Below are 223,695 nucleotides of genomic sequence, written 5' to 3'. Positions count from 1 at the left end.
GGCTTCAGCCTCCAGCAGATGCTCGAGAACCTCTGCGGCGAGCGCGCCGGGCCTGTGTTCCTGGACGACGTCACGGGCCTGTGGATCAGCATGGGCAGCCCCATGACCAAGGTCCTCACCGCCGTGTCCACGCCCTCGGCCAGCCGCAGCCTGGCCAAGGAGGCCGTGGCCGCCGTGGCCGAGCACGTGGCCGACCCCGACACCCTGCACGACCTGGACATCATCCTCACCGAGGCCTGCGCCAACGTCACGCGCCACGCCTACGGCGGCGGCACCGGCCCCATGGAGGTGCGCCTGCGCCTGAACCCGGGCCAGTCCGTGGAACTCGAGGTGGCCGACTGGGGCAAGGGCTTCGGCGACAAGGTCAGCTTCGAGAACGCCGCCCCGGACTCGGAATGCGGGCGGGGCATGTTCATCATCTGCAAGCTCTCCGACTCCTGCGACGTGAGGCGGCGCGGCCGCGAGAACGTGCTGCGGATCGTCAAACAAATAAGGAAAGACCTGTGGAAAACCTGACCTGGCAAGATTTGGGCGGAGCCCTCGTGGCCCGCTACTCCGGCGAGATAACCATGGAGATCACTCAGGACTTCAAGCGCGAGATGGAGAAGGCCCTGGAAAAGGCCCCGGGCAAGGCCCTGGTGCTGGACCTCTCGGGCGTGAGCTTCATGGATTCCTCGGGCATCGGCTTTCTCGTGGCCTGCAACACGCGGCTCCAGGCCTCGGGCAGGCTGCTCGCGCTCTTGAACCCCAGCTCCCAGGTGCGCAAGACCCTGGCGCTGGTGCAGCTGATGGAGTTCTTCAAGGTGGCCGAGACCGAGGAGGAGCTCAAGCGCCTCGTGGCCGGAACGTAAGGCCATGCCCGAAGCGCCCCGGGTGCTCCTGGTCACCAGCAGGTTCTTCCTGCTGGGCGAGGTGATGACCGCCTTCGACCGCATGGGCGTGTCCTACCGCTACCTGGACACCGGCGGCGACGAGATGGACCTGGACACCTACCTCGCGGCCCTGATCCGGGCCGCCAAGGAGTTGCGCCCGCACTTCGCGCTCACCGTGAACCACCTGGGCGTGGACCACGAGGGCCTGCTCACCGCGCTCCTCTCCAAGCTGGACATCCCCCTGGCCTCCTGGTTCGTTGACAACCCGGCCCTGGCCCTGGCCCTCTACCACAAGCCGGCCGCCAGAAAGACGGCCGTCTTCACCTGGGACGCCGACAACCTGGACCCCCTGCGCGCCTACGGCTTCGACAACGTCTTCTACCTGCCCCTGGCCACCGACGAACGCCGCTTCGCGCCGCCTGCGGGCCAGGCCCCTGCGGACCACCCCTGGCGCGCCCGCGTGAGCTTCGTGGGCAACTCCATGGCCGTGAAGACCGCCAAGCGCATCGAATACGCGGACCCCGGCCCGGGGCTCAGGGCCGCGCTGCCGGGCATGGCCCGGGCCTTCGGCGCGCACCCGGAGTGGAGCGTGCGCGCGTTTCTCAAAGGGCACTTCCCCGAACTTTATCCGGATTTCGAGGCCCTGGGCACGCCCGCGCGCCAGCTGGCCTTCGAGACGGCCGTGATCTGGGAGTCCACGCGCCAGTACCGCGCGGACTGCCTTTCGAGGCTCATGGAGTTCTCCCCGCTCATCGCGGGCGACGAGGGCTGGCTCGGGGCCTTCCCCGGCTGCGAGGGGCGCTTCAGGCGCATCCCGGAGCTCTCCTATTACGACGAGCTGCCCGGGTTCTACCCGCTGAGCGAGGTCAACTTCAACTGCACCAGCCTGCAGATGAAGGGCGCGGTGAACCAGCGCGTGTTCGACGTGCCCGCGTGCGGGGCCTTCCTGCTCACCGACCACAGGGCGCAGATGGAGCGGCTCTTCGAGCCCGGGCGGGAGGTGGCCGTGTATTCGGAGCCCGGCGAGATCGCGGACATGGCCCGGCACTACCTCTCGGCCCCGGCCGAGCGCGAGCGCATCGCGCGGGCGGCCAGGAAGCGCGTGCTGGCCGAGCACACCTACGTGATCCGCATGGGCCAGCTGGTGGACGCCATGCGCAGGACCTTCGGCTGACGCGCCGGGCCGGGGCCGGCGGCTTTTGATGTGCGGGTTGTTTCAATGATGTAACTCGAAGCAGGATGCGTGCATGGCGATCATCGAATGGGACGAGAACATGTCCATCGGGTTGTACCTGGTCGACGAGCAGCACAAGGAACTGGTCGTGTTGATCAACAACATCGCGGACGCGCTGGAGCGCAACGCGGACCGCTCCGAGGTGTCGCGCTTCATCAGGCGGTTCTACAACTACACCATCACGCACTTCCAGACGGAAGAGTCGCTCATGGACCACGAGACGTACCCGGACTATTTCGCCCAGGTCCACGAGCACCTGGACTGCTCCATGAAGGCTTTGGAGTTCCACCGCTCCTTCGTGGAGGACCCGGAGTTCGACCTGAGGGGCTTTCTCGACTACATAGTGGAGTGGTTCAAGTCGCACACCACGGGGATCGACCAGAGCCTGGCCGGGCACCTGCTGGAGCGGGGCCTGGGCGGGCGGTGCTGAGGCGGCTCCAGGGGCCTCTTGACAAGAACGCCGACAAGCGACATTTTCCCCATGCAAACCATTGAAAAATACCCACCACGCTTAGGTGTCCCCTCTGGGGGCAGTCGCGAACCACGGTGGGTTTTTTTATTGCCGCCATGACCTACGGCAGGAAGGTGTTCCAAAAGCCCCCCCTCGACCTGGCCGGGCAACTCGCGCTTCTTGAGGAACGCGGCCTGGGCATTCCGGACCGGGAGAGGGCGCAACGGTATCTCAAGTATATCGGTTATTACAGGCTGGCTGTTTATTGCCGCCCGTACCAACGAGCTGAGGACGCAAGTCACGCGTTCAAGCCTGGAGTGTGCTTCGACGACGTCCTCAATCTTTACATTTTCGACCGTCAGTTGCGGCTTTTGGTGATGGACGCGGTGGAGCGAATCGAGGTCGCCTTCCGGACGGTCTTGAGTGACCACATGTCGATAAAATACGGTCACCAATGGTATACTGACTTTCTTCATTTTTCACGGAACTCAAAGAATTTCAATCATCTCCAATTGATCAGGATGATCCAGAAGGAAACGGGATTCCCCGGCTCCGGAGCGCACGGCCCTGCTTTCTGCAGGGCGTACTATGAAAAATACAGCGACCCGGTGCTGCCTCCAAGCTGGATGATTGCGGAAATCCTCCCGATCGGCTCCTGGTCGCGCATCTACTCCGTGCTTACGAGCCCAGAAGACAGGAAGGCCGTTTCAAATTCATTTTCAGTACGCTATGAATTGTTCGGCTCCTGGATTCATGCCGTATCCTACGTCAGGAACATCTGCGCCCATCATTCCCTGCTTTGGAATGCAACCTTCACGGTCAAGCCCAAGTTGAAGGACGAATTTGGAGTCGTTGATCATAACGACAGGTTCTACGCACAAGCGTTGGTCATCCAGCATTTCATACGGAAGATAACGAACAGCTCCACATGGGGCTCCAGACTCAAGCAGCATGTGCTGGCATGCCCATTACCTTACGAGCGCCACATGGGGTTTCCGCAAGATTGCTGGGAGCAGCGATGGTGGGTATCCTGAGCGTCAAACCAACCTTTAGCCGTCATCCGCCCGCAGGTTCAGGCGGACTGTCCAGGAGGCAGGGGCCATGACCTGGCTTCTCGAAACGCTTCCGGAGAACCTGCGCGCGGCCCTGGTCCACGGTTCGTGCGGCGCGGGGCATCTTTCGCGCTGCGCGGGCTTGGCCGCCGGGGCGGGCTTCGAGCGCCTGGGCGTCGAGCTGGCCCTGGCCGCCTGGGCAGAATCGCCCCTGGACGCCGGGCTCGCCCGCGCCGTGGCGTCCTCGCCCATGGCCGCCCCGGCCGCGCGCGAGCTTGCCCGCCACGTGGCCGAGAACACCAGGCCCCCGGCCGACCTCTCCTATTACCTGCGCCTGGCGGAGCGCCGCGACGCCGCCAGGATCGCGAGCTACCTGGACGCCCAGTCCGCCAGGGAGCCCGGCAACCTCTTCTGGGCGCGCCTTGGCCTCGTGCACGCCCTGGACGCGGGCGACCGAGAGCGCGTCACGGCGGCCTCGGCCAGCCTGCCAGAGCCGCTCTCGCGGCTGGTGGAGGGCGACGCGGCCGCCGTGCGGGGAGACTGGGCCGTGGCCGTGGCCAACTACGCGCGTTGCGCCAGGCTCTGGGAGTGCCCGGGCCTGGAGGCCCGCCTGGGCCTGGCCTGCCTCGGGGCCGGAGACGCCGAGGCCGCGCGCGGCTGGCTCTTTGCCGCCGTCCGCCGCGAGCCCTGGCGCGTGCAGGCCCTGCTCGCGCTTCACGACCTGGCCTGGGGCCGCCGGGAGCTTCGGGCCATGCCCGAGGGCCGCGTGGCCGTGCTCCTCTACACCTTCTCCAAGGCCGGGGACATCCACAGGACCCTTGAGAGCCTCTTCGCCTCGCGCCTGGGCCAGGCCCGCGTGACGGTGCTGGACAACGGCAGCCCCGACGAGACGCCCCAAGTGCTCGCGTCCTGGCAAGGGCGCGCCGGGCCGGACAGGCTCGAGGTGGTGCGCCTGCCCGTGAACGTGGGCGCCCCGGCCGCGCGCAACTGGCTTCTGAGCCTGGAATCCTCCAGGTCTTCGGACTGGACGGTGTTTTTGGACGACGACGTGGCCCTGCCGCCGGACTGGCTGGAGCTCCTGGGCGCGGCCGCCGGGCTCTACCCCGGAGCCGGGGCCGTCGGGGCCAGGGTGCGCGATTTCTCGCGGCCCTCGCACATCCAGTCGGCGGACGTGTTCCTGGTGCCGGGCGAGGCAGGGGAGGGCGCGCCCTTCACGCTCACCGCCTGCCACCACGAGACCCTGGACCGGGGCCAGTTCTCCTACGTCAGGCCCTGCGCCACGGTGACGGGCTGCTGCCACATGCTGCGCACGGCCACGCTCCTCGAGTCCGGGGGCTTCGACCTGCGCTACTCGCCCTCGCAGTACGACGACCTGGACCACGACGTCAGGCTCCTCCTGAAGGGCCTGCCCCAGGTCTGCCAGGGGCACCTGGCCGTGGGCCACTTCAAGTCCACGGGCGCTCAGGGCTCCAGGGGCCAGGCCCAGTTCGGCCTGGGCTTCGCAAACCAGCACAAGCTGCACGCGAAGTTCTCCCCGGCCGAGGTCCGCCTCGCAGCGCGGGCGGCCGACGAGGCCGCCTGGCGGGACGCCCTGGCCAAGTGGCGCGCCCTGCCCGGGGCGTGAGCGGCGCGGGCTTGTCTTTCCCGCCCCCCGGGCGCTACAAGCCGTCGGGCTTTGCCTGAAACGCCAAGACAGGCCCGCCGAGGGCGGGGCGAAGAAGCGACCATGGCCAGCGAGCCGGTTCTCGTACTCCAGATGCAGCGCATGGGGGACATCGTCCTGTCCTTCCCGCTTTTCCTGTGGCTGCGCCGCCACGACCCGGACCGCCCGGTCTGGGTGGTGGCCGAGCGGGCGTTCTTCGAACAGCTCGTCCACGTCTCGCCCCAGGTGACCTACCTGCCCTGGACCGCCACGCGGGAGCTCGCCGCGCGCCCTTACTCCCTCATCGTCAACCTGAGCCACCGCCCGGAGGCCGCCGAGCTTGCCGGACAGCTCCAGGCCAAGCTCAAGCTCGGGGCGGTGCGCCGGGGGGACGCGCTGAACATCTTCGGGGACTGGCAACTCTACCGGGCCTCGCTCACGGGCAACAACCGCCACAACCGCTTCCACTGGGCCGAGCTGAACGCCCTGGACTGCGTGGACCCCGGGTGCTTCCCGGCCACGCGCTTCGACCCGCCGCGCGCGCCCACGGGCAAGGGCGGCGAGGCCGTGGGGCTCTTCGTGGGCGCGAGCCAGGAAGAGAAGCGCCCGGACGCGGCCTTCTGGGCGGCCCTGGCCCACGAGCTCGAACGCCGGGGCCTGAAGCCCGTGCTCATGGGCGGCCCGGCCGAGGTTCCCCTGTGCGCGGAGGTCAGGCGGCTGCACGGCGGGCAACTCGTGGACGTGAGCGGCAAGCTGGGCCTGCGGGAGTTCATGGCCGTGGGCCAGACCATGGCCATGCTCGTCACGCCCGACACCGGCCCCATGCACCTGGCCGCGTGGTCCGGGCTCATGACCCTGAACCTCTCCATGGGCCCGGTGAACCCGTGGGAGACCGGTCCCTTCCAGCCCGGGCACTACGTTTTGCGCGCGGACATGTCCTGCCTGGACTGCTGGCAGTGCCGCTTCGCGGAGGCCCGCTGCCGGGACCGCTTCGACCCGGCCCAGGTGGCCTACCTGGCCTGGCGCATCGCCAGGACGCGCGGCGCGGGCCGGTTCAGCCCGCCCCCGGGCACGCGCCTGTTCAAGACCGGCAGGACGCCCGAGGGCTTCTACGACCTCGTTCCCGTTGGGGCCGTGGCCCGGCGCGCCCCGGACATCCTGGGGGAGCTCTGGCGCGGGGCCTTCGGGGCCTTCTTCGGGCTCTGGGACGGCTCCCGGGCGGCTCACGCCTGGCAGCGCCTGAACGAGGACTTCCCGGCCCTGGCCCAGGCGTTCGCGCGGGGGCTTTCGGCCCTGTCCGCGCGCATCCGCGCCTCGGCCGGGACCGCGCCCGGGGACGAGTTCTGGATGGCCAGCCCGCCCATGCTCAGGCCCCTGGCCGGATACGCGCACATGCGCATGCAGAACGCGGACTTCTCGTTGCGCGCCCTGGCCGAGTGCCTGGCCCTGGTGGAGAGGCTGGCGGCAATCCTGTCCCGCCGGGTCCCCGGCGGGGAAGAAGATTCCGGGGTGTGATCCGCTAACTGCTCGGAATCACGGTTGTCGTTTTCCTGGAACGGCTCTTGAAGAACAGGGGCCGTCAGGAGGACGACAATGCAAATCCTTCCCACCCGGAACAAATCACTCGGCCTGTTGCCGTTCGAATTCTATCCCCAGGGATCGTTCTCGGGCACGTCCGCCGACCTCTTCTCCCAGATGCTCAAGGGCCAGGGATCTACCCTCCAGAGCGCCTCCATGCAGGATTTCGTCTCACAGGGCAGGCCCGTGGCCGATCTCCCCGATTCCTCCACGGCGGACATGGCCGAGCACACCGCCAACGTGCTCCTGGCCATCCCGGGCGCGTCCGCGCGCCGCGAGGACCCGGCCCACGACGTGAAGATCACCCGCGAGGAATTCACCTCGGTGCGCTCCAACCTGGAAAAGGCGGGCGTTTCCGAGAAGAAGCTCGAGGAGATCGACCAGAAGCTCCAGAGCCCCGAAGGCATGACCTGGGGCCAGCTGGCCCACGCCGTGAAGCAGGACGTGGTGGAACGCTCCGCCAAGCCCGGCAAGCTCTCCGAAGCGGAAAAGGCCGAGGTCAACTCGTTTCTGACCAAGGCCGGCTTCTCCCCCGAGGAGGCGGCCAAGCTGACCCAGGCCCTCCAGGGCGGCAACGCCGCCAAGGCCCTGGAAGCCATCGCCGCCAAGGTCAAGGGGCTCGACGCTTCATCGCAGATCTCCATCACCCAGGACGAAATGAGCGCCCTGGCCAAGGCCCTGAAGCTCCCCGAATCCGCCGCCCAGCGCCTGCTGGGCGCGTTCGGCGGCAAGCAGTCCATGGAACTCTCCCGCGACGGCCTGTCCCAGGCCGTGGGGGCGCTGCGCGACGAGCACGCCACGGCCATGACCAAGCTCGGCCAGTCGCTCAAGGCCGTGTCCGAGGTGCTGGACCCCTTGAAGGAGAAGGCCCTGGGCCGCCTGGACACGGTGAAGGACTCCATGGACGCCCGCGTGGCCTCCGACAAGGTCAAGACCTCCAGCATGATGGCCGAGCCCAAGGAAGCCCACGGCAAGGAAGACCCCAAGGGTCAGGGCCAGGCCCAAGGGCAGGACGCGGGCAACGCCTCCCGCAAGGACGCGGCGGCCCAGCAGCAGGCCGCGGGCAAGAACGGCGCGCAGGACTCCAAGGCCGGCAACGACCGCGCCGGGGCGGAACTCGCCTCCAAGGTCAAGGCCGAGGGGACCCCGCAGGCTTCGGGGGCCGACGCGCGTTTCGCCGGTGCCCAGGGCGTGTCCCAGCAGCTTTCCACCCTCGGCCAGGACAAGGCCGCCACGGGCCAGGCCGCGAGGCTCCAGAATTCGCACGTGCTCGACCAAGTGGAGTCCGGGATACTCAGGAACCTGGGCCAGGGCGTGAAGCAGCTGACCCTGGAGCTCACCCCCGAGGCCCTTGGCAAGCTCAATCTGGTGCTCACGGTGAAGGGCAAGGAGGTCCAGGCGCTCATCAAGGCCGAGAGCCCCCAGGCCGAGAAGCTCATCGCGGAGAACCTGCCCCAGATCAAGCAGAGCCTGGAGAACCAGGGGCTCACCGTCTCCAAGCTGGAGGTGCGCTCCGGGCTTTCGCAGGATTCGAACCTGGGCCAGAACTGGGCCGGGGCCGAAAAGCACAACCTCTCCCAGGAGCGCCGCGAGGCCCTGGACCGCATGCGCACCAGCGCCATGCTCTCGGGCGACGCCGACCCCGCGCTTTTGGCCCGGGGCGTGCAGAACAGGGGTGCTGAGGCAAAAAATTCCCAGGGCGGGCTGAACATCATCGCCTAGGCCGTCCAGAGGTACCCCAATGAGCGTCTCCTACACTTCAAGCAGCGCAGGCATCTTCGGCAAGGCCGAGGCCGAGTTCCAGCAGCCCAAGACAGCGGGCAGCTCGAGCCTGGGCAAGGATGCCTTCCTGACCCTGCTGGTCACCCAGATGAAGTACCAGGACCCCCTGAACCCCACCAGCGACAAGGAATTCCTTGCCCAGCTGGCCCAGTTCACGAGCCTGGAACAGCTGACCAACCTGAACTCGGGCATGGACAAGCTCAACGCCGCCCAGGGCCGCCAGGACATGATCGGCGCTGTCAGCTTCATCGGCAAGGAAGTGAAGGCCAAGGGCGACAGCCTCTCCAAGGCCGGCGACAAGATCAGCACGCTCTATTTCGACCTCTCCGAGGCCGCCGCCAAGGTCACGGTGAACGTGTTCGACGACAACGGGAACATCGTGAAGACCGAGGAGCTGGGCGCCAAGGCCTCCGGAACCCAGACCTACAAGTGGGACGGCAAGGACTGGAACGGCAACGTCCTGCCCGACGGCGTCTACCACGTGGGCGTGGGCGCGGAGAACCTCTCCGGCAAGCCGATCCTCACGAGCCTCAAGGTCACGGGCACCATCACGGGCATGTCCAACGAGAACGGAAGCTACCTGCTGCGCACCAGCGACGGCCGCCAGGTCTATTTCACGGATATCGAGGAAGTCGTGAACACGACGTCCACGGGTTCCTAGGCAAATATTACCCGAATCGCCATTCGGAGGTGAATCATGGGTCTTTCGACATCAATGTGGTCGGGCGTCACGGGCCTCATCGCTCACGGAGAGAAGATGGGCGTGATCGGCAACAACCTGGCCAACGTCAACACGGTCGGCTACAAGTCCGCGCGCATGGACTTCGAGGACCTCGTCTACACGAACATCGGCACCGCGGCGGGCGTTGAGCAGCTGGGCCAGGGCGTGCGCGTGGAGGGCATCCTCTCCGACTTCACCCAGGGCGGCTTCGAGACCTCCAACGAGAACACCGACATGGCCGTCTCCGGCCAGGGGTTCTTCACGGTGCGCGACCGTTACAACCAGGCCACCTACTACACCCGCGCGGGCAACTTCCGCTTCGACCGCGACGGCTTCCTGGTGGACCCGCACAACTACGCCGTGCAGGGCTGGCAGGTGGACACGGCCACCCTGCGTTCGCTTCGCGCCAACGGCGAGGTGATCAGCAAGATCCCCACGCGCGGCTCGGTCACCGACGTGCGCCTGGACACCCTGGCCCTGGCCGCCAAGGGCACGGAGACCGTGACCCTGGCCTCCAACCTGGACCCCAGGACCGCCAGCAAGTCCACCAGCACCACCAACCCGTTCTTCTCGCTCTTCGAGAACTACAACTACAACCCGACGCGGCCCAACGACCCGCCCCTGGCCGACACCTCCTTCGGGTTCCAGAACACCCTGAAGGTCTACGACCAGCGCGGCGGATCCCACGACCTGACCGTCTACTTCGACAAGGTCTCGGACGTGGGCGGGCGCGAATACTGGGAATACATGGTGGTCACCAACCCGAGCGCCGACGGGCGCCAGTTCACCGTGGGCGGCAACCCCGTGAACATGGCCTCCAACTCCAAGGCGGGCGTGGTGATGCTCGGCACCCTGGTCTTCGACGACTCGGGCGGCCTGCAGAACATCACCTCCTACACGCTGAACAGCACCAGCTACGCCACGGGCGTGAGCGACCTGGGCAACTGGACCCAGGCCCGCATCTCGAGCTCCGGCTACCCGGTGTTCACCGCCAACTACAGAAGCGTCTCCGGCGGCAGCGTGACCTCGTCGAACAACGCGGTGTCCGTCTCGCTCAACCTGGGCATCAGAAACGGCAACACCACCTGGGACAGCACCGCCACCTCGGCGAACATGCTCGGCTTCGCGCACATGACCGACCCCGCGATGCTCCAGGGCTACAACGCCAACACCAAGAGCATCAACAACCTGAGCACCACGAACTACGAGGCCGCGTCCGCTCCGCTCTTCGTCTCCCAGGACGGCTACCCCCCGGGGACGCTCCAGAGCGTGTCGGTGTCCAGCGACGGCGTGCTCACCGGGCGTTACTCCAACGGCCAGGTGCAGGAGCTCTACGTGATCACCCTCTCGGACTTCGCCAGCCCCTGGGGCCTCAAGCGCGAGGGCGGCAACCTCTTCTCGCAGACGCGCGAGTCGGGCGACGCCGTGACCGGCAGGGCCAACACGGGCAGGCTGGGGGCCATCGCCAGCAACTCGCTGGAGACCTCCAACGTGGACATGGCCCGGGAGATGGTCCAGATGATCCAGACCCAGAGGGGCTTCCAGGCCAACTCCAAGGTCATCACCACATCGGATACCATGCTTTCGGAAGTGATCCAGCTCAAGCGCTAGCAGCGCCGGGCCAGGCAGAAGCGACGCGCCGGGGGCGAAAGCCCCCGGCGCTTTTTTTGCGTGGAGCGGGGGAGGGCGGAATCGGCGGCGCCCGCCGCGCCAGGACAGATCCCCCGGCGGGGCGCACCGGGCAGACGAAGGAGCCCCGCCCGCGAGGCGGAAGCCGCCAAGCCCAGCTGCGGCCCGGGCGGGCAGGACGGGCAGGGCGAACCGGGGGCGAAGCCGGGAGAACGCGGGCAGGCCGGCTCGCCGCGTCTGGCCGGATGCGGGGCAGGGCCTGCCCGCCCGCCAGGTGCGTTCGTTCCCTGACGCGCGGGCCGCCAGAGGGCGCGGCAACTTTGACCAGGGAGGACCCGAAAGAGGGGGAAAAACGTTCAGCCCTATTTTTAAAACCCTTGAATAAAACAACTTTTAATAATTGGCACGGATCGCGCATCCATCCGGTCAACAACAAGGAAAGTTGCCTATCCACAAGGAGGTAATCCCATGTCCCTGGTCATCAACCACAACCTGATGGCGATGAACGCCTCAAGGAACCTTTCGGATTCCTACAGCCAGTTGGGCGTTTCCACCCGCCGCCTCTCTTCGGGCCTTCGTGTCGGCACCGCCGCCGACGACGCGGCCGGCCTGGCCATCCGCGAGCTCATGCGCGCGGACATCAGCTCCCTCAACCAGGGTGTGCGCAACGCCAACGACGCCATCTCCATGATCCAGACCGCCGACGGCGCGCTCCAGGTCATCGACGAGAAGCTCATCCGCATGAAGGAGCTGGCGACACAGGCGGCCACGGGCACCTACACCTCGGACCAGCGCCTGATCATCGACTCCGAGTATCAGGCCATGGCCTCGGAAATCACCCGTATCGCCAACGCCACCGACTTCAACGGCATCTACCTGCTGAACGGAAACCTCTCGAGCAACGTGCACGACGGCACCGGGCTCAATTCCATCGGCAAGATCAAGATCCACTTCGGTACGGGCAACTCCAGCGCCGAGGACTACTATTTCATCAACATCGGCACATCCACCGCCTCGGCCCTGGGCCTGGGCATGGGCGCCGCGCTGGGCATGGCCGGACGCGCCATCTCCACCCAGCAGCTGGCGCAGCAGGCCCTGGACCAGATCAACAAGGCCATCGTCTCCAAGGACAAGATCCGCGCGCAGCTGGGCTCCACCCAGAACCGCCTGCAGAACACCATCTCGAACCTGCAGATCCAGGCCGAGAACCTGCAAGCGGCCGAATCGCGCATCTCCGACGTGGACGTGGCCACCGAGATGACCGAGTTCGTGCGCCAGCAGATCCTGACGCAGTCCGCGGTGGCCATGCTCGCCCAGGCCAACAGCCTGCCCAAGATGGCCATGCAGCTCATCGGCGGTTAACCGACCCCCGCGTGATTTCAGGCGACTGAGACCAGGGAGGGGGAGGCCCGGGAAGGGCCTCCCTCCCTGGCGGGCGTCAGCCCGCGGCGCCGACGAGGTCGAGCGCCTTGCGCGCCGCCGCCTGTTCGGCCTTCTTCACGCTCGGCCCCGTGGCCAGGACGGCGCGTCCGTCCGGCAGCATAAGCTCCACTTCGAAGAGCTTCTCGTGCTCCGGGCCGAAGCTGCCCATGAGCCTGTAGATGGGGCGGGCCTTGTGCTCGCGCTGCGTGTGCTCCTGGAGCCTGCTCTTGAAGTCCCTGGCCTTGGAGGATTCCACCTCCTCGGGCCAGCGCGAGGCGAAAAGCCCGCGCACCACCTCGGACGCTGCCTTGTAGCCGCCGTCCAGGAACACAGCCCCCAGCACTGCCTCGAAGGCGTCGGAAAGAAGCGAGTCGCGGTCGCGCCCGCCCTGGCTCTCCTCGCCCTTGCCCAGGGCCACGCACCCCTCCAGCGAGAGCATCCTGGCCATCTCGGCCAGGCTCGGCATGCTCACCAGCCTCGCCCTCAACTTGGTCAGAGCGCCTTCGGGCGCATTCGGGAATCTTTTGTAGAGCTCCTCGGAGACGGACAGTTCGAGCACTGCATCCCCCAGGAATTCCAGGCGTTCATTGTGGTCCTGACCCTGCTCGTTGGCGTAGGAGCTGTGGGTCAGGGCCGTGGAGAGCAGCTTGACTTGCCCAAAGCGATAGGAAATAGACTGCTGAAGGATTTCCAACGCATCTTCCGTCATTACAATGCCTTCCTTCGGCGGCCGCATGGAACGAAACGACCAGTTGCTTTCCCTCTTCGAGCCCCGCGCCGTGGCTGTCATCGGCGCATCGCACAACCCCGGCAAGGTGGGCAGCCTCGTCGTGGCCAACCTTCTCTCCGCCGGGTATACGGGGCGGATTTTTCCGGTCAACCCCTCGGGGGGCGAAATCCTCGGGATCGAGGCCAAAACCTCCATCTCCGAGCTGCCTCAGGGCCTGGACCTGGCAGTTATCTGCGTGCCCAGGACCAAGGTGCTTCCCGCCCTCAAGGAGCTGGCCGCCATCGGGACCAAGGCCGTGATCGTGATCACCGCCGGGTTCAAGGAGGTCGGCCGCAAGGGCTGGTACATGGAGGAGGAGGCCGCGCAGCTGTGCGCCGAGCACGGCATGGCCATGCTCGGCCCCAACTGCCTGGGCCTGGTGAACACCTCCCAGGGCCTGAACGCCACCTTCGCGGCCTCCACGCCCGAGGCCGGCAACATCGCCTTCTTCTCCCAGTCCGGCGCGCTGTGCATCGCCATCCTGGACGCGGCCGTGGGCAAGGGCGTGGGCTTCTCCAAGTTCGTGAGCCTCGGCAACAAGGCCCAGATCGACGAGACGGCCATGCTCGACTACCTGAAGGACGACCCCGAGACCAAGGTCATCCTGGGCTACGTGGAGAACATCAACGACGGCCGCTCGTTTTTGCGCGCCGCGCGCGACGCCACGGCGGTGAAGCCCGTGGTGATGATCAAGTCCGGCACCACCCCGGCCGGGGCGCGCGCCGCCTCCAGCCACACCGGGGCCATGGCCGGCTCCGAGGACGCCTACCGCACGGCCTTCGCCCAGTCCGGCATCATCCGCGTGAGCGGCGTGGAGGAGATGTTCAACCTGGCCCAGGCCTTCTCCATGCTGCCCCTGCCGGTGGGCCCCAACGTGTGCGTGGTGACCAACTCCGGCGGCCCCGGCATCCTGGCGGCGGACGCGGCCGAGCGCTCCAAGCTGAACATGGCCCCGCTGCGCGGCCAGACCGTGGAGGAGCTCCAGCAGTTCCTGCCCAGCCACGCCTCCTTCTACAACCCGGTGGACATCATCGGCGACGCCGACGCCGAACGCTTCGCCAGGGCGCTCGACGTGGTGGCCTCCGACCCCATGGTGCACATGGTGCTGGCGCTCTTGACGCCCACCCCGGCCGTGGACGTGGAGGCAGTGGCCCGGGCCATCGCCACGCAAGCGCGCGCCTGCGGCAAGCCCGTGGCGGCGTGTTTCATGGGCGAGGCCTCCGTGGCCGGGGCGCGCGACATCCTGCGCCAGGCGGGCGTGCCGTGCTACGCCTACCCCGAGGCGGCCGTGTCCGCCCTGGACGCGCTCTTCAGGCACGCCGAATGGAAGACCAAGCCCCTGCCCGTGGAAATCTGCTACATGTCCAACACGTACCAGGCCCGGGACGTGCTGGCCAAGGCCAAGGCCAAGGGCTACACGGAGCTGGTGGAGTTCCAGGCCCAGGAGGTGCTCAAGGCCTACGGGCTGCCCGTGCCCAAGACCGTGCTGGCCAGGACCTCCGACGAGGCGGCCCAGGCGGCCAAGTCCATCGGCTACCCCGTGGCCCTGAAGATCGCCTCGCCGCAGATCTCGCACAAGTCCGACGTGGGCGGCGTGGTGCTGGGCATCGAGAGCGAGGAGGCCCTGCGCAAGGCCTTCATGGAGGTCACCAACCGCGCCAGGCGCGTCAAGGAGGCCTACGTGCTCGGCTGCCTCGTGCAGCAGATGGCCCCAAAGGGCTCGCGCGAGGTCTTCGCCGGGTTCAAGCGCGACCCGCAGTTCGGGCCGCTGGTGCTCTTCGGGCTGGGCGGGGTCTACGTGGAGGTGCTGCGCGACGTGTCCTGCCGTTTGGCCCCGCTGTCGCTTCTGGACGTTGGCGAGATGGTGCGCGAGATCAAGAGCTACCCGATCCTTCGCGGCGTGCGCGGCGAGCCGCCCGTGGACTTCCGGGCCGTGGAGGACGTCCTGCTCACGCTCTCGCAGATAGCGGTGGATTTCCCGGAAATCGAGGAATGCGACTTCAACCCGGTGATGGCCTACCCAGGAGGGGCGCTCGTGGTGGACGCCCGCTTCACGCTCGGCAAGCCGTCGGCCGAAACAGTTGATCACGGGGCGTGATTGGGGATAGTGTCGCCTGGAAAACCCGGCCCGGCCGGTGACCACGCGGCGCTCACAAGCAAATCAGGGGCCTCCCCTCCGTCAGGGGGACCCCAGGGCAGGGTGGAGGAAGCCATGGCTGGCATCTACGTTGGTTCAACGGCGGGCTATTCCGGCAAGAACATGGTCATCATGGGCCTTGGGCTCAAGTTCCAGAAGGAAGGCTACCAGGTGGGCTACTACAAGCCCGTGGGGGCCATGCCCAAGGAAGTGGCCGGAAAGCTCGGGGACGACGACGCGAATTTCGTCCAGGGCGTGCTGGGCCTGGAGGAGGACCCCGCCGAGGTCACCCCGGTGGTGGTCACGCAGGACTTCAAGGTCAAGGCCTTCTCCGGCCAGTGCGAAGACCTGATGACCCGCATCAGCGCGGGCTACCAGAAGCTCTCCAAGGGCAAGGACGTCACCCTGGTCGCGGGCTCCGGGTCCATGTACTCTGGCAAGTACTGCGGCGTGGACGGCGTGAACGTGGTCAAGACGCTCGACGTCCCGGCCATCGTCATCGACCGCTTCCAGAAAGAGCTCAACTACGACTACCTGGTCATCCTCAAGGAAGCCCTGGGCGACCACCTGATGGGCGTGATCCTAAACGACATCACCCCCAACTTCATGGACGAGGTGGAAGGGCTCATCGTGCCCTTCCTGAACCGCGCCGGGGTGAAGGTGCTGGGCGTCATCCCCAAGGACCCGCTCATGGGGGCCATCAAGGTGGCGGACCTGGCCGAGAAGCTCGGCGGCAAGGTGATCTCGGCGCAGCACAAGGCCGAGCGCATCGTGGAGAGCTTCCTCATCGGCACCATGCAGGTGGAAAACTTCCTCACCCACTTCCGCAAGAACAAGAACGCGGCCGTCATCGTGGGCGGCGACCGCTCCGACGTGCAACTGGTGGCCCTGGAAGGCGACAGCCCCTGCCTGGTGCTCACCGGCAACCTCTACCCCAACGACATCATCCTGACGCGCTCCGAGGTGCTGGAGATCCCCATCATCGTGGTGCGCGACGACACCTTCTCCGTGGCCAAGAAGATGGAGACCATCCTCCAGCGCCACAAGCTGCGCGACATCATCAAGATCAAGCAGGGCGCGCAGCTGGTCAGCTCCAACATCGACTTCGAGCACATCAAGAAGAGCCTCGGACTCAAATAGCCGGGAACTGGAGAGGGCGCCGCCCTCTCCAGACCTCTCCCGCCAGGGGGATGATCCCCCTGGACCCTCAGTAGCTTCGCGTCTTTCACCGTTTCTAATCGAAGCCCCTCTGATCCGCATGCGCGGATCAGAGGGGCTTCGATTTGATTGATTATTATCACCCTCGCAGCTCGCGGCGACGGCGGTATCTCCCCGCGCCCCAGGCCTCACGGCATCCGGTGAAGCCCGCGAAGCTATAGCCGGGGTCCGGGGGCAGGCTCTGCCCCCGGCGGGTCCAGGGCGGAGCCCTGGTCTTCCCTGCCTCTCCTGAACCGTAGCGCGAAGCGCCTATCCCTGGGCGGCCTGGGGTGCTCCCTGCGCCAGATGCGGATGAAGTGCCCGCCGTAGACCAGGAGCGAGGCGTTGTAGTTGAGCCAGAGCAGGAAAAGCACGGCGTCGGCCAGCGGCCCGTAGACCAGCGCGTGCCTGGGCAGGTGGGAGAGCGCGGCGCTGAAGAGCGCGGTGAGTCCCCATCCGGCCAGGGCCAACACGCCGGACACGGCCAGCGTCAGGCGAAGCGGCCTGACCCCGGGCAGGAGCATCAGATACACGCAGGCCACGTAGGCCCACGGCCGGGCGAAATCCCACACGGGCAGGAGCCAGTCCAGGCGGCGGAGTTCCGCGCGCGTGAGCGCCATGGCGGGCAGTTCTCCCAGGAAAAGCACCACGGCCAGCGCGCTGATCAGGCAGGCGCAGACCAGCGGCGCGCCCAGCCAGAAGCGAAGGCTCGCGCGCCAGTCCGGGGTTTTAGGCGCGTCCGGGTCGCGCCACGGCAGGAGCAGGTTGCGCCTGAGCATGGCGAAGAAGATTCCGGCGCTCCAGGAGATCAGGATCATGGCCACGGGGCCGAGCCTGGGCGCGGCCCAGGTCAGGCGGCGGATGCGGCCCATGAGTTCGTCGTCGAACCAGGGCACGAGCCCGGAGAGCTGCTTTCCGGCCACCGCGAGGGCCTGCCCCCTGTCGCCGAGCATTTCGCCGAGCAGCAGCACGGCCAGGAAGAAAACCGGGATGACGGAGAGCAGCGAATAGAACGCGGCGGCTGCGGCGTGGTTGTGGCCCTGGTGGCGCAAAAAGCTCGCGCCGGCGCGGACGGCCATGGTGAGGACGGATCTGGCGTGCTTCCTGTACGGCTTCATGGCGGGTCGGGGCCGGGCGCGGCCGTGCGGCCGGTGTAGCCCGCCGGGGCGGGAAGCGCCACCACAAAGAGTCCGGGCGGCTCCGGGCCTGGCGCGCGGGGAGCGAAATGCCGGGGGGAACTGCCGGGCGTCCCTGCCCCGTCGTCCGCCGCCCTCTCATGGCTTCGCGGACCCGGGGAGAGGTGGAGGGCTCTAGGCCGCCGTCTCGCTGCTGGAGGCCACCGAGTAGTAGCTGCCAACCGAGGCCCCGCTGGAGGAGCTGGCGGAGGAGGTGGACGAGGTGCCCGCGCCCATGCCCGTGAGCACGCTCGATATCACCGAATCGGCCACGGCCACGGGGCCGCCGCCCGACTGCCCCTTGAACTTCATGAGCGCGCCCTGGGTTCCCTGCGCGCCCTGTCCCGCGCCGGAGGGGGCTTGGGGCGGGGTGGGCATGCTGCCGCTCTCGGCCGCCTCGGCCCACTGGGAGGCCATGTCCGTCAGGGCCTGGGACTGGTCCGAGTCCGAGGAGTCCTTGGCCGCCTCGGCGAGCTGGCCGGATATCTTCCGCGCGGCCTGCTTGAACTTGTCCGGGGCGCTGGAGGCCAGCTGCGCGAGCTTCATCATCTGCTGCCCGCCCTTGGAGATGGAGGCCTCGTCCAGGCCCTGGCCCTCGGCCATCAGGCTCGAGGCCGAGGTGTCCGAGGAGTAGCTGGTGCCCGTGATCAGGCTCAACGAGGCCGACTGGCCGGTGCCGATTCCGCTGATGCTCATGGGATGCTCCTTTGTTGGGGTGAAACCATGCGCTTGGAATCGGCCCAGGCGGAGAAATGTTTACGCCCTGGATGCCTAAGTGTTCTTGTTCATTCGAGCTTTTCTTTGGACCCTAAGTTTCGTTCCTTCGTGGAGTCGTTATTAATAAAATTATTTTATTACAGTATGTTATGCTCTCTGCCTTGCTGTACGTCCCGGCATGACGTAAGTCAATTTTTAACAAATTGAATAGGTTACAGTGATTAATTTACTGTAATGCGAAGAAAGGCCGATTTGCCGCCCAGGCAAATATTACCCACCGGAGAAGCGGCCTTAACACGCTGAAATCATTTCATCCCTCGTTGGCGCAAAAGTCGGCTCGCGTGGCTGATTTCGTCGCCGCCAAAGGTTACAAACAATAGATCCTTGAATAACAGTATGTTGCGGATTTCGTTCAAGGCCCCGGCTTTGCTTCCACCGGCCAGGGCCGGACGGGCGGGCGCGTCCGGCAGGTGTTTCCGGCGCGAACCATCCACCAAGGAGCGAAACGATGAGCGTAGGCGGCATAAGCGGCTACAGCCGGACCTCCCTCGTGCAGGGGATGTCCGGGCTGGACAGGTACTGGAACGACGATGACGGCCAGGCGGCGAGCACCTACGGGTCGTCCTCGGACAAGAGCGACATCTCCCGCACGGGCCAGCTCATGAGCCAGCTCATGACCCTCTCGGCCACGGACCAAGATTCCTTCAAGGAGCTGGCCCAGCAGATCTCCGAGGACCTGGCCGGGCAGGCGGCCAAGGCGGGCAGCACGAGCCAGGGCTCCATGCTCTCGAGCCTGTCGGAAAAATTCGCCACGGCGGCCGAGACCGGCAGCATGGAGAGCCTGAAGCCCCAGGGGCCTCCCCCGCCTCCGCCGTCCGGGGCGCAGGGCGACAGCACCTTCAGCCAGGTGAGCGACATCATCTCCCAGAGCCTGTCCAACGCGGGCATCAGTTCGAGCTCCAGCGCGGCCTACGCCGGCGGCATGGACCAGATGGGCGCGCTCATGGCCAAGCTGGCCGACCTCCAGGCCACCGACCCCGAGGCCTTCAAGGAGTTGGCCGGGCAGATCGCCGAGTCCTTGGCCGGGCAGGCGAAGAATTCCACGGGGGCCAAGTCGTCGAAGCTTCTGGGCCGGATGTCCCGGGATTTCGCCGAAGCGGCCGAGACGGGCAGCATGGAGAGCCTGCAGCCGCAGGGGCCTCCGCCTCCGCCGCCCCCGCAGTCCGGGAGCGGGGAGGACGGCCAGTCGCAGTACGCGACGCCGGGCAGTAACCAGGAGCTCTACGGACTGCTCCAGACCTTGATGGGGTCGAGCAGCCAGAGCCTTTCCGACGCCTCTTCCTGGACGAGCTTCCTGGCCGCCAGGAGCGCCTACGGCGTGAGCCTGTAGGGGGCGGGGTTCCGAGGCGGCAGTCCGGCCGGGCAGGGACGCCCGCCGGATACGCCGCCAGGCCCGCGAGCAGGGTCCGGATTCTCTTCCGGGCTCGCGCGCGGGCCTCGCGGCCGCGACAGCTGAACTCCGGGCGCGCCCGGAGCCGTCGCTCCCCTACGGCCCGGCGCCCTCTCACGCTTCCCGGGCCGGTTGCCCACGAGGCGGGGAGTGTCAGCAGGGGGGATGCCCTTGGGCATCCCCCCTTCATTTGCGATGGGATGGGAACGCGGGGAGGGGCCTCCCCGAAGGATCAGCCCGTGTAGCCTTCGTCCTTGGCCAGGTCCCGGCCCTGGGCGGCCCTGCGCGCGAGCACGTCGCAGCGCTCGTTCTCGGGGTGCCCGGCGTGGCCGCGCACCCACTCGAAGCGTACCTTGTGCACGTTAAGCAGGCCGTCCAGGCGCATCCAGAGGTCGCGGTTCTTCACCGGGGTCTTGGCCGCTGTCTTCCAGCCGTTGCGCTTCCAGTTGGCCAGCCAGCGCTTTTCTATGGCGTCGCGCACGTACATGGAGTCCGTGACCACGCGCGCCGTGCAGGGCCTGGTCAGGGCTTCCAGGGCCGCGATCACGGCCAGGATCTCCATGCGGTTGTTGGTGGTGAGCTTGTACCCGGCCGAGAGTTCCTTCTCGGTGCCGTCGTAATGCAGTATCGCACCGTATCCGCCCGGCCCGGGATTGCCCAGGCAGGCCCCGTCGGTGTGGATGGTCACGGGGCAGGCGGACGCGTCGTCATTTGCCATCGAGTGCCTCCAGTATGGCCAGCACGCAGGAATACAGGCCCTCGGGCCAGGTTCCGGCGGCGAAGTAGGCGTCGAAGTAGCCGCTTTGCAGGCTGGCCGCAAGCTCCGGGGGCAGGGCCCGGGCCAGGAGCGGGGGCAGGTGCACCTTGGCCGTGCCGGAAGCAACGTCCAGGCCGATGAAGAGCGTCTTGGGGTCGGGGGAGGAGAGCTCGACGGGGCCCTTGCGCACGAGCACGCGCAAGGTGACGCCGTAGGCCTCGCGCATGGCCCGGGAGGCGTCCTTGAGCAGGGCCACGCGCTCCGGGGCCAGCGTGCCCGTCTCGTCCACGATGTCGGCCTCGGCGGACATGCGCTTGGCCATGTTCTCGAAGTGCAGGTTGAAGGCCCAGGCCGTGCCGAGCACCACGAGGAGGAGCAGCAGCAGGCGCGGGGGGGCGAAGCGGCGGGGCTTTTCGTTCAGGTCGATGCGCTCCTGCGTCACCGCGCCTCCCCGATCATGCCGTCCTCCATGCGCGCCGCGCGCCCGCAGCGGGCGGCCAGGCCCATGTCGTGGGTCACGAGCACCATGGTCGCGCCCGTCTCGCCGGCCAGTTCGAAGAGCATGTCCACCACCATCTGGCCCGTGGAGTGGTCCAGGTTGCCGGTGGGTTCGTCGGCCAGCACCAGCCTGGGCCTGGCCACGATGGCCCGAGCCAGGGCCACGCGTTGCTGCTCGCCGCCGGAGAGTTGCGCCGGGTAGTGTCCCTCGCGCGCCGAGAGCCCCACGCGCGCCAGGGCCTTGGCCGCCAGGTCGAAGGCCCCCTCGTTCCTGGCGAACTCCAGGGGCAGGGCAACGTTCTCCAGGGCGGTCATGGCCGGGGCCAGGTGGAAGCTCTGGAAGACGATGCCCACGTTTTCCAGGCGGAAGGCCGCGAGCTGGTCCTCGTCCATGGCCGTGAGGTCGCGCCCGGCCACGCGCACGAGCCCGCCGCTGGCCTTTTCGAGCCCGGACATGAGCATGAGCAGCGTTGTCTTGCCCGCGCCCGAAGGGCCGACCACGGCCAGATGCTCCCCGGCCGCGGCGCGCAGGTTGGCCCCGCGCAGAATGTTGACCGGTCCGGCCTGGCTTTGTAGGGTCAGCGTGACGTCTTGGAGAAGGATCATCTCGTTGTCCATGAACGCATCATGGCACGGGAATCAGGGGGAATGCAACGTGCGTGCTCTGCTGGCGGGCCTTGCGGCCCTCGTGTTTTTTCTTGGGGGAGGCTTGATGGAAACGGCCCGGGCCAAAACCCTGACCATCGTGGCGTTCGGCGACAGCCTCACGGCCGGATGGGGCGTGGGCCCCACGCAGGCCTTCCCGGCCGTCCTGGAGCGCGAACTCAAGGCGCGCGGGCTGGACGTGAAGGTGGTCAACTTCGGCATCTCCGGCGACACCACGGCCGGAGGGGTGTCCCGGGTGCGCTCGGCGCTCGCGGCCAAGCCCGACGGCGTGATCCTGGAACTCGGGGCCAACGACGGGCTGCGCGGCTTCGACCCGGCCCTGGTGGAGGCCAACCTGGACAGGATCATTGGCGAGTTCAAGGCCGCGGGCGTGCCCGTGCTGCTGACCGGCATGAAGGCGATCATGGGCATGGGCAAGCGCTACGGCGACGAGTTTTCCGCCGTGTACCCGAGGCTCGCCCAGAAGCACGGGCTCAAGCTCTACCCCTTCTTCCTGGAGGGCGTGGCCGGGGACCCGGCCCTGAACCTGCCCGACGGCCTGCACCCCAACCCCAAAGGCATCGAGGAGATCGTGCGCCGCATCCTTCCGGACGTGGAGGCCTTCGTCAGGAGCCTGCCCGCCGGGAAGTAGCGGCCCCGCACGGGGTGACTCCGAGGTGGACGCCCTCCCGGGCCTGGATGTGGCCGATGATTTTGAAGAGGTTGTCCGCTCGCGGGTTGCCCTGCGGCCCCAGCATGCGCATGAGGCTCTTGGCCGGGATGCCGCTGGCCTCGGCCAGGCTGGCGAAGCCCACGGCCGCGTTGATGTAGTCGCGCAGGATGGCCTTGCCCGTGGCCAAGTCCCCGGCCAGCATGGCGTCTATGCCCTCCTTGAGCATGGCGAGCCTGAAGCCCGCATCGTGCCGCGCTCGTTCAAGCATGACGCTTCTGAATTCCCTGGTCAGGGCCATGTTCATTTCCCCTGTTTTCGCCGCTTGTAGTCGAGCCAGCAGGCGAGCGCCGAGGCGATGGCGGCGCTCTGGCGCTTCTTCGAACTGCCCCCGAGCAGGATGACGACCGTGTCGCCGTCCTTGCCGAAATAGACCCGCAAGCCAGGGCCGAAGTTGATCTTGCATTCGTAAACGCCGCTTCCCACGCCTTCCACGTTGGAGAAGTTGCCCTGCTCCAGGCGGTACAAGAACGTGGCGACCTTGGCGGCGGCCATGGCGTCCAGCCCCTGGAACCATGTGGCGAAGGGCGACCTGCCCTGGTCGTCCAGATACTCTTGCACGGCGCAACGCATGGACAATGGTAACGCAAGAGTTACCGTTGTCAAGTGCGGGGAGAATCCAGGCCCGCCAAGGTTGCATGTTTTTCAGTTGCCAAACCCCATACGGGCGCTTAGTTTCCCCGCACGGCAAACCAACCGGCGCAATCGCGCAAGGAGAGGCTTATGGGCGCTTTTTCCATCTGGCATTGGATCGTTGTGCTGGCTATCGTCCTGCTGCTCTTCGGACCCGGCCGCCTGGGCAACCTGGGCCGCGACCTGGGCAAGAGCATCAAGGAATTCAAGAGCGCGATGAACGACAAGGACGTCACCCCGGACAAGATCGAGGGTGGCTCCAGCCAGGCTTCGTCCACCGTGAACCAGTCCGAGAAGAGCAAGGTCTAGGACCTCTTTCAAGGGGCGATGCTCGGCAACACCTTCTGCCATCTTCCTGGCGTTGGCCCAAAAAGCGAATCCTCCCTGTGGAGCGCGGGCATCCGCTCCTGGGAGGATTTTCTTTGCGCCGCGTCCCCGCCGGTGAGCCGGGGCAAGGCCGCCGTGATGCGCGAGGGCATCGGGCAGTCCGTGCGGGCGCTCGAGGCCCGCGACGCGGGCTGGTTCGCGGCCCGGCTGAAAGGCGGCGAGGCTTGGCGGCTCTTCCCGTATTTCCTTGAGGACGCCGGTTACCTGGACATCGAGACCGACGGCGCCTTCGACCCCACCGTCACGGCCGTGGCCCTCTCCCACCAGGGCAGGCTGACCACCTACGTGCACGGCGAGAACATGGCCGACCTCGAGGCCGATCTTGCCCGCGTCAAGGTGCTGGTGACCTTCAACGGCAAATGCTTCGACGTGCCCGTGATCGAGCGCGTGCTGGGCTTTTCCTGCCCCAAGGCCCACGTGGACCTGCGTTTCGTGCTGCGCGCCGTGGGGGCCACGGGCGGGCTCAAGGCCTGCGAGAAGCGCTACGGGATCGGGCGGCGCGAGCTCGACGGGGTGGACGGCTGGGGCGCGGTGGTCTTGTGGCGCGAGTGGCTGCGCACCGGCGACAGGCGGGTGATGGACACGCTTCTGGCCTACAACGCGGCCGACGTGCTCTCGCTGGAGGTGCTCCTGGCCCACGCCCTGGACGAATTGCTCCTGGCCACTCCCTTCGCGGCCGAGCACACCGTGCCCATCCCGGACATGAACGAGAACCCCTTCACGCCCGACCCGGACGTGGTGGAGTTCGTGCGCCGCTCGCCCCCCGGACGCTTCTGAGAGGCCGCCCGGACCGGCCGGCGCTACCAGTTCTTGTGACGCTTCTCGAACTCGGAGAAGGCGTTGCTCTTGTCCTTGTTGCGCTTTTTGAGTCCCTCCAAGAGCGAGCCGTGGATGTCCTCCAGGTCCTCGGGCGTGAAGCGCGGGGGCGGGGACTTGTGCTCCGCGTGGCGCTCGGGCTCGGCCAGGGCCTGGCCTTCGGGGGCGCGCAGCTCGAAGGAGGCGGGCTCCCGGTTGATCGCCTGACGCAACAATCTCAATTCACTGAGCATTTCCTTGTTCACCGCGATGAGCTCGCGCAGCAGTTCTTCCATCTCTGTAACTCCGGGCCGGTCTTTCGAGTGTTGCCTTTTTCGACACGAGGGGTAGAATGAGCCCGCATGCCGGAAGGGGGGTCTCCCACCCCGGATGATGGCAACTCAACAGGCCGATATCTTTCAATTTTGATCGCGAAGAGCGCGCCGCGTCCGACGCGGCGGCGCACGCGGAGAGTGTAACAGCGCAGGGGCGAGGTCAAGCCCCGCTTTTTTGGGAGAAACGATGGATTTCGCTTCCGGCGGCCATGCAGCTTCTTAGCCTGGAATTCGCCTTCTTCTTCCTGGCCGTGCTGGGCCTGGGATGGGTCCTGCGGCCCCGCGAGACCGCCTTCAAGGTCCTTCTGCTCGCGGCCTCCTACGTGTTCTACGGGTCGTTCCACCCGGGCTTCCTGGCGCTTCTCGCGGGCGTGAGCCTGGCCACCTGGGGCGCGGGCCTGGTGCTGTCGCGGATCGACGCTTCGCGCGTTGGCGCGCGCAAGGCCTGGCTCACGGCGTACCTCGCGGCCGTGCTCGGGGAGCTCTGCTTCTTCAAATACTACGGCCTGGCGGCCGAGCTCTCGGGCGCGCTGCCGGATCTCTCCATCGTGCTGCCCGTGGGCATCTCGTTCTTCACCTTCCAGGGCGTGGGCTACGCGGTGGACGTCTACCGCGACCCGCGCGAGGCCGTGCGAAGCCCCCTGGACGTCATGGTGTTCATGGCCTTCTTCCCCACCGTGCTCTCCGGGCCGATCCTGCGCGCCAGGGACTTCATCCCGCAGCTTTCCTCGGCCCCGGCCTGGACCGACGCGAACAAGGCCTTCTGGCTCATCGTGGTGGGGCTCTTCAAGAAGGTGGCCCTGTCGAGCTACCTCTCGGAGCACGTCACGCGCCAACTCTTCAGCTCGCCAGACGACTTCTCGAGTATAGGAGCCCTGGTGGGCGTGCTCGGTTACAGCGCGCAGATCTATTGCGACTTCTCCGGCTACTCCGACCTGGCCCAGGGCCTGGCCGGGCTTCTGGGGCTTCGCGTGCCGGACAACTTCAACCAGCCCTACAAGGCGCGCAGCCTGCGCGAGTTCTGGCAGGGCTGGCACGTGAGCCTCTCCACCTGGCTGCGCGACTACCTCTACATCCCGCTGGGCGGCAGTCGCTGCCCCAAGGCGAGGCGCAACCTGAACCTGCTCTTGACCATGGGCCTTGGCGGATTCTGGCACGGCGCGAGCCTGACGTTCCTGGCCTGGGGCGTGCTGCACGGGGTGGGGCTCATGGTGGCCCACTCCTTCGCCGGGAAGCTCTGGGCAAACGTGACGGGCTGGCGGGCCAGGGCGCGCGACGGGTTCTTCTGGGCCTGCACCTTCGGCTTCGTGACCCTGGCCTGGGTCTTCTTCGCCGCCCCGGACTTCGAGACGGCCGCCCAGGTGCTCTGGCGCATCGCGAGCTTCGACGCCGCCGGAACAGGCCCCACGTGGACGCTTTGCGCCGTGACCTTCGGCGTGATCGGCTTCCAGGCCCTGCGCCTGGACTGGCTCAGGAACTGCCCGGGGCTTCTATGCCGCATGCCCGCGCCCGCGCAGGCCATCGCCTACGGGGTGCTCGGGGCGCTCATCGTGCGCATGGGGCCGGACGGAATGCTGCCCTTCATCTATTTCTCATTCTAGGACAAGGACGCTTACGCCCATGAAGGGTGCCCGCATCTTCCTGACATACGCCCTGGCCCTGACCGTGGCCGTGGCCCTGCAATTCGACCGCATGGAGTCCTGGCTGTCCTCCAGGTTCCCCGACGCCGTGCCCGAGGCCCTGGGCCTGGCCCTGAGCGCCGGGGAGGCCCTGCACAAGGGCTCCGGGCTCACCGGGCTGGGGCTCGCGCTGGACTGCTCCACGGCCGGGCTGTTCGACGGCACCTACAAGAAGACCTACCGCTGCCAGGACGCCTCCCTGGCGGACGCCGCCGCGCCCAAGGCCCGCGCGGCCGAGCCCGAGGCCGCTCCGGGCCAGCCCGGCCAGCCGGACGGCCCGGCTTCTCCCGACGCGGCCCGCGAGGCCTGCAAGGCCGGGCCGAAGCTTGCCCCGCCCCTGAACGTGCTCGTGGTGGGCGACTCCCTGGCCGTGACCCTGGCCATCAGCATGGACAAGGTGTTCAAGGAGTACGACGGCCTGAGCATGATCCCCAAGGGCAAGATCGCGAGCGGGCTCCTTAACCCCCAATACTACAACTGGGAGGCCGCGCTGCGCCAGTTCCTGCGCGAGTACGACCCCCAGGTGGTGGTGGTGATGATGGGGGCCAACGACGCCAAGTACCTCACTCTCGACCCCGACTCCCCCGAGCCCGCCGCCCTGGCCGACAAGCGCAGGAGCGTCTACGAGGCCAGGCTCGCCAAGTTCCTCGCGGCCATGGACGAGAAGGGCGTGAAGAGCTACTGGATCGGGCTGCCGGTCATGGGCGACCAGGACCTGTCCGGGCGCAGCCGCGCGCTCAACGCCATCGTCAGTAGTGCCTGCAAGGCTTTTCCCGGGGCCCACTACGTGGACACCTGGGAACTCCTGGCCGGGCCCGGCGGGAGCTACGCCCAGCACATCCAGGACCCGGCCGGGCGCAGGGTGCGCGTGCGCGAGGGGGACAAGGTCCACTTCTCCACCGCCGGGGGCGACATCATCGTGCGCGCCTTCCTCAAGGACGCGGGCGAGGACATCGAGCTGCGCCCCAGGGAGCACCGCCAGGTGGCCCAGGCCCCGGGCGCGCAGGGCCACGCCGCCCCATAGGCCCTCGCGGCCTTGACTGCGCCCCCGAATGAGGCCAAACGGGTACACCATGCTTGTTTCAGATTTCCTCCGCAAGGCGGCCCTGGCCGCTTTCGCCCTGCTTCTTTCGGCTTGCGCCGGGGTCGAGGGCGGCGGCCCCGCTTTCGCCAAATCCTCCACCAAGGCCAAGGCCATGGCCGCGCTCCAGAAGCCGGGCGTGGGCACCAGGAACCCCTTCAACGCCCCGCTGCCCAAGCGCGTGGCCCACTCCATCGCCGTTGCCGGGGACTCGCTGTCCGTGGGCCTGGCCTCGGAACTCGAGCGCACCCTGTCCGCGAAGCCCGGCCTGGCCTTCGCGAGCCTGGGCAAGGTCTCCTCGGGCCTGGCCCGCCCGGACTTCTTCGACTGGGACCGGCACATGGACCAGCTGACCGGCAAGTACCGGCCGGACGTGGTGGTGGTGATGCTCGGGGCCAACGACAACAAGCGCATGACCCTGAAGGACGGCACCCTGGCGCACTTCGGCACCCCGGAGTGGGACAGGGCCTACAAGGAGCGCGTGCGCCGCATCCTGGGCATCGTGCGCTCGCACAACCCCTCGGCCACCGTGTTCTGGCTGGGCGCGCCGGTGATGGCCGACGAGACCCTGAGCCGCGACCTCAGGCACATAAACGCCCTGGTGCGCCGGGTCATGTCCGCCAACCGCGACTGCCACTTTGTTGAAACCTGGGACCTCTTCTCGGCCCCGGGCGGCGGCTTCGCCTTCTCCAAGCCCGACGTGGAGGGCGGGGCCACCCTGCGCGCCCGCGACGGCGTCCACCTGACCCAGGCCGGGTCAGCGGCCCTGGCCGCGCGCTGCCTGGAAGCCCTGGACAAAAGGATAAACTGGGACGCGTCCGCGCCCGGGGCCTCGGCCCTCACGCTCAAGGACGCCTGACCCACGCGAGGATACCGACATGAAGCGCTTATTCGTACTGGCGCTGCTGGCCGCGCTGCTGGCGGCCGTTCCGGCCCAGGCCCGGCTCGTCAAGGAAATGCAGGTGACGCGCTCCGGCAAGGTGGTGCTGGCCGAGGAAGGCCAGACGCAGACCTACCGGCTGATGCTGGACGCGAGCAAATTCGTGGTCCTGGGCGACCGGGAGTTCTTCCCCCCGGCAACCCGCGCGGCCCTGGACCAGGCCGTTGAGCGCAAGCTCGTGGTGGACGTGGCCGGGCAGCTGCTCATCTTCAACGACCGCAGCCCCGTGTTCACCCTTCCGCTTGGCCGCCTGGAGGTGAGGGGACTGGACATGGGCGCGCAGGCCCAGCAGGCTCCCGCCCAGGCGCAGGCCCCGGCCGCGCAGTCAGGGGCGGACGCCTTCAAGGACGCGGTACTCAAGGGCTTCGCGACCCCGCAGCTCGGCAAGGCCGTGGACGCCTACGCGTTCTTCTCCTCGCGCGAGTGGAAGGACCTGGGCGGCGGCAAGGCCGAGTTCAGGGGCGAGATCGACCTTGCGAGCATCACCGACCAGGACAGCCGCTACGTCTCGCGCCTGCGCTCGGTCAAGGAGACCTTCCGCTCCATCGCCTTCGTGGCCGTGCTCGCCATGCGCCAGGACGGCACCGTGGAGTGCCCCGAGCCCGCCGTGGAGGCGGTGTTCGAGGACGGCACCAGGGACCGCCTGGTCTGGAAGGACCCCCCCAACTACTACTGGGAGAGAATCTATCGCAACCGCAAGATAAAGCTGGATTATTTCTTGTCGAAAGCGGCGCTCAACCCCAAGTACGGCAAGGCCGTGGGCGCTTCCGGGCAGTAGCCCGGCGCGCGGCCGGCCCTTGATCACGCAGCAGGAGTGACGATGAAGAAAGCCAAGAATTCCCCCCAGGGCGGGCCGGTCATGGTCCGCCAGCAGAGCGCCGTGCTCATGGCCGCAGTGGCCCTTCTGGCCGGCGTGTTTCTGGGCTGGCAGGGGGCCGTGATGGTCCTCAATCAGGAGGCCGCCCAGGGCGGGCAGGCCGGAATGCACCAGCAGCAGCCCCAGGGCGGCATGCCCCAGCAGGGCGGCATGGGCGGAATGAGCGGGATGAACTCGCCGCTGATGGCCCAGGCCAAGGCCATGGAAGACAAGGCCGCCAAGAACCCCAACGACCCCAAGGTCTGGACGGACCTCGGCAACACCTACTTCGACGCGGAACTGCCCGACCGCGCCGTGGCCGCCTACCAGAAGTCGCTGGCCCTGAACCCGGCCCAGCCCAACGTCTGGACGGACATGGGGGTGATGCTCAGGTTGCAGGGCAAGCCGCAGGAGGCGCTGAAGGCGTTCCAGCAGGCCGCGTCGTTGGACGCGAAGCACGAGCAGTCGAGATTGAACACCGGCGTGGTGCTGCTTTTCGATCTGAACGACAAGGCCGGGGCGCTGAAGGCCTGGCAGGACTTGCTTGCGGTGAAGCCTGACGCCCGCATGCCCGACGGCAGGAAGCTGGCGGACGTGGTGAAGGAGTTGCAGGCCAAATAAGGCTTCTTACTCGGCTATTGATTGAAACGGGCCGCCCGCGCGCAAGCGCGGGCGGTTTGCTTCTGTCGAAGGGATGGATGGATTGGATGTCGGATTGATTTCGACATGGTTTGTAGACGATTCAATTGGTTGCTAATGTGCTTAAACTTTGGTGTTATAAAATATGAAAATTATAATTCAAGATGCAGTTGCATCATGACGCATTGTTGTGATGCGTAGTCATTTGTCGTTAAATTGCGTTTTCTGCGTGTTTTTGTGGCGATTACTTCATGACATGCTTCGCAGTGACGGTAAGTTTTCCTTTGATGTACCCTGAGGCATTGTTCATTCCAGATTCACGATGAAGAATTGTTTTCGTTGATGCATGTCTTGCTAGAAAAATACCGCAGCAATCGACCTTTGAAAGGTTAAAGTGGCTTCTAAGATGTGACCTGATTGAACTGTCATATTCAACGCGGTGATATCTTATGCGTCCAGTTGCTGTCATTCTGGAAATCCATTGTGCCGGAAAGCCTTTTGGATCATCGTTTAACACCTTATTTTGATATTCGGCTGAGATTTCACCGTCAAGATCAAGAAGAATTGTAGCTGCTGATAATTCGAGTAGTGTGTTGAAGCAGGCATCTTGTATTCGTTGGTATTCTTCAATGCTCCTCGGGTCGTCGCCTGTGTTTGTCGTGGCATAGTCAAGTCTTGCACTTGCAAGAACGGAAGTGTCTAGGACATATTCTTTGTCGAGGGATGTTTTAGGCGAGTTCATTTTTTGCCTTCGCCGCTGCGATGTTTGCTTCCATGATTTTGATTGTTTCAAGGTAGGACTCATCGAAAAAATTGTCCGGGAAGCCTGTGAATGATCCGTCGCTTGCTATCGTAACTTCTTTTGTGTGGTATCCCCCTTTATCTTGGTGGATGAAGTAGATAGCGATTACACGAGGGTCCAGCTTGTTTTCGGCAATGCGAAGTCGGAATCGATTTAAAAAATGCTCACTGTGCGTTTCGATTACATAAGATTTGTTTTGGTGAATGTTCTCCGCGAATAAATCCGCAAGATCGCCTTGTGACCGAGGGTGAAGATGGATTTCTGGTTGCTCAAAAAGGTGAATACCTCTCTTGTGTCTGTAGACTGCTATTAAAACAGGGAGAAGCTGTGATATCCCAAATCCGACATCAACTAACGAGGATGTGACTTTGCTAGATGAGTTCGTGAGGGTAACTGTCTTCACAAAGCTCTTGATGGTTTCAACATCAAAATTTGCGGCATATCCAAATCTCATTAACCACTTGCGGACAAAAGAAATTACGTCTTCCTCCCCGGATGTTTTTTTGTGGCTCAAATAATCAATTGCAGTCTCCCCTCTGTAGCCTATGTCGAAGGGCATCGCCCCGCCGGTCATATAAAATCTATTTGGCATTTGTCGGAATGGGCCAAGGTAATTGATTGATGCAATCTCTGCATTAACTACCTCTAGTAATTGAGTCATGAATACTTTTATTGTATTGAGCTTCTCCCTTTTGTATGCCGAAACTGATTCGTCTAATATTAGTTCGCGTGGCGGATTAGGTGAAAAGAATTCACTTAATGATTTCAGTCCTGGATTGGTTTGTTTGCGTTTTTTGTTTTGCTCTTTTCTCCCTCGAACAAAGCCATAGGTGCCATCGGTGTTGTGCTTTGAAGAAAGTGCCCAGCTTGTGCTGTCAGAAACAGAAAAGTTGTATAGCGATATTGCTTCTTTCTCTTTGCTGTACGAATATTCAAAACAATAACGCATGGAATTTATTGCGTGGCTCATTCGTCTGTACCAAATGTTTCGAGAAAATTTTTCAATCATATTGAAATGATGTTCAAGAGCCATGCTTGGACTTTGAATATTAAATTCGAATGCTATTCGATTTGAATTATTATGACAGCGGACCATGTCGTTGAAGCTGCCAAGGTCGACTATTGGGCCTCGAGGGGCAAGTGTATGAATGCCTTTGACGAGGGCAACAGATTGTTTTAGGAGTAACATGGATTGAATTAATGAGCTTTTCCCGCTCGAATTAGGGCCACAAAGAATCGTTATTGGACGGAATATGATGTTTGTATTGTCGATGCATTTGAAGTTTCTGACGGAAAGGTTGGTGATCATAGCGGTCTCCTGGACGTATGATTAGTCAGGCGCATATCTATTCTAGCAGCAGAATCTAGATTGGGCAATGGCCCGAAGGGGGAGGGGTATAGTTGGGCGACAGAAAGGGGGCTTCCTCGGCGATAGTATTGATGCTCACTTTTTTGGGGGGGGGCGAAAATATTGTCCTGAGGTGCGTTAACTGATGTAGGACAAATATATTGATTGTTATCAGCGTAGTGAACGCCACCGGAGGAACGTTGTGCGACAGTTATGTGCGGCACGAACTGACTCGCAAGCGACGGAAGCTCAGAAGCCCTCTCCTCGTTGACAGAAGCTAAATTTCAACCACGGTGTTATGAAATCTACAACAACGCCCTCTTAATCGACTTCCCTGGCCTGTCCACCAGCATGGCCCTTCTGAACCTCTTGGACCGCTGTCCGTCCTCGAAGGCCTCGACACCCTTCTTCGCGCATTCCGGGCAGGCGCGCAGCGGAATCTGCACCCCCAGGCACAGCGGGCCTGAACCCGCGCGGCTCTCGATCACCACCACGCCGCCGCAGTCCTTGCACATCCTCACCTTTTCCAGCTGGCGCTCGAAGATGCCGTCCGTGTCGTAGTGGATTTCCTTCTCCCTCACGAACCATTCCCCCTCGGCCTTGCCGTGCTTGGGCATGGCGGGCGGGTCCTGGAAGTAGGCCAGCAGCTGGTCCGCGAGCGAGCGGGTGTAGTCTGTTATGCGCTGTTCCTGCTTCACGGCCTCCGGGTCGTAGCTCGGCTCCACCACCCCGGAGGCGTCCATCCCGGCCATGGCCAGGCAGATGCCCAGGTTCACGTAGGGCAGCGCGCCCTGGATGGAGTAGCCGCCCTCCAGCACCGCGATGTCGGCGTTCAGCCTGCGGGTCAGCTCCGCGTAGCCCTGGGCCGTGAAGTTCATGTGCGTGATGGGGTCGGAGAAGTGGTTGTCCTGCCCGGCGGAGTTGATCACGATGTCTGGCTTGAAGCGCTCGATCAGGGGCGTGACCACGTTGTCCAGCACGTGCAGGATGCCCTCGTCGCCGGTGCCGGGCAAGAGCGGGATGTTGCAGGTGGCGCCCATGGCGGTGGGGCCGCCCAGCTCGTAGGGGTAGCCCGAGCCGGGGTAGATGGTGCGCCCGTCCTGGTGGATGGAGATGAACAGCACGTCCGGGTCGTGCCAATAGATGTCCTGGGTGCCGTCGCCGTGGTGGCAGTCGGTGTCCACGATGGCCACGCGGCGCACGCCGTAGCGCTCGCGCAGGTACTCCACCATCACGGCCTCGATGTTGATGGTGCAGAAGCCGCGCGTGCCGTGCACCACCTTCATGGCGTGGTGGCCCGGCGGCCTGACCAGGGCGAAGGCCCGCCTGGCCTCGCGCTCCATGACCAGCCTGGCCGCGCGCATGGCCCCGCCCGCCGAGATCAGGTGCGAGGTGGTGACCACGGACTCCACGTCCGGGAAGGTGAAGTGCGCCAGGTCCACGTCCTGGGCCAGGGCCACGTCGGGCTTGTACTCGCGGATGCCCTCCACGTCGAACAGGCCCTCCTCGCGCAGCTGGTCCTGCGTGTAGAGCAGGCGCTCCTGGCGCTCGGGGTGGGTCGGGCCGATGGCCCAGTCGTAGGCGGGGAAGAAGACCACGCCAAGTGTGCTCGCGGCTCTCAACATCTGGCGTTCACCGCCTCGCGGTACCCGGGCAGCACCCCGGGCCTGATCTGGCATTTGACGCGGATGCTGCGCCCGACCATGGACTCTCCCTCGACCATGTTGAACGATTGCGCCTCGATGGTCTCGACCATTGCCCCGGGGTCGTGGATGCGCATCTGCTCCAGGTATTCGCGCAGGTAGCGCGCGGCGTCCTCGCGGGCCTGGTCCAGGCCGTAGCCGAGGCCCACGGCCTCCTCCACGTCCAGGCCCGGGATGAGCATGCGCCCGCGTTGCGTGTCCGCGAAGAGCTCGGCCGAGAGGGTCGGGCGCGAGAGCGCCGCGCCGATGGCGTTGGCCACGGCGTAGTTGCCCGGCACCACCACCTCCTCGGGGAAGGACTCGGCCAAAAGCCCGGCCATGGCCTGGGCCGGCCCGCCCATGACGTAGACCTTGCTCGGGGCCACGCGCTTGCCTTCCAGGAGCTCGTAGATGGTGTACACGGGCCGGTCGTTGACCGCGCGGGTGAGGTCGATCACGGCGGCGCGGATGGAGGTGACGGCGGCCAGGGCCGCGTCCAGGGCCATGGTGCGCCCGTCGGTGCCGTGGCGGGCGGCAAGCTCGTTCAATCCCCGGCGCGAGGCGGACGTGTCGGCGAGGTCGGCCGCGCCCAGCACGTTCAGCGCGTCGGTCAGGGTCGGGTGCTCCCCGCCCTCGGCCATGGCCGGGCCGAGCCTGCGGGGCCCCACGCGCACGTGGCCGTCCTTCACGGAGATGGCCGAGTCGCCGCCGATGCCGATGGAGCGGCTTTTCAGCGCGCGCACCAGGGTGGGGCGGCCCGAGATCACCGCGCCCTCGGGCTCGATGAGCGGCGCGCCGTCCGCGAAGAGGGCGATGTCGGTAGTGGTGCCGCCGATGTCCAGGATCACGGAGTCCTCGGCGATGTCGCACACGGCGATGATGCCCATGACCGAGGCGGCCGGGCCGGAGAGGATCGACTCCACCGGGAACATGCGCGACATGCTGAGCGGCATGGTGCCGCCGTCGGCCTTGAGGATGTTCACCTGGGCCGAGAGCCCGAAATCCAGGCTCGCGCGCTGCACCGCGTCGGCGAAACGGTTGAAGATGCGCCAGACCGAGGCGTTGAAGGCGGCGGTGTGGATGCGCCTGCCGAAGCCCAGCTGGCCCGAGAACTCGTGGCCGCAGCTCACGAAGTCGGCCTGCGGGTGGACCACGGCGCGAAGCGCCTCCTCGAATTCGGGGTTGCGCGGGGAGAACTTGCTCACGCAGGCGTAGACGCTGACGCCCCCGGCCTTGCAGCGCGCTGCGTGGGCGCAGGCCACGGTTTCGTCCAGCACGGCGGTCACGCGGCCCCGGTGGTCGGTGCTGCCCGGGATCACCCGGTAATAGTCGCCCATTGAGTAGGCCGAGGGCTGCATGCCCGGGCCCGCGGCCACGAAGATGCCCACGGGCTCGGTCAGGCCCTCGACGATGGCGTTGGTGGAGAGGGTGGTGGAAAGGTTCAGGCGCGTGATCGGCATGGGCCCGGCTTCGGGCGCGACCTTAGCCAGGACCTCGCGGATGGAGGCCATCAGGTCCGCGCGGTTCGTCTTGGCCTTGGCCCAGGCCTTGAGGCCGTCCGCCCCCACGAGCACGGCGTCCGTGTGCGTGCCACCCACGTCGATGCCGATCAGCATGGGTTCGACTTAGCACGGAATTTTCCCGAACACCATTGCCAAGTCGCGCCCCGCGCGGCCCTAGGGGAACAAAACCCCCACCACGGCCCCGGTCATGAGCGAGGCGATGGCCCCGGCCGCCAGGGCCTTGAGCGAGAGCCCGGCGATCTCGGAGCGGCGCTCCGGGCAGAGCGCGCCGAGCCCGCCGATGATGATGCCCACGCTGCCGAAGTTGGCGAAGCTGCACATGGCGTAGGCCAGGATCAGCCGGGAGCGCGGCCCCAGCGCCCCCTCGGGCAGCTGGGACATGTTCAAGAACGCGATGAACTCGTTCAGCACGAGCTTCGTGCCCAGAAGCCCGCCCGCCACGCCCGCCTCGGCCCAGGGCACGCCCAGGAGCCAGGCCACGGGGGACATGACCCAGCCGAGCATCCGCTCGAGCGTGAGCGGCGCGCCGAGCACGTCCGGGGCGAAGCCCAGCCCGATGTTCACGAGCTTCACCACGGCCAGGAAGGAGATCAGCATGGCGACGATGTTCAGAAAAAGCTGGAACCCGTCCCACGTGCCCTTGGCCAGGGCGTCCATGGAGCCGCAGGCGGCCGAAGCCGGGATCTCGTCGCCGAGCGTGGGCCTGCCCCTCTCGGGGAGCATCACGGCGGCCACGGCCAGGGCCGCCGGGGCGTGGATCACCGAGGCCGTGAGGATGTGCCCCAGCGAATCCGGGATCACCCCGCCCAGCACCGAGGCGTAGAGCATGAGCATGGTGCCCGCGATGCAGGAGAGCCCCGTGGCCATGAGCGCGAAGAGTTCGCTTCTGGTGAGCTGCGAGAGGTACGGCTTGATGAGCAGCGGGGCCTCGATCATGCCCAGGAACACCGTGCCCGCCGCGCCCACGCCCAGCGCCCCGCCGATGCCCATGGATTTTTTCAGCACCCAGGAGAACGCCCGGACCACGTGGGGCAGCACGCGCCAGTAGAACAGAAGCGAGGTCAGCGCGCCGATGACGATCACCAACGGCAGCGCCTGGAAGGCCAGCACCAGGGCGGAGCCGGGCGCGGGCTCCGGGAAGGGCAGGGGAGCCCCGCCCAGGTAGCCGAACACGAAGGACGTGCCCGCGTGCGTGGCCTCCTCCATTGCCAGGACCACCTTGTTGAGCGCCATGAACAGGCCCTTGAACGGCGCAGCCTTGAGCATGAGCCCGGCGATGGCGAACTGCAGGGCCACGCCGCCGAGGAGCATGCGCCAGGGCACGCGCCGGCGTTCCGCGCTTAGAAGCCACGCGGCGAGGATCAGGACGGCGAGGCCGAAAGCGCTCTGGAGCATGGATGTTCCTGGTTGGTGGTGCGTAGCGCGAAGCGCCGTGGCCGTCGCCCGGCCGCCCGGCGACAATTAGACCGGTGACACCCGCGAAGCGGAATGCCGGGTCCAGGGGGAGGCTTCTCCCCCTGGCGGGTCAAGGGCGGAGCCCTTGCGGGGAGCGGGGCGGAGCCCCGCCTCTACAGTCCTTTCGGCTCGCCCAGGGGGGGCAGGGCCGCGTGCAGGGCGTTGGCCGCTCCCAGGATGGTCCCCTCGTCCCAGGCCCTGCCGAACATCTGCAGGCCCACGGGCATGCCCGTGTCCGCCCCCAGGCCCACGGGCACGGAGAGCCCGGGCAGGCCGGAGAGGTTCAGCGAGATGGTGAAGATGTCGGCCAGGTACATCTGGAGCGGGTCGCCGGTTTTCTCGCCCAGCGCGAACGCCGTGAAGGGCGAGGCGGGCCCAACGATCACGTCGCAGGACTCGAAGGCGTCCAGGAAGTCCTGGCGGATGAGCCTGCGCACCTGGGCGGCCTTGCGGTAGTAGGCGTCGTAGTATCCGGCCGAGAGCACGTAGGTGCCGAGCACGATGCGCCGTTGCACCTCCTCGCCGAAACCGCGCGAGCGCGACAGCTCGTAGAGCTCGCGCAGGTCGCGGGCTTCGGGGTCGCGGTAGCCGTAGCGCACGCCGTCGAAGCGCGCCAGGTTGGAGCTCGCCTCGGCCATGGCCACGATGTAGTAGGTGGCGATGGCGAAGCGGGTGTGCGGCAGCCGCACGGGCACCACCTCGGCCCCGAGCGCCTTGGCCGCCTCGATGGCCTGGGCGCAGCACGCGGCCACCTCCGGGGTCAGGCCCTCGCCCCAGTACTCTTCGGGCATGCCCAGGCGAAGCCCCTTGAGGTCCGCGCGCCCGGCCTGGGCCGTGAACGCGGGCACGGGCCTGGGCGCGGAGGTGGAGTCCTTGGGGTCGTGGCCGGACATCACCTCCAGCATGGCCGCGCAGTCCAGGGGCGTGCGGGCCATGGGGCCGATCTGGTCCAGGCTCGACCCGTAGGCAACCAGCCCGTAGCGCGAGACGCGCCCGTAGGTGGGCTTGATGCCCGTGACACCGCAGAACGAGGCGGGCAGGCGGATGGACCCGCCCGTGTCCGTGCCCAGGGCCGCGAAGCACTGGCGCGCGGCCACCGTGGCCCCGGAGCCGCCGCTGGACCCGCCCGGGACCTTGCCCAGGTCCCAGGGGTTGCGCGTGGGCTTGAAGGCGGAGTTCTCCGTGGAGGAGCCCATGGCGAACTCGTCCATGTTGGCCTTGCCGAGGATGACCGCACCGGCGTTTTTCAGGCGCTCCACGCAGGTGGCGTCGTAGAAGGGGACGAAATTCTCGAGGATCCTGGAGGCGCAGGTGGTGGGCACGCCCTTGGTGCAGATGGCGTCCTTGACCACGATGGGCACGCCCCAGAGGGGCTTTTCCTTGTCCGGCCCGGCCTCGTCCAGGGCCTGGGCCAGGCTGAGCGCCTCCTCGGCCTGGACGCTCAGGAGCGCGTCCACGGCGGGTTCGGTGGCCCGGATACGCTCCAGGCAGGCGCTCGCTGCCTCTACGGCGCTTATTTCGCGGGCGGCCAGGCGGCCGCGCAGATCGGTGAGTGAAAGCGATGTGATGGCTGACATGGCGGTGATCCTCAACCGGAGACGATCTTGGGGACTACGAAGAAGCGTCCGTCGCTCTCCGGGGCCTGGGCCAGGATTTCGGAGCGCTCGAACCTCTTCACGGCCACGTCCGTGCGCAGGGGCGTGGCGTGCTCCACCGGGCCGTAGAGCGGCTCCACGCCCGTGGTGTCGCACTCGGCCAGGGTGTCCATGTAGGAGAGGATGTCGCCCATCTGGGAGGCGAGCCTTTCGAGCCCGTCCTCGGGCAGCCTGAGGCGGGCCAGGGTGGCCACCCTGGCGGCCTGCTCGGGTGTGAATTTCATTGGAGAACTCCTTGGGTGGCGGACCCGGGGGTTTTATCCGCACCCGGGGCGCAAGGCAAGAAGCGGCCCCGTGCGAACGGGTCGCGCGGGGCCGCCGTGGTTGTTCACTGCTGGGGCTGCTGCCTGGCCTTGAGCGCGTCCAGGCGCTCGGTGAACCCGGCCTTGTCCACGGGGGCGACGCCCTCCACGGACGGGCGCATGAAGAACATGGACATCTTGGCGCGGCCGCCGTCGTCCCAGGTGATGGGGGCCATGGCCCACTCCATCTTCTTGGAGGCCTGGTTCAGGCGCATGGTGATCTCGGACGGGGCCGCGTCCACGGGCATGGCCCCGGACGCGGCGGCCAGGCGCACGAAGTCGAAGCCCAGGGCGCTCCAGAAGTCCGGGTCTCCCTGCTGGTCCTTGGCCAGTTGGGCCTTGAGCTCCGAGACGGGCTTGGCGGGCGACTGCGGCCACCATGCCCCGGGGCAGAAGGCGAAGCGGTAGTTGGAGGGGGTGATGTTGGGCCGCGTGCCCGAGCCCGAAAGAGCGGCGCTCCAGAGCTGGGGCCCCAAAACGACCAGGGAGTCGGCCTGGAAGAAGTGCAGCTGGCCGATCATGTGGTCGGCGCGCTGGAGGTCGTCGGGGATGAACACGGCGTCGAAGTCGGGCCTGGTGGTGAAGGTCTTGCCGTCGCTGCCGGTGGGCACGGCGCGCACCATGTGCTTGACGATGTCGCCCCACTTGGCCGCTTCCTGCGGCGGGTAGGACTGGATGGTGGCCACCTCGCCGCCCTTGGAAGTCACTGTGGCGGCGAAGGCGTCGCTCAGGCGCTTGCCCATGCGGTCCTCGGGGGCCAGCACGGCGAAGCGTTTGAGCCCGGCCTCCAGCGGAATGGAGAGCACGGAAGCGGCCTCGTCCTCGGGGCTCCAGAAGAAGCGCCAGGCCTGCTTGCCTTCCCCGGCGTCCGTCACCTCGGGCATGAAGGTCAGGAACACGCGGCGCGACAGCTCCCCGCTGGCGGGCAGGTTCTTGAAGTAGCTGGCGTGCATGGGGCCGCCCACGATGGTCAGCTCGTGGGGCAGGGCCGTCAGCTGGTCCACGAAGTTGGGGTCGTCGGTGTTGATGATCCGCAGGTCCACCTGCGTGCCCTGGGCCGCGAGCACGGCCTTGGCCGCGTTGGCCCCGGCCTGCACCTTGGCCGCCAGCGCGCGCAGCTGCCCGGTCTGGGGCAGGAGCAGGGCCACGGCCGTGGTGCCGGGCTTGATGCCCGGGGTCGTGGCCAGGTCCCTGGCGTCCCTGGTCCCGGCGGTGGCCGCGGTGAGGCCCTGGGCGGCGATGCGCCGGGGCAGCTCCCGGTCGGCCAGGTCCGAGGAGCGCGCCAGCCTGTCGGCCAGTTCGCGCATCTGCGAGGCCTGGGACGGGTTGGAGGAGGCCAGCCTGCGCAGGTCCTCGAAGGAGATCAGGCAGTAGGGGAAGACGTTCGCGTTGGCCGGGTTCACCGTGGCCAGCATGGCCGAGAGGGCCTTGGGCTCCAGGGTGCCGAGCATCCGGGCCGTGTCGGCCTCGAACAGGGCGCGCTCCGAGGGTCCGGGGGCCTTGGCGTGCTGGGCGCGCAGGGCGCGCACGGCCTGGGTGGCCAGGTCGCGGGCGGCGTAGCGGCTGGCCAGCTCGATGGTGGCCGGGCCGGTGAGCGAGAAGCTCGCGCCGCGCGTCTGGATCAGCTTGGCCAGGTGCTCCTCGGCCTGGCGCTCGCGGCCCGTGGCCGAGAGGGCGGCCACGTAGAGCGAGGTCCACTCCCAGGTGGACTTGGCCTTGGGCTCCACCTGGGCCCAGGTCTCCAGGAAGCCCAGGGCCTCGGGGGCGCGGCCGAGCTTCAGCGCCGAGCGCGCGGAGCGCTCCAGGGCGATGAGCTTGGCGTCGCGGGTCAGGGCCTGGCCTTGGAGGATGTAGCCGTAGAGGGTCAGGGCGCGCTCGAACTTGCCCGCCTGCCAGGCCTCGGCGGCCTTGCCCTGGAGGGCGTACTGCTCCTGTTCAGAGGTGGGCGGGGCTTCCTTGCCGAACATGCTCATGCCCCCGCACCCGGCCAGGGCCAGGAGGAGGAGCGTTGCGAGCGCGAAACGCGTGGCGCGAATGGCTTTCATGAAGAACCTTTTGGTATGATCTTGCTCGAAAGCGCCAGCTTAACGCCGCTTCCCCATCAAATCAAGGACGGGCGGCGCTCTATGGCGGACGCACCCTGGCATAGGCAATAGGTATTTGCCACCAGTGGCGCGATCTGCCACACCCGGGGCCATGCACGCCGACATCGTGAAGTCCCTGGCGGACAGGGCCGAGGAGCTCTTCCTGAGCCGCGAGATGTACTGCGCCGAGGCCATCGTGACGGCCCTGAACGAGGGCCTGGGCGGCGGGCTCGAGCCCGGGCGCGCCCGCGGGCTGGCCACGGGCTTCGGCGAGGGGCTGGGCAAGGCCGGGTGCGTCTGCGGGGCCTTGGCGGGCTCGGTGCTGGCCGCCTCGTGGTTCCTTTCGGAACGCCTTCCGTCGAAAAAAGTGCGCGAGGCCTCGCGTTCGCTGCACGACGCATTCAAGAAGCAGGCCGGCTCCGCCTGCTGCCGGGTGCTCATAAAGCCCGTGAAGGCCGAGCCGGCCAAGCACTTCGCCCAGTGCGCGGGGCTGACCCGCATGGGCGCCGAACTGGCCGCGCGCGCAATCCTGGAGCACGCCCCCGAACTGGCCAGGGGCCACGCCCCGGCCCGGCGCGGCTCGCGCCTGGCCTCGCTTCTGCGCAGGCTGGCCGACCGCATCGGCTAGCCTCGCCCTGCCGCGCTTGACATTGTTCGCCATCCCCTGCAACCAGGAATGAATCCGGTTCAGAGGTTCTGGGGGACACTGTCGTCAACGCGGCGAGATCCACATGCTGACCGTTATTCAGGCGCTCCTGTGCGCGTGCGCATTCCGCCCGCGCGGCGGCGCGGCGGACGCCCCGTCCGCCTTGCCCTGCCCGCGCGCGCTGGCCGTGGTCCTGGCGCTCTTGGCCGCTCTGTTTTCCGCCGGAGGGGCCGCCGCCCAGCAGGGCGGCGAGCGCCAGTTGGACCCGGTCCGGCTCCAGCTCAAGTGGCGCCACCAGTTCCAGTTCGCGGGATACTACGCCGCCCTGGAAAAGGGCTACTACGAGCGCGAGGGTTTGAAGGTCACCCTGCTTCCGGGCGAACCCGGCATCCTGCCCACGGACATCGTCCTGGCCGGGCGCGCGGACTTCGCCGTGGACTCCGCCGGGGTGCTCCTGCACCGGGCCGAGGGCAAGCCCGTGGTGGCCCTGGCCGCCGTTTTCCAGCACTCGCCCACCGTGGTGCTCACGCGCAAGGACTCCGGCCTGGCCACCCCGCAGGACCTGGCGGGCAAGCGCGTGATGTTCACCGGCCCCACCGACCCCGAGTGCCTGGCCATGCAGGCCAACGAGGGCGTGCCCATGGACAGCTACGTCTTCGTGCCGCATTCCTGGAACGTGGACGACCTCATCGAGGGCCGCGTGGACGCCATGACGGCCTACATCACCAACGAACCCTTCGTCATGGAGCGCAGGGGCGTGCCCCCGGCCGTGATCCAGCCGCGCAACTACGCGGTGGATTTCTACGGGGACTGCCTGGTGACCTCCGAGCGCGAGGTCCGGGACCACCCCGAGCGCGTGGAGGCCTTCCTGCGCGCGTCCCTGGACGGCTGGCGCTACGCCATGGCCAACCCCGAGGAGGTCGTGGACCTGATCCTGGCCCGCTACCCCACGGCCAAGGACCGCGAGGCCCTGCTCTACGAGGCCCGGGCCATGCGCCACCTGATCATGCCGGAGATGGTGGAGCTCGGGCACATGAACCCTGACCGCTGGCGGCATATCGCCAAGGTCTACTCCACGTTCGGGATGATGCCCCGGGACATCGACCTCTCGGGTTTCCTCTACTCCGAGGTCAGGCAGGCCCGCGAGGAGGCCGGGCGCAAGGTCGCGGCCATGGTGCTGGCCGTGTCCGCGTCGCTGGCGGTGCTGGCCGCGCTCCTGATCGGCGCGCTTTTGGTCTTCAACAAGCGCCTCAAGCGCAAGGTGGAGGAGCGCACGGCCGAGTTCGAGCAGTCCCGCGACTTCCTGAGCAAGATCATGGACGCCATCCCGGACCCGGTCTTCGTCAAGGACGGCAGGCACCGCTTCGTGCTGGTCAACTCGGCCACGGCTGAGATGGTCGGGCTCGCGCCCGGGGACCTGGTGGGCAAGTCCGACCCGGACTTCTTTCCGCCCAAGCAGGCCTCGGTGTTCTGGGAGCGCGACGACGTGGTGCTGAAGACCGGCAGGGAGGACGTCTACCGGGAGGTGCTCACCGACAGCCACGGGGTCGACCGCATCCTCTCCACCAAGAAGACCCTCTACCAGGACGCCTCGGGCCAGCGGCTCGTGGTGGGGGTCATCCGGGACATGACCGAGTTCACGCGCATGCAGGAGATGGTGGCCCAGGTGGAGAAGATGAACTCCCTGGGCAGCCTGGCCGCGGGCATGGCCCACGAGATCAACAACCCCCTGGGCATCATCCTCCAGTCCGTGCAGAACATGGAGCGCCGCCTCTTCGAGAGCCTGGACGCCAACGAGCGCGCCGCCTCGGAGCTGAACCTGGACCTGGAGGCCATGGCCGCCTACCTCAAGCGGCGCGGCGTGCCGGGCTACGTGCGCGACATCCGCGAGGCGGGCGAGCGCGCGGCGGGCATCGTGCGCAACATGCTCCAGTTCAGCCGCAAGAGCGACCCGGAGCAGGGGCCCTGCGACCTGCGCGAGGTGGTGGACTCCATGCTGGACCTCGTGTCCAAGGATTACGACATCCGCCGCAACTACGACTTCAAGAAGGTCGAGATCGTGAAGAACTATTCACCGGAGAGCTTCCCGGTGCAGTGCTCGTCCAACCAGGTGGGCCAGGTGGTCCTGAACATCCTGCTGAACGCCGTGCACGCCATGTTCTGCGCCGAGAACCCTCCCGCGGCCCCCAGGCTGGCCATCACCCTGCGCCCGGACGGCGACGCCATGCGCCTGGAGATAGCCGACAACGGCCCCGGCATGGAGGAGAGCGTGCGCAAGCGCATCTTCGAGCCCTTCTTCACCACCAAGCGCACGGGCGAGGGCACCGGGCTCGGCATGTTCGTGGCCTACAACATCATCACCAACACCCACGGCGGCAGCCTGTCCGTGGAGTCCGCCCCCGGCAAGGGGGCCGCGTTCTCCATCCTGCTGCCGCGCGAGCCCGCCGAATCCTCGTGCTGAGGGCCTTTCCGGCCGACCGCCTCCCCTTTTACGTTCCCCGGCCTGCCCGCGCCGCTCTCGCGGCCGAAGCGCGTGCCGGTGTTTCGGATTCGTTTTGCCCGCTTAACGCTTGATCAAACCATCGGGGAAGCGTAGAGAATGAGGTAGTGTCCTTTTTCCCAGCCGTTCGTGAACGGCGGGAGTTCCGGGCCTGCGCGGCAGGGCATTGCCACCCCCCTCCCGGCGCGTGCTCCGGGGTTCCGCCGCCAACCATCAACCAGAAGGAGTGCTCCATGAAAAACAAGCATATGCTGAAGGGAGCCGTTCTGGGCGCGGCTTTGACGTTGCTGTTCGCCCTGCCCGCGGCCGCCCAGATCGGCGCAACCGTGAAAGCCGGAATGTCCGAGTTGCCGCTGCGCACCTGCGAAGGCACCACCGCCGGGATCGTGAAGAAGCTCAACTACGGCCAGCAGCTGAAGATCCTCTGGGACAACAAGAACAACTGGGCCGAGGTCGAGGTGGTCGGGTCCGGCGAGAAGGGCTGGGTCAACCTCGAGAACACCATGAAGTAGGCCCACGGGCCTTGAGGGAGCGGCCGCGATCCGGGAACGCGCGCGAGGGTGGCGCGAACCGGGTGCGCCTGCCCCGCCCGCCAAGGCGGGAAAACGGAAAAAGCCCGGCCGGGAATCGCTCCCCGGCCGGGCTTTCGCATTCGTTCGCGCCAGTGGACGCGGCTATTTCTTCACTTCGGTGTAGTCGGCGTCCACCACGTCGTCGTCCTTGCCGCCCTGGGCCCCGCCGGGCTGGCCTGCGCCGGGCTGGGCTCCGGCCTCGGGGCCGCCGGGCTGCTGGCCGCCCTGCTGCTGGTAGAGCTTCTCGGCCAGCTTGTGCGCCACCTGGGAGAGCTCCTCGGTGGCCTTCTTGATGGCCTCGGCGTCCTCGCCCTTCATGAGCTCCTTGAGCTTCTCGGTCTTGGCCTCGATCTCGCCCTTGGTCACGGCGTCCACCTTGTCGCCCAGGTCGCGCAGGCTCTTCTCGGTGGTGTAGACCAGGGTGTCGGCGTGGTTGCGGGCCTCGATGGTTTCCTGCTTCTTCTTGTCGTCGGCGGCGTGGGACTCGGCGTCCTTGATCAGGCGCTGGATCTCGGCCTCGCTCAAGCCCGAGGAAGCGGTGATCTGGATGGACTGCTGCTTGCCCGTGGCCGTGTCCTTGGCCGAGACGTTCACGATGCCGTTGGCGTCGATGTCGAAGGTGACCTCGATCTGCGGCACGCCGCGCGGCGCGGCCGGGATGCCGGTGAGCTCGAAGCGGCCCAGGGTCATGTTGTCGCCGGCCATGGGGCGCTCGCCCTGCATGACGTGGATGGACACGCTGGGCTGGTTGTCGGCCGCCGTGGTGAACACCTGCGACTTGCGCGTGGGGATGGTGGTGTTGCGGTCGATGAGCTTGGTGAACACGCCGCCCATGGTCTCGATGCCCAAGGACAGCGGGGTCACGTCCAGGAGCAGCACGTCCTTCACGTCGCCGGCCAGGATGCCGCCCTGGATGGCGGCGCCCATGGCCACCACCTCGTCGGGGTTCACGGAGCGGTTGGGCTCCTTGCCGAAGATCTCCTTCACCTTCTGCTGCACGGCGGGCATGCGGGTCATGCCGCCCACGAGCACCACCTCGTCGATGTCCGAGGCGGAGAGCCCGGCGTCGGCCATGGCCTTGCGGCAGGGGCCGGCGGTGCGCTCGATCAGGTCCTCCACGAGCTTCTCGAGCTTGCCGCGCGAGAGCTTGACCATCATGTGCTTGGGGCCGGCCGCGTCGGCGGTGATGAAGGGCAGGTTGACCTCGGTCTCCATGGCGGTGGAGAGTTCCTTCTTGGCCTTCTCGGCGGCCTCCTTGAGGCGTTGGAGGGCCATGCGGTCCTGGGAGAGGTCGATGCCGTTCTCGCGCTTGAACTCGTCCACCAGGTACTGGATCACGCGGTGGTCGAAGTCCTCGCCGCCCAGGAAGGTGTCGCCGTTGGTGGCGCGCACCTCGACCACGTTGTCGCCCACCTCGAGGATGGAGATGTCGAAGGTGCCGCCGCCCAGGTCGAACACGGCGATCTTCTCGTTGGCCTTCTTGTCGAAGCCGTAGGCCAGGGAGGCGGCCGTGGGCTCGTTGATGATGCGCTTGACGTCCAGGCCCGCGATGCGGCCCGCGTCCTTGGTGGCCTGGCGCTGGGAGTCGTTGAAGTAGGCCGGGACGGTGATCACGGCCTCGGTGACGGTCTCGCCCAGGTAGGCCTCGGCGTCGGACTTCAGCTTGGCCAGGATCATGGCCGAAATCTCGGGGGCGGAGTAGCGCTTGCCGTCGACTTCCACGGCGGCGTCGCCGCCGGCGCCGGAAACGATCTTGTAGGGGCAGTGCTTGAGCCACTCGGACACTTCCGGGGCGTCGAAGCTGCGGCCCATGAGGCGCTTCACCGCGAAGACGGTGCGCTCCGGGTTGGTGACGGCCTGGCGCTTGGCGATCTCGCCCACCAGGCGCTCCTTGGTGAAGGCGACGACGGAGGGGGTGGTGCGCCCGCCTTCGGGGTTGGTGATGCACTTCGGGTCCTTGCCCTCCATGACATACACGCACGAGTTGGTCGTGCCGAGGTCGATCCCGATGATCTTGCCCATGAAACAGGTTCCTCCTTGAAGGGGATGATGTCTGCCGGTGTCGTGTGGGAACCGGATGGTTTCTTCGCAAGGAGCGCCCGCAGGGCGGGCGCTTCAGACTCCGACTATAAGCCGCTTTCCCGGGCTGTAAAGGGGCATTGGCGCATTTTTTAGCCGCAGTCCCGGGGTTTTACGGCGGAGAAGGGCCGAAAGGGGGCTTCCAGGCCCGGAAAGGGGCCGTTTTGCCCGCTTCGGGCGCGTTTGCGTCCGGGCTCCGGGCCGTTTGCCCGTGTCAGTCCTGGCTGACCAGAACCTTGGCGGGCCGCAGGAGCCTGCCGCGCAGGCGGTATCCGGCCTGCATCACCCTGGCCACGCGCCCGGGCTCCATCACGCCCGGCTGCGCGGGCTGCGTGCCCACGGCCTCGTGCGATTCGGGGTTGAACTCCTCGCCTTCTGCGCCGCAGGGCTCCAGGCCGTGGCGGGCCAGGGTGTCCAGGAACACCTTGCGGGTCATGTCCACGCCCATGACGATGTCCTTGCAGGCCTCCACGGCGCGGCCGTGGGCCAGGGCGAGGTCCAGGTTGTCGAGCACGGGCAGGAGGTCGGCCAGCACGCCTTCGGCCGCGAACTTGACGAACTCCTCCTTCTCCCGGATCAGGCGCTTCTTGAGGTTGTCCGTCTCGGCCAGGGCGCGCAGGCGCTTGTCCGTCTCGGCGGCCACTTCCTGGCGCAGCTTGGCGATCTCCTCCTCGGGAGTCATGGGGCGGACCTCCTCGGGGGCGTTCTCGGGGGTATCGTTCTCAAGCGTCATGCATCGCTCCTTGAAAGGGCTTCTTCAGGTAACACGGATTGGCGCGGGAAAAAAGGCCTGGGTCAGAAATGCTTCCCCAGAAGGCTCGTGATCAACTGTGCCGTGTAGTTCACCAGGGGGACCACCTCGGCGTAGTCCATGCGGATGGGGCCGATGACGCTCACCGCGCCCACGGGCGCGCCCTGGCCGCCGTAGGGCGAGGACACCAGGCCGCACCCGGCCAGGTCGCCCACCTGGGCCTCCTCGCCCAACACCACCACGGTGCGGTACTCGGAGATGGTCTTGTCGAGCACTTCCAGGAGCCGCGTGCGGTCCTCGAGCGCGCCCAGCACCTCGCGCATCATGCCCAGGTCCGAGAATTCGGGCTGGGAGAGGATGTTCAGCGTGCCTTCCACGTAGAACGCGGGCGGCTCGCTGGCGTTGAAGGAGTCCACGGCCAGGAGCATGGCGCGGCCCGCCAGGTCGTTCAGCCTGCGCTCGGCGGCGGCCATCTCGGCGATGATGCGGTCGCGCACCTCGGCCACGGTGAGGTTGCTGAAATGGTGGTTGAGGTAGTTTCCGAAGTGCACCAGGTCGTCGGCGGTGATGTCCGTGGCCGCGCTGACCAGGCGCTTCTGCACCATGCCGCCCTGGAGCACCAGGATGGCCATGATCAGCCCCGGGCGCAAAAGCACGAAGTCGATCTGCCGCCAGCGGGCCATGGACTGGCGCGGGGCCAGCACCATGCACACCTGCTTGGACACGGTGGAGAGCACCTTGGAGGCGTGGCGCAGGACGGCGTCGATCTCCATGCCGGCCTGGCCCAGGGAGGAGGCCATCATCTCCTTCACGGGCGCGGGCAGGGGGCGCATCTGCACCACCTGGTCCAGGTAGAGCCTGAAGGCCTTGGCCGTGGGGATGCGCCCGGCCGAGGTGTGGGGCTGCTCCAGGTAGCCCTTGTCGGTCAGGTCGGACATGGTGTTGCGGATGGAAGCCGGGGACAGGCACATCTGCCCGCCCTTGGACACGGTGCGCGAGCCCACGGGCTGGGCCTTGGCGATGTACTCCTCAACGATGGCCGTGAGGACCTCGAGTTCGCGCTGGATGAGTGGGGCTTCACGCATGGCTTTGGCACTCGCCTTTTGGGAGTGCCAGACAGCTAACAACGCCGCGCGCGCCTGTCAAGGACGGGCGCGGGCGCGCCCGGGAGGGTCAGGAGGGGTGGCCGCCGGGGGGGGCCTTGGCCTGGGCCGCGTGCTGGGTGTGCTCCAGGTCGAGCACTTCCTGGCCGCGCACGTAGGGCATGAGCACGGGATTCTCCACCTGGCCGAGCAGGTTCTCGATGGCGGCCTTGAGGCGCAGGATGGCCTCGTCCACGCCGCGCAGGCAGGTGATCTTGCGGTCCAGGTCCAGGTCGATGAGCAGCTTGCGCAGGGAGCCGATCTCGCGGGCCAGGCCCTCCACGTCGCGGTCGGGCTGGGTGCGCGAGAGCGCGGCCTTGACCTCGGCGGAGTGGAATTCCAGCTCCTCGAGCACCAGGGCGTTGTAGTTCATCATGATGCCGAGCACGTTGTTGCCCACGTGGGCCATGCCGCCGGCCGCCTTGGCCAGGGCGTCCTTGCCCACTTCCAGCTGCCTGCCCACGGTGAGGGAGACGATCTTGGAGGCGTCGGCCAAAAACTGGGAGTCGTAGCGGTCGAAGAAGCCGGGCTGGTGCGAATAGAGGTTGATGGCCCCGAAGGCCTCGCAGTCCTGGCGCAAAAGGAAGGCCAGGCGGGAGCGGTAGCCCTCCTGGTAGGCCATGCAGTCCACGGATTCGCCGCCGCGCTCCAGCCCGCGCAGGTCGTTGGAGAGCACGTGGAACACCCCGCGCTCGTGCACGGCGCGCATCACTGGGTGGTTGGGCAGGGAGTCCTCCATGGCCCAGACGAAGATGGGCGTCTGCCTGCCCTCGGCGTCGCTGGCGGCCACGTTGATCCAGTTGCCCTCGCCGTCGCGCAGGCGGCAGACGAAGAGGTCGGCCCCGAGCTCGCGCAAGAGTATCTCGCCGGACTGCTCGAGCACCTCCTCGGCCGTGGCGAACTCCTGCCCGGCCTCGATCAGGGCGTAGATGATCTCGATCATCAGCGTGCCCTGCTCGTAGGCCCGCTTGAGCAGCTCGAAGCGGTGCTCCAGCTGGATGAAGTGCGGGTGGCAATGGCGCAGCCTGGCGATGCGCGAGGACTTGATCCGGCCGATGTCCACGCTGAGCTCGGTCAGGCCCGTGAGCAGTTCGCCCCAGTCGCGCACGGGCTTTTCCAGGCTCTGGAACTCGGGGCGGTTCACCAGCACGTCCAGGCTGGTCTTCAGGGACACGAGCATGTGCATGATGGCCACGCGAACGGGCTTGGGCGCGTCCCCGATGAGGCGGGTGATCGCGCAGCGCACGTCCAGGCGGTTCTCGAATCTGCAGGCGGTCTGGAGGTCTTGAGAAAATGGCGGCATGGATTGAAAGAAGGATAAAACAGGCCGAAAGAAAGGCAAGCGGAAAATAAGGGGCCGCGAAGATCGTCATCTTCGCGGCCCTGCCCTGAGGGAAGAGGTCCGGATGAACCGGTAACTCTCGACTCGCGGGGGAAGCTCGCCGCGAGCGCTCTAATTCTCGCGGCATCCCCCACCACAACCAACCCGCCCTCTTATTAGCATGGAGCGTGCCAGCGCGACGAGAAAACGACAAGATCAAGATATACGGGGTGTTGAAAGAGACTGGCGGCCGAAAGGGGCGAAAAATCCGCAAACCCGGGTTTACAGGGTGCGTTCCCAGGAATGCACCCTGGAGGACTCACCTGCCGAAAATGCAGGCCATCAGGCGCTCCCAGAGGTCCCCGCGCGGCTGGGCCACGCCCATGCGCTCCAGGTAGCAGCGCACGAAGCGGTGCTGCTCGTGCGAGACCGGGGCCGCGCGCCATCCCCGGCCGGGGGTCAGGCACACCCCGCGCCGGGCCAGCCAGCAGGCCAGCACCGTGCCCGTGCGGCCCATGCCGAAGCGGCAGTGGATGAAGGCCTTGCCGCCGCCCGCGATGCGCTTGTCGAGCCAGTCCAGGGCCCGGTCCAGCTCCGCCTCGTCCGGCACGCCCATGTCGTCCACGGGCAGGAAGTGCACGGCCAGGCCGAAGTCGCGCTCTATTTCGGGCAGGTCGCAGTATTCGGCGCAGAGGTTGAGCACGGCCTGAAGGCCCTGGGCCTTGAGGAGTTCCAGGTGCTCGGGCTTCGTGGGCATGGCGCCCACGGCCACCTGCTCGGTGGCCCAGAATATCTCGTAGCCGTCGGGCAAGGGCGGCGGCGAGGCTGCGGCCGGAAGCTGCGTCATAGACAACTCATGTCCATCAAGGGGGCGCCCGTCAAGACACCCGCCATCACGGGGCTGGGCGCGGTTGCCCTCGGCCCCGAGCGGCATTACAGTGCACCCGACATGAACATCTTCAAGCCCAGAAACCTCCAGACCAAGTTCATCATCGGCCTGGCGGCCATGATGGTGGTGGTCGGCGTCTTCTTCGTCTACCTGCTCCAGCAGTACCTGCGCGAGACCCTGGAACAGGAGGCGCGCGGCAAGGCCCAGGTGATCCTGCGCGGCGTGGAGTCCCTGCACGCCTACGTGCAGGACAACCTGCGCCCGGTGATCACCGGAAGCCTCCTGGAGGAGGAGAGCCTTCTCGAGGCCATGTCCTGCACCAACCTCGCCCGGGCGGCCATGGGGCCCATGGGCCAGGACGGCAAGGAGGACTTCCTCTTCAGGCGCGTGGCCATCGGCGCGCGCAGCCCCGGTCTCGAGGCCGTGGGCCTGGAGCGCGACTTCATCGAGCGCTTCAAGGCCGACCCCGCCAAGGAGTGGGGCGAGGCCATCATCAAGGAGAACGGCCAGGAATACCTGGTGATGGCCCAGCCCGTGCGCTACCAGAGCTTCTGCCTGCGCTGCCACGGCGACCCGGCCAAGGCCCCGCGCGACCTGGTGGCCGCCTACGGCTCGTCGCTGGGCTTCAACCACAAGGAGGGCGAGCTCGCCGGGGCGCACGTGGTGCGCCTGCCCATGCAGGGCAGCGTGGAGCGCATCCACGGCGCGACCTTGGGCTTCGTGCTCATGTTCAGCTTCGGCGCGCTCATCCTCTTCGGCTCCATCTACGTCTTCTTCAACCGCCTGGTGGTGCACAACCTGCGCAAGGCCCTCTCGCTCATGGGCCGCCACTTCCCGGAGGCGGTCAGCGAGGCGGCCAGCGCGCCCAAGACCCAGTCGCCCGTGCCGCAGCGCGACGAGATCGAACTCATGCTCTCCTCTATGGAGCAGTTCGCCGAGAGCCTGCGCGAGGCCAGGGGGCAACTCCAGTCCTACGCCTCCAACCTGGAGGCCATGGTGGCCGAGCGCACCTCGGACTTAAGCCGCGAGGCCGAGGCCAGGCGCGCGGACGTGGGCCTCTTCGTGAGCCTGCTGGACGGGCTCAACCGCACCCGCGAACGCAAGGAGATCCTGGACAACTGCCTGGGGCTCATCGGCAGGCGCTTCGGGGCCAACCGCGTGAGCTACTGCTGCGCCATGGCCATGGGCGCGTCGTTTTCCTGGCCGGACCCTGACGCGGCCGCGCCCATGCCCCTGGCCTGGGAGCGCATGGCCGCCAAGGGCGAGCCCCTGTTCAAGGGCAGCTGCGCCTTCATCCCGGTGCAGACCTCGGGCGCGGCCCACGGCATGATGACCCTGTGCTGGAGCAGGGAGAACATGCCCGAGCCCATGCCCGTGGAGGTGCTCATGGCCGTGGGGCAGCAGCTTGGCGTGGTCATGGAGAACATGGAGGCGCTCGACAACCTCATCCGGCAGAACGACCTGCTGCACGCGGTGTTCGAGGGCATAAGCGACCCCGTGGCCCTGCTGGACGAGCACGGCCAGGTGGTGCTGGCCAACGAGTCGGCCAGGCTCCTGGGCGAGAAGGGCCGCGACGGGTCCGAGGCCGTGGCCGCGCTCCTGCGCGAGGCCCTGGGCGCCAAGCCCGGCAGGCCCCTGCCCGAGGACGCCCTCTCCGGCCCCAGCGTGCGCGAGGTCGGGCTGCCGGGCGACCGCACCTTCTTCGTCTCGCTCTACCCCCTGCCCGAGTACAGCGGCCGGGGCGGCAGGCTGGTGGCCTACGCCCGCGAGGTCACGGGCGAGCGCCGGATGCAGGAGATGGCCCAGCAGAACGAGAAGCTGCTGGCCGTGGGCCGCCTGGCCGCCGGGCTGGCCCACGAGATCAACAACCCCCTGGGCGTGATCCTCTTCTACGGCGAACTGCTCAAGGCCTCGGCGGGCCAGGAGAACGTCCGCGAGGACGTGGAGGTCATCCTGCGCCACACCCGCCAGGCCAAGAAGGTGCTCCGGGACCTGCTCGACTTCGTGCGCCCCAAGAAGGGGGCCACCGGCCCCTGCGACCTGGCGGCCGCGGCCAGGCGCACCGCCGGGGTCTTCCAGGCCCAGGCCGCGGCCGAGGGCGTGGCTCTGACCGTGGACGCCCCGGGCTCCATGCCCCGGGTGGACGCCGACGACACGGCCCTGGAGCAGATACTCTCGAACCTGCTCATCAACGCCCTGGACGCGGTCAGCCCGCGCGGCGGGGCCATCCGCGTGAGCGTGGGCGTGGAGGACGGCAAAGCCTTCCTCAGGGTGGCGGACAACGGGCCGGGCATCCCGCCCGAGCACCTTGGGCGCATCTTCGACCCCTTCTTCACCACCAAGGAGGTGGGCAAGGGCACGGGCCTGGGCCTGGCCGTGGTCTTCGGCCTGGTCAACGACATGGGGGGCAGCGTGGAGGCCATAAACGACGGCGGCGCGGTGTTCATCGTGCGCCTGGCCCTGGCGGGCGCGCGGGAGGCCAGCGATGCGGCAGCCTGAGACCATCCTCGTGGTGGACGACCAGCCGGACTTCGCCAAGGGCCTGGCCAGGCTCATCGGCTCGCGCCACCCGGACGCCAGGATGCTCCTGGCCAACGACGGGGCCTCGGCCCTGGAGACGCTTGAGGCCAAGTCCCCGGGGATCATGTTCACGGACCTGCGCATGCCCGGCATGAGCGGCCAGGAGCTCCTGGAGAGCGCGCTGCGGGCCTCGCCGTCGCTCACGGTGGTCATGCTCACGGCCCACGGCGACGTGGGCTCGGCAGTGGCCGCGCTCAAGGCCGGGGCCTACGACTTCCTGACCAAGCCCGTGGAGCCCGAGAACCTCTTCCTGGCCCTGGAAAAGGCCCTGGAGCGCTCGCACCTGCTCTCGGAGAACCGCCGCCTGCGCGAGTCCGTGGCCGAGGCCGAGACGTGGCGCGAGCTCATCGGCGAGTCCCCCAGCGTGGTCAGGCTCAAGCAGACCATCGGGGCCGTGGCCGGGTCGGACTACACGGTGCTCATCCAGGGCGAATCCGGCACGGGCAAGGAGGTGGTGGCCCGGGCCATCCACCGCATGAGCGGGCGCAGCGAAGGCCCCATGATCTCCGTGAACTGCCCGGCCATCCCGGAGCAGTTGCTGGAATCCGAGCTCTTCGGCCACGTGAAGGGGGCCTTCACGGGCGCGGAAAAGGCCAGCAAGGGCCTTTTCCTGGCCGCCGAGGGCGGCACGATCCTCCTGGACGAGATCGGCGACATCCCCATGAACGTGCAGACCAAGCTTCTGCGCGTGCTCCAGGAGCGCGAGGTGCGCGCCGTGGGCGGCAGCGAGACCGTGAGCGTGGACGTGCGCATCATCGCCTCCACCAACCAGCACCTGGAGGAGAAGATCCGCGACCGCACCTTCCGCGAGGACCTCTTCTACCGCCTGAACGTCCTGACCATCCAGACCCCGCCCCTGCGCGAGCGCCGCGAGGACGTGCCCCTGCTGGCCGCGCACTTCCTGCGCCGCACCTGCCGGGAGATGAACCTGCCGGAAAAGGAGCTCACGCCGGACGCCCTGGGCTACCTGGCCGGGCGCGAGTGGCCGGGCAACGTGCGCGAACTGCTCAACTACGTGCGCAGGCTGGTGGTCTTCTCGCCGGGGGAGGTAATAGACGCCCAGGCCGCCAGGATCGTGGACGGCGGCGGGGGGCTCGTGGAGGCCAACTCCTGCGCGCTGGGCAGCTACCAGGACGCCAAGAACCAGGCCCTGGAGGCCTTCACGCGGGCCTACGTCAGCCAGCTGCTCGGGCGCACCAGGGGCAACATTTCCGAGGCCGCGAGGGTCAGCGGGCTCGAGCGCGCGAGTTTACAGAAGATTCTCAAAAGGCTAGGCATGGAAGCCCAAGATTTCAAGGCTTGAGCCAAGCCTCGTCAGGAGATGTGGATGTCGCGTTGCCTTGCCCTGGTTTCAGCCCTCGCCCTGTGGGCCCTGGCCGCCACCGCTTCGGCCCAGGCCCCTTCCGTGCGCGCCCCGGAGGTGGTCATCCCGCCCTCCATGGCCATCCCCGCGCCCGAAGCGCTCAAGGCCCAGTTTCCCAAGGGGCTGGTGCCGGGGCTCGGCTTCGGGCTGAACTGCGCACAGGGCCAGCCAGACGGCAGCATGGTCCTGCACACGCTCACCGGGCGCGGCCCCGTGGCCCCCGGCCCCACCGTGCTCGACGGGGCCGACGCGCGCGCGTCCCTGATCTTCGTCTCGCCGGATTTCAACCCGGCCATCGTGACCATGAAGCTCTCCGGCTCCAAAGCCGAGGTGGTGGGGCTCCTGCCCCTCAAGAACGATGAGGGCGGCCCCTTGCGCGGGCTGCCGCCGGGGCCGGCCGTGCCCGGCTCGCCCGCGAACGCGCCGCTGGACCTGGCGCTTAAGCCCCTGAAGCCCGACGAGCGCGGCATCGACCCCCAGGGCGTGGCCTACGACTTCAAGCGCGGCGCGTTCTGGCTGGCCGACGGCTATCGCCCGGCCCTGGCTCGCGTGTCCCCGCGCGGTGGCGCGGTGCTCTCCATGGTCGCCCCCGGCTCCGGGCTGGAGCCCTACCTCGGGACGCGCAGGCCCGGCTGGGGCTTTTCCGGGGCCTCGGTGAGCCCGTCCGGCAAGGTCTACACCATGATGCGCGGGGTGCTCTTCGTGGAGGGCAAGCCAGGGGTGTTCAGCCGCATCGTGGAGTTCGACCCGGACACCGACCGCGTGCGCCAATTGCCCTATCCCGTGGAGGAGATCTTCCCCGATCCGGCGGCCGTGTTCACGGGCGAACCCGTGGCCTTCGCCGAGAAGCGCCTGCTGGTGCTGGAGCAGGGCGTGGACAAGGACGGCAGGCCCCGCAGCCTGGTGTTCGCCGCGGACCTGACCCAGGCCAACAACATAAGCAGGGTCGTCAACGACGCGGGCCAGCCCCCCGAGGTGATCACCGACCGCAAGCAGCTGGCCAAGGCCTTCGCCCTGGCGCGCAAGACCCTGGTGCTGGACCTGCACGAGGCCGGGTTCACCGGCGGCTGGGCCGAGAGCATGGCGCTTTTGGCCGACGGGCGCACCCTGGCCTTCATGAGCGGCCACGGCTTCGGCCTGGAACAGCAGATCGCGGGCTACGCCACGGGCCTGGACGGCAAGCCCGTGCTGGACCCGGGGGCCTACGTGCTGGGCGAGGGCGGCAAGCTTCTCTACGACGGCAAGCCCAGCACGGCCGTGATCAGCTTCAGGCCGTCGTCGGTCTCGCCCAGGCTGTGGGTGGCCACGCTGCCGAAAAAGGTGACGGAGTATTGATGAAGACCGGAGAGGGCGCCGGCATCGAAGGGCCTCTCCCGGCAGGGGCGTGACGCCCCTGCACCCCCGGTAGCTTCGCGTCGATCGCCGGATGCAACGAATGGGCCGCCCGGCTGCCTGGAAGCGCGCTTCCAGGCAGCCGGGCGGCCATATTTCAAGGCATGAGTGAAACCAGCGAAGCTCTCGCCGGTTCTCAGAGCGCTGCTTCGGCCTCTATCTCGGCGTAGACGTATTCCCGCAGGGCCTGGAGCCAGGGCCTGGGGGAGATGCCGGTGGCCTTGGCGAACTTGGAGGTGTCCAGCACGGAGTACGCCGGGCGCTTGGCCTTGGTGGGGTATTCCGGGGTGGTGATGGGCTGCACGTGGCATTCGTACCCGGCGGCGGCCACGGCCTCGGTGGCCAGCTCGCACCAGCTGGCGCGGCCCGCGTTGGCCAGGTGGTAGAGCCCGGTGGCCCCGGCCATGACCAGGGCCACGGAGTACTGGGCCAGGTCCAGCGTGCAGGAGGGCGAGCCGATCTGGTCGTGGACCACGCGCAGCTCCGGGCGCTGGCTGGCCAGGGTGAGCATGGTGCGCACGAAGTTCTTCTTGCCCGGCCCGAACAGCCAGGCCACGCGGGCCACGATGACCTTGTCGTAGCCCAGCCTGGCCAGGGCCTTCTCGCCGTCGAGCTTGGTCTGGCCGTAGACCCCGGTGGGGCCGGTGGGGTCCTCTTCGGTGTAGGGTGTGTTCTTCCTGCCGTCGAACACGAAGTCGGTGCTGTAGTGGAAGAGGCCCACGCCCCTGGCCGCGCAGAGCCTGCCCAGCATGGCGGGCAGGGACTTGTTCAGCCTGGCGGCCTCGGCGGGCTCGTCCTCGGCCATGTCCACGGCCGTGTAGGCCACGGCGTTCACGAGCCATTCGGGCTGGAACTCGTCGAGAAAGGAGCCCATGGCCTCGGCGTCGCAGATGTCGAAATCCGCGCGCCCCACGGGTTCGGCCTCGAATCCGGCCTCGGCGAAGGCCCTTGTCAGCGGCACGCCCAGAAGCCCCGTGCGCCCGCCCAGCACCGCCACGCGTCTGTTCATCGGCGCTCCCCGTACCAGTTGTCCATGAAGGAGCGGTAGGCGCCGCTCTGCACCTGCTCGAGCCAGGCGCCGTTGGCCGCGTACCATTCGAGGGTCTCGGCGATGCCGCGCTCGAAGGTGTACTCGGGCGTGAAGCCCAGCTCGCTCTCGGCCAGGGAGTAGTCCATGGCGTAGCGGCGGTCGTGGCCGGGACGGTCCTTGACGAAGTTGATCAGGGTCTCGGGCTGGCCCAGGGCGGAGAGGATGGTCTTGACCACCTCGATGTTGGGCTTCTCGGCGTTGCCGCCGAAGTTGTAGGCCTGGCCCGGGCGGCCCTTGAAGAGGGTCAGCTCAACGCCGCGGCAGTGGTCCATGACGTGGATCCAGTCGCGCACGTTCAGCCCGTCGCCGTACACGGGCAGCTTCTCCCCGCGCGAGGCCTTCATGATCATGAGCGGGATGAGCTTCTCCGGGAACTGGAACGGCCCGTAGTTGTTGGAGCAGCGCGTGACGCACACCGGGAAGCCGTAGGTCTCGAAGAAGGCGCGGCAGAGCATGTCCGCCGAGGCCTTGGAGGCCGAGTAGGGGCTGTTGGGCGCGAGCGGCGTCTCTTCGGTGAACTTGCCCTCGGGGCCGAGCGTGCCGTAGACCTCGTCCGTGGAGACGTGCACGAAGCGCGGCACCTCCAGGCGGCGGGCGGTGTCCAGGAGCACCTGCGCGCCCAGCACGTTGGTCAGGATGAAGGGGTTGCAGTCCGCGATGGAGCGGTCCACGTGGGATTCGGCCGCGAAGTTGACCACGGCGTCGACCTTGTGGTCGGTGATGATGTGCGCCACCAGCTCGGCGTTGGCGATGTCGCCGTGCACGAAGTGGTAGCGCTTGCCGCCGAGTTCCTTCTCGATGGGCAGCAGGTTGAAGCGGTTTCCGGCGTAGGTCAGCTTGTCCAGGTTGACGATGACCATGTCCGGATGCTTCCTGAGCATCATGTATACGAAATTGGTGCCGATGAATCCGCACCCGCCGGTGACGAGAAGCCTCATTGATGGGACCTTCCTAGCGTGATGTGGGGTGTGACGAGGGGGTCTCCCCCGGGGGTCTTCCTGCCTCAAACGGGGATCGGAATCAATGCGTAAAAAAAGTGCTTGCCAACCCCGGGCGATTTCCTTATCTACCTCCTCCTCGGGCGGTTAACTCAGCGGTTAGAGTGCCATCTTCACACGGTGGAAGTCCTGGGTTCAAATCCCAGACCGCCCACCACCGGAATCGAAAAGCCCCGCTTTCGCGGGGCTTTTTGCATGGAACGATCATGCCGAGCCTCGTCCTTCACGCACCTGAAATCCCCCAGAACACCGGCTCCATAGCCAGGCTCTGCGCGGCCACGGGCACGCGCCTGCACCTGGTGGAGCCCCTGGGCTTCAAGCTGGAGGACCGCTACCTGAAGCGCGCCGGGCTGGACTACTGGCCCCACGTGAAACTCTCGGTCTGGAAGGACTGGGGGGCCTACCTGGAGGGGGCGAATCCCTCCCGGCTGGTGTTCACCTCCTCGGGCAACCGGGGCATCCTGGGCGTAGCCTACCACGAGTTCGCCTTCCGGCCCGGAGACGCCGTGGTGCTGGGGTCGGAGAGCACGGGCCTGCCCGGGGAGATGCTCGAAGGCCAGGAGCACCTGGTGCGCATCCCGATTTTCGATTACGTGCGCTCGCTGAACATCGCCAACGCCGCCTCCATCCTGCTCTACGAGGCCCTGCGCGTCACGGGCAAGCTGCCCGCCTGAGCTTCCGGCGAATAAACACGCCTCCTGCCGCACAGGCGCCGTAAGGGCCCCGGGCCGCCGCACGGCGCTTCCGGGGGAGGCGGTGCAGCGCCCCGCTTCAGGCGCTGAACTTCGTCATCATTCCGAATCTTTTTTCTTTTCTCCTGCGCCACTTAACTAGTATGGTAAACGCAGTATCCAATCACCCCGGGTTGGCCCCATCCTGAGAGGTTCGCCATGATTTCATCGTTTTCGCTCACCACCAGGGCCGTCGCCGCCTGCTTCGCCGCCGTCGCGCTTTGCCTCGTGTTCCACTCCGTGTCCGTGTCCCTCTTGGGGCTCTCGGGCGCGGCCGCCTACGCCGTGGCCGGGCTGGCCGCGCTGGCCTCTTCCGCCGGGGCCGCGCTCCTGCTGACGGGCTCCGCCTCGGCGGAACTCAGGCAACTGGCCGGGGCCTGCGCGCGGGTGGCCGGGGGCGACTTCAAGGCCCCCATCCCGGAATGCACCGCGCCCGAGGCCCGGGCTGCGGCCGAGGCGGCGGGAGCGCTGGTGGGCCAGCTCAAGCTGACGCTCGGCAACTGGAAGGGCCTGACCGAGGCCGTGCTCATCCCGTACGCGCTCGTCGACCTCAAGGGCAATCTGACCTTCTGCAGCAAGCCCTGCCTGGAGATGCTGGGGCGGGACGGCAGGCCGGAAGATCACATCGGCATGTTCTTCTCGGAGTTCTTCTACGGCGACCGCGCGCGCAAGGCGCTCATCGTGGAGATCATGGAAAAGAACCAGGGCGTGGTGCGCGACGTGGAGTTCAAGAACATCAAGGGCGACACGCGCTTCATCCAGGCCGCGCTCTCGCCCCTGCACGACCTGGACGGCAACGTCAGCGGCGGCATGTGCATGTACCTGGACTACACCGACCTGCACCGCAAGGAGGCGCAGATAGTGGCCCAGGGCGAGAGCATCCTCAAGGCCGTGCATCTGGTGGAGGAGATAGCCAGGGCGCTCTCGGACACCAGCGGGCTTTTGTCCTCACAGGTGGAGGGGGCCAACCGGGGGGCCTCGGTGCAGAGCCGCCGCGCCGAGGAGACGGCCACGGCCATGGAGGAGATGAACGCCACGGTGCTGGAAGTGGCCAAGAACGCCTCCCACGCCGCCGACCGCGCGGGCGAGGCCCAGGTCAAGGCCAGGCAGGGCGCCGAGGTGGTGGAGCAGGCCGTGCAGGCCATCCACCAGGTAGACGCGCTCACGGGCAGGCTCAAGGCTAGCATGGCCGGGCTCTCGGAGCGCGCCGGGGACATCGGGCGCATCATGGGCGTGATCTCCGACATCGCGGACCAGACCAACCTCCTGGCCCTGAACGCGGCCATCGAGGCGGCCCGCGCGGGCGAGGCCGGGCGCGGCTTCGCCGTGGTGGCCGACGAGGTGCGAAAGCTCGCGGAGAAGACCATGAGCGCCACCAAGGAGGTGGGCGAGGTCATCGGCGCGATCCAGAAGGGCGTGGGCGAGAGCGTGGGCGAGGCCGACCAGGCCGCCCGGGCCGTGGACCGCGCCACGGACCTGGCCGGGCGCTCGGGCCAGGCGTTGGGCGAGATCGTGGGGTTGGTGGTGCAGACCTCCGACCAGGTGCGCTCCATCGCGGCCGCCGCCGAGGAGCAGTCCGCGGCCAGCGACGAGATCTCGCGCGCCGTGGAGGACGTGCGCCGCGTCTCGGCCGAGACTGCCCGGGAGATGACCGGCGCGGCCGGGGGGGTGGACTCGCTCTCCAGGCTGGCCGGGGAGCTCCAGAACGCCGTGCGCGCCCTGGGTTCGTGAGCGGCCCGCGCGCGGGCGCGAACCGGCCTTGACCTGACGGGCCAGGCCGGGGCACCTTGCGCCCCTCATGAAGGACACCGTTCTTATCGCCTGCGCGGCCTTCGCCCTGGACCTCGCCCTGGGCGACCCCCACCGCTGGCCCCATCCCGTCCGGCTCATAGGCCGCGCCCTGGAACGCCTGGAACCCCTGGGCCAGGCCCTCGCGCCCCCGGGCAGGCGCGCCTTCGGCCTGGCCGTGGCCCTGGCGCTCGGCTCGCTCGCCTGGGGCGTTGTCCACTCGCTCGCCGCCATCCCTTACGCCGGAGCGTTTTTTGCCCTCTTTTTCGCCTATGCCGGGCTGGCCCTGGGGCAGCTTCTGCGCGAGGCCCGCAACGTCTCGCGGCTCATCGCCTCGGACAGGCTGGAAGAGGCCCGGCGCGAGCTCTCCTACCTGGTCAGCCGCGACACCTCCCGCCTGGACAGGCAGGGGCTTTCGCGCACCCTGGCCGAAACCGTCTCAGAGAATTTCTGCGACGCCTTTGTCGCGCCGATGTTTTTTCTGTTGCTGGGCGGCCCGGAACTGATGTGGTTCTATAAAACGATATCCACCATGGACTCCATGTGGGGCTACAAGACGGACCGGTTCCGGGATCTCGGCTGGGCAGGCGCGCGCCTTGACGACCTGCTGGCCTGGGTTCCGGCCAGGATGTCCGCTCTTTTGCTGGTCGCAACCGGGTTTTTCCTGGGTTTGGACTGGAAAAATGCCCTGGCCAACGTCGCGCGGGACGCACGCCGAATGGCCAGCCCCAACGCGGGCTGGCCCATGGCCGCCGCCGCGTGGCTCTGCAAGGCGGGCATGGGCGGGCCGGCCGTCTATTTCGGGAAACGCGTGGAAAAACCTCAGCTAGGTCCGATGGATGCAAGCTGGAATGCGTTGCAGTTGAAAATGCTTCTCAGGCTGGTTTTTATGTCCGGATTCGGTGTGGTATTGATGCCGGTTGCATTGCTCTTTTGTCATGTATTGCTCTTTTCGTGAAACCCTACCGCACGGTTTGTTGACCTTTTCCTTTCGATAACCGAAATACTGAGCCATAGTTTCATCAAGGAGGGTGAGGTTTATGGCTCTCGAAGGCACCGTAAAGTGGTTCAGCGACAAGAAGGGATACGGTTTTATCACCCGTGAGGGGGAGGACGACATCTTCGTTCACTATTCGGCCATCCAGGGGGAAGGCTTCCGTACGCTGCGCGAAGGTGAGAAGGTCGTCTTCGAAGTGGTGACCGGAGAACGCGGAATGAAGGCCACCAACGTCGTCAAGGACGCCTAGGCATCAAAACCCGACGACCTTCGAAACCCCGCCTCCCGGCGGGGTTTTTCTTTTCGCGGGCGGGAACGAAAACGGGGCCGGTCATCGCTGACCGGCCCCGGTGTTTTTCGTGTGGATCGGCCCGCGCTAGCGGCCGAGCTCCTCGCCGCGCTTCTTGGCCGCGAGCACGCCGTCGATGATGGCGGCGCGCACGGCCTGGCGGTCGAAGTGCGTAAGCGCCGCGATGGTCGTCCCGGCGGGGGAGGTGACCATCTCGCGCAAGAGGCTCACGTGCCCCATGCTCGTCTGGGCGAGCTTCACGGAGCCCTGGAGGAGTTCCGTGACGATGCTCGTGGCCTGGGGCCTGGGCAGCCCCGAGGCCACGCCGGCCTCTATCAGGGCCTCCATGAAGTAGAACACGTAGGCCGGGCCGCTGCCCGCCACGGCGGTGAAGGCGTCGAAGGCCTTCTCTTCCAAGACGTGCACGGTGCCCACGCTGGCGAAGATGTCCTTGACCATGTCCTTTTGGCCTTGCGTCAGCCTCGGGTCGTCCAGGCAGACGGCGGAGACGCCGCCGCCCACCAGGGCCGGGGTGTTGGGCATCACCCGGACCACGGGGCAGGCCCCGCCGGTCCACTCCGAGAGCTGGGCGCAGGTCACGCCCGCCGCGATGGACACCAGGCACTTGGCGGAGGCGAGCGCGGGCTCGATCTGGGCGAGCACCGCCTTCATCTGCTGGGGCTTGACGCACAGGACCACGTAGTCGGCCTTTTCCACGGCCTCCTGCATGGTCTGCACGGCCGAGAGGGTGCACTCGGCGCACAGGGCGTTCAGTTTCTCGCGGTCCAGGTCGAAGCCCATGAGGTTCACGGATTCGACGCCGGAGAGGCCCTTGATCAGGGCCGCGCCCATGTTGCCCGTGCCGATGAAGGAGACGGTCGCGCTCATTGTCGTGTCATCCTGCCAGTTCGGTGGCGTTGAAGAAGTAGGATATTTCGAAGGCCGCGGTCTCGGGCGCGTCGGAGCCGTGCACCGAGTTCTCCTGCTTGGAGAGGGCGTAGACCTTGCGGATGGTGCCGTCAACGGCCTGGGCCGGGTCGGTGGCGCCCATGAGCTCGCGGTAGCGCTTGATGGCGTCGTCGCCCACCAGCACGGCGGCCACGATGGGGCCGGAGGCCATGTACTCGGTGAGCTCGCCGAAGAACGGGCGCTCCTTGTGGACATGGTAGAAGCCTTCGGCCAGGCGCTGGTCCAGCCTGAGCATCTTCATGGCCACGATTTTCAGCCCGGCCTGTTCGATCATGAACAGCACGCCGCCCACGAGGTTGCGGCGCACGGCGTCGGGCTTGATGAGGCAGAGGGTCATTTCCATCGGGGACCTTCCTTTGTTGGAGGTTGGTAGTCCAAACGCTCCCTGATGAAAAAGCACCTCGCCCACCATGGGGATGCTTCTCCGGCGCCCCACCGGACCGGTCAAATGCGAGCGCCGGGGCCACACCCACGGCCACGGCGCTGCGGACGGTTTCTACACCAGGAGCATCTTATCCGACGAGAACTCTTCTCCCTTGAGGGTGAAGAAGCGTTCCAGCAAATCCTCCACGTTGAAGCTGCTCTTCTCCTCGCCCTCGATGTCCAGGATCACGCGGCCCTGGTGCATCATGACCAAGCGGTTGCCCAGCCTGAGGGCGTGGTTCATGTTGTGCGTGACCATCAAGGTGGTCAGCTTCTGGGATTCCACGAGCTTGCTGGTGAGCTCCAGCACGTGCCCGGCCGTCTTGGGGTCCAGGGCGGCGGTGTGCTCGTCCAGCAGAAGTATTTCCGGGCGGACCATGGTGGCCATGATCATGGTCAGCGACTGGCGCTGGCCGCCGGAGAGAAGGCCCACCTTGTCCTTCAGGCGGTCCTCCAGCCCGAGCCCGATCTGCGAGAGGAGCTCGCGGTAGCGGCCCCTGTCGCGCGCCTTCACCCCGGCGGAGAGACCGCGCGGCTTGCCCCTGCGGTCGGCCAGGGCCATGTTCTCCTCGATGGAGAGCGAGGCGGCCGAGCCCATGAGCGGGTCCTGGAAGACGCGGCCGATGAACTTGGCGCGCTTGTACTCGGGCCAGGAGGTGATGTCCCGGCCGTCCAGGGCGATGCTGCCCTTGTCCGGGAAGAACGAGCCCGCCACGGCGTTCAGCGTGGTGGATTTGCCCGCGCCGTTGGAGCCGATCACGGTGATGAAGTCGCCCTGGCGGATATCGAGGTTCACGCCGTCCAGGGCCAGAACCTCGTTGATGCTCCCCTTGTGGAAGCGCTTGGTGATGTCCTTGAGCGTGAGCATCAGCGGGCCATCTTCCTTTTGAGCCTGGGCGCGGTGAGCGCGGCCACCACCACCAGGGCGGTGATCAGGTTCAGGTCGCTGGGCGAGAAGGAGAAGCTGCCGATCTTGAGCGAGAGCGCGAAGGCGATGGCCAGCCTGTAGGCCACGGAGCCGATCACGGCCGCGAGGATCATCCTGGCGATCCGGCCCTGGCCCAGAAGAGTCTCGCCGATGATCACCGAGGCCAGGCCCGCCACGATGGTGCCCACGCCCATGTTCACGTCCGCCGAGCCCTGGTTCTGGGCCACCAGCGCCCCGCACAGGGCCACCAGGGCGTTCGAGAGCCCAACGCCGAGCACGATCATGTTGCCGGTGTTCACGCCGAGCGCCGTGATCATGCGCGGGTTGTCGCCGGTTGCCAGCATGGCCTGGCCGAGCTCGGTCCTGGTGAACCAGACCAGGGCCACGGCCGCGACGATGGTGACCACCGCGAAGAGCGCCGGGGCGGCCATCCAGGAGGGCAGGCCCAGGGCGGTCAGCGGGTCCAGCACGGTGGATTTGCCCAGCAGGGTGAAGTTCGGCCTGCCCATGATGCGGATGTTGATGGAGTAGAGCGCGATCATGGTCAGGATGGAGGAGAGCAGGTGCAGGATCTTCAGGCGCGTGTTCAGAAGCCCGGTGACCGCGCCCGCGCAGAAGCCCGCCAGGGTGGCCGGGATGAGCGCCAGGTAGGGGGGCACGCCCGCGTCGATGCACACGGAGCAGACCGCCGCGCCGAGCGGGAGCGACCCGTCCACGGTGAGGTCGGGGAAGTCGAGGATGCGGAAGGTGAGGTAGACCCCCAGCACCATCAGGCCGAAGACGAAGCCCTGTTCGAGCGCGCCGATGAAAGCGTAGAAGGACATGTCGGTGGTGGCTCCAGGAATTGCCCCGGTTGGGGCCGCGAAACCCCGGAGATTTGCCTTGAAAAGGAGGAATTGTAAAGCGCGGGAGAAAGGGCGTCCGCGGGCCGCCCCCTGGCGCGGCCCTGGGCAAGGGCTGGGGCCGGTTTGAAGGCGATCCGCCGCCCTGGCCCCTCGCCGCGCCGGGGGGCAGCCCACGTGCACGGGCGCGCGGGGGGCGCGAATCCCTTCGTCACCCTCTCTCTTTTGCCTTGGCGATCAGCTCCGGGCGGAACTCGAAGTGCATGATGTCGAACTCAGCCCATTTTCCGCCCCAGATGAAGCCGTGGCGCTCGAACACCTTCACCACCTCGGCCGGGAAGGCCTTCCTCAGCGAGAGCGGGTCGTCGCCCTTGTACCAGCGCCAGTAGCCGTTGCGCTTGGCGTTCAGGTCGATGGCCGCCCCGAAGCTGTGCATGGAGAGCCGCTCGGTCCCGGCGATGGGCCGCCAGGCGAATGTGCCCGATATGGGCAGCACGTGCGCCCGGTACTCCGGCCTGGCCGCCAGCAGGGCCGCGAGCTCCGCCCCTGCCTTCTCGAGCGCCTTGGCCGCGCCGTTTCTCGCATTGAAGAGCACTGTATTGCCCAGGAAACGCACGGGGACCAGATTCGCCTTCACCTCGGCCGCGTCGTGGCCGTAGGCGGCCTTGAAGAGCGCCACGGTGCGCCTGCGCCCGGGGTGGAAGCCGGGTTCGGGCTCGGCGGTCACGGGGAAGAGGGGGTACACCTGGGCGAGCATGTCCTCGATGTCCGTGTCTTCGAGGGCGGCCTCGGCGTCCTTGGCCCTGCCGTCGTCGTACGCGAGGCGCGCGCCGTCGGAGAGCACGAGCCCGTCCGGCTCCACCGTGGCCACGGCCTCGGGGTAGAAACGCTTGAGCAGGAGCAGGTCGCGCGTTCCCTGGGCCTGGGAGGCCCCGGGAAAAAGGAGCAGGGCCGCGAGCAGGACGGAGACGGAAAGCAGGGGATATTGGCGCATGGTCGTAAAGCGCGCCCGCCCCGGTGTGTCCATTCAGGCAGGGCAGGCGCGGTGGTTTCGTGCCGCGCCCTCGGGCTGGCGGGCGCTCGTTGAAATTCGGAGCCTCGAAAAAAACTGTCCGGCCTTCGGGGCGCGGCCTCAGCGCTTGAGGAGCCGGGTCATGATCTCCTGGGCGTTACGCTCGGCCTGCCGGTGCTCCTCGGCCGAAAGCCCGCAGCCCATGGCGATCATGCGTCGCATGTCCTGGGAGACCAGGTCCCCGGGCGCGTGGGCGTCGTTGTCGATGACGAGCCTGGCCCCGTGCTTGCGCGCCAGGATCGCCACGTGGCCGTTGGTCAGGCTGTGGCCCTTGCGCGTGGTGATCTCCAAGTGCACGCCCTTTTCCGCCGCCAGGGCCGCGTCCTCTTCGGTGATCAGGCCCGGGTGGGCCAGCACGTCGGCCCCGCCCTCGATGGCGGCCAGGTTGGTGCCGCGCGCCACGGGCTCCACGATGGTCTCGCCGTGCACCACCACGAGCATGGCCCCGGCCGCGCGCGCCTCGGCGATGAGCCCGGGGATCAGCGGGGGCGGGCAGTGCGTCAGCTCCACGCCCACGGCCAGGTTGAGGTCCAGGTAGGGGCCGGTCTCGGCGGCGAAGCGGCGCAGGTTCTCGATGATCAGGTACATGTTGGAGGGGTCGGCGTGGTCGGTGATGGCCAGCCCCTTGTACCCCGCCTTGGCGGCCCTGCGGGCGAGTTCCGCCGGGATGAGCTCCCCGTCGGAGAACGTGGTGTGGGTGTGCAGGTCGATCATGGGTCTACATCTTGTATTTGTTGTCGTCGGGGTTGAAGCGCTCCAGGATGTCGGTCCACTTGTCGTCGCCCTCGCCGGACATGCCCGGCTTGGGCTTGGTCTCGGAGAGCGCCTCGATGACCTTGGGGTCGACCAGTATGGACGACCCGGAGCGCAGGGCCAGGGCCACCGCGTCCGAGGGCCGGGCGTCGATCTCCAGGGTCTTCTCGCCCTGCTGCACGGTGATCACCGCGTAGAAGGTGCCCTCGCTGAGCGCCGTGACCGAGACCGTGCGCACCACGCCGCCCAGGGACTCGATGGTCGAGAGCAGCAGGTCGTGGGTCATGGGCCTGGGGAGCTTCACGCCGTTCAGCATGAGCGAGATGGCCATGGCCTCCATGGCGCCGATCCAGATGGGCAGGGTGGTGTTCTCCTCCAGGTCGCGCAGGATGAGCACCGGCGCCTGGGTGTCGTCGTCCAGGGCCAGCCCGAAGACTTTCATTTCGATCATGGCAGCGCCTCCCCCCAGAGGGAATGCTTCTTGGCTTTGGTGATCCTGACGGGAACGATCCGGCCCGAGAGGCCGGGGCTTTGCGGGGCCTCGAAGTTGACGGCCCGCCCGGCCTCGTCGCGGCCGCGCCAGGCCGGTTCGTCTGAGTCCATGCGTTTGCCCGGGCCCTCCACCAGCACCTGGGCCACGCGGCCGGTCAGGCGAGCCAGCATGGCCTCCTGCTGGGCATTTTGCAAGGCCTGAAGCTCGGCCAGCCGCCAGGATTTGACCTCCTCGGGCACCTTGGGCCCCATCTTGGCGGCGGCCACGCCCGGGCGGTCGCAGTACATGAAGGAGAAGGAGCACTCGAAGGCCGCGTCGCGGATGAGCTGCATGGTGGCCTTGAAGTCGGCCTCGGTCTCGCCCGGGAAGCCCACGATGATGTCCGTGGTGAGCATGATCTCGGGCCTGGCCTTGCGCAGCGCCTCCACCTTGGCCATGTACTGGGCGGCCGTGTACTTGCGGCCCATGCGCCCAAGCACGGCGTCCGAGCCGGACTGCACGGGCAGGTGCAGGGCCGGGGCCAGGTTGGGAAGCTCCCCGAAGGCCGCGATGACCTCCCCGGCCAGGTCCTTGGGGTGCGAGGTGGTGAAGCGCACGCGCGCGATCCCGTCGATGGCGGCCACGGAGCGCAGAAGCGTCGAGAACGCCTCGCGGCCCTGGCCCGCGTCCTGGCCGTAGCTGTTCACGTTTTGCCCCAGGAGCGTGACGTCCTTGACGCCCGAGGCCGCCAGCGCCGAACACTCCGCGAGGATGGCCCCGGCCTCGCGCGACTTCTGGCGGCCGCGCACGTAGGGCACGATGCAGTAGGCGCAGAAGTTGTCGCAGCCCTGCATGATGTTCACGAAGGCCTGGGGCGAGCGCGACGTGCCCGACAGGGCCGGGTCGCGCTCGGCGTAGGATTCGGTGAAATCGAGAAGCGAGAGCCTGAGCCCGGGTTGCGCGGCCAGGCGTTCCAGGGCCGCCGGGGCCTGGGAGACTCCGTCCGCCCCGAAGACCAGGCGCACGAAGGGGAAACGCTTCCAGAGCTTCTCGCCGATCTGCTGGGCCACGCAACCGCCCACGGCGCAGAACACGTCCGGGTCGCGCGTGAGCTGGTCGGCCAGCCTGCCCAGCAGGCTGTAGACCTTCTGCTCGGGCTTGTCGCGCACCGAGCAGGTGTTGACCACGTAGACCTGGGCCTGGTCCAGGGGGACCTCCTCCCAGCCCATCTGGGCGAGGCTGCGGCCGAGCCAGCCCGAGTCGGCCACGTTCATCTGGCATCCGAAAGTGAGGACGTGAAACTTCATCGTGACATCATAATGCATCCATCTGACGCGGTCAAAGGCCGGGACACTCGCCGCTTGACAGCGGCCCCCGGCTGGCTGCACCCTGAGCAAGGGCGGGGAAAGACCGTGCGGATCGTGGCTCGCCACGCATGATCCGTTGCGGCCGATGCGATTTTCCGGGAACCGGCCGGACCATTTCGCACAAGGCGCGGCAAGCGTCTTGATTCCCCTGGTGTTTCCAAAATCAGCGTACAGTGTGGCGTGACCAGGGGGTCGCAGTGCTCAACAGATTTCGCAGCATAGAGACGGTCGTCGCTTCAGTCATCAGCGTCCTGCTTCTCGCGGCAGTGTCCGGGATGGTGGTCTACGTCTCGAAGTCTTTCTACACCAACACCCTGCGTCTGGAGACGCGGGGCATGGAGATAGAAAGCCGCAACATCGCCACGGCCACCAACGAATTCATCGACAACTACCTGGGCGTGGTGCAGTCCATCGCGCGCCAGAAGTCCGTGCAGGCGCTGCTGGGCGGCGACGGGGCCCCGGCCGGGATGGTCGCGGGCCAGCTCGAGGCCCTGGTGGCCGCCCGCAAGGACTTGAACAGCGCCTACATCCTCGATTCCACGGGCCGCGCGGCCGTAGGGTTCACGGCCCAGGGCGAGTCCATGGCCGGGATGGACCTCTCGGGCCGGGCCTACTGGAAGGAAGTCGCCCAGGGGCGCGAATTTTTGGCGAAAAACATCACCAAGGGCGCGGCCACGGGCAACCTGGTGTTCCTCATCGTCACGCCCGTGCGCGACGCGGGCGGCAAGGTGCTCGGCGGCGTGGGCGTGGCCGTGAACTGGTCGCGCTTCATCGAGAGCTACGTGCTGCCCGTGAAGATCGGGGCCACGGGCTATGCCTACATGCTGGACGCCTCGGGCAACGTCATCGCCCACCCGGACAAGGCCAAGCTCCTGACCGACGCCTCCGGGTCGGCCCACGTCAAGGAGATCCTCTCGCGCAAGCAGGGCTTCACGCGCGTGGACCAGGGCGGGGCCGAGGCCGTGCAGGTGTTTCGGCCCATCGAACGCACGGGCTGGATCGTCAGCGTGAGCGAGGCCGAGGAAGAACTGGCCGCCGAGGCCGTGGCCCAGCGCACCATCTTCATGGCCGCCGGGGCCGTGCTCTTCGCGCTGCTCACGGGCATCATCCTGCTGCTTCTGCGCAGGCTGGTGATCAGGCCCCTGGCGGGCATCCGCGCGTTCACCTCCCGGGTGGCCTCGGGCGACTACCAGGCGAAACTCGAAGGCGGCTACCGCTACGAGCTGGGCGAGCTGGCCGAGAACATCCTCTCCATGACCCAGGCGCTCAAGAACGAGCTGAGCTTCGCCAGGGGCGTGCTCAAGGGCCTGACCATCCCCTTCGTGGTCAGCGACGCCAAGGGGGCCTTGAGCTACACCAACGGGGCCACGCTCACGCTGCTCGGGCGGCCGGGCGTCCCGGCGGACCACACCGGCAAGCAGGCGGGCGAGTTCTTCTACGGCGACCCGTCGCGCCAGACCATCGCTTCGCGCGCCATGCAGGAGCGCCGCTCCTTCCAGAACCAGGAGTTCACGCTCAGGGCGCAGGACGGCCGGGAGTTGCACCTCTCCATCGACGCAGCCCCCCTCTACGACCTGGACGGCGCGCTCAGCGGGGCAATCAGCATCATCACGGACCTGACCGCCATCAGGAACCAGCAGGCGCGCATCGAGGCGCAGAATGCCAGCATCACCGAGGCGGCCGTGACCATCGAGGGCATCTCGGAGCTGGTTTCCTCGGCCACGCAGGAGCTTTCGGCGCAGATCGAGCAGTCGAGCTCGGGGGCCAGGCAGCAGGCCGAACGCGTGGCCGAGACCGCCACGGCCATGGAGCAGATGAACGCCACGGTGCTGGAGGTGGCCAGGAGCGCCTCCGAGGCGTTCGAAACCTCTGAGAACGCCAGGCAGAAGGCCCAGGACGGCGCGGAAGTGGTGGAGCGGGCGGTGCGCTTCATGGACGAGCTGAACAGGAACGTCAGCCAGAGCCGCACGGACATGGAGGCCCTGGGCAGGCAGGCCCACGACATCGGCCGGGTGCTCGGCGTGATCTCCGACATCGCGGACCAGACCAACCTGCTGGCCCTGAACGCGGCCATCGAGGCCGCGCGGGCTGGCGAGGCCGGGCGGGGGTTCGCCGTGGTGGCCGACGAGGTGAGGAAACTGGCCGAGAAGACCATGACCGCCACGAAAGAGGTGGGCGAGGCCATCGGGGCCATCCAGGAAGGCACGAAGAAGAACGCCGTGAACGTGGAGCAGGCCATGAAGGCCATCGAGGACGCGGCCGGGCTGGCCGGGAAGTCCGGCGAGGCGCTGAGGGAGATCGTGGAGCTGGTGCAGCTCTCCACGGACCAGGTGCGGTCGATAGCCACGGCCAGCGAACAGCAGTCGGCCACCAGCGAGGAGATCAACCGCAGCATCGACCAGGTGAACCAGATTTCCACGGAAACGTCCCAGGCCATGGAGGAGTCGGCGAGGGCGGTCGGGGACCTGGCCGCGCAGGCCATGGAACTGACAAGGCTGATCGAAGGCATGAGGGGGCAGGACGTGGCGGGCAGGCCCGCGCTGTCGGCCTAAGAATCGCGGCTTGGCACAAGCGAAATCAAAAAGGCGGCCTTCGGGCCGCCTTTTTTGTGTGGGTGTAAAATTGTGGCGTGCTGTTTTGTTTTATGGCTGGTTCTGCCTACTGCTCGTTTTGTTTATTGTGTGATATGTCTTTAAGAAATAGGTGGCCATCCTCAATTGAGGGAACATATTCGCATTCAGATGTAAGGAGCGAGTGCTTCATGTGGTTCGCTGCTGAGTGGTTGTGTACGGTATAGATGGCCGGGTTGGTTGTTGATCCTGATGAGCATAGCACTGCACTGATGTGCTTGTGTTCGTCTGAAATAAATAATTCGGTGCTTATTGTCGCTTCGCCAGATTTTGTATGTTTTGTGATATGCGAACGATAGGATTGGTAGCGAGCAATTATTTCCCCTGTGTCTCGGTCAATTGATACGGCTATTGGACCGACAGGGTAAGTCGCTTCGAGGATGACTGGGTGCTGACTTATTCCAATGCATGCTGCAAATCCAAGTTTGCTTGTGTCAATTGCAATTATGCATACATCATTACTTCCAATGATTCCCTTCTCCAAGTACTCCTTGAATTTGTTGCTTTTGTCTCTGATCGCAGATGTTATCCGCAGGAGTATCTCGTTCTGAGGAAAATCTATGGCTTGAGCTTCGCTTGGATCTGTTGGCGGGTGTATGAAGATGTCAGGAATGTTCCTTGGTGAAGGAGAAATTGCTTCGAACCAGTATTTCATGTCGTCAACAAGGGCAAGAAAGTCAGGGCCTGCGTCTTTCGATGTGATCGAAAGGCCATTTTTGATGAGAATCTCCGCGAGATTGAGTTCCCATAAGCGCTCATGAAAAACATGTTCATCGTTGCCGTAGAGTTGCTGTTTGAAGTGCTTGTCTGCAAGATTTGCTTCGATGTACCGATTGACTCTGTCGTTGAGGTTGGCAAGGAATTGTTGCCCTTTATCAGATTGTCCGCAGCGTTCTTCAATGTAAGATACTGGCATCGTAGTGTTCCATTGTGTCAACGCAGCGATTAATTCGTGTTGTGGTTACCTAGTGTTGCAAGCTCATCACAAATTAGCGTCCGACCACCACCCCCCAAATCTCTTCAGCACCGCGTCGCGCATCTCCCCCACGCTCATTTTCCCCGCGTCGAGCACCAGCTCGGCCCCGGGGTCTTCCTCGAAGGGCACGTCCACGCCGATAACCTGCCCCAGGCCCTCGAACTGCTCGCCCGTGGCCTTGCGCTTCATGGCCTTGGCGTACAGCCCGGCCATGACCAGCTTCTCCGGCCTCTTGGCCTCGCGGGCCATGGCGGTCGTCACCCCGCAGCGCAGGTGCACCTCGGCGAAGCGCGCGATCATCCCCCTGGCGCGCACGCGCATGGCCAACTCATGCCCCGAGCCGTCCATGAGCACGAGCCTGCCTTCCCCGGCCAGGCCGGCGGCCTCCTCCGCGAAGAGCCGGTAGGCCTCCCGTCTTTCTTCCGCGCTGTAGGTGGGCTGCGGGAAATACCGTTTCCTGCGCTCGTCCATCTGGAGCCAGACCGTGTCCACCCCCCTGTCCGCCAGCGCTTCGCGCACGGCCTTGACCAGGGTGGACTTGCCCGAGCCCGGCAGCCCGGTGAACCAGATGGCCGCGCCCAGCCGGTCCGGGACCGGCCCGTCTTGATCGATGCCTTTCGCGGTTGAAGCCTCCACGGCCTACTCCAGGTACTTGTTGATGGCGCGCCAGTCGAAGCGCTCGTCCTCCAGCACGCGCTCGAGGAAGCGCAGGAGCCCGGCGCGCACCGCCTCGGGATGGTGCGGGTACCACTGGGGCGAGGCGATCACCAGGCCCCGGAACACGAAGAAGGGCGCGATGACGTCCAAAATCTCCTCGTCTCCCGTGAGCTCCAGGTATTTCTCCCAGAACGCGGTGTAGAGCGTCAGGAAATCCCCGGAGAGCCTGGGCGCGCCGGTCTGGCCGTAGAGCCCGAAGAGCAGGAAGTTGATGGCCATGGTGGAGACGTCGTCGGCCGGTTCGCCCAGTTCCCCCCGGCTGCGGTCCAGCACGGAGAACTCGAAGCCCGCTCCCTCCTTGCGCACCAGCACGTTCCAGGGGTGGAAGTCGCCGTGCACCACGCTCAGGCGGCGGGTGTAGTTTCTCAGCTTCCAGCGCCAGTCCACCACGCGGCGCTCCAGGGCCTGGAAGCGTTCGGGCGGGAAGGCCTCGTAGGGGTGGGGGTAGGCGTCCACGAGGCCGAAGATGCACTCCGAGGCCCCGATCAGGTCGCGCACGCGGCGCAGGTAGAGGTCGGGGTTGTCGAACTTCTCGGCGTGGATCTGGGCCAGCCAGGCCGCGTAGGACTCGGCCAGGGCCACGTCCGGGGCGCTTGCTCCCTCGCGGCCGATGCGCTCCAGGTCCAGGTAGTAGTCGTGGCCGTCCACGAGCTCGAAGAGGATGAAGAACTCCTTGGGCTCGGCCACGGGGAACATGCGGTCCCGGGCGTCGAAGTAGCCCAGGCCCAGGGGCTTGGCGTGGCGGGGCAGGCGTCCGGCCGTCTCGTGCTGGAACATCAGGATGGCGGCGCGGTCCCAGTAGAACTGGTGGCCGTACTTGTCCCCGCGCATGATGGAGAGCACGGCCGAGTTGAGCCTGCCCTGCACGGTGAACTCCAGGCGCAGGGGCTTGCCGTAGCCGAACTCCTTCATGCCCTGGGAGCCGTTCTGGCCGATCTCCCCGAGCCAGGCCAGGCGGGCCGAATCGCCGAAGACCTGGCGCAGGTAGGTCTGGATCTTCTCGGAACTGACGGAGAGCGGTGTCTTCTCCTCGGTGCCGGTGCGCATGGGGTCCTCCTCGGGCGGGTCGGCCCGCTTGGCGTGCTATTCGGGCTTGCCGAAGTTCTCCTCGTAGCGGGCCCAGAATTCGTCCAGGGTGAAGGCGTGCTCCTGGGTGCCGTGCTGCTCCACGCAGTAGGCCGCGGCCACCGCGCCCATCCTGGCCGCGACCGCGAGGGGCCTGCCCTGGGAGAGCCCGTGCAAAAGCCCGGCGCGGAAGGAGTCGCCCGCGCCGGTGGGGTCCTTGACCCCCAGGGCCCTGGCCGCCGGAATCCTCGTCTCCGCGCCTTTCTCGTTGATCACCGAGCCTTCCTCGCCCAGCGTGGTGATGAGCGTGTCCACGCGGTGCAGGATGGACTGCTTGGAGAGCCCGGTGGCGTTCATGATCAGCTGGAGCTCGTAGTCGTTGGTGATCAGGTAGCTCGCGCCCGTGAGCATCTCGGCCAGCTCCTCGCCGGAGAAGGCCGTGATGTTCTGGCCGGGGTCGTAGAAGAAGGGGATGCCCAGCTCCTTGAAGCGGGCGCTGTAGTGCTTCATGTCCGCCAGGCAGCCCGGGGCGACGATGGCCAGGGTGTCGGCCGGGTCGTAGGAGTCCACGGCATACCCGGCCTGGACCTTCATGGCCCCGGGGTTGAAAGCGGTGATCTGGTTGTCGGACTGGTCAGTGGTGATGTAGGCCCCGGCGGTGAATTCGCCGGGCACGAGCTTGATGCCCTGCATGGTCAGGCCCTGCTTGGTCAGCCAGGCGGCGTAGGGCTCGAAGTCCTTTCCGGCCGAGGCCACGATCACGGGGCTGTCGCCAAGAAGGCCCATGGTGTAGGCGATGTTGCCCGCCGTGCCGCCGAACTTCTCCGCGAGCCCCTCCAGAACGAAGCACACCGAGAGGATGTGCAGCTTGTCCGGCAGGATGTGGTCGGAGAACTTCCCGGGAAAGGTCATGATCCTGTCGTAGGCCATGGACCCGAAAACGAGGGTGCGCATCAAGGCTCCTTCACGCTTGCGGACCGGTTTCGGCGGAAATCCAGTCCAGGAAATCGGGGTTGCCGTCCGCCACCGGCAGCGCGACCACGCAGGGCACCTCGTAGGAGTGCAGCTCCCGCACCCGGGCGGTCACCTTGGGGATGAGCTCCATCCTGGTCTTGGCCACGAAGCAGGCCTCGCTCGACTCCTGCACGCGCCCGTCCCACCAATAGATGGAGTCGAGCCCGTCCAGCACGTTCACGCAGGCCACCAGGCGCTCAAGGACAAGGGCCTTGCCGATGGCCCGGGCCTCGTCGCGGCTGGAGGCCGTCACGTAGACGAACGCGGCTCCCACGTCTACTCGCACACGGGCTTCGCGCCCGCCTGCTGCGCGGCCAGCCATTCCACCACGGCGGCCTTGTCCTTCTCGGGGACCTGCGCGCCCTTGGAGATCATGCGGGTCACGGTGACGTCCCAGGCGGCCTTGTCCTTGACCCCCAGGTTCGAGCAGACGCGCTTGGTGTTGTGGCACTTGCCGCACGCGCTGGCGACGGTCTGGGAGTGGTCCTGGGCGAGGGCGGCCGAGAAGCCCAGGCAGAGCAGGCAGGCGGAGGCCAGGACGGCGGTCAGGCGGGTACGTGTCATTGCTTGGTCTCCTTGAGAAAAGGGGTTCGCTGGCTTTTCAATACACGAGGCCGCTCGATTTGCAACGCATCGGGCTTGCGCGCGGGGGCCGCCCCCGGCTACTGGTAGGCATGCGCCGCCGCGAGATGCTTCTGGAGTATTACAAGGCCATGCTGGACGCCATGGGCCACAGGAACTGGTGGCCCGCGCGCACGCCCTTCGAGGTCTGCGTTGGCGCGGTGCTGACCCAGAACACGGCCTGGACGGGCGTCCAGAAGGCCATGGCCAACCTGGACGCGGCCGGATGCCTGGAGCCGCGCGCGCTTTACGCCCTGCCCCAGGCGAGGCTCGAGGAGCTTATCGTCCCGGCCGGGTTTTTCAGGCTCAAGGCCAAGAGGCTCAGGAACCTGCTCGACTATCTCGGGCGCGCCTGCGGCTTCGACCTTTCCACCCTGGCCGCCAGGGACATGGACGCGGTGCGCGCCGAGCTCCTCGAGGTCAAGGGCGTGGGGCCCGAGACGGCGGACTCCATCCTGTGCTACGCGCTGAACATGCCGAGCTTCGTGGTGGACGCCTACACCATGCGCATCCTGGGCAGGCACGGGCTTCTGCCCGAGGACGCGCACTACCACGAGGCCAGGGACTTCTTCATGGACGCCCTTGAGCCGGACACGGCCCTGTACAACGATTTCCACGCCCAGCTGGTGCGCGTGGGCAACCGCTTCTGCAAGACCAGGAAGCCGCTGTGCGACGACTGTCCGCTGGGTTGTTTCCTCTCCTGACCCTGGTTCTCCTGGCCGGGGCCGCTTTCGGCGCCGGGCGGGACTTCTCCGCGCCCACGCGCGCCGAGCGCGCGGCCAGGCCCGCGCTGGAGCGCATCGAGGCCGACATCCGCTTTCTCGAGGCGAACCTGGCCAAGCAGGACTCCGCCACCGACGCCGTCTCGGCCGAGATGGTCCGCCTGTCGCGCGAGCGCGCGGCCCTGGAGGACGGCCTGGCCGCGCTCTGCGTGAAGCTCGCGGACATCCTGCCCGAGCTGTGGGCCATGGAGGTGCGCCTCAAGGGGCTCCTGGAGGCCGACGTGGTGCCCTGGGACGAGGCGGACCGGGGGCTCGCCTGGCTGGGCTCGGTGTTCGCTGCCGCCAGGGCGGAGCTCGACCGGCTGGCGCTTCGGCGCATGGACCTGGCCGAGGTCATGGCCAGGCAGGCCGCGCTCGGCCCCGAGGCCCTGGCCAGGGCCCAGGCGGCGGCCCAACTCAAGGACAGGCTCCTGGCCGAGCGCCTGAAGCTGGCCGCCGAGCTCGCCTCCCTGCGCCGCGAGAATCCCTCCGGGCCGGAGCGGCTGGAGCGCATCCTCGAGCTGGCCTCGCGCGACGGGCTTTCCCCCGTGACGTTTCTGGACAAGCCCCTGGTGGCCTCCCAGGGCGAGATGCCCTGGCCGGTGGAGGGCGTGCAGGCCTGGGCCTTCGACCCGGACGCCTCCCCGCCCAGAAACGGCGTGGGCCTGGCCGCCGCGCCCGGCGCGCCGGTCCGGGCCGTGCACTGGGGCAGAGTGGCCTTCGCCGGGGAACTCCCGGGCCTTGGCGGCACGGTGGTGCTGGCCCACGGCGGCGGGGCTTTCAGCGTCTACTCGCACCTGGCGCGCCCGGGCGTGAAGCCCGGGCAGGAGGCTCCCCGGGGCGCTGCCCTGGGCGAGGCCGGGGCGCTCGCGCCGGGCGGGGTTTCCGGCATGTCTTTTGAATTGCGTTTTGGCTTGAAACCAATTAACCCCAGCCGATGGCTTCTGGCCCGATGACCGCGCGCCAGGGCTTTCCCGGCTTTCTGATGCATCCGGCCGCCCGCAGGCCGTGACTCGCTGGAGGCGACTCTATGTTCCGCATTTCCAAGGCAGGCCTGGTTGGCGTGATCGCCGCCCTGCTCCTCACCGCCGGATTGGCTCTCGCCCAGGAGGACCGTTTCGGCCCCCTCAAACGTTTCAGCGACGTGCTGAGCCTCGTCGAAGCCAACTACGTCAAGAGCGTGCCCAAGAAGGACCTCATCGACGGGGCCATCGTGGGCATGCTCCAGCAGCTCGACCCGCACTCCAGCTTCCTCTCCAAGGAGGACTTCAAGGAGATGCAGGTGAGCACCAGCGGCGAGTTCACCGGCATCGGCATCGAGATCACCGTGGAGAACGGCCGCATCACGGTCATCTCCCCCATCGACGACACCCCGGCGGACAAGGCCGGGCTGCGCGCGGGCGACGTGATCCTCGAGATCGAGAACGAGCCCACCCAGGACATGTCCTTGAACGACGCCGTGCAGCGCATCCGGGGCCCCAAGGGCAAGGCCGTGGGCCTGACCATCGTGCACAAGGGCAGCAACAAGCCCGAGAAGTACCGCATCGTGCGCGACTCCATCCCGATCATCTCTGTGAAGGGCACCGAGGTCGCCCCTGGCTACCACCTGGTGCGCATCACCCGCTTCAACGAGAACACCACCAAGGAACTCGTCCAGGTGATGAAGGACGCCCAGAAGGGCGGCAACGTCAAGGGCCTGATCCTCGACCTGCGCAACAACCCCGGCGGCCTGCTCGACCAGGCCGTGAGCGTCTCCGACTTCTTCCTGGACAAGGGCCGCATCGTGACCATCAAGGGACGGCGCGACGAGCAGCGCAAGGACTTCGACTCCAAGAAGGACGGCACCGAGCCCAACCTGCCGCTCACCGTGCTCATCAACGCCGGTTCGGCCTCGGCCTCGGAGATCGTGGCCGGAGCGCTCCAGGACAACAAGCGCGCCCTGCTGGTCGGCGACAAGACCTTCGGCAAGGGCTCGGTGCAGACAGTGATCCCCCTGGCCGACGGCTCCGGCATCAAGCTGACCACCGCCCTGTACTACACGCCCAGCGGGCGCTCCATCCAGGCCGAGGGCATCGAGCCCGACTTCAAGGTGCCCCTGCAGGACGCCGAGAAGGAGAAGGACCTCTTCGCCCAGGGCCACCAGGTGCGCGAGCGCGACCTGACCCGCCACCTGGACAACCTGAGCCGCAAGAAGAAGACCTCCGAGACCGCCGACCCCAAGGAGCGGGTGAAGGAGCTTATGGAGCGCGACAACCAGCTCAAGCTGGCCCTGGAGCTGCTCAAGTACGCGCCCGTGGCCTCGGCCGGAAACTAGGGCCGGGCAACGCGCAGGAGTAACACCGCAAGATGGCTCAGAAACGCCCCGGAAAGACCCGGCGGCGCCCAGCGACCCAGAAGCGCGGCCGGGGCAAGACCCCGGCCGCGCTCTTCTTCTTCGCGGGCGTGGCCGTGGCCGCACTCGTCTTGTTCTTCGGCTACGCCTTCTACTACCTGCCGGAGAAGCCCCGGCAAACCGCCCCTCCGGCCAAACAGGCAGCGCAGACGCAGCAGGCCCCCGCTCCGGTCCCGGCCGCTCCGGCCGCGACCCCGGCTCCCGCCCCTGCGGCCCAGCCCGAACCAGCCCCGCCCGCGACGCCGCCCGTCCCGGCCGAGCCCGAACCCAAGCCGGGCGCGCCGCGCCTGACCATCGTCATCGACGACCTGGGTGGTTCGCTGGAGCAGGCCCGCGAGCTTCTGGACCTGGGCATCCCCGTGACCTTCTCCGTCATCCCCAACCTGGCGCACACCAAGGACGTGGACGCCCTGGCCGCCAAGGCCGGGATGGAGGTCATCCTGCACCAGCCCATGCAGGCTCGCGGCAACGCGCCCGAATCCGCCGGGACGCTGCACTCCGGAGACAGCGCCTCCCAGGTGGCCGCGACCCTTTCCGCGCACCTCTCCCAGGTGCCCCACGCCGTGGGCGTGAGCAACCACACCGGGTCCAAGGCCACCGAGGACCCCGCGCTCATGGCCGCCGCGATGGCGGAGCTCAAGACGCGCGGGCTCTTCTTCCTGGATTCGCTCACTTCGCCAAGGAGCGTGGCCCACAAGCAGGCCGCCAAGCTGGGCGTGCCCGCCCTGGTGCGCTCCGTGTTCCTGGACAACGAGCGCGGCCAGCAGGCGGCGCTCCTCATGCTGGCCCAGGCCGAGCGCGAGGCCCGGGCCAAGGGCCACGCCGTGGCCATCGGGCACCCCTATCCCGAGACCCTGGCCGCCCTGGCCTCCTGGGCCGTCACGCGCGACAAGTCCATCGCGCTTGCGCCCCTGGCCCGCCAGGCCAAGTAAGGCCCGGCAATTGCGGCATTCGTCCCTCCGTGGTAGGAACGTCACGCATTTGCCGTCACCAGCAAAAAAATGAAGACGAAGGAGCAGGCATGAAACGCGTTCTCACCCTCGCCGCCCTGGCGCTCGCCCTGTCCGCCACCCTGGCCATGGCCCAGCAGAAGGTGATCTCCGTCACCCAGATCGTGGAGCACCCCGCCCTGGACAACTCCCGCAAGGGCTTCATGGACGGCCTCAAGGAGCTGGGAGTGGACGCCAAGTACAACGTGCACATCGCCCAGGGCAACCCGGCCACCAACGTGCAGATCGCGGGCCAGATCCTGGACGAGAAGCCCAGCCTGGTCCTGGCCATCGCCACCCCGGGCGCGCAGGTCAGCGCCCAGAAGATCAAGGACATCCCCGTGGTCTTCACCGCCGTGTCCGACCCCGTGGGCGCGGGCCTGGTCAAGTCCATGGACGCCCCCGGCGGAAACCTCACCGGCATGACCGACATGCCCCCCGTGGACAAACAGCTCGAGCTCATCAAGGCCATCCTGCCCAAGGCCGCCAAGCTGGGCGTGGTCTACAACGCGGGCGAGGCCAACTCCGCGAGCCAGGTCAACGCCGTGAAGGCCGCCGCCTCCAAGCTGGGCATGACCGTGGTCGAGGCCACCGTGACCAACTCCGGCGGCGTGTACCAGGCGGGCAAGAGCCTCGTGGGCCGCTGCGACGCGGTGTACGTGCCCCTGGACAACACCGTGGTCTCGGCCTTCGAGTCCCTGGTGAAGGTGTGCAACGAGAACAAGCTGCCGCTTTTCAGCTCCGACAACGAGTCCGTGAGCAAGGGCGCCGTCGCCGCGCTGGCCGTGGACTACTACGCCATGGGCAAGCAGACCGCCGCCATGGCCAAGAAGATCCTGGACGGGGCCAAGCCAGCCTCCATCCCTGTGGAATCTCTCAAGAACCTGGACGTGCACCTGAACCTGAAGGCCGCCAAGGAGCAGGGCGTGGCCCTGCCCGAGGCCGTGGTGAAGAGCGCGGTGAAGAAGTACGAGTAGCCTTGGGATACGCCGGCCTGGACCGGGGCTCGCGCCGCGAGGAACGCGCGGCCGGGCCGGGTGCGGCAGGCGGGCATGCCTGAAAGCCTGAACAGCCTTGGGGGCGCGGGAAACCGCGCCCTCTTTTTTGTCGTCCGGAAAAGGCGCGGCGCTACCAGCCGCCTCCGCCGCCCCCGCCTCCTCCCCCGCCGGAGGAGCCGCCGCCCCCGCTGCCAGGCGACCCGGACGAGGATGACGTGCTCGACGAGAGCGCGGAGGAAAACCCCGAGGAGAGCCCGCCGCAGAAGCCGCCGGGCGAGGACGCGTCCCAGTGCGGGCCGTGGTACCAGACGGGGCTGTAGCCGTCCGGGGCCTGGGCGGCGCTGGCGAGCACCCCCTCGAAGCGCTCGCCCCAGCGGTTCTCCACGTCCAGGGCCATGGCGTAGGGCAGGAAGCGTTCGAAGAGCTCCGGGGTCTCCTCGGGCGGGTTCAAAAGGTTCAGCCGCTCTTCCTCGGCAACGGTCAGGTAGAGCTTGAAGCCCTCGATCTGGTCCATGACCTGCCTGCCCTCCGCGGTGGGGGCCTTGAGCAGGTGGTGGAAGGCCGCGCAGGCCGTGGCCGTGGCCAGCACGATGGCGGCGGCGAAGGGCGAGGTGGCGAAGCCGAGGAACACGAGCCCGGCCACTTCGCCGAGCAGGAAGGGCAGGGCGAAGGCGCTTACGAAGAGCGCCCCGGCCAGCTTGAGGAAGGTCTCCCGGCCGGTGAGGGCGTCTCTCCAGGTGGCGGCCACGCGCGAGAGCAGGAGCGTGGTGCCCAGGGTCCAGACCGAAAGCCAGACCATGATGAAGGCCGAGGCGCGCCAGTCGTCCCCGGAGAGGGCGGCCGAGGCCACTGTCAGCGCCGCCAGCGCGGCCCCCGGAGCGAACCAGCCCAGGTTGGGGTTGAAGAGGTAGCCCGTGTAGGACTTGTCCAGCGATTTGCGCAGGGCCTCGCGGGCCTTGGTCAGGCTGGCGCGGCTGGCGCGTTTCACTTCGAGCTCCCGGCCGTCCTTGAAGAGCGCCTTCAGAGCCTCGTCCTCCTCCATGGACCCGGGGTCCGGGGCGTTTTCGGCCCGGGCCAGGGTGAAGTCCCCCTTGTCCTCCTCGGTGATCGAGAGCGCGCCGGTGACGGCCAGGCCGACCACGGTGCAGGCCAGGTCCTTGGAGTCGTGGCCCATGCGCGTAACGAAGCGCACCGCGGCCGGGGACATGCCCCGGGGCGGCGCGAAGAGCGGCACGACGACGCCCGGGGCCGGGTCGCGGCCCACCTTGATCCAGGCCGCGACGAAGGCCAGCATGGTCAGGGCGAGCCCGGCGGCGGAGGCCGCCAGGTACGGATTGCCGCGCAGGATCGACAGGGCCGTCTCGCGCCATCCGGCCTGGGCCACGAAGCCCTTGGGCCAGGCCACGGCCACGGTGAAGCCCTCGCCGGGAGCGAGCGCCCGGGTGGTCTCGAACACCAGCCGCCCCGGCCCGTCCTGGCGCACGGTGTAGTCCTTGCCCTTGAAGCCCATGGGGCCGGTGTAGGCCGTGAACTGGAGGGCCTTGGCGTCCGGGGGCAGCATGACCACTATACTCGCGCGCTCAACGGGGAAGGCCCAGTTGTTGCCGGTGACGTTCCAGTAGAGCTCGTCGTAGCCCTCGAAGCGGCGCACCTGGGAGCGCGCCTCGTAGGAGAGGGTGTAGGCGTGCGTCCCGGGTTCGAGCAGCGCGTCCTTGCTGCCCAGGTACACGGTGAACATGCCGTTTTCGCTCTGCGTGCGCCAGGGCTCCGGGCTGGCCCCGCGCCTGGCCGAGGCGACCCGGTAGGCCGGGCCGGAGGAGGCCTCCAGCCAGCCGCGTTCCGGAATGATCAGGGAGCGGAAGATGCCGCGCTTGATGGCCGCGCCGGCGGCCACGGCCGTGATGGATTCCGTCACGTGCAGCTCGCCCGTGGGCTCCACGATGACCACCGCGTCGAAGGACGCGATGCGCTCGCGCTGCGCGAAGGCGTCGGCCGGTGCGAGCGCCGCCAGCAGCGTCGCCAGCAGCAGGCGGAAGACCGCGCGCATGGCTAGTCCGGCTTCCTGAAGTCGACCTTGGGGGGCTCGCGCCTGGCGTCGTCCTCGGCCTCGAAGTACTGGGCGCGGGAGAAGCCGAAGGCCCTGGCCACGAGGTTGGAGGGGAAGGAGTCCACCGCGATGTTCAGGTTGCGCGCGGCTCCGTTGTAGTAGCGCCTGGCCAGCTGGAGCTCGGACTCGATTTCGGACAGGGAACGCTGCAATTCCAGGAAGTTGGCGCTGGCCTTGAGTTCCGGGTAGGCCTCGGCCAGGGCCATGACCTTGCCCAGGGCCTGGCCCAGCAGGCCCTCGGCCTGGAGGCGCTCGCCCGTGTCCTTGGCGGCCAGGCTTTTGGCGCGAAGCTCCGCGATGGATTGCAGCAGGCCGCGCTCGTGGGCCATGTAGCCCTTCACGGCCTCCACGAGGTTCGGCACGAGCTCGGAGCGGCGCGTGAGCTGCACGTCCACGCCGCTCAACCCCTCGGCCGCGAGGTTGGTGTTCCGGACCAGACTGTTGTAGAGAAGCGCGACCCAGACGCCGAGGATCGTCACGGCCGCCAGCAGAACCCAGAGTGTCGTCATCTGCCTGCACCTCGCGAAGCGGTCTGTAACTCCTGGGCATTCCATTAGACGCCATGCAAAGCCGCTGTCAAACAAGGGGGCGATTCGCCCCGAGCCCTTCGGGCCGGATGCACCTGGGCAACGCCTGGACCGCGCTCCTGGCGTGGCTCTCGGCGCGTTCCCGGGGTGGGGCCGTGGTGCTGCGCATGGAGGACCTGGACCCGGACCGCTCCAAGGAGCACTTCGCCCGGGAGATCCTCTCCGACCTCGCCTGGCTGGGCCTCGACTGGGACGAGGGCCCGGACAAGGGCGGGCCGTACGCCCCTTACGCGCAGAGCGAGCGCCGGGACTACTACCGGCGCTGCCTGGAGGAGCTTGATTCGCGCGGGCTCGTCTACCCCTGCTGGTGCACCCGCGCCGAGCTTCGCCAAGGCGCGGACGCCGCGCGCGCCCCGCACGCGGGAGAGTCCGAGCCGGTCTACGCGGGCACGTGCCTGAAGGCCCCGGCGGATGCGCTCGCCGCCAAGGCCCGGTCCGGGCGCGAGGCGTCGGCCAGGCTCAAGGTGCCCAGGGTGCGCATCGAGTTCGAGGACGTGGTCCTCGGCCCCCAGGCCCAGGACCTGGGCACGCAGTGCGGGGACTTCGTGCTGCGCCGCTCCGACGGGGTGCACGCCTACCAGCTGGCCGTGGTGGCCGACGACGCGGCCCAGCACATAACCGAGGTGGTGCGCGGCGCTGATCTGCTGGATTCCACGGCGCGCCAAATCCACCTCTACCGTACTTTCGGCTGGGCCGAGCCGCGCTTCGCCCACGTGCCCCTGCTGGTGGACCCGGACGGAAGGCGGCTCTCCAAGCGGCGCGGCGACGTGGACCTTGGGATGCTGCGCGCGTCCGGCGTCCCGCCCCGGGCGATCACGGGCTACCTGGCCTGGAAGGCCGGGCTTCTGGACGCCGCGCGCCCCGTGAGCCCGGCGGAGCTCGTGGACGGTTTCACCTTCAGGGCCTTGGCGCCCGGGCCGGTGGTGGTGGAGCAAGGATGGATGGAGTCCGTCGCGTGACGGGAAGCGTTGTGCGAACCCTCGATCCAATGGAGCCGCGATGCGTGTCCTGATGATCCTCGCCGCCCTGGCCCTGGCCGCCACCCCGGCCTTTGCCGCCAAGAAGCCCCCCAAGAAGAAGGCCGTGGAGACCGAGTCCTGCGCGCCCATCGACACGAACAACCCGGGCCTTACGTGCTACCGCTTCCAGGGCAAGGGCCCCTACGGGCGCTGCGAGCCCCAGAGCCTGCCCTACGCGCGCTGCCGCACGGGCATCCAGCGCTGCCGGGGCAACTGCGAACTCTCGCCCATCGGCTGGTTTCAGTGCGAGGAGAAGCTCGGGTTCACGTCCGGGCGGCCGTCGGACGGGTGCGTGATGATCCTGGGCGACAACTCGCGCCACCGCATGAAGACGGGCCACGTCTTCGTGGTGGAGAAGGCGAAGGACCTCGGCGGCGGGCACTGGGAGCTGACGCTCTCGCACACCAACCACGACCGCAAGTGCGCCATCGAGACCAACGTGGCCGCGGGCTACAATGCCCACACCAAGAGTCTGGCCATGAAGACCGGCGCGTGGAGCCGGTGGGGCAAGAACCTCACGGCCCTGGGGTTCATCCACACGGAGAAGCGGCTGGCGCAGGCGCAGGAGGGGAGGTAGGGCGGCGGGGCAGGCGTACGGCCCGCCCCGGGCGCTGTGGCGCTCAGCCCTGATACCTCGTGGGGTCTTCCACTTGGGCCTCGGCGAAGCCCTTTTTCCTGAGCAGGCACGAGTCGCACCGGCCGCAGGCCAGGCCCGCCGCGTCCGGGTCGTAGCAGCTGTGCGTCAGCCCGTAATCCACCCCCAGCTTCACGCCCTCTTCGATGATGCGGGCCTTGTCCCAGCGCATCAGCGGCGCGTGCACCTTCATCTTCAGCCTGCCCTCCACGGCCTCCTTGATGGCCAGGTTGGCCATGCGCTCGAAGGCCTCCACGAACTCGGGGCGGCAGTCGGGGTAGCCGGAGTAGTCCAGGGCGTTGACGCCGATGAAGATGTCCGCCGCCGGGAGCACCTCGGCCCAGGCCAGGGCCAGCGAAAGGAACACGGTGTTGCGCGCCGGGACGTAGGTCACGGGGATCTCGCTTTCCATGACGCTTATGTCCCGGTCCTTGGGCACGTCGATGTCGGCGGTGAGGGCCGAGCCCCCGATGCTCCCAAGCGGCAGGTCCAGGACCAGGTGCCCGGCCGCGCCCAGGTGCCTGGCCACGCGGCGGGCGGCCTCGATCTCCACGTCGTGGCGCTGCCCGTAGCGGAAGCTCAGCGCGTAGGCGTTGTACCCCTGGGCCTTGGCCATGGCCAGGCAGGTGGAAGAGTCGAGGCCCCCGGAAAACAGAACGACGGCGTTCTTCACGATATCCTTCCTCACATATATTCTTGATGAATTTTCGCCCACGGCGGAACGGTAAACGCCTCGTCCGGCCCTGTCCCCCCGCTCACACTCCCCGCGCGTCCGGGTCCCAGATGAGCTTGTGCTGCTGAAGCCCGAGCCGCACCGGCAGCTTCTCCGCCAGTATCCAGGCGGAAAGCTCCGCCGGGGCAAGCTCGGCCAGCACGGGCGAAAAATGGATGTGCCGCGACTGAGGCAGGATGCGCCGGACCACGCGCGCCGCGTAGTCGAAATCCTCGCGGTCCGCGATGACGAACTTGAGCTCGTCCTGGGGCCTCAGCCGCTCCAGGTTGCCCCAGTCCGTACTGCCGTGCATCCCGCTGCTTGGGCACTTGATGTCGATGATGGCCGTGGCGCGCGGGTCCAGCGGCGCGATGGAGAGCGATCCGTTGGTCTCCACCAGCACCTCGTAGCCTCGCCCGACCAGTTCCCTGACGAGGAGCGGGGCTTCCCGCTGTCCCAACGGTTCGCCGCCGGTCAGCTCCACCAGGCGGCAGCCGCGCCTGGCCACCTCGGCCAGCACGCCGCCCCGGCTCATGGGCGTGCCCGGCTCCCAGGCGTAGGCCGTGTCGCACCAGCGGCAGCGCAGGTTGCACCCGGAGAGCCGCACGAAGGTGCAGGGCCTGCCGGCGTGGGAGGATTCTCCCTGGATGGAATGGAATATCTCGGTGACGTTTACGGCCATGGGTCCGCCATTTGACGCAATTGGGCCGAAAGCCTAATCCAGAAGCGTCGCGGCGTCAAAACGTGCCGCCAAGGAGCAACAGCCATGACCCTGAAAGACGACGTCTCCTCGCTGACCCACCTGGGAAAGGCCGGGACCAAATACCCCGAGCGCGCCGACGCCTCGCTCATCGAGACCTTCCCCAACCGCTTCCCGGGGCGCGAGTACACGGTCACGTTCGAGTCCGAGGAGTTCACGAGCCTGTGCCCCATGACCGGCCAGCCCGATTTCGGCACCATCACCGTGAGCTACGTGCCGGGCGAGCGCTGCATCGAGTCCAAGTCGTTCAAGCTCTACCTCTTCAGCTACCGCAGCGAGCCTTCCTTCATGGAGACGCTGACCAACCGCGTGCTCGACGACCTCGTGGCGGCCTGCAAGCCGCGCAGGATGCTGGTCACGGGCAATTTCCGGCCGCGCGGGGGCATCGCCATCGTTGTGGAGGCCTCCTACGAGGCCGGATACGAGGCGGACTAGGGCCCGGGGCCCCCGCGCGCGGGAAAAACACCCGGAGAAGCGGCCCTTTCGGGGCCGGGGCACTTCCATAGGAGCCCCTCGGGTGTTATACTCCTAAGTCACAGTTGCGCGCGATTTCCAACCAGGAGAGTCAACATGTGGGAATATACCGACAAAGTGCGTGAGCACTTCATCAACCCCAAGAACGTTGGGGAGATAGCCGACGCCAACGCCGTGGGCGAGGTGGGCTCGCTGGCCTGCGGCGACGCCCTGAAGCTCTTTTTGAAGGTTGACGAGAACGACCGCATCCTGGACGCCAAGTTCCAGACCTTCGGCTGTGCCAGCGCCATCGCCTCCTCCTCGGCCCTGACCGAGATGATCAAGGGCAGGACCGTGGACGAGGCCCTGGCCATCTCCAACCAGGACATCGCCGAGTTCCTCGGCGGCCTGCCCAAGGAGAAGATGCACTGCTCCGTGATGGGCAAGGAGGCCCTGGAGGCCGCTGTGGCCAACCTGCGCGGCCAGCCCCTCGCCCCGCACGAGGAGGGCGAGATCGTCTGCGAATGCTTCGGCGTCACCGACGAGACCATCCGCAGGGCCATCACCGAGAACAAGCTGAACACGGTGGAGGAGATCACCGACTACACCAAAGCCGGCGGCGGCTGCGGCAAGTGCCTGGACAGGCTGGGCGAGATCCTGGCCGAGGTGAAGGGCGGCCCCAAGCCGCTTAAGCCCCTGGAGGTCGTCAAGCCCGCCGGGCTCACCAACATCCAGCGCATGAAGCTCGTCTCCAAGATCATCGACGAGGAGATAAGCCCGAGCCTCCAGCAGGACGGCGGCAACATCGAGCTCGTGGACGTGGACGGCAAGGTGGTCGTGGTCCGGCTGCGCGGGGCGTGCTCCTCGTGCAAGTCCAGCCAGGTCACGCTCAAGCAGTTCGTGGAGAAGCGCCTGCGCGAGGCCGTGGAGCCCGACATCGTGGTGGAGGAGGTGCGCTAGCCATGAAGCCAGTCTACATGGACAACAACGCCACCACGCGCGTGGACCCGGCGGTGCTCGAGGAAATGCTGCCGTACTTCTCGGAACTCTACGGAAACCCGTCGAGCATGCACACCTTCGGGGGCCAGGTGGGCCGCAGGATCAGCGAGGCGCGCGAGCGCGTGGCCGGAGCCTTCGGCTGCCACCCCGACGAGGTGATCTTCAACGCCTGCGGCACCGAGGGCGACAACACCGCCATCCGCTCCGCCCTGGCCTCCCAGCCCGAGAAGCGCCACGTGATCACCACGCGCGTGGAGCACCCGGCCGTGCTCAACCTGGTCAAGCACCTGGAGCGCAAGGGATACGAGGCCACCTACCTGGGCGTGGACGAGGAGGGCAGGCTGGACCTGGACGAACTCAAGGACTCCATCCGCCATGACACCGCGCTGGTCTCCGTGATGTACGCCAACAACGAGACCGGCGTGGTCTACCCCATCCAGGAGATCGCTGAGATCGCCAAGGAGCGCGGCGTGCTCGTGCACACCGACGCCGTGCAGGTGCTGGGCAAGGTGCCCTTCGACCTGAAGACCTTGCCCGTGGACTTCCTGGCCGTGTCCGGCCACAAGGTGCACGCGCCCAAGGGCGTTGGCGCGCTCTTCGTGCGCAAGGGCACGCAGTTTCGGCCCTTCATGGTGGGCGGCCACCAGGAGCGCGGCCGCAGGGCCGGCACGGAGAACACCACCGGCATCATCGGCCTGGGCAAGGCCTGCGAGATCGCTGCGGCGGGCATCGAGCACGAGAACACCGTGGTCAAGGCCCTGCGCGACAGGCTGGAAAAGGGCCTGCTGGCGGCCGTGCCCGAGGCGCGCGTCAACGGCACCACCGAGACGCGCCTGCCCAACACCACGAACATCTCCTTCCAGTACGTGGAGGGCGAGGCCATCCTCCTGATGATGGACGCCCACGGCATCTGCGCCAGCTCCGGCTCGGCATGCACTTCTGGGTCGCTCGAACCCTCGCACGTGCTGCGGGCCATGGGCGTGCCCTTCACCTACGCCCACGGCTCCATCCGCTTCAGCCTCTCGCGCTTCAACACGGACGCCGAGGTGGACCTGGTGCTGGCCGAACTGCCCAAGATCATCACCCGCCTGCGGGAGATATCGCCCTTCAAGCGCACCGAGGGCGAAGCCCCGGCATGCACGTGTTGAAGAATCAGGATAAGATGCCTCCGGCGCACCAGGGGGGAGAGCCTCCCCCTGGACCCGGCGGTCCGCTTCGCGCAGTGCCCCGTCCGTTTGAACCGAAAAGGAAGTGTCATGCCGGGAAGTGACCACCCTACCTGCGCCGCCTGCCCCTACGACTGGTCCATCCGCTACTGCCGCAACGGCAAGGGCAAGGCTCCCGCCAACTGCCCGTCTCTGCGCATAAGCGATCTGGCCCAAAGCGCCGTGGAAACCACGCTCTCGCCCGGGAACCGCGAGTTCGCCAGGCTCGCCTCCGTGCAGGAGGCCGAGGGCTACGGCGGACGCGACCAGGGCTACGCCTCGGTGAAGCCGGTGAAGCCGCGCATCGTGGAGATCGTGGAGTTCGCCAGGCGCATGGGCTACCGCCGCCTGGGCCTGGCCTTCTGCGTGGGGCTTCGCAAAGAGGCTTCGGTGGTGCGCGAGATCTTCGAAACCAACGGCTTGAGCACCGTGTCCGTGGCGTGCAAGGCCGGGGCCGCGCCCAAGTCCGTGCTGGGCATAGGGCCCTGCGCCCAGGTGGACCCGGGCTCGCCACACGAGAGCATGTGCAACCCCGTGTTCCAGGCCGAGGCCCTGAACGCCTCGGGCGCGGAATTCAACGTGCTCCTGGGGCTTTGCGTGGGGCACGACTCGCTCTTCCTCAAGTACGCAAAGGCCCCCTGCACGGTGCTGGCCGTTAAGGACAGGGTCCTCGGGCACAACCCCCTGGCCGCCGTGGAGCAGTACGACGGCTACTACCGCTACCTGAAACGTCCCCTGGAATAGGAGACAGCGCATGAAGATCGCCGCCAACATGGTCGAGCTGGTGGGCAACACCCCGCTCGTGGCGCTTTCGCGACTGGGCGAGGGCCTTGGCGCGCGCCTCGTGGCCAAGCTCGAATCCGCCAACCCGTGTTTTTCGGTCAAGGACCGCATCGGCTGCAACATGATCCTGGACGCCGAGCGCCGGGGCCTGGTGGACAAGGACACCGTGGTCGTGGAGCCCACCAGCGGCAACACGGGCATCGCCCTGGCCTTCATGTGCGCCGTGCGCGGCTACAAACTGGTATTGACCATGCCCGAGTCCATGAGCGCGGAGCGCCGGGCGCTCCTGCGCGGCTTCGGGGCCAAGCTGGTGCTCACCGAGGCGGGGAAGGGCATGAAGGGGGCCATCGACAAGGCCCGCGAGATAGTGGAACACCTGCCCAAGGCCTTCATGCCCATGCAGTTCGAAAACCCGGCCAACCCCCAGGCCCACCGCCTGACCACGGCGGAGGAGATCTGGCGCGACACGGCCGGGCAGGTGGACGTCTTCGTGGCCGGGGTGGGCACGGGCGGCACGCTCACGGGCGTGGCCCAGGCGCTCAAGCCCCGCAAGCCCGGGCTCATGGCCGTGGCCGTGGAGCCGGACGCATCGCCCGTGCTCTCGGGCGGGCAGCCGGGCCCGCACATGATCCAGGGCATCGGGGCCGGGTTCGTGCCCGAGGTCCTGGACGTGAGCCTCGTGGACGAAGTCTTCCGCGTCACCAACGACCAGGCCCTGGCCATGGCCAGGCGCATGCTGCGCGAGGAGGGCATCCTCTGCGGCATCTCCTCCGGCGCCATCTGCCACGCGGCTGTGGAGTTGGCCAAGAGGCCTGAAAACGAGGGGAAAATGATCGTGTTCATCGTCTGCGACACGGGCGAGCGCTACCTGAGCACCGCCCTGTTCACCGAAATGGAGGCCCCCGGTGATTCATGAGCGTCACGTGCTGGCGAGCCTGAGCCCGGAGCGCGACGTGCTGGAGGACGTGGTCTCCAGGCTCTGCGCCCCGTCGTCGTACCAGGCCTTCGCCTGCCGCAAGCTGACCGATTCGCCCATGCCCTCCGTGGAGGCGCTCTCCGAGGTGGTTGACCGGCTCAAGGCAGTGCTCTTCCCCGGCTACTTCGGCGACTCAGAGGTCACGCCCGACACCCTGGCCTACCACACCGGGGCCAACCTGGACGTGGTGTTCCGCAAGCTGGCCGACCAGATCAAGCGCGGCTTCTGCTTCGTGTGCGCGGGCCAGAACAAGGCCTGCACCGGCTGCGAGGAGCAGGCCATGGACAAGGCCACGGCGTTCCTCAGGGCCATCCCGTCCATCCGGGAGATGCTCGTGCGCGACGTCCAGGCCGCCTACGACGGCGACCCGGCCGCCAAGAGCCCGGGCGAGACCATCTTCTGCTACCCGAGCATCAAGGCGCTCATCCACCAGCGCGCCGCCCACGAGCTGCACAAGCTCGGCGTGGACATCATCCCGCGCATCATCACCGAGATGGCCCACTCCGAGACGGGCATCGACATCCACCCGGGCGCGCGCATCGGCAAGGGCTTCTTCATCGACCACGGCACCGGCGTGGTCATCGGCGAGACCTGCGTCATCGGCGACAACGTACGCCTTTACCAGGGCGTGACCCTGGGGGCCAAGAGCTTCCCCAAGGACGAGCTGGGCAACCCGGTCAAGGGCCTGGCGCGCCACCCCATCGTGGAGGACGACGTGATCATCTACTCCGGGGCCACGGTGCTCGGGCGCATCACCATCGGCAAGGGCTCGGTGATCGGGGCCAACGTCTGGGTGACCTCGGACGTTCCCCCCGGCACCAGGGTGATGAAGGCCAGCGTCACGGAGAACGGGAAGGAGCATGGCTGAGAAGAAGCTCGTCATAGCCATGGTGGGCCTGCCCGCGTCGGGCAAGTCCACCGTGGCCTCCAAGATCAAGCAGTGCCTGGCCGCCGAAGGCCTGGCCGTGCAGGTCTTCAACAACGGCGACGTGCGCCGCGAGATCTGCGGCGGGCGCGAGACGGCCTGCGCCGCGTTCTACTCCCCCGAGAACAACGAAGGCGTGGCCATGCGCGAGAAGATCGCGCGCATCAACATGGAGCGCGCTGCCAAATTCCTGGACGGGGAAGGGCAGGTGGCGGTGCTGGACGCCACCAACGTCTCGAGCAGGCGCAGGCAGGCCATCAGGTCGTTCTTTTGGGGCCTGCCCGTGTTCTTCGTGGAGTGCGTGAACACCGACCCGGAGCTCCTGGAGGCCAGCATCAGCCGCAAGGCGGCCTTGCCGGAGTTCGCCCTGTTCGACCCCGCCGAGGCCCAGGAGAGCTTCCGCCAGCGCATCCGCTACTACGAGGGCATCCACCAGCCCCTGGACGGCGAGGAGAACTACGTGGTGCTGGACACCCTGCACAACCGCATCGAGCGCGAGCGGGTGCAGGCCGTGTTGCCGCACTACCGCCTGGTGCGCGACCTGCTGGTGTCCGACTGGGTGCGCAACCTCTACCTGGCCCGCCACGGCGAGACCTACCACAACCTGGAAAACCGCATCGGCGGCGACTCCGACTTGACCCCCCGGGGCCTGGTGCAGGCCCAGTCCTTGGCCTGGCACTTCCGCGAGACGCCCCTGCCTTACGTGTTCACCAGCACCAGGAAGCGCACCCGGCAAATGGCCGGGCTTCTCTGCCAGGGCCGCCAGGACTGCCGCATGGTGGCCCTGCCTGAGTTCGACGAGATCGACGCGGGGGTCTGCGAGGAGATGACCTACGACGAGATCGCCCGCGACCTGCCCGAGGTGCACGAGGCGCGCACCCGCGACAAGTACAACTACGTCTACCCGGGCGGGGAGGGATACGCCACGCTCAAGGCCAGGGTGGAGCGGGGGGTGAAGAAGGCCCTGTACCTCTCGGGCAACGCCGAGAACATCATGATCGTGGGCCATCAGGCCGTGAACAGGATGATCCTCTCGCACTTCCTCTACCGGCGCACCGAGGACGTGCCCTACATCTACATTCCCCAGGACCGCTACTTCCACATCGTCTCCACCCAGTCGCGCAAGGTTTTCGAACTGGTGCAATTCATGGGTTGATCGAAACGCCCCTGCGTGCCATAAGCAGAACCGTATGGGGGGCTTCGAACACGGAGGCACTATGCTCGGATTGGAGAAACGGGTCGACGCTATCAGGCAGATGCAGGGCTCCGAGGACGTCGAGCCCGACACCCCGGCGCGCAACAGCGCCCGCACCGGGATCATGCTGGCCCTGGTGGGCATCCTGGCGGCTGTGGCCGTGTACATCGCGGTGGAGGGCAAGTACTCCGCCAAGATGAACGACTACGAGGCCAAGCTGGCGGCCATGGACGCCAAGGTGGCCGAGGCCGTCAACGCGCCCAGGGACATGGCCCGCAAGGTCATCGCGGTCAACACGCTGGGCGAGGTTTCCCAGAAGGTCGATTCCCTCAAGGGGCAGCTGGACGCCTCCTACCAGGAGCGGCTGGCCAAGATCGACGAGATGGTCAAGTCCATCCAGAAGGACATGGGCAAGTAAGTTTTCACGCCGAATGCCAGGCGGAAGGCGTCCGGAGGTTCTCCGGGCGCCTTTTTTGCGGGGCGGGTCATTGCCCTTCGCGGGCGAGGCCCGGCGCGCTCCTGCCCGACACACGCTTGCCGAATCTGATGGCCGGAGCCTCCACCAGGCGGAAGACGACGACGGCAGCGCCCAGGGTCAGCGCGAGGCCGCTCCCGGCTGCCAGGGCCGGGTTTCCCGTCGCTTCAAGGATCATGCGCGCCGAGGTCATGCCTACCGGGGCGTGCAAAAGGTAGACGCTGTAGGACGTGTCGGCGAGGAACCTCCCGGCCGTGGCCGCCGCCCGGCTGGAGGCGATGGGGCCGCGCAGGCCCAGGCAGGCGAAAAAGGTGACCATGGCCAGCCAGTACGCCCGGATGAAGCGCCAGGCCTCGTCAGCCTCGTAGCCCAGCAGGTTGGCCCAAACGAGCAGACCGGCCACGCACGCCGTTGCAAGAAGAACTTTCATTCCGCCTCGGCCCCTGTCGATGGCCTGGCGCGCGGCGTCCCCCAGAAACATGAGCGTGAATGCGAAAAGCGGGGCCAGCGGAAGGCTTAGGCCCGTGGCCTGGCCCAGGGCGGCCAGGCCGATGCAGAGCGCGAGCGCGGCCCCGGTCAGGCGCAGGCCGCTCCATGCCAGCCGGCCCATCCAGAAGAGCAGGGCGCAGGTGAGATAGAACAGCAGTTCGATGGGCAGCGTCCAGAACGCCCCGATCACGTCCGGCACTCCCAGGAATTTCTGGGCCATGGTCAGGTTCGCCACGGCCGTCCGCGCGTTCAGGCCCTGCCAGTCCCCGGAGAGCCAGGCCGCCGTCGCCCAGGCCGCGATGGCCACCCAGTAGGCCGGGTACAGCCTGCAAAACCTGTGGATCGCGTAGGATCGCAGGCTGGCGTTGGGGGCGCGCAGGGTGGACGGGATCAGAAAACCGCTTATCATGAAGAAGAGCGCCACGCCGTAGCGTCCGAGATCGAGAAAGCCGTAAACGAGCCAATACGTCCATGAGCCGGGCGGAACGGGCTCGGCAGGGTAGCCGCAGAGTATGTGCAGGTCGAGGTGGAACCAGAAGACCAGGAGCGCGGCCACGCCGCGGAGCAGGTCGATGAAGGCGAACATCCGTCCCTCCTGACCCGGCGCCTTGGCCCACGGGGCCTGCGCGGCTGCTTCAGGGAGGGCGGCGACGGCCCCTCGGGACGGACAACGGCGGCGCTTTCGGTTCAGCCGGGATGGTGTCGGAAGCTAACAGAACTGTCTGGCAAAGGCAAAGCAGTGCCGGAGGAGGATGCCCGCGCCTCGCGCCCGCGCACTGTCGCGAATGTGCTTCACGGGCGATCGCCGGGTAATTCAAGATGTTGTCCACGGCGTGACAAACAACTGCGTGGCCGTTGTAACAGAATGTGTTGACGCGGCATGCGAATTCGACGAAAATCCGTTGCCGTGCGGTGCGTGTGACGGGTACGTTTCGTGCAGCACGTCAGCCGCAACAGCCGGCGCCGGGGGCCGAAAGACAACCGGTCCACGCCAACGGCCCGAATTCACGAAGGACATTAGCCGAACAATGAAATTCAAATTGATGACGACCATGCTCGCGGCGCTTCTCGTTGCCTGCGTCGCGGGTCAGGCCCTCGCGGGCGCGGACAGCGGCAAGCTGCTCTCCCTGCTCGACCAGATGGAAGCGCGCTACGACCAGGTGCAGGACTACACCGCCACCTTCCAGAAGCAGGAGCGCGTGGGCAAGAAGCTCAACGACAGGGAGAGCATCCACGTCAAGTTCGCCAAGCCCTTCAAGGTCTACATGAAGTGGCTGAGCTCCTCGCCCAAGGAAGCCCTCTACGTGCACGGCGAGTACGGCGGCAAGGTCCTGGCGTACTGCCCGGGCCTCCTGGGCTTCTGGACCTGGACCTTCGTCCCCACCGACCCCCGCCTCATGGACGGCAACCGCCACCCCATCACGGAGATCGGTTTCGGCTTCATCATCCAGATGATGCGCCAGAACATCCCGGCCGCCATGCAGCGCGGCGAGTTCCAGCTCGTTGGCCTGAGCGAGGAGAGCTTCGAGGGCAGGCCCACCATCCGCATCGAGGCGCGCTTCAGCCCCTCGGGCGGCCGCAAGTACTACACCTCGCACATGATCCTGAACGTGGACAAGGAACACCTGCTCCCCGTGGGCGTGACCTGCTACGACGAGAGCGGCAACCTGGAGGAGCAGTACGGCTACAAGGACCTCAAGGTGAACGTGGGGCTCACGGCCATGGACTTCTCCAAGGCCAACAAGAACTACCGCTTCTAGGCGCGCCTTATCCGGCATCCGTTTCCGGCCGGCGGGCGCTTTGCGCTCGCCGGCCGTTTTGATTCCCGGGGACTGGCCCGTCGGGTGACGGGATGGCCCGGCAAGAATCCGGCGCCTGCCTCGCCCGGTCCGCGAGGCAGCCTGACGACACGCAACAGGAGGACCCATGCGACCCTCCCGCCCAGTCCTTATCGCGCTTCTGTCCTCCCTGGCGCTCGCCGCCAGCGTCCTTCTCCCTCTTTCGCCCACGGCGGCCCAGCAAGCTCAGCAAATCTATCACGGCAACGTGCGCTCGCACATCTATCACCGGCAGGGCTGCCGGTATTTCGATTGCGCCATGTGCACGGCGGTCTTCCAGACCAGGCAGGCCGCCGAGGCGGCCGGATACAGAGGGTGCAAGGTGTGCAGGCCCTGAGCGGGCCTGGGCTTCCTTACCCGCCGCGCTGTCCGGCAATTCCGGATCGGCAGGCTTTTCCCGGCCATAATCAGTTTCCCTCGGTGTTATGGTATTCAAAAAAGCCATTGCATTTTGAGGTTTTGACAGAGAAATCGGATGGCTTTCGCCCGGTCTATGTAAAGGAATCCGGCAAGCCAAGACCAATTGGAAACAATGCCGACATTGAAAGGCATTGAAGTCCTGCGATATTGATACGTTAACATTGGCATGGCGCTTGCTTTGGCAGGCTGATGCCGAATATCGCACGAACGATTCCGGAGGAACCAATGAAGCTCGTTGCATCGCTCATCATATCCGCAGTCTTCTTCGCCACCACCGCCAACGCAGGCCCTGTGGCGTTCGGCGACACCGCCAACATCTGGCCCGGCCTGGCCAAGGTGGCCGAGATGCCCACTAAGGACCAGAACGGCGTGCCCGACCTGACCGGCGGAGCTTTCCTCTACACCGGGCACACCCTCACGGGCATCGTGCTCGACTACTACAACACCCAGTGGAACAACAAAAACAACGACTCCATGTGGAACTCGCTCAAGCCCGGCGACTGGTTCTTCGACTTCGGCAACGACAACCACTGGGATTACATCATTCATTTCAACGGTTCGCAGTGGGGCCTCTATGAGGTCAACGACAAGACGAATTCGAAGTTCGTCTACGGCATCGAGGTGAACACCCTGAGCCAGCTCAAGAGCGTCTACGGCAACTACTTCATGGACGGCACCAGTTCCATGGGCAACAACACCTCGGACCGTGACAGGCATCCCCAGTACATCAAGACCATGAGCGGCCTGACCCTGGTCGACACCCTGGACTTCGACGGCTGGGACACCATCGACCGCAAGTACGCGAACAAGAACGAGATGACCGGTTACAAGTACGGCTCGTCCGAATGGAGCGGGTTCGCCATCGACCTTAGCGCCCTTTCCGGCGAGGCGTTCACTTACGCCTTCACCATGACCTGCGCCAACGACGTGCTCTTCGGTCAGTCCATGGTGCCCACGCCCGAGCCCGCGTCCATGCTGCTCATGGGAGTGGGAGCCCTGGGCGCGGCGGCGATGCGCCGCAGGATGAAGCGCTCCTGAGTGCGGGCGTGCCCGAAAAAGCGAAAAGGCCTCCTTCGGGAGGCCTTTTTTGCGTCCGGGCAGTAAACAAGACCTGAAAAGGCTGAAATGCCTGGCGCAAGCGTTGCTCCACAAGCCTGTGAATTCCTGCTACCGTTTTCCATCCTGCCGTCCGGAAGGGCCGAGGCCGGGCAGGGCTTGCCGATTCAATACCCGGCGCAGCGGAGCATCGCATGCACATCTTCCGACTTACGAGCCTTTGCATAATCCTGGCGCTCTTCATGCCGGGTTTGGGCCGCGCCCTGACCGTGGTCACCGAGCAGTCCCCGCCGGCGGTGCTGGTGGTGGACGGCAAACCCGCGGGGGTGGGGGTGGAGATCGTGCGTGAAATCCAGAGGCGCGCGGGCGACGGCTCCCCCATCGAGGTGCTGCCCTGGGCGCGCGCCTACGCCATGGCCCAAGAAATGCCCGACGTCGTCATCTTCTGCATCTCAAGGACAGAGGAACGCGAGGGCCTCTTCGAGTGGGTCGGGCCGATCTTTCGCATCCAGTGGCTGTTCGTGGGCATAGAGGGCAAGGCCCCACGCCTCGCCAGCCTGGAAGAGGCGAGGGGGGTGCGCGCGATCGGTACCTACAAGGACGACGCCCGCGAGGAGTACCTCCTCTCCAGGGGCTTCACCAACCTGGACAGCGCCCCCGACCCCTACACGAACATCAGGAAGCTCCTGTCCGGCCGGGTGGACCTGATCGTGACCACCAGCATGGGCTTCGAGGTCATGAAAGCCATGGACGACGCGCGCCAGGCCCCGCTCGGCAAGGTCTTCGCCTTCAACACCATGGACCTCTACGTAGCCTTCTCCAAGGGATCCGACCCGGTCACGGTGGACGCCTGGCGCAAGGCTTTCGCCGGGATGCGGGCCGACGGGACCACCAGGGCGATCTACGCCCGCTTCCTGCCCGGCGAATCGCCGCCCGAATAACGCCTCCTCCTTCTTTCCCGCATGGCCCGTGCCCCCGGCGCAAAAGAAAACGGCCGGGACTTTCGTCCCGGCCGCCTGGCGTAGTCCGGCAGGGCTACTAGAACTTGTACTGCAGGCCGAAGGCGACCTTGAAGGCGTCGCCGTTCTTGGCTTCGTTCACGAAGCGGCGGCCCCACACGGAGCGCTCGAACTCGCCGTGCGACCAGCCGGCTTCCACGATGGCAGCCAGGTTCTCGTAGATGTTGTACTGGTGATCGAAGTTGATGGCGATCACGTACTCGTTGGTGGTCAGGTCGCGACCCATCTGCACGTAGTTGCCCACGCCGACCAGGGCGTTGGCGTTGCGCAGGGCGCGGGGGGAGTTGGTGCCGCGAGCGTAGCTGAAGGTCAGGCGGTGGGTCAGGTCCTGAACGAAGGAGATCTTGTTCAGGGAGAACACGAAGCCCCAGGCGCCGATGGGGTTCACGCCCATGAAGCCGCGGGTGTAGGCCTGCGAACCGTCGAACAGGAAGGAGGTCGAGGGATCCCAGTAACCCATGACGGAGGGCAGACGCTCGGAACCGTTGCGGGTGGAGTCGTCTTCACCGGTGGAGTACCAGAAGGTCAGCTGGGGGGTCAGCATGTCGAAGCCGGTGTACTCGGCGGCGACGTCGAAGAAGAAGCCGGCGCGGCGGTTCTTGCCGCGGTCGGCGCCGTTGCCCTCGCCGTACACGACGTCGGCGTAGAACTTGAAGGGGTCAAGGGCGGTGACGGCGAAGGAGCTGCCGACCCACCAGTAAACGTTGTGGTGGTTCCGCCAGTTGGCCGGAGCCAGGAAGTTGCCGGCGGAGAGCAGGTTGGAGGCCAGGGTGGCGCCGGCGTTGCCAGCGGCGGTGTTGTAGTTGGCGAAGTCGCCGGCCACGGCGATCATGGCCCAGGGAGTGGCCTTGAAGCCGTCCAGGGTGATGGGCAGGGCCAGGACGTAAGCGTCGAACTCGTCAGCACGCTGGGTGGTGGTGGTGTCGAAGTCGCGGTTGGTGTCCAGCAGGCGGGTGAAGGCCGCGATGATCTTGAACTGATCCACCACGGGGATGGACACCACGGCGGCGGCGCTACGGGAGCCGCCGAACACCACGTTGGCGTTCATCATGGCGTCGGAGGACACGGGCAGACCCCAGTCCTGCATGCCGATGGTGAACTCCACGTCGGTGCCGGGCCACTTGAACTGCAGGTAGGCCTGGTAGACGTCGATGGCGACGGCCGGGTTGTCCACGGTGTAGGTGCCGTTACCCCAGGGGGTGTTGTTGGCGCGGATGCCGAAGCGGAACTTCAGGCCTTCGTTGGCGATGAAGTCGGTGCGGAGGCGGAAGCGCTCCCAGATGGTGAAGGTGTCGTTGGTGCGGGTGCCGGTGCCGTTCCAGCCGGTGTAGTTCTGCTTGTTGAAGAACGTGGCGTGGATACGGGCGTCGCCGGTCATCTTGACCTCGGTGGCGGCGGAGGCGATGGCCACACAGCCGAACACCATGGCGAGGGCGAGAGCCAGGGTGAAACGTTTCATTTCCTTACTCCTTTTGCTTTCCACATTGGTTTGCCGGACGAGCCATACCAGGGCGGAACGCGAACGTTCCGGTAAAGTTTTTTGTACTGTTTGCGGGGCGAAAGATATTAGAATCTTATAAGGCAAATCTAATTGATCGTGTTTTTTGGGCGATGCCGCGAGTTTCCCGAGAAGCCCGTGCCCCCGCGCGCAAAAGAAAACGGCCGGGACTTTCGTCCCGGCCGCCTGGCGTAGTCCGGCAAGTGCTACTAGAACTTGTACTGCAGGCCGAAGGCGACCTTGAAGGCGTCGCCGTTCTTGGCTTCGTTCACGAAGCGGCGGCCCCACACGGAGCTCTGGAACTCGCCGTGCGACCAACCGGCTTCCACGATGGCAGCCAGGTTCTCGTAGATGTTGTACTGGTGATCGAAGTTGATGGCGATCACGTACTCGTTGGTGGTCAGGTCGCGACCCATCTGCACGTAGTTGCCCACGCCGGCCAGGGCGTTGGCGTTGCGCAGGGCGCGGGGGGAGTTGGTGCCGCGAGCGTAGCTGAAGGTCAGGCGGTGGGTCAGGTCCTGAATGAAGGAGATCTTATTCAGGGAGAACACGAAGCCCCAGGCGCCGATGGGGTTCACGCCCATGAAGCCGCGGGTGTAGGCCTGCGAACCGTCGAACAGGAAGGAGGTCGAGGGATCCCAGTAACCCATGACGGAGGGCAGACGCTCGGAACCGTTGCGGGTGGAGTCGTCTTCACCGGTGGAGTACCAGAAGGTCAGCTGGGGGGTCAGCATGTCGAAGCCGGTGTACTCGGCGGCGACGTCGAAGAAGAAGCCGGCGCGGCGGTTCTTGCCGCGGTCGGCGCCGTTGCCCTCGCCGTACACGACGTCGGCGTAGAACTTGAAGGGATCAAGGGCGGTGACGGCGAAGGAGCTGCCGACCCACCAGTACACGTTGTGGTGGTTCCTCCAGCCGGCGGGGGCCAGGAAGGTGCCGGCGGAGAGCAGGTTGGTGGCCAGGGTGGCGCCAGCGTTGCCAGCGGCGGTGTTGTAGTTGGCGGAGTCACCGGCAACGGCGATCATGCCCCAGGGGGTGGCGGCGAAGCCATCCAGGGTGATGGGCAGGGCCAGCACGTAAGCGTCGAACTCGTCAGCACGCTGGGTGGTGGTGGGGTCGAAGTCGCGGTTGCTGTCCAGCAGGCGGGTGAAGGCCGCGATGATCTTGAACTGATCCACCACGGGGATGGACACCACGGCGGCGGCGGTACGGGAGCCGCCGAACACCACGTTGGCGTTCATCATGGCGTCGGAGGACACGGGCAGACCCCAGTCCTGCATGCCGATGGTGAACTCCACGTCGGTGCCGGGCCACTTGAACTGCAGGTAGGCCTGGTAGACGTCGATGGCGACGGCCGGGTTGTCCACGGTGTAGGTGCCGTTACCCCAGGGGGTGTTGTTGGCGCGGATGCCGAAGCGGAACTTCAGGCCTTCGTTGGCGATGAAGTCGGTGCGGAGGCGGAAGCGCTCCCAGATGGTGAAGGTGTCGTTGGTGCGGGTGCCGGTGCCGTTCCAGCCGGTGTAGTTCTGCTTGTTGAAGAACGTACCGTGGATACGGGCGTCGCCGGTCATCTTGACCTCGGTGGCGGCGGAGGCGATGGCCACGCAGCCGAACACCATGGCGATGACGAGAGCCAGGGTAAAGCGTTTCATTTCCTTTCTCCTTTTGCTTTCAACGAGATTGCCGGACGTTTCCGGGAGGGGGGAACTTACCAGGGAACCCCTTTCCCGATTTGCCATGACCGCCTTCTACTCCCCTTGAAAATGGTCCGCAAGGAAAAAACGCTGTTTTTTTGACCGGAGTAAAATTTTTTTTACGGTTCAAAAGTTTGTATCCGTGCGTGTCGGAGGGGCCGGAGCCCTCGAGGACACACGCTCCCGGCGGGGACGCCGCCCTCAGCCCGCCAGGGTGACCCTGTTCATGGGCTCGCGCCGCGGGTCGCTGAACCAGGAGAAATAGTCCGTCGCGGCCTGCCTGCCGGTCTCGAGCAGCAGCTTGACCGTGGCGTCGGGAAGGGAGAAGTCGGTGGCGCGCACCCCGTGGGCCTCGATGAACACGGTGCGCTGCCAGTCGGGGTGGTTGAGGTACGCGCTGGTTGCGTTGTCGGTCATGAGCCCGATCATGGCCTTGAGGTAGTGCGAGAAGCCCGAGATCCCCCTGGGCTGGCCCGTCTCCTCGTGCTGCGCGCCGGGCTTGCGCGTCTCGACCATGAACCCAAGGGTCTCCTTGTTGTAGATGCGCCTGCGGGTGTGGTCAGAGGCGTGGCTGATCATCTCGTAGAGCCGGTGGTCGTCCGGGCGGCTCAGCCATTTGACGTCGTCGTAGTAGTTGAGGGGGTAGTTCCAGATGAGGCCCCCGTCCGCGTAGACGTCGCCGTCCGCGGCCCGGGGCGCGGCGAAGAGGAAGGGGATGCTCATGGAGGCCCGGAGCGCCTCCCACACCGGCGTGTGCGGGGTGCGCGTCGAGTCGAACACCTGGGGGCACTGGTGGGTGACGTTGGTGGCGATGACCGTGAGCTGCTTGAAGCGCGCGGGGTTGCGGGCGTGCAGGCGGTCCAGGTCCGCGAAGGTCAGCCCGTGCACGCCCGAGAGCATCTCGGTGTGACGCTTCATCCACAGGGAGAGGCGCTTGCCCGGGAACCAGCCGTAGTCCTGGATCAGGCGTTGCAGGTCGCGCACGGGCCAGGCCGAGCCGTCCAGGAGCCCTCCCAGGAAGCGGCTGGTCATGGCCTCGGCCAGGAACTCGGCCCGCCCTCCCAGGGCGACGTGCGCGGCCATGATCGCTCCGGACGACGTGCCGCAGGTGCGCTGCACGCCCCCCAGAAGCCCCATCTCCTCGATGGCGGAGATGGCCCCGATGTAGGCGATGCCCTTGACGCCTCCGCCCTTGAAGACCAGGTTCTTGAATTGCGTCCGCATGAGCGCCTCCACGATCCGAAGGACCACTGCGGCCTGCGTGCGCGGCCGGGCAATCGGAAAGGCTTCGTTCGCGGCGGCCGGGAAGGATGCCCGGAAAGGCGTCGCCGCCTCTGGCTGCCGGCCCCCGAAAGGCGGGAGGGGCCGGGCGCGCGGCCCGCCCGGGACGCCCATTCCTTATATAAGGAAGGACGCCCGGGAGGCCGGAAAAGGGGAAGCGCTACTGCGCGCCGCCGGTGAGCTCGATCAGTTCGGCCTGCTTGGGGTGCTCGCCCAGCCAGCTCACCTTGCCGGACTGGATGTCGTAGATCGCGCCCACGACCTTGACCTGCTTGGACTTGACCAGCCCGCGCATGATCGGGCTCTGCTTGAACAGGTCCTCCACGGACTGCCAGGTGTTGGCTTCGATGGCCTTGGCCGCCAGTTCGTTCTTGGGCAGGTTGGGGTTCTCGGCCTTGACCTTGGTCACGGGCGGGACGATGCCCGCCACCAGGGCGGGGATGTTGCCGTGAACCTGATCGCCGTTGACCACGGCGGTCACCGCGCCGCATTGGGTGTGGCCCAGGACCACCACCAGGTTGGTGCCCAGGTGGTCCGCGCCGTACTCGATGGTGCCGGCCTGGTCGAAGTGGGTCACGTTGCCGGCCACGCGGGTGACGAAGAGGTCGCCCACGCCCGCGTCGAAGACGAGCTCCAGCGGGACGCGGCTGTCGGCGCAACCGAGGATGATGGCGTAGGGCTTCTGGCCTTCCTTGGCGGTCATGGCGCGGCGGAAGGGGTCCTGGTCGGGGTGGATCATCTTGGAGGCGACGAAACGCTCGTTGCCGCGTTTGAGGCGTTCCAGGGCCTGATCCGGGGTCAGGGTCGCCTTGGGCGCGGACGCGAAAGCGGCCGCGGCGCACAGGAAAAGGGCGGACAGCGAAAGGGCCAGAAGTCTTCTCATGAAATTCTCCTTCGGTCGTTTCTCAGTCTTTACGAATGATTGCAGCATGATCGCCAGAAAGTCAAACCCTTGGCGGAAGCTCCTTGCACCAAGGCGACCATTTCATGATATACACGCTTCGCGGCGGAACGAAACCGTTTCGTTTCGGGGAGGTACGGATGGCATGGAAGTTGCTGTCAAAGCTGCATGAAGCCTTGACCGCGCAACCCTCGCGCGCCGCTTGCGGCGGCGAGGTGACCTTGACCGCCTGCGTCCTGGAGGGTGTGGACCCGGCCGGGCCGAAGGTCTCGCGCGGCGAGGAGTTCATGCTGGAAACGCGCGGCGACAGTGTGGCCGTGACCGGCCGAAAGGGGCTGGTGGGGTTCATCCCCGCGCCGGAAGCATCGCGAATCGCGGGGCTTCTGCGCCAGGGCGCCAGTGTTGGGTGCCGCGTTGTCCAGGATGGCAAGGGCTCCGACTTGGTACGCGTCCGGATACATATCAGGATTTAAACTTGCTTCCGGCGCTTCTCGTGGCTATTCAAGGCCCACCCGGGCTCTCCGCGCGGCGCGCTCCGTGCTTCCCCGGGGAACATCAGTAGTAGTTGAGGCAACCTGCAGATGAACGACATGAGAGAAAACGACTGGCTGTTCCGGAGGCAGTACGAGGCGGTGCAGAGAGAGCACCCCGAGTGGCCCGAGGACAAGAAGGTCTGGGTCGCCAGGCGCAGGGTCTTCTGGACCAAGAAGCTCCTGGGTCTCGACGCCGGACTGGCCGCCTAGCCGTCCCCCCGACCGTCCCGCGCCGCCGCCCTTCCCGGGCGGCGGCCGCGTCTCGCCCTTACTTGACGGGCGCCTCCCCCTTCTTGCCTTTGCCCTCGATGATCCCCTGCACCACCACGTAGAACACCGGCACCACCAGCACGGCCAGCACCGTGGAGGCGATCATGCCGCCGAACACGGCCGTGCCCACGGCCCGCTGGCTGGCCCCGCCCGCGCCCGAGGCCGTGAGCAGGGGCACCACGCCCAGGATGAAGGCGAAGCTCGTCATCAGGATGGGCCTGAAGCGAAGCCTTGCCGCCTCCACCGCCGCGTCCCTGATGGACTTGCCCCCCATGCGCAGCTCGCGCGCGAATTCCACGATGAGGATCGCGTTCTTGGACGCCAGGGCGATCAGCAGCACCACGCCGATCTGGGTGTAGAGGTTGTTCTCCATGCCCCTTATGGTCACGGCCACGGCCGTGCCCAGAAGCGCCAGCGGCACCACCAGGATCACCGACGTGGGCAAGAACCAGCTCTCGTACTGGGCCGCCAGCACCAGGAAGACGAGCGTCACGGCCAGCAGGAACACGTAGTAGGCCTCGTTGCCCACCCGTTTCTCCTGGTAGCTCATGCTGCTCCATTCAAAGCCCATGGACGCGGGCAGTTTGTCCTTGGCCATCTCCTCCATGAGCTTGAGCGCCTCGCCCGAGCTGAAGCCCGGCGCGGCTCCGCCGTAGATGGAGGCCCCGGTGTAGAGGTTGTAGCGCGTGAGGATGGGCGTGCCCAGGATGTCCTTCACGGAGACCATGGCCCCGAGCGGCACCATCTTGCCCTGGGCGTTGGGGGTCTCCAGCCTGCGGATGTCGTCGGCCTTGAGCCTGAAAGCGGACTCGGCCTGCACGCGCACCTGGTAGACGCGCCCGAAGATGTTGAAGTCGTTGACGTAGGCCGAGCCCAGGTAGGTCTGCAACGTGTTGAACAAGTTGGGGATCTGCACGCCGTAGGTCATGGCCTGGGTGCGGTTCACGTCCGCCCAGACCTGGGGCGTGGAGGCGTTGTACGTGGCCGAGAGCCCGGCCAGGCCGGACTGGGCGCGCCCCGCCGCGATCATGTCGCGCACGGCCTGCTCCAGCGCCCTGGTGCCCAGGTTGCCCTTGTCCTGCACCACCATCTCGAAGCCGCCGGACTGGCCCAGGCCCTGGATGGCCGGGGGGATGAACACGAAGGCCATGGCTTCCTGGAACTGGGCCAGTTCCCGCTGGATGTTGGCCACGATGGCGGCCTGCGTCTCGTCCTTGCCGCGCTTGCTCCAGTCCTTGTAGATCACGAAGCAGGCCACGGCGTTGGCCTGGTTGGAGTTGTCCAGGATGGACATGCCGCCGAACGTGACCCAGTCGGCCACGCCCGGGGTCTTGCCGATGACCTCGTTGACCTTGTCCACGTACTGCTCCGTGCGCGCGAGCGAAGCGCCGGGCGGCAGCTGGGCGCTGACGATGCAGTAGCCCTGGTCCTCCTCGGGCAAAAAGCCCGTGGGCAGGTTGGCGAAGAACCACGCCGTGGCCGCGATGAGCCCGGCGTAGACGATCATCATGACCTTGGCGTGCCCGGTGGTGAAGTGCACGCAGCGCTCGTAGAAGTGCTCCACCTTCTGGTAGACGGCGTTGAAGCCCCGGAAGAAGGCCCCCGGCGGGGTGGTGCGGGGCCTCAGCCACAGCGCGCACTGCGTGGGCTTGAGCGTGGCCGCGTTGATGGCCGAGATCACGGCCGTGGAGGCGATGACCAGGGCGAACTGGCGGTAGAGTTGGCCGGAGATGCCGGGCAGGAAGGCCGTGGGCACGAACACGGCCGTGAGCACCAGGGTGATGCCGATGATCGGGCCGAACAGTTCGGCCATGGCCTGCACGGCGGCGTCGTGGGAGTTCTTGCCGTGCTCCATGTGGTGCATGGCCCCTTCCACCACGATGATGGCGTCGTCCACCACGATGCCGATGGCCAGGATGATGCCGAAGAGCGTGATCAGGTTCACCGAGAACCCGAACATGGACATGGCCACGAACGCGCCCAGGATCGTCACCGGCACGGTGGTTGCCGGGACCAGCATGGCCCGCCAGTTCTGCAGGAAGAGCATGATGACCACGAGCACCAGCACGGCGGCCTCGAAGAGCGTGTGGTAGACCTGCTCGATGGCCTTGTCCACGAAGCGCGTGGTGTCGAAGGGGATGGAGTATTCGAGCCCGGGCGGGAAGTTGGCCGAGAGCTCGGCCATCTTGACGCGCACCAGCTCCGCCACCTGGAGCGCGTTGGCCCCGGGCAGCAGGTACACGGGGATGCAGGCCGCGGGCTTGCCGTTCTTCTGGCCGAAGAGGCTGTAGGTCTTGGCCCCGAGCTCCACGCGGGCCACGTCCTTGAGGCGCACCACCTTGCCGGACTGGTCGAACTCCGATTTGACGATGATGTCCTCGAACTGCTCCACGTCCTGCAGGCGGCCCTGGGTCTGGATGGTCAGCTGGAAGGGCTGGTCCGACGGGATGGGCGGCTGGCCCAGCTGGCCCGAGGCCACCTGGACGTTCTGGTTGGAGATGGCGTTGACCACGTCCGTGGCCGAGAGGGTGAGCGACTTGAGCTTGCCCGGGTTCAGCCAGACGCGCATGCCGTATTCGTCCGCGCCGACGATGTTCACCGCGCCCACGCCGTTGATGCGCGTGAGCTCGTCCTTGATGTTCAGGATGGCGTAGTTGGAGAGGAAGAGGTCGTCGAAGGCCCCGCTCGGGGATTCGAGGGTGGCCACCAGCAGGATGGCCGTGGACTGCTTCTGGATGGTCAGGCCCTGGCGCTGCACGTCCTGGGGCAGGCGGGGCACGGCGATGTTGGCCCGGTTCTGGACGAGCACGGTGGCGATGTCCAGGTCGGTGCCGACCTCGAAGGTCACGGTGAGGGTGTAGGTGCCGTCCGAGGTGGACTTGGAGGACATGTAGAGCATGTTCTCCACGCCGTTGATCTGTTGCTCCAGCGGAGCCGCGACCGTCTCGGCGATGACCTCGGGGCTCGCGCCCGGGTAGGCCGTGGTCACCTGCACCGTGGGCGGGGTGATCTCCGGGTATTGGGCCACGGGCAGCTTGAGGAGCGCCACGGCCCCGAGAAGCATCATGATGATGGCGATGACGTTGGCCAGGACCGGGCGTTCGATGAAGAATTTGGAGAACATGGCGCGGACCTATTTCTTGGCGTCCTCGGGGGTGACGGCGGCCCCGGGCCTGGCCCGCTGCAACCCGTCCACCACCACGCGCTCGTTGCCGGAGAGCCCCTTGTCGATCACCCGCAGGCCGTTGACGGCCTGGGCCACCACCACGGGAACGGCGGAAACCATGTTCTTGTCGTCCACGGTGAGCACGTAGTGGCCCACCTGCCCGACGCCCACGGCCGTCTCGGGCACGGTGAGGGCGTCCCTGGTCTCCAGGGGCGCGCGCAGGCGCACGAAGAGCCCCGGGAGGATCTTGCCGTCGGGGTTGTCGAACACGCCCCGCAGGAGGATGGTGCCGGTCTGCGGGTCCACGCCCAGGTCGTAGTAGTCGAACTTGCCCTTGACCGGGTAGCCCTGCTGGTCGGAAAGCCCCATTTCCAGGTTGTGGGTGCGGTTCTCGCGCTCGGCCTCCTTGCCCGCGTGCATGCTGATCACGCGCAGGAGGTCGCGCTCGGAGAGGGTGAAGTAGGCGTAGATGGGGTCATCCTTGATCACCGTGGCCAGGGTGGTGGCCTGCCCGCCCGCGCCCACCAGGTTGCCCAGGTCCACCATGCGGCGGCTGACGCGGCCGTCGAAGGGCGCGCTCACCTGGGTGTAGCCGTAGTTTATCTGGGCGATGTCCAGCTGGGCCTTGGCGGCCTCGAGGTCGGCCTTGGCCGAGTCGCGCTCGCGCTGCCACTTGACCACCTCGGTGTCCGGCCCGGCCTTTTCCGCGAAGAGCTTCTGGGCGCGCGCGAACTCCTTCTCCGCCTGGACCAGGCGGGCCTTCTGGGCGTCCACGTCGGCGCGGGCCTTGTCCACCTTGGCCTTGTAGGGCGCGGGCTCGATGACGAAGAGCGGCTGGCCGTTCTTGACCAGCTGGCCGTCGGTGAACTGGATCTTCTGCAGGAAGCCCTCCACGCGCGCGGTCAGGTTCACGGTCTGGACGGCCTGGGTGTTGCCGGTGAATTCGATGTAGTCCACCACGGGCTGGCGCACGGGCTTGGCCACCGTGACCTTGGGCGGCGGGGGCGGGACGTAGGCGTTGCGTCTGTCGCAGGCGGCGGTCAGGGCCAGGGCCAGAACAAGGGCCGCCACGGCGAGGGCCTTGCGCTTCACGGAATGGAGCATGCGGATCGTCCTTCTGGGTGGGCGGCTCGCGGGCCGCGTTCGTTGCCTGTCCTGGCCGCTGCCGGTACGCCTTGGAAAGCCATTAAAAGTCGGGAAGATAACGCCCTGGTCCGGCCTTGGCCGGGTCTTCCTGCCTGGCCGGGCCCTCGTTGATCATGGGCCCCCACCAGGTACGCTTCTTCATCTCGTCCTTGATCTCCGCCGGAACGGGCTGGTCGGGCCGGTTCTCCCAGCCGCCGCCCAGGGCCCGGTACAGGCCGACCATGCCCAGCACGATGTCGCCCTGGGCCACGGCCAGGGCGTCCTGCTGGGTGAGCTGGTCCTGCTGGGCCACGATCACGGTGGTGAAGTCGGTCTTGCCCTCGCGGTACTGGAGGAAGGCCAGCTCGGCCCCGCGCTTGGCGGACTCGGCGGCCAGGGTCAGCTCGGCCGCGCGAGCGCGGTTCTGCTGGAAGTCGGAGAGCCCGTCCTCGGCCTCCTTGAGCGCCGTGAGCACCGCGTTGCGGTAGGAGAGCAGGGACTGCTCGAACTTGGCGTCCTGGAGCCGGACGTTGTTCACGATGCGCCCGTAGTTGAAGAGGTTCCAGGTCACTGACGGGGTGAAGGAAGCGGTGAAGCTCTGGGGCGTGAGGATGTCCGCCAGGGAGAAGGCCCCCACGTTGCTGGAGAGCCAGCCCACGTTGCCCGTGAGCGTGAGCGACGGGAAGAGGTCGGCCTTGGCCACGCCGATGCGCGCGCACTGGGCCGCCGCGTTGAATTCGGCAGCGCGCACGTCCGGGCGGCGGCGCAGCATGTCCGCGGGGATGCCCACGCCGAGCGTTGCAGGGCACACCGGGATGGCCGAGGCCTGTCCCAAAAGGTCCCTCAGGTCCGAGGGCGGCATCCCCAGGAGCGCAGAGAGCGCGTGCCGGGCCTTCTGGAGCGAGTTCGTGAGTTGCGGGATGCGCGCCAGGGTGGATTCGAGCAGGGTCTTGGCCTGCATCACGTCGCGCTCGCTGGTGGCGCCCAGGCGGAAGCGGATGTCGGCGATGTTGAGGGCCTCGCGCTGGAGCCTGGCGTTCTCGTCGGCGATGCGCAGGCGTTCCTCGCTCACGCGGATGAGCACGTAGGTGCTGGCCACGTCCGAGGCCAGGGAGACCAGGGCGTTGTCGTAGTCGGCCACGCTGGCGGCCAGGGCCGCGCCCGAGGACTCCACGGCCCGGCGGTACTTGCCCCAGAAGTCCAGCTCCCAGGCGGCGTTGAACCCGGCGGAGTTCTGCCAGTACTGGAACTGCACGCCCGCCTGCTGGTCCGGCTGCGGGGCCGAGGGGTTGCGGCGGCTGGCGTCGGTGTAGGTGTAGGCCCCGGCGGCCTGCTGGGTCTGCGGGTACATGTTGCCCACCGAGATGCCCAACTGGGCCCGGGCCTCCAGGATGCGCACCCCGGCCACGTGCAGGGGGATGTTCTGGGCGCGCGACAGGGCCACGAGCTTGTCCAGGGCCGGGTCGTTCAGCTGCTTCCACCAGTCCTCGGACACGGGCAGGTCGGAGCGGGCCTGGGAGTACTCGGCCGTGAGCCAGGCGGGCGGGGACGCCGCCGAGGGCTTCATGAAATCCGGACCGACCTTCATGCAGCCGCACAGGAACGTCAGGGCGGCCGCCAGCAGCAGCGGGGGAAGCGTGGTTCGTCTCATTGAGCGTCCGGTTTGCGTAAGAGGTTGGAATTTCCATAGCATGGCAATAGTGGTGCAAGGCAAATGAAATATTCGCGTTCCCTGTGTGGGGGGGGCGGGCTTTACAGGCTGGCCGGCGGGCATTAGCAGGGCGCTGGAGGCCCGCATGACCATTCGCGCTCTCATCGTGGACGACGAGGCCCCGGCCCGGGACGAGCTCGCCTACCTGCTGGAGGAGCACCCCGACGTGGAGGCCTCCTGGGCCGCCAACGCCCAGGAAGCCCTGGAGCACATCCTCTCGCGCCGCCCGGACGTCGTCTTCCAGGACATCCAGATGCCCGGCCAGGACGGCTTCTTCGTGCTCTCCGAGGCCCAGGCCCTGGAGCATCCGCCCGTGTTCGTCTTCGTCACGGCCTTCGACCAGCACGCCATCCGCGCCTTCGAGGAGAACGCCGCGGACTACCTGCTGAAGCCCGTCTCGCCCGACAGGCTCTCCAAGAGCCTGGAGCGCGTGCGCAGACTCCTGGGCGCGTCCGCGCACGAGGCCGCCCACGGCCACGCCCAGGAGGCGGGCGAAGGGCCGCTGCGCGAGGCCGTGGAGCGCATCCTCTCCTCCGTGGGGCGCGCGAAGCCCTTGCAGCGCCTGGCCGTGGAGCACGGCGGGCGCATCAGCCTGATCCCGCTTTCGCGCGTGGCCATGATCGAGGCCGAGGAGAAGCGCCTGGTGGCCTTGACCGACCAGGGCCGGCTGCCCTGCCACGGCCTGGGCGCGCTGGCCAGGGCCTGCGAACGCCTGGCCGGGCTGCCCTTCTTCCAGGCCAACCGCTCCCAGCTCATCAACCTGGAGCGCATCGGCGAATTCGCCCCCTGGTTCGGGGGCAAGTACACCGTCACCCTGAACGACCCGGACCGCACCGAGGTCACCGTGAGCCGCAACCGGGTCCGGGAGTTCAAATCGAGGCTCGGCATATGAACATTCTCTTCGCTCCGGACGTGCCGGACCTTTTCCTGAACCTCTCGCAACGCTTCGGGCTCTTGCTGGCTGGCGGCTTCGCCATCATGACCGTGACCTCCATCGACAAGCTGGGGCCCCGGCGCGACAGGCCCTTCTGGGCCAACGTGCTCCTGGTGGTGATGTTCGGGCTCTTCGGGGTGCTCGGGACCTACACGGGCAACGCGGTGTTCAAGTCCTTCGCCAACCTTAGGGCCATGGTGGTGATCACGGCCGGGCTCTTCGGCGGGCCGGGCGTGGGCTTCGGCGTTGGCTTCATCGCCGGGGCGCACCGCTACCTCATCGACATCGGCGGGTTCTCGGCCCTGCCGTGCGGGCTGGCCACCATGCTGGAGGGCGCGGCCGCCGGGCTGGTGGCCAGGCGCGTGGGCGCGGGCAGCCTGGACTGGCGCCTGGCCATGGGCCTGTGCCTTGCGGGCGAGACCCTGCACATGGGGCTGGTGCTCCTCTTTTCGCACCCCTTCGAGGACGCCCTGGCCCTGGTGCGCGTGATCGCCCTGCCCATGATCGTGTTCAACTCCCTGGGCGCGGCGCTCTTCGTCAAGGCACTGGCCCTGCAGATGAGCTTCCGCCAGGCCCAGAACCGCGACCTGGCCCGGCAGATCCTCTCCATCGCCAACCAGACCGTGGGCCACCTGCGCGCGGGCCTCACCGAGGCCTCGGCCAAGGCCACGGCGGCCATCATCATGCAGGAGGCCCAGGTGGCGGCCGTGGGCGTCACCTACGGCCAGACCATCCTGGCGCACGTCGGGGCCGGGGAGGACCACCATGTGGGCGGCGGCCAGGTGCTCACAAAGGCCACGCAGCGCGTGCTGGAGACCGGCGAGCCGCTTTTCCTGCAGGAGAAGGGGCACATCTCCTGCCCGGAGCGCGGCTGCCCCCTGGCCGAAGCCATCATCGTGCCCCTGCGCAAGGGCCCGGAGATACTGGGCTGCCTGAAGCTCTACGGCACGGCGCGCAGGCCCCTGGACGAAACCCTCTTCGAACTGGCCAAGGGCCTGGCGGACCTGTTCTCCACCCAGCTCGAGCTCGAGGACATCGGCATCAAGAACCAGCTTCTGGCCCACGCAGAGATCAGGCGGCTCCAGGCCCAGATCAACCCGCACTTCCTGTTCAACTCGCTGAACACCATCGCGAGCTTCTGCCGCACCGCCCCGGCCCAGGCCCGCGAGCTTCTGCTGGACCTCTCGCGCTACATGCGCCGCAACCTGGACTCCAGCCGGGGGCTCATCCGCCTGAGCGAGGAGGTGGAGCAGACCCGGGCCTACCTGGCCATCGAGCAGGCCCGCTTCGGCGAGCGCGTGCGCGCCGAGATCGACCTCGGCCCCGGGGCCGAGGAGTGCCTGGTGCCGCCGCTGATCATCCAGCCCCTGGTGGAGAACGCCGTGCGCCACGGCGTCCTGCCCAGGGAGCAGGGCGGGGTGGTGCGCCTGTGCGCCTGGCGCGAGAACGGGCATCTGCTCGTGGAGGTGCACGACGACGGCGCGGGCATGGACGAGCGCCAGGTGCGGGCCATCTCAGGCCAGGGGACGTGCGATTCGCTCTGCGAGGGCATCGGCGCGCGCAACTCCAACCAGCGCCTGGTGCAGCTCTACGGCCCGGACTACGGCATGATCGTGGCCAGCGCCCCCGGCGAGGGCACCAGCATCTCGCTTCGCATCCCGCAGTAAGAGAAGGCCGCGGGCGCCCTCTTCGGGCGTCCGCGCTTTGCGCTCTTCATCCCCCCTGTTCGACGCTTCAGCCCCGCGATCCTCCCTTTCGCGCGCGCTTCGTTGCCCCCGCGCGAAAAGGCGTGCGAAGCACGATCCAACATCTCGGAGGAGGAAAACCATGAACGCGCTGACACTGGTATTCGCGGCGCTGTGCGTCTTCGCCATCGGCTACCGCTTCTACGGCTTGTTCATAGCCAGGAAGGTGCTGGGAGCGAACGAGGCCCGCCTGACCCCGGCCCTGAAGATGGCCGACGGAGTGGACTACGTCTCAACGAACAAATACGTGCTCTTCGGGCACCACTTCGCGGCCATCGCCGCTGCCGGGCCGCTGCTCGGACCCGTGCTGGCCGCCCAGTTCGGCTACATGCCGGGCGCGCTGTGGATCCTGGTGGGCTGCGTGCTCGCCGGGGCCGTGCACGACCTGGTGGTGCTCTTCGCCTCGGTGCGCCACAAGGGCCAGAGCCTGGCCTACATCGCCACCCAGGAAGTGGACAAGTTCACCGGCTCCATCGCCTCCTTCGCCGTGCTCTTCATCCTCATCCTGACCCTGGCCGGGCTCTCCATCGCCTGCGTCAACGCCATGCACGACAGCGCCTGGGCCACCTTCACCGTGTTCGCCACCATCCCCATCGCCGTGTTCATGGGCCTGTACCTCCAGTACATCCGCCCGGGCGACGTGAAGGGCGCCTCCATCATGGGCGTGGCCCTGCTGGCGGGCGCCGTCATCGGCGGGCACTGGATCACCGAGATCCCGGCCCTGGCCGCCGTGTTCACGCTCTCCAAGCCCGCGCTGTCGCTGGCCGTGCCCATCTACGGCGTGGCCGCCTCCATCCTGCCGGTGTGGCTGCTTCTGTGCCCGCGCGATTACCTCTCCACGTACCTGAAGATCGGCACCGTGGCCATGCTGGCCTTCGGCATCCTCTGGGTGCGCCCCGACCTCCAGATGGAGGCCGTGACCAGGTTCGCCTCCGGCGGCGGCCCGGTGATCGGCGGCCCGGTGTTCCCGTTCCTGTTCATCACCATCGCCTGCGGCGCGATCTCGGGCTTCCACGCCATCATCGCCACGGGCACCACCCCCAAGATGCTCGACAGCGAGCGCAACCTGCTCTTCGTGGGTTACGGCGCCATGCTCACCGAGGGCTTCGTGGCCATCATGGCCCTGATCGCGGCCTGCACCATGGTCCCGGCCGACTACTTCGCCATCAACGCCACCCCGGCCGCCTTCGAGAAGCTGGGCATGGCCACCGTGCACCTGAACGACATCGCCGCGGCCGTGGGCGAGAAGCTCCAGGGCCGCCCCGGCGGCGCGGTGTCGCTGGCCGTGGGCATGGCCCAGATCTTCGCGGCCATCCCGATCATGGAGAAGCTGGTTGCCTACTGGTACCACTTCGCCATCATGTTCGAGGCCGTGTTCATCCTCACCGCCATCGACGCGGGCACCCGCGTGGGCCGCTTCTTCCTGCAGGAGATGATCGGCCAGGTGGCCCCCCGCTTCAACGACAAGCGCTGGTGGCCCGGCGTGACCATCACCTCGGTGCTGTTCACCTTCTCCTGGGGGTACCTGCTCTACACGGGCGACATCTCCACCATCTGGCCGCTGTTTGGCATGTCCAACCAGCTCCTGGCCTCGGTGGGCCTGATCATCGGCACGGTGATGATCATCCGCCTGGGCAAGGCGCGCTACGCCTGGATCACGGCCGTGCCCGGCGTGGCCCTGACCTGCATGACCATGTGGGCGGGCTACCTCTCCATCGTGGACAACTTCCTGCCCAAGAAGCTCTACCTCCTGAGCGTGATGGCCGTGGTGGTCATGAGCCTGATGACCGTGGTCATCGTGGGCGCGTTCAAGCGCTGCATGAAGCTCCTGAAGGTCCAGAAGACCGTCCCGGACCAGTACGGCGAGGCCGTGCTGGAGGTCGTGCCCGAGTAGGGCGCGCATTCCGCCAATACAAAGGCCGCCGGAGCGACGCTCCGGCGGCCTTTTCATTCGTCTTCCGCCCGTTCAGGCTAGGCCTGGCCGAACTTGGCCTTGGCCTCGATGCGCCTGGCGTGCAGGATGGGCTCGGTGTAGCCGTTGGGCTGCACGCGGCCCTTGAACACCAGGTCGCACGCGGCCTGGAAGGCCACGGAGTCCTCGAAGCCCGGGGCCATGGGCCTGTAGGCCGGGTCGCCCGCGTTCTGGCGGTCCACCACGGCGGCCATGCGCCTGAGCGTCTCCATCACCTGGGCCTCGGTGCAGACCCCGTGGCGGATCCAGTTGGCCAGGTACTGGCTGGAGATGCGCAGCGTGGCGCGGTCCTCCATGAGGCCCACGTCGTTGATGTCGGGCACCTTGGAGCAGCCGATGCCCTGCTCCACCCAGCGCACCACGTAGCCCAGGATGCCCTGGGCGTTGTTGTCGAGCTCGCGCTGCACGGCCTCGGGCGAGGGCCGATCCTTCATGAGCGGGATCTCGATCAGGTCGTCCACGGAGGCGCGGCGTTTGCCGACCATTCCCTTCTGCACCTGCATCACGTCCACGGCGTGGTAGTGCATGGCGTGCAGGGTGGCGGCGGTGGGGGAGGGCACCCAGGCGGTGTTGGCCCCGCTCTTGGGGTGGCCCACCTTCACCTGGACCATCTCGGCCATCATGTCCGGCTTGGCCCACATGCCCTTGCCGATCTGGGCCTTGCCGTGCATGCCGCAGGCCAGGCCCACGTCCACGTTCCAGTCCTCGTAGGCCGCGATCCAGCGGGCCTTGCGCATGTCGTCCTTGCAGACCATGGGCCCGGCCTCCATGCTGGTGTGGATCTCGTCGCCGGTGCGGTCCAAAAAGCCCGTGTTGATGAAGATCAGGCGCTCCTTGGCCTGGCGGATGCACTCCTTGAGGTTCACGGTGGTGCGCCGCTCCTCGTCCATGATGCCCACCTTCATGGTGTTGCGGGGCAGGCCCAGGGCGTCCTCCACCGCGCCGAACAGGCGGCAGGTGAACGCGACCTCCTCGGGGCCGTGCATCTTGGGCTTGACGATGTAGACCGACCCGGCGCGGCTGTTCCTGAGCGCGCCCAGGCCCTTCACGTCGTGGATGGCCAAGAGGCCCGTGACCATGGCGTCCAGGATGCCCTCGGGGATCTCGGCCCCGTCCTTCTTCACGGCCCCGGTGGTCATCAGGTGGCCCACGTTGCGGATGAGCAGCAGGCTGCGCCCGGGCAGGCTGAAGGCCTTGCCGTCGGGCGCGAAGTAGGCCCTGTCGGGGTTCAGGCGGCGTTCCACGGCCTTGCCCGCCTTGGCGAAGCTGGCCGCGAGGTCGCCCTTGAAGAGCCCCAGGATGTTCTCGTAGGCCTGGGCCTTGTCCGCGCCGTCCACGCAGGCCACGGAGTCCTCGCAGTCGAGGATGGTGGTCATGGCCGCTTCCAGGACCACGTCCTTGACCCCGGCCGCGTGGTCCTTGCCGATGGGGTGGGCGCGGTCGATGCGGATTTCCGCGTGCAGGCCGTGGTTTTCGAGAAGCACCACCGAGGGCTCGGGCGACCCGGAGTAGCCCGCGAAGCGCGCCGGGTCCTTGAGCCCGGACTGGCCGCCGCCGGAGAGCGCCACGACGAGCTTGCCGCCTTCCACGCGGTAGGCCGTGGCCTCTGCGTGGGAGCCCTTTTCCAGGGGGAAGGTCCTGTCCAGGAAGGCGGCGGCGTAGGCCACCACCTCGGCCCCGCGCGCGGGGTTGTAGCCCAGGCCCTTGAGCGTGGCCGGGGTCTCGGGGATCACGTCCGTGCCGTAGAGCGCGTCGTAGAGGCTGCCCCAGCGGGCGTTGGCCGCGTTCAGGGCGTAGCGCGCGTTGGTCACGGGCACCACCAGCTGCGCCCCGGGCACGGTGGCGATCTCGGGGTCGACGTTGGCGGTTTCGATGGAGAAGTCCGGGCCTTCGGGCAGCAGATAGCCGATCTCGGCGAGGAAGGCCTTGTAGGCGGCGGTGTCGATGGGCTTGCCCGCGTGGGCCTGGTGCCAGGAGTCGATACGCTCCTGGAGGGCGTCGCGCTTGGCCAGCAGTTCGCGGTTCACGGGCGCGAGGGCGTCCAGGATGCCCGCCAGGGACTTCCAGAAGGCCGCGGGCTCCACGCCGGTTCCCTGGGCGGCCTTGCCGATCAGGTCCGCCAGGGGCTTCGACACGTCGAGGCCGGAGATGTTCACGCGTTGACTCATGGGGTGCTCCTTGCCAAGGGGTTGGTTGTCTATGCCGTCCGGGTTTCCCGGAGGGGCGGCTCGCCGTGGCCGAGCAGGGCGGAAGCCTCGGCCGCGGTTTTTTTAAGCATCAGGGCCAGTTCCGGCAGGCGCTCGCGGGTGAGCCTGGCCCCGGGGCCGGAGATGCTCATGGCCCCGGCCACTGTCCCGCCTGCCTGGAAGACCAGGGCGGCCACGCAGCGCACCCCGGCCTCCATCTCTTCGTCGTCCATGGCGTAGCCGCGCTCGCGCACGCTTGCGAGTTCGGCCAGGAAGGCCCCGGGCTCCACGATGGTGCGCGCGGTGTGCGCCGTGGGCGTGATGGAGGAGAAATAGGCCAGGGCGTCCGCGTCGCCCTGCAAGGCCAGCCAGGCCTTGCCCACGCCGGAGCAGTAGAGCGGCACGCGCGCGCCCACGCGCGTGAACATGCGCAGCATGGAGCGGGTGCTGGCCTCCTGGTGCACGTACACGGCCTCGCCTGAGTCGAACATCACCAGGTTCACGGTCTCGCCGCTGCGCTCCATGAGCGCGTGCATGAGCGGCGCGGCGGCCGAGACCAGGTCCAGGTCCGCGCGCACCTTGGCGCCGAGCTCCAAAAGCTTGAGCGAGAGGTGGTACTGCCTGGTCCGCGCGTCCTGGCGCACGTAGCCCGCGCCCGCCAGCACGGCCAGCAGCCTGTGCACGGTGGAGGGCGGCATGGACGTCAGGCGGCCCAGGTCCTTGACTCCGGCCCGGCCCATGCGGCCGAGCGTGTCCAGGATCAGGAGGGCTTTGTCCAGGGATGTCACTGCTTCACGTCCTGCCGGAATGTTTGTGCATTCCGTATTATGGAATTCACGTCCCGCATTTTGGAACAATAAGATGGAACCGCAAAAGTCGTCAAGGTGGGCCACGGGCTTTTCGCGCCCCTTGCGCTCGGCCCGGCATGGCCGTATCTCCAGGCCAGCGCGCCACCCCGGCGACGTCTCCCGGAGCCTGCCATGCAATCCATGAATTTCAACTTCCTCTGCAAAGGTCCCGCTACGCCCAACGGGCGAAGCGTCGGCGTGATCGGCGCGGGCCCCTCCGGGCTCGCCGCGGCCGGGCACCTCTCCTGCCTGGGCTTCCAGGTGGAGGTCTACGACAAGCTTCCCAAGCCGGGCGGGCTCATGCTCTTCGGCATCCCGGGCCACCGCATCCCGCGCGAGCGCATCGACGCCGCCACCCGGCGCATGGAGCGCGAGCACGGCGTGGTCTTCCACACCCAGACCAAGATCTGCTGCTCGAGCCCCATGTTCGAGGAGGAGGGCGACCATTTCTGCAAGGAGATGCTCGGCCTCAAGGACCTGGTCATGCGCCACGACGCCATCATCATCTGCACCGGGTCCTGGAAGTCGCGGCGCATGGGCATAGAGGGCGAGGGGCTCGCCGGGGTGTGCTCCGGGCTCGAGTTCCTGTTTCCCATCCGGGCCGCGCGCTACGCCCAGGCCAGGGTCAAGGCCCCGGACGTGAAGGGCAGGGCCGTGGCCGTGGTCGGGGCCGGGCATTCCGCCGTGGACGCGGCCCACGGGGCCGTGCACCTGGGCGCCGCGCGGGTGAGCATGCTCTACCGCCGCACCGCGGCCGAGGCCCCGTGCGGGGTCTACGAGATCGAGCGGCTCAAGGAGATGGGCGTGGAGTGGATCGAGAAGGCCACGCCCTCGCGCGTGCTGGGCTTGGAGAGCGCCGAGGCGCTGGAGTACGCCTGCTGCGGCGAGGCCCGCACCGTCCAGGCCGAGGTGGTGGTGGCGGCCATCGGGGAGATCGCCACGCCGCCCTTCGCCAGGGAGCTCGGGCTGGAGGAGGTGCGCAAGGGCGAGATCCACTGGCTGAACATGACGGCCATCGAGAACGTGTTCGTGGCCGGGGACGCGCTCACGGGCCCGAGCAAGATCGGCAAGGCGGTCTACTCCGGGCTTCGCGCCGCGCGTTCGCTGGCCAACTGGCTGGACCTCAAGGCCCAGGACCGCCTGGACGAATTCGCCCTCGACGGGCTGGTGGCCGCCGAGGAGCGGCGTTTCGGGGGCAAGGGAGCATGAAGACGCTGCGAGTCGACTATTCGAAGTGCATCGGCTGCGAGACCTGCGAGTACGTGTGCAGGTTCGTGCACTCCACCCCGCGCATCGTGATGACCCGGACCGTGGACGGTGTGATGATGCCCCTGTACTGCCGCCACTGCGAGGACCCCAACTGCGTGCGCGTGTGCAAGCGCGGGGCCCTGGCCCGGGACGCCCAGGGGGCGGTGGTGCTCACGCCGCTTCTGTGCCGGGGCTGCGAGACGCGCGCGTGCATGCTGGCCTGCCCGTACGCGGCGGTGTTCGAGACGGACAAGGGCGTGATGCTCACCAAGTGCGACCTGTGCGCCGAGCGCCGCCAGCGCGGCATGGCCCCGGCCTGCGTGGAGATGTGCCCCTGCGGGGCCATGGCCTGCGTGGAGGCGGAGGAGGCGGCCGCCCTGGAGACCGAGGAGTCCCGCCAGGCAGAGGAGCGGGTGCTCAGGCACATCCGGCCGCGAGGTCGCTCGGACTAGGATTCCCCTTGCGCGCCGGGGTCTTCCCGGCTTTCGCCCCGGGCGGCCAGCCGGTCGATGGCCCGGGCCATCTCTGCGAGGTCCGTGCAGGGCTTTCGGAATACGTCCCCGGCCGTCACCCCGGCACGGACGAGCTCCGGGGGCAGCTCGTAGTCCCAGGACCCGGTGTAGATCAGGAACTTCAGGCGCGGGCGCATGGCCAGCGCGCGCCTTATGAACTCGTTGCCCGAGATGCCCGGCAGGCGGATGTCCACGGTGCACACGTCCACGTGCTCGCGCAGGAGCATTTCCAGCGCGTCCTCGGCGCAGGAAGCCGTGGCCACGGCGTAGCCCATGTCCTCGAAGGCGTCGCGCAGGCCTTCGCGCAGCGGGGCCTCGTCGTCCACGATGAGGATGCGCGTCTCAGCCATTGGCCGTCCCCCTCCCCCTGGGCAGGCGCACGGTGAACGTCGCTCCTTTGCCCGGCTCCGAGCACACGGAAAGCGTCCCGCCGTAGGAGTTGGTGACGATGAAATAGGTCACCGAGAGCCCGAGCCCAGTGCCCTCGCCCACCTGCTTGGTGGTGAAGAAGGGCTCCATGATGCGCTTGCAGGTGCGTTCGTCCATGCCCGGCCCGTTGTCCTCCACGTCGATGCGCACGCTGTCGCCCTCCAGGGCCGTGGCCAGGCGGATCATTGGCGGGGAGCCCTCGGGGTGGAGCATGGAGCCGGTGGCCTGGGCCGCGTTCTTGATGATGTTCAGGAGCACCTGGATGATCTCGGTCTCCACGAACATGCCCGAGGGGTCGGCCGGGTCGTACTCCTTGACGAAGCTGATCTTGCGGACGTCGTAGTTGCGCTTGAGGTCGTAGTCGCCCTTGGCCAGCTCCAGGGCCTTGTCCACCAGCGCGTTCACCTTCAGCCAGGAGCGCTCCGTGGAGTTCGGGCGGCTGAAGCCCAGCATCCCGCGCACGATGCGCGAGGCCCGGTGCCCGGCGTCCATGATGTCCTGGAGGTAGGTGGTGACGCTGCGCGCCTCCAGGTAGGCGCGCACGGCCTGAAGGGTGGCGCCCGCTTCCCGGGCGGCGTGCTCGTTGGCGGGCAGGTCCGCGCTCACGCGGCGCAGGGCGTTCTGGGCGGAGTGGACGATGATGCCCAGCGGGTTGTTGATCTCGTGGGCCATCCCGGCGGCGAGCCCGCCCAGCGAGACCATCTTCTCGGACTGCACGACCAGCTCCTCCATGCGCTTGCGCGCGGTCACGTCGGAGAAGACGCTGATCCCGGCCGCGACTTCGCCCTGGCGGCCGCGGATGGGGCTCGTGGAAACCATCACCCAGCACTCCTGCCCATCGGAGCGCAGGATGCGCATCTCCACGTTGTCCAGGCTCCGGGCCTCCCTCACGGCCCTGGTCAAGGCCAGTTCGTCGGGCCGGTAGGGCGTGCCGTCGGGGTAGAAGCAACGCCAGGGCAGGGTTTCGCCGTGCAGGAAGTCGAGCTTTCCGGCCTGGTCCCGGGTCACCCCGAGGATGCGCAGCGCCGCCGGGTTGGCCAGGGTCACGTTCACGTCCGGGGCTTCGGCCACCATGATGCCCGCGGGGCTGTGCTCGATGGCGGCGGCCAGCAGGGCCTTGGTCTTCTCGAGTTCGCGTTCCGCCCGCCTGCGGGCCGCGATGCTCACCGACAGGACGGCGATGGCCACGGCCATGACAACCATGACCGAGAGCAGCGCGGGGAGGATGGCCCGGTAGCGCTGGAAGATCGTCACCGGCTCGTTGACGAGCAGGCTCCCCTTGGGCAGCAGCGAGGAGTGTATGCCGAAGCGCTTGAGCTGGGCCTGGTCGAAGATGAGCTGGGTGGACGCGGTGCGGTTGACCGGGAGGCCCTTTTCTCCGGCCAGCACCCGGATGGCCAGCTTGGCCGCCTCGCGGCCCTGGAGCTTGCCCGAGAGCACGCTGCCGCCCACCGCGCCCTTGCCCACCAGGAAGTCCCAGAGCACGAAGATTGGCGTGTCGCAGCCGCTTGAGAGCTGGTCCACGCCGAAATCCGGAAACACCCTGCCCGCGCGGTCCCGGCCGAAGGAGCCCAGGATCACCACCGAGTCCCGCGCGTTCTCCCCGCCGCAGGAGGCGAAGATCTCCTCGATGGTCGGGTTGTCCAGGAACACGGCCTCCACGCGGTCCTGGTGGGGGCGCAGGGCCTGGGCGAACTCGGCGCGCTGGGCCTGGCCCGTCTCGGTGTTCTCCACGGGCACGATCACGCGCCTGGCGCGCGGCAGGACCTTGAGGATGGCCTCCACGGTGCCGGTGACGTCCAGGTCCTCGGTGATGCCCGAGACCTCCCCGTGGCCCGTGAACATGCCCTCGCGGTAGCCGTTCAGGCCGCTGAACACGATGGGCGCGCCCCCGAAGAGGCTCTCCCGGTTGGCCAGGGCGAAGTCCAGGGCGGCGTTGTCCGAGACGAGGATGACGCCGAAGCGCTTGCCCGCGTGCTTGGCCGCGATGGACTGGCGGAAGCGTTCCATGCTTTCCCGGCCAGGGAAGCGTTTCCAGTCGAGGTATTCCACGAAGGGCTCGAAGTGGGGGTCCAGGCGGCGGAATTCCGAGAGGATGCCCGCCTGGATTTCGTCGGTCCAGGGAAAACCGGGGTGGTAGGAGTGCAGCACCAGCACGCTTTCGGAATACTGGGCGGCAGCCTGCCCCCTGGCGGCGCTCGAGGGCGCGCAGGCGAGCAGCAAGGCCGCGAATGCGGCGAAAAGCGCGTGAAAGGCAATCAATGCATCCGGGTCCTTGCTGGAGTTGACGTGAGCCGCAGGGCTGCCGGGACGCTATCCGAAGCGTGCGGGCGTTATCAAGCGGTTTGCCCGGCCCGGGCGGGTCACGCGCCGGTCTTGAAGAAGCCCACCGCGTCCAGGAGCATGCCCGCCTGGTCCGAGAGCGCCGAGGACGTGGAGGAGAGCTCCTCCGAGGCCGCCGCGTTGCGCTGTATGATGTTGTCCAGGCCCTGCACGGCCGTGTTGATCAGCTCCGCGCCCGCGTTCTGCTCCTGGGAGGCCAGCGAGATCCCCCGGACCAGCTCGGCGGTTCTGGAGATGTCCGGGACCATGGCCTCGAGCATGCCGCCCGCGTCCCTGGCCTGGTCCACGGACCCCTTGGACAGGGTGGATATCTCGGCCGCCGCCTTGCCCGAGCGCTCGGCCAGCTTGCGCACCTCCGAGGCCACCACGGCGAAGCCCTTGCCCTCGGTCCCGGCACGCGCCGCCTCGATGGCCGCGTTCAGGGCCAGGAGGTTGGTCTGGCGGGCGATTTCCTCCACGATGCTGATCTTCTGGGCGATCTGCTCCATGGCCGCCACGGTGCGGGCCACGGCCTCGCTGCCGCTGGCCGCCGCCTGGGCCGAGCGTTTGGCCGTGGCCTCGGTCTCCACGGCGTTGTGGGCGTTCTGCTGGATGTTCGACGAGATCTCCTCCACCGAGGAGGAGACCTCTTCCACGTTGGCCGCCTGCCGGGCCGCTCCCTGGGCCAGGTTCTCGGCCGCCTCGGAGAGCTCCCCCGCCCCGGTGGCCACGGCCTGGGCCCCATGGACGATGCCGGACACGGCCTCGGTGATCCTGGCGGCCATGTCGCGCATGGCCCCGACCAGCATGCCGATCTCGTCGCGCTGGTCGATGTCGAGCCGGCCGGTCAAATCGCCCCGGGCCAGCTGCCGGGCGAAGCCCACAGCCTGGCCCACCGGGCGCAGGATGGTCAGGAAGGTTGCCAGGGCGATCATGGCCGCCAGGGCCAGGGCCACGGCCACGAGGCTGCCCTGTGCCGTGAGCAGCTGGGTCACCCGGGCCTCGGACTCCTCCTGCATGATGGCCACGGCCTTGTTGATCTCCGCGTTCACGGCCTCGCTGGCGGTCAGGAAGGCGGCCATGTCCTGCTCCTTGTCGCCCTGGCCCGCGCGGGCCAGCAAGGGCTTGAACCCCTCCCAGGCGCTCGCGGCCGCGCCCAACTGCGCGCGCACCCGCTCCGAGGGGACGGGCAGCAGGACCGACGGCCCGGCCGGGTCCAAGGTGTCGGGCGCTTCGCCGCCCCGGGCCAGGGCGGCGAGCGATTTCTCGAAGACCGCCGTGGACGCGACGAGCCTGGAGTCGAGTTCGTCCGTGCGGCTCCCCGCCGCCAGGGCGTGCGCCCTGAGCAGGGCCTCCTTGCTCATCTTCTGCACGAGCATGCGCTCGCGCCCGGCCAGGTTGATCACCAGCCCGTCCACCTTCTGACCCCGCGACACGTAGGCCGTGGCCGCGAACATCAGGCAGGCCAGGGTGAACAGCGCGGCCACCGGGAGCAGGATCTTCAGCTTGAGCGACAAGTTGCGCATGAAAGGCACTCCTTGAAATTAGCGGCCTGGAACGTCGCGGCCAGGAACATCGGTACGAACGTTACGCCAATCCGTGATTATTGGAAAGGTTCATCTATCATTCGCGCGGCGCTTTCTCGTGGGCCGTTTTCCGAGGCGGCCTTCTCAAAGTGCGAATATTCGCATATCAAGAAGCCGGAGCCTCACGCGAAGCGAGTCCGCTGATTTTGCAACCATCTGAAATCGCATGAGTAAAAAACGGCCTGAACGTCTGGGACATGGCCCCTCATTTGCTAGCGGGCAAGGGCGATGCAACCGGCATCCTGGAGAAGACAGACCATGAGCACCTATGATCCCGGGCGCGTGCGCGCCCTGGCCGAAGAAAGCCTCCCGGCCATGACCCGCTTTTTGCGGGACATGATCCGCATCCCCAGCGAGTCCTGCCAGGAGGAGGGCGTGATCCGGCGCATCGAGGCCGAGATGAAGGCCGTGGGCTTCGACCGCGTTGAGATAGACCCCATGGGCAACGTCCTGGGCTTCATCGGAAACGGCCCGCGCCTGATCGCCTTCGACGCCCACGTGGACACCGTGGGCGTGGGCAACCGCTCCAACTGGACGTTCGACCCCTTCGAGGGCTTCGAGGACGCCGAAACCATCGGCGGGCGCGGCGCGTCCGACCAGGAAGGCGGCATGGCCTCCATGGTCTACGCGGGCAGGATCCTCAAGGAGATCGGCGTGCCCGAGGGCTTCACCGTGGTCATGGCCGGGACCGTCCAGGAAGAGGACTGCGACGGGTTGTGCTGGCAGTACCTGATCCGCGAGCGCAAGCTTCAACCCGAGTTCGTCTGCTGCACCGAGCCCACTGACGGGGGCATCTACCGGGGCCAGCGCGGGCGCATGGAAATCCGCCTGGACGTGAAGGGCGTCTCGGCCCACGGCTCGGCCCCGGAGCGCGGCGACAACGCCATCTTCCGCATGGGCAAAATCCTGGGCGAGCTCGAAGCCCTGCACCCGCGCCTCAAGGACGACCCCTTCCTGGGCAAGGGCTCGCTCACCGTGTCCGAGATCTTCTACTCCTCGCCCTCGCGCTGCGCCGTGGCCGACGGCTGTTCGGTGTCCATCGACCGCCGCCTGACAGCGGGCGAGGACAAGGAGCTGGCGCTCTCCCAGATTCGCGAGCTGCCCTCGGTGAAGGCCGCCGGGGACCGGGCGCGGGTCTCCATGTACACCTACGAGCGCCCCTCCTGGACCGGGCTCGTCTACCCCACGGACTGCTACTTCCCCACCTGGGCCCTGCCCGAGGACCACGCGGTCTGCCTGAGCGCGGTGGACGCCTACGCGAAGCTCTTCGGGGAGGCCCCGCGCGTGGACAAGTGGACCTTCTCCACCAACGGCGTATCCATCATGGGCCTGTTCGGCATCCCCGTGGTGGGCTTCGGCCCGGGCAGGGAGAACCAGGCCCACGCGCCCAACGAGGTCACCTGGAAGGCCGACCTCGCGCGCTGCGCGGCCATGTACGCGGGCCTCGTGCACGCCTACGCCGGGCGCAAGTAGGCTTCACAAGAAATCATCAAGGAGAGACAATGGACGCCGTGCGCGTGAAAGAACTGATCAAGTCCCTGGCCCGTCTCGACTTCTCGGGCATGCACGACCAGGACTTCCTGCTCACCTGGGAAAAGTCCCGCCCCGAACTGGAGGCCACGTTCCTCACTGCCGAGATCCTGCGCGGGCTGCGCGAGCTGAACATCTCCTGCCGCGTGTTCGACTCCGGGCTCGCCGTTTCGGTGTTCCGCGACAACTCCACGCGCACCCGCTTCAGCTTCGTCTCGGCCGCCAACCTGCTCGGCCTCACGCCCCAGGACCTGGACGAGGGCAAGTCCCAGATCGCCCACGGCGAGACCGTGCGCGAGACCGCCAACATGGTCTCCTTCATGGCCGAGGTCATAGGCATCCGCGACGACATGTTCATCGGCAAGGGCAACGCCTACATGCGCGAGGTTTCAAAGGCCGTGCGTGAAGGCCACCAGGAGGGAGTGCTGCCAACGCGCCCCGCGCTGGTGAACCTCCAGTGCGACATCGACCACCCCACCCAGGCCATGGCCGACATGCTGCACCTGATCAACCACTTCGGGGGCGTGGAGAACCTGAAGGGCAAGAAGATCGCCATGTCCTGGGCGTACTCGCCGTCCTACGGCAAGCCGCTCTCCGTGCCCCAGGGCGTCATCGGGCTCATGACCCGCTTCGGCATGGACGTGACCCTGGCCCACCCCGAGGGCTACGAACTCATGCCCGAAACCCTGGAGGTCGCCGCGAGAAACGCCAGGGCTTCGGGCGGGTCTTTCGGCACGGCCAGGTCCATGCAGGAGGCCTTCCAGGACGCCGACGTGGTCTACCCCAAGAGCTGGGCCCCCTTCGCGGCCATGCAGGAGCGCACGGACCTCTACGCCAGCGGCGACTGGGACGGCATCAAGGCCCTGGAGAAGCGCCTGCTGGCCCAGAACGCCGAGCACAAGTCCTGGGAGTGCGCCGAGAAGCTCATGGGCTCCACCCGCGACGGGGCCGGGCTCTACCTGCACTGCCTCCCGGCGGACATCACGGGCGTGTCCTGCGCGCAGGGCGAGGTGGCGGCCTCGGTGTTCGACCGCTACCGAGTGCCGCTCTACCGCCAGGCCAGCTACAAGCCCTACGTCATCGCGGCCATGATGCTCCTGGCCAAGAAGCGCGACGCCGCGCGGACGCTGGAGGCGCTTTTGGAAGAGGGGAAGAGGAGAGTGCTTTAGGAAGAGAAGCGGGGGAACCTTTTGTGAACAAAAGGTTCCCCCGCGCCCCTTCCAAAAAACTTTGTTCCGCTTCGCGGGTTTCACCGGGGAGCGTTTCAGGGAGAGCCGGATGATCACCTTGAGCCTCAACGGGCGCACCGCCGTCCACCACGGCGACCCGTCCATGCCCCTGCTCTCCTGGCTGCGCGATACCCAGGGCCTGCTCTCGCCCAAGGACGGCTGCTCCGGCCAGGCCTCCTGCGGGGCTTGCCTGGTGGAGGTAGACGGCAAGGCCGCGCTCTCCTGCTCCGTGCCCATGTCCAAACTCGAGGGCGCGAGCGTGGTGACCATCGAGGGCTTTCCCGAGAGCCTGCGCCGGACCCTGGGCAAGGCCTTCGCGGCCAAGGGCGCGGTGCAGTGCGGCTTCTGCACCCCGGGATTTCTCACCCGGACGAAGATCCTTCTCGACTCCAACCCGTCCCCCACGCGCGAGGCCGTGGCCAAGGCCCTGCGCTTCCACCTCTGCCGCTGCACCGGCTACGTGAAGATCGTGGACGCCGTGCTGGAAGCCGCGCGCGCCCTGCGCGAGGGCACGGACCCGGTGCTGCCGGGGGACGCCCGCATGGGCGGACGCCACGCCAAGATCGGCGCGGTTGAGCGCGCCCTGGGCCAGACCCCCTTCACGGCGGACCTCTCCTTCCCGGGCATGGCGCACGGCGCGCTGGTGTTCTCGGAACACCCGCGCGCGCGGGTGCTGTCCATCGATGTAACGAAGGCCCGGTCCGCCCCGGGCGTGCTCCGCGTGTTCACCGCCGCCGACATCCCGGGCAGGCGCGAGTCCGGCATCATCCGCCCGGACTGGCCGCTGATGATCGCCGTGGGCGAGACCACCCGCTACATCGGCGACGTGCTGGCCCTGGTGGCGGCCGAGACCGAGGCCCAGGCCCGCGCTGCGGCCGCGCTCGTGGGCGTGGAATACGAGGTGCTCACGCCCGTCACGGACCCGCTGGAGGCCTTGAAGGAGGACGTCCTCGTGCACGAGGGCGGCAACGTGCTCGCGGTCAAGGCCATCAAGCGCGGCGACGTGGAGGACGCCCTGGCGGGCTCGTACATCGTGGCGCGGGGCGTGTTCACCACCCCGGCCGTGGAGCACGGCTTCCTGGAGACCGAATGTTCCGTGGCCGTGCCGGAGAACGGCGGGGTGCGCGTCCACAGCCAGGCCCAGGGCATCTGGCACGACCGTTCGGGCATCGCCGCGCTTCTGGGCCTCGATCCCGAAAAGGTGCGCGTCACCCGCGTGGACCCGGGCGGGGCCTTCGGCGGCAAGGAGGACCTCTCGGCCCAGGGCCACGCCGCCCTGGCCGCGCACCTTCTGGGCCGCCCGGTGAAGGTGCGCTTCTCCCGGCCCGAGTCTCTGCGCTTCCACCCCAAGCGCCACGCCATGCGCATGGAGTACGCCCTGGGCTGCGACTCGGGCGGCATGCTCACGGCGCTTCACGCGCGCATCGTAGGCGACACCGGGGCGTACGCGTCGCTGGGCGGGCCGGTGATGGCCCGCGCCGCCAACCACGCCACCGGGGCCTACTGCGTGCCCTGCGTGGACATCGAGTCCCGGGCCGTGTTCACCAACAACATCCCGGCCGGGGCCATGCGCGGCTTCGGCGTGAACCAGGTCACCTTCGCCATGGAGAGCCTGGTGGAGGAGCTCTGCGCGCGCGGCGGTTTCGACCCCTGGCAGTTCAGATATGACAACGCCCTGGACGAGGGCAGGCTGACCGCCAGCGGCCAGCGCCTGGGCGGCGGCATCGGGCTGCGCAGGAGCCTGGAGGCCGTGCGCGAGGCCTACAGGGAGGCCCCGCACGCCGGGCTGGCCTGCGGCATCAAGAACACCGGCATCGGCGGGGGCGTCCTGGAGGAATGCCGCGTGCGCCTGACCGTGCTGCCGGGCGGGCGCGTGCGCCTGGACCACGGCTGGACCGAGATGGGCCAGGGCCTGGACACCGTGGCCGCGCAGATTCTCTGCGAGACCTTGGGGCTGACCGACATGGGCTTGGTCGAAGTGCGCTCGGACACGGTCTCCGGAGCGCTGGCCGGCTCCACCACGGCCAGCCGGGGCACGTTCCAGCTGGGCAGGGCCGTGATCGACGCGGGGCTTGCGCTTCTTCGCGCGGTTGGTACCCTGGACAACCTCGCCGCGTCCGAGGGCCGAACCTTCGAGGGCCGCTACGTCTGCGGCGACACCCAGGCCGACGGCCCGCCGGGCGAGGTGCGCAGCCACGCCTCCTACAGCTTCGCCACGCACCTGGCGATCCTGGACGGTTCCGGCAGGGTCCAGCGCGTGGTGGCCGCCCACGACGCCGGGCGCGTGGTCAACCCGCTTTTGTGCGAGGGCCAGGTGGAGGGCGGGGTGGCCATGGGACTGGGCTACGCCCTGAGCGAGAGGCTGCCCCTGGAAGGCGGGCGGCTCGCCTCGGAGAGGCTGTCCGCGCTGGGGATGCCCAAGATCGGCGACGTGCCCGAAATCGAGGTGATCCTCATCGAAGGCCAGGACCCGGAAGGGCCCTTCGGGGCCAAGGGCGTGGGCGAGATCGGCAGCATCCCAACGGCCGCGGCCGTGGCCAACGCCTTGTACCGCTTCGACGGGGAGCCCAGGCGCAGCCTGCCCCTCGTGAAACCCGAAAGCCCGGAAAAGACATGACGCTCTACCTGAAGGACGCCCTCTGGCTCGACCCGGCCGATTTCTCCACGGCCGCCACGCACCTGGCCGTGGACGAAGGGGCCTTCGGCCAGGCCGCGCCCGTCACATCCATCCCCCAGGGCGCGAAGACGTTCGACTGCAAGGGCAGGCTGGTCACGCGCTCCTTCGCCTGCGGCCACCACCACGCCTATTCCTCCCTGGCCAGGGGCATGCCCGCCCCGCCCAAGGTTCCCGCGAACTTCCCGCAGATACTCGAATACGTCTGGTGGCGGCTCGACAAACGCCTGGACCCGGAGATGGTCGAGGCGTCCGCCCTGGCCTGCGCCGTGGCCTGCGCGAAAAACGGCGTGACCTTCGTGGTGGACCACCACGCTTCGCCGTGCGCCGTGCGCGGCAGCCTGGAGACGATCGCCCGGGCCTTCGAGAGGGTAGGGGTGGGGCACCTGCTCTGCTACGAGATCAGTTGCCGCGACGGCATGGACACGGCCCGGGCCGGGCTGGAGGAGACGGACGCGTACCTCTCCTCCGGGCGCAAGGGGCACGTGGGCCTGCACGCCAGCTTCACCGTGGACGACTCCGTGCTGGCCCAGGCCGTGGAGCTGGCCGCGCGCCACGGAGCGGGCGTGCACATCCACGTGGCCGAGGACGCGGCCGACCAGGAGCACTGCCTGCGCGTTCACGGCAAGCGCGTGGTCCACAGGCTGGCGGATGCGGGCGTACTCGACCTTCCCGGCTCCATCCTGGCCCACTGCGTGCACCTGGACGACTCCGAGCGGGCGCTGGTGCGCGACTCGCGGGCCTGGGTGGTCCAGAACACCGAGAGCAACCTGAACAACGCCGTGGGCCTGACGGGTTATAAAGACTTCGGCCCGCGCGTGATGCTCGGCACCGACGGCATGCACTCCGACATGCTGAGAAGCGCCCAGGCCGCCTACCTCGCGGGCCAGGGCACGGAGGGGATCTCGCCGCTCGGCGCGTACCGGCGTTTCCGGGCCGTGCACGCGCTCATCGCGGCGACCGGCGCTCCGGGCGACGGGGGCAACAACCTGGTTGTGCTTGGTTACGACTCCCCCACGGACGTGACACCCGGCAACTTTCCCGGGCACTTCGCCTACGGGCTCTCTTCGCGCCACGTCAGCGCCGTTATCTCCAGGGGCCGGGTGATCGTGGAGGAGGGCAGGCTCGCAAGCGTGGACGAGGCCGAAATCCTCGCCTTCGCCCGCGAGCAGGCCCGCAGGCTCTGGGCCAGGCTCGGGGAGAGCGCGTGACGGCCCGCGCCGGGGCGGCCCGGCCGGGTCCGGGCACGAGCGGAGCGGCGTTTCCCGGGCGATCGGCCGTCCAGCGGGAGGAACGCTGATGCGCGTGCTCGTTGCAGGGGGAACGGTGATTTCGCCAACCGGCGCGCGCGCGGCCGACGTGCTGGCCGAGGACGGCGCGATCGTGGAGGTCGGCCAGGGCCTGCCCCGCGAGGGCGCGCGCGTCCTCGACGCCTCGGGCTGCCTGGTGCTGCCGGGCGCGGTGGACGTACACACGCACTTCTCGCTGGACCTTGGCTTCGCGCGCGTCTCGGACGGCTTCGCCCAGGGCACGCGGTCTGCGGCCATGGGCGGGGTGACCTGCGTGGTGGAGCACCCGGGCTTCGGGCCCGCGGGGTGTTCGCTCACGCATCAGGTGGAAGCCTGCCGTAAGCTGGCCGAGGGCCGATGCTTCGTGGACTACGCCGTGCACGGCGTGGCCCAGTCCGCCGAGGCGTCCATCCTCGCGGGCCTGCCGGAACTCGCCCGCTCGGGATGCCCCTCGGTCAAGGCCTACACCACCTACGCCGGGCGAGTGGACGAGGCCGGGCTCCTGGCCCTGATGCACGCCTCCGCCGCCTGCCCCGGCGGCATGGTGGTGGCCGTGCACTGCGAGGACCACGCCCTGATCGCCTACCACACGGCGAAGCTGCGCGCCTCGGGCCGCACGGACCCGGCCGCGCATCCGCTCTCGCGCCCGGCCCAGGCCGAGGCCCTGGCCGTGCGCCAGGCCGTGGAGCTTGCCCGGGCAACCGGGGCCACGCTCTACGTGGTGCACCTCTCCACCGCCGAGGGCTTGCGCGCGGTCAGGGAGGCGCGGGAAACAGGGGTGAACGTGCTGGCCGAGACCTGCCCGCAGTACCTGCTGCTGGACGAGTCGCTCTACCGGGAACCGGACGGGCTCACGTACGTCATGGCCCCGCCGCTGCGCGGCCGGGCGGACCGCGAGGCCCTGTGGCGCGGACTGGCCAGCGGGTCGATCGACGTGGCGGCCACGGACCACTGCGCCTTCTCGCTCCAAGATAAGCGCCGCCTGGGCGCTACGGACGTGTTCGCCTGCCCGGGCGGGGTGGCCGGTGCGGGGACGCGCCTGCCGCTCCTCTACACCTACGGCGTGGAGGCCGGGCGGCTGAGCCTCGCGCGTCTGGTGGAAGCCTGCTGCGAGGCCCCGGCGCGCATCTTCGGGCTCACTTCCAAGGGGCGGCTGGAGCCCGGCTTCGACGCGGACGTGTGCGTGCTGGACCCGGCGCTGGAAAGGGCCATCGGCTCGGACGCCCAGGCCTTCGAGGGCCTGAACGCCAAGGGCTGGCCGCGCCACGTGCTCAGCCGGGGCCTGGCCGTGGTCGAGGACGGCGTGTTCACCGGCCGGGAAGGCTGGGGCCGCTTCGCGCACAGGAAGCTCACCTGAAGGGGCGCGCCCCCGCGCCCGGCAATCACGGCCCCGGAGGGGCGCAATGAACAGCGCAGGCGCATCTGATCGTTTCTTCCCCGCAAGCCCCGAGACGCTTCTGGCCTGGATTCTCCACGACCTGGAGCTAGGCGAGGTCTTCGGCGTGGCGCAAAGCCTCTTCTTCACCCCCAAGCCGGACGACCCCTTCCGCACGCTCAGCCACGGCAGGCTCCTGGAGACGCCGCTCGGCGCGGCGGCCGGGCCGCACACGCAGCTCGCCCAGAACATCGTCAGCGCCTGGCTGTGCGGGGCGCGCTTCATCGAGCTCAAAACCGTGCAGGTCAAGGATTCCCTCACCCTGACCCGGCCCTGCATCGACGCATCCGACGAGGGCTACAACTGCGAGTGGTCCCAGGAACTGAGCCTGGACGAATCCTTCGGCCAGTATCTCTCGGCCATGGCGCTCATCCACGTGCTGCGCGAACTTCTGGGCCACCCCGGGGACGACCCCGGGCAGGGGCCGGGGTTCGTCTTCAACATGAGCGCGGGCTACGACCTCACGGGCGTGAAAAGTCCGAAAATGGCCCGCTTCCTGGACCGCATGGCCCACTGCCCCGAGGAGACCCGGGAGATCGCCGGGCGTCTGGCCCCGCTGCACCCGGCGGCCGCGCGGCTTCGCCTGCCGGACTTCGTCTCGCGCGAGCTGACGCTTTCCACCATGCACGGCTGTCCGCCCGGCGAGATCGAGCGCATCGCGCTGCATTTCCTTGAGGACCGGGGGCTCGACGTGAGCGTGAAGCTGAACCCCACGCTGCTCGGGGCCGAAGCGGTGCGGGCGATCGTCAACCAAAGGCTCGGCTACGCCGTGGAGGTGCCGGACGAGGCCTTCGCGCACGACCTGGGCTTTTCCCGGGCAGTGGAGCTCATCCGCTCGCTTGGCGAGCGCGCGGCCAGGGCGGGGCGGCGCTTCGGCGTGAAGCTGACCAACACCCTGGAGGTGCGAAACCCCGGGAACCTGCCCGAAAGCGAGCGAATGCTCTACCTCTCGGGCCGGGCGCTGCACCCGGTCAGCGTGAACCTGGCCGCCAAGCTGCGCGAGGTCTTTGGCGACGGACTGGCCATTTCCTTCTGCGCGGGCGTGGACGCCCTGAACGCGGCCCGGACGGTGGCCGCGGGGCTCGCCCCGGTGACGCTCTGCACGGAGCTTCTGAAGCCCGGCGGCTACGGCAGGCTGCGCCAGTGCGTGGAGTCGCTGCGCGGGGCCTGGCCGGCGGAGCTTAAGGCCTACGCGGCCGAGGTGCTCGAAGACCAGCGCTACCGCAAGGACGCCGACCCCTGGCCCACGGTCAAGACGGACCGGCCGCTTCCGGCTTTGGACTGCGCGGCCGCTCCCTGCGCGCAGGGCTGCGCCGCAGGCCAGGACGTGCCCGGCTACCTGGGCCTGGTCGCCCGAGGGGATTTCGCCGGGGCGCTCGGGGTGATTCTTGAGACCAACCCCTTCCCGAACCTGCTGGGCGTAGCCTGCGACAGGCTCTGCCGCACCCGCTGCACGCGCACGGACTACGACCGCCCCTTGCGCATCCGCGAAATTAAGCGCGTGGCCGCGCGCGAAGGCGGGATAGCCGGGACGGTCGAGGCCCGGCCGGCGGCGGCCGCTACCTCCCCGCAAACCCGGCGGGCGCGCGTGAGCGTCCTGGGCTGCGGGCTGGAAGGGCTGTCCTGCGCGCATTACCTGGCCCTGGCCGGGCTTGAGGTCAGCGTGCACGGGCCGTGCCCCCCGCCCGACGACCGCCTGCTCGCCGGGGAGGCCGGGCGAGCGGACGTGGCCGCGATCCTGGCCCTGGGCGTGGGCCTGTCGTCCGAACCCGCCCCGGCGGACGTAGTCGCCGCGGATTCCCTGGCCAGGGGCCGGGTCGGGCTGCCCGCGGCCGTGGCCCGGGGCAGGGCGGCTGCGATGGCGCACCTCGATTCCCTGGGCTTGAGCGCATCGGCCGCGACGCCCAGGCGCGCCCCCCTGCCGGACATGCAGGCCCTGGCGGCTGCTAAGGCCCGACGCGATTTCGGCCCCGAAACCGTGGACACCCCGGATCAGGCCGTCCAGGAGGCCGCGCGCTGCCTGCGCTGCGGCGAGGTCTGCAACGTCTGCGTCACGGTCTGTCCCAACCGGGCCAACCTGGCCGTGCCCTGGGGTCTGGAGAACATGCCCACGTCCTGGCCCGTGCAGCGGGCCGTGGCCGAGGCCGGCGGCGTGCGCGTGGAAACGGTCGGGGGCGTCGTCGCCCGGCAGGCGTACCAGGTGGTCAACATCGGCGATTTCTGCAACGAGTGCGGCAACTGCGAACCCTTCTGCCCGTCGGCCGGGGCTCCCTGGCGCGACAAGCACCGCCTGCATCTGAGCCGCGCGAGCTTCGAGGCCTCGGGGCGCGGCGCGTGGTTTTCTTCGCCCGGGGTCATGGAGGCGGCGGCCTGGGGGGAGCGTTTCAGGGTCTCGCCGTGCGAGTCCGTTCCCGGCTCGATCCTGGTGGAAGCGCCCGGATTCGTTGCGGTCCTGGACGCCCGGACCGGCGAGGCGCGCAGCGCGGAACTCGCCCCGGGCGCGGACGGGGCCGTTCTCGCGCTGGCGGGCCGGGCCGCCTTGTTGTATGCTCTGGCCTCGAAAGCGGCCGCTTTCTTCCGGAACAACGAATGCTGAACCGTTTGCGAATCGTCATACGCGGGGCAGGGGACCTGGCCACGGGCGTCGCCCTGCGCCTGTGGCGCTCGGGATTTCGCCGCATGGTGCTCCTTGAGCGCGGCGCCCCCCTGGCCGTGCGGCGCATGGTCAGCCTGAGCGAGGCCGTGCGCCTGGGCAGCCACGTGGTGGAGGGCGTCGAGGCCCGCCGGGCGGACTCGCCCGCCCAGGCCCTGGACATCCTGGCCTCCGGGGCCGTGCCCGTGCTGGTTGACCCCACGGGCGAATCCCTTTCGGCGCTCAGGCCCGACGTGCTGGTGGACGCCGTCATGGCCAAGCGCAACGTGGGCGGCACGCGCATCACCCACGCCCCGCTGGTGGTGGCCCTCGGCCCGGGCTTCACGGCCGGGCTGGACTGTCACCGCGTGGTCGAGACCCACCGTGGCCACGGCCTGGGCCGCGTGATACGCGAGGGAGCGGCCCTGCCGGACACGGGCGTGCCCGACGCGGTCATGGGCTACACCGTGGAGCGCGTGCTGCGGGCCCCGGCGGACGGGATTTTCGAGACCTCCCTCGAGGTCGGCTGCGCGGTCCGCGAAGGCCAGGCCGTGGGCGCGGTGGCGGGAAAACCCGTGGTGGCCCCGTTCGCGGGCGTGCTGCGCGGGCTTTTGCCGAGCCTGAGCCCGGTGGCCGCCGGGCTGAAGCTCGGCGACGTGGACCCGAGAAACGACGCCTCGGCCTGCCCCTTCGCCTCGGACAAGGCCCTGGCCGTGGGCGGCGGCGTGCTGGAGGCCATACTCGAACGATTCAACGCCGGGCCGGACGCTTTCCGGCCCGAGGAGGGTCCCCCGTGGCCATAGGCGACAGCGTGAAGCGCGTGGACGGCCCGTCCAAGGTGACGGGCAGGGCGCGCTACACCGACGACACCACCATGCCCGGCATGCGTCACGCCCGCTTCGTGCGCGCGACCGTGGCCCACGGCGTGGTCAGGCGCGTGGACGCCTCCAAGGCCCTGGCCCTGCCCGGGGTGGAGGCGGTCTTCACCTTCGAGGACGTGCCCCAGGCGCTCTTTCCCACCGCAGGCCACCCCTGGCATCTGGACCCGGGACACCGCGACGTGGCCGACAAGCTGCTTCTCACGCGCCACGTGCGCTTTTACGGCGACGAACTGGCCGTGGTGGTGGCCCGCGACGAGTTGACGGCGGACACGGCGGCGCAGCTCGTTGCGGTGGAATACGACGAGCTGCCCATGGCGCTGACCCCGAAGGACGCCCTGGACCCGGGCGCCGCGCCCCTGCATCCGGGCGGCAACCTGCTCAAAAGCCATTCCTTCGCCTGCGGCGGAGACCCCGAGGCGCTCATCAGCCAGGCCGACGTGGTGGCCGAGGGCAGCTACCGCACGCCCATCGTGCAGCACTGCCACCTGGAGAACCACACCGCCTACGCCTGGATGGAGGACGACAAGCGCGTCACCGTGGTCTCCTCCACGCAGATCCCGCACATCTGCCGCCGCGTGGTGGCCCAGGCCCTGGAAATCCCCTGGAGCCGCGTGCGCGTGGTCAAGCCCTGCGTGGGCGGCGGGTTCGGGGCCAAGCAGGACGTGGTCATCGAGCCCATCGTGGCCTTTCTGACGCTCAAATTGGGCGGGCGGCCCGTGAAGATGTCCCTGCCGCGCGAGGAGTGCATGCTGGGCACGCGCACCCGCCACGCCTTCGAGATGACGGGGCGCATGGGCGTCACCCGGGACGGACGCATCACGGCGGTCAGCCTGGAGGCCTTCTCCAACACCGGGGCCTACGCCTCCCACGGCCACTCCATCGCGGCCGCCGGCGGGGCCAAGTGCCCCTCGCTCTACCCGCGCGCCGCCTTCGGGTACAAGGCCTCCACGGTGTACACCAACCTGCCCGTGGCCGGGGCCATGCGCGGCTACGGCTCCCCCCAGGTGCACTTCGCCCTGGACTGCCTGGCCGAGCAGGCCGCGCGCGCCATCGGCATGGACCCCATCGAGTTCAGGCTCAAAAACGTGGGCCTGCCCGGGGAGGTGAACCCGCTGAACAAACGCGTGATCACCACCCACGGAATTGCCCAGTGCCTCGCGCGCGGGCGCGAGCTCTTCGGCTGGGACGAGGCGAAAAAGCGCCACCAGGGCCAGACCGGCCCGGTGCGCCGGGGCCTGGGCGTGGCCTGCTTCAGCTTCAACACCGGCGTCTACCCCGTGTCGCCGGAACTCTCCGGGGCCAGGCTCCTGCTCAACCAGGACGGCACCGTGCAGCTTCAGGCCGGGGCCACGGAGATCGGCCAGGGCGCGGACACGGTCTTCGCCCAGATGGCCGCCCAGACGCTGGGCGTCCCCTTCTCCCACGTGAACGTGGTCTCCACCCAGGACACCGACCTGACCCCCTACGACCCCGGGGCCTACGCCTCCCGCCAGACCTTCACCGCCTCCCCGGCGGTCAAGGGCGCGGCCGAGGCGCTGCGCGCGCGCATCCTGGAGCACGCCGCGCTCATGACCGGGCGCGACGCCGCCAGGCTCGACATGCGGGACGCCGTGGTCCTCGAGGGCGAGGAAGCGGTGGCCTCCCTTGAAGAAGTGGCCATGGACGCCTTCTACCACAAGGACCGGGGCGGCCAGCTCTCGGGCGAGTGCTCGCACAAGACGCGCGCCAACCCCCCGTCCTTCGGCTGCACCTTCGCCGAGGTGGAGGTGGACGTGCCCTTGTGCCGGGCGCGCGTCACGCGCATGCTCAACGTGCACGACGCCGGGATCGTCATGAACCGGCGCATGGCCGAGGGCCAGGTGCAGGGCGGCATGGCCATGGGCGTGGGCTGGGCGCTCTCCGAGGAGATCCTCGTGGACGAGCGCACCGGGCGCGTGCTGAACAACAATCTGCTGGATTACAAGCTGCCCACCTGCGTGGACCTTCCCGACCTCGCGGCCGAATTCGTGGAGACCGAGGAGCCGAGCGCCGCCTACGGCAGCAAGTCCCTGGGGGAGCCGCCGCTCCTCTCGCCCGCCCCGGCCATTCGCAACGCGGTGTGGGACGCCACGGGCGTGCGCGTGGACGAGATACCCATGAGCCCGAAAGTGCTGTTCAGGCATTTCAAGGCGGCGGGGCTCATATGAATACGAAGATGCCTCCTGCGGCCAGGGGGAGGCTTCTCCCCCTGGACCCGGCTTTTAGCTTCGCGCCAACCGGAGAAGATATCCTGGAGGCAATCAGCAAAAGGAGCGAACCCCATGTTCGCGGTTGAGAAATACCAAAAGGCCGCGAGCGTGGCCGACGCCGTCGGCCTGCTGGCCGCCGACCCGTTCGCCGTCCCCATCGCGGGCGGCACGGACATCCTGGTCAAGCTGCGCGAAGGCCACCGCGCATACGCGCACCTCGTGGACATCCACTCGCTGGAGGAACTCAAGGCCATAAGCCTGGACCCGGACGGGACCCTGCGCGTGGGCGCGGGCGCGACCTTCACGAACGTGATCGAGTCGGAGCTCGTGCGCGAGGCCGCCCCGGTGCTGGCCGAGGGGGCCTCCTGGGTGGCCGGGCCGCAGATACGAAACGTGGGCACGCTCGGGGGCAACATCTGCAACGGCTCGGTCTGCGCCGACTCCGTGCCGCCGCTTCTGGTCCTGGACGCCGAGATCGAGCTGCAAGGCCCCCAGGGGACCCGGCGCATCCCTCTGCGCGGCTTCCACACAGGGCCGGGCAAGGTGGCCCGGGGCCACGCCGAGATCATGACCGCCGTGCTCGTGCCCAAGGCCCCGGAGGCCGGGTTCGGCGCGGCAAGCATCAAGTACGCCATGCGCCAGGCCATGGACATCACCACCATCGGCTGCTCGGCCGCCGTGCTCGTGCGTGACGGGCGCTTCGAGTGGCTGCGGCTGGCCTTCTCGGTGGCCGCGCCGACCCCCGTGCGCTGCCCCCAGGCAGAGGCCGCCGGGGCGGGGCGGGCGGTCTCGGGCGAGACCGTGTGCGCCGTGCAGGAGGCCGTGGGCCAGGACGTGAGGCCCCGCGACTCCTGGCGCGCGCCTGCGAACCTCCGGCTGCACATCTGCCGGGAACTGGCCGGGCGCGCGGTGACAAAGGCCGTTGAGCGCGCGGGAGGGAGCATCGCATGAACGTGGACATCACCGTGACCGTCAACGGCAAGACCCTGGCCGCCAGCGTGAACCCCGGCGCGTCGCTCCTGGATTTCCTGCGCGCCGAGGGGCTCACCGGCGTGAAGCAGGGCTGCGGCGTGGGCGAGTGCGGGGCCTGCACCGTGCTGGTGGACTCGGTTGCCGTTGATTCCTGCCTGTTCCTGGCCGTGTGGGCCGACGGCAAGGCCGTGCGCACCATCGAGGGCGAGGCCCGGGGCCACGAGCTCTCGCGCGTGCAGCGGGCCTACCTGGAGGCCGGGGCCGTGCAGTGCGGCTTCTGCACCCCGGGGCTCGTCATGGCCAGCACGGCGTTCATCGAGAAGAACAAGGGCGGCAAGGTCAGCCGGGAGGACATCCGGCGCGCCCACGCGGGCAACCTCTGCCGCTGCACGGGCTACACCGCTATCGTGGACGCGGTGGAGAGCTGCCTGAAGGAAGAGTGAGCCCGGGCGCGTTGCCCATTTTGTGAAACTTGCCAGGGAGCGCCGCGTCGAATACCCTGGGCCCCTCGTCATCAACAACCCAAGGAGCAACTGGAGCATGACCGCCAAGACCATCAAGGCCCTGGCCCTGTCCCTGGCCGCCACGCTGTCCCTGGCCGCCGCCGCCCTGGCGCAGACCCCCGTGAAATTCACCCTGGACTGGAAGTTCGAGGGCCCGGCCGCGCCGTACCTCATCGCCGAGTCCAAGGGCTACTTCAAGGACGCCGGGCTTTCCGTGACCATCGACTCCGGCAACGGCTCCTCGGGCGCGGTGAACCGCGTGGCCACCGGGGCCTACGACATCGGCTTCGCCGACATCAACTCCCTGATCGAGTTCAACGCCCAGAACCCGGACAAGGCCCTCAAGGCCGTGTTCATGATCTACGACAACCCGCCCTTCGCCATATTCTCCATGAAGAAGTCCGGCATCGCCACCCCGGCGGACCTGGCGGGCAAGACCCTGGGCGCGCCCATCTTCGACGCCCCGCGCAAGACCTTCCCGGCCTTCTGCCAGGCCGTGAAGCTCGACCCCTCCAAGGTCACCTGGCAGACCATGGACCCGCCCCTGCGCGAGCCCATGCTCATCCGGGGCGACGTGAACGCCATCTCCGGCTTCTACTTCACGAGCCTGCTGAACCTCGAGAAGGCCGGGGTCAAGGCCCAGGACCTGAACATCTTCAAGTACCCGGACTTCGGCGTGAAGCTCTATGGCAACGCGATCATCATAAGCCCGGAGATGGCCAAGAAGCCCGAGCTGGTGAAGGGGTTCCTGAAGGCCGTGGCCAAGGGCTGGAAGGAAGCCATCGCCGACCCCAAGGCCGCCGTGGAGCTGGTGAAGAAGCGCGACGGGCTCATCGACGCTGAGATCGAGCTCAAGCGCCTGAACCTCTGCGTGGAGATGTGCATCGCCACCCCCTGGGTGAAGCAGAACGGCATGGGCGGCGTGGACCCCGAGCGCATGACCAAGGCCATCGACGAGGCCGTGTCCTCGTTCGGCTTGAAGGCCGCGCCCAAGGCCGCCGACGTGTTCGACCCGTCGTTTCTGCCCGCCAAGGAAGAACGGATGGTCTTCTAGCGTGACGGGGGCCTGAGGCCCCCGTTTTCGCTCGCCTTCAAACGGCCGCGCGCCGCACCGGGCCACTGGGCCACGGGGCGGCGCGCGGCGCACATGCGGAGCATCCTGCGTGAGCGACAAGTTCGTGGAACTCTCGGGCGTCGACCTGGCCTACGACGCCGGCAGCGACGTCCTGGCCGTGAGCGGGCTCGACCTCGTCATACGCGAGGGCGAGTTCATCGCCGTGGTCGGGCCGTCTGGGTGCGGCAAGTCCACCCTGCTGAAGCTGGTCACGGGCCTGCGCCCGCCCACGCGCGGCTCCGTGGCGGTGGCCGGGCGCGAGGTCACCGGGCCCTTGCCCTTCGTGGGCATGGCCTTCCAGAACCCCACGCTTCTGCCCTGGCGCAGGCTTCTGGACAACATCATGCTGCCGCTGGAGATCGTCCTGCCGCACCGCAAGCGCCTCAAGGCCGAGCGGGAGCGCTACCTGGAGCGCGCCCGCGAGCTTCTGCGCACCGTGGGGCTCAAAAACCACGAGGACAAGTACCCCTGGCAGCTCTCGGGCGGCATGCAGCAGCGCGCCAGCCTCTGCCGGGCGCTCATCCACGAGCCCAAGCTCCTCATGCTCGACGAGCCCTTCGGGGCGCTGGACGCCTTCACCCGCGAGGAGCTCTGGTGCGTGCTGCGCGACCTCTGGGAGGCCAAGCCCTTCACCGTGGTGCTGGTCACGCACGACCTGCGCGAGTCGGTCTTCCTGGCCGACACCGTGCACGTGATGAGCCGCAGGCCCGGGCGCGTGGTGCTCACGCGAGAGATTGGCATCCCCAGGCCCAGGAGCCTGGACAACAGCTACGACAAGGTCTTCGTGGACATAGTCCACGAGCTGCGCGACAAGATCGAGGCCGTGCGCTGCGCGCCGGACGCCAGGGAGGACGGACAGTGCCGGTGAGCCGCAAGACCATGGAGGCGCTTTCGCCGTGGCTGGTGACCCTGGGGCTCTTCCTCCTCTGGGAGCTGGTGGCCCGCGCCGCGTCCATCCCCACCTACATCCTGCCCACGCCGAGCGAGTCCATCGTCGAGGGCTGGACGTACCGCGGCCCCATCCTGGAGCACGCGCTCCAGACCCTCTACACCACCTCCGCCGGGTTCGCCCTGGCCGTGGCCTTCGGCATGGTCCTGGGCGTTGCCGTGGGGGCCTCCAAGGTGGTCTACCGCGCGCTGTATCCGGTGCTGGTGGGGTTCAACTCCGTGCCCAAGGTTGCCCTGGTGCCCATCCTGGTGATCTGGTTCGGCATCGGCACGGTGCCCGCCATCATCACGGCGTTTCTGATCTCTTTCTTCCCGGTGGTGGTCAACGTGGCCACGGGCCTGGCCACGCTGGAGCCCGAGCTCGAGGACGTGTTGCGCGTGCTCGGGGCCACCAAGCTCGACGTGCTCTTGAAGGTGGGCATCCCGCGCTCGCTGCCGTTCTTCTTCGCCTCGCTCAAGATCGCGGTGACGCTTGCGTTCGTGGGCTCGGTCATCTCCGAGACAGTGGCCTCCAACGCGGGCATCGGCTACCTGATGATGTCGGCCAGCTCGAAATTCAACGTGCCCCTGGTGTTCGCCGGGCTCATGGTCATCGCGGCCATGGGCGTGGGCATGTACGAGTTCTTCGCGGTGCTGGAGCGCCGCTTCACGGCCTGGGCCCACAGGGGATGAAGCCGCTTCGGGAGCTCGTGCTGCCCGGGGAGCGCGTCTGGGCCTTCGTGGGCGCGGGCGGCAAGACCAGCCTCATCGAGGCCCTCGCGCGCCAGCTCTCGGGTTGGGGCGCGCGCGTGCTGGTGACCACCACCACCAAGATGCACCCCCCCGCGCGGAACTTCATGCTCCTGGACAGCCCGCGCGTGCCCCCCTACCGGCACCTCACCGTGGGAAGCGCGGTCGACCCGGCCACGGGCAAGATGTCCGGCGTCGGCCCGGACGACATCCCCGCGCTCATGGACCGCTTCCGGCCCGACTACCTGCTGATCGAGGCCGACGGCGCGGCCGGGCGGCCAGTGAAGGCCCCGCTGGCGCACGAGCCGGTGATCCCGGCCTGGACGGACGTGGTCGTGGGGGTGGTGGGGCTCGATTGCCTGGGCGCGGCAGTGAGCCCGGAGACGGTATTCCGCATGGAGGCCTTCTGCCGCGTCACCGGGCTTTCGCCCGGGGACAGGCTCACGCCCGAATCCCTGGACGCCCTGGCCGCGCACCCCGAGGGGCTCTTCAAGGGCTGCCCGGAAGGGGCGCGCAGGCTCGCCTTCCACAACAAGGCCGAGGCCTGGCCGCGCTCGGGGCGGCTCTTCGGCTCGGCGCGTCAGGGCTGGTTCGTGAGCCTGGAGTAGTCCTCGGGGGTGTCCAGGTCGGCGATGACGGCCGGGTCGCTCACCTCACGGTAGTCCACGGGCGCGCCCGGCGCGGTGAACAAGGCCCTGGCCCCCACGTCGCCGGAAAGTTCCATCACCTTGCCGAACCAGTTCGCCGGGATGACCACGGGGTTGCCCCTGCGCCCGGCGTGCACGGGCACCAGGAAGCGCCCCGGCCTGAAGGCCCGGGCCAGCTCCAGCACGAGTTCCGGCGTGACCAGCGGCATGTCCCCCAGGAGCACCATGGCCCCGGCCAGGCCCCCCGGCAGGGCGGCGAGCCCCGCGCGCAGCGAATGCGCCTGGCCGAGGGAGCTCCGGGGGCTCTCCACGCGCGCGATGCCGGGAAAATCCCTCCCGCCGCCCACCAGCACCGCCACGGGCAGGGCCCGCGCGGCCCGGGCCACGGCGTCCAGCACCGTCGCCTCCCGCCAGGGCAGGGCGAGCTTGTCGCGGCCCATGCGCCTGGAGGACCCGGCGGCCAGGACCACGGCGTCCAGCACCGTCGCCTCCCGCCAGGGCAGGGCGAGCTTGTCGCGGCCCATGCGCCTGGAGGACCCGGCGGCCAGGACCACGGCCGCCAGGGGCGCGCCTCCGGGGCGAGTCAGGCTTTCCATGGGCGTCTCTTCCTCCGGGCGAATGTTACGTTTTCGCGTTCAGGGCCGCTCGTGATTGACAACGGTCCGTGGAGCATTTCACTATGTATCACCGAGCCCCGTCACGGGGCAGCCCAGGGAGGCTCCATGGCCCAGGATTTCGACCGCGAACTGACGCTTCTTCGCTACGACACCATGAACATGTTCCACGCCGTGCGCGAGGCCGTGGAAAAGGCCCTGAACGCGCTCAAGCTGCGCGACAGGGCGCTCTCGCAGGACGTGATGGACGGCGACGAGCCCATCGACCTCCAGGAGTGCGCCAACGAGGCCAGGGCCTTGCGGCTCTTGGCGCTCAGGCAGCCCGTGGCCAGGGACCTGCGCCTAATCATCGGGTCCATGCGCATCGCCTCCAACCTGGAGCGCATCGGCGACGAGGCCGTGAACATCGTGGACCGCAACGTGGTCCTGCTGGAGCGCCCGCCCGTGGAAGGGGCCGCGCGGCTGTGGGAGATGGGCTCGCTCACGCTCGAGATCTTCGACAAGGCCACGCGCGCCTTCTCCGAGGGTTCGGTGGAGCTCTGCCACGAGGTGCGCTCCTCCCTGCCGGTGTCGAGCACCCTGCACCACAAGGTCTTCCGCGACCTGACCGAGATGATGATCAGCGACGCCAAATGCATCGAGACCGCCGAGCAGATGGCCTTCGTGTCCTACAGCCTGAAGCGCATCTGCGACCGCTGCTCCAACATCTGCGAGAGCGTGATCTTCATCGTCCAGGGCCTGGACGTGAAGCACGCCTACTGCGAGGCGCACAGGCAGTAGCCGCGTCCCTTGCTCGGCCCGCGAAATGGGTGCCCGCGCGTTTCGCGCTCGCCGCGCTAGCAGTGCGGGCAGGACCGCGCGACAAGTTCTATGGCCTTTTCCGGGCACATTTCCTGGCAGCAGTAGCAGGCGATGCAGGCTGCGGCGTCCACCACGGGGAGCCCGCCCTCGAGGGTCAGGGCCCCGGCCGGGCACTGGTCCACGCAGGTGCCGCAGCCGGTGCAGCGCGCCGGGTCCGCCTTGGGGCGGCTTTGCGAGCGCTCCTCCAGGAGCCTCTGGATGGCGGCCTGGGCCGAAACCATGTCGCGGTCCAGCGGAGGCGTTTTGAAGCCGGGTATGGGCGCAAGCTCCCCCTCCAGCCTGATGGCCGCCTCGTCATGGTCCCCGAGCCCCAGTTCCTTCGCCCGGGCGAGGAAGCGCAGCCGCGCGGGGTCGAGGCCCATCATGCGCGCCACCACCGCGTCCAGGGCCACGGCGTTGTCGGATGCCAGGACGCGCCCGATCCAGCGCAGCTCGGTCGAAGCCGGGCCGTTGCCCTGCATGCCGAGCACCGCGTCCATGATCACGAGGTCCGGCGCGCGCAGCCTGAACACGTCCACCACCACCTCGTGAAAGCGTTCCTGCGAGCCCGAGAGCTTGTGCAGGGTGGCCTTCTGCGCCCCGGGCAGGATGCCGTAGCTGTTCTTGATGGCCCCGGTGATGCAGGTGAGGCCGTGGGTCTTGAACTTGGGCGCGGAGATGAACACGTCGGCTTCCATGATGTCGCGCGAGACGCTCAACGTGGAGCAGTAGTCCTCGCGGAAGGGCACCTCCACCGCGTCCGTGCCCACGTTGCGGTAGTGGCCGCGCGCGGCGGCCATGAGCCCGCAGCGCTCGAAGCTCTTCTCGTTGGCCCCGTAGCCCATGAGCCCGGGGTTGTCGCCGACCACGATGGAGGCCGCGCCTTCGGCCTCCACGCGGCGCACGATGGCCTCGACCACGGCGGGGTGGGTGGTCACGGCCTCCTCGGGCCGGGCCGGGCGCAGCACGTTGGGCTTGATGAAGACCTTGCGGCCCTTGATGCGCTGGGGGAAGAGGTCGAAGGCGCGGTCCACGGCGGCCTGGCATTCCTGGTAGTCCGCCGGGTGGATCATCACGGTGTGCATTTCAGTTCTCCAGCCCGTATTGCTTGAGTTTTCGATACAGCGTGGCCAAGCTTATTCCAAGCGCCTCCGCAGTCGTTTTTTTTCCCTTGAGTCCCGAACCGAACCGGGAGAGCCCGGAGGCGATGGCCGCGCGCTCCTGTTCCTCGAGGGTAAGCAGCGGCGTGGCCTGCCCGGGCGCGCCCGAGGGCTCCTGGGGCGAGGCCGCGCCCAGGGCCTGGCGCACCTTGGGGGGCAGCAGCCCCTCGTGCGGCGCGCCTCCCGGGGGGAGCATGTTCACCAGAAATTCCATGGCGTTCTCGAACTCGCGCACGTTGCCCGGCCAGGGGTAGGCCTTGAGCGCGGAGAGGAAGGGCTGGTCCGGCGCGGGCACGGCCTTGCCGAAGAGCCTGGCGTAGCGCTCCAGGAAGTGCCGGGCCAGCTCCTCCACGTCCTCGGGCCGGTCGCGCAGGGGCGGGGTCTCCAGCGGCACCACGTTCAGGCGGTAGTAGAGGTCCTCGCGGAAGCGGCCCTGCGCGATGAGCTCCGAGAGGTCCTCGTTGGTGGCCGCGATCACGCGGATGTCCAATTCCAGGAGCCTGTTGGAGCCGAGGCGCGTGAAGGTGCGCTCCTGGAGCACGCGCAGGAGCTTCACCTGGAGGTAGAGCGGCAGCGCGCCGATCTCGTCCAGGAACAGCGTGCCCGAGTTGGCCAGCTCGAACTTGCCCATGCGGCCCTTGGAGCTGGCCCCGGTGAAGGCCCCGCTGGTGTAGCCGAAGAGCTCGCTCTCCAGGAGCGAATCCGGGATGGCCCCGCAGTTGATGGCGATGAAGGGCTTGTCCCGGCGTGGGGAGAGGCGGTGGATGGCCCTGGCCACCAGCTCCTTGCCCGTGCCCGATTCGCCCGTGACCAGCACCGTGGAGCTGGACTGGGCCACCTGGGTGATCTGCTCCTTGAGCCGCCTGACCGCGGCCGAGCGCCCGGTGATGGAGTCGAGCCCGGGCGCGGGGCCGCCGCCGTCAACATCGCCCAGGCGACCGGCCACCTTGGGCAGGGACTCGAACACGAGTACCTTGTCGAACTGCGGGTCGCGCCCGGCGAGCCTGGCCATGTGTCCCACCAGCGAGAACCTGCGGCCTCCGGCCGAGACCTCGAAGGCGTCCAGGTCCGAGAGGCCCTCCCCGGTGCGCCGGGCCTCCACGCCGGGCGTGCCCGGCTCCACGCCGAGCTCGCGCCGGGCCAGGGGGTTGACGTAGCTCACCGCGCCCCGGTCGTCGAAGACGATCACGCCGCGCTTGTCCGCGTCCACGATCTGGAGCATCAGGTCCAAAAATTCCGAGGCCTTGACCATGCGCCGGTGGTCCGAGAGCTTGCGGCCGATGGCCTCGGCCATCTGGGCCACGAAGTCCACGTAGGTATCGCGGTTGGCCAGCACGCGCTCGCGCTCGGCCCGGGTGAAGCAGACCAGCCCGATGACCCCGGCCACGTCCTCGCCGTCCACGATGGGCGTGCACAGCGAGAGCGTCTCGCGACACTGACCGCGCTTGCGGCAGCGGCGGCACAACGGGTGCTCGCGCGGGTTCTCGAGCAGAAGCGTCTGGCGCGAGCGCAGCACGTGGCGGTAGACCTCGCCCTCGTCCAGGATGCTCTTGCCCACGCCCTCGGCGTAGTGGCCGGTTCCGGCGATGCGGATGAAGCCCACGTCCACCACTTCCACGTCGATGCCCGTGACCGTGGCGATGACCTGGGCGTAGCGGGTTATGGTGTCCTTGATCTGGTCGAGCATTTGTTTCTCAAAATGAGATATTTCCCAGAATTAGAAGCTGAAATGATTTCAAAGGGTCAGTCGTTCTCAAAATAAGAAATCAATCAAGGAAAGTCCACGCATTCCAGCATGCAAACCACGAGAGATTAACTCTAACACACTGGAAAGACGAAGATTATGTGGAGAAAAACCCAGGCGTGAACCCAGGCGTGAACCCTGGCGGGCCCGGCCCGGCCCGGCGGCATGGCCCTTGCTGCCTTGGGTGCATGACAAGACCTCTGCTTTATTGTCCGGCCTGCGACGGCTTCCATGACCCGGCGGACGGTCTGTTCGCCTGTCCTGAGGCCGGCGGCGGACGCGAGCACGTGCTCGATCCGCGCGTGGAGGCTTCCCCCGAGCTGGCCCGGCGCGTGGAGGCGGATTTCGTCGCGCACCCGGACGACCCCCTGTCCGCTTTCGCCGGGCTCGGCGTCATTGGGTCGCTCGCCGGGCCCAGGCATTACGCCGCGCTCGCCGCGAGGCTCCAGGAGGGGCTTTCGCGCTTCGAGGGGAGCGCGCTTCGCGTGACGCCGCTCACGCGCGCGCCGCGCCTGGCCGGGGCGCTCGGGCATCGCGGCGAGATCGCCGTGAAGGACGAGACCGGCCAGCCCGGCGGATCGCACAAGGTGCGCCATCTGGCCGGGACCATGCTCTATCTTGAAGCCCTGCGCGGCTCCGGCCCCAGAAGGCCCCTGGCCATATCCAGCTGCGGCAACGCCGCCCTGGCCGCGGCCTGCGTGGCCCGGGCTTCGGGGTACGAACTCACGGCCTTCGTGCCAGAGGACGTGCATCCCGGGGTGGCGGCCCTGCTGGCCGAACGCGGCGCTACGGTCTCGGTCACTCCCAGGCTGGCCACGGGCGCGGGCGACCCGTGCTACCGGGCCTTCCGCAAGGCCGTGGAGGACGGGGCCGTGCCGTTTTGCTGCTCGGGCCGCGACAACTGGTCCAACATCGAGGGCGGCAGGAGCCTGGGCTACGAGGCCGCGCTCCAGTGGGAGGCCCTCGGCGGGCTGCCCGGGCACCTGGTGCTCCAGATCGGGGGCGGCGCCCTGGCCAGGAGCGTTGCCGGGGCCTTCGAGTTCCTGGAGGATATCGGGGCCGCCGGGCGTTCCCCGCGCATCCATGCCGTGCAGACCGAGGGGGCGTTCCCCTTCGCGCGGGCCTGGCTGGCGCTTCTGTCCGAGGCCGCGCGCCCGGGGGGGATCACCCTGCCCGAGCCCGCCGCGCTTGCCCAGGTTCGGGAAATCCTCGACGGGCGTTCCCAGGAAATCGAACGCGCCGTGGAGTTCTGCCGGGAGCGCTTCTCCTCCCCGGCCGTGCGCCAGGCCCTGGCCCTGGCCGCGCGCGAGCCGCACCGGTTCATGCGCCCCTGGGACGGCCCGGCCCCGCACAGCCTGGCCCACGGAATCCTGGACGACGAAACCTACGACTGGTTCTTCCTCGCGCGCGCCATGCTGCGCACCGGCGGGCGCTGCGTTGTGGCGGGCGAACGCCAGGTGGCGCGCGCCTTGGACATGGCCCGCGAATTCACGGACATAGACGTCTCCGCCACCGGCTCGGCCGGGCTGGCCGGGCTTCTGGAACTCAAGCGCGTCGGGGCCGTGGACGGCTCCGACACGGTGGGGCTCTTCTTCACCGGCATCAACAGGTAACGACAAAAGGACTTAACGACATGCCCCGCATCTCAGGCCCCACGTTCGCGGAAATGCGCGACCCCTCCAAGATCGACCCGGAAATCCGCGAAAAGGCCCTGGCCGCGCGCGAAGCCGCCCCGCTGGATCCGGTGAACCTCTACAACATCACCTGGCGCGACGAGGCCGGAGGGGTCAGGCACATGGTCCTGCCCCGGGAGCTCACCGGCGTGGACGCCAACATCGTGGTCATCTACGGCAAGGAGTTTCCCACGGGCAGCCACAAGGTGGGCGCGACCTACTCCGTGGTCATCGAGCAGCTGGCGCGCGGCGCGGTGGAGCCCGGCAGGCACACGCTCGTCTGGCCCTCCACGGGCAACTACGGCATCGGCGGGGCCTGGGTGGGCGGGCGCATGGGCTTCGACTCCGTGGTGGTGCTGCCCGAGGAGATGAGCGCCGAGCGCTTCGAGATGATCAACGCCTACGGCGCGCGCGTCATCGCCACGCCCGGCTGCGAGTCCAACGTCAAGGAGATCTACGACAAGTGCCACGAGCTCACCGGCTCCGACCCGGACAAGGTCCGGGTGATGAACCAGTTCGAGCGCTTCGGCAACTACCGCTTCCACGCCTGCGTCACCGGCCCCACCGTGATCGCGCTCATGGAGGAGCTGGCCGCCAAGGGCGTGGGCAAGGGCAAGGCCCAGGCCTTCGTCTCGGCCATGGGCTCCGCCGGGACCATCGGCGCGGCCGACGCCCTCAAGGAACGCTGGCCCGACCACAAGATCGTAGGCCTCGAGCCCATCCAGTGCCCCACGCTTTTCATGAACGGGTACGGCGGCCACGACATCCAGGGCATCGGCGACAAGCACGTCACCTGGATCCACAACGTGATGAACATGGACGCCATGATCTGCATTGACGACATGGAGTGCAAACTGGGCCTGCAACTGCTGGTGGAGGACGCCGGGCGCGAGGCCCTGGCCAGGGCGGGCGTGGCCGCCGAGGCCGCCTCGAAGCTCGCCTCCATCACGGGCATCTCGGGGGTGTGCAACATCCTGGGGGCCATCAAGGCAGCGCGCCACTACGGGTTCGGCCGTGACGACGTGGTGGTCACGGTGTGCACGGACAACATCGCCCGCTACCATTCGGTGATGCGCGCGCTCACCGCCGAGCGCGGGGCCATGGACGCCCCGGAGGCCTCGCGCAGGCTGGAGGCCATCTTCCACGGTCAGAAGTCCGACTGGATCCAGGAGGGCACGCGCGAGGTCCGGCAGCGCTGGCACAACCTCAAGTACTTCACCTGGGTCGAGCAGCAGGGCAAAACCGTGGCGGAATTGGAGGCGCTCAAGTCCCAGGAGTTCTGGGCCATGCAGCGCGAGTACGTGCAGGAGACGGACAGGCTCATCGAAGAGTACCGCAGGGGGTAGGGCGCGCTCCCTGACGTGGGGCGCTGCCCCTCACCCCGGCAGGGCTCCGCCCTGTACCCGCCAGGGGCAGTGCCTGCCCCTGGACCCGGCAATAGCTTCGCCTCGATCAGCGGATGCCAATGACGAGCCGCCCGCCTGCCTGGAAGCGCGCTTCCAGGCAGGCGGGCGGCCCCAGGTTCGCGGCAGGGGCGTGGGCAGCGCCCCACAGGTCGCGGCTACTCTTTCTTGTCCTGCTCGGAGAGCCCGGCCTTGAAGCAGATCCTGGCCCACTTGGAGGCCGAGAGGTAGTCCCGCGCGGCCGCGATATGGTTGATCTTCTGGCTGTCCAGGATCGCGCCCACGTCGCACCAGCGGTTCTGGTCCACGCAGTTGACCAGCTCGAGCCAGGGCGACAGGCTGCTCTTCTCGCCCTTGAGCGCGGCCTTGATGCGCTTGTCCATGGGCATGCTCTCCAGGAGCTCGATCATGGGCTGGCCGAGCATGGCGTCCAGGAGCGAGAAAAGGCCCAGCAAGAACATCGATTTCGGCGGCAAGGGCGTGGAAGCGGCGCGCGAGGCCAGCTTCTCCAAAAAACTCGCGCGTTGCAGCGACAGGTAGGAGAGCTCCTCGCCCTTGGCGCTGGCGTCCAGGCTGGCCACCAGGGCCATCATGGCCCAGTGCTTGAAGGCCGTGTCGCCAAGGATGGCCACGGCGTGCTCGATGGAGTCCACCGTGCGCCCGAGCCCGACGCCGGGCGAGTTCACGTACTTGAGCAGCCGGTAGCTGAGCATGGGGTCCTTGGCGATGATGGCCGCCATGTCCTTGTAGGTGGAGGATTCGTCCACCAGCTTGCCCATGAGCTCCATGCGCGTGAGCGCGTTGGAGGCCAGCTTGCGGCCCTTGACGATCTCCGGGCGGCCGAAGAAGCTGCCCTGGAAGTAGTCGAACCCGAGGGCCTTGCTGCCCGCGAAGGCCTCCCAGGTGTCCACGTTGTCGGCCATGAGCTTGAGCTTGTAGCTCTTGAGGAACTTGCGTTCCTTGGCCAGTTCGATGGGCTTCAGGCGCGCCAGGTCCAGGATGACCGTGTCCGCGTACTGCAGCAGGGGGGTGAAGGGCTCGCAGGGAACGTCGAAGTGCAGGGCCAGGCTGTAGCCGTAGTCCTTGAAGAAGGCGAGGATCTCCTCCAGGTTGTCGCGCGCCGAGGCGGCCGGGGCGACCACCAGCTGGCAGAAGTCCATGGGCAGCAGATGCACTTCCGGTGCGTCCAGCATGGCGTCCGGCACGGAAACCATGAGCCTTTCGGATTCTTCCAGGAGCACCTGCAGCTCGCCCGCGCCGTCGCTGACCATCCAGGAGAAGGCGTCCACGTCCACGCCGCCGGGGTCCTGGGCGACCAGGCAGGAGCGCGCGGCCACGTCGTGGGCCACGACCTTCTTGTTCTTGTCGAAAACCGGGTGCCTGGAAAGGAAACAGGTAGCTGCTTCGTTGTCCGTTTCGAGGTTCATCGTTACGGCCTTTCCCCTAATCCGTTGAGAGTGCTGTGTATTTCTAATTGTGCGAAAAAACAAAGAATATCGTCTATAATCTGTTTTATCCCAAGAAGCAAGTTCAAGCGGGTGCGCCAGTATCTGGCACCCGAAAACAGGTCTTCGCGCAAGCCCTCCAGGCGGCCCTTTACCACCGGCCCGAAATGCCCTACTGAGCCCCCACTTTCCCACCACAGAGGAGTGCACCATGAGCGCCGAAAAATACCACCGCATGTACCCCGTCAGTTGGGACCAGCTCCACCGCGACTGCAAGGCCCTGTCCTGGCGGCTCATGGCGCTTGGCCCGCTCAAGGGCATCTACGCCATCACCAAGGGCGGGCTGATCCCGGCGGCCATCATCGCCCGCGAGCTTGACGTGCGCCTGATCGACACCATCTGCGTCACCAGCTACGACTGGCAGAGCCAGGGCGACAAGGTGGACGTGCTCAAGGGAGTCACCGGCGACGGAGAAGGCTGGCTTTTGATCGACGACCTTGTGGACACCGGCAAGACCGCCAAGGCCGTGCGCGAGATGGTGCCCAAGGCCCACTTCGCCACCGTCTACGCCAAGCCCGAAGGACGCCCCCTGGTGGACACCTACATCACCGAGGTCAGCCAGGACACCTGGATACTCTTCCCCTGGGACTCCGAGCCCCAGTTCATCCAGCCGATCTCCAAGGCCGCGAAAGAGAAATAAGCAAAAGAAGAGCCTCCGGCGGCCGGGGGGAGAAGCCTCCCCCAGGACCCCGGCTTTGGGCTTCGCGGGATTCACCATTACCTTGAAATATGGCCGCCCTCCCGGCTGGAAGCGCTTCCAGCCGGGAGGGCGGCTCGTTATAGGCATCCGGTGATCGACGCGAAGCTATCGCCGGGCCCAGGGTGAGGCACTCACCCTGGCGGGTGCAGGGCAGAGCCCTGCCGGGGCGTGGGGCGGGAGCCCCACTTTCCGGGATTTTCCGCGCGGGATCAGGCGCTTTCGCGCTCGCGCGGGAGAAGCGCGTTCAGGAGCACTCCGGCAACGCCGGCCAGGCCGATGCCCTCCAGGTGCACGCCGCCGAAGGAGAAGCTCATCTTGCCCATGCCCAGCACCACGATGAGCGCCACGATGACCATGTTGCGCGGCTTCATCAGGTCCTGGCCGTCCTGCACCAGGGAGTTGAGCCCCACCACCATGATCGCGCCGAACAGCAGGAGCATGATGCCGCCCATGACCGGCGTGGGGATGGTGCCCAGGAGCGCGCCCAGCTTGCCGATGAAGGCCAGGCCCACGGCGGTGATGGCCGCCCAGGTCATGAGCGCGGGGTTGTAGATCTTGATGAGCGACACCGCGCCCGTGACCTCCGCGTAGGTGGTCAGCGGAGGCCCGCCCAGGAAGCCCGCCATGGTGGTGGCCACGCCGTCGCCCATGAGCGAGCGGTGCACGCCCGGCTTGTCGATGTAATTCTTGCCCGTCACCGAACCCACGGCCAGGATGGAGCCGATGTGCTCGATGATCGGCGCGATGGCCACGGGCATGATGATCAGGATGGCGTCCATGCTGAAGGTGGGGGCCACGAAGTCGGGCAGCTTGAACCAGGGGGCCTTGGCCACCGGGGTGAAGTCCACGATGCCCATGAAGAGGCTGGTGGCGTAGCCCGCCGCGATGCCGCAGATGATGGGAATGAGCTTCAGAAGCCCCTTGCCCTTGATGGCCACGATCACCGTGACCGCCAGCGAGATCATGGAGATGATCATGGCCTGGTTCTCGGGGTAGAGCACCTTGGCCCCGTCCCCGGTCTTGCCCATGGCCATGTACACGCCCACCGGGGCCAGGATCAGGCCGATGACCATGATCACCGGGCCGGTGACGATGTGCGGCAGGTAGCGCAGCAGGAACGCGGTGCCCTTGGCCTTGATGATGAAGGCGAACAGCACGTACATGAGCCCCACCGAGGCCAGGCCGCCCAGGGTGGCGGCCATGCCGTGGCGCTGCATGGAGAGCATGATCGGCGCGATGAACGAGAACGAGGACCCCAGGAAGATGGGGATCTGGAACTTGGTCAGCACCTGGTAGATGAGCGTGCCGATGCCCGCCGTGAACAGCGCCACGTTGGGGTCGAGGCCGGTGAGCAGCGGCACCAGCACGAGCGCGCCGAAGGCCACGAAGAGCATCTGCGCGCCCACGGGGAAGTCGCGCACGCGCAGATTGTAGTCGGTGGGCAGGGGGGTGGACATCTGGTGCGCTCCTTATTTGGTGCCGAAGATTTTGTCGCCCGCGTCGCCCAGCCCGGGAAGGATGTAGCCGACGTCGTTGAGCCTCTCGTCGATGGCCGCCACGTAGACGTGCACGTCCGGGTGCGCGGCCTCGAGCCTGGCCAGGCCCTCGGGGGCGGCCACCAGGAAGAGCCCCTTGATCTTCTTGCAGCCCGCCTCCTTGAGCAGGTCGATGGTGGCGATGAGCGTGCCGCCCGTGGCCAGCATGGGGTCCAGGATGAGCGCGGTGCGCTTGTGGATCTCCTTGGCCAGCTTCACGTAGTAGCGCACGGGCTCCAGGGTCTCTTCGTTGCGGTACATGCCCACCACGCTGACCTTGGCCCCGGGCACCATGTCCAGCACGCCGTCCATCATGCCGAGACCGGCGCGCAGGATGGGCACCACGGTGATCTTCTTGCCCTTGATCTGCTCGACCTCGACCTCGCCGGCCCAGCCCTTGATGGTCTTCTTCTCTGTCTTCAGGTCCTTGGTGGCCTCGTATGTGAGAAGCCTGGCCACTTCGTTGGCCAGGTCGCGGAATACGTTGGTGCTGACGCCGTCTTCACGCAGAATGCCCAGCTTGTGCCTTACCAGCGGATGATCGACCACGGTTACCGGCATGCCCCCCTCCTTGCTTGTGATTTGTCAATTGCGCAAAACTTTAGAAGTTTGCTCGAAGTCCTGGCGCAGGTCAAGAAGAACGACCGCGCCGGACGGGATTGCGGGATTGGAGGAGGGGCCGAAAGAGACTGGGAACGAGGCCCGGGCGCGCCGACGTCGAAGCCAGGACTTCGTGTTGGCGCGCCCGGGGCCCGGAAACCCGCGCGGGAATCCACCCGCTGTTGCGGGCCGGTGCAGGAAGGCCCGCGCGGAAAGGGGCGCCGGTCAGCAGACCTTGACCTTGCGCACGCTCGCCAGGTCGGCCAGTTCGCGCAGGCAGACCCCGGCGTCCACGCTCGTCCGGTCGCACCGCAGGGTGAAAACGTAGGTGGAGAGCCCCTCCTTCATCTTGGAAAGGCTCAGGTTCTCGATGGTGAACTTGCGGTCGTTGAAGAAGGCGATCAGCTTGTCCAGGGGGCGGTCCGCCTCCTGGCAGGTGACGGAGACTATCCGGTAGGCTTCGCGGCGGATGCGCTTCTGGCCGAGGCGGACGACGGTCAGGGCGGTCAGTCCCAGGGCCGTGCAGAAAAGCGGGATGACGACCATGCCCGCGCCGAGCGCCATGCCCACCCCGGCGTTGAACCAGAGCATGGCGGCCGTGGTCAGGCCCCGGATCGCCCCGCGCTCCTTGATGATCACGCCCGCGCCCAGGAAGCCGATCCCCGTGACGATCTGGGCGGCGATGCGCGAGGGGTCGAGGCCCAGGGCGATGTTGCCCATGTCCTCCCCGGCCTTGTAGGAGAAGTATTTCGATATGACCATGATCAGGGCGGACCCGAGGCAGACCAGCATGTTGGTCCTGAGCCCCGCGCTGATCCCGTGGCGCTCCCGCTCGTACCCGAGGACCGCGCCGCAGAGAAGGGCCAGCACCAGGCGCAGCAGCAGGTGCAGTTCATGGAGATAGCCGTCCATAAGCATCCTCCGTCCGGCGAACGCCCTGCCGGGCGGCCCACCGGTCCACCCCCCTCCTTGCCTGGAAACATATTGTCATATTCCGGCAAACGCCAGCACGTTTTGGGCCCGAGGGTGCGCCTCAGGCTTCCGGCGGCCATGAAACCGCACCCATGCGCTTTCGTGGTTGACATGCCCCCAAAAAGGGTTATTCATCCCACTTCGGCACGCCGCCTGAGTGGCGTGGGCCAGCTGCAAGCCCCGCCCGTCCCGAACAGAACGCCCCGCCGCACCGACCGTTTCCCCGATAGAGCCTTCCTGACCGTGTTTGCAGCAAAAGCGCGTCACGCCTGCTCGTCGCATTTGCAACACGAACCCAAGGATATTTCTTGCAATTTTCTTCTTTTGACTTTCACGCCTCCATCAACGCCAATGTCGAACGTCTGGGTTACGAAACCCCCACTCCCATCCAGGCCCAGGCCATCCCGCATGTGGCCCAAGGCCTCGACGTCATGGGCCTGGCCCAGACCGGAACCGGCAAGACCGCCGCTTTCCTGCTGCCCATCATCGACAGGTTCCTGAAGAACCCCAAGCCCCTGCGCGGCTCCGCCCGCGCCCTGGTGATCGCTCCCACGCGCGAGCTGGCCGAGCAGATCCACGAGAGCGCCCGCGACTACGCGCGCGGCCTGCGCTTCCGCTCCGTCACCGTGTACGGCGGCGTGGGCATGGGCCCCCAGGCCTCCAACCTGCGCCGCGGCGCCGACCTCGTGGTCGCCTGCCCGGGCCGCCTGCTGGACCACGTGAACCAGGGCAACGCCAACCTCTCCGGCGTCGAAGTGCTGGTTCTCGACGAGGCCGACCACATGTTCGACATGGGCTTTCTGCCCGACATCAAACGCATCCTGGCCCAGCTGCCCGCCGAGCGCCAGACGCTGCTCTTCTCGGCCACCATGCCCGAGTCCATCCGCGGCCTGGCCCACGAGACCCTGAAGGACCCGGCCGTGGTGCGCGTGGGCCGCGTGGCCCCGGCCCAGACCGTGGAGCAGTGCCTCTACCCGGTGCCCCAGCACCTGAAGACCAAGCTCCTGCTGGCGCTCCTTGGCGAGGCCGAGGAAGGCTCCACGCTCATCTTCACCCGCACCAAGCACCGCGCCAAGCGCCTGGCCGAGCAACTCTGCCGCGTGGGCCACGCCTCGGCCTGCCTCCAGGGCAACCTCTCCCAGGCCCAGCGCCAGAAGGCCATGGAAGGCTTCCGCACCGGGCGCTTCAGCGTGCTCGTGGCCACCGACATCGCGGCCCGGGGCATCGACGTCTCCCGCGTGGGCCACGTGGTCAACTACGACCTGCCCGACACCCCCGAGACCTACACGCACCGCGTGGGCCGCACCGGCCGCGCCGAGCGCGAAGGCCGCGCCTGCTCGCTGGTGACCAGCGAGGACGTCTCCATGGTCAAGGCCATCGAGCGCCTGCTGGGCAAGCCCATCGAGCGCCGCAGGATGGACGGATTCGACTACGCCTGCCCCATGCCCGAGCGCGACACCGAGTTCAGCCGTCCGCCCCTGGAAACCAGGGGCCGCCAGGACAGGGGCGCGCCCCAGGGCCGCTCAGGCTCCCGCGTCTTCGACCAGGGCAGCCGCGCCGCTCAGCCCGCCCAGCCCGCGCAGGAGCGCTCCCGTAGCGCCGGACAGCGTCCCCAGGGCCGCCGCAACCCCTCGCGCGACCAGGACAGCGCCCCGGCCGGCGGCTTCTACGGCCGCGTGGCCGAAGCCCGCGACGCCCAGCCGCGCTACTCCCGCAAGCCGGATGTGGACGGCAACCGCGCCGAGCCCCAGCGCCGCGAGCGCTCCGGACGCCCCCGCCGCGACGGCGGACAGGCCGCCTAGCCCGGAAGACATGAACTGGAGAGGGCGCCGCCCTCTCCAGGCTTCTCCCTGGACTTTCCGTTGCTTCGCAGACATCTGTGGAAATAGGCCCCTTCAAGAAGTGCACTTCTTGAAGGGGCCTATTTGAATTTGAGATGTTCAAAGGGGCGTAAACGAATAGGGCCACTCGACGAAGTGGCCCCGATTTAGCCAACTTACGCTAGAACACGGGGATTAAGAAGCACTTCTTCCCGTAGTCGGCTGCGTAGAGGACTTTTTTAGCACGCCAGTGGTAAAAGCTCGCCACTGCGCGGTAAAGGCGTCCATTGTGCCAAACGAGGTTGTCCATAGGACCTCCTAGAGTGACGAGCAGACTTGACGCCGTCGATGATGTGCATTATGCTTTCGTTTACCACAACGTCTGCATGTTTGCACAGCATGCGCCAAGGGCCGCGCTCGTCGAATTTCGGGGGGTAGCGGCCTTTGCCCATTTTTACGGCTTGATGCCGTTCCGATCGTGGTTGTTTCATAACTTCTCTGCTGTCATTGACCGCGTAACTCGGTCATACTTTACTCTCGCAGCATCGTTCGAAACCTTGAAAATGCTGCTAATCTCATTCGCCGATACCCCTTGGCGAATCAATTGGGCTACTAAAGGGGAAGGCATTAGAAATTCTGATGCATATACATCCGCCTGTTTTTCTGGGTTTTGGTAGGCTGGAACTTGTGAGCGCTGCAATAAGATCGCTTGGCGATTCCCTCGCATGATGCCCCGGTAATATGGACCATGCAAGTGAGCATGACCTATCTCATGAGCGACTGTGAATCTATCTCGCCCGTTCTCATCGAGAAGGCCAAGATAAACATTCTCGTCAAGTGTTAGCTCTCTTTTTTTCGGATCATACTCTGCTTCGCCATCAAATAGGTCGTCAACTCTGTATTCTACGCCAAGTTTCTCGCGCAGTCCGCCCTCGAACAAAGAAGCCACAGGGGTCGGGCCGGGTATGCTCAACCTCTCAGGACAAACAGTTGCAAGCAGAATGCGGGCATAATGCTCCACTTTGAACCAGCTTAAGCCCGGAACGGCTACAACTCTTCCATTTGCCGAATTGCTCAATGGGAACCTCGCTTTTTGAGTATTTCAAGAATTTTCTCTGCTTGTTCTTCCGAAAGATCCTTCCAAGAACGGGCTAACACTAGGCCGGCCTCCTCTAAACAAGGACTTGCCCCTTGTAGGTCAAGTTCAACGTGTCCTTTTTCTTTCATAGCTAAATCAAGTAGATCGGACGCCGAGGTCGAAATCACCTTGGCGATTATCTCAATCTTATCAGGAGAGGGTGGGTTACGACGTCCCCGCTCGACATCTGAGATATACACGACGGAACAACCAAGAGCTGTTGCCACATCCTTCATGGTTTTGCCCGCCTTTTCTCTCAGAAGGCGCAATCGCTCCCCAAAGCGTTCCATAGCGTCCTCCGGTTTGATGATGTGTACCATGTTTAGCTAGTAAGCTCGTTAGCTAAATTTGTCAACGACAACGAGCAAAATAATCATAACATACTAATAGTAAGGATTATTTTCCACTTCCTGCCACAAGTGGCATGTGTATGGCTGTTGCAGGGGCACGGGGCAGCGCCCCGCCTCTTCTCTACAAGTACAAGCTCTCGCCCAGAAGTTCCTTCCCCGCCTTCTCGCGCACGGTCCAGCCCTTGGCCTCCAGGGCCTTGCGCGCAGTTGGGCTTACGGTCCCGGCGACCCAGAGCTCCACGGCCGAGGGGCGGTGCTTTTGCCCGGCCAAGTCCACGGCGGCGGCCACTTCGGCCACGCGCTCGGTCCAGCACAAGTGGTCCAGCGGCAGGCAGAGCACGAGCCTGCCCCGGTAGGTCAGCGCCCCGGCCATGGCCCCCAGGCGCACGAACCCGCGCACCATGTCCTGGCGTTTGTGGTAGCCCCGGTACATCAGCGCCTGGCGCTGGGTGAAGAGGGCCTGGTCCTGGTTCTCGATCCTGGCTGCCACGGTGAGGAAGGTGGTGACGGCTCCCACGCGGCCCATGCCGGTGAGGGCCTTGACGATGAGCGACTGCTGCGTGGGCGTGTACTCGGCGTTGTCCATGAAGCTCCACACCGAGGCCTCGCCCGCGCCGAGGTCCAGGAGCGCCTGGCGGTTGTGGATGCGGATGTCGGCGGGCGGCTGGGCCATGTCCACCTGGCCCAGCCAGTTCACGCCGCTCACCGAGGACACGGCGATGCCCACCCCGCCAGGGATGAGCAGCTTCAGCCCGGCCGTGGTCACGCCCCCGGCGTAGGAGGGCGCGGCGACGGTCTTGAGCTTCTCGCGCAGCTGCTCGTTGGTGGAGTAGGGGTCCACGCCGTAGGCCACGGCCTGCTCTCGCCGGGTGGAGGCGAAGCCCACCAGCTTGGCCCCGGCGGAGTCCTCGTAGCGGCTGGCGCTGGAGCCCGTCATGCCTTCCTCGGCGCGGGTGAAGAGCTTGCCCACGCCCGAGGCCGCGTTCTGGAAGGTGTTCACCGGGTCCGTGACCAGGTTCTTCACGCCCAGCACGAAATTCTCCCCGCCCTCGACAAGGCCCTTGCCGTACTCCTTGGCCCCGCCGGATTCGTCCATGGCGGCCATGGCCTTGAACTCGTCCACGCGCGCGGCCAGGAGCGCGGTGGAGACCACGCGGTACGTGCCATAGCGGGAGCGCACGGTATAGGTGTTCATCAAGCCGTCGTTGGCCACGGTCTCCGCCACGCGGTGGTGCGGCCCGGAGAGGAGCTTCGGGGGAAGGATGCGCGAGGCCTGGAGGTTGAAGGGCGTCTCGAAGGACGGAGCACGCGGCTCTTCCGCCAGGGCGGCGGAGGCCAGCGCCATGAAGGCGGCGAGGATGAAGGCGGCGAAAGGCCCTGTGGTCATGCGTCTCCCGTTTCGCTTGGGCTCACGCACGGTAAGCGAGCCCGGCGGGCGCAGTCAACGCTTGCCGGGCTCGCCGAGTGATTGCCGGGGGCTGCGCCGGGTCATTCGTTGCGCACTTCCTCCAGCGCGTTCCAGCCCCAGCCCACCAGGCGGTCGTTGCGGATGACCAGGGGGGTCAGGTGCTCGTCGGCGATGGGCGTGCCCGCCTTGCGGTACTCGGTGTAGTAGTAGAGGATTTCATAAGTGCCCTTGCGGGTGCGCAGGGCCTCGGTCCTGAAGGGGTTGGGGATGGGCTCGGAGAACTCGGAATAGGCCGTGCCCGTGCCCATGACGATGAGCACCTCGTCCTTCTTCATGTTCAGTTTGAGCCTGGTCAGGCGCTCCTTGTTGTCGATGCGCACCTTCTGGCTCACGGACGGGCCGCACGCGGGCATCACCAGGCACAGGGCCAGCAGGGCCAGCACGATTCTCTTCATCGGGACCTCCCTTCCGTTGCGTGTGACGACGCGGAAATACGACGATATCGTGAAGGGTTACACGAGAACGGTGCCGGGAACAAGCGGGAGGGAGGGAAAATGCGGGAGGGGGTTCAGGCGCCCGGGGAGGGCGGATAGCTCCGGATGGGGATTTCACCGGAGAGCGCGAGAGCCGCGCCGTCGGCCATGGCCTGCATCTCCTCCAGGCCCGTGACCGCCACCACGGGGCCGAGGTAGGCCACCAGGCGGGTGATCTCGTGCACCAGGCGCGTGCTGCGGGCCATGCCCCCGGTGATCACCACCGCGTGTGCGCGGCCCTCCAGGGCCGGGGCCATGGAGGCCACGGCCTTGGCGATGTTGTAGGCCATGGCCGAGAACACCAGGGCGGCGCGCTCGTCCCCGGCCTCCATGCGCGTCTCGACCTCGCGCAGGTCCGAGGTGCCCAGGTGCGCGAGGAGCCCGGCCTTTCCGGTGAGCAGGCCGCGCAGCTGGGCCGGGGTGTAGAGGCCTCGCTCGATGAGCTCAAGCACGGGCAGCAGGGGCAGCGTTCCTGAGCGTTCGGGCGTGAAGGGGCCTTCGCCGTCCAGGGCGTTGGTCACGTCCACCACCCGGCCCTTGAGGTGGGCGCCCACGGAGGCGCCCCCGCCGAGCTGGGCCACGATGAAGCGCCCCCGGGAGTAGTCCATGCCCAGGCGGCGGGCGGCCTCGCGCGCGGCCCCGCGCTGGCCCAGGGCGTGGAAGATGCTGCGGCGGGGGATTTCCGGCAGGCCGGTGAGACGGGCCACGTCCATGAGCTCGTCCGTGGCCACCGGGTCCACCACCAGGGCGGGGCAGGCGTGCTCGCGGGCGAACTCCACGGCCATGAACGCTCCCAGGTTGCTGGCGTGCTCGCCGTGGGCGGCGACGCTGAGCTGGGCGAGCATCTCCGGCCCGGCCTCGTAGGCCCCGCCGGGCACGGGCGCGAGGAATCCGCCGCGCCCGACCACGGCCGAGAGCCTGCCCATGCGGCCCAGCTCGGCGCGCAGGGCGCGCAGCCGGGGCTTAAGCTGGTCCATGACCGTGGGGCAGGCCGCGATCTCGGCCGGGGGGTGGCTTATCTCCACGGTGCGCGCGCAGGAGCCGTCCTCGAACAGGGCGGCCTTGGTGGACGTGGAGCCCGGGTTGATGGCCAGGATGCGGGTCTTCATTGGGCAGAGGGTATGCATGCCGGACGCCGCGCGGTCAACGCCGGGCGGCGGGGGCGGCCTACATGATCTTGTCCAGGAAGGCCTTGATGCGCGGCAGCTCGCAGTCGTCGCCGAAGAACTTGGCCGGGGGGTCGGCCAGGAGGATGCGCCCGGACTCCATGAAGGCCACGGTGTCGGCCACCTCGCGGGCGAAGCCCATGTTGTGCGTGACGATGACCATGGTCATGCCTTCCCGGGCCAGGTTCTTGATGGCCTCGAAGACCTCGCCCACCAGTTCGGGGTCCAGCGCCGACGTGGGCTCGTCGAAGAGCATGAGCTTCGGGCGCATGGCCAGGGCGCGGGCGATGGCCACGCGCTGCTTCTGCCCGCCCGAGAGCGTGGCCGGGAAGCGGTCGGCCTTGTCGGCCATGCCCACCTTGCCAAGCATCTCCATGGCCAGGCCGCGGGCTTCGTCGCGCGGGGTCCCGAGCACGGTCACGGGGCCTTCCATCACGTTGCCCAGTGTGGTCATGTGCGGGAAGAGGTTGAACTGCTGGAAGACCATGCCGATCTGGGTGCGCAGGGCGCAGAGGTTCTTCTGGGTGTCCAGCACGAGCTTGCCGCCCGCGTGGCGGTAGCCCGCGCTCTTGCCCTCGAAGCGGATCTCGCCCGAGTCGATGGTTTCCAGGAAATTCATGGCGCGCAGCAGGGTGGACTTGCCGGAGCCCGAAGGGCCGACGATGACCACCTTGTCGCCGCGCTTGATCTCGATGCTCACGTCGTCCAGGGCGTCGTGCTCCCCGAAGCGCTTGCGCAGGTTCAGGCACTCGATGAGGGAATCCATGTCAGCGTTGCTCGTAGATGCCCACCCTGGCCTCGATGCGCTCGAAGACGAAGGTGAACACGGTGGTGAAGAAGAGGTAGATCATGCCCGCCAGGATGATGGCCGTGACGTTGAAGTAGGTGTTGAACATCTGGTCCGCCGCGCGCATGAGCTCCACCATGGCGATGGTGGAAACCAGGGCCGTGTCCTTGATCAGGGCGATGAATTCGTTGGCGATGGGCGGGATGAGGCGTTTGTAGGTCTGGGGCACGATGACGCGGCGCATGGCCTGGGCGTAGGTCATGCCCAGGGCCTTGGCCGCCTCCATCTGCCCGCGCGGGATGGACTCGATGCCCGCGCGGATGATCTCCGCCAGATACGCCGAGTAGTTGACCCCGAGGCCGATGAGCGCGGCCGTGAGGGGTTTCAGCGTTATCCCCAGCGAGGGCAGGCCGTAGTAGATGAAGAAGAGCTGGAGAAGAAGCGGCGTGCCCCGGAAGAGCCAGATCACGAACCAGCACGGGGTGCTCAGCATCCGGAACGAGCTTATGCGCCCCAGCGCGATGAGCAGCCCGCCCAGGGGCGAGACGATGATGGTGCAGAACACCAGGAGAAGCGTCATGCCGGCGCCGGTGAGCAGCGAGGGCAAGAAGCGCCAGCAGTCCTTGAGGAAGCGCTCCCAGGCGGGCATGCGCTCGCGCTCGATGGAGACGATGAGGTTCTTGGCCTCGGCGTGCTCGCTGTAGTGGGCCAGCACGTCCTTGGCGGCCTGGACGGCCCCGTCGTAGTCCTTGGCCGCGATGCGCAGCCTGGCGACCTGCATGCGCGCGTTGGCGTAGAGGCCTTCGTCCTGGCCCGCCGACGGGGCGGGCACCTTGCGGAAGGCCGTTTCGGCGTCGGCGAGGCGGCCCTCGGCCATGGCGTCGCGGCCCTGGCGCATGAGCGTTTCGGCGTCCTGGGCCAGGCAGGCGGAGGCCGCCAGCAACAGGGCCAGGAGCGCGCAGAACAGGGCGGCTGGCGCGAAACGCGCGCGCGGGCCGCGTGAGGATCGTTGGGGCATTGTGAGGGTCACGACGTGAAGCCTGGTGAAAGGTTTTGGCGCGAAAAGCGGGAGGGGCCGGGTTCCGGGCCCCTCCCGCGGGTCAACGGGTCAGGCTACCACTTCTTGGGGTCGGTGATGTCCTCGCCGAACCACTTCTTGCTGATCGTGCCCATGGTGCCGTCGGCGACCATGGCGTCGATGGTCTTCTGGACCATGGCCTGCAGGTCGGAGTCGGCCTTGCGGAAGGCGATGCCGAAGGGCTCCTTGGTGATGAAGCCGGGGAGCACCTTGTACTTGCCGGGGTTGGTGGCCACGAAGTAGCGGCCGGAGACGTTGTCGATGACCACGGCGGCCAGGCGGCCGGAATCCAGGTCCAGGAAGGCCTTGGGGTTGGCGTCGTATTCCTTCACCTCGGCCGGGGCCTTGGGCAGCTTCTTCACGGCTTCCACGGCCGAGGAGCCCTTCTGCACGCCCACGACCTTGCCGGCCAGGTCGTCGAAGCCCTTGGCGGCGCTGGCGGCGGTCACAACGGCGATCTGGCCGTCCATGATGTAGGGCTTGGTGAAGAGCACCTTCTCGGCGCGCTCCTTGGTGATGGTCATGCCGTTCCAGATGCAGTCGAACTTCTTGGAGTCGAGGGAGAGGATCACGCCGTCCCAGGCGGTGGGCTGCCAGACGATCTTGATGCCCAGGCGCTTGCCGAGCTCTTCGGCGGCGTCGATGTCGAAGCCCACGAGCTTGCCGTCATCCTTCTTGAAACCCATGGGGGGGAAGGAGTCGTCGAGGCCGATGACGAGCTTGCCTTCCTTCTTGACCCGGTCCCAGGAGCCGTCGGCGGCCTGGGCCAGCTGGTTGAATCCGAACAGAACGAGTGCGAGGGCCAAGATCCAGATGCGCTTCATGTGTTCCTCCCGGAGGTGATGTGGTTCCTGATTGTCCGCTGCAAGGCCCGCTGGCGCGGGCAAACTTGCAAGGCGTACAGGATGCGGGGGCGCGTGGCAAGGGCCTCGGGAGGGGGCTTCGTGAAAGGATTCCCGAGCGTCCGGGGGCGGCGAAAAAAAAGCCCCGGCCTGGGCCGGGGCTCGGGTACCGTCGCGGTCGGGCCGCGCCTACGCGGGCGCGCCCTTGAAGCGCACGGAGACGATCTCGTACTGGATCCTGCCGCGCGGGGCCTCCACGGTGATCTCGTCGCCTTCCTCCTTGCCGAGCATGGCCTTGGCCACGGGGGAGAGGATGGAGATGGAGCCCTTGGCCGGGTCGGACTCGTCCGGGCCGAGGAGCGTCCAGGTCTTGACCTCGCCGGTGTTCACGTCCTCGATCTCCACGGTGGCCCCGAAGGTGACCCGCTCCCCGTCCAGGGTGGCCAAGTCGATCACCTGGCTGGTGGCCAGGCGGGACTCCACGTAGCGGATGCGGGCTTCGAGCATGCCCTGGCGTTCGCGGGCGGCCTCGTACCCGGCGTTCTCGCGCAGGTCGCCTTCCTCGCGGGCGGCCGCGATGGCCGCGATCACCTCGGGGCGTTCCTTCTTGAGCCCCTCGAGCTCGCGTTCGAGACGCCTGAAGCCTTCGAGCGAAATGGGAATCTGTTGCATTGTTGGTTTCCTCGCGTGGTCCTTGGCGGACGAGAGATAAAAAAATGAGTCGCCCGGGGCCTCACGGCCCCGGGCTCGACGCGAATGAGTTCAAATAACCCAGGACCGGCCCCGGGTCAAGGCCGTCCGGGCGCAGGCCTCAGTGGGTCTTTTTCGAGCCGGTACCCTCGCGGTACTTCTGGGCCTTGGCGAGCCTGGCCTCCAGCACCGACTCCTCCACGCGGGTGAGCCTGGCGCACAGGGCCGCGGCCACGCCTTCCATGTCCGCTCCGCCCAGTTCCTCGATGCGCGAGAGGTCCTGGGGGATGATCTTCTCCATGCGCTCGGATTCGAGGAACATCACGTAGGCCAGGGCCAGGGCCGCGCCGTTCTCGTCCGAGCCGTCGCACAAGACGGCCAGTTGCGCCTGGTCTGCGGTCTCCATGAGCCTGTCCACGAACATGCCGATCCATTTGCGGTGCAGTTCGGGCAACAGCGGCGGCACGCCCTTGGCCACGCAGTCGGCGGAAGCGGGGGACATCTCCGGGCGCACGGCCCCCAAGAGTTCCCTGATCGCCTCCTCGCGGCCGTCCTGGGCGGCGAGGGTGCGTTGATAGAGCACCTTGTGGATATGCAGGCGGAAAACCGCCTCGCGGGGGTCCATACGAATAGTGGCCTCCTGTTTGCCGATTGAGGGGGGTCAGGGCAAGGTAAGGCAGCAACGGCCCGGAGGCAAGCCCCCGGAATGCGTGATTTTCCCTTGCGGTTCGCCCCGGCCGGGTTCATTCTCGCGTCCATGAACGACACCATCCGCGAAATAATCGACCTGACCAAGGACCTGATCCGCTTCCGCTCCACCGCCTCGCGCCCGGACGAGCGCAAGGCCTGCGCCGACTTCATCGAGGCATGGCTCGGCCGCGCGGGCGTCGCCTGCGAGCGCGAGGCCCACGACGGCGTGGACAGCATCAAGACCATGCCCCAGGGCGGGCGCTGCCGCGTGCTGCTCATGGCCCACTTCGACGTGGTGGACGGCCCCGAGGCCCTCTTCACTCCCGAGGAGCGCGGCGGCAGGCTTTTCGGCCGGGGCGCCATCGACGACAAGTACGCCGTGGCCCTGGGCATGGCACTCATGAAGCGCCAGGCGGCTCGCGGAGGGGCCGGGCCGCTCGGGCTTCTGCTCACGGGCGACGAGGAGACCGGCGGGCGAGACGGCGCGGGCAAGTCCCTGGCCGGGGTGCGCGCGGACTTCTGCATCGCCATGGACGGCGGCGGCCCCAGGGACATGATCGTGCTGGAAAAGGGCGTGCTCAGGCTTTCGCTCACGTGCCGGGGCAAGGCCGCCCACGGGGCCAGGCCCTGGATGGGCGTCAACGCCATCGAGGCCCTGGCCCGGGACATCCTCGCGCTCAAACCTCTTTTCGACGCGGATTCGCCCGACCACTGGCACCGCACGCTCAACGTGGGCGTGATAGAGGGCGGCACCGTGGTGAACATGGTCCCGGCCGAGGCCAGGGCGCTTCTGGACATCCGCTACACGGAACACGACGACCCGGACGCGCTGCTCGAAGCCGTGCGCGCGGCCGTGAAGGGCGAGGTGGCCGTCGTCCGGCGCGACTCCATATTCAACGGCGGCGGCTCGCCGCTCATGGAGCGCCTGCTGGCGTCCGTGCCCGGGGCGCGTACCGGCAAGGCCCACGGCGCCTCGGACGCGCGCTTCCTCTCCGACCACGGCATCCCCGGCGTGGTCTGGGGGGCCGACGGCGAGACCAGCCAGCACTCCGAGGACGAGCACCTGGTGATCGCCAGCCTGGAGGAGCTGCACGCCGGGCTCGCGGCGTTCCTTGAGGACGTGGAGCGCGGCCCGGGCGCGGCCTGAGCGCTGTTGCGCGCCAGCAACAATGTAGACGGGAACGGTCGAAATGGAATTGCCTTGACGTTCCGCGTTTGATTCCGGATAAGGAAAGATACGATACCCGTTTTTCGGCAGTCCATAACGGGAGTCGAAGATTCCGGAACAGGCGAGGCAGTACTGATGAACCTATCGAGCAGTGCGGCGAATTCGGAAGGGAAAGAGGCGGCGACACATTTATTCATTGCCCGTCAGCCCATTTTCTCAAAGAAGCTGGACCTGTTCGGTCACGAGTTGCTTTTCCGCAACTGCTCGAACGATGCCTGCGCGCTCATCGAGGACTACGACGACGCCACGAACAAGATAATCGCCGACGGTTTCGCCATGGCCTTGAAAGGCCTGGACCATGGCGACAAGATCACTGTGAACGTCGGTTACGACAACATACTCTCACGCTACGTCCTGGCGCTGCCCGCGGACAGGGTGGTGCTCGAGGTCCCGGCGGACATGCGCATGGACGGAGCCTTCCTGGAGGCTTGCGCCGGGCTCAAGGCGCAGGGCTACAGCTTCCTGGTGGACAACTACAAGGCCCAGGACACCCCGGGGCTTTCCGAGATGCTCGCGCTGGCCGAATACGTGAAGATCCCGGTGAGCTCGGACGGCGGGCGCGCCACGGCCAGGGTCAAGCGCCTCCTGGCGTCCTGGCCGGGCAGGACCATCGCCACGCGCGTGGAGTGCTGGGAGGAGTTCGAGGGCTGCAAGTTTTTGGGCTTCGACTACTTCCAGGGCTATTTCTTCTCCCGCCCCCTGGCCATCGAGGGCAAGACGCTCTCCTCGCACAAGGCAGCGCGCCTGCGCATCCTGCGCGAGCTGGCCGACGACTCGGTGGAGCTCTCGCGCATCGTGGAGGTCATCTCCATGGACCAGGCCCTCACGCTCAGGCTCCTGCACTTCGTGAACTCCGCCGCGCTTCGCAGCGAGCAGACGGTGGATTCGCTGGCCCGGGCCGCCTCCATCGTGGGCCTGGAGGCCCTGCGCAAGTGGACCATGACCGCCGTGCTCTCCGACCTGGACCCCGGGCGCAAGGGCATGGAACTCTCCTACCGCACCCTGCACGGGGCGTTCTTCCTGGGGCTCTTGGCCGAGAAGGGCCTGGCCAAGGGCCAGGAGCCGGGCACGCTGTTTCTGCTCGGGCTGATGCACAACGTGGACGGCCTGCTGGGCCTGCCCATGGAGGACGTGCTGGCGGACATGCCGCTCAAGGACGCGCTCAAGCTGGCGCTCATGCGCGAGGCGCGCGAGCCCCTGGCGCGCTTCGTGATGGTGGTGGACGCTGTCTGGCGCAACGATTGGCGCGCCACACAAGAGCTTTTCAGGAGCCTGGAGATCGGCGTGGACAAGGCGGCCAGGCTCTTCATGCAGGCCGGGGAGAAGTCCGGGGCGCTGCTCTCCTCGCTCAGGGCGTCCTAGCAGCCCGTCGGGAAACTCACGCCGGCCTTTTGAACAGGCCGGGGAATCGGCTTCTTCAGCGCGCGGCCGCGCCTGGCCTCTCAGTCCTCGGCGGGCTCGCCAGCCGGGCGGAACTTGGCCGCGTCCATGCCCAGGCGGCGAAGGATCTTCTGGAGCGACACCCGCTCAAGCCCGGAAAGCCTGGCGGCCTGGGTCACGTTGCCTCTCGAGCGCTCCATGAGCCCCATGACGTAGGAGCGGGTGAAGTCGTCCAGCACGCGCTCCTTGGCCGCGAGATAGGGCTCGAACCCGGCGGCCAGCGAGCGTTCCCCCTTGCCCTGGGCGTCCAGCAGGCGCACCTGGGCCTCGGTGATGTACGGCCCCGAGGAGAACACCGCCGCGCGCCTGACGAAGTTGAGCAGCTCGCGCACGTTGCCCGGCCACTGCCTGGAGCAGAGGTAGTCCATGGCCGCCGGGGTCAGTTCCTTTTTTCCCGTCTCCAGCTCGCAGCAGGTGCGCTCCAGGAAGTGCATGGCCAGAAGCGGCACGTCCCGGGCGCGCTCGCGCAAGGGGGGGACGCGCAGGGTGAGCACGTTCAGGCGGTAGTAGAGGTCCTCGCGGAACTCGCCCGAGGCCATGCGCGCCTCCAGGCGCTGGTTGGTGGAGGCCAGGATGCGCACGTCCACGGGGATGCTCTCGCTGCCGCCCACGGGGCGGACCTCCTTTTCCTGAAGCGCGCGCAGAAGCTTGGGCTGGATGTGCACGGGCATGTCGCCGATCTCGTCCAGCAGGAGGCTCGACCCGTCCGCCGCCAGGAAGAGCCCCTGCCTGGCCTTGACCGCTCCGGTGAAGGCCCCCTTCACGTGCCCGAAGAGCTCGCTCTCGAAGATCTGCTCGGCCACGGCCGTGCAGTTCAGGCTGACCATGGTCCGCTCCCCGCGCCTGCTCAGGCGGTGGATGGTGCGCGCCACCAGCTCCTTGCCGGAGCCCGATTCGCCGAGCACCAGCACGGTGTAGTCGTTGGCGGCCACGGCCTCGATCTCCTCGCGCAACTGGCGCATGGCCGGGCTCTCGCCGATGAGCGCCGGGCCCGGGCAGCCCGCGTCCACGGCCGCCTTGAGCCGCCTGTTCTCGCGCGCCAGCGCCGAGCGGTCCAGGGCCCTGGCCACCACGCGGTAAAGCACGTCCTGGTCCACGGGCTTGGAGAGAAAATCGTAGGCCCCGCTTTTCAGCGCCTTCACCGCGCTCTCCACGCTGCCGTAGCCCGTGAGCATGACCACCGTGAGCGCGGGTTCCAGGGTCAGCGCGCGCTCCAGCAGGGCGAAGCCGTCCCGGCCGGGCATGCGCACGTCCGTGATCAGAAGCGAACAGGGGCGCTCCTGCAGGGCCTCCAGGGCCTCGTCGGCGCTGCCGCGCACGAGCACGGGGTGGGCCGGAAAGCCTTTCTGGATCAGCCGGGCCACGCCCTTGGCGAAGTGGGTCTCGTCGTCCACCACGAGGATGGCGTCGCTTGTGAGCTGGTCATTCATCAGTGAAGTCCTGGTCCTTTTCCACAGGCAGGCGCACCGTGAACGCGGCCCCGCCCTCGCTTACGGCCTCGATCTGCCCGCCCAGGTCGCGCACCAGGCCGAAGACGACGCTGAGCCCCAGGCCCGTGCCCTTGCCCACGCTCTTGGTGGTGAAGAACGGGTCGAAGAGCCTGCTCAGGTTCTCCGGCGGGATGCCTGGGCCGTTGTCGCGCACGGTGAGCGCCACTTCGCCCGCCTCGGGGTCGTGCCTGGCCGAGATCAGGATGCGCCCGTTCGCTTCTTCGCCCATCTCCCCCAGCGCGTCCAGGGCGTTCAGCACCAGGTTGGTCAGAATCTGCTCCAGCGAGGAGGTGTTGGCCCGCACCGGGGGCAGTTCGCCCGGCAGGTCGGTCGCGATCTCGATGCCCGCACGCGCGGCCTTGGCCCGGAAGACCCGGGCGATGAACTCCGCCGACTCCGAGAGGCGCACCGCGCCCACGGCCTCGGGCTTGGGCCTGGCGAAGCGCATCAGGTCCTCGAGCACCTTCTGGGCCTGGAGGGTGTAGCGGATGATGATGTCCAGGTCCTGGGCGTGGGGGCTCTTGCCGTCGTCCCAGAGCAGGCGAGCGTAGCACAGGATCACGCCCAGGGGGTTGTTGATCTCGTGGGCGAGCCCCGCGGCCAGGAGGCCCACGGCCACGGACTTCTCGCCCTGCTGGAGCCTGGCGAGCATGGTCTTTTCCGTGGTGTTGTCGCGGGCGTAGACGATGGTGCGCCCGGGCCCGCCCAGCGCCCCCATGGGGTAGGCGCGCAGGGTGAAGGAGCGCCCGCCCGGAAGCAGGGCCTCGCGCTGGATGGTCGCCCCGGGGGCGCGCGCCGTCTCGGCCGAGAGCGCGGCGAAGCCCAGCACCCGGCCCCCTCCGTTCAGGGACGCCAGGAGCATGTTGGCGCTCTCGTTGGCGTGGAGCACCTCGCCCGTGGCCGAGAGCAGGAAGAGGGGATCCGCGATGCCCTCGAAGATGGACTCCAGCACGGTCTTCTGGCGGAGCAGGTTCTCCATGACCTCCAGGTTCTCGAGCGCGATGCCGAGCTGGCGGCCCACGGCCTCCAGCACCTCGCGCTCGCGGCCCGAGAGGTCCGTGTCGCGGAACCAGCGCAGGGCCAGGGCCCCGCGCGGGGTCTTGCCCGCCTGCACGGGCACCACGGCCTCGCGGCTCCTGAAGATGGCCGAGCCGTCGATCAGCGCGGAGCGGTCGGAGCTCCCCATGGGCGGCCACTGCCCGCCCCGGGGCCAGATGTGGGAGTTCATGGAGTAGAAGCAGCTGAAGCTCACCGAGTCCGCCCTGAAGCGCCCGGCCACGGCCTCCAGGGCCTTGTCCAGAAGCGCCGCGCGGTCCGCGCCCTTCACGAAGAGCTCCAGCACGTAGAGGAACAGGCGCACGTCGGCGCTCCTGGCCTCGGCCTCGCGCCTGGCGTCGGCGGTGCGCTCGGAGACCTTGGCCTCCAGGTTGGCGGCGTAGTCGCCCAGCTGTTCCTTGGCCTCGCGCAGGTGGTCGGCGAAGCGCTCCATGTCCTCGATCATACCCTCGATCTCGTCGCCCTGGCGCTTGGGCGGATTGTCCAGGGTGCGCCCGGCCTCGGCCGGGAAGCGCTCGCGCAAAAGCGAGGAGAGCCTGCCGATGTTTGTGACCATGATCCGGTCGAAATAGAGGTGGCTTATGCCCATGATGAGCATGGTGCCGCAGGCGAAGACCACGATGAAGTTGACGATGGTCCGGTTGATGGCCGCAGCCTCGTTCTGCACGGGCATGATGATGCTGTCGAGCCCGGCCACCTCGCCCTCGACGCGCCCGAAGCCCTTGTCCGCGCCGTAGCGGGCCAGGAGAACCCTGGGGGCGTCCTCGGGCCTGCCGTGGCAGGAGAGGCAGGAGGCCTCGAAGACCACGGGCTTGGCCATGAGGAAGTACTCCTCTCCGTTCTTCGTGAAGTAGCGGCTGACCTGCTCCTCGCCGGGGTGCGCGCGGAAGTAGCCGATGAGCTCGCGCTCGGCCGCGTCCGCCCCGTACTCGGGGTTGCGCGGGTCCAGCGAGACGCGGCGGTAGACGAACTTGTCCTTGGCGGTGTTGTTGTCGCTCATGACCTTGCGCGTGACGTACGAGGTGGACATGGCCTCGATGACGAAGGCGTCTTTCGGCAGGGTCTCGTACATGGTGGGGCGCAGGGTCTCGCGCACGTAGGTCTGGAGGGCCAGGGCCTGGGAGAGGACCATGTTGGCCTTGTCCGCCACCTCGGTCTCCAGGAGCACGCCCAGGTAGTGGTTGAGCGAGATGCCGAAGACAAGGCCGATGCCCATGATCACGGCGAAGAGCCTCAGGTAGAGGCGGGTCTGGAGCCTGGTTTTCTTCATGGCGTGGAAGCTTCGGGGCCTTTTGGGGCCTCGTCCGCTGCGCGAGAGATAGGGGCCGGGCGGCCGGGTGTCAACGCGCGCGCCCCGGGAGGGGCCTTGGAAAGTCCCCCGGGCGGACCGCGCGGTCCGCCCGGGGGCAGTGGTCATATCTCGGGGACGGGGGTCTTCACCAGGTAGAGCGAGCAGGGCAGCTTGCCCAGCAGGTCCTTGGCGGTGTCGCGCACGGTGGCCGTGCCGCGCCAGAAGGGGTGGGCCATGACCAGCGCGTCGTAGGAGCCGTCCTGGCACTCCTTGAGCAGCTCCTCGCGCACCACTCCCTGCACCACCTTGACCTCCAGGTCGATCCCCTCCGCCCTGGAGCGCACCTCGGCCACCAGGCGCTCGGAGTCCTTCACGTCCTCCTGGCCCGCGTACTCGATGTACGCGCCGCGCACGGTGGAGCCCGAGAGCCAGTCGTGCCCGGTGTAGTCGCTCCAGTTGCCGTCCAGCACGAACAGGGCCGTGAGCTTTCCGCCCCGGTCGCGCACGAGGCGCACGGCCTCGTCCATGGCCTGGGTGGATTCGTTCAGGGCTAGGAGCAGGTTCATTACGGCAGGGTCCCCGCCACGTGCTCGACCACGAGCAGGCCGTTGCCGCGCTTGAAGGCGTCCCCGGGCTTCTTCTTGAGTTCGATGACCTTGCCGGGGGTCTTGGACTTGAAGGTCTCCTTGGCGGCGGTCTCCTGGATCTCGCCCTGGACGAACTTCTTCTTCTTGAACTCGTAGACGTAGAGGGGCTGGCCCTCCTTGATGGTGTCGCCGGCGGCGACCTTCATCTCCACGAGCTTGCCGTCCACCGGGGCCTTGATGGTCACGGTGTCGATGAAGAAGGCCATGTACACGAGCACGAACACGACGGCCAGGGCGGCGAAAACGCAGGCGCCCATGTCCTCGTGGCGGTCGGTCCTGAATACGGTGAGCTTTTTCTTCTTGTCTTCGGCGGACATGTGTTTCTCCTCCCTAGAACGGGGCGTCCTTGGCGATGATGAAGATGGCCATGAGCAGCGCCAGGACGTACTTGATCGAGCCCGCGGCCAGGCCGACGATGAGGGGCTTGCCGCCCGCGGCCTTGATCTCGCCGAAGTCGATGTAGGCGCCCAGGCCGACCATGCCGATGCCGAAGATCCACTGCATCAGGTTGCGCAGCAGGTGCGACGTCTCGGAGCCCTCCTGGCCCAGGAGGCCCATGGAGCCGAGCACGGTCATGCCCATGAAGCCCAGCACGAACACGGGGAACTTGGACTTGAGGATGCCCCAGAGGCTGATGTTCTGGCCGCCGGCCTCTTCCTTGTTGCCGCTCCAGTACCAGACGGTGATCACGAACACCACGAAGGGGATGATGATCACGCGCATGACGTTCCAGAGCTCGCCGTAGGCCACGGCCGTGCCGGGGGCGATGACCGGGTTGTAGGACAGGCAGGCCGCCAGCACCTGGCCGGAGTTCAGGATGCCCGTGCCCACCCAGACGCCGTACTGGTAGTCGGAGAGGCCGAAAACCTTGCCCAGGAAGGGCGAGAGGAACATGGTCATGACGCCGAAGCCCAGGATCGTGGCGATGGCCAGGGCCACCTCGGCGGGCTTGGCCTTCACGCCGGGGCTGGTGGCCACGGCCGCGGACACGCCGCACACGCCGCAGGCCGCGCCCATGACGCCCACCAGGGAGCGGTCCATCTTGAGCACCTTGCCCAGCCACATCACGAAGATGACCGTGCCGAACACGAACGCGGAGATGAGGAACGCGGCCATGGCGCCCAGCTTGGCCAGGCCGCCGATGGTGTAGATGGAGCCCAGCATGATGACGCCGGTCTTGATGAACAGGCGCGTGGTGCGGAATCCGTCGGCGGCCCAGTCCGGGATGGTGCCCCGGAAGAACACGTTGCGGTACAACACGCCCATGACGATGGAGATGATGATGTAGTTGAGGTTCAGCACCCGCGAGAAGAACTGCTCGAACCCGAACACCTTGTGGGGTTTGAGCCAGTCTTCGAGCCACTGCGCGAAGATGAACGTGGCGATCATCAGGGCGAGCCCCGGCACGATGGCCATGAGCTTGCCCGCTCCGCTTCTCTCTTGCATTTCCATGAACTCCTTACTTGACGATGAGGACGTTTGCGCCCGCGTGCTCCGCCACCCTGGCCGACACGGAACCCAGAAGCATCTTCGCCGCGCCGTGGCGGCCCGTGCTGCCGACCACCACCAGGTCGGCTTTGGTCTCCGCCGCCGCCTCGGCGATCTTCTCTGCAGGGCGGCCCGTCTTGGTGATGATCTCGGCCTTGACGCCCCTGGCGGCCAGGGACTCGGAGACCTTGCGCATCTGGCCCCGGGCCTCGGCGGCGAGGCTCGCCGCGACCATGTCGCAGTCCTCGCTGGAGAGCTCCTCCGAGGAGAGGCACAGGTCCGGGACCACTGTGACGATGTCCAGCCTGCCGCCGAACTTGGCCGCGATCTTGGCTGCCTCGTCCAAGGCCTTGCCTGCCTGGGGGGAGCCGTCGTGCGCCACGAGTACGTTCATGCGCGAAACCTCCTTTGGGTGTGTGCCGGCCGGGCGGATGCCGCCCGGGTTTCCGCCGTCCCGGGGCGCGTCCTGAAGCCCGGGGACTGCGCGCATTGAGCAAGGGCGATGCCAATGTTGCGAGGTGGACAAACGATCGTAATAATGTGAATTTTTTGAGAGGCCCGGCCCGGTTGGTGCTAACGCGGGGGCTTTTGGTGCCAACGGCCGTTAGCACCAACGTTTTGTTTGCGTGCGATTAACAGAAATGTTAAATGCAAAACGGAGGCGCGCCATGCGTTACAATCGCGTCGCGCCCCCGGCGGCCGGCCGGCCGAAAAGGCCCGCGCGCGGCCCGCGCGCCCTGGAGTGATCCGAATGGATGGGAAACCGCGTCTTTCAGGTCCCTGCGAGGAGTATTTCCGGAACCTTTTCGACAAGATTCCGCAGGCGCTGTGCGTGGTGGACCACAGGGACACGGCCTTCAAGGCCAACAAGGCCTTCGAGCTCCTCTTCGGCTATTCGATCGAGGAGGTGGAGGGCCGGGGCCTGGACGGGCTGATCATCCCCCCCGGGCGCGAGCACGAGCTTCAAGCGCTGGCCCGCGAGGTGCGCGCGAGCGGCGTGGGCAGCCTGGAGACCACGCGCAAGCGCAAGGACGGAAGCCTGATCCAGGTGGTGATCACGCTCTTCGCGGCGGGCCCACCGGAGGACGGCACGTTCTACGCCGTCTACGCCGACATCCAGGACCTGCGCGACACCGAGCGCAGCCTCAAGCGCGCCGAGAACAAGTACAAGGCCATCTTCGAGAACGCCGCCGAGGGCATCTTCCAGAGCACCCCGGACGGGCGCTACCTGGAGGCCAACCCGGCCCTGGCCGCCATCTACGGCTACTCCTCCCCCCAGGCGCTCGTCCTTGGGCTCTCGGACATCCGCTCGCAGCTCTACGTGGACCCGGGCAGGCGCGAGGAGTTCGTGCGCCTGGTCTCGGAACGCGGGGAGGTGAAGAACTTCGAGTCCCGGGTCTTCCGCAAGGACGGCTCCGTGATCTGGATCAGCGAGAACGCCAGGGCCGTGCGCGGCCCGGGCGGGGCCGTGGCCTACTACGAGGGCGCGGTCACGGACATCACCGCGCGCCGCCAGGCCGAGGAGGCCCTCAAGGACAGCCGCGAGCGCTACCGCTCCCTGGTGAAGTCCGCCACGGACGGCATCCTCACGCTCACCAACACGGTGGTCACCAGCGTGAACCACAGGGCGCGCGAGCTCTTCGGCTATCAGAAGGGCGAGATGGAGGGGCTCGGCGTCGAGAGCCTCTCGCCCCCGGTGCAGCCCGACGGCAGGCTCTCCTCCCTGGCCGCGCGCGAGCTGGCCGAGGCCGCCCTGGCCGGGGAGCCCCGCAGGTTCGAGTGGGCGCACGCGCGAAAGGACGGCACGGTGTTTTTTTCCGAAGTGTCGCTCAACCGCTTCGACGCCCACGGCGAGACCTTCCTCACCGCCGTGGTGCGCGACGTCACGGCCAGGAAGCGCACCGAGGAGGCCTTGAAGCGCGAGCGCGCGCACTTGAAGATGCTCTTCGAGGGCTCGCCCAACGCCATGACGCTTCTAAGCCCCGAGGGGCGCATCCTGGACGTGAACCCGGCCTTCTGCCGGATGTTCGGCTACGCGCGCGGCGAAGTGACGGGGGAATACAACCGCCACCTCATCGTGCCCGAGGGCTTGGCCGTGGAGGCCGAGAGCTTCAACCGGATCATCCGCGGGGGCGAGCCCGTGGCCAAGGAGACCGTGCGCAAGACCAGCGCCGGCGGGCTGATCCAGGTGTCGCTTCTGGGCTACCCCATCGTCATCGGCGGCGAGGTGGAGGGCATCTACTACATCTACGAGGACATCACCGCGCGCAAGAGCTTCGAGGAGCAGCTCACCCACCAGGCCTTCCACGACTCCCTCACCGGCCTGCCCAACCGCACCCTGTTCATGGAGCGCCTGAGCCGGGCCATGGAGCGCGGCAAGCGCAGGCCCGGCTACAACTTCGCCGTGCTGCTCCTGGACCTGGACCGCTTCAAGCGCATCAACGACAGCCTGGGCCACCTGGCGGGCGACGCGCTGCTCAAGGGCATCGCCCGCAGGCTGGAGGCCTGCCTGCGCTCGGTGGACACCGTGGCCCGCCTGGGCGGCGACGAGTTCGCCGTGCTGCTCGAGGAGTTCGCGGGGGCGCGCGAGGTCGTCCAGGTGGCGGACCGCATAAGCGAGGTGCTGTCCCGGCCTTTCACCATCCTGGGCAACGAGGTCTACTGCGGGGCGAGCATAGGCATCGTGCTGAAGACCCAGGGCTACGAGAACGCCGAGGACATCCTGCGCGACTCGGACATCGCCATGTACCGCTCCAAGGAGTCGGGCAAGGACAGGCTGGCCTTCACCCGCAAGATGCACGAGCTGGCGGTCGAGAACCTGCGCATGGAGAACGAGCTGCGCCAGGGGCTGAAAAACGGCGACCTGGAGCTGCACTTCCAGCCCGTGGTGGGCATCCCGGGCGGGGAGCTCCTGGGCTTCGAGGCCCTGGTGCGCTGGCGGCACCCCCAGCTGGGCGTGATAGGGCCCATGCGCTTCATCCCCCTGGCCGAGGAGACCGGGCTCATCCTGCCCCTTGGCGAGTGGGTGCTCATAGAGGCCATGCGCCAGATGAGCCGCTGGCGGCAGCTCCATCCCGCGGCCTCGGGGCTTTTCATGGCCGTGAACATCTCGAGCAAGCAGTTCCGCCAGCCGGACCTGGTGGAGTTCATCAGGCGCGGGCTGGCCCAGCACCGCATCCCGGCGGACGTGCTGCGCCTGGAGATCACCGAGAGCGTGATCATGCGCGACGCCAAGACCTCGGCGGACAAGCTGGGCAAGCTCAAGGCGCTCGGGGTCAGGCTTTTGGTGGACGATTTCGGCACGGGGTATTCGTCGCTCTCCTACCTGCAGCGCTTCCCCATCGACGGCCTGAAGATCGACCGCTCCTTCATCAGCGGGGAGGGCGACGCGCGGGAGAACCTGGAGATCGTGCGCACCATCATCTCCCTGGCCAACAACCTGGGCCTGGGCGTGGTGGCGGAGGGCGTGGAGACCGGCGAGCAGTTGCGGAGCCTGGAGCGGCTCGGCTGCGGCAGCGCCCAGGGCTTCCTCTTCTCGACGCCCATGGAGGCCTCGCGGGCCGGGGAGCTCATCGCGGAGTCCGGCGCCAGGGCGGACGCGCTCATGCGCGCCCGGCGCGTCTGAGCCAGATGGAGGCGATCACCCGGCGCAGGTCCTCGCGGGTCACGGGCTTGACGATGTAGCCGTCCATGCCCGCGGCCATGGCCGCCGCGCGCTCCTCGGCCATGGCGTTGGCCGTGAGCGCGGCCACGGGGATGTCCGGGTTCCAGGGCGCGCTCCCGCCGCGCTCTCCCGCCCGGATGCGACGCACCGTCTCCAGGCCGTCCAGGCCCGGCATCTGCACGTCCAGGATGACCATGTCGAAGCCGCCTTCGGTCAGGGCCTCCAGCGCCTCGGCCCCGTCGGCCACGGCCCGGACCGCGTGGCCGTCCATCTCCAGGAGCTTCACCGCGACCATCCGGTTCACCTTGTTGTCCTCGGCCAGCAGGATGGAGAGCCCGGACACGCCCGGGGCGTCCTCCTCGTGCGGGGCGGCCTTCTCCTCGGGCTGCGCCTCGGGCAGCACCAGGGTGAAGAAGAACGTGCTGCCCTCGCCCGGGGTGCTGCGCACGCTCAGGTGCCCGCCCATGGCCGAGGCGAGCTTTCTCGCGATGGAGAGCCCGAGGCCCGTGCCCCCGCGCCTGCGCGTGAGCGCGCCGTCCACCTGGGTGAAGCTCTCGAAGATGCGCGTCAGGTCGTCCGGCCCGATGCCGATGCCCGTGTCGCTCACCTCGAAGGTCACGGCCACGTTCCCGGCCGCCTCCCCGTCCCGGTCCGCGCCGCGCACGCAGGCCTCGGCCAGGCGCGCCGAGAGCAGCACGCCGCCGCGCTCGGTGAACTTCACGGCGTTGCTCACCAGGTTCACCAGCACCTGGCGCAGCTTGTCGGCGTCTGCCACCAGCGCGGCGGGGACCTCCGGGTCCAAGCTCACCTTGATTCGCAGGTCCCTGGCCTCGGCCAGGGGCTCGAACATCCTGGCGCAGGCGTTCAGGAGTTCCATGGGCGAAAACGGCGCGGGCTTGAGCTCCACCCCCCTGGCCTCGATCTTGGAGAGGTCCAGGATGTCGTTCAGGAGTTCGAGCAGCGCCGAGGCCGAGCTCTTGAGCGTCTCCAGGTACTTCTGCTGCTCCTTGTCCAGGGGCGAGTTGAGCAGCAGCTCGGCCATGCCCAGCACGCCGTTCATGGGCGTGCGGATCTCGTGGCTGACGTTGGCCAGGAATTCGCTCTTGGCCTGGCTCGCGCTCTCGGCGCGCTCCATGGCCCTGGTCAGCTCGCTGGTGCGCTCGGCCACCTTGAGCTCGAGTTCGCGGTTCTGGCGGGTGATGATCTCGTTCGTGGCCTCCAGGGCCTCGAAGGACTGCTCGAGCTGCCCGGCCATGTCGTTGAACACGCGGGTGAGGTCCCCAAGCTCGTCGGCGCGGTCCACGGGGATGCGCCCGGCGAAGTGGCTCGTGGCCAGTTCGTCCGCACCGGCCTTGATGCGCTCGATGGGCTGGGCGATCCACTTGGCCGCGCGCACGCTGGCCATGGCCGCCAGGGCTATGGCGGCCAGGCAGACCAGGGTGGTGGCCAGGGCGTTTCGCTGCACCGGGGCCAGGAAGTCCCAGGCGGGCACGGCCACCATGAGCCGCCAGTCCAGGCCGAGCTCGTCCCGAAGCGGCGTGGACAGGGCGATGACCGAACCCGTCTGCATGGAAAACACGACGGGGTCGTAATCCTGGTGCGGCCCGGACAGTGCCTCGGCCATGGCCGAAAGCCGCCTGTCGCCGCTCTCGGCGGCCGTGAGCCTGCGCGCCTGCCCGTTCTCCTCCACATAGAGGGGCACGTCCAGGGACGTGGCCACCAGCCTGCCTTCCGCGTCCACTATGCAGGCCCAGCCCGAGCGCCCGATGGGCTGGCCGCGCAGGTAGTCGCTCAACTGGGAGAGCACGTAGTCCACGGCGAACACTCCCCGTAGCTCCCCTCCGGGCGCGTACACCGGCAGCGAGGCCGTGATGGCCAGGTCCTTGATGACGAAGTGGCGGTAGATGGGCGACCAGACGGCCTGCCCCGCCTGCACGGCCGAGGCGTACCACGGCCTGGTGCGCGGGTCGAAGTTCTTGAAGACGTGGAGCACGTCCCCGGCGCGGTCGCCCGGGGCCAGGGCGTAGTAGGTGGAGTCGCCGCCGGTGGCCCTGCCGGAGTGCACGAGTTCGATGCCCGCCGCGCCGCGCCGCGCGCCCACGAATTCGCCGTCGGGCATGCCCACGAAGTTGTACACGGCGGAGGGGAAGGCCCGGAGCTGCCTGGCGAAGAACGGCTGCCAGGACGCCGGGTCGGAGGGCTCCAGCGCGCCGAGCTCCAGGGCGTCGGCGTCCAGGCGGTTGAGCAGGGGAGGGGCGGCCATGAACTGGCGCACCTTGGTCTCGATGCGCCGGGAGACCTCGCGCGCCAGCACCGAGGAGACCTCCTCCACGGAGTCGTTGCCCGCCCGGATGGCCAGCCAGCCGGTCAGGCCCACGGCCAGCGCCGTGAGGGCGACCGCCGGGAGGATGAGGACCGTCCGTATGGATTTGCGCTTCGAGGCGAAAAGCGAAACGATCATCCTCATTCTTCTCTTCCCGTATTTGCCGGCACCACGCGTATTTGCATTGTTCGTAAATAACCGGGAGAAAAGGATCAAGGACAATATCCAGCGGCGCGGTCGGGATGGCCGGGGCGCGCGGCGGCGCGCGTCCCGGCAGGGGAGGGGCGTTCAGGGGGCGCGACGGCTGCGCGTCAGGCCACGGAGTCCGGGCCGGGGAAGGCCCGGGAGGCCATCTCCTTGCGCCTGCGCGCCAGGGCTTCCAGCAGGCGCTGCCTGTCGCTGGCCGGGGTCAGCGAGGTGAGGATGTCCTTGAGCTCGGCCGTGAGGGGGCGGCCGTTGGCGTCGGCGCGGAGCTTGAGCGCCCGGGCGACGGACTCCTGCCTGCGGGATGCCGTGGTGCGGGGCATGGCGAACCTCCCGTATATTCTAAAGCGATAATCCACGAAGAGGCGCAGTCAAGGCCTCGACCCGCGACGCCCCGGCGGGGTATGGGGCATCATCGAGGAACGTCGAACCTGGAGGTCTTCATGAAAGCGCATGTATTGGCAGCCGTGCTGGTGCTGCTGGCGGCCTCGGCCGCCCGGGCCGAGGAGGTCGAGTGCCTGACCACGGAATGGAAGCTTTTGGGCGCGAACCACCGCGTCTGCGTCTACGCCTTCACCGACCCGGACATGCCCTGCGTGACCTGCTACCTGAGCCAGGCGCGCAAGGGTGGCATCTCGGGCTCCGTGGGCCTGGCCGAGGACCCCTCGGAGTTCTCGCTGGAGTGCCGCCAGACCTGCGAATTCGCCCTTCCGGACAAGCTGCCCAAGACCAAGAAGGTCTTTTCCGAAGGCACGTCCGTTCTCTTCAAGGACACCGAGATCACGCGCATCTTCGATTCCAAGCGCGGGGCGCTCATCTACCTGGCGCTCAGCCGCAAGATCATCTCGGGCGCGCCCAAGAACTCCATCTCCACGGTGGTGGTGCGCAAGTAGCCTCCGTTCGGGGTGCCGGGGGGCGCGTCCAATGTTTCCGGCGTGTTGCGCCCGGGTGTCCGCCCGGTGGAAGAGAGGCTTCGTTTCCGTGAGCGGAACGATTCCGGCCGCCGCGGCCCGGTTCTTCATTTTTGTCGACAACCAAAGAAATTCATTGGGCTTTTGAGCGCCCCATCTTCCAAACCGGGGCGAAAAAAGCTATCAGGAAAACGCCTTTCCGCGACGATTTCGTGAACCATGCGGCGTACGGCCGCCAACCACCTCAAACGACAGGAGATGATCGGATGAAGAGATCCCTTGCCGTCTTGGCGGCCCTCGTGCTCGCCGCCACCCTGGCGGTCAACGCCCAGGCCAAGACCCTGAAGCTCGCCCTGGACGCCGACCCCCCGCGCCTGGACTACATGAGCCAGCTCTCCGGCAACCTGCTGTCCTACGCCGAGTGGGTCTTCGACCCCCTGGTCCGCTGGACCAAGGACATGAAGATCGAGGCCAGGCTCGCCGAGAAGTGGGAGCAGAAGGACCCCCTGACCCTGCGCGTGTACCTGAAGAAGGGCGTCACCTTCCACTCCGGCAACCCCATGACCGCCGCCGACGTGAAGTGGACCTTCGACCGCATCCGCAAGGCCCCGGACTGGAAGGCCCTCTACGACGCCTTCAAGGACGTGGTGGTGGTGGACGACCACACCTTCGACTTCGTGTTCTCGCGCCCCGAGCCCCTGGCGCTGAACCTCATGACCTACATCTTCCCCATGGACTCCAAGTTCTACTCGGGCAAGGACGCCCAGGGCAAGGACAAGGACCTGGTCTCCAAGACCGACCCGGTGTTCGCCAACTCCAACGCCTCCGGCACCGGCCCCTTCAAGGTGGTCTCCTACGAGCCCCAGGTGAAGATGGTCATGGAGCGCAACGCCGCCTACTGGGACAAGAAGACCAAGGGCAACGTCACCCAGATCGTGCTGACCCCCATCAAGAACGCCGGCACCCGCACCGCGGCCCTGCTCTCCGGCGACGTGGACTTCATCAGCCCCGTCAACCCGCAGGACCAGGACCTGATCAAGAAGGACAAGAACCTCTCCCTGGTGAACATGCCCTCCGGCCGCACCATCACCATCGGCTTCAACCCCGACGCCCAGCCTGAGTTCAAGGATGTGCGCGTGCGCCAGGCCGTGATCGCCGCCGTGAACAACGCCGGCATCGTGGACAAGATCATGAACAAGCTGACCGTGCCCGCCTACCAGCTCTCCGCCAAGGGCATGTCCGGCTACAATGCCGACCTCAAGGCCCGCTTCGACATCGAGAAGGCCAAGAAGCTCATGAAGGAAGCCGGCTTCGAGAAGGGCTTCAACGTGACCATGATCGCCCCCAACAACCGCTACACCAACGACGAGAAGATCGCCGAGGCCGTGGCGGCCATGCTGGCCAGGATCAACATCAAGGTCGACCTGAAGACCATGCCCATCACCCAGTACTGGCCCGAGTTCCAGAAGCGCCAGGCCAGCCTGCAGATGGTCGGCTGGCACCCCGACACCGAGGACTCCGCCAACTTCTTCGAGTTCCTGCTCTTCTGCGTGGACAAGGAGAAGGGCTTCGGCGCCTACAGCGCGGGCTACTGCAACCCCAAGCTCGACGAGTTGGTCAAGTCCGCCGGCACCGAGACCGACCTCAAGAAGCGCAACAAGATCCTCCAGGACGCCGAGAAGATGGCCTACGACGATGCGGCCACCATCCCGCTGCACTACGAGCCGCTGTCCTGGGCGGCCAAGAAGAACGTGAAGCTCGACACCTGCATCAACGTCCAGAACTTCCTGTACCTGGGCGACCTGGTCATCGAGTAGGTTTGACGCCGTGACGGCCGGGGGAGGCGAAGCTGCCTCCCCCGGCCTTTTCGCGCCTGCGCCGCCCCGTTGCCGCCCGCCACGGTCTGTTTGCGCTGGACCGGCGGCCCGGAATCGGCTATGCGGCTGCGCCCGGTCCGGAAAGTTCGGGCCCCGGCGCCGGCCCTCCGCAACCCGGAGGGAGCCTACACCCGGGCGCGCGAGCCTGCAGCGCCCGGAGCGCGGGGAAAAGCCCCGCGGCACATTTCCTGATCAGTATTCGCATTCGCGGCGTTTCGCCGCCCGGCCCCGGAAGCCAGTCCTCGGAGGGCGCGGGCGGGCGAGCGCATGCCCCTGGCCCCGGGCCGGGGGGGCGGCGGGAGTCCCCGGCAGGGGAGGGAGGTCAAACATGTTCGCCTTTTTCGTCAGACGGGCGGGCCAGGCCCTCTTGGTCATGGCCATCATCAGCCTGGTCTGCTTTGCCGTGCAGCACAAGATCGGCGACCCCATCCGCGACCTGGCGGGCGAGTCCGTCTCCGAGGTGGAGCGGGCCAAGCTGCGCGAGAAACTGGGGCTCAACGACCCCCTGCACGTGCAGTACCTGCGCTTCGTGACCAACGCCGCGCAGGGCGACCTGGGCATCTCCTACATGTTCGGCAAGCCCGCCCTGGACGTGATCCTCCAGAAGTTCCCGGCCACGGCGGAGCTGGTGCTCTGCGCGGTGCTCTGGGTGCTGGCGCTCTCCTTGCCGCTGGGCATCTACGCGGCCATACGCCCGCGAAGCGCCATGACGCGCGTGATCATGGGGGCCTCCATCGTGGGCGTGTCCATCCCCGTGTTCCTCATCGCCATCATCCTCATCTGGATATTCTCGGTCTACCTGGGCTGGCTGCCCTCCTTCGGCCGGGGCGACACGGTGACGCTCCCGTGGGGCTGGACCACGGGGCTTCTCACCTGGGACGGCATCGAGCACATGGTCCTGCCGTCCATCTCGCTGGCCTCGCTCACCCTGCCGCTCTTCATCCGGCTCATCCGCTCGGAGATGATGGAGGTCATGCAGAGCGAGTACGTGAAGTTCGCCTACGCCAAGGGCCTGCCCTTGTGGCGCATCTACCTGGTGCACGCCTTCAAGAACACGCTCCTGCCCGTGATCACCGTGGGCGGCGTGCGCATCGGCACCATGCTCGCCTTCACCATCCTCACGGAGACGGTGTTCCAGTGGCAGGGCATGGGCTTCATCTTCCTGCAGGCCGTGGAGCGCGCCGACACCTCGCTCCTCGTGGCCTACCTCGTGGTGGTGGGACTCATATTCGTCAGCGTGAACACCGTGGTGGACCTGGTCTACGGCCTGGTCAACCCCATGGTCCGCGTGGCCGGGAGGAAATAGCCGTGCTGGCAAAATGGAACGCCTTCAAGAACTCCTGGCTGCTCTACCGCTTCCTGCGCGACCCCGTGGCCGTGGCCTGCGCGGTGGTGCTCGTGGTGCTCTCGGCCTCGGCCTTCCTGGCTCCGGTGGTGGCCCCGCACGACGTGTACGACGCGGCCAACATCGACATCCTGGACGCCCGCACCGGCCCGGCCTGGATGGAGGACGGCTCGGCCCGCTTCCTGCTCGGAACGGACCAGCAGGGCCGCGACCTGCTCTCGGCCATGCTCTACGGCATGCGCACCTCGCTGATCATCGGCGTGGGGGCGACCATCCTGCAGTGCCTGATCGGCGTGGTGCTGGGGCTCACGGCGGGCTACGCGGGCGGCAAGACCGACTCGTTCCTCATGCGCCTGGCCGACGTGCAGCTCTCGTTCTCCACGCTCATGGTGGCCATCATCATAAGCGTGCTGGTGGACGTGCTCCTGGGCCGCCACGCCCTGGCCCTGCGCGAGCAGATGGCCGTCCCGCTCCTGGTGCTGGTCATCGGCCTGGCCGAGTGGCCCCAGGTGGCGCGCACGGTGCGCGCCTCGGTGCTGGGCGAGAAGAAGAAGGAATACGTCGAGGCGGCGCGGGTCATCGGGCTCTCCCCGATACGCATCATGTTCCGCCACATCATGCCCAACACGCTCTCCCCGGTGCTGGTCATCGCCACGGTGCAGGTGGCCGGGGCCATCATGAGCGAGGCAGCGCTCTCCTTCCTGGGGCTCGGCATGCCCGTGACCAGGCCGTCGCTGGGCTCGCTCATCAAGACGGGCTTCGAGTACATCTTCAGCGGCGCGTGGTGGATCACGGCCTTCCCGGGCATCCTGCTGGTGGTGCTCATCCTGGTGATCAACCTGCTGGGCGACTGGCTGCGCGACTTCCTGAACCCCAAGCTCTACAAGAAGGGGTAGACGGCCGTGAGCACAGAAACGCTTCTCTGCGTCAAGAACCTGGAGGTCACCTTCGCCCTGCGCTCGGGGGACTTCCAGGCCGTCAAGGGCGTGAGCTTCGAGCTCGACAAGGGCGAGCGCCTGGGGCTCGTGGGCGAGTCCGGGGCGGGCAAGTCCATCACGGGCTTCTCCATCATCAACCTGATAAGCGCCCCGGGGCGCATAAGCGGCGGCAGCGTGCTCTTCGAGGGCCAGGACCTGGCCAGGCTCTCGCCCGAGAAGATGCGCTCCATCCGGGGCGACCGCGTGGCCATGATCTTCCAGGACCCGATGATGACGCTCAACCCCGTGCTCACCGTGGGCCAGCAGATGATCGAGACCGTGCGCGCGCACATGGACGTCTCCAAGGCCGAGGCCCGGCGGATCGCCGTGGAGAAGCTCGCCAAGGTGCGCATCTCCTCGCCGGAGCGCAGGCTCGGGCAGTACCCGCACGAGTTCTCGGGCGGCATGCGCCAGCGCATCGTCATCGCCATCTCGCTTTTGGCCAACCCGGCGCTGATCATCGCGGACGAGCCCTCCACGGCCCTGGACGTGACCATCCAGGCCGAGATCATGGATCTCCTGCTCGAGCTCTGCGAGTCCGAGCGCATGGGGCTCATCCTCATCAGCCACGACCTGGGCGTGGTCAGCCAGGTGACCCAGCGCATGGCCATCATGTACGCGGGCTCCATCGTGGAGATGGGCCAGACCGCGCAGATCATCGAGAACCCTCGCCACCCCTACACCCAGGGGCTCCTGGCCGCGCTGCCCGGCCAGCAGGAGCGCCGCGGCAGGCTGAACCAGATACCCGGCGTGATGCCGGGGCTGACCAACATCCCGCCCGGGTGCGCCTTCCACCCGCGCTGCAAGGCCGCCATGCCCGTGTGCTCGCAGGCGCAGCCCGCCCTGTGCGACCTGGGCTCGGTTTCCGTGGCCTGCCACGCCGTGAACAAGGAGGCCGCCCGATGAGCTCCCTGGTTGAAATCAAGAACCTCGAGAAACGCTTCGACATCTCCGGCGGCTTCCTGGACCAGCTCAAGTTCGAGGGCGGGCGCTTCACGCGCAAGCGCACAGTGGTCAAGGCCGTCAACGGCGTGAGCTTCTCCATCGACAAGGGCGAGACGCTCTCCGTGGTGGGCGAGTCCGGCTGCGGCAAGTCCACCCTGGCCCGGGCCGTGATCGGGCTGCACGCGCCGAGCTCCGGCGAGGTCTGGTTCGACGGCAAGCGCGTGGACGACCTGCCCGCGCAGGTCATGCGGCCCTACCGCAAGCGCATGCAGATGGTCTTCCAGGACCCATACGCCTCTTTGAATCCCAGGCTCACGGTGCGCTCCATCCTGGAGGAGCCCGTGCGCATGCACTTCCCCGCGCTCTCCCCGGCCGAGGTGGCCGACCGCGTGGCCCACGTGATGTGCCAGGTGGGCCTGGACCCGGCCTGGGCGGGCAACTACCCGCACGAGTTCTCCGGCGGCCAGCGCCAGAGGGTGTCCATCGCCCGCGCGCTCACCGTGGACCCGGAGTTCATCGTGGCCGACGAGCCCATCTCGGCCCTGGACGTGTCCATCCAGGCCCAGATCCTGAACCTGCTCATGGACGCCCAGGACGAGCGCTCGCTCACGTACCTGTTCATCAGCCACGACCTGGGCGTGGTGCGCCACATCTCCACGCGCGTGGCCGTGATGTACCTGGGCTGCCTGTGCGAGCTGACCACGGCGGACGAACTCTTCGCCAACCCGCTGCACCCCTACACCCGGGCGTTGCTCTCGGCCATCCCGCGCCTGGGGGCCGACCCCTCGCGCCGCGTGCGCCTGGAGGGCGAGATCCCCTCGCCCATCAACCTCCCGCCCGGCTGCGTGTTCCACGGCCGCTGCCCCCACGCCGACGCCCGCTGCCGCGAGGAGATCCCCCAGGCCCTCACGGCCGGGGAGGGGCATCTGGTGGCCTGCCACGCCGTGCAGGAAGGGCGCATCTAGATATCGGTTTTGCGCCTGTAGAATCCATCCTTGTTGCCGGGTGCGAATGTAAGAATGCCCGACAGTAATTGTAGTTTGTTTACAGAAAGCCTGGCTGCGGAATGGTCCGCAACCGGGCTTTCTTTTAAGTAATGTTCAAACAGCTGAATTTAATTGTCGAAACAAGGTCGGTGTGGGCATTGTGCCAGAAATGACATAGTAAATATGGATGGAACGGGACTTGCTGGGTCAAGCTTCCAAATGACCGCGAACACTCTGGAGGCAAGACCATGATCCGCTCCTTGAAGACCATCCCCCTGACCCTGTGTGCGTGCCTCTTTCTTGCCGGGCAAGCGCAAGCCGTTCCCGTTGTCCTGCCCAACCCGACGACCCCGCCTGGCTACGCCATCCAGTACGACCAGTTCTATTCGTACGCGGCGCACCTGCTCACGGCCTGGGGCCTCCCGGGCTACGACTTCGCCTCCGGCACGGGCGGGCTCGACCTGATCGTCTACACCGGCGCTGGCGGAGCCAACAACACCACCATCGGCGCAGGGAACGCCTTCTCGTTCCCGGACCCGCTCCCCGCTCCGGGCGGCGGCACCTCGACGTTCTCGGGAATCTGGGGGCCCACTGGGTCCAACGCGCCCGTCACCGTGAATTACCTGCTCAACTACCTCCACGCCACGTTCGGCGACGACGTGAACGTGCCGGTGTTCTATTTCGACATGGCCGAACCCGGCAACAACGCGAAGCAGAACCTGGACGTGGTAGGCCAGGTGACGATCATGAACGGCGCCACGACCGTGGCCTCCTGGTCCTTCGACAACTTGGCCAACGGCGTGTTCGACCCCACCGCGTGGGTGACCTCCCCGGGCACCATCACCGCGCCCAACCCGCTCAACCCCCTGGGCCCCACCTTCACGGTGGACAACAACCTGGGCAACGGCAAGCCCGACTTCATCGTCTACTCGCCCAGCATGGACCTGACGCTGTACACGAACCCCGCGTACACCATCGAGTTCGACTTCAGGATGCGCGACCTCGACGGCTCATTCGAGGAACTCTTCCTCACCGGAGCCATCCAGCCCCACGACTTCGTGGCCACGCCCGAGCCGGCCACGCTGGCCCTCATGGGAATCGGAGCCCTGGGCGCGGGCCTGGCTCGCCGCCGCAGGGGAAGGTAAGGCAGAACGAAACCGCGAAAACAGAAGGGGCGTCCGCGAGGGCGCCCCTTTTTCGCGCGGCTACTCCTCCAGGAGTCTCCAGGCGAAGCGCGAGGCCAGTGCCTCGCCGACCTCCACGGGCTCCTCACCGGCCAGGCCCGCCAGGGCCGACGAACCGGGGGTGGCGGCGACGATGGCCCGGACGTCCTCGAACAGGGCCTCGAAGGCCTCGCGGGCGCTGTCCAGGAGGGGGTTGCCGGCGTGGGCGTCCACGCTGGCCATGGCGTCGGAGATGAGCGAGGCGACGTCCTGCCATTGGTCCCCTTCGCCAGGGGCCTCGGGGATGCGCGCCAGCACGCGCCAGGCCGGGGGCTGCCCGCCCGCCTGGGTCACGAAGGTCTTCGCGCCCGGGAAGGCCCTTTCGCAGGCCCTGGCCACCGCGTCCGCGAGGGCCTCGCCGCCTTTTATGATGAAGAAGATGCCGCGTTCGTCCACGCACTCCTCCTTGGCCGGGATTGTCCGCCCCGGGCCGAGACGGCGCGGACGGCTGCCTTAGAAGCGTACCAGAAGCGCGCCCAGAAGCGCCAGCAGCACGTTGGCGAAGGTGTAGGTCCCGGCGTAGCCGAGAGCTGGCAGGGAGCTCCTGGCGGCCAGGGTGACCACCTTGAGCCCGGGGGTGGAGGTCATGGCCCCGGTCATGGCCCCGAAGAGGATGGCCGGGTTCATGCGCAGGACGAAGCGTCCGAAGGCCAGGCCGCCGAACAGGCTCACGGCCGAGATGGCGATGCCGCAGAGGGTCAGCTCCGTGCCCATGTGCAGAAGCGCATTGAGCGCCCCCTCGCCCGCCTTGAGCCCCACGCAGCCCATGAAGAACATGAGCCCGAGTTCCGCCAGTATCCAGCGCGCGGCCGGGGGCACGCGCCCGAACGTGGGCGAGGCCGAGCGCGCGAACCCGAACACCAGGCCCATCACCAGAAGCCCGCCCGCCTGGCCGAGCCCCACGGTCAGGTCGCCCACCTTCAGGCGGATCGCGCCGAGCGCCAGCCCCAGCATGATGCCCGCCACGAAGGCGATGAGGTCCGTCTCCACGATGGTGCGCTCCACGTAGCCCAGGGCCTTGACCACGGCCTCCAGGCGGTGCTTGAGCCCGGCCACGGTGAGCACGTCGCCTTTTTCCAGGATGATCTCCGGGCGCGGCGCGATGGGGATGTGCGAGCGCACCAGGCGGATTGCCGTGCAGCCCTGGCTGGCGATGACCCCCGCCTCGCCCAGGGGGCGGCCCGCCGCTTCCTGGTTGGCCACGATGATGTCCACGGTGTCGATGCTGTCGGAGAGAAGGTCCAGGTCGATGACCTCGCGCCCCACGCGCTCGGCCACGTAGGAGACGCGCTCCACTGGCACGGTGACGGAGATGACGTCTCCCTCGGCCAGCACCGTGCCGGGCACGGGGTTGAACACCGAGCCGTCGCGCTTGATGGCCTGGATCACGCAGTGCCCGCCCTGGCAGAGGTCGGTCTTGTCGAAGCCCCGTCCCACCAGTTCCGCGCGCTGCACCTCGAAGGCGCGCAGCTGCGGCGGCGGCCCGGCGGAGTGGAGCTCCTCGCCGGAGTCCTCGCGGTAGCGGTGCTCCTTGGAGAGCGCCTGGGCCTCGGCGGCCAGGTTCACCCTGAGCACCACCGGGGCGAAGCGGATCAGCGTGAGGATGCTGAAGAGCCCCACCAGGTAGGTGAGCGCGTAGGCCGAGCCCATCTGCACGAGCGCCGGGGCCGAGTCGGGCGTGGCGCTACGCAGGGCCTCCTGGGCGGCCACCAGGGTGGGGGAGCTGGTCAGGGTCCCGGCCATCATGGCCGCGGCCGTGGCGGCCGGGAAGCCGAAGAGCCTGCTCATGCCGAAGGCCGTGGCCGCGGCCAGCACGCCCACGGCGATGGTCAGCGCCAGGTAGCGCGCGCCGTCGGCCAGCAGGATGTTGAAGAAGCGCGGCCCGGCGGTGAGCCCGATGGAGTAGATGAACAGGGTGAAGCCGATCTCCTGGAGCATGGGCGGGGCGTGGAACCCGAAGTGCCCGAAGATCATCCCGGCGATGAGCACGCCCACGGGCGCGGAGAGGTGCACGTGGCGGATGGTTATCTTGCTGATGGCGTAGCCGCAGGCCAGCACCGCGAAGAAGAGCAGCAGCGGCTGCGAGGTGAACAGCGCGGCGAGATCGATGACCATGAGGCGAGTCCCCACCTTTTGAAGTTCCGGGGCGGCCCCCCGGAGTCCCCGGTTCTAGCGCGTTCTCTCCGACCCCGCCACGGGCCCGTCCACGGGCGGGCCAGTCCTGGCGGCCAGCTTCTGGAGCGCGTCCAGGTAGGAGTCGGCGTAGTCCAGGTAGAAGGCCAGCCCCCGGGAGAAGTTCTTGCCCAAAAGCCCGTCCAGGAAGAGCTGGCTGATCTCGCGTTTGCGCAGGAGCACGTACTGCGAGAGGATGAACATCTGCCGGGTCTGGGCGTCGAGGTCGCGCAGGACGCGCGCCAGCGCGCTCCTGCCGCGCGGCTGGTACATCCAGAAGTAGAGGAAGTCCAGCGAGTTGACGATGACCGCGTTGACCAGGTCCGAGCGCTTCTCCTCCACGGCCCTGACGAAGCGCTTGGGGTCGGTGAGCATGGCGGGCACGTCGGCGGTGGGGAAGAGCACCTCCAGCTTTTCCTGCACGGAGGTCATCTGGGCGATCTTTTCGTGGTAGTCGCGCAGGCGCTGGCGCATGTTGTTCTCGCGGTCGGCCAGGCCCTCGATGACGCCCGCCACGCAGTCCGAGGAGAGCTTGGAGATCACGGCGGCCCACTGCTGGAGGATGGGCGCGGCCGAGGCGGGGTCGTGGGGCGAGATGGCGTAGGCCAGGGCCGCGCTCAGGGCCGTGGCCAGGGGGATGGAGAGGATGCTGCGGAACAGGTTCCAGAACGCCGCCTGCCTGGGCAGGCCCCGGATGAGGTTGTGCGTGCAGATGTAGACCCCGTTGACCAGGGCCATGATGGCGTAGAGCGCGGTGGGGTTCGTGGAGACGTTTATGCCCAGGCCCTTGTCCAGAAAGAGCGTCTTCACCGCGTAATCCAGGAGCGGCACGGAGAAGCCGGTGTAGAGGAGCGACTCGCACAGCCTGCTCCAGCTGACGTAGTCGTTCCACTTGAGCAGCGGCGTGCGCGACAGCCCGCCCCCGCCCAGCACCGACTGGATGATGTTCCGGAAGCCCGTGATGGCGAACCAGATGAACGCCCCGAACCAGGACAAAAGCCACCAGTCCTTGGTCATGGCGAAGGTCAGGAAGGCCGGGATGAACCCGGCGGCGACCATCAGGGCGTTCTTGAAGGCGCTGTTCAGGTAGGGCAGCACGGGGTGCGGCCCGCCGTCCGACGCGGCGCCGTTCAGGGTGAAGTGGTTGCCGCAGCCCTTGCGCAGCCCGCCCATGATGGCGATGTTGGACCTCCCCGGCGCGGCGGGCCAGATGTCGGCGCACTTGAACTCGCGCCGGGCGCGGTAGCCCACGAAGCGGGGCAGGGGGAGCCTGCGCGCCGCCTCGAAGAGCCCGTCCAGGGTCGGGTGCGTGCTCTCCCTGGGCTCGAAGACCAGGCGCGGCTGCACGGTCATGCCCACGACCATGGCCCCGTGCTGGTCCCGGGAGAGGGCCCGGGCCAGCTCGCGCTCCTGGCGGGGCAGGGTCTCCAGGGCCACCATGCCCATGCCGTGGCCGTGGCAGGACTGCCCCGTGGAGTCCGAGCCCATGGAGGTGCGCAGCGGGCGGTCGCGGTAGCGCGCATGCAGGGCGGGGACGCCCTCCAGCAGCCGCGTCATGCGCGTGAGGCGCTCCGCGGCCCCTGGCGACGGGTCGTTCGCCAGTTCCTCCATGCGGCCCATCACCCAGCGCTTGAGCGCGGTGACGCTTTTCGCGTTCACGGCCCGCTGGAGCTGGGCGATGCGCGAGCTCTCGGCCGTGTTGCCCAGGGCCGCGTTCTTCAGGTTGACCACTTCAAGATGTGTGATGCGCCCGGCGCAACTCTCCAGGATGTCCAGGACGTCGTCGCGGTCGAGCCCGGCGAGGTTCAGGATGAACCGGCTGCCCACGTGCAGGCTCATGATGGCGTCCACCAGCGCGGCCGGGGTCTGGGTGGGGCAGTACAGGGCCGAGGCCGCTTCCGGGTCCACGGCGGGCTGGGGCTCGGGCGAAACGAGCTGGTCGAGGTAGTCGTCCATGAGCGCTTCGGCGTCGAGGATGTTGAGCTCTTCGGCCAGGCCTTCCAGGGAGGCCTTCTCCTCGGCCGAGGTCGAGGCCCGGTGCTGCTCGCGCACCTCCTCGAAGCGCGCCTTGAGGTGCGGCAAGAGAAGCGCGTGCACGTACTTGCCCAGGTGCACGAGCGAGGCCTGCCCGCTGCCCACCGAGGCCAGGAAATCTTCGCGGGAGGCCGGGGGGGCGTCCATGCCGAAATAGGCGTTGAAATCGGGCAGCACGTCCTCGTTGAAGCGGTCCAGCACGTGCAGGAGCTGCTCCTCCTGCAGGCGCACCAGCCCCTGGCCCTGCTTCATGAAGCCCGTGACCTCGGGCAGGCGCAGAAAGCCGATGAAGTCCGAGGGACTGGTGAAGCCGCGCGGCACCCAGATGATCTTCACCTGCTTCTCGCCGAAGCGCGTGGTGAACTCGATGCCGATGCGCACGGAGATGCCCACGGCCTCGGCCGCCTGGAGCAGCTCCTCGGCCACGCTCGGGAGCACGAAGTGGTAGTAGATCACCGTGAGGTGGCGGATGCCCTTGATCCAGGCGTCCATGATCAGGTGCGTGGCGGACTTGCGGCCCTTGGTGTTGGCGTCGTGGACGTGGTTGTCGAAGCTCAGCTGCACCCAGTCCTCGGGCATGACCAGCAGGCGGTAGCGCCTGAGCTGGCGTTCCACGAAGCGCCGCTTGCCCGTGGCGGCCATGCGGAAATCGTGCGCCAGTTCCAACTGGCGGCGCTCGTCCCCGGTGGTGCGCACCAGCTCCTTCATGATCTGCAGGAGCACCCGGGCGGTGTTTCGCCTGAGGTGCGTGGCGGAGGTGTTCATCACCTCGGCCATGAGGGCGCGGAGCGCGCCAAGGCGGTCGTGCGCCTTGCCGATCTCGAGAGACCCCAGCAGGTTGGCCGCCGCGTAGGCGATGCGCAACCCCTGGGACGCGGCCAGCTCCTTGACGCCCCGGGGATGCAGGTAGGGCGTGAGCAGGTGCTTGAAGCTCGAGAGGTCCTCGCGGCCGAGCACGTCCCCCACGATGCCCAGGAGCTCGTAGTCCTTGCGGTCGAAGAGGAGGCGGCTGTCTGGCCCGCGAGGCGTCTGATCCATGGTGGGCATGTCCGTGTCCCTATGCGAATTCGGGGCCGATGCCCTGATCTGAAAGCCATTCCAGGGAAAAATGAACGTTGTCAAGCGTACTTGGCGCGTAAAATTGCCCTGTTGACCGCTCCCGGGGCCGGGAATAGGAATCGGCCATGCCGGGCGGACCCGGCGGGAGGTCCCTTCATGTTCGCAGTCCATGACCTGGCGCTCTTCATGTTCCTGGGGCTCAGGCTGGCCATGGAGGAAATGTGATCCGGGCGGGCGCGGGGCGTGTGCGCACAACGTGTTGACAGCAGCGTTCGCAGGGCCTATCTCACCGGCATGGAGGAACATGCCATGCCCCAGACCACACCGCCGGGCCGAAGCTCGAACATCAATATCCGCGTGGCCCCCGACCAGCGCAGCTTGATCGACCAGGCCGCCTCTCTCACCAACAAGACCCGCACGGATTTCATCCTCGACGCCGCCACCCAGGCGGCCCGGGACGCCATCCTCGACCAGGCGCTCTTCACCGTCTCGGCCGAGCGCTTCGAGGAGTTCCGGCGGCTCCTGGACGGTTCTCCCTCCGAGAACGAGCGACTGGGCGCGCTCATGTCTCGCAGACCCCGGTGGGAGAAGTGACGGGCGCGCCGGAGCCGTTGGCCGCCGCGCACGATACCGCCATGTTCGCGTCCGGCGAGCCTTCGCTGGACGACTGGCTCAGGCGCAGGGCCTTGGCCAGCCAGTCGAGCGGTGCGGCCAGGACGTACGTGGTCACGGAAGGCGGCCGCGTGGTCGGTTACTACGCCTTGGCCGCTGGAGCCGTCAGCGCCACCGAGGCCCCGGGCGCGGTGCGCCGCAACATGCCCGACCCCATCCCGGTCATGGTGCTCGGGCGTCTCGCGGTGGACGAGGCGTGGCAGGGCCGGGGAGTCGGCTTCGACCTCCTGCGCGACGCCGTGCTGCGCACCCTGCGCGTGGCCGAGGTCGCCGGGATCCGCGCTTTGCTCGTGCACGCCCTGCACGAAAAGGCGGCTCGTTTCTACCGGCACGCGGGTTTTCGGCCTTCGCCCCTGCGTCCGTTGACGCATTTCCTGGCCTTGGCCGACGCCCGCAAGGCCACGGAGGGGCGCGCCGGGTGACCTGGCGCCGGGGAAGCGATGCATGACGCCCGGCCAGCCCGCCTCGCGGGCGGCTCAAACCGGATCGGAGGTGACTCGTGGACAGGATCTTCGTTGCCCTCGGCGCGCTGTCGGCGTGCCTCGCCGTGATCGCGGGCGCGTTCGGCTCCCACGCCCTGAAGCGCACCATGAGCGCGGACATGCTCGCAGTGTTCGAGATCGCGGTGCGCTACCAGATGTACCACGCCCTGGCCTTGTTCGGCGTGGGCCTCGCATTCTGGAAGTTCCCGGAAAAACTCATGAACGTTGCCGGATGGTGCTTCGTTGCGGGCACCGTGCTGTTCTCCGGCAGCCTCTACCAGCTGAGCCTCACGGGCTCCAAGTGGGTGGGGATAGTCACGCCCATCGGCGGCGGAATCTGGATGATCGGCTGGCTGTGCATCGCCGTGGCAGCCCTGAAGGCGAGGAGATAGGGCCGCCCCGCGAGCTAGAATGGGCAGCGAAAGCAAATAATGATAGAGAGTTCCGGTGGAAAGACAAGACTGTGATTTTGTCTGTGTTGACGTATGGTTGCCGGAAGAGTGTTCCCCACGTGCGTGGGGATGAACCGCCCCGCATGGGTGCGTTCCTCGCTTGGCTCCAGTGTTCCCCACGTGCGTGGGGATGAACCGCCACGGACGTTCATGCAGAGGTGCTTGCGCATGTGTTCCCCACGTGCGTGGGGATGAACCGGACATGGCCAGGTCGCGCCCGCGTACGCGGATGTGTTCCCCACGTGCGTGGGGATGAACCGGTGACCAGGCTCAAGGAGGCCCAGAATGGATAGTGTTCCCCACGTGCGTGGGGATGAACCGATGAGACGCTTCAAAATCATAGCCTGGGTTGCGTGTTCCCCACGTGCGTGGGGATGAACCGCGCCACGACCTGACGAGCACGATGGACATGATGTGTTCCCCACGTGCGTGGGGATGAACCCCCAACGGTCTGGCCGAGCTTGCTCTCGGCCAGGTGTTCCCCACGTGCGTGGGGATGAACCGATGGTGCTGTGCTTGGTGCTCGAACTTCCGAAGTGTTCCCCACGTGCGTGGGGATGAACCGGAAGCGCTCCACGGACCTCTTGTCCCTGTCTCGTGTTCCCCACGTGCGTGGGGATGAACCGAGAAGTTGGTCGGGTACAAGGGAACTGAAAAGGTGTTCCCCACGTGCGTGGGGATGAACCGGGAATATTAATGAGCCTGAAACAGATATCATCGTGTTCCCCACGTGCGTGGGGATGAACCGGCGGTGGCGTCATGAACGCTCCCTATTTCGACGTGTTCCCCACGTGCGTGGGGATGAACCGGGGTTGCTCGGCCACGGCGGAGGCGCGTGGTAGTGTTCCCCACGTGCGTGGGGATGAACCGGCAGGGCAGGACCCCTTCGAGGCGGCGGACTCGTGTTCCCCACGTGCGTGGGGATGAACCGTCGGATCGGCACCTCTTCCAGTAAGCCTTCCAGTGTTCCCCACGTGCGTGGGGATGAACCGGCGGCGTCGGGGGTGTGGGCGTGAGGGCCAGCGTGTTCCCCACGTGCGTGGGGATGAACCGAGGGGGAGCCCTGGCGGCATCTGGGCGCTCCAGTGTTCCCCACGTGCGTGGGGATGAACCGCAGTGGGGCGATGTGGTCTGGACGCCGGTCCCGTGTTCCCCACGTGCGTGGGGATGAACCGACCCACGCGGCCCACGCCCATCTGGTCCATGGGTGTTCCCCACGTGCGTGGGGATGAACCGGACGTTTTTCCGCCCCTTCCGACCTCGCGTCCGTGTTCCCCACGTGCGTGGGGATGAACCGGCACCTTGAGGTTCAGGAGGTGGGGGACATGCGTGTTCCCCACGTGCGTGGGGATGAACCGTTCGTGGCGTCCATAATGCTGGTGCGGATGGCGTGTTCCCCACGTGCGTGGGGATGAACCGTTCACCCTGGAGTAATCCATGCGCGACAAGGCGTGTTCCCCACGTGCGTGGGGATGAACCGTTGATCGAGATATAAAAGAAGAAGGTTTTGAAGTGTTCCCCACGTGCGTGGGGATGAACCGCGTCCATCGGCGGGCGTTTCCGCTACGCCGGAGTGTTCCCCACGTGCGTGGGGATGAACCGAGGTCATTAGCGCAACCTCCTGCTATCTGCGTGTGTTCCCCACGTGCGTGGGGATGAACCGAACCTGGCTCGCGATCCGCCAACGAAAAAGGGTTCCGGACTTTTCATCCGGAACCCTTGTTCTTGCTGGCTCCCCGGGGGTGACTCGAACACCCAACCTAGTGATTAACAGTCACCCGCTCTGCCGATTGAGCTACCGGGGAACATCGCGCCGTGCTGGTGACCCGCTCGGCGGAAGGGAGATGTATTGGAAACCGGGCCTTCCAGTCAACACATTTTTTCTCTCCCACCACGGTTTCTTGACGCTCGGGGGGTTTTGTCTTAGGTCACGCGGATTCGCTTTTACCCTTCCATAGACCGACATGGAGTGATCCTTTGGCATCCCAAGAAAAGCCCCGCCGCCGCGATTTCAAGCTGCCAGTGAAATCGGACAAGGCCGAGCGGTTCTATCCCCTGCTGGAAGCACTCGCCAGCCGTGACGAGCTCAACGAAGTCCTCAAGAACCGGGTCGCCAAGGCCTGTCAGCTCCTGGACGGTGACGTTCCGCTCTATCCCAACGATTTCGTCAAGACCGCGAACATCGGCGAGACCATGGCCGGCCACGAGCCCATGGACGAGGAGGCCCTGGCCGCGCTGGAGGGCTCCTTCTCCCTGGCCGGGCGCATCGTCGCCCTGCGCTCCTTCGGCAAGGTGGCCTTCTTCCACGTGCAGGACGCCTCCGGCAAGATGCAGTGCTACGCCTCCCGCGAGGAGATGGGCGAGGGCCCCTACGGCGTCTTCAGGAAATTCGACATCGGCGACATCGTGGGCGTCACGGGGCGGCTTTTCCGCACCAAGACCGGCGAGCTCACCTTGTCGTGCGTCGAGGCCCGGCTGCTCACCAAGTCCATGCGCCCGCTGCCCGAGAAGTACCACGGCCTGAAGGACGTGGAGATCCGCTACCGCCAGCGCTACGTGGACCTGATCGTCACCCCGCGCACGGCCGAGATCTTCAAGATCCGCACGAAGATCGTCTCGGAGCTGCGCCGCTTCTTCGACGGGCGCGGCTTCGTCGAGGTCGAGACGCCCATGATGCAAGCCATCCCCGGCGGCGCCACGGCCAAGCCCTTCACCACCCACCACAACGCCCTGGACATCCAGCTCTACATGCGCATCGCGCCGGAGCTCTACCTCAAGCGCCTGCTGGTGGGCGGCTTCGAAAAGGTCTACGAGGTGGGCCGCAACTTCCGCAACGAGGGCGTCTCCACCCAGCACAACCCGGAATTCACCATGTGCGAGTTCTACTGGGCCTACGCCCGGTTCGACGACCTCATGGACCTGACCGAGGAGCTCTTCTCGCGCCTGGCCGTGGCCGTGTGCGGATCGAGCAAGGTGACCTACCAGGGCCAGGAGATCGACCTCACCGCCGGAACCTGGCGCCGCGTGGGCTTCCACGAGTCGCTGGAGAGCATCGGCGGGGTCTCTCCCGAGATCTACCTGGACTACGAGGCCTGCAAGGCCCACGTGCTCAAAAGCGGGGAAAAGGTGCTCAAGGGCGAGAAGCTCGGCAAGCTCCAGGCCAAGCTCTTCGACCTTTTCGTCGAGCCCAAGCTCATCCAACCCACGTTCATCTACAGCTACCCCACGGACATCTCGCCCCTGTCTCGCCGCAACGAGGCCAACCCGGACGTGACCGACCGCTTCGAGCTCTTCATCGCCGGGCGCGAGATGGCCAACGCCTTCTCCGAGCTCAACGACCCCGTTGACCAGCGCCTGCGCTTCGAGGAGCAGGTGGCCGAGAAGGACGCGGGCGACGACGAGGCCCACTACATGGACGAGGATTACGTGCGCGCCCTGGAGTACGGCATGCCCCCGGCGGCCGGACAGGGCATCGGCATCGACCGCCTGGTGATGCTGCTCACGGATTCGGCCTCCATCCGCGAAGTGATCCTCTTTCCGCTACTCAAGCCGGAGGGCGCGCCAGCGGAATGAAATTCGAACTCTTCATAGCCCTGCGCTACCTGCTGACCAAGCGGGAGAACTCGTTCATCTCGGTTATCTCGCTCATGTCCGTGCTGGGCGTGGGCCTCGGCGTGGCCGCTCTGATCGTGACGATGTCCGTGATGAGCGGCTTTTCCACCGAGTTCCGCGACAAGCTCCTGGGGCTTTCCTCCCACGTGATCACGGGCGTGGCGGGCGCTCCCCTGCGCAACTACGAGGCCAGGATGCAGACCGTGGCCGCCGTGCCCGGCGTGAGCGCGGTGACGCCCATCATCTACTCCGAGGTGATGCTCTCCAAGTCCGGCGCGCCCAAGGGCGTGATCCTGCGCGGGATGGACCCGCAAAGCGCGCGCAACGTGCTGACCATCCACAAGGACATGGTCGAGGGCTCCGTGGAGGCCCTGGAGGGCCAGGGCGAGCTGCCGGGCATCCTGCTGGGCAGCGAGCTGGCCTCGCGCATGGGCCTCTCCGTGGGCTCCACCGTGAACGTGCTCACCCCGTCGCTGCGCGGCTCGGCCGTGGGCTTCACGCCCAAGGTCAAGGTGTTTCGCGTGGCGGGCATCTTCAAGACCCACATGTACGAGTACGACTCGTCCTCGGCCTTCGTCTCCCTCGCCGCGGCCCAGGAGATGCTCGGCTTCAAGGCCGGGGACGCCATGTACCTGGACGTGCGCCTCAAGGACCCGGACGCGGCCCAGAGGATCGGCGACGAGATCGTCAAGGCGCTGGGCGGCATGCCCTTCTACTCGCGCACCTGGATCGACATGAACGGCAACATTTTCGCCGCGCTCAAGCTCGAGAAGGCCGGGATGTTCGTGGTGCTGGTGATGATCGTGCTGGTGGGGTCGTTCTCCATCATCACGTCGCTGGTGCTCCTCGTCATGGAGAAGACGCGCGACATCGCGATCCTCATGTCCATGGGGGCCACCAGCGATTCCATCCGGCGCATCTTCCTGCTCCAGGGCAGCATCATCGGGGCCGTGGGCACGGTCATGGGCTACGTTTTGGGCGTCTCGGCCGCGCTGGCGCTCAAGGAGTTCCAGTTCATCAAGCTGCCCCCGGACGTCTACCCCATGGACACCATCCCGGTGCTGCTCAACTGGGTGGACCTCGCCGTGATCGGCGCCACCGCGTTCACGCTGTGTTTCGTGTCCACGCTGTATCCCGCGAGCCGCGCCGCGTCTCTGAAACCCGTGGAGGCCCTGCGGCATGACTAGCCCCCTCTACAGGCTCACCGGCGTGGGCAAGGACTACCCCGGCCCGGCCGAGTCCGTGCGCGTGCTGGGGGACATCGACCTGGAGATCGCGGCTGGCGAGTCCCTGGCCGTGCTCGGGGCCTCGGGCTCCGGCAAGTCCACGCTTTTGCACATGCTGGGCGCGCTGGACACCCCAAGCAGGGGCACGGTGGAGTTCGACGGCAGGGACATAACCCGGCTCAAGGCCCAGGAGGCCGCGAAGCTGCGCAACAAGGCCATCGGCTTCGTGTTCCAGTTCCACCACCTCCTGCCGGAGTTCACGGCCCTGGAGAACGCGGCCATGCCTGCCATCATCGCGGGCATGCCCCGGGAAGAGGCCTTCGACAAGGCCGCCGCCGCCCTGGGGCTTTTAGGGCTTGAACAAAGGCTGCATCACAGGGTAACAACGCTGTCCGGCGGCGAGCGGCAGCGCGCTGCCATCGCGCGCGCGGTGCTGCTGGGCCCCCGGGCCCTGCTGGCCGACGAGCCCACCGGAAACCTCGACGAAGCCACAGGCCGGCGCGTGGGCGAACTGCTCGCCAGGCTCAACGGCGAACTCGGAATGACACTGGTCGTGGTCACCCACAACCATAACCTGGCCCAACTCATGGGCCGACGGATGGAACTGCATGGTGGAGAACTCTATGAGCGGCCGTAAGCGTGCCGGTGTGGTCCTGGCTTTTCTGGCCTCCATGGTCCTGTGCGCGGCGCTGCCCGCTTTCGCCCAGGCCCAGCCGGGCAAGGTGCTGGTGCTGCCCTTCACCGTGAACGCGCCGGGCGACTCCAAGGCACTGGCCGCCAGCGCGGGCAAGCTCCTGGCCGCGAGCCTCAAGAGCCAGGGCGCCAACGTGGTGGACCATTCCTCGGCCAAGGGGGCCAAGGCTCCCGCCGGAGCCGACGACGCCCGCAGGGCCGCCCGCGCGGCCGGTGCCGGCAGCGCCGTCTACGGCACGCTCAATCAGGTGGGCGAAACCATTTCCATCGACGCCAAGTCCGTGAACGCCCAGGGCTCCGAGGAGCCCCAGTCGGTGTTCGTCACCCGCCCGAACCTCGTGGCCCTGTCCTCGGCCATGGACGAGGTCGCCTCCAAGGTCAAGCCGCAGGCCCCCGCGTCCGCGTCCGCCGAGGTCTCCGGCGTGAAGGTCACCGAGCTCGACGTCGAGGGCAACAACGCCCTGGAAAAGGACGTCATCCTGCTCAAGGTCAAGACCCAGGCGGGCGAGCCCTTCGACTCCAAGACCGTCAACGACGACCTCAAGCGCCTCTATGAGCTGGGCTACTTCGACGACGTGCAGGTCAAGCTCGAGGACGTGCGCGGCGGCAAGCGCGTGGTCTTCGTGGTCAAGGAGAAGCCGCGCATCCAGGCCGTGAGCGTCACGGGCAACTCCGAGATCAAGCGCGACGACATCCTCGAGGCCATGGGCACCAAGGCCGGCTCCGTGCTGAACATGCAGGTGCTGGCCGACGACCTGGAGAAGGTCCGCGAGCTCTACCGCAAGAAGGGCTACTACCAGACCACCGTGGACTACCGGCTCGAGCAGACCGACCCGCGCATGGCCCGGCTGAACGTCGTGGTCAAGGAGTCCCAGAAGCTCTACATCAGGAAGATCACCATCGAGGGCGCCAAGCAGGTCGATCCCTCCGACCTCAAGGACCAGATGGGCCTCAAGGAGAAGGGCTTCCTCTCCTGGATCCTCCAGACCGGCGTGCTCAAGGAGGAGCTCCTCGAGCGCGACTCCGCCGCCATCGAGAACTACTACACCAACCGCGGCTTCATCGACGCCCGCGTGGGCCAGCCCCAGGTGGACATCAAGGACGACGGCATCTACCTGACCTTCCAGGTGGAGGAAGGCGAGCGCTACAAACTGGGAAAGGTCGACTTCAAGGGCGACCTGCTGCTCGACGACAAGAAGCTGCGCGAGATCACCAAGCTGCCCCAGATGGCGCAGAAGAAGGACTACTTCGACCGCTCCGTGGTCCGCGACGACATCACCAAGCTCAACGAGGCGTACTCCGACATGGGCTACGCCTTCGCCGAGTCCGACATCGACCTCCAGAAGCGCGGCGAGGAGAAGGTCGTCGACGTCACCTACGTGCTGAACAAGGGCCAGAAGGTGTACGTGCGCCGCGTGTCCATCGAGGGCAACGACCGCACCCGCGAGAACGTCATCCGCCGCGAGTTGCGCCTCTCCGACGGCGACCTGTTCTCCGGCACCGCGCTCAAGCGCTCCAACGAGCGCCTGAACAAGCTCGACTACTTCGACAAGGTGGACGTGGAGACCGTGCCCACCGAGAACCCCACCGAGGTCGACATCCGCGTCCGCGTGAAGGACAAGAACACCGGCTCCATCTCGGCGGGCGTTGGCTACTCCACCTACGACTCCGTGTTCGTGGGCGGCTCCGTGGAGGAGCGCAACCTCTTCGGCAAGGGCTACGGGGTCCAGTTCCAGGGCATGTTCTCGGGCGTGACCAACCGCTTCGTGGGCTCGTTCACCAACCCGGCAGTCTACGACTCCAAGCTGTCCTTCGGCGTGGACGCCTTCAGCACCTTCCGCCGCTACTCCGACTTCTACAAGCAGACCCAGGGCGGCATGCTCCGCTTCGGCTACCCCCTGGGCGAGTACACCAACCTGCGCCTGGACTACCGCCTCACCCGCGACGACGTCTACCGCACCAACCCCATGGCCTCCTACGTCATCCAGGAGTCCAAGGGCATCCACTGGACCAGTTCCGTGGTCACGGGCGCGGTGCGCGACACCACCGACAGCCGCACCAAGCCCACCAAGGGCACCATCAACGAGGCCTCGCTCGAATACGCGGGCCTCGGCGGCGACCGCGGCTTCATCAGGGCCTTCTACAGCTTCAACTACTACTACCCCCTGTTCTGGGAGACGGTCTTCCACGCCCGCGCCCAGACCGGCGTCCTCTTCGAGAACGGCTTCGGCGACATCCCCGTCTTCGAGCGCTTCTACTTGGGCGGCATCGGCAACATCCGCGGCTACGAGACCGACAAGATCTCCCCCAAGGACCACCGCACCAACGAGCGCATCGGCGGCGACACCATGTACTTCGCCAACCTGGAGTACATCTTCCCCATCAGCAAGCAGTACGGCGTCTACGGCCTGGGCTTCTTCGACGCGGGCAACACCGTCTGGCGCATGCGCGACGGCCTCAACCTGAGCTTCGTCAAGTCGCTGGGCGGCGGCGTGCGCTGGTTCTCTCCCATGGGCCTCATCCGCGTCGAGGTCGGCTACGGCCTGGACGAGATCCAGCACGGTCAGGAACGTTGGCAGATCGGCTTCACCATGGGGCAGACATTCTAACCTGGGGCTTGACATTCAGCGCAAAAGGGTATGTGAGCATCGCCTCGGGACGCCGTTCCCGCAGATGGACCACACACCGAACCGCCTGGAGAGAAAGGAGAACGAGAGAGATGCGTAAAGTGCTTAAATACATGCTGCTCGCCAGTGTGATCATCGCCCTGCCCGTGATGGCCCAGGCGGCCGACAAGATCGGCGTGGTCAACTCCGAGGAAGTCGTGATGAACTCCGCCGCCGGCAAGAGGGCCATTCAGGACCTCCAGGGCAAGGCCGAGGCCAAGCAGCGCGAGCTGTCCCGCCAGAGCGAAGACCTCAAGAAGATGGACGAGAACTTCCGCAAGCAGAGCGTCACGCTGTCCGCCGAGGCCAAGCAGCGCATGCAGTCCGAGATGGAAGCCAAGTTCAAGAAGATGATGGACGACCAGAACTCCTTCAACCAGCAGATGGGCGAGGAGCGCCAGCGCGTGCTCGACCCCCTGATGAAGGTCTTCGACCAGGTCATCTCCGACTACGCCAAGAAGAACGGCTACTCGCTGATCATCGAGCGCCGCGCAGTGCTCTACGCCTCCGGCATGGACCTGACCGCCGAGATCACCAAGGCCTTCGAATCCGCCGCCAAGAAATAGCGAACGCTCGTCTAAGGGGCGGCTTCCCTGCCGGGAGGCCGCCTTTTTTTTACCCCAAAGGAGGAGCCATGGTTGCCACTCCCATCCCCGTCACCGAGATCCTCAAGCTCCTGCCGCACCGCTACCCCTTCCTGCTCGTGGACAAGGTGCTCGAATTCGAGAAGGAAACGTCGCTCAAGGCCCTGAAGAACGTGACGTTCAACGAGCCCTTCTTCCAGGGCCACTTCCCGGACAAGCCCGTGATGCCCGGCGTGCTCCAGCTCGAGGCCATGGCCCAGGCCGGGGGGCTCCTCCTGGCGCTCTCGCGCGAAGGCCTGGACGACAAGCTCTTCATGTTCACCGGCATCAACAACGCCAAATTCCGCAGGCCCGTGCTGCCCGGCGACCAGCTGATCCTCTCCGTTTCCGACGTGAAGCAGAAGCTCGGCCTCTGGCGCATGACCGGCCGCGCCACCGTGGACGGCGCCCTGGCCTGCGAAGCCGAACTCACCGCCGCCGTGGTGGACCGCTCCAAATTCTAGTCGCGGCGCTGCCCCGTATCCCGCCGGGGGGAGAAGCCTCCCCCCGGACCCCGGCTTTTTGCTTCGCGCCGTCTCCCGGCGACACTCTTGTTCTTCCCCCCTTGTCCCCCGTCGAAACAAACAAGCCCCGTGTCCCTTGGGTGGGCGAGGCAGGCGCGCGGCGGCGACGGGTCGTCTTCAAATCGGCCCGAGCCGTCGCGCGCCTGCCTCGCCCGCCCAAGGGGCACGGGGCGAATGCAATGATCTTCTCTCCGAGGCCCGCGCTACGCCATGGCCCGCTTCAGCGCGGCCGCGAAGCCTTCCACGTCCTCGCGCGTGGTGTCGAACGAGCACATCCAGCGCACTTCCGGGGCTTCGGCTGGCGACGGGTTCCAGACGTAAAAGAAGTACTCCTCCTTGAGCGCCTCCACGGCCCGGGCGGGGATGCGCGCGAACACGGCGTTCGTCTCCACGGGCCGGGTGATCTCGACCCCGGGCACGGCCCCTGCGGCCTCGGCCAGGACTCTGGCCATGCTGTTGGAGTTGGCCGCGTTCTCACGCCACAGCCCGCCCTCCAGGAGCGCGCTGAACTGGGCCGAAATGAAGCGCATCTTGGAGGCCAGTTGCATGGCCTGCTTGCGCAGGAAGCGGAACTCCCGCGCCAACTCGGGCCGGAAGAACACCACTGCCTCGCCGTACATCATGCCGTTCTTGGTGCCCCCGAAGCTGAGCACGTCCACGCCAAGCTCGCCCGTGGCCTGGGCCAGGGAGAGCCCCAAGGCCTCGGCCGCGTTGGCGATGCGCGCCCCGTCCATATGCAGGAACATGCCGTTTCCGTGGGCGAGATCGGCCAGGGCCCGGACCTCTTCGGGGCGGTAGAGGGTGCCGAGCTCGGTGGACTGGGTGATGGAGATCACCCTGGGCTGGTTGTGGTGCTCGTTGCCCAGGTCGCCAAGCACCGGCAGCACGTCCTCGGGCGCTATCTTGCCGTCCCGGCCGGGGAACGCGGTCAGCTTGCAGCCCAGGAAGCGCTCGGGCGCGCCGCACTCGTCCACGTTGATGTGCGCGGTCCTGGCGCAGGCAACGGCGTTGTAGGGCCTGGTGAGCGCCGAGAGCGAGAGCACGTTGGCCGCGGTGCCCAGGAACACGAAATGAACGCTCGAGTCCGGGCCGAACTCGTTTCGGAAGGCATCCTCGGCGCGCCTGGTCCAGGGGTCGTCGCCGTAGCCCACGGCGTGGTCCCGGTTGGCCTCGGCCATGGCGGCCATGACGGACGGATGCACGCCGGAATTGTTGTCGCTGGCGAAACTGCGCATGGTAAAACTCCGGAAGGGGGATGGGGCGCGGCTCAGGCCGCGCCGTTCTGGCTGATGATGGCGTCGAAGTCCTGGTGCATGGCCATGCGCAGGGACTCCTCCTCGATCTCTTCGATGCGCAGGGCCATGAGGCGCACGAGCCGCTTGTCGAGTTTGCCGAGGGCCGCCTCCTCCTCGATGACGCGCATGGCCTTCTCGCGGGGCAGGGCGGGCTTGTAGTGGCGCTCCATGGTGATGGCGTCGTAGATGTCCACGATCATGAGCATGCGCGCCGTGAGCGATATCTCGGCCTCCTTGAGCCCGGCCGGGTAGCCCGAGCCGTCCAGGCGCTCGTGGTGCTGGCAGATGATGTCCAGCAGGTTGGCCATGGTCTTGGGGAAGGGGATGTGCTGGAGGATGCGGAAGCTCTCGGTGGGGTGGCGCTCGATCTCGCGCCGCTCCTCGGGCAGCAAGTTGCCGCGCGGCAGGAGGAGCGCCAGCACCTCGTCCTCGGTGAGCATGGGCACTGCCTTGCCGTAGGCCGCTATCTCGCGCCGGGAGAGCTCCGCCACCAGCGAGGCGTCCTCGCCGCTCAGGGTGTCGGCGCGGTTGATGCGCTTCAGGTGCTCGAAGTCGCTCTCCCAGGGGTCGCCGGTGAGCTCAGAAAGCAGGGCCATGCGCATGGCGACGACGGTCATGTGCTGTTCGGGCAGGCGGGTGGCCTTGGTGAGCACCTGTTCGCGCACCCCGATCTTGCCCACGTCGTGCAGGAGCCCCGCGTAGTAGATCTCGATCAGGTCGTTGGGGGTGAAGGCCACGTCGGGGAAGATCTCCCGGTCCTCGTGCACGGCCTTGGCCAGGGCCACGGCCAGGCGGGCCACCCGGTGCGAGTGTCCGGCCGTGAACGGGTCGCGTGCGTCGATGGCCGTGGCCAGGGCCTGGAGCAGGGCCTTCAGGAGCGTCTGCATGCCCTCGAAGTGCGCGGCGTTGCCCATGGCCGTACCCGCCACGGAGACCAGGGTGGTCACGTACTGGAGGTGCATGGCCTCCAGGGGCGTGTCCCCGGCGGTGGCCAGCACGAGGGCGCCCGTCAGCGAGTCGCCCGAGAAGACCGGTGCGGCCAGCAGGGCCTTGAGCCTGGGGGCCTCGCGGTGCCAGCGAGCGTCGGCCTCGAGTTCGCTTATGAGTTCGCCCTTGCCGCCCTGGAGCACGTCCTTGAAGAGCGTGCCCCCGGCCAGGCGGTCCATGGAGTTCTCCCAGGCCGGACCGAACGAGGCGAAGGGTTGCAGCGCGCCCGTGGCGTCGTCGCGCAGAAAGAGCATGCCCATCTCCGTGGGCAATGCCCCGGACTGGCACTCGGCCAGAAGCGCCCTGCCCACCTGGCGCAGCCGAAGCGAGGAGTTGAGCCCCACGGTGGCCCGGTGCAGGAGGGCCAGCTCACGGTACTTCTGGAGCGTGTCCGAGGCCAGGGCGCGCCGGGCTTCGTCCTGGCGCAGGAGCATCTCGATGGACTGGGCCAGGAAATCGGCCACGTGCTGGGCTTTGGCCGTGAACGAGGACGCACCGTCGCCGGATGCCGGGGCGGCGATCACGTTCCCGGCGGCGTGTCCGCCCACGCCGAAGGCCGCGCTGCACAGGGGGGAGCGCTGGCCTTCGAGGACCGTCTCGTCCAGGCCGTGCGCGGCCAGGAGCCTGCCCCCCTGCACCACGCCCACACCCCAGCCCGGATCGAGCAGGGCGGCGGCCTTGGCGAAAAGCGGCGCGAGGTCGTGGTTGCGGAGGAATCTGCGTAAAACCATGGGGTGCGGAGGCGAAGAAGCTAGCCGGCCAGGCCCAGCAGGGAGCGGGCCGTGGCCAGGACCTCGTCGGGGTCGAAGGGTTTGGTCATGTACTTCTTGGCGCCCAGTTCCAGCCCCTGGCGGCGGTCAACCTCCTGGCCCTTGGCGGTCAGGAGCACGATGTCCAGGGAGCCGTCCAGGCCCGGGTCCTCCTTCACGCGGCGGCAGACCTCGTAGCCGTTGAGCTTGGGCATCATGATGTCCAGAAAGACGAGGTCGGGCTTTTCCCGGCGGATGATCTCCAGGCCCTCCTCACCATTGGACGCCGAGAGGATGGCCACTCCGGATTCTTCCTCGAGGTCTTCGAGGGTCTGTTCGAGGAGCATGCGGATGTGGATCTCGTCGTCGATGATGAGAATCTTGCCTGGCATCGAAGCTCCTGGGCATTGCGGTGCGTGAAGGTGGCAATGCCTTACGCCAATTCGGGCCGGAGGTGAAGTGCCGTAGGGAGCGGGAAAGAGTAAAGGGCGGCGGATTGCTCCGCCGCCCCCTGCCTGGCTGGCGCTCGCTCGGGCAATGCCTTTGATCGCACTGCGCGAGCCGCGCGGACAAAACTGACGTTGCAATTCTGAAAGGCGTGCCCGGGCGGCCTTTCCGGTTTGCGTCCTAGTTGCCCGAGCAGGAGCCGGTGGAGCAGGAACCCCCGCAACCGCCGCCGCCCAGTTCGAGGCTGGAGTGCACCTGGAAGCCCATGTAGGAGAGGTCCACCGTGACGGGCTGGGCCTTGCTCATGAGTTCCTTGTCGATGATGAAGGAGTAGCCATCGTTGTCGAAGACGTCGTCGGTATCTTTTGGCTCATCCAGAGCCAATGCCAGCCGGGGGCCAGCTCAGCCGCCGGAGGAGAGGTACACGCGGATGGGAGATTTCTCCTTGTCCGCGAAGTACGAATCAAGCTGCTTTTTGGCAGCCTCGGTCAGGGTAAACATGAAGGGCCTCCTGAATGAGTGGGTCGTCCGATAGGTAAGCCCCATGAGGTTGTTTGTCAAATGCCGAGGATATCTATGGAGGCGCGGAACAAGGCGGTTTTCGCCGCGTTGGTCGTGATCGGGGGATGTCCGCCTTGTATATCATTCCAAATCAGGGGGAATTGTGACGCGGCTCCCCCGCGCGCGCAAAAAAGCCCGAAGCGCGCGTGCGCTTCGGGCTTTGCCGTGAAAGGTTCGGGACGGGCGGGCCGTTAGGAGCAGCCGCCGGAGCTGGAGCAGGAGCAGCCGCCGCAGCCGCCGCCGGACTCGAGCTGCAGGCTCGAGGTGATGGTGAAGCCGGAGCAGTCGATGTCCACGCCCAGGGGCGCGGCCTTGCCGCCCAGTTCCTTGTCCACCACGAAGGAGTAGCCTTCCACCGCGAACACGTCGTCGGTGTCCTTGGGGTCGTCCAGGGCCAGGGCGAGCCTGGTTCCCGCGCAGGAGCTGGCGAGGAATATGCGGATGGGGGACTTCTCGTTCTGGGAGAAGTATTCGTCGAGTTTGGCCTTGGCGGGCTCGGAAATCGTGACCATGTGAACCTCCGTTCTTGGAATGCCGATTCGCAATGTAGTAGGTACGACCTATCGTGTGGTCAAATACGAATGTGTGATGCCCGCGTTTGCCTTGCACCAGGAATTCGGATAGGAGCCGGGAAAACAGTATTGCCCGGAAGTGTCATGAAGCGTCAGAAGATAGTCATGAACGGCAAGGAGATGTCGCGCACCCTGGAGCGCCTGGCCTTCGAGATCCTGGAGCGCCACGGCGAATGCACGGAGCTGGCCCTGGTGGGCGTGCAGCGCCGGGGAGTGGAGCTGGCCCAGCGCCTGCGCCGCATCCTGGAGGGCAGGCTCGGCTGCGAGGTGCCCCTGGGCAAGCTCGACATCAACCTCTACCGCGACGACTGGACCAACCTGGCCCACCAGCCTCAGATCAACCAGACCGACATCCCCTTCGCCATCGACGGCCGCAAGGTGGTGCTGGTGGACGACGTGCTCTATTCCGGGCGCACGGTGCGCGCGGCCCTGGAGGCCATCCTGGACTTCGGCCGCCCCAGGAAGGTGGAGCTTCTGGTCCTGGTGGACCGTGGGCACCGCGAGCTGCCCATCCAGGCGGACTACATGGGCAAGCAGCTGCCCACCTCCCGCGAGGAGCGCGTGGACGTCTACGTCAAGGAGCTCGACGGCGAGGACAAGGTCCGCCTGGCCAGCGAGGGAATCGAGTAGGCGCGCCCGCCCGGCCCCCACGCCATGAAAAACGAACGCCCCGGAATGCTCCGGGGCGTTTTTCGTTTCGGGGCCTTTGCGCCGCGTCCCAGCGTCGGTGAAGGCCGTGCGGGGACTTTCGTCAGCCCTCCGCGCCGTCCCGGGCCGCTGCGCGCCTGGGGTCAGCGTCCGCGCGCCTGTTCACCGCGCCCGCCAGGGTGTTCTCGCCGAGCATCTCCAGGGCCTTGCCCAGGTGGAGGTAGGCCCCGGCCGGCACGGGCTCGATGGTCCGCTCGCGCTCGGCCACGGCGTTCATGCACGCCCTGGCCGTGTCCCGGGCCTCGTCCATGCGGTTGGCCTGGGCGCGCGCCCGGGCGAGCATGGCCTCTATCAGCAGCGGGTCGGTGTCCTTGTCCGGCAGGATAAGCTTGAGCAGGGCCTCGGCGGAGCGGGGGTCGCCCGCCTCCATGGCCATCACGGACAGGGCCTGGAGGCTCAGGGAGTACTCGTGCACGTCGGGCAGGGGGCTCTGCTTGAGGAGAGTCACGGCCAGGTCCAGGAGCTTGCGGGCCTCCTCGGCCTTGCCCGCCCTGCGCGCGTCCCCGGCCATCCACCTGGCCACCCTGGCCTTGAAGTTGATGACCATGGCCCGCATGGCCGGGTTGGCGGGCCTGGACAGGCGCTTGTCCAGCGGGGCCAGCGCCTGGTCCCGGCGTCCGGCCGCCTCCAGGGCCATGGAGAGGTTGAACGCGGCGATCTCCGAGAAGGGGTCCAGGGAGGCGGCCGTCCTGAATTCGCTGATGGCCCTGCCCAGGTTGCGGGCCTCGAGGGCGCGGTGGCCCGTCATGAGCGCGAGCGACGAGAGCGCCGGCCCGGTGTCCTCGGCGCGGGCGCGGGCCTTGCGCAGGGCCCAGGGCAGGGCCTGGTCGAACCCGCCCTTGCGGAAGGCGCACTGCATCATGCCGTCCAGGGCGTCGATGCCCGAGGGGTCCGCCCGGAGCGCCTGGCGGAAGAGGGACTCGGAGAGCAGCAAGTCGCCCACGGCGAAGAGCTGCCAGGCGATCATGTTCGTGACGAGGTAGGAGTTCCCGCTCTCGACCAGGGCGCGCCTGGCCGCCTCCATGCCCAAGTTGGCCTTGGCGGGCATGAAGGCGTCCATCATGTACGCGCCGTAGGAAAGACCGAGGTTCCTGAGGGCGAAGATGCTGATCGCCTCCGGGGCGAGCGCCTTGGCCGCCTGCCCGGGAGGGAAGGGCTCGGCCAGGGCCTGCCCCAGAAGCTCGAGGATGGCCTGGCGCATCCCCAGGAGCCCTGCCTGCGGGTCGATGGGCACGATCGACGACACGCTCTTGCCGGTCATGGTGTCGAGGGCCGTCACCTCGGCCGAGAGCCCGGGCAGGACCACGCCGTGGAACACGTAGCGCGCGCCCTGGCGCACGGCGGCCGCCAGGGCCCGCGCTTCCCGGCGCTGGCCGCGCAGGAAGGCCTGGAACTCCCCGGCGTCGGGGAACACCTCCCTGATGTGGCGCATCAGGTAGGTCTCCTCGATGCCCGGGTGCAGGGCCAGAACGTTCTCGATGACGTTCTGCACCGCAGGCCCCAGGCCGTCGTAGTGCGTGCCCGTGGCGGGCTGCAGGGGCAGCACGAGGGCGCGCTCCGAGGCGTGCGCGGCGGTGGCGGCGAGGCAGGCCCAAAGGGCGAGGGCGGCCGCGAAGGCCTTGATTTTCGTCCGGATCATCATTCCTGCGTATTTCCCAACGCCAGGGAATGCAAGGGCGCGGACGCGAAAAAGGCCGCCCCGGAGGGCGGCCCGCGCTTTCTTCAGGCGCTGGCGGCCGGGCCGTCAGCGCTTCATGCAGACTTCGGTGCCGATGCCCTGCTTGGTGAAGAGCTCGAGAATCAGCGAGTTCTCCACGCGGCCGTCGATGATGTGGGCCTTTTCCACGCCCGACTGCACGGCTTCCATGCAGCACTTGAGCTTGGGGATCATGCCTCCCTTGGCCGTGCCGTCCTCGATGGCCCAGCTGGCCTCGCGCAGGTCCATGGTCTCGATGAGCTCACCGTCGGAGCCGAGCACCCCGGCCACGTCGGTCAGCAGGATCAGGCGGCGCGCGCCCAGCGCCTGGGCGATGGCCCCGGCGGCCGTGTCGGCGTTGATGTTGTAGGTGCGGCCCTCGTCGTCCACGCCCACGGGAGCGATCACCGGGATCACTCCGCTGGCCGTGAGCGACTTGATGATCGAGGCGTTGACGTGGCAGGGCTCGCCCACGTTGCCCAGGTCGATGAGCTCGGGCGGCGCGTCCTCGCGCGCGAGGACCATCTCCAGCTTTTTCACCTTGATCAGCCAGCCGTCCTTGCCCGAAAGCCCCACGCAGGTGCCGCCGTGCAGGTTGATCAGGTTCACGATCTCCTTGTTCACGCGCCCCACCAGCACCATCTCCACCACGTCCATGGTGGCGTCGTCCGTGACGCGAAGCCCCTCGCGGAAGGTCGACTCGATGCCCAGCTGCGTGAGCATCTTGCCGATCTGCGGCCCGCCGCCGTGCACGATCACGGGGTTGACCCCGATGTACTTGAGCAGCACCACGTTGAGCGCGAAGCTCTTCTTCAGGTGCTCGTCCTTCATTGCGTGGCCGCCGTACTTGATGACCACGGTCTGGCCGTGAAACTTGCGGATGTAGGGCAGCGACTCCAGGAGCATTCTGGCCTGGCTGGCGGCGGAGTTTTCCATGGCGGTGTCCTTTAGAGGATGTAGCGGGTGAGGTCGCGGTCCTCGGCGACGTCCTGAAGCTTCTGGCGCACGTAGGCGCGGTCTATGACGATCGTCTCGCCGCCCCGGTCCGGGGCCTCGAAGGAGAGGTCCTGAACGATCCTCTCCATGATGGTGTAGAGGCGGCGCGCGCCGATGTTCTCGGTGTCCTCGTTGACCTTCTGGGCGAAGGAGGCCATCTCCTCGAGCCCGTCCATGGGGAACTCCACCGTGACGCCCTCGGTGGCCAGGAGCGCCTTGTACTGCACGGTGAGCGAGTTCTGGGGCTCGGTGAGGATGCGCAGAAATTCGTCCCTGCCCAGGGGCTCGAGCTCCACGCGCAAGGGGAAGCGGCCCTGGAGCTCGGGCACGAGGTCGGAAGGCTTGGTCAGGTGGAAGGCCCCGGCCGCGATGAAGAGGATGTGGTCGGTGCGCACCATGCCGTACTTGGTGTTCACCACGCAGCCCTCGACCACGGGCAGGAGGTCGCGCTGCACGCCCTCGCGGGAGACGTCCGGGCCCGAGCCGCCCTGGGCGGAGCGGCCGCAGATCTTGTCGATCTCGTCGATGAACAGGATGCCCGACTGCTCCACGCGTTCCTTGGCGGCCTCGGCCACCTTGTCCATGTCCACGAGCTTCTCGGACTCCTCGACCACGAGGATGTCGTAGGCTTCGCGCACCCTGAGCTTGCGGGTCTTCCTCTTCTGGGGGAACACCTTGGAGAACATGTCCTTGAACTGGCTGCCCAGCTCCTCCATGCCCGGCATGGCCATGATCTCCACGCCCGGCGAGGAGACCGTGACCTCCATCTCCACGTGCTTGTCGTCGAGCGAGCCCTTGCGCCACAGCTGCCTGAGCTTGTCGCGAGTGGACTGGGCCTCCTCGGCCCCGGGGGCGGGCACGGGCGGCTGCGAGCCGCCGTAGAACGCCGACTGCGCGGGCCTGGAGGCCGGAAGCAGAAGGTCCAGCAGGCGCTCCTCGGCGGCCCCCTCGGCCTTCACGCGCACCTTCCCGGCCTCCTCCTTGCGCACCAGCTGCACGCCGATCTCCATGAGGTCGCGGACCATGGACTCCACGTCGCGGCCCACGTAGCCCACCTCGGTGAACTTGGTGGCCTCGACCTTGTGGAAGGGCGACCCGGCCAGGCGCGCGAGCCTGCGGGCGATTTCGGTCTTGCCCACGCCCGTGGGGCCGATCATCAGGATGTTCTTGGGCGCGATCTCGTCGCGCAGGGAGGGGTCCACCTGCTGGCGGCGCCAGCGGTTGCGCATGGCGATGGCCACCATGCGCTTGGCGGCGTTCTGCCCGACGATGTAGCGGTCCAGCTCGGAGACGGTCTCGCGGGGGGTCAGGGTGCTCATTGTCTGTCCACGGTCTCCAGGACGATGTTGGAGTTGGTGAAGACGCACAGCTCGGCCGCGATGTCCATGGCCTTGCGCGCGATCTCGGCGGCGGGGAGCTCCGTGTTGCGGGCCAGGGCGCGCGCGGCGGCCAGGGCGTAGGTGCCGCCCGAGCCGATGGCGGCCAGGCCGTCGTCGGGCTCGATCACGTCGCCCGCGCCCGTGAGGATGAGTATCGTGGAGCCGTCGGCCACCAGGAGCATGGCTTCCAGGCGGCGCAGGAACTTGTCCTTGCGCCAGTCCTTGGCCAGTTCCACGGCGGCGCGGGTGAGGTTGCCGGAGAATTCCTCCAGCTTGGCCTCGAAGCGCTCGAAGAGGGTGAAGGCGTCGGCCGTGGAGCCCGCGAACCCGGCCAGCACGCGCTCCTTGTAGAGGCGGCGGACCTTGCGCGCGGAGTGCTTCATGGCCACGGCCTGTCCGAAGGTGACTTGCCCGTCTCCGGCCATGGCGACGCCGTTTGCGTCGCGCACGGCCAGAATGGTGGTGCCGTGAATGTCCATGGGATGTTCCTACAGGATTTTGCGGGCCATGCCCAGCCAGGTTTCGTACGCGCGCTCGGAGTAGAGCACCATCCAGGCCTCGCGCACCAACCCCTCGGCCAGGCCGCGCCTGAGTTCGCCCAGGGCGATGGGCGCGGCCAGCTCCATGGAGTAGCCGTAGACCCCGCAGCTGATGGCCGGGAAGGCCACGGTTTCGATGGAGTGTTCGCGGCAGAGCGCGAGGCTCGCGCGGTAGGCCCCGGCCAGGGCCTCGGGCTCGCCGTGGCCGCCGCCGCGCCAGATCGGGCCAACCGCGTGGATGATGAACCGCGCGCTCATCTCGAAGCCCGGGGTGATGGCCGCCTGCCCGGCGGGGACCTCCCCGCGCTCGGCGATGATGGCCCGGCAGGCGGGCGGGAGAAGCGGCCCGGCCGCCGCGTGGATGGCACCGTCCACGCCGCTGCCCCCGGCCAGGCGGGAGTTGGCTGCGTTGACCACGGCCTGCGCGGGCCAGGACGCTATGTCGCCCTGGGCCAGGCCCAGCACTCCGGGCGAAGCGTCGAAGCGGATCATGGCCTGAAGGCCCCGGCCCAGTCCTGGTCGATTTCCGGGCCCATGACGGCCACCGAGGCCCTAGCGGGGTCGAGCACCTCGGCGGCCAGGGCGCGCACGTCCTCGAGGGTCACGGCCTCGAAGCTGGCCGCGGTCTCCTCCGGGGCCACGAAGCGCCCGAGGATCAGCTGGTTGCGCGCCAGGCGGGACATGCGGTCCTCGCTGGACTCCAGGGTCAGGTAGAGCACGGAGAGCATGTGGTCGCGGGCGTGCTCCAGCTCCTCGGGGGTCACGTCCCCGCGCGCGATCTTGTGAAGCTCCCCGCGCAGGCAGTCGAGCAGCTCGCCCGTGCGCTCCGGGTCCACGGCGGCGTAGACCTGGAGCACGCCCTGGTCCGTGAGCGAGTTGGCGAAGGAGTAGACGGTGTAGGCCAGGCCCCGGCGCTCGCGCACCTCCTGGAAGAGCCTGGAGGACATGTTCCCGCCCATGATGGCGTTCAGCATGCCCATGGCGAAGCGGCGCGGGTCCGACGCGCCCAGGCCCGGGAAGGCCAGGGCCACGTGGCTCTGCTCGGTGTCGCGCTCCTTGAGGAAGGCCGTGGGCCGGTAGGCCCCGCCGCCGGGTGCGGGCGCGGTCCCGGCGGGGGGCAGCGTTCCGAAGTGTTTGCCCGCCAGGGCCATGAATTCGTCGTGGTCCAGGCTGCCGGCCGCGGAGACGATCATGCTCCCCGGGCGGTAATGCGCCGTGCGCCAGGCGTCGAGCCCGGGCAGGCCGAAGGCGCGCACCGTGGCGGGCGTGCCCAGGATGGAGTGCCCCACCGGGCAGCCCGGCCAGATGGCCCCCCAGAAGGACTCCATCAGGCAATCCTCGGGGTCGTCCTCCACCATGGCGATCTCCTGGAGCACCACGTCCTTCTCGCGGGAGAGGTCGTCGGCCGAGGGGCGCGGGGAGAGCGCGATGTCGGCCAGGATGTCCAGGGCTTCGGGCAGGTGGTTGTCCACCACGCGGGCGTGGAAGCAGGTGTGCTCGCGGCTGGTGTAGGCGTTGGAGTGCCCGCCCAGCAGGTCCAGGGACTTGGCGATGTCCAGGGCGCTTCTGCGCGCAGTGCCCTTGAAGGCCAGGTGCTCCCAGAGGTGCGCCGCGCCTTCCTGGCCCGGGGCCTCGTGGCGCGAGCCGGCCTCGATCCAGATGCCGAAGCTCACGCTGCGCGCTCCGGGAAGGCGTTCGGTGACGATGCGCAGGCCGTTGTCCAGCACGTTCAGCCGGTGGTCGTAGGAGGGGGTCATGCGGTCTCGCGGAAGTATGGCTTGCCCAGGCCCGCCGGGGCGTGCCCCTTGCGGCCCAGGGCGGCGGCCAGGCTCAGGGTGACGATGGTCAGCAGGTAGGGCAGGATGCGCAGCACGTAGAGCGGCACCACATGCATGCTGGTGGCCTGGAAGAAGAACTGCAGGGCCGAGAGCAGCCCGAAGAAGAGCGCCCCGGCCATGGCCGGGACACTCTTCCACCCGGCGAAGATCACGATGGCCACGGCGATCCAGCCCTGCCCGGCCGTGATGCCCTCCTTCCAGCCGGGGGTGAACACCAGCGAGAGGTAGGCCCCGGCCATGCCCGAGAGCACGCCCCCGGCGGCCAGGGCGGCCAGGCGGGTTCGGGCCACGCTCACGCCCATGGCGTCGGCCGCGGCCGGGTTCTCGCCGCAGGCGCGCACCACCAGGCCGAAGCGCGTGCGCGAAAGCAGGAACCACAGGAGGAGCGTCACGCAGAAGCCCGCGTAGACCACGGCGTTCTGCTTGAAGAGCACCGGCCCGAGGAAGGGGATGTCCGCCAGGCCGGGAATGGGCGTCTCCTGCAGGCGCAGGCCGATCTTCCCGATGAGCCCGCGCCCCAGGTAGTTGGAGAGCCCGGTGCCCAGGATGGTCAGGGCGATGCCCGAGAGCAGCTGGTTGGCTCCCAGGCGGATGGCGAAGAAGCCGTGCAGGCAGGCCAGCAGCGCGCCCACGGCCCCGGCAGCCGCGAAGGCGAGCAGGGGGTTCTGGGTCGCGTAGCCCACGTAGAAGCCCGTGAGGGCTCCCATGAGCATCATGCCTTCCTGGCCCAGGTTGATCACGCCGGAGCGCTCCGCCAGCACTTCCCCCTGGGCGGCCAGAAGCACGGCCATGGACGATTTGAGCGTCAGGATGAGCAGAAAGATGAAGTCGTTCATGGAGTTCCCGGTCACTAGCACGGAGGGCCGCGCTTTCCAAGTGCCGGGGCACCCGCGCGGCGCGGATTTCCGGCCGCCCCGCGCGGCGCCCGATTGACTTCGCGGCCCGCTTGTGGCTCATGATCGGGTAATGCCGTCAAACCGCAACGGAGGGACCGACATGACTACATGGATCTGGGTGGCGCGCTGGATCAAGGCGCCGGGCAAGGAGGCAGGGGTGAAGCAGGCGGCCGAGGCCGTCCGCCAGCACTGGCGCGAGGCCGCGCTGGACCAGGGCCTCGACCCGGACAAGAACGTGACCGTGGCCGAAGGGGACAGGGAAATCCGCGTGGGCATCTCCGAGGAGATGGACGAGGAATTCCGGGAGGGGCCCGGCGAGTGGCGCTATTATTGAGGGATCATTCCGTGGGCGTCCGGCCCGGCTCGTCCCGGGCCGCGCCCCGGCCCCGCGCTTCGAGCGCGGCGCGGCGTCCTGCCCGGGCCGCGAGCCTGGCGGATGCGGCCGGGGGCGGGTGATCCGGCGGGAAACAGGCCAGGACGTGCTCCGCCTCCAGGCCCAGCGCGTCCTGCACGCGCGAACCTTGGGCCGCCTCGCACCAGAAGGACGCACAGAGCAGGCCGTCGCCAGGCACGTTGGTCAGGAAACCCGCCTCGCGCACGGTTCCGTCGCGCACGTCCAGGAATATCTCCACGAACTCCCCGCCCGGGCCCTCGGCCCGGCCCGAATGGCGGGCCTCGGCCGGGATGCCCAGGAAGGGAGCGTCGAAGGCGCGGACTTCGAGATCGTAAGCCAGCGTCATTTATGCTCTATCCGCTTGTAATGGGTGAAGTCGAAATCGCGCGGCAGCGCGTCCCCGCGTTTTCGTCGCGAGGCCAGGGCCAGGGCCCACAGCGTCGCGGCCACGCACGCGGCCGCGAACACGAGCCCGGAGAGGATGGGTTCCATGTCCTGCCTCCTTTGTTTTGGGGGGCAGATTACCCGGGGGAATCTTTTCGGCAACCTTGTCGGACTTGTCCGACAGCGGGCCTGGCGGCCTGCTGAAAAATCCGCCGTTGGCGGCGTTGCTTCAAAAAAGCCAAACCCTCGCGTATGTGAAATACGCGCCGGGCTTGGCTTTTTCTTGCGTCTTGCCAGCAGATTTTTGGGGCAGGCCGCTAGAAACCGCCCTTCTCGATGACCCGGCGGATGAACCCGGCCGTGGTGGTCACGCCGAGCTTGCGCATGGCCCTGGCGCGGTAGGTGCTGGCGGTCTTGACGCTGACCCCCATGTCGCGGGCGATGTCAGTGAGCTTCTCGCCCGCGCCCAGCCTGCGGGCCACCTCGCGTTCGCGGTGCGAGAGCGCCGTCCCCTGGGCCCCGGCCTTGCGCCCGGCGGAGACGTCCGCGTCCAGCGACGGGCTCACGTACACGCCGCCGGAGAGCACGGTGGTCAGGGCCTCGGCCATCTCGCCCGGGGCGGAGTTCTTGCCCAGGTACCCGCGCGCGCCGAGGCTCAGGGCCTTGCGGGCGTACTCGGCCTCCTGGTGCATGCTGAGCACGATCACGGGCAGGTCCGGGTGTTCGCGGGTCATGCGCTCCAAAAGGTCCAGGCCGCTGCCGTCGGGCAGGGAGATGTCCAGCACGGCCAGGTCGAAGCCCCGGACCGCCAGGGCTTCGAGCGTGGCGGCCACGCTCGCGGTCTCGGTGAAGGAGCACTCCAGGGGGATGTCCGAGATGATGTCCATGGTGCCGCGCCGGACAACGGCGTGGTCGTCGGCCACGAGGATGTTCATGAAGTCCCTCCCCGGGGCGCCGCGCCGGGCAGCCTGACCAGCACCTCGGTGCCGCCGCCCTTGGCCCGGCGGATGTCCATGCTTCCGCCTGCCGAGCGCACGCGCTCGCGCATGCCGATGATGCCGAAGGAGTCGGGCGAGTCCAGCTCTTCCTGCGTGATGCCCTTGCCGTCGTCGGCCACGCGCATGGCGAATCCGCCGCCCGAAGAACTCAGGCGCACGCTCACGCGCGTGGCCCCGGCGTGCCTGGCCACGTTGGTCAGGGCCTCCTGGAGCACGCGGTAGAGCGCGGTGGCCGCCTCGGGCGAGAGCTTGGGCGCGCGCCCCCGGCGCAGGGAAACGGCTATGCCCGTGCTCTCCTGGAAGGTACGCGCGCCCCAGGCCACGGCCTCGGAAAACCCGAGTTCGTCCAGGATGGGCGGGCGCAGTTCCCGGGTGATGCGCCTGACGCAGGCCAGGGTGTCGGCGGTCAAGGCCTTGAGCGCGGCTATCCGGGCGCTCGCGGCCTCGTCCTTGCCCCAGAGGCCCTTTTCCAGCCGGTAGAGCCCCATGTTCAGGGCGGTGAGGTTCTGGCCGAGCTCGTCGTGGATCTCCCGCGATATGCGCGTACGCTCGCGCTCCACGCTGTCCTGCAGATAGCCCGAGAGCGCCCGGTAGCGCTCGCGGGAGAGCTCCAGCTCCCGGGTGCGCTCACGCACGCGCTCCTCGAGCATCTCGCGGGCCTCGCGCAGGGCGGCCTGGGCCTCCACGCGCTCGGTGACGTCGCGCAGGGAGAGGCGAAGCCCCCGGTAGGACCCGTCCGGGCCGGTGACGCGGGTGGTCTCCTGGGCCAGCCAGATCACCCGGCCGTCGGCGCGCGTGAAGCGGAAATCGATGGACGGCACCGGGGCGCGCGCGCCCAGGCGCATGGCCTCGCTCCAGCGGGGCAGGTCGTCCGGGTGGATGGCCTTGGAGAAAAACGAGGCGTCCTCGCGCACGGCCTGGGGGGAATAGCCAGTGATCCGGCGGCAGGAGGGCGAGACGTAGCCCGCCTGGCCGCCCGGACCCAGCCAGATCTCCCAGTCGTAGGTGAAGTCCGCCACGGTGCGGTAGGTGGTGAGCTCCCCGAGCAGGCGGGCCATGCGGCCGCGCGGGCGAGGGCGGGGGAGCGCGTGCTTGGTGCGGGCCATGGCCCGATCATCGGCCGACGGGGCCTGGAAATCAAGCCCGGAAGGCCCGTCCTAGCGCTTGGAGGAGCGCGTCTGGAGCCACAGGAGGCTAAGGAGCAGCGCGGCCTCGATCACCAGGCTGGCGGCCGAGGGCAGGCGCATGCGCGTCTGGAGGAACTCTCCGCCCACCAGCACGGCCGCGAGGATCATGGCCGCCACCGGGGCCAGGGCGGGGTTGAGCCTGGCCAGGCAGGCCACGATGATGCCGTCGTAGCCGTAGCCCACGGACACGCCCTGCTGAAGCCTGCCGTGGATGGCCGAGACCTCGGCCATGCCCGCGACCCCGGCGATGGCCCCGCTGGCCAGGAGCACCCAGAACCCGCGCCGGGCGGCGTTCATGCCCGCGTAGCCGGCCGCTTTCGGGCCGAGCCCCATGACGGTGAGCTCGAAGCCCCAGCGCGTCCTGGCCAGGGCGAAGGCGAAGACCGCCGCTCCGACGAGCCCGGCGAAAAGCCCCGGGTGCACGCGCGTGCCCCACAGGCGCGGCAGCCTGGCCGCGTCCGCGAAGATGGCCGTGCCCGGGAAGCCGAACCCGGCCGGGTCGCGCCAGGGGCCGAAGTACATGTGCTCCATGAGCGCGATGGCCACGTAGTTGAGCAGGAGCGTGGTGATGATCTCGCTCACGCCCAGGCGCGAGCGCAGCCACGCCGGGCCGGCGGCCCAGGCCGCGCCGCCTGCCGCGCCGCCCAAAAACAGCAGCGGGATCATCGCCACTGGGGAAAGCTCCGGGCCGAACCTGAGGGCCAGGCCCGAGGCGAACACCGCGCCCATGACCAGCTGGCCCTCGCAGCCGATGTTCCACAGGTTCATGCGCGCGGCCAGGATCACGGCCAGGCCCGTGAGCATCAGCGCCGAGGCCTTCACCAGCACCTCGGAGAATCTCCCCCAGGTGCCGAAGGCCCCCTGGAACATCACGGAGTAGGCCTCCAGCGGGTTGGCCCCCATGAGCGCGAAGATCGCCGCGCCGCAAGCCAACGGGATGGCCAGGGCCAGGGCCCAGAGTTTCACCTGCTTCACGCGCGCGCTCATTGCCGCACCCCCGCCATCATCGGGCTTATGCGCGCCACCTGGTCCGGGTCGGTGGCGTCCACGATGCCCAGGATCCGGCCCTCGAACATCACGGCCACGCGGTCGGCCAGGGTCAGGGCCTCGGTCAGGTCGCCGGTGACGATGAGCACGCCCGCGTGTTCGCGCGCTTCCAGCAGGCTCTTCCAGACGTCCTCGGAGGCGCCCACGTCCAGGCCTTGCGTGGGCTGGTGCACAACCAGGGCCTGGGGCCTGCGCGAGAGCTCGCGCGCGAGCAGGAGCTTCTGGAGGTTGCCGCCCGAGAGTTCTCCCGAGGCCTGCTGCGGGCCCTCGGCCTTGATGGCGAAGCGCTCCATGGCCAGGCGGGTGGCGTCGGAGGCGGAGTCCCAGTCCAGCAGGAGGCCCCTGGTGAAGGCCTTCAGGCGGGTGAGCAGGAAATTGTGCGTGAGGGAGAGGTCCGGGACGCTACCCTCGTGGTGGCGGTCCTCCGGCACGTAGGCCAGGGCGTCCTTGGGGGCCTTGGCCCAGGCCGGTCCGGGGTGCTCCCGGCCGCCGAAGCCCACCGTGCCCGAGAAGCAGGGGGCGAGCCCGGCCAGGGCCTCGGTCAGCTCGGTCTGGCCGTTTCCGGCCACGCCCGCAACGGCCAGCACTTCGCCCCGGCGCAGGGTGAAGGTGACGTCGCGGAAGGCGGGACGGGAGGGCGTGCCGCCGCCGGTGAGGTCTTGAGCGCGGAGCACCTCGGGGCCTTGGGCCACCGGGGGCTTGTCGATGGCGAAGATAACCTCGCGCCCGACCATCATCCGGGCCAGGTTGCGCTTGCCCCCGGCCTCGGCGGGCGTGGTGCGGGCCACCAGCCTGCCCTTGCGCAGGATGGAGATGCGGTCGGAGAGATCCAGGGCTTCCTCGAGCTTGTGGGTGATGAACACGATGGTGCGACCCTCGCGCCTGAGCGTTCGCAGCACCTCGCAGAAGCTCTCGATCTCGGTGGGCGCGAGCACGGAGGTGGGCTCGTCGAAGATGAGCACGCGCGCGCCCAGGCGCAGGAGCTTCAGTATCTCCACGCGCTGGCGTTCGCCCATGGAGAGCTCGGACACGCGCTTCTCCGGGCGGGCGCTCAGCCCGAAGCGCCCGGAGAGCTCCATGATGCGTTTCGATTCCCCGGCCAGGTCGAGCATCACTCCGCCTCCGGCGGCCAGGGCCACGTTCTCGGCCACGGTGAAGGCCTCCACCAGCATGAAGCGCTGGTGGACCATGCCCACGCCCCTGGCCAGGGCGTCGGCCGGGGAGGCGAAGCGCACGGCCTTGCCGTCCAGGCGGATCTCGCCGTCGTCGGGG

The 223,695-nt window shown here is 67.6% G+C and carries 200 protein-coding genes, 2 tRNA genes and 1 CRISPR repeat array (2 of these 203 only partly in view); of the genes, 100 read left to right on the top strand and 102 right to left on the bottom strand.

Translation table 11 applies throughout. The annotated features are described in order from the left end of the window. The 11 genes from ACZ5V4_RS05785 to ACZ5V4_RS05735 form a co-directional block, all read left to right on the top strand. Positions 1–516, top strand: the 3' end of a protein-coding gene (locus ACZ5V4_RS05785; RefSeq protein WP_464317226.1) for a SpoIIE family protein phosphatase. Its footprint begins 1,032 nt before the window's first position; 516 of the gene's 1,548 nt are visible here — the last part of the coding sequence; its start codon lies beyond the left edge, outside the window; it ends in the stop codon at positions 514–516. Further along, positions 504–851 carry an STAS domain-containing protein gene (locus ACZ5V4_RS05780; protein WP_464317225.1) on the top strand — a complete coding sequence of 116 codons (348 nt, stop codon included), beginning with the start codon at positions 504–506 and terminating at the stop codon, positions 849–851. Before ACZ5V4_RS05785 ends, ACZ5V4_RS05780 begins: the two co-directional genes overlap by 13 nt. A 4-nt stretch (positions 852–855) precedes the next feature. Further along, positions 856–2,046, top strand: a complete 1,191-nt coding sequence (locus ACZ5V4_RS05775; RefSeq protein ID WP_464317224.1) for a CgeB family protein — start codon at positions 856–858, stop codon at positions 2,044–2,046. A 73-nt stretch (positions 2,047–2,119) separates the two neighbouring features. Next, the gene (locus tag ACZ5V4_RS05770; RefSeq protein ID WP_464317223.1) at positions 2,120–2,536 is read left to right on the top strand and encodes a bacteriohemerythrin; all 417 of its coding nucleotides are present in this window, start codon (positions 2,120–2,122) and stop codon (positions 2,534–2,536) included. A gap of 116 nt (positions 2,537–2,652) precedes the next feature. Continuing rightward, positions 2,653–3,591, top strand: a complete 939-nt coding sequence (locus ACZ5V4_RS05765) for an Abi family protein (protein WP_464317222.1) — start codon at positions 2,653–2,655, stop codon at positions 3,589–3,591. A 67-nt stretch (positions 3,592–3,658) separates the two neighbouring features. Then, positions 3,659–5,233: a glycosyltransferase gene (locus tag ACZ5V4_RS05760; RefSeq protein ID WP_464317221.1), complete on the top strand. Its 1,575-nt coding sequence runs from the start codon at positions 3,659–3,661 to the stop codon at positions 5,231–5,233. Positions 5,234–5,335: 102 nt separating this feature from the next. After that, entirely contained in the window at positions 5,336–6,766 is a 1,431-nt protein-coding gene (locus ACZ5V4_RS05755; RefSeq protein WP_464317220.1) for a glycosyltransferase family 9 protein, read from the top strand. 78 nt (positions 6,767–6,844) lie between these two features. After that, positions 6,845–8,551, top strand: a complete 1,707-nt coding sequence (locus ACZ5V4_RS05750; protein ID WP_464317219.1) for a flagellar hook-length control protein FliK — start codon at positions 6,845–6,847, stop codon at positions 8,549–8,551. A 19-nt stretch (positions 8,552–8,570) separates the two neighbouring features. After that, complete coding sequence (locus ACZ5V4_RS05745) at positions 8,571–9,272, top strand: flagellar hook assembly protein FlgD (RefSeq protein ID WP_464317218.1); 702 nt, start codon at positions 8,571–8,573, stop codon at positions 9,270–9,272. Between the two features lie 36 nt (positions 9,273–9,308). Further along, positions 9,309–10,943, top strand: a complete 1,635-nt coding sequence (locus tag ACZ5V4_RS05740) for a flagellar hook protein FlgE (RefSeq protein WP_464317217.1) — start codon at positions 9,309–9,311, stop codon at positions 10,941–10,943. 486 nt (positions 10,944–11,429) lie between these two features. Next, positions 11,430–12,323: a flagellin N-terminal helical domain-containing protein gene (locus ACZ5V4_RS05735; RefSeq protein ID WP_464317216.1), complete on the top strand. Its 894-nt coding sequence runs from the start codon at positions 11,430–11,432 to the stop codon at positions 12,321–12,323. A 76-nt stretch (positions 12,324–12,399) separates the two neighbouring features. On the opposite strand, the gene rnc is transcribed toward ACZ5V4_RS05735, so the two are convergent. Next, entirely contained in the window at positions 12,400–13,092 is a 693-nt protein-coding gene (rnc, locus tag ACZ5V4_RS05730) for a ribonuclease III (protein ID WP_464317215.1), read from the bottom strand. 25 nt (positions 13,093–13,117) lie between these two features. Between rnc and ACZ5V4_RS05725 the strand changes: the two genes are divergently transcribed. Both ACZ5V4_RS05725 and ACZ5V4_RS05720 read left to right on the top strand, forming a co-directional pair. Beyond that, positions 13,118–15,250, top strand: coding sequence for an acetate--CoA ligase family protein (locus ACZ5V4_RS05725; RefSeq protein ID WP_464317214.1), 2,133 nt, complete (start codon positions 13,118–13,120; stop codon positions 15,248–15,250). Positions 15,251–15,364: 114 nt separating this feature from the next. Then, positions 15,365–16,429 (top strand): phosphotransacetylase family protein, encoded by a 1,065-nt coding sequence (locus ACZ5V4_RS05720; protein ID WP_464317213.1) that lies wholly within the window; start codon positions 15,365–15,367, stop codon positions 16,427–16,429. 233 nt (positions 16,430–16,662) lie between these two features. On the opposite strand, the gene ACZ5V4_RS05715 is transcribed toward ACZ5V4_RS05720, so the two are convergent. Together ACZ5V4_RS05715 and ACZ5V4_RS05710 are read right to left on the bottom strand one after the other, a co-directional pair. Further along, complete coding sequence (locus tag ACZ5V4_RS05715; protein ID WP_464317212.1) at positions 16,663–17,604, bottom strand: YihY/virulence factor BrkB family protein; 942 nt, start codon at positions 17,602–17,604, stop codon at positions 16,663–16,665. Positions 17,605–17,796: 192 nt separating this feature from the next. Then, a complete protein-coding gene (locus ACZ5V4_RS05710; RefSeq protein WP_464317211.1) occupies positions 17,797–18,357 on the bottom strand; it encodes a hypothetical protein in 561 nt (186 codons plus the stop codon). 529 nt (positions 18,358–18,886) lie between these two features. Between ACZ5V4_RS05710 and ACZ5V4_RS05705 the strand changes: the two genes are divergently transcribed. Next, a complete protein-coding gene (locus tag ACZ5V4_RS05705) occupies positions 18,887–19,768 on the top strand; it encodes a hypothetical protein (RefSeq protein ID WP_464317210.1) in 882 nt (293 codons plus the stop codon). Between the two features lie 292 nt (positions 19,769–20,060). Here the strand turns inward: ACZ5V4_RS05705 and rnhA are convergent, their stop codons facing one another. From rnhA to ACZ5V4_RS05690, 3 genes are read right to left on the bottom strand one after another with little or no spacing between them, the layout of a single operon-like run. Further along, on the bottom strand, positions 20,061–20,546 hold the full coding sequence (gene rnhA / locus ACZ5V4_RS05700) for a ribonuclease HI (RefSeq protein WP_464317209.1): 486 nt from the start codon (positions 20,544–20,546) through the stop codon (positions 20,061–20,063). Then, the gene (locus ACZ5V4_RS05695) at positions 20,536–21,027 is read right to left on the bottom strand and encodes a hypothetical protein (protein ID WP_464317208.1); all 492 of its coding nucleotides are present in this window, start codon (positions 21,025–21,027) and stop codon (positions 20,536–20,538) included. Before ACZ5V4_RS05695 ends, rnhA begins: the two co-directional genes overlap by 11 nt. Continuing rightward, positions 21,024–21,689 (bottom strand): ABC transporter ATP-binding protein, encoded by a 666-nt coding sequence (locus tag ACZ5V4_RS05690; RefSeq protein WP_464317207.1) that lies wholly within the window; start codon positions 21,687–21,689, stop codon positions 21,024–21,026. The genes ACZ5V4_RS05695 and ACZ5V4_RS05690 overlap by 4 nt, the downstream gene beginning before the upstream one ends. A gap of 106 nt (positions 21,690–21,795) precedes the next feature. Here ACZ5V4_RS05690 and ACZ5V4_RS05685 point away from each other — a divergent pair, with 106 nt between their 5' ends. After that, a complete protein-coding gene (locus tag ACZ5V4_RS05685; protein WP_464317206.1) occupies positions 21,796–22,380 on the top strand; it encodes an arylesterase in 585 nt (194 codons plus the stop codon). On the opposite strand, the gene ACZ5V4_RS05680 is transcribed toward ACZ5V4_RS05685, so the two are convergent. Both ACZ5V4_RS05680 and ACZ5V4_RS05675 read right to left on the bottom strand, forming a co-directional pair. Next, positions 22,355–22,699 (bottom strand): helix-turn-helix domain-containing transcriptional regulator, encoded by a 345-nt coding sequence (locus ACZ5V4_RS05680; RefSeq protein ID WP_464317205.1) that lies wholly within the window; start codon positions 22,697–22,699, stop codon positions 22,355–22,357. The two genes, ACZ5V4_RS05685 and ACZ5V4_RS05680, sit on opposite strands and share 26 nt — an antisense overlap. 2 nt (positions 22,700–22,701) lie before the next feature. Then, entirely contained in the window at positions 22,702–23,019 is a 318-nt protein-coding gene (locus ACZ5V4_RS05675; protein WP_464317204.1) for a type II toxin-antitoxin system RelE/ParE family toxin, read from the bottom strand. 162 nt (positions 23,020–23,181) lie between these two features. Between ACZ5V4_RS05675 and ACZ5V4_RS05670 the strand changes: the two genes are divergently transcribed. Both ACZ5V4_RS05670 and ACZ5V4_RS05665 read left to right on the top strand, forming a co-directional pair. Continuing rightward, the gene (locus ACZ5V4_RS05670; RefSeq protein ID WP_464317203.1) at positions 23,182–23,400 is read left to right on the top strand and encodes a Sec-independent protein translocase subunit TatA; all 219 of its coding nucleotides are present in this window, start codon (positions 23,182–23,184) and stop codon (positions 23,398–23,400) included. Positions 23,401–23,418: 18 nt separating this feature from the next. Then, entirely contained in the window at positions 23,419–24,255 is an 837-nt protein-coding gene (locus ACZ5V4_RS05665; RefSeq protein ID WP_464317202.1) for a ribonuclease H-like domain-containing protein, read from the top strand. 23 nt (positions 24,256–24,278) lie between these two features. Here ACZ5V4_RS05665 and ACZ5V4_RS05660 read toward each other — a convergent pair whose 3' ends face one another. Then, positions 24,279–24,569 carry a hypothetical protein gene (locus ACZ5V4_RS05660; RefSeq protein ID WP_464317201.1) on the bottom strand — a complete coding sequence of 97 codons (291 nt, stop codon included), beginning with the start codon at positions 24,567–24,569 and terminating at the stop codon, positions 24,279–24,281. Positions 24,570–24,817: 248 nt separating this feature from the next. Between ACZ5V4_RS05660 and ACZ5V4_RS05655 the strand changes: the two genes are divergently transcribed. From ACZ5V4_RS05655 to ACZ5V4_RS05635, 5 genes are read left to right on the top strand one after another with little or no spacing between them, the layout of a single operon-like run. Next, positions 24,818–26,209, top strand: coding sequence for an MBOAT family O-acyltransferase (locus ACZ5V4_RS05655; protein ID WP_464317200.1), 1,392 nt, complete (start codon positions 24,818–24,820; stop codon positions 26,207–26,209). Positions 26,210–26,228: 19 nt separating this feature from the next. Then, the gene (locus ACZ5V4_RS05650) at positions 26,229–27,311 is read left to right on the top strand and encodes an SGNH/GDSL hydrolase family protein (protein ID WP_464317199.1); all 1,083 of its coding nucleotides are present in this window, start codon (positions 26,229–26,231) and stop codon (positions 27,309–27,311) included. A gap of 49 nt (positions 27,312–27,360) precedes the next feature. Beyond that, complete coding sequence (locus ACZ5V4_RS05645) at positions 27,361–28,227, top strand: SGNH/GDSL hydrolase family protein (RefSeq protein ID WP_464317198.1); 867 nt, start codon at positions 27,361–27,363, stop codon at positions 28,225–28,227. 19 nt (positions 28,228–28,246) lie between these two features. Beyond that, positions 28,247–29,086 carry a hypothetical protein gene (locus ACZ5V4_RS05640; protein ID WP_464317197.1) on the top strand — a complete coding sequence of 280 codons (840 nt, stop codon included), beginning with the start codon at positions 28,247–28,249 and terminating at the stop codon, positions 29,084–29,086. 42 nt (positions 29,087–29,128) lie between these two features. After that, entirely contained in the window at positions 29,129–29,785 is a 657-nt protein-coding gene (locus ACZ5V4_RS05635; RefSeq protein WP_464317196.1) for a tetratricopeptide repeat protein, read from the top strand. A gap of 262 nt (positions 29,786–30,047) precedes the next feature. Here the strand turns inward: ACZ5V4_RS05635 and ACZ5V4_RS05630 are convergent, their stop codons facing one another. The 8 genes from ACZ5V4_RS05630 to ACZ5V4_RS05595 form a co-directional block, all read right to left on the bottom strand. Next, positions 30,048–30,545 carry a hypothetical protein gene (locus tag ACZ5V4_RS05630; RefSeq protein ID WP_464317195.1) on the bottom strand — a complete coding sequence of 166 codons (498 nt, stop codon included), beginning with the start codon at positions 30,543–30,545 and terminating at the stop codon, positions 30,048–30,050. Further along, entirely contained in the window at positions 30,532–31,914 is a 1,383-nt protein-coding gene (locus ACZ5V4_RS05625; protein WP_464317194.1) for an AAA family ATPase, read from the bottom strand. Before ACZ5V4_RS05625 ends, ACZ5V4_RS05630 begins: the two co-directional genes overlap by 14 nt. 344 nt (positions 31,915–32,258) lie before the next feature. After that, complete coding sequence (locus ACZ5V4_RS05620) at positions 32,259–33,578, bottom strand: histone deacetylase family protein (RefSeq protein ID WP_464317193.1); 1,320 nt, start codon at positions 33,576–33,578, stop codon at positions 32,259–32,261. After that, positions 33,572–35,251 carry a hydantoinase/oxoprolinase family protein gene (locus ACZ5V4_RS05615; RefSeq protein ID WP_464317192.1) on the bottom strand — a complete coding sequence of 560 codons (1,680 nt, stop codon included), beginning with the start codon at positions 35,249–35,251 and terminating at the stop codon, positions 33,572–33,574. Before ACZ5V4_RS05615 ends, ACZ5V4_RS05620 begins: the two co-directional genes overlap by 7 nt. A 60-nt stretch (positions 35,252–35,311) precedes the next feature. After that, a complete protein-coding gene (locus ACZ5V4_RS05610; protein WP_464317191.1) occupies positions 35,312–36,553 on the bottom strand; it encodes a NupC/NupG family nucleoside CNT transporter in 1,242 nt (413 codons plus the stop codon). A gap of 173 nt (positions 36,554–36,726) precedes the next feature. Then, entirely contained in the window at positions 36,727–38,190 is a 1,464-nt protein-coding gene (gene gatA, locus ACZ5V4_RS05605) for an Asp-tRNA(Asn)/Glu-tRNA(Gln) amidotransferase subunit GatA (protein ID WP_464317190.1), read from the bottom strand. A gap of 11 nt (positions 38,191–38,201) precedes the next feature. Further along, positions 38,202–38,492: an Asp-tRNA(Asn)/Glu-tRNA(Gln) amidotransferase subunit GatC gene (gene gatC, locus ACZ5V4_RS05600; RefSeq protein WP_464317189.1), complete on the bottom strand. Its 291-nt coding sequence runs from the start codon at positions 38,490–38,492 to the stop codon at positions 38,202–38,204. A 104-nt stretch (positions 38,493–38,596) separates the two neighbouring features. Beyond that, the gene (locus tag ACZ5V4_RS05595) at positions 38,597–40,615 is read right to left on the bottom strand and encodes a penicillin-binding protein activator (RefSeq protein ID WP_464317188.1); all 2,019 of its coding nucleotides are present in this window, start codon (positions 40,613–40,615) and stop codon (positions 38,597–38,599) included. Positions 40,616–40,766: 151 nt separating this feature from the next. Between ACZ5V4_RS05595 and ACZ5V4_RS05590 the strand changes: the two genes are divergently transcribed. From ACZ5V4_RS05590 to ACZ5V4_RS05580, 3 genes are all read left to right on the top strand, one after another. Further along, complete coding sequence (locus ACZ5V4_RS05590; protein ID WP_464317187.1) at positions 40,767–41,282, top strand: C-GCAxxG-C-C family protein; 516 nt, start codon at positions 40,767–40,769, stop codon at positions 41,280–41,282. Between the two features lie 103 nt (positions 41,283–41,385). After that, positions 41,386–43,761, top strand: coding sequence for an ABC transporter substrate-binding protein (locus tag ACZ5V4_RS05585; RefSeq protein ID WP_464317186.1), 2,376 nt, complete (start codon positions 41,386–41,388; stop codon positions 43,759–43,761). A 272-nt stretch (positions 43,762–44,033) separates the two neighbouring features. Further along, positions 44,034–44,312, top strand: a complete 279-nt coding sequence (locus tag ACZ5V4_RS05580) for an SH3 domain-containing protein (protein WP_464317185.1) — start codon at positions 44,034–44,036, stop codon at positions 44,310–44,312. 162 nt (positions 44,313–44,474) lie between these two features. On the opposite strand, the gene dnaK is transcribed toward ACZ5V4_RS05580, so the two are convergent. The 5 genes from dnaK to ACZ5V4_RS05555 all read right to left on the bottom strand — a co-directional run bounded on the left by dnaK (position 44,475) and on the right by ACZ5V4_RS05555 (position 50,512). Further along, positions 44,475–46,394, bottom strand: coding sequence for a molecular chaperone DnaK (dnaK, locus tag ACZ5V4_RS05575; protein ID WP_464317184.1), 1,920 nt, complete (start codon positions 46,392–46,394; stop codon positions 44,475–44,477). 271 nt (positions 46,395–46,665) lie between these two features. Further along, on the bottom strand, positions 46,666–47,184 hold the full coding sequence (locus tag ACZ5V4_RS05570; protein ID WP_464317183.1) for a nucleotide exchange factor GrpE: 519 nt from the start codon (positions 47,182–47,184) through the stop codon (positions 46,666–46,668). A gap of 62 nt (positions 47,185–47,246) precedes the next feature. Then, positions 47,247–48,287, bottom strand: coding sequence for a heat-inducible transcriptional repressor HrcA (hrcA, locus tag ACZ5V4_RS05565; protein WP_464317182.1), 1,041 nt, complete (start codon positions 48,285–48,287; stop codon positions 47,247–47,249). Positions 48,288–48,375: 88 nt separating this feature from the next. After that, positions 48,376–49,590 carry a histidine kinase gene (locus ACZ5V4_RS05560; RefSeq protein ID WP_464317181.1) on the bottom strand — a complete coding sequence of 405 codons (1,215 nt, stop codon included), beginning with the start codon at positions 49,588–49,590 and terminating at the stop codon, positions 48,376–48,378. A gap of 394 nt (positions 49,591–49,984) precedes the next feature. Next, positions 49,985–50,512: a protein-tyrosine phosphatase family protein gene (locus ACZ5V4_RS05555; RefSeq protein WP_464317180.1), complete on the bottom strand. Its 528-nt coding sequence runs from the start codon at positions 50,510–50,512 to the stop codon at positions 49,985–49,987. 9 nt (positions 50,513–50,521) lie between these two features. Between ACZ5V4_RS05555 and ACZ5V4_RS05550 the strand changes: the two genes are divergently transcribed. The 3 genes from ACZ5V4_RS05550 to ACZ5V4_RS05540 are packed head-to-tail and all read left to right on the top strand — an operon-like array spanning position 50,522 to position 55,832. Next, positions 50,522–53,053, top strand: a complete 2,532-nt coding sequence (locus ACZ5V4_RS05550; protein WP_464317179.1) for a c-type heme family protein — start codon at positions 50,522–50,524, stop codon at positions 53,051–53,053. Continuing rightward, entirely contained in the window at positions 53,040–54,437 is a 1,398-nt protein-coding gene (locus ACZ5V4_RS05545; RefSeq protein ID WP_464317178.1) for a sigma-54-dependent transcriptional regulator, read from the top strand. The genes ACZ5V4_RS05550 and ACZ5V4_RS05545 overlap by 14 nt, the downstream gene beginning before the upstream one ends. 24 nt (positions 54,438–54,461) lie before the next feature. After that, positions 54,462–55,832, top strand: a complete 1,371-nt coding sequence (locus ACZ5V4_RS05540; RefSeq protein ID WP_464317177.1) for an esterase-like activity of phytase family protein — start codon at positions 54,462–54,464, stop codon at positions 55,830–55,832. 193 nt (positions 55,833–56,025) lie between these two features. Here ACZ5V4_RS05540 and rfbD read toward each other — a convergent pair whose 3' ends face one another. Beyond that, positions 56,026–56,898, bottom strand: coding sequence for a dTDP-4-dehydrorhamnose reductase (rfbD, locus tag ACZ5V4_RS05535; protein WP_464317176.1), 873 nt, complete (start codon positions 56,896–56,898; stop codon positions 56,026–56,028). Next, positions 56,895–57,917 (bottom strand): dTDP-glucose 4,6-dehydratase, encoded by a 1,023-nt coding sequence (gene rfbB / locus ACZ5V4_RS05530; RefSeq protein ID WP_464317175.1) that lies wholly within the window; start codon positions 57,915–57,917, stop codon positions 56,895–56,897. Before rfbB ends, rfbD begins: the two co-directional genes overlap by 4 nt. Positions 57,918–58,058: 141 nt before the next feature. Here rfbB and ACZ5V4_RS05525 point away from each other — a divergent pair. From ACZ5V4_RS05525 to ACZ5V4_RS05505, 5 genes are all read left to right on the top strand, one after another. Further along, positions 58,059–58,134, top strand: a tRNA-Val gene (locus ACZ5V4_RS05525). A gap of 49 nt (positions 58,135–58,183) precedes the next feature. Beyond that, positions 58,184–58,651, top strand: a complete 468-nt coding sequence (locus ACZ5V4_RS05520; RefSeq protein WP_464317174.1) for a tRNA (cytidine(34)-2'-O)-methyltransferase — start codon at positions 58,184–58,186, stop codon at positions 58,649–58,651. A gap of 216 nt (positions 58,652–58,867) precedes the next feature. Further along, on the top strand, positions 58,868–60,439 hold the full coding sequence (locus ACZ5V4_RS05515; RefSeq protein ID WP_464317173.1) for a methyl-accepting chemotaxis protein: 1,572 nt from the start codon (positions 58,868–58,870) through the stop codon (positions 60,437–60,439). A gap of 67 nt (positions 60,440–60,506) precedes the next feature. Next, positions 60,507–61,454 (top strand): adenosylcobinamide-phosphate synthase CbiB, encoded by a 948-nt coding sequence (gene cbiB, locus ACZ5V4_RS05510; protein ID WP_464317172.1) that lies wholly within the window; start codon positions 60,507–60,509, stop codon positions 61,452–61,454. A gap of 82 nt (positions 61,455–61,536) precedes the next feature. After that, positions 61,537–61,743 carry a cold-shock protein gene (locus ACZ5V4_RS05505; protein ID WP_464317171.1) on the top strand — a complete coding sequence of 69 codons (207 nt, stop codon included), beginning with the start codon at positions 61,537–61,539 and terminating at the stop codon, positions 61,741–61,743. A gap of 126 nt (positions 61,744–61,869) precedes the next feature. Here ACZ5V4_RS05505 and proC read toward each other — a convergent pair whose 3' ends face one another. The 8 genes from proC to miaB form a co-directional block, all read right to left on the bottom strand. Beyond that, entirely contained in the window at positions 61,870–62,670 is an 801-nt protein-coding gene (proC, locus tag ACZ5V4_RS05500; protein ID WP_464317170.1) for a pyrroline-5-carboxylate reductase, read from the bottom strand. Between the two features lie 7 nt (positions 62,671–62,677). Continuing rightward, positions 62,678–63,094 (bottom strand): nucleoside-diphosphate kinase, encoded by a 417-nt coding sequence (ndk, locus tag ACZ5V4_RS05495; protein ID WP_464317169.1) that lies wholly within the window; start codon positions 63,092–63,094, stop codon positions 62,678–62,680. Positions 63,095–63,247: 153 nt separating this feature from the next. Continuing rightward, positions 63,248–64,042: an ABC transporter ATP-binding protein gene (locus ACZ5V4_RS05490; protein ID WP_464317168.1), complete on the bottom strand. Its 795-nt coding sequence runs from the start codon at positions 64,040–64,042 to the stop codon at positions 63,248–63,250. After that, entirely contained in the window at positions 64,042–64,926 is an 885-nt protein-coding gene (locus tag ACZ5V4_RS05485; RefSeq protein ID WP_464317167.1) for an ABC transporter permease, read from the bottom strand. The genes ACZ5V4_RS05490 and ACZ5V4_RS05485 overlap by 1 nt, the downstream gene beginning before the upstream one ends. Positions 64,927–65,155: 229 nt before the next feature. Continuing rightward, the gene (locus tag ACZ5V4_RS05480; RefSeq protein WP_464317166.1) at positions 65,156–65,938 is read right to left on the bottom strand and encodes a M15 family metallopeptidase; all 783 of its coding nucleotides are present in this window, start codon (positions 65,936–65,938) and stop codon (positions 65,156–65,158) included. 138 nt (positions 65,939–66,076) lie between these two features. Next, complete coding sequence (locus tag ACZ5V4_RS05475; protein ID WP_464317165.1) at positions 66,077–66,730, bottom strand: histidinol phosphate phosphatase domain-containing protein; 654 nt, start codon at positions 66,728–66,730, stop codon at positions 66,077–66,079. A 4-nt stretch (positions 66,731–66,734) separates the two neighbouring features. Next, a complete protein-coding gene (locus ACZ5V4_RS05470; RefSeq protein WP_464317164.1) occupies positions 66,735–67,220 on the bottom strand; it encodes a bifunctional nuclease family protein in 486 nt (161 codons plus the stop codon). After that, positions 67,217–68,548, bottom strand: coding sequence for a tRNA (N6-isopentenyl adenosine(37)-C2)-methylthiotransferase MiaB (miaB, locus tag ACZ5V4_RS05465; RefSeq protein ID WP_464317163.1), 1,332 nt, complete (start codon positions 68,546–68,548; stop codon positions 67,217–67,219). The genes ACZ5V4_RS05470 and miaB overlap by 4 nt, the downstream gene beginning before the upstream one ends. 257 nt (positions 68,549–68,805) lie before the next feature. Here miaB and ACZ5V4_RS05460 point away from each other — a divergent pair, with 257 nt between their 5' ends. Continuing rightward, positions 68,806–71,160 (top strand): methyl-accepting chemotaxis protein, encoded by a 2,355-nt coding sequence (locus ACZ5V4_RS05460; RefSeq protein WP_464317162.1) that lies wholly within the window; start codon positions 68,806–68,808, stop codon positions 71,158–71,160. Positions 71,161–71,266: 106 nt separating this feature from the next. Here ACZ5V4_RS05460 and ACZ5V4_RS05455 read toward each other — a convergent pair whose 3' ends face one another. The 6 genes from ACZ5V4_RS05455 to ACZ5V4_RS05430 all read right to left on the bottom strand — a co-directional run bounded on the left by ACZ5V4_RS05455 (position 71,267) and on the right by ACZ5V4_RS05430 (position 75,574). Further along, entirely contained in the window at positions 71,267–72,154 is an 888-nt protein-coding gene (locus ACZ5V4_RS05455; protein ID WP_464317161.1) for a hypothetical protein, read from the bottom strand. Between the two features lie 66 nt (positions 72,155–72,220). Further along, positions 72,221–72,850, bottom strand: a complete 630-nt coding sequence (locus tag ACZ5V4_RS05450; protein WP_464317160.1) for an adenylyl-sulfate kinase — start codon at positions 72,848–72,850, stop codon at positions 72,221–72,223. A gap of 3 nt (positions 72,851–72,853) precedes the next feature. Beyond that, positions 72,854–73,978: a phosphotransferase family protein gene (locus tag ACZ5V4_RS05445; protein ID WP_464317159.1), complete on the bottom strand. Its 1,125-nt coding sequence runs from the start codon at positions 73,976–73,978 to the stop codon at positions 72,854–72,856. Between the two features lie 36 nt (positions 73,979–74,014). Further along, entirely contained in the window at positions 74,015–74,950 is a 936-nt protein-coding gene (locus ACZ5V4_RS05440; protein WP_464317158.1) for a carbohydrate kinase family protein, read from the bottom strand. A gap of 10 nt (positions 74,951–74,960) precedes the next feature. Then, entirely contained in the window at positions 74,961–75,296 is a 336-nt protein-coding gene (gene cutA / locus ACZ5V4_RS05435) for a divalent-cation tolerance protein CutA (protein WP_464317157.1), read from the bottom strand. After that, complete coding sequence (locus ACZ5V4_RS05430; RefSeq protein WP_464317156.1) at positions 75,287–75,574, bottom strand: hypothetical protein; 288 nt, start codon at positions 75,572–75,574, stop codon at positions 75,287–75,289. The genes cutA and ACZ5V4_RS05430 overlap by 10 nt, the downstream gene beginning before the upstream one ends. A 110-nt stretch (positions 75,575–75,684) precedes the next feature. On the opposite strand from ACZ5V4_RS05430, the gene ACZ5V4_RS05425 reads away from it, so the two are divergent. From ACZ5V4_RS05425 to ACZ5V4_RS05405, 5 genes are all read left to right on the top strand, one after another. Then, the gene (locus ACZ5V4_RS05425) at positions 75,685–76,335 is read left to right on the top strand and encodes an endonuclease III domain-containing protein (RefSeq protein ID WP_464317155.1); all 651 of its coding nucleotides are present in this window, start codon (positions 75,685–75,687) and stop codon (positions 76,333–76,335) included. Further along, entirely contained in the window at positions 76,299–77,348 is a 1,050-nt protein-coding gene (locus tag ACZ5V4_RS05420; protein WP_464317154.1) for a murein hydrolase activator EnvC family protein, read from the top strand. The genes ACZ5V4_RS05425 and ACZ5V4_RS05420 overlap by 37 nt, the downstream gene beginning before the upstream one ends. Before the next feature lie 74 nt (positions 77,349–77,422). After that, entirely contained in the window at positions 77,423–78,706 is a 1,284-nt protein-coding gene (locus ACZ5V4_RS05415) for a S41 family peptidase (RefSeq protein ID WP_464317153.1), read from the top strand. A gap of 32 nt (positions 78,707–78,738) precedes the next feature. Further along, positions 78,739–79,716, top strand: coding sequence for a divergent polysaccharide deacetylase family protein (locus ACZ5V4_RS05410; RefSeq protein ID WP_464317152.1), 978 nt, complete (start codon positions 78,739–78,741; stop codon positions 79,714–79,716). A gap of 89 nt (positions 79,717–79,805) precedes the next feature. Beyond that, positions 79,806–80,750 (top strand): ABC transporter substrate-binding protein, encoded by a 945-nt coding sequence (locus ACZ5V4_RS05405; protein WP_464317151.1) that lies wholly within the window; start codon positions 79,806–79,808, stop codon positions 80,748–80,750. A 151-nt stretch (positions 80,751–80,901) separates the two neighbouring features. On the opposite strand, the gene ACZ5V4_RS05400 is transcribed toward ACZ5V4_RS05405, so the two are convergent. After that, entirely contained in the window at positions 80,902–82,818 is a 1,917-nt protein-coding gene (locus ACZ5V4_RS05400; protein ID WP_464317150.1) for a DUF2207 domain-containing protein, read from the bottom strand. 2 nt (positions 82,819–82,820) lie between these two features. Next, on the bottom strand, positions 82,821–83,387 hold the full coding sequence (locus ACZ5V4_RS05395; protein WP_464317149.1) for a LemA family protein: 567 nt from the start codon (positions 83,385–83,387) through the stop codon (positions 82,821–82,823). 53 nt (positions 83,388–83,440) lie between these two features. On the opposite strand from ACZ5V4_RS05395, the gene gluQRS reads away from it, so the two are divergent. Together gluQRS and ACZ5V4_RS05385 are read left to right on the top strand one after the other, a co-directional pair. Further along, positions 83,441–84,424, top strand: coding sequence for a tRNA glutamyl-Q(34) synthetase GluQRS (gluQRS, locus tag ACZ5V4_RS05390; protein WP_464317148.1), 984 nt, complete (start codon positions 83,441–83,443; stop codon positions 84,422–84,424). Between the two features lie 40 nt (positions 84,425–84,464). Beyond that, positions 84,465–85,061 (top strand): hypothetical protein, encoded by a 597-nt coding sequence (locus tag ACZ5V4_RS05385; protein ID WP_464317147.1) that lies wholly within the window; start codon positions 84,465–84,467, stop codon positions 85,059–85,061. A 43-nt stretch (positions 85,062–85,104) separates the two neighbouring features. Here the strand turns inward: ACZ5V4_RS05385 and queC are convergent, their stop codons facing one another. Then, positions 85,105–85,791, bottom strand: coding sequence for a 7-cyano-7-deazaguanine synthase QueC (gene queC / locus ACZ5V4_RS05380; RefSeq protein WP_464317146.1), 687 nt, complete (start codon positions 85,789–85,791; stop codon positions 85,105–85,107). 82 nt (positions 85,792–85,873) lie between these two features. Further along, positions 85,874–86,512: a radical SAM protein gene (locus ACZ5V4_RS05375; RefSeq protein WP_464317145.1), complete on the bottom strand. Its 639-nt coding sequence runs from the start codon at positions 86,510–86,512 to the stop codon at positions 85,874–85,876. Positions 86,513–86,596: 84 nt separating this feature from the next. Between ACZ5V4_RS05375 and queF the strand changes: the two genes are divergently transcribed. The 8 genes from queF to ACZ5V4_RS05335 all read left to right on the top strand — a co-directional run bounded on the left by queF (position 86,597) and on the right by ACZ5V4_RS05335 (position 93,544). Further along, positions 86,597–87,025: a preQ(1) synthase gene (gene queF / locus ACZ5V4_RS05370; protein ID WP_464317144.1), complete on the top strand. Its 429-nt coding sequence runs from the start codon at positions 86,597–86,599 to the stop codon at positions 87,023–87,025. Between the two features lie 135 nt (positions 87,026–87,160). Beyond that, the gene (gene nifU / locus ACZ5V4_RS05365; protein ID WP_464317143.1) at positions 87,161–88,003 is read left to right on the top strand and encodes a Fe-S cluster assembly protein NifU; all 843 of its coding nucleotides are present in this window, start codon (positions 87,161–87,163) and stop codon (positions 88,001–88,003) included. Positions 88,004–88,005: 2 nt separating this feature from the next. Then, the gene (nifS, locus tag ACZ5V4_RS05360; RefSeq protein ID WP_464317142.1) at positions 88,006–89,190 is read left to right on the top strand and encodes a cysteine desulfurase NifS; all 1,185 of its coding nucleotides are present in this window, start codon (positions 88,006–88,008) and stop codon (positions 89,188–89,190) included. A gap of 108 nt (positions 89,191–89,298) precedes the next feature. Further along, entirely contained in the window at positions 89,299–89,991 is a 693-nt protein-coding gene (locus ACZ5V4_RS05355; RefSeq protein WP_464317141.1) for a DUF1847 domain-containing protein, read from the top strand. Positions 89,992–90,001: 10 nt separating this feature from the next. Then, the gene (gene cysK / locus ACZ5V4_RS05350) at positions 90,002–90,946 is read left to right on the top strand and encodes a cysteine synthase A (RefSeq protein ID WP_464317140.1); all 945 of its coding nucleotides are present in this window, start codon (positions 90,002–90,004) and stop codon (positions 90,944–90,946) included. After that, the gene (epsC, locus tag ACZ5V4_RS05345; RefSeq protein WP_464317812.1) at positions 90,939–91,874 is read left to right on the top strand and encodes a serine O-acetyltransferase EpsC; all 936 of its coding nucleotides are present in this window, start codon (positions 90,939–90,941) and stop codon (positions 91,872–91,874) included. Before cysK ends, epsC begins: the two co-directional genes overlap by 8 nt. After that, entirely contained in the window at positions 91,867–93,087 is a 1,221-nt protein-coding gene (locus tag ACZ5V4_RS05340) for a bifunctional nucleoside/nucleotide kinase/histidine phosphatase family protein (protein WP_464317139.1), read from the top strand. Before epsC ends, ACZ5V4_RS05340 begins: the two co-directional genes overlap by 8 nt. Positions 93,088–93,148: 61 nt before the next feature. Further along, on the top strand, positions 93,149–93,544 hold the full coding sequence (locus ACZ5V4_RS05335) for a hypothetical protein (protein WP_464317138.1): 396 nt from the start codon (positions 93,149–93,151) through the stop codon (positions 93,542–93,544). A gap of 67 nt (positions 93,545–93,611) precedes the next feature. On the opposite strand, the gene ACZ5V4_RS05330 is transcribed toward ACZ5V4_RS05335, so the two are convergent. Further along, on the bottom strand, positions 93,612–94,676 hold the full coding sequence (locus ACZ5V4_RS05330) for an acyltransferase family protein (protein WP_464317137.1): 1,065 nt from the start codon (positions 94,674–94,676) through the stop codon (positions 93,612–93,614). Positions 94,677–95,118: 442 nt separating this feature from the next. Between ACZ5V4_RS05330 and ACZ5V4_RS05325 the strand changes: the two genes are divergently transcribed. The 4 genes from ACZ5V4_RS05325 to ACZ5V4_RS05310 all read left to right on the top strand — a co-directional run bounded on the left by ACZ5V4_RS05325 (position 95,119) and on the right by ACZ5V4_RS05310 (position 98,345). Next, on the top strand, positions 95,119–95,850 hold the full coding sequence (locus tag ACZ5V4_RS05325; protein WP_464317136.1) for a DUF1571 domain-containing protein: 732 nt from the start codon (positions 95,119–95,121) through the stop codon (positions 95,848–95,850). Between the two features lie 166 nt (positions 95,851–96,016). Next, positions 96,017–96,265 (top strand): sunset domain-containing protein, encoded by a 249-nt coding sequence (locus ACZ5V4_RS05320; protein ID WP_464317135.1) that lies wholly within the window; start codon positions 96,017–96,019, stop codon positions 96,263–96,265. Between the two features lie 308 nt (positions 96,266–96,573). Continuing rightward, complete coding sequence (locus ACZ5V4_RS05315) at positions 96,574–97,386, top strand: PEP-CTERM sorting domain-containing protein (RefSeq protein WP_464317134.1); 813 nt, start codon at positions 96,574–96,576, stop codon at positions 97,384–97,386. 212 nt (positions 97,387–97,598) lie between these two features. After that, on the top strand, positions 97,599–98,345 hold the full coding sequence (locus ACZ5V4_RS05310) for a substrate-binding periplasmic protein (protein ID WP_464317133.1): 747 nt from the start codon (positions 97,599–97,601) through the stop codon (positions 98,343–98,345). Positions 98,346–98,442: 97 nt separating this feature from the next. On the opposite strand, the gene ACZ5V4_RS05305 is transcribed toward ACZ5V4_RS05310, so the two are convergent. From ACZ5V4_RS05305 to ACZ5V4_RS05290, 4 genes are all read right to left on the bottom strand, one after another. After that, positions 98,443–99,882: an outer membrane homotrimeric porin gene (locus ACZ5V4_RS05305; protein WP_464317132.1), complete on the bottom strand. Its 1,440-nt coding sequence runs from the start codon at positions 99,880–99,882 to the stop codon at positions 98,443–98,445. Positions 99,883–100,130: 248 nt separating this feature from the next. After that, on the bottom strand, positions 100,131–101,570 hold the full coding sequence (locus ACZ5V4_RS05300; protein ID WP_464317131.1) for an outer membrane homotrimeric porin: 1,440 nt from the start codon (positions 101,568–101,570) through the stop codon (positions 100,131–100,133). Between the two features lie 243 nt (positions 101,571–101,813). After that, a complete protein-coding gene (locus tag ACZ5V4_RS05295; RefSeq protein ID WP_464317130.1) occupies positions 101,814–102,836 on the bottom strand; it encodes a patatin-like phospholipase family protein in 1,023 nt (340 codons plus the stop codon). A 217-nt stretch (positions 102,837–103,053) separates the two neighbouring features. Continuing rightward, positions 103,054–103,776: a carbonic anhydrase gene (locus ACZ5V4_RS05290; RefSeq protein ID WP_464317129.1), complete on the bottom strand. Its 723-nt coding sequence runs from the start codon at positions 103,774–103,776 to the stop codon at positions 103,054–103,056. 104 nt (positions 103,777–103,880) lie between these two features. Here ACZ5V4_RS05290 and ACZ5V4_RS05285 point away from each other — a divergent pair, with 104 nt between their 5' ends. After that, positions 103,881–104,267, top strand: a complete 387-nt coding sequence (locus ACZ5V4_RS05285) for a hypothetical protein (protein ID WP_464317128.1) — start codon at positions 103,881–103,883, stop codon at positions 104,265–104,267. A gap of 108 nt (positions 104,268–104,375) precedes the next feature. Then, the gene (locus tag ACZ5V4_RS05280; protein ID WP_464317127.1) at positions 104,376–104,537 is read left to right on the top strand and encodes a hypothetical protein; all 162 of its coding nucleotides are present in this window, start codon (positions 104,376–104,378) and stop codon (positions 104,535–104,537) included. A 58-nt stretch (positions 104,538–104,595) separates the two neighbouring features. Here ACZ5V4_RS05280 and ACZ5V4_RS05275 read toward each other — a convergent pair whose 3' ends face one another. The 3 genes from ACZ5V4_RS05275 to ACZ5V4_RS05265 all read right to left on the bottom strand — a co-directional run bounded on the left by ACZ5V4_RS05275 (position 104,596) and on the right by ACZ5V4_RS05265 (position 110,539). Beyond that, on the bottom strand, positions 104,596–107,721 hold the full coding sequence (locus tag ACZ5V4_RS05275; protein ID WP_464317126.1) for an efflux RND transporter permease subunit: 3,126 nt from the start codon (positions 107,719–107,721) through the stop codon (positions 104,596–104,598). 9 nt (positions 107,722–107,730) lie between these two features. Beyond that, positions 107,731–108,867, bottom strand: a complete 1,137-nt coding sequence (locus ACZ5V4_RS05270; protein ID WP_464317125.1) for an efflux RND transporter periplasmic adaptor subunit — start codon at positions 108,865–108,867, stop codon at positions 107,731–107,733. 82 nt (positions 108,868–108,949) lie between these two features. Continuing rightward, positions 108,950–110,539, bottom strand: a complete 1,590-nt coding sequence (locus ACZ5V4_RS05265; RefSeq protein WP_464317124.1) for an efflux transporter outer membrane subunit — start codon at positions 110,537–110,539, stop codon at positions 108,950–108,952. A gap of 145 nt (positions 110,540–110,684) precedes the next feature. On the opposite strand from ACZ5V4_RS05265, the gene ACZ5V4_RS05260 reads away from it, so the two are divergent. The 3 genes from ACZ5V4_RS05260 (at position 110,685) to ACZ5V4_RS05250 (ending at position 115,172) form a co-directional block, all read left to right on the top strand. After that, on the top strand, positions 110,685–111,491 hold the full coding sequence (locus ACZ5V4_RS05260) for a LytR/AlgR family response regulator transcription factor (protein ID WP_464317123.1): 807 nt from the start codon (positions 110,685–110,687) through the stop codon (positions 111,489–111,491). Further along, entirely contained in the window at positions 111,488–113,200 is a 1,713-nt protein-coding gene (locus ACZ5V4_RS05255) for a LytS/YhcK type 5TM receptor domain-containing protein (RefSeq protein ID WP_464317122.1), read from the top strand. Before ACZ5V4_RS05260 ends, ACZ5V4_RS05255 begins: the two co-directional genes overlap by 4 nt. A gap of 160 nt (positions 113,201–113,360) precedes the next feature. Further along, entirely contained in the window at positions 113,361–115,172 is a 1,812-nt protein-coding gene (locus ACZ5V4_RS05250; protein ID WP_464317121.1) for a carbon starvation CstA family protein, read from the top strand. Between the two features lie 77 nt (positions 115,173–115,249). Here ACZ5V4_RS05250 and ACZ5V4_RS05245 read toward each other — a convergent pair whose 3' ends face one another. Beyond that, positions 115,250–117,418 (bottom strand): malate synthase G, encoded by a 2,169-nt coding sequence (locus tag ACZ5V4_RS05245; RefSeq protein WP_464317120.1) that lies wholly within the window; start codon positions 117,416–117,418, stop codon positions 115,250–115,252. 29 nt (positions 117,419–117,447) lie between these two features. Next, positions 117,448–118,224, bottom strand: coding sequence for an IclR family transcriptional regulator (locus ACZ5V4_RS05240; protein ID WP_464317119.1), 777 nt, complete (start codon positions 118,222–118,224; stop codon positions 117,448–117,450). A gap of 192 nt (positions 118,225–118,416) precedes the next feature. On the opposite strand from ACZ5V4_RS05240, the gene ACZ5V4_RS05235 reads away from it, so the two are divergent. Beyond that, positions 118,417–119,493, top strand: coding sequence for an FAD-dependent oxidoreductase (locus tag ACZ5V4_RS05235; protein ID WP_464317118.1), 1,077 nt, complete (start codon positions 118,417–118,419; stop codon positions 119,491–119,493). Continuing rightward, positions 119,490–119,984 carry a 4Fe-4S dicluster domain-containing protein gene (locus ACZ5V4_RS05230; RefSeq protein WP_464317117.1) on the top strand — a complete coding sequence of 165 codons (495 nt, stop codon included), beginning with the start codon at positions 119,490–119,492 and terminating at the stop codon, positions 119,982–119,984. The genes ACZ5V4_RS05235 and ACZ5V4_RS05230 overlap by 4 nt, the downstream gene beginning before the upstream one ends. Here ACZ5V4_RS05230 and ACZ5V4_RS05225 read toward each other — a convergent pair. From ACZ5V4_RS05225 to ACZ5V4_RS05215, 3 genes are all read right to left on the bottom strand, one after another. Further along, on the bottom strand, positions 119,981–120,394 hold the full coding sequence (locus ACZ5V4_RS05225; RefSeq protein ID WP_464317116.1) for a response regulator: 414 nt from the start codon (positions 120,392–120,394) through the stop codon (positions 119,981–119,983). The genes ACZ5V4_RS05230 and ACZ5V4_RS05225 overlap by 4 nt on opposite strands. Continuing rightward, the gene (locus ACZ5V4_RS05220; RefSeq protein ID WP_464317115.1) at positions 120,387–122,735 is read right to left on the bottom strand and encodes an ATP-binding protein; all 2,349 of its coding nucleotides are present in this window, start codon (positions 122,733–122,735) and stop codon (positions 120,387–120,389) included. The genes ACZ5V4_RS05225 and ACZ5V4_RS05220 overlap by 8 nt, the downstream gene beginning before the upstream one ends. Before the next feature lie 101 nt (positions 122,736–122,836). Further along, a complete protein-coding gene (locus ACZ5V4_RS05215; protein ID WP_464317114.1) occupies positions 122,837–124,321 on the bottom strand; it encodes a methyl-accepting chemotaxis protein in 1,485 nt (494 codons plus the stop codon). A gap of 318 nt (positions 124,322–124,639) precedes the next feature. On the opposite strand from ACZ5V4_RS05215, the gene ACZ5V4_RS05210 reads away from it, so the two are divergent. The 14 genes from ACZ5V4_RS05210 to yqeC all read left to right on the top strand — a co-directional run bounded on the left by ACZ5V4_RS05210 (position 124,640) and on the right by yqeC (position 143,153). Beyond that, on the top strand, positions 124,640–125,854 hold the full coding sequence (locus ACZ5V4_RS05210) for a YgeY family selenium metabolism-linked hydrolase (RefSeq protein ID WP_464317113.1): 1,215 nt from the start codon (positions 124,640–124,642) through the stop codon (positions 125,852–125,854). Between the two features lie 29 nt (positions 125,855–125,883). Further along, positions 125,884–127,080, top strand: a complete 1,197-nt coding sequence (ygeW, locus tag ACZ5V4_RS05205; RefSeq protein WP_464317112.1) for a knotted carbamoyltransferase YgeW — start codon at positions 125,884–125,886, stop codon at positions 127,078–127,080. A gap of 109 nt (positions 127,081–127,189) precedes the next feature. Beyond that, positions 127,190–129,757 carry a selenium-dependent xanthine dehydrogenase gene (gene xdh / locus ACZ5V4_RS05200; RefSeq protein WP_464317111.1) on the top strand — a complete coding sequence of 856 codons (2,568 nt, stop codon included), beginning with the start codon at positions 127,190–127,192 and terminating at the stop codon, positions 129,755–129,757. Beyond that, entirely contained in the window at positions 129,754–131,025 is a 1,272-nt protein-coding gene (locus ACZ5V4_RS05195; RefSeq protein ID WP_464317110.1) for an amidohydrolase family protein, read from the top strand. The genes xdh and ACZ5V4_RS05195 overlap by 4 nt, the downstream gene beginning before the upstream one ends. Before the next feature lie 88 nt (positions 131,026–131,113). Beyond that, the gene (hydA, locus tag ACZ5V4_RS05190; protein ID WP_464317109.1) at positions 131,114–132,460 is read left to right on the top strand and encodes a dihydropyrimidinase; all 1,347 of its coding nucleotides are present in this window, start codon (positions 131,114–131,116) and stop codon (positions 132,458–132,460) included. 46 nt (positions 132,461–132,506) lie between these two features. After that, a complete protein-coding gene (locus ACZ5V4_RS05185; protein ID WP_464317108.1) occupies positions 132,507–135,134 on the top strand; it encodes a putative selenate reductase subunit YgfK in 2,628 nt (875 codons plus the stop codon). Continuing rightward, positions 135,128–135,973 carry a selenium-dependent molybdenum cofactor biosynthesis protein YqeB gene (yqeB, locus tag ACZ5V4_RS05180; protein ID WP_464317107.1) on the top strand — a complete coding sequence of 282 codons (846 nt, stop codon included), beginning with the start codon at positions 135,128–135,130 and terminating at the stop codon, positions 135,971–135,973. Before ACZ5V4_RS05185 ends, yqeB begins: the two co-directional genes overlap by 7 nt. Continuing rightward, positions 135,964–138,237, top strand: a complete 2,274-nt coding sequence (xdhA, locus tag ACZ5V4_RS05175) for a xanthine dehydrogenase subunit XdhA (protein WP_464317106.1) — start codon at positions 135,964–135,966, stop codon at positions 138,235–138,237. Before yqeB ends, xdhA begins: the two co-directional genes overlap by 10 nt. 114 nt (positions 138,238–138,351) lie before the next feature. Continuing rightward, positions 138,352–139,230 (top strand): xanthine dehydrogenase subunit XdhB, encoded by an 879-nt coding sequence (gene xdhB / locus ACZ5V4_RS05170; RefSeq protein ID WP_464317105.1) that lies wholly within the window; start codon positions 138,352–138,354, stop codon positions 139,228–139,230. Then, positions 139,227–139,694 (top strand): xanthine dehydrogenase iron sulfur-binding subunit XdhC, encoded by a 468-nt coding sequence (gene xdhC, locus ACZ5V4_RS05165; protein WP_464317104.1) that lies wholly within the window; start codon positions 139,227–139,229, stop codon positions 139,692–139,694. The genes xdhB and xdhC overlap by 4 nt, the downstream gene beginning before the upstream one ends. A 97-nt stretch (positions 139,695–139,791) precedes the next feature. Further along, positions 139,792–140,808 (top strand): ABC transporter substrate-binding protein, encoded by a 1,017-nt coding sequence (locus tag ACZ5V4_RS05160; protein ID WP_464317103.1) that lies wholly within the window; start codon positions 139,792–139,794, stop codon positions 140,806–140,808. A gap of 109 nt (positions 140,809–140,917) precedes the next feature. Continuing rightward, a complete protein-coding gene (locus ACZ5V4_RS05155) occupies positions 140,918–141,736 on the top strand; it encodes an ABC transporter ATP-binding protein (RefSeq protein ID WP_464317102.1) in 819 nt (272 codons plus the stop codon). Next, complete coding sequence (locus tag ACZ5V4_RS05150; protein ID WP_464317101.1) at positions 141,733–142,488, top strand: ABC transporter permease; 756 nt, start codon at positions 141,733–141,735, stop codon at positions 142,486–142,488. Before ACZ5V4_RS05155 ends, ACZ5V4_RS05150 begins: the two co-directional genes overlap by 4 nt. Then, positions 142,485–143,153, top strand: coding sequence for a selenium cofactor biosynthesis protein YqeC (yqeC, locus tag ACZ5V4_RS05145; protein WP_464317100.1), 669 nt, complete (start codon positions 142,485–142,487; stop codon positions 143,151–143,153). The genes ACZ5V4_RS05150 and yqeC overlap by 4 nt, the downstream gene beginning before the upstream one ends. On the opposite strand, the gene ACZ5V4_RS05140 is transcribed toward yqeC, so the two are convergent. Continuing rightward, positions 143,126–143,788, bottom strand: coding sequence for a nucleotidyltransferase family protein (locus ACZ5V4_RS05140; RefSeq protein WP_464317099.1), 663 nt, complete (start codon positions 143,786–143,788; stop codon positions 143,126–143,128). The two genes, yqeC and ACZ5V4_RS05140, sit on opposite strands and share 28 nt — an antisense overlap. 126 nt (positions 143,789–143,914) lie before the next feature. On the opposite strand from ACZ5V4_RS05140, the gene phoU reads away from it, so the two are divergent. Next, positions 143,915–144,586 carry a phosphate signaling complex protein PhoU gene (gene phoU, locus ACZ5V4_RS05135; protein WP_464317098.1) on the top strand — a complete coding sequence of 224 codons (672 nt, stop codon included), beginning with the start codon at positions 143,915–143,917 and terminating at the stop codon, positions 144,584–144,586. Positions 144,587–144,642: 56 nt separating this feature from the next. Here the strand turns inward: phoU and ACZ5V4_RS05130 are convergent, their stop codons facing one another. Both ACZ5V4_RS05130 and ACZ5V4_RS05125 read right to left on the bottom strand, forming a co-directional pair. Continuing rightward, positions 144,643–145,731 (bottom strand): DUF362 domain-containing protein, encoded by a 1,089-nt coding sequence (locus tag ACZ5V4_RS05130; RefSeq protein ID WP_464317097.1) that lies wholly within the window; start codon positions 145,729–145,731, stop codon positions 144,643–144,645. Position 145,732: 1 nt separating this feature from the next. Then, entirely contained in the window at positions 145,733–147,493 is a 1,761-nt protein-coding gene (locus tag ACZ5V4_RS05125; protein ID WP_464317096.1) for a sigma 54-interacting transcriptional regulator, read from the bottom strand. A 245-nt stretch (positions 147,494–147,738) separates the two neighbouring features. Here ACZ5V4_RS05125 and ACZ5V4_RS05120 point away from each other — a divergent pair, with 245 nt between their 5' ends. Both ACZ5V4_RS05120 and ACZ5V4_RS05115 read left to right on the top strand, forming a co-directional pair. Further along, positions 147,739–149,163 carry a pyridoxal-phosphate dependent enzyme gene (locus ACZ5V4_RS05120; RefSeq protein WP_464317095.1) on the top strand — a complete coding sequence of 475 codons (1,425 nt, stop codon included), beginning with the start codon at positions 147,739–147,741 and terminating at the stop codon, positions 149,161–149,163. Positions 149,164–149,183: 20 nt separating this feature from the next. Continuing rightward, positions 149,184–150,569: a PLP-dependent cysteine synthase family protein gene (locus tag ACZ5V4_RS05115; protein ID WP_464317094.1), complete on the top strand. Its 1,386-nt coding sequence runs from the start codon at positions 149,184–149,186 to the stop codon at positions 150,567–150,569. Positions 150,570–150,784: 215 nt separating this feature from the next. Here ACZ5V4_RS05115 and ACZ5V4_RS05110 read toward each other — a convergent pair whose 3' ends face one another. Next, positions 150,785–152,053: an EAL and HDOD domain-containing protein gene (locus ACZ5V4_RS05110; RefSeq protein ID WP_464317093.1), complete on the bottom strand. Its 1,269-nt coding sequence runs from the start codon at positions 152,051–152,053 to the stop codon at positions 150,785–150,787. 229 nt (positions 152,054–152,282) lie between these two features. On the opposite strand from ACZ5V4_RS05110, the gene gpt reads away from it, so the two are divergent. Beyond that, complete coding sequence (gpt, locus tag ACZ5V4_RS05105) at positions 152,283–152,771, top strand: xanthine phosphoribosyltransferase (protein ID WP_464317092.1); 489 nt, start codon at positions 152,283–152,285, stop codon at positions 152,769–152,771. A 269-nt stretch (positions 152,772–153,040) separates the two neighbouring features. Here the strand turns inward: gpt and ACZ5V4_RS05100 are convergent, their stop codons facing one another. The 3 genes from ACZ5V4_RS05100 to ACZ5V4_RS05090 form a co-directional block, all read right to left on the bottom strand. Further along, complete coding sequence (locus ACZ5V4_RS05100; protein ID WP_464317091.1) at positions 153,041–154,288, bottom strand: uracil-xanthine permease family protein; 1,248 nt, start codon at positions 154,286–154,288, stop codon at positions 153,041–153,043. Positions 154,289–154,300: 12 nt separating this feature from the next. Then, positions 154,301–154,927 (bottom strand): uracil phosphoribosyltransferase, encoded by a 627-nt coding sequence (gene upp, locus ACZ5V4_RS05095; protein WP_464317090.1) that lies wholly within the window; start codon positions 154,925–154,927, stop codon positions 154,301–154,303. 264 nt (positions 154,928–155,191) lie between these two features. Next, positions 155,192–155,878, bottom strand: a complete 687-nt coding sequence (locus ACZ5V4_RS05090; protein ID WP_464317089.1) for an MgtC/SapB family protein — start codon at positions 155,876–155,878, stop codon at positions 155,192–155,194. 368 nt (positions 155,879–156,246) lie between these two features. Between ACZ5V4_RS05090 and ACZ5V4_RS05085 the strand changes: the two genes are divergently transcribed. Then, positions 156,247–157,740 carry a DEAD/DEAH box helicase gene (locus tag ACZ5V4_RS05085; RefSeq protein ID WP_464317088.1) on the top strand — a complete coding sequence of 498 codons (1,494 nt, stop codon included), beginning with the start codon at positions 156,247–156,249 and terminating at the stop codon, positions 157,738–157,740. 505 nt (positions 157,741–158,245) lie between these two features. Here the strand turns inward: ACZ5V4_RS05085 and ACZ5V4_RS05080 are convergent. From ACZ5V4_RS05080 to ACZ5V4_RS05035, 10 genes are all read right to left on the bottom strand, one after another. Next, on the bottom strand, positions 158,246–158,836 hold the full coding sequence (locus ACZ5V4_RS05080; RefSeq protein ID WP_464317087.1) for an ImmA/IrrE family metallo-endopeptidase: 591 nt from the start codon (positions 158,834–158,836) through the stop codon (positions 158,246–158,248). Next, positions 158,833–159,216 (bottom strand): helix-turn-helix domain-containing protein, encoded by a 384-nt coding sequence (locus tag ACZ5V4_RS05075; RefSeq protein WP_464317086.1) that lies wholly within the window; start codon positions 159,214–159,216, stop codon positions 158,833–158,835. Before ACZ5V4_RS05075 ends, ACZ5V4_RS05080 begins: the two co-directional genes overlap by 4 nt. Before the next feature lie 151 nt (positions 159,217–159,367). Beyond that, positions 159,368–160,633 (bottom strand): hypothetical protein, encoded by a 1,266-nt coding sequence (locus ACZ5V4_RS05070; RefSeq protein WP_464317085.1) that lies wholly within the window; start codon positions 160,631–160,633, stop codon positions 159,368–159,370. 101 nt (positions 160,634–160,734) lie between these two features. Beyond that, a complete protein-coding gene (locus ACZ5V4_RS05065) occupies positions 160,735–161,109 on the bottom strand; it encodes a DUF3192 domain-containing protein (RefSeq protein ID WP_464317084.1) in 375 nt (124 codons plus the stop codon). 113 nt (positions 161,110–161,222) lie between these two features. Continuing rightward, complete coding sequence (gene buk / locus ACZ5V4_RS05060) at positions 161,223–162,314, bottom strand: butyrate kinase (RefSeq protein WP_464317083.1); 1,092 nt, start codon at positions 162,312–162,314, stop codon at positions 161,223–161,225. Positions 162,315–162,354: 40 nt separating this feature from the next. After that, positions 162,355–163,119 carry an amino acid ABC transporter ATP-binding protein gene (locus ACZ5V4_RS05055; RefSeq protein WP_464317082.1) on the bottom strand — a complete coding sequence of 255 codons (765 nt, stop codon included), beginning with the start codon at positions 163,117–163,119 and terminating at the stop codon, positions 162,355–162,357. A gap of 1 nt (position 163,120) precedes the next feature. Beyond that, positions 163,121–164,158 carry an ABC transporter permease subunit gene (locus ACZ5V4_RS05050; RefSeq protein ID WP_464317081.1) on the bottom strand — a complete coding sequence of 346 codons (1,038 nt, stop codon included), beginning with the start codon at positions 164,156–164,158 and terminating at the stop codon, positions 163,121–163,123. Positions 164,159–164,253: 95 nt separating this feature from the next. Further along, positions 164,254–165,042, bottom strand: a complete 789-nt coding sequence (locus ACZ5V4_RS05045; RefSeq protein WP_464317080.1) for an amino acid ABC transporter substrate-binding protein — start codon at positions 165,040–165,042, stop codon at positions 164,254–164,256. A gap of 207 nt (positions 165,043–165,249) precedes the next feature. Further along, positions 165,250–165,732 (bottom strand): transcription elongation factor GreA, encoded by a 483-nt coding sequence (gene greA / locus ACZ5V4_RS05040; protein ID WP_464317079.1) that lies wholly within the window; start codon positions 165,730–165,732, stop codon positions 165,250–165,252. Positions 165,733–165,871: 139 nt separating this feature from the next. Further along, positions 165,872–166,375: a hypothetical protein gene (locus tag ACZ5V4_RS05035; protein ID WP_464317078.1), complete on the bottom strand. Its 504-nt coding sequence runs from the start codon at positions 166,373–166,375 to the stop codon at positions 165,872–165,874. 81 nt (positions 166,376–166,456) lie between these two features. Between ACZ5V4_RS05035 and ACZ5V4_RS05030 the strand changes: the two genes are divergently transcribed. Next, complete coding sequence (locus ACZ5V4_RS05030) at positions 166,457–167,587, top strand: M20 family metallopeptidase (RefSeq protein ID WP_464317077.1); 1,131 nt, start codon at positions 166,457–166,459, stop codon at positions 167,585–167,587. Between the two features lie 267 nt (positions 167,588–167,854). Further along, a complete protein-coding gene (locus ACZ5V4_RS05025) occupies positions 167,855–169,030 on the top strand; it encodes an EAL and HDOD domain-containing protein (protein WP_464317076.1) in 1,176 nt (391 codons plus the stop codon). A gap of 80 nt (positions 169,031–169,110) precedes the next feature. Here ACZ5V4_RS05025 and ACZ5V4_RS05020 read toward each other — a convergent pair whose 3' ends face one another. From ACZ5V4_RS05020 to ACZ5V4_RS04995, 6 genes are all read right to left on the bottom strand, one after another. Beyond that, positions 169,111–170,538, bottom strand: coding sequence for a sigma-54-dependent transcriptional regulator (locus ACZ5V4_RS05020; protein ID WP_464317075.1), 1,428 nt, complete (start codon positions 170,536–170,538; stop codon positions 169,111–169,113). After that, entirely contained in the window at positions 170,531–172,924 is a 2,394-nt protein-coding gene (locus tag ACZ5V4_RS05015; protein WP_464317074.1) for a c-type heme family protein, read from the bottom strand. The genes ACZ5V4_RS05020 and ACZ5V4_RS05015 overlap by 8 nt, the downstream gene beginning before the upstream one ends. Positions 172,925–173,067: 143 nt before the next feature. After that, the gene (locus ACZ5V4_RS05010; RefSeq protein WP_464317073.1) at positions 173,068–173,511 is read right to left on the bottom strand and encodes a universal stress protein; all 444 of its coding nucleotides are present in this window, start codon (positions 173,509–173,511) and stop codon (positions 173,068–173,070) included. Further along, the gene (locus ACZ5V4_RS05005) at positions 173,511–173,909 is read right to left on the bottom strand and encodes a biotin/lipoyl-binding protein (RefSeq protein WP_464317072.1); all 399 of its coding nucleotides are present in this window, start codon (positions 173,907–173,909) and stop codon (positions 173,511–173,513) included. The genes ACZ5V4_RS05010 and ACZ5V4_RS05005 overlap by 1 nt, the downstream gene beginning before the upstream one ends. Before the next feature lie 13 nt (positions 173,910–173,922). Beyond that, a complete protein-coding gene (locus ACZ5V4_RS05000; protein WP_464317071.1) occupies positions 173,923–175,038 on the bottom strand; it encodes a YeiH family protein in 1,116 nt (371 codons plus the stop codon). A gap of 13 nt (positions 175,039–175,051) precedes the next feature. After that, the gene (locus ACZ5V4_RS04995; RefSeq protein ID WP_464317070.1) at positions 175,052–175,474 is read right to left on the bottom strand and encodes a universal stress protein; all 423 of its coding nucleotides are present in this window, start codon (positions 175,472–175,474) and stop codon (positions 175,052–175,054) included. 357 nt (positions 175,475–175,831) lie between these two features. Between ACZ5V4_RS04995 and ACZ5V4_RS04990 the strand changes: the two genes are divergently transcribed. Next, entirely contained in the window at positions 175,832–178,705 is a 2,874-nt protein-coding gene (locus tag ACZ5V4_RS04990) for a PAS domain S-box protein (RefSeq protein ID WP_464317069.1), read from the top strand. Here the strand turns inward: ACZ5V4_RS04990 and ACZ5V4_RS04985 are convergent. Next, positions 178,683–181,211, bottom strand: a complete 2,529-nt coding sequence (locus ACZ5V4_RS04985) for an ATP-binding protein (protein ID WP_464317068.1) — start codon at positions 181,209–181,211, stop codon at positions 178,683–178,685. The two genes, ACZ5V4_RS04990 and ACZ5V4_RS04985, sit on opposite strands and share 23 nt — an antisense overlap. A gap of 167 nt (positions 181,212–181,378) precedes the next feature. Continuing rightward, complete coding sequence (locus ACZ5V4_RS04980; RefSeq protein ID WP_464317067.1) at positions 181,379–181,594, bottom strand: hypothetical protein; 216 nt, start codon at positions 181,592–181,594, stop codon at positions 181,379–181,381. A gap of 120 nt (positions 181,595–181,714) precedes the next feature. Between ACZ5V4_RS04980 and ACZ5V4_RS04975 the strand changes: the two genes are divergently transcribed. From ACZ5V4_RS04975 to ACZ5V4_RS04945, 7 genes are all read left to right on the top strand, one after another. Further along, positions 181,715–182,164: a CreA family protein gene (locus tag ACZ5V4_RS04975; RefSeq protein WP_464317066.1), complete on the top strand. Its 450-nt coding sequence runs from the start codon at positions 181,715–181,717 to the stop codon at positions 182,162–182,164. A 284-nt stretch (positions 182,165–182,448) separates the two neighbouring features. Continuing rightward, the gene (locus tag ACZ5V4_RS04970; protein ID WP_464317065.1) at positions 182,449–183,999 is read left to right on the top strand and encodes an ABC transporter substrate-binding protein; all 1,551 of its coding nucleotides are present in this window, start codon (positions 182,449–182,451) and stop codon (positions 183,997–183,999) included. Positions 184,000–184,387: 388 nt separating this feature from the next. Further along, positions 184,388–185,365 (top strand): ABC transporter permease, encoded by a 978-nt coding sequence (locus ACZ5V4_RS04965; RefSeq protein ID WP_464317064.1) that lies wholly within the window; start codon positions 184,388–184,390, stop codon positions 185,363–185,365. A gap of 2 nt (positions 185,366–185,367) precedes the next feature. After that, complete coding sequence (locus ACZ5V4_RS04960; RefSeq protein WP_464317063.1) at positions 185,368–186,300, top strand: ABC transporter permease; 933 nt, start codon at positions 185,368–185,370, stop codon at positions 186,298–186,300. A gap of 6 nt (positions 186,301–186,306) precedes the next feature. Beyond that, entirely contained in the window at positions 186,307–187,287 is a 981-nt protein-coding gene (locus tag ACZ5V4_RS04955; protein ID WP_464317062.1) for an ABC transporter ATP-binding protein, read from the top strand. After that, a complete protein-coding gene (locus ACZ5V4_RS04950) occupies positions 187,284–188,291 on the top strand; it encodes an ABC transporter ATP-binding protein (protein WP_464317061.1) in 1,008 nt (335 codons plus the stop codon). The genes ACZ5V4_RS04955 and ACZ5V4_RS04950 overlap by 4 nt, the downstream gene beginning before the upstream one ends. Before the next feature lie 269 nt (positions 188,292–188,560). Next, positions 188,561–189,457, top strand: coding sequence for a PEP-CTERM sorting domain-containing protein (locus tag ACZ5V4_RS04945; RefSeq protein WP_464317060.1), 897 nt, complete (start codon positions 188,561–188,563; stop codon positions 189,455–189,457). 60 nt (positions 189,458–189,517) lie between these two features. Here ACZ5V4_RS04945 and ACZ5V4_RS04940 read toward each other — a convergent pair whose 3' ends face one another. From ACZ5V4_RS04940 to ACZ5V4_RS04930, 3 genes are read right to left on the bottom strand one after another with little or no spacing between them, the layout of a single operon-like run. Then, positions 189,518–189,931, bottom strand: coding sequence for a hypothetical protein (locus tag ACZ5V4_RS04940; RefSeq protein WP_464317059.1), 414 nt, complete (start codon positions 189,929–189,931; stop codon positions 189,518–189,520). 57 nt (positions 189,932–189,988) lie between these two features. Next, entirely contained in the window at positions 189,989–191,650 is a 1,662-nt protein-coding gene (locus ACZ5V4_RS04935) for an aspartate:alanine exchanger family transporter (RefSeq protein ID WP_464317058.1), read from the bottom strand. A gap of 54 nt (positions 191,651–191,704) precedes the next feature. Then, a complete protein-coding gene (locus ACZ5V4_RS04930) occupies positions 191,705–194,788 on the bottom strand; it encodes a hypothetical protein (RefSeq protein ID WP_464317057.1) in 3,084 nt (1,027 codons plus the stop codon). A gap of 321 nt (positions 194,789–195,109) precedes the next feature. On the opposite strand from ACZ5V4_RS04930, the gene ACZ5V4_RS04925 reads away from it, so the two are divergent. From ACZ5V4_RS04925 to ACZ5V4_RS04915, 3 genes are all read left to right on the top strand, one after another. Continuing rightward, positions 195,110–195,394 carry a type II toxin-antitoxin system TacA family antitoxin gene (locus tag ACZ5V4_RS04925; protein ID WP_464317056.1) on the top strand — a complete coding sequence of 95 codons (285 nt, stop codon included), beginning with the start codon at positions 195,110–195,112 and terminating at the stop codon, positions 195,392–195,394. Between the two features lie 41 nt (positions 195,395–195,435). Further along, positions 195,436–195,894, top strand: coding sequence for a GNAT family N-acetyltransferase (locus ACZ5V4_RS04920; protein ID WP_464317055.1), 459 nt, complete (start codon positions 195,436–195,438; stop codon positions 195,892–195,894). Positions 195,895–195,971: 77 nt separating this feature from the next. Beyond that, positions 195,972–196,346, top strand: coding sequence for a DUF423 domain-containing protein (locus ACZ5V4_RS04915; protein WP_464317054.1), 375 nt, complete (start codon positions 195,972–195,974; stop codon positions 196,344–196,346). A 108-nt stretch (positions 196,347–196,454) separates the two neighbouring features. Next, positions 196,455–198,069: direct repeats of the CRISPR family, unit length 29 nt; unit sequence GTGTTCCCCACGTGCGTGGGGATGAACCG. Between the two features lie 66 nt (positions 198,070–198,135). Here the strand turns inward: ACZ5V4_RS04915 and ACZ5V4_RS04910 are convergent. Further along, a tRNA-Asn gene (locus ACZ5V4_RS04910) sits at positions 198,136–198,211 on the bottom strand. 211 nt (positions 198,212–198,422) lie between these two features. Here ACZ5V4_RS04910 and lysS point away from each other — a divergent pair. From lysS to fabZ, 6 genes are all read left to right on the top strand, one after another. Next, a complete protein-coding gene (gene lysS, locus ACZ5V4_RS04905; RefSeq protein WP_464317811.1) occupies positions 198,423–199,979 on the top strand; it encodes a lysine--tRNA ligase in 1,557 nt (518 codons plus the stop codon). Then, complete coding sequence (locus ACZ5V4_RS04900) at positions 199,976–201,205, top strand: lipoprotein-releasing ABC transporter permease subunit (RefSeq protein WP_464317053.1); 1,230 nt, start codon at positions 199,976–199,978, stop codon at positions 201,203–201,205. The genes lysS and ACZ5V4_RS04900 overlap by 4 nt, the downstream gene beginning before the upstream one ends. Next, entirely contained in the window at positions 201,198–201,881 is a 684-nt protein-coding gene (locus ACZ5V4_RS04895) for an ABC transporter ATP-binding protein (protein WP_464317052.1), read from the top strand. Before ACZ5V4_RS04900 ends, ACZ5V4_RS04895 begins: the two co-directional genes overlap by 8 nt. Beyond that, complete coding sequence (gene bamA / locus ACZ5V4_RS04890) at positions 201,868–204,546, top strand: outer membrane protein assembly factor BamA (RefSeq protein WP_464317051.1); 2,679 nt, start codon at positions 201,868–201,870, stop codon at positions 204,544–204,546. Before ACZ5V4_RS04895 ends, bamA begins: the two co-directional genes overlap by 14 nt. Positions 204,547–204,656: 110 nt before the next feature. Beyond that, positions 204,657–205,169, top strand: coding sequence for an OmpH/Skp family outer membrane protein (locus ACZ5V4_RS04885; protein WP_464317050.1), 513 nt, complete (start codon positions 204,657–204,659; stop codon positions 205,167–205,169). Positions 205,170–205,237: 68 nt separating this feature from the next. Beyond that, the gene (gene fabZ, locus ACZ5V4_RS04880) at positions 205,238–205,690 is read left to right on the top strand and encodes a 3-hydroxyacyl-ACP dehydratase FabZ (protein WP_464317049.1); all 453 of its coding nucleotides are present in this window, start codon (positions 205,238–205,240) and stop codon (positions 205,688–205,690) included. Between the two features lie 263 nt (positions 205,691–205,953). Here fabZ and ACZ5V4_RS04875 read toward each other — a convergent pair whose 3' ends face one another. The 5 genes from ACZ5V4_RS04875 to ACZ5V4_RS04855 all read right to left on the bottom strand — a co-directional run bounded on the left by ACZ5V4_RS04875 (position 205,954) and on the right by ACZ5V4_RS04855 (position 210,301). Then, on the bottom strand, positions 205,954–206,985 hold the full coding sequence (locus tag ACZ5V4_RS04875) for a threonine aldolase family protein (protein WP_464317048.1): 1,032 nt from the start codon (positions 206,983–206,985) through the stop codon (positions 205,954–205,956). Positions 206,986–207,017: 32 nt separating this feature from the next. Continuing rightward, positions 207,018–208,763: an HD domain-containing phosphohydrolase gene (locus ACZ5V4_RS04870; protein ID WP_464317047.1), complete on the bottom strand. Its 1,746-nt coding sequence runs from the start codon at positions 208,761–208,763 to the stop codon at positions 207,018–207,020. 20 nt (positions 208,764–208,783) lie between these two features. Beyond that, entirely contained in the window at positions 208,784–209,173 is a 390-nt protein-coding gene (locus ACZ5V4_RS04865; protein ID WP_464317046.1) for a response regulator transcription factor, read from the bottom strand. A gap of 235 nt (positions 209,174–209,408) precedes the next feature. Next, positions 209,409–209,729 carry an IscA/HesB family protein gene (locus ACZ5V4_RS04860; RefSeq protein WP_464317045.1) on the bottom strand — a complete coding sequence of 107 codons (321 nt, stop codon included), beginning with the start codon at positions 209,727–209,729 and terminating at the stop codon, positions 209,409–209,411. A 251-nt stretch (positions 209,730–209,980) separates the two neighbouring features. Then, on the bottom strand, positions 209,981–210,301 hold the full coding sequence (locus tag ACZ5V4_RS04855; RefSeq protein ID WP_464317044.1) for an IscA/HesB family protein: 321 nt from the start codon (positions 210,299–210,301) through the stop codon (positions 209,981–209,983). Positions 210,302–210,445: 144 nt separating this feature from the next. Here ACZ5V4_RS04855 and pyrR point away from each other — a divergent pair, with 144 nt between their 5' ends. Then, positions 210,446–210,991: a bifunctional pyr operon transcriptional regulator/uracil phosphoribosyltransferase PyrR gene (pyrR, locus tag ACZ5V4_RS04850; RefSeq protein WP_464317043.1), complete on the top strand. Its 546-nt coding sequence runs from the start codon at positions 210,446–210,448 to the stop codon at positions 210,989–210,991. Positions 210,992–211,112: 121 nt separating this feature from the next. Here pyrR and ACZ5V4_RS04845 read toward each other — a convergent pair whose 3' ends face one another. From ACZ5V4_RS04845 to ACZ5V4_RS04815, 7 genes are all read right to left on the bottom strand, one after another. Continuing rightward, complete coding sequence (locus ACZ5V4_RS04845; RefSeq protein WP_464317042.1) at positions 211,113–212,708, bottom strand: tetratricopeptide repeat protein; 1,596 nt, start codon at positions 212,706–212,708, stop codon at positions 211,113–211,115. A 105-nt stretch (positions 212,709–212,813) separates the two neighbouring features. After that, positions 212,814–213,701 (bottom strand): acetylglutamate kinase, encoded by an 888-nt coding sequence (argB, locus tag ACZ5V4_RS04840; RefSeq protein ID WP_464317041.1) that lies wholly within the window; start codon positions 213,699–213,701, stop codon positions 212,814–212,816. An 11-nt stretch (positions 213,702–213,712) separates the two neighbouring features. Then, positions 213,713–215,080 carry an ATP-dependent protease ATPase subunit HslU gene (hslU, locus tag ACZ5V4_RS04835; protein ID WP_464317040.1) on the bottom strand — a complete coding sequence of 456 codons (1,368 nt, stop codon included), beginning with the start codon at positions 215,078–215,080 and terminating at the stop codon, positions 213,713–213,715. Continuing rightward, positions 215,077–215,619, bottom strand: coding sequence for an ATP-dependent protease subunit HslV (hslV, locus tag ACZ5V4_RS04830; RefSeq protein ID WP_464317039.1), 543 nt, complete (start codon positions 215,617–215,619; stop codon positions 215,077–215,079). The genes hslU and hslV overlap by 4 nt, the downstream gene beginning before the upstream one ends. Positions 215,620–215,628: 9 nt before the next feature. Further along, positions 215,629–216,171, bottom strand: coding sequence for a macro domain-containing protein (locus ACZ5V4_RS04825; RefSeq protein WP_464317038.1), 543 nt, complete (start codon positions 216,169–216,171; stop codon positions 215,629–215,631). Beyond that, on the bottom strand, positions 216,168–217,436 hold the full coding sequence (locus ACZ5V4_RS04820) for a M16 family metallopeptidase (RefSeq protein WP_464317037.1): 1,269 nt from the start codon (positions 217,434–217,436) through the stop codon (positions 216,168–216,170). Before ACZ5V4_RS04820 ends, ACZ5V4_RS04825 begins: the two co-directional genes overlap by 4 nt. Further along, on the bottom strand, positions 217,433–218,353 hold the full coding sequence (locus tag ACZ5V4_RS04815) for an ABC transporter permease (RefSeq protein WP_464317036.1): 921 nt from the start codon (positions 218,351–218,353) through the stop codon (positions 217,433–217,435). Before ACZ5V4_RS04815 ends, ACZ5V4_RS04820 begins: the two co-directional genes overlap by 4 nt. Positions 218,354–218,513: 160 nt before the next feature. On the opposite strand from ACZ5V4_RS04815, the gene ACZ5V4_RS04810 reads away from it, so the two are divergent. Beyond that, positions 218,514–218,747 carry a hypothetical protein gene (locus ACZ5V4_RS04810; protein ID WP_464317035.1) on the top strand — a complete coding sequence of 78 codons (234 nt, stop codon included), beginning with the start codon at positions 218,514–218,516 and terminating at the stop codon, positions 218,745–218,747. 4 nt (positions 218,748–218,751) lie between these two features. Here ACZ5V4_RS04810 and ACZ5V4_RS04805 read toward each other — a convergent pair whose 3' ends face one another. The 6 genes from ACZ5V4_RS04805 to ACZ5V4_RS04780 form a co-directional block, all read right to left on the bottom strand. Continuing rightward, positions 218,752–219,153, bottom strand: coding sequence for a hypothetical protein (locus ACZ5V4_RS04805; protein ID WP_464317034.1), 402 nt, complete (start codon positions 219,151–219,153; stop codon positions 218,752–218,754). Continuing rightward, a complete protein-coding gene (locus ACZ5V4_RS04800) occupies positions 219,150–219,299 on the bottom strand; it encodes a hypothetical protein (protein WP_464317033.1) in 150 nt (49 codons plus the stop codon). The genes ACZ5V4_RS04805 and ACZ5V4_RS04800 overlap by 4 nt, the downstream gene beginning before the upstream one ends. A gap of 209 nt (positions 219,300–219,508) precedes the next feature. Next, on the bottom strand, positions 219,509–220,126 hold the full coding sequence (locus ACZ5V4_RS04795) for a response regulator (RefSeq protein WP_464317032.1): 618 nt from the start codon (positions 220,124–220,126) through the stop codon (positions 219,509–219,511). Then, entirely contained in the window at positions 220,123–221,295 is a 1,173-nt protein-coding gene (locus ACZ5V4_RS04790; protein ID WP_464317031.1) for a PAS domain-containing sensor histidine kinase, read from the bottom strand. The genes ACZ5V4_RS04795 and ACZ5V4_RS04790 overlap by 4 nt, the downstream gene beginning before the upstream one ends. 51 nt (positions 221,296–221,346) lie before the next feature. Further along, positions 221,347–222,363, bottom strand: a complete 1,017-nt coding sequence (locus ACZ5V4_RS04785; protein WP_464317030.1) for an ABC transporter permease — start codon at positions 222,361–222,363, stop codon at positions 221,347–221,349. Further along, positions 222,360–223,695, bottom strand: the 3' portion of a protein-coding gene (locus ACZ5V4_RS04780) for an ABC transporter ATP-binding protein (RefSeq protein WP_464317029.1). The gene runs 164 nt beyond the window's last position; the window shows 1,336 of its 1,500 coding nt (coding positions 165–1,500); its start codon lies off the right edge, out of view; it ends in the stop codon at positions 222,360–222,362. Before ACZ5V4_RS04780 ends, ACZ5V4_RS04785 begins: the two co-directional genes overlap by 4 nt.

It is taken from the genome of Fundidesulfovibrio sp. YSD1, from assembly GCF_055397115.1.
This window is presented reverse-complemented; position numbering and strand designations above follow the sequence as displayed.

Bases quoted from the DNA above. Each gene is read 5' to 3' on its own strand.
- rfbB (WP_464317175.1), bottom strand. From the start codon at position 57,917: ATGAGGCTTCTCGTCACCGGCGGGTGCGGATTCATCGGCACCAATTTC.
- bamA (WP_464317051.1), top strand. From the start codon at position 201,868: ATGAGCGGCCGTAAGCGTGCCGGTGTGGTCCTGGCTTTTCTGGCCTCC.
- ACZ5V4_RS05015 (WP_464317074.1), bottom strand. From the start codon at position 172,924: ATGAAGAAAACCAGGCTCCAGACCCGCCTCTACCTGAGGCTCTTCGCC.
- ACZ5V4_RS05655 (WP_464317200.1), top strand. From the start codon at position 24,818: ATGCAGCTTCTTAGCCTGGAATTCGCCTTCTTCTTCCTGGCCGTGCTG.
- ACZ5V4_RS05075 (WP_464317086.1), bottom strand. From the start codon at position 159,216: ATGGTACACATCATCAAACCGGAGGACGCTATGGAACGCTTTGGGGAG.
- dnaK (WP_464317184.1), bottom strand. From the start codon at position 46,394: ATGGGCAAGATCATCGGGATCGACCTCGGCACGACCAACTCGTGCGTG.
- ACZ5V4_RS04825 (WP_464317038.1), bottom strand. From the start codon at position 216,171: ATGATCCGCTTCGACGCTTCGCCCGGAGTGCTGGGCCTGGCCCAGGGC.
- ACZ5V4_RS05665 (WP_464317202.1), top strand. From the start codon at position 23,419: ATGCTCGGCAACACCTTCTGCCATCTTCCTGGCGTTGGCCCAAAAAGC.
- phoU (WP_464317098.1), top strand. From the start codon at position 143,915: ATGGCCCAGGATTTCGACCGCGAACTGACGCTTCTTCGCTACGACACC.
- ACZ5V4_RS04800 (WP_464317033.1), bottom strand. From the start codon at position 219,299: ATGGAACCCATCCTCTCCGGGCTCGTGTTCGCGGCCGCGTGCGTGGCC.
- ACZ5V4_RS05555 (WP_464317180.1), bottom strand. From the start codon at position 50,512: ATGACGCAGCTTCCGGCCGCAGCCTCGCCGCCGCCCTTGCCCGACGGC.
- ACZ5V4_RS05290 (WP_464317129.1), bottom strand. From the start codon at position 103,776: ATGAGAAGACTTCTGGCCCTTTCGCTGTCCGCCCTTTTCCTGTGCGCC.
- ACZ5V4_RS05245 (WP_464317120.1), bottom strand. From the start codon at position 117,418: ATGAGTCAACGCGTGAACATCTCCGGCCTCGACGTGTCGAAGCCCCTG.
- yqeC (WP_464317100.1), top strand. From the start codon at position 142,485: ATGAAGCCGCTTCGGGAGCTCGTGCTGCCCGGGGAGCGCGTCTGGGCC.
- ACZ5V4_RS05005 (WP_464317072.1), bottom strand. From the start codon at position 173,909: ATGTCCGCCGAAGACAAGAAGAAAAAGCTCACCGTATTCAGGACCGAC.
- ACZ5V4_RS05520 (WP_464317174.1), top strand. From the start codon at position 58,184: ATGCCGAGCCTCGTCCTTCACGCACCTGAAATCCCCCAGAACACCGGC.
- ACZ5V4_RS05140 (WP_464317099.1), bottom strand. From the start codon at position 143,788: ATGGAAAGCCTGACTCGCCCCGGAGGCGCGCCCCTGGCGGCCGTGGTC.
- ACZ5V4_RS05115 (WP_464317094.1), top strand. From the start codon at position 149,184: ATGCCCCGCATCTCAGGCCCCACGTTCGCGGAAATGCGCGACCCCTCC.
- ACZ5V4_RS05735 (WP_464317216.1), top strand. From the start codon at position 11,430: ATGTCCCTGGTCATCAACCACAACCTGATGGCGATGAACGCCTCAAGG.
- ndk (WP_464317169.1), bottom strand. From the start codon at position 63,094: ATGGAAATGACCCTCTGCCTCATCAAGCCCGACGCCGTGCGCCGCAAC.
- ACZ5V4_RS05455 (WP_464317161.1), bottom strand. From the start codon at position 72,154: ATGCCAGTATCTTACATTGAAGAACGCTGCGGACAATCTGATAAAGGG.
- cysK (WP_464317140.1), top strand. From the start codon at position 90,002: ATGAAGATCGCCGCCAACATGGTCGAGCTGGTGGGCAACACCCCGCTC.
- gluQRS (WP_464317148.1), top strand. From the start codon at position 83,441: ATGCAAAGCCGCTGTCAAACAAGGGGGCGATTCGCCCCGAGCCCTTCG.
- ACZ5V4_RS05110 (WP_464317093.1), bottom strand. From the start codon at position 152,053: ATGAACCTCGAAACGGACAACGAAGCAGCTACCTGTTTCCTTTCCAGG.
- ACZ5V4_RS04875 (WP_464317048.1), bottom strand. From the start codon at position 206,985: ATGCGCAGTTTCGCCAGCGACAACAATTCCGGCGTGCATCCGTCCGTC.
- ACZ5V4_RS05715 (WP_464317212.1), bottom strand. From the start codon at position 17,604: ATGAAGCCGTACAGGAAGCACGCCAGATCCGTCCTCACCATGGCCGTC.
- ACZ5V4_RS05515 (WP_464317173.1), top strand. From the start codon at position 58,868: ATGATTTCATCGTTTTCGCTCACCACCAGGGCCGTCGCCGCCTGCTTC.
- ACZ5V4_RS05660 (WP_464317201.1), bottom strand. From the start codon at position 24,569: ATGGAAGAACTGCTGCGCGAGCTCATCGCGGTGAACAAGGAAATGCTC.
- ACZ5V4_RS05225 (WP_464317116.1), bottom strand. From the start codon at position 120,394: ATGGCTGAGACGCGCATCCTCATCGTGGACGACGAGGCCCCGCTGCGC.
- ACZ5V4_RS04950 (WP_464317061.1), top strand. From the start codon at position 187,284: ATGAGCTCCCTGGTTGAAATCAAGAACCTCGAGAAACGCTTCGACATC.
- ACZ5V4_RS05760 (WP_464317221.1), top strand. From the start codon at position 3,659: ATGACCTGGCTTCTCGAAACGCTTCCGGAGAACCTGCGCGCGGCCCTG.
- ACZ5V4_RS05055 (WP_464317082.1), bottom strand. From the start codon at position 163,119: ATGGATTCCCTCATCGAGTGCCTGAACCTGCGCAAGCGCTTCGGGGAG.
- ACZ5V4_RS05615 (WP_464317192.1), bottom strand. From the start codon at position 35,251: ATGCTGATCGGCATCGACGTGGGTGGCACGCACACGGACGCCGTGCTC.
- ACZ5V4_RS05235 (WP_464317118.1), top strand. From the start codon at position 118,417: ATGCAATCCATGAATTTCAACTTCCTCTGCAAAGGTCCCGCTACGCCC.
- ACZ5V4_RS05680 (WP_464317205.1), bottom strand. From the start codon at position 22,699: ATGGCCCTGACCAGGGAATTCAGAAGCGTCATGCTTGAACGAGCGCGG.
- ACZ5V4_RS05355 (WP_464317141.1), top strand. From the start codon at position 89,299: ATGCCGGGAAGTGACCACCCTACCTGCGCCGCCTGCCCCTACGACTGG.
- buk (WP_464317083.1), bottom strand. From the start codon at position 162,314: ATGCATACCCTCTGCCCAATGAAGACCCGCATCCTGGCCATCAACCCG.
- ACZ5V4_RS05745 (WP_464317218.1), top strand. From the start codon at position 8,571: ATGAGCGTCTCCTACACTTCAAGCAGCGCAGGCATCTTCGGCAAGGCC.
- ACZ5V4_RS05285 (WP_464317128.1), top strand. From the start codon at position 103,881: ATGATATACACGCTTCGCGGCGGAACGAAACCGTTTCGTTTCGGGGAG.
- ACZ5V4_RS05540 (WP_464317177.1), top strand. From the start codon at position 54,462: ATGTCGCGTTGCCTTGCCCTGGTTTCAGCCCTCGCCCTGTGGGCCCTG.
- ACZ5V4_RS05580 (WP_464317185.1), top strand. From the start codon at position 44,034: ATGAAAAACAAGCATATGCTGAAGGGAGCCGTTCTGGGCGCGGCTTTG.
- ACZ5V4_RS05000 (WP_464317071.1), bottom strand. From the start codon at position 175,038: ATGCAAGAGAGAAGCGGAGCGGGCAAGCTCATGGCCATCGTGCCGGGG.
- ACZ5V4_RS05650 (WP_464317199.1), top strand. From the start codon at position 26,229: ATGAAGGGTGCCCGCATCTTCCTGACATACGCCCTGGCCCTGACCGTG.
- ACZ5V4_RS05120 (WP_464317095.1), top strand. From the start codon at position 147,739: ATGACAAGACCTCTGCTTTATTGTCCGGCCTGCGACGGCTTCCATGAC.
- ACZ5V4_RS05440 (WP_464317158.1), bottom strand. From the start codon at position 74,950: ATGCGCACCCTCGTTTTCGGGTCCATGGCCTACGACAGGATCATGACC.
- ACZ5V4_RS04985 (WP_464317068.1), bottom strand. From the start codon at position 181,211: ATGAGGATGATCGTTTCGCTTTTCGCCTCGAAGCGCAAATCCATACGG.
- ACZ5V4_RS05400 (WP_464317150.1), bottom strand. From the start codon at position 82,818: ATGCGCGCGGTCTTCCGCCTGCTGCTGGCGACGCTGCTGGCGGCGCTC.
- ACZ5V4_RS05470 (WP_464317164.1), bottom strand. From the start codon at position 67,220: ATGATCGAAATGAAAGTCTTCGGGCTGGCCCTGGACGACGACACCCAG.
- queF (WP_464317144.1), top strand. From the start codon at position 86,597: ATGACCCTGAAAGACGACGTCTCCTCGCTGACCCACCTGGGAAAGGCC.
- hslV (WP_464317039.1), bottom strand. From the start codon at position 215,619: ATGGACATTCACGGCACCACCATTCTGGCCGTGCGCGACGCAAACGGC.
- rfbD (WP_464317176.1), bottom strand. From the start codon at position 56,898: ATGAACAGACGCGTGGCGGTGCTGGGCGGGCGCACGGGGCTTCTGGGC.
- ACZ5V4_RS05280 (WP_464317127.1), top strand. From the start codon at position 104,376: ATGAACGACATGAGAGAAAACGACTGGCTGTTCCGGAGGCAGTACGAG.
- ACZ5V4_RS05485 (WP_464317167.1), bottom strand. From the start codon at position 64,926: ATGTCCTTCTACGCTTTCATCGGCGCGCTCGAACAGGGCTTCGTCTTC.
- ACZ5V4_RS04970 (WP_464317065.1), top strand. From the start codon at position 182,449: ATGAAGAGATCCCTTGCCGTCTTGGCGGCCCTCGTGCTCGCCGCCACC.
- ACZ5V4_RS04900 (WP_464317053.1), top strand. From the start codon at position 199,976: ATGAAATTCGAACTCTTCATAGCCCTGCGCTACCTGCTGACCAAGCGG.
- rnhA (WP_464317209.1), bottom strand. From the start codon at position 20,546: ATGGCAAATGACGACGCGTCCGCCTGCCCCGTGACCATCCACACCGAC.
- ACZ5V4_RS05705 (WP_464317210.1), top strand. From the start codon at position 18,887: ATGAGCGTAGGCGGCATAAGCGGCTACAGCCGGACCTCCCTCGTGCAG.
- ACZ5V4_RS05385 (WP_464317147.1), top strand. From the start codon at position 84,465: ATGCGTGTCCTGATGATCCTCGCCGCCCTGGCCCTGGCCGCCACCCCG.
- ACZ5V4_RS05210 (WP_464317113.1), top strand. From the start codon at position 124,640: ATGAGCACCTATGATCCCGGGCGCGTGCGCGCCCTGGCCGAAGAAAGC.
- ACZ5V4_RS05635 (WP_464317196.1), top strand. From the start codon at position 29,129: ATGAAGAAAGCCAAGAATTCCCCCCAGGGCGGGCCGGTCATGGTCCGC.
- ACZ5V4_RS05020 (WP_464317075.1), bottom strand. From the start codon at position 170,538: ATGAATGACCAGCTCACAAGCGACGCCATCCTCGTGGTGGACGACGAG.
- fabZ (WP_464317049.1), top strand. From the start codon at position 205,238: ATGGTTGCCACTCCCATCCCCGTCACCGAGATCCTCAAGCTCCTGCCG.
- ACZ5V4_RS05330 (WP_464317137.1), bottom strand. From the start codon at position 94,676: ATGTTCGCCTTCATCGACCTGCTCCGCGGCGTGGCCGCGCTCCTGGTC.
- greA (WP_464317079.1), bottom strand. From the start codon at position 165,732: ATGCAACAGATTCCCATTTCGCTCGAAGGCTTCAGGCGTCTCGAACGC.
- yqeB (WP_464317107.1), top strand. From the start codon at position 135,128: ATGCTGAACCGTTTGCGAATCGTCATACGCGGGGCAGGGGACCTGGCC.
- ACZ5V4_RS05160 (WP_464317103.1), top strand. From the start codon at position 139,792: ATGACCGCCAAGACCATCAAGGCCCTGGCCCTGTCCCTGGCCGCCACG.
- proC (WP_464317170.1), bottom strand. From the start codon at position 62,670: ATGAGCGCGACCGTCTCCTTCATCGGCACGGGCAACATGGGCGCGGCC.
- hrcA (WP_464317182.1), bottom strand. From the start codon at position 48,287: ATGCGTGAAGCCCCACTCATCCAGCGCGAACTCGAGGTCCTCACGGCC.
- ygeW (WP_464317112.1), top strand. From the start codon at position 125,884: ATGGACGCCGTGCGCGTGAAAGAACTGATCAAGTCCCTGGCCCGTCTC.
- hslU (WP_464317040.1), bottom strand. From the start codon at position 215,080: ATGAGCACCCTGACCCCCCGCGAGACCGTCTCCGAGCTGGACCGCTAC.
- ACZ5V4_RS05630 (WP_464317195.1), bottom strand. From the start codon at position 30,545: ATGAACTCGCCTAAAACATCCCTCGACAAAGAATATGTCCTAGACACT.
- ACZ5V4_RS05320 (WP_464317135.1), top strand. From the start codon at position 96,017: ATGCGACCCTCCCGCCCAGTCCTTATCGCGCTTCTGTCCTCCCTGGCG.
- ACZ5V4_RS05590 (WP_464317187.1), top strand. From the start codon at position 40,767: ATGCACGCCGACATCGTGAAGTCCCTGGCGGACAGGGCCGAGGAGCTC.
- ACZ5V4_RS04920 (WP_464317055.1), top strand. From the start codon at position 195,436: ATGTTCGCGTCCGGCGAGCCTTCGCTGGACGACTGGCTCAGGCGCAGG.
- ACZ5V4_RS05275 (WP_464317126.1), bottom strand. From the start codon at position 107,721: ATGTTCTCCAAATTCTTCATCGAACGCCCGGTCCTGGCCAACGTCATC.
- ACZ5V4_RS05300 (WP_464317131.1), bottom strand. From the start codon at position 101,570: ATGAAACGCTTTACCCTGGCTCTCGTCATCGCCATGGTGTTCGGCTGC.
- ACZ5V4_RS05770 (WP_464317223.1), top strand. From the start codon at position 2,120: ATGGCGATCATCGAATGGGACGAGAACATGTCCATCGGGTTGTACCTG.
- ACZ5V4_RS05640 (WP_464317197.1), top strand. From the start codon at position 28,247: ATGAAGCGCTTATTCGTACTGGCGCTGCTGGCCGCGCTGCTGGCGGCC.
- ACZ5V4_RS05185 (WP_464317108.1), top strand. From the start codon at position 132,507: ATGAACAGCGCAGGCGCATCTGATCGTTTCTTCCCCGCAAGCCCCGAG.
- ACZ5V4_RS05215 (WP_464317114.1), bottom strand. From the start codon at position 124,321: ATGCGCAACTTGTCGCTCAAGCTGAAGATCCTGCTCCCGGTGGCCGCG.
- ACZ5V4_RS05130 (WP_464317097.1), bottom strand. From the start codon at position 145,731: ATGCACACCGTGATGATCCACCCGGCGGACTACCAGGAATGCCAGGCC.
- ACZ5V4_RS05045 (WP_464317080.1), bottom strand. From the start codon at position 165,042: ATGAAGCGCATCTGGATCTTGGCCCTCGCACTCGTTCTGTTCGGATTC.
- ACZ5V4_RS05585 (WP_464317186.1), top strand. From the start codon at position 41,386: ATGCTGACCGTTATTCAGGCGCTCCTGTGCGCGTGCGCATTCCGCCCG.
- ACZ5V4_RS05710 (WP_464317211.1), bottom strand. From the start codon at position 18,357: ATGAGCATCAGCGGAATCGGCACCGGCCAGTCGGCCTCGTTGAGCCTG.
- ACZ5V4_RS05685 (WP_464317206.1), top strand. From the start codon at position 21,796: ATGGAAACGGCCCGGGCCAAAACCCTGACCATCGTGGCGTTCGGCGAC.
- ACZ5V4_RS04820 (WP_464317037.1), bottom strand. From the start codon at position 217,436: ATGACCCCCTCCTACGACCACCGGCTGAACGTGCTGGACAACGGCCTG.
- ACZ5V4_RS05545 (WP_464317178.1), top strand. From the start codon at position 53,040: ATGCGGCAGCCTGAGACCATCCTCGTGGTGGACGACCAGCCGGACTTC.
- ACZ5V4_RS05405 (WP_464317151.1), top strand. From the start codon at position 79,806: ATGAAACGCGTTCTCACCCTCGCCGCCCTGGCGCTCGCCCTGTCCGCC.
- ACZ5V4_RS05340 (WP_464317139.1), top strand. From the start codon at position 91,867: ATGGCTGAGAAGAAGCTCGTCATAGCCATGGTGGGCCTGCCCGCGTCG.
- ACZ5V4_RS04975 (WP_464317066.1), top strand. From the start codon at position 181,715: ATGAAAGCGCATGTATTGGCAGCCGTGCTGGTGCTGCTGGCGGCCTCG.
- ACZ5V4_RS05255 (WP_464317122.1), top strand. From the start codon at position 111,488: ATGAACATTCTCTTCGCTCCGGACGTGCCGGACCTTTTCCTGAACCTC.
- ACZ5V4_RS04895 (WP_464317052.1), top strand. From the start codon at position 201,198: ATGACTAGCCCCCTCTACAGGCTCACCGGCGTGGGCAAGGACTACCCC.
- ACZ5V4_RS05750 (WP_464317219.1), top strand. From the start codon at position 6,845: ATGCAAATCCTTCCCACCCGGAACAAATCACTCGGCCTGTTGCCGTTC.
- gatC (WP_464317189.1), bottom strand. From the start codon at position 38,492: ATGAAATTCACACCCGAGCAGGCCGCCAGGGTGGCCACCCTGGCCCGC.
- ACZ5V4_RS05720 (WP_464317213.1), top strand. From the start codon at position 15,365: ATGGCTGGCATCTACGTTGGTTCAACGGCGGGCTATTCCGGCAAGAAC.
- ACZ5V4_RS04965 (WP_464317064.1), top strand. From the start codon at position 184,388: ATGTTCGCCTTTTTCGTCAGACGGGCGGGCCAGGCCCTCTTGGTCATG.
- pyrR (WP_464317043.1), top strand. From the start codon at position 210,446: ATGAAGCGTCAGAAGATAGTCATGAACGGCAAGGAGATGTCGCGCACC.
- ACZ5V4_RS05410 (WP_464317152.1), top strand. From the start codon at position 78,739: ATGGCTCAGAAACGCCCCGGAAAGACCCGGCGGCGCCCAGCGACCCAG.
- ACZ5V4_RS05670 (WP_464317203.1), top strand. From the start codon at position 23,182: ATGGGCGCTTTTTCCATCTGGCATTGGATCGTTGTGCTGGCTATCGTC.
- ACZ5V4_RS05065 (WP_464317084.1), bottom strand. From the start codon at position 161,109: ATGAAGAGAATCGTGCTGGCCCTGCTGGCCCTGTGCCTGGTGATGCCC.
- ACZ5V4_RS05230 (WP_464317117.1), top strand. From the start codon at position 119,490: ATGAAGACGCTGCGAGTCGACTATTCGAAGTGCATCGGCTGCGAGACC.
- ACZ5V4_RS05740 (WP_464317217.1), top strand. From the start codon at position 9,309: ATGGGTCTTTCGACATCAATGTGGTCGGGCGTCACGGGCCTCATCGCT.
- ACZ5V4_RS05595 (WP_464317188.1), bottom strand. From the start codon at position 40,615: ATGAAAGCCATTCGCGCCACGCGTTTCGCGCTCGCAACGCTCCTCCTC.
- argB (WP_464317041.1), bottom strand. From the start codon at position 213,701: ATGGAAAACTCCGCCGCCAGCCAGGCCAGAATGCTCCTGGAGTCGCTG.
- xdhB (WP_464317105.1), top strand. From the start codon at position 138,352: ATGTTCGCGGTTGAGAAATACCAAAAGGCCGCGAGCGTGGCCGACGCC.
- ACZ5V4_RS05690 (WP_464317207.1), bottom strand. From the start codon at position 21,689: ATGATCCTTCTCCAAGACGTCACGCTGACCCTACAAAGCCAGGCCGGA.
- ACZ5V4_RS05250 (WP_464317121.1), top strand. From the start codon at position 113,361: ATGAACGCGCTGACACTGGTATTCGCGGCGCTGTGCGTCTTCGCCATC.
- ACZ5V4_RS05610 (WP_464317191.1), bottom strand. From the start codon at position 36,553: ATGCTCCAGAGCGCTTTCGGCCTCGCCGTCCTGATCCTCGCCGCGTGG.
- ACZ5V4_RS04790 (WP_464317031.1), bottom strand. From the start codon at position 221,295: ATGGCCCGCACCAAGCACGCGCTCCCCCGCCCTCGCCCGCGCGGCCGC.
- ACZ5V4_RS04845 (WP_464317042.1), bottom strand. From the start codon at position 212,708: ATGATCCGGACGAAAATCAAGGCCTTCGCGGCCGCCCTCGCCCTTTGG.
- ACZ5V4_RS04930 (WP_464317057.1), bottom strand. From the start codon at position 194,788: ATGCCCACCATGGATCAGACGCCTCGCGGGCCAGACAGCCGCCTCCTC.
- ACZ5V4_RS04785 (WP_464317030.1), bottom strand. From the start codon at position 222,363: ATGAGCGCGCGCGTGAAGCAGGTGAAACTCTGGGCCCTGGCCCTGGCC.
- nifS (WP_464317142.1), top strand. From the start codon at position 88,006: ATGAAGCCAGTCTACATGGACAACAACGCCACCACGCGCGTGGACCCG.
- ACZ5V4_RS04925 (WP_464317056.1), top strand. From the start codon at position 195,110: ATGCCCCAGACCACACCGCCGGGCCGAAGCTCGAACATCAATATCCGC.
- ACZ5V4_RS05490 (WP_464317168.1), bottom strand. From the start codon at position 64,042: ATGCTCACGCTCAAGGACATCACCAAGCGCTTCCACAAGGGGAGCATC.
- ACZ5V4_RS05035 (WP_464317078.1), bottom strand. From the start codon at position 166,375: ATGGACCCCCGCGAGGCGGTTTTCCGCCTGCATATCCACAAGGTGCTC.
- ACZ5V4_RS05430 (WP_464317156.1), bottom strand. From the start codon at position 75,574: ATGACACGTACCCGCCTGACCGCCGTCCTGGCCTCCGCCTGCCTGCTC.
- cbiB (WP_464317172.1), top strand. From the start codon at position 60,507: ATGAAGGACACCGTTCTTATCGCCTGCGCGGCCTTCGCCCTGGACCTC.
- ACZ5V4_RS05755 (WP_464317220.1), top strand. From the start codon at position 5,336: ATGGCCAGCGAGCCGGTTCTCGTACTCCAGATGCAGCGCATGGGGGAC.
- ACZ5V4_RS05645 (WP_464317198.1), top strand. From the start codon at position 27,361: ATGCTTGTTTCAGATTTCCTCCGCAAGGCGGCCCTGGCCGCTTTCGCC.
- ACZ5V4_RS05070 (WP_464317085.1), bottom strand. From the start codon at position 160,633: ATGACCACAGGGCCTTTCGCCGCCTTCATCCTCGCCGCCTTCATGGCG.
- ACZ5V4_RS05315 (WP_464317134.1), top strand. From the start codon at position 96,574: ATGAAGCTCGTTGCATCGCTCATCATATCCGCAGTCTTCTTCGCCACC.
- ACZ5V4_RS04810 (WP_464317035.1), top strand. From the start codon at position 218,514: ATGACTACATGGATCTGGGTGGCGCGCTGGATCAAGGCGCCGGGCAAG.
- ACZ5V4_RS05265 (WP_464317124.1), bottom strand. From the start codon at position 110,539: ATGAGACGAACCACGCTTCCCCCGCTGCTGCTGGCGGCCGCCCTGACG.
- ACZ5V4_RS05505 (WP_464317171.1), top strand. From the start codon at position 61,537: ATGGCTCTCGAAGGCACCGTAAAGTGGTTCAGCGACAAGAAGGGATAC.
- ACZ5V4_RS04995 (WP_464317070.1), bottom strand. From the start codon at position 175,474: ATGAACGTACTCGTGGCGCACGACGGCTCCCCCCAGGCAGGCAAGGCC.
- ACZ5V4_RS04885 (WP_464317050.1), top strand. From the start codon at position 204,657: ATGCGTAAAGTGCTTAAATACATGCTGCTCGCCAGTGTGATCATCGCC.
- ACZ5V4_RS05090 (WP_464317089.1), bottom strand. From the start codon at position 155,878: ATGGACGGCTATCTCCATGAACTGCACCTGCTGCTGCGCCTGGTGCTG.
- ACZ5V4_RS04870 (WP_464317047.1), bottom strand. From the start codon at position 208,763: ATGGTTTTACGCAGATTCCTCCGCAACCACGACCTCGCGCCGCTTTTC.
- upp (WP_464317090.1), bottom strand. From the start codon at position 154,927: ATGCCGGTAACCGTGGTCGATCATCCGCTGGTAAGGCACAAGCTGGGC.
- ACZ5V4_RS05775 (WP_464317224.1), top strand. From the start codon at position 856: ATGCCCGAAGCGCCCCGGGTGCTCCTGGTCACCAGCAGGTTCTTCCTG.
- ACZ5V4_RS05050 (WP_464317081.1), bottom strand. From the start codon at position 164,158: ATGCCCCAACGATCCTCACGCGGCCCGCGCGCGCGTTTCGCGCCAGCC.
- ACZ5V4_RS04865 (WP_464317046.1), bottom strand. From the start codon at position 209,173: ATGCCAGGCAAGATTCTCATCATCGACGACGAGATCCACATCCGCATG.
- ACZ5V4_RS05550 (WP_464317179.1), top strand. From the start codon at position 50,522: ATGTCCATCAAGGGGGCGCCCGTCAAGACACCCGCCATCACGGGGCTG.
- ACZ5V4_RS05425 (WP_464317155.1), top strand. From the start codon at position 75,685: ATGCGCCGCCGCGAGATGCTTCTGGAGTATTACAAGGCCATGCTGGAC.
- ACZ5V4_RS04980 (WP_464317067.1), bottom strand. From the start codon at position 181,594: ATGCCCCGCACCACGGCATCCCGCAGGCAGGAGTCCGTCGCCCGGGCG.
- ACZ5V4_RS05295 (WP_464317130.1), bottom strand. From the start codon at position 102,836: ATGCGGACGCAATTCAAGAACCTGGTCTTCAAGGGCGGAGGCGTCAAG.
- ACZ5V4_RS05570 (WP_464317183.1), bottom strand. From the start codon at position 47,184: ATGACGCTTGAGAACGATACCCCCGAGAACGCCCCCGAGGAGGTCCGC.
- gatA (WP_464317190.1), bottom strand. From the start codon at position 38,190: ATGTCAGCCATCACATCGCTTTCACTCACCGATCTGCGCGGCCGCCTG.
- ACZ5V4_RS05445 (WP_464317159.1), bottom strand. From the start codon at position 73,978: ATGCGCACCGGCACCGAGGAGAAGACACCGCTCTCCGTCAGTTCCGAG.
- ACZ5V4_RS05100 (WP_464317091.1), bottom strand. From the start codon at position 154,288: ATGTCCACCCCCCTGCCCACCGACTACAATCTGCGCGTGCGCGACTTC.
- ACZ5V4_RS05325 (WP_464317136.1), top strand. From the start codon at position 95,119: ATGAAATTCAAATTGATGACGACCATGCTCGCGGCGCTTCTCGTTGCC.
- hydA (WP_464317109.1), top strand. From the start codon at position 131,114: ATGCGCGTGCTCGTTGCAGGGGGAACGGTGATTTCGCCAACCGGCGCG.
- gpt (WP_464317092.1), top strand. From the start codon at position 152,283: ATGAGCGCCGAAAAATACCACCGCATGTACCCCGTCAGTTGGGACCAG.
- ACZ5V4_RS05195 (WP_464317110.1), top strand. From the start codon at position 129,754: ATGACGCTCTACCTGAAGGACGCCCTCTGGCTCGACCCGGCCGATTTC.
- ACZ5V4_RS05620 (WP_464317193.1), bottom strand. From the start codon at position 33,578: ATGTTGAGAGCCGCGAGCACACTTGGCGTGGTCTTCTTCCCCGCCTAC.
- ACZ5V4_RS04815 (WP_464317036.1), bottom strand. From the start codon at position 218,353: ATGAACGACTTCATCTTTCTGCTCATCCTGACGCTCAAATCGTCCATG.
- ACZ5V4_RS04935 (WP_464317058.1), bottom strand. From the start codon at position 191,650: ATGGTCATCGATCTCGCCGCGCTGTTCACCTCGCAGCCGCTGCTGCTC.
- ACZ5V4_RS05415 (WP_464317153.1), top strand. From the start codon at position 77,423: ATGTTCCGCATTTCCAAGGCAGGCCTGGTTGGCGTGATCGCCGCCCTG.
- xdh (WP_464317111.1), top strand. From the start codon at position 127,190: ATGATCACCTTGAGCCTCAACGGGCGCACCGCCGTCCACCACGGCGAC.
- ACZ5V4_RS05480 (WP_464317166.1), bottom strand. From the start codon at position 65,938: ATGCGCCAATATCCCCTGCTTTCCGTCTCCGTCCTGCTCGCGGCCCTG.
- ACZ5V4_RS05475 (WP_464317165.1), bottom strand. From the start codon at position 66,730: ATGATCGACCTGCACACCCACACCACGTTCTCCGACGGGGAGCTCATC.
- ACZ5V4_RS04795 (WP_464317032.1), bottom strand. From the start codon at position 220,126: ATGAACATCCTCGTGGCCGACGACCACGCCGTTGTCCGGCGCGGCACC.
- ACZ5V4_RS05625 (WP_464317194.1), bottom strand. From the start codon at position 31,914: ATGATCACCAACCTTTCCGTCAGAAACTTCAAATGCATCGACAATACA.
- ACZ5V4_RS05395 (WP_464317149.1), bottom strand. From the start codon at position 83,387: ATGACGACACTCTGGGTTCTGCTGGCGGCCGTGACGATCCTCGGCGTC.
- ACZ5V4_RS04805 (WP_464317034.1), bottom strand. From the start codon at position 219,153: ATGACGCTGGCTTACGATCTCGAAGTCCGCGCCTTCGACGCTCCCTTC.
- rnc (WP_464317215.1), bottom strand. From the start codon at position 13,092: ATGACGGAAGATGCGTTGGAAATCCTTCAGCAGTCTATTTCCTATCGC.
- ACZ5V4_RS05030 (WP_464317077.1), top strand. From the start codon at position 166,457: ATGCGTGATTTTCCCTTGCGGTTCGCCCCGGCCGGGTTCATTCTCGCG.
- nifU (WP_464317143.1), top strand. From the start codon at position 87,161: ATGTGGGAATATACCGACAAAGTGCGTGAGCACTTCATCAACCCCAAG.
- ACZ5V4_RS05310 (WP_464317133.1), top strand. From the start codon at position 97,599: ATGCACATCTTCCGACTTACGAGCCTTTGCATAATCCTGGCGCTCTTC.
- xdhC (WP_464317104.1), top strand. From the start codon at position 139,227: ATGAACGTGGACATCACCGTGACCGTCAACGGCAAGACCCTGGCCGCC.
- ACZ5V4_RS05725 (WP_464317214.1), top strand. From the start codon at position 13,118: ATGGAACGAAACGACCAGTTGCTTTCCCTCTTCGAGCCCCGCGCCGTG.
- ACZ5V4_RS05010 (WP_464317073.1), bottom strand. From the start codon at position 173,511: ATGAACCTGCTCCTAGCCCTGAACGAATCCACCCAGGCCATGGACGAG.
- ACZ5V4_RS04990 (WP_464317069.1), top strand. From the start codon at position 175,832: ATGGATGGGAAACCGCGTCTTTCAGGTCCCTGCGAGGAGTATTTCCGG.
- ACZ5V4_RS04855 (WP_464317044.1), bottom strand. From the start codon at position 210,301: ATGGTCACGATTTCCGAGCCCGCCAAGGCCAAACTCGACGAATACTTC.
- ACZ5V4_RS04945 (WP_464317060.1), top strand. From the start codon at position 188,561: ATGATCCGCTCCTTGAAGACCATCCCCCTGACCCTGTGTGCGTGCCTC.
- ACZ5V4_RS05335 (WP_464317138.1), top strand. From the start codon at position 93,149: ATGCTCGGATTGGAGAAACGGGTCGACGCTATCAGGCAGATGCAGGGC.
- ACZ5V4_RS05375 (WP_464317145.1), bottom strand. From the start codon at position 86,512: ATGGCCGTAAACGTCACCGAGATATTCCATTCCATCCAGGGAGAATCC.
- ACZ5V4_RS05270 (WP_464317125.1), bottom strand. From the start codon at position 108,867: ATGCTCCATTCCGTGAAGCGCAAGGCCCTCGCCGTGGCGGCCCTTGTT.
- miaB (WP_464317163.1), bottom strand. From the start codon at position 68,548: ATGAAGTTTCACGTCCTCACTTTCGGATGCCAGATGAACGTGGCCGAC.
- ACZ5V4_RS05125 (WP_464317096.1), bottom strand. From the start codon at position 147,493: ATGCTCGACCAGATCAAGGACACCATAACCCGCTACGCCCAGGTCATC.
- ACZ5V4_RS05305 (WP_464317132.1), bottom strand. From the start codon at position 99,882: ATGAAACGTTTCACCCTGGCTCTCGCCCTCGCCATGGTGTTCGGCTGT.
- ACZ5V4_RS05260 (WP_464317123.1), top strand. From the start codon at position 110,685: ATGACCATTCGCGCTCTCATCGTGGACGACGAGGCCCCGGCCCGGGAC.